This window comes from Pseudomonas sp. NFX71, assembly GCF_048079215.1.
Taxonomy (GTDB): Bacteria; Pseudomonadota; Gammaproteobacteria; order Pseudomonadales; family Pseudomonadaceae; genus Aquipseudomonas; species Aquipseudomonas fluorescens_B.
The window spans coordinates 4,981,264-5,208,891 of the sequence record NZ_CP182230.1; the positions used below are offsets into that span (position 1 = coordinate 4,981,264).

Genomic DNA, 227,628 nt, shown 5'->3' on the forward strand with positions numbered 1-227,628 from the left:
GCACCCAGGCATCGCCATGGCGTAAAACTTCAGGGTCGAGTTCGGCAAAAGGTACCCCGTTGACTTCATCGGGTTGCCAGACCCCAAACCACCAATCCTTGCCATCGCGCGCACGAATTTCATTGCTCAGGCGAGCCATGGCCTGGCGAAAGGCAATGGCCTCGTCGATGGACTCATCAGTAAGGTAGCCCCCCGCGTCATCCATCATTTTCGACGAAACATCGATCGAGGCGATGATGCTGTACTGCGGTGACGTGGAGGTGTGCATCATGAAGGCTTCGTTGAACAGAACCGGCTTGACCTCAACCTTGCCCGAGCGGACATGGATCATCGAGGCTTGTGAAAGCGCAGCCAGTAACTTGTGGGTGGAGTGGGTAACGGTGACGGTGGCGTCGTCGGGATGGCGTTCGCCACGGTGCATGCCATAGCGGCCTTCGTAGAGCGGGTTGAAGCGCGCATAGGCAAACCAGGCTTCGTCATAGTGGATGCGGTCGACGCTCTGGCTCAGCTCGCGGGTGGTGGTCTGCACGTTGTAGCAAAGGCCATCGTAGGTCGAGTTCGTCAGCACCGCGAGTACCGGGCGGGCCTGCTTATTGGTCGCCAACGGGCTGTCAGCGAGTTTGCCGGCAACGGCAGCCGGCGTCAGTTCCGAAAGGGGCACCGGCCCGATCAGGCCCCGCGCGTTGCGCCTTGGGCGTAAGTACAACGGCACCGCACCCGACATATTCAACGCATAGTTCAACGACTTGTGGCAGTTGCGATCGACCAACACGGCATCGCCGTCGGTCACCGCTGAATGCAGGACGATCTGATTGCTCGCCGAACTGCCGCCGACCGAAAAAAAGGTGAAGTCGGCACCGAACACCCGAGCCGCGAATTTTTCCGCGTCATTCACCGGGCCCGAGTGGTCATTCAACGAACCCAATTCGCCGACGGAAACACTGAGGTCGGAGCGCAGCATCTGCTCGCCATAGAAATCGAGGAACGTGCGCCCGACAGCGGTCTTCATAAATGCCGTGCCGCCGGTATGGCCAGGGGTGTGCCAGGAATACTCGTAGGTGTCGGCAAAGTTGACCAGTGCACCGAAGAACGGCGGCAGGATGGTATCCAGATAGCGGCGGGCGGCTGCTTCTATGCGCCCGGCAATGAATTCGGCGCTGTCTTCGGGCTGCCAGATAAACCCGTCAATGCGCTCGACGAATGCCAATGGGACTCGGCTCTGATGAGCATGGCTCATGCCGAGCATGATTGGTAGCTGGGCCGTTCGCCGGCGCATCAGCCGGATAAGTTGCAGGGCCTGATCAGGCGCTTCCTCACACAGGCCCCATCCAATGAGCGCGCAGCAGTAGGTCGAGTTGGCTTTGATGGCGATTTCGGCATCATCAAGGGACCGCACCCATTTAACTTCCACGTCATGCTCATGCAGCGCGCTGGCGATGGACTGGACACTGCGCACCAGGATGTTGTCGTCGCTTTCCGGGGCATTGGCCACGATCAACACGGGATAGCGCTGCGCCAGATCGGGCGGTAACTGTGTTTGTGAGCGACTCATGGGAGTTTCCTTTAGCGCGTGGCGGGAGATACCTCAGTTTTTGAGGCGTCATTGACCTTCAACAAAGCGCCTCGCAGTTGCTGCGCAGGCCAGCAACTCGTCAATGGAAAACACGGCACCAGCAACCTCTGGAAGTGCTAAAGCAATCACGAACCGAGTTGCTCACGGCAATCTTCAAGTCGTTCACAACATCACCTCCCGGGTGACGCACAGGCACCTGATTTTTAGGGCGGTAAACAGGCCGGTCACTTAAAAAAAACGGAATTCAAATAACTGGCAATGTTGGGTATAGACCCTCTGGATCAGTCGGTATTTTTTTTCTCCGGTGCCCTGATAACCCTTGTGTATCAAGCGTGAGAAAGAGTCTTTACCGAGTCAGATACCGCCTGCTGATCGAGCGGCTGACTATTGGAAGCCAATGTTGGCGACAGAGAATTATTCCCAATCGCTCCCAGGGAATGAGGTGCGTTAATTCTCGAACTCAATCGCTCAACAAATGATTCAGCTTCAGCAAGGCTATGGAAATTAGCCGCCCACTGATTCATGCGAACCCACCAGAGATTCTGTACAGGATCTTTTTCGATATAAATGTTCATTTACGGCGCTCGGCGATACAGGGTTTCAATCATCCTGACCTGTGCAGAGTCATCCTTTGTACTCTAAGCAAGATGACCGTAGTCATTCATGCTGTTGATCTTGCTGACTGTTAGCCTGTACTCGAATAGCCGGCAAACTGTTGATAAAGATCAATCCTTGCAACCTGTTTCCCAATCGCCCAATGCCGCGTGTCGGATTCCTGCGCTTATATCGCGTCAATTGCAGAGTGGCGCGCGGCAATCTGATCATGGTTTTTTTTCGCTGACGGTTGCCGTCAACTTGTCCGCTTCGGTCACCCAGCCGCCACCTGTTGCCTTGTAAACATCGACCATGGCGGTGAACACCGAAGCCCGGGTGCGGGTGTAATTCAACTCGGCATCGAACAAGCTGCGTTCAGCATCCAGAACTTCAATGTAGCTGGTGTACCCATTGTCATAGCGCAGTCGCGCAAACCTGGTGTAAGTACGCAACGCCTCGACCTGACCGGCCTGGGAAGCCATTTGCTCCCGGGATTTGCTCGCCGCGACCAACGCGTTTTCAACATCCCGGAAGGCAGATTGGATCGACTGTTGGTAGACCAGCAAGGTTTGTTGTTGAAAGGCCTCGGTCTGTTTGACCTGACCGGCGATGCCGCCAGCGGTGAAAATGGGCATGCTTGCGGCGACGCCATAGGACCAGGTGGCGGCCGGCCCGGTGAACAAATTCGAGAGTTGATTACTGACTGAGCCCAACAGCCCGGTGAGGGATATCGTCGGGAAGTACAACGCCTTGGCGGCACCGATTTGGGCATTGGCGGAGATCAGGTTCAGTTCGGCCTGACGTAGATCGGGGCGCCGCTCCAGCAGGTCCGAAGGCAACCCGGCGGGGACCGATGGCAGCGTCAGTTGCGTCAGATCACGGCCTCTGATGATCGGTCCTGGATTGCGCCCAAGCAGCACCGCCAAATTGTTTTCCTGTTGCGCCACCTGGGACTCGAATTGCGATACAGAAGCTTGGGTGCGCTGGAACTCGGAGAGGTTTTGCGCCAGTTCCATTTCGGAAATGGTGCCGGCGCCAAAGCGCAGCTTGAAAATGTCGTAGGAGTCGCCACGGGCCTTGGCGGTGGTGCGGGCGATTTCCAGTTGCCGGTCAAGATCGCGTAGCGCGATGTAGCTGGATGCCACCGACGATACCAGGCTCAGAATGACCGTGCGCCGGCCTTCCTCTGAGGCCAGCAAGTCAGCACGCGCCGACTCATTGAGCCGCCGTAAACGACCCCAGACGTCCAATTCCCAGCTCACATTGAGGATGGCCTGGTAGTTTTTGTAAATCGGATCGACACTGGATTCCAATGGTACCGGACCGTTGTCGCGCGGCGCTCTGGAGCGACTGCCTTGCGCCCCGGCGCCGATTTGCGGATACATCTGCGAGCGCACCACGCCGTAACGCCCCTGGAACTCCTCGACCCGGGCGGCGGCAATCTTGATGTCCTTATTCTCGGCCAGCGCGCTGCGGATCAAGTCGTTCAGCACCGGATCCTTGAACTGTTCCCACCACAGGCTGTTGGACAGATTGTTGGCCTCCTTGTCCGCATACCGATAGGCCGCCGGGGCGTCGGTGCCAGGGCGCTGGTAATCCGGGCCGAGCATACAGCCCGTCAGGGCCAGACAGATCAACAATGGGAGATGGCGTGTGTGCATCTCAATCCCCCTCATATTTGTGCAGGGGGGCGCCGCCGGGAATCTCACCGGGCGACGATAGCGCAGGCGGCGGGGATGTCTGTTTGACCGCACCTTTCTTCTCAGTCATGCGTTCAACGAGGTAGTAGAAGAGGGGGATAAAGAAGATGGCGATGACGGTCGCCGCCAGCATCCCGCCGATCACACCGGTACCGATGGAGTGTCGGCTGTTCTCGGATGCCCCGACGGCAATGGCCAGCGGAACGCAACCCAAAATGAACGCCAGGGACGTCATCACGATTGGCCGCAAACGCTCCCGGGCGGCCGTCATTGCCGCATCATAGGCAGACATGCCGTTTTCCCGGTTCAGTACCGCAAACTCGAAAATGAGGATGGCGTTCTTGGCGGCCAGGGCTACCAGCATGGTCAAGCCGATCTGGAAGTAGACGTCATTGCTTAACCCGCGGATCAGAACGGCAAGCAGTGCACCGAACAATGCAAAGGGCACCGCCAGCAACACACCGACGGGCAGGGACCATTTCTCGTACTGAGCCGCCAGGATCAGGAACACCATGATCAGGCCGAAGATGAAGACCTGAGAGGAGGCACCGCCGCTTTTTTTCTCCTCGAAGGCTTCGCCACTCAAGGCCAGGGCGTAGTCGTTGGTCATGATCTCAGCGCTGATTTCTTCCAGGGCCTTGAGCGCTTGGCCGGAACTGTAGCCCGGTGCCGCGTTGGCGGTGAGTTTGACCGCCGGGAAGTTATTGAAACGGGTCAGCAGATCGGGACCGGTGACGTAGCGGGTGGTCAGCAGGGCTTTGAGCGGCACCATCCCGAGGGTTTTGCTGCGCACATAAATTTGCTGCAAGTCTTCGGCCTTGAGTCGATAGCTCGGTTCGGCCTGCAGAATCACCTGCCACAGGCGGCTGAATTTGTTGAATTGAGACACATAGAGAGAGCCGAACATGGTTTGCATGGTGCTGTAGACGTCTTCCACCGGCACCCCCAGCGTCTCTGCCTTTTCCCGGTCTACGTCGACCAGCAATTGCCGGGAAAACACGTTGAAGGTGGAGGTGATGGCGCCGAGTTCCGGGCGCTGCCTGGCTTTTGCGACAAGGTTGCCGACCATTTCGGCCAGTTGCTCGACGCCGGCATCTCCCTTGCTTTGCACCCATACCTCCATGCCGCCTGTGGTGCCCAGTCCGGGAATCGACGGCGGATTGACCGGAAGAATGATCCCGCCCTGTACCGTGGAAAAAGCGCGAGCGGCTTTCTGAATCACCGCCGGGGCACTTTGCTCCTTGATCGTTTCCGAGTCCTTGTAGCGCTCCTCGAAATCCTTGAAACCGACGAAGAAGGCGCCGGCATTGTTCTTGTTCTGGCCGTCGAGCAGGCTGTAGCCGTTAACGATGGCGACGCCCTCGACGGCCTCATCGTTCATGAAGAAGTCACTGGCGATTTTGCCCACCTCGCCAGTGCGATCCAGGCTGGCGGCGTCGGGCATGATCACGGCCCCCAGCAGATAACCCTGGTCTTCCGGTGGCAGGAAGGCACTGGGAATGCGCTGCGCCATCAGCAGAATCAGAACGATCATGCCGGCAAAGAGTAACAACGCCAGGACAAAGCGCTTGATCATAAACGCCACCGAGCGCGAGTAGCCTTCGGTCATGCGTTCGAAGCTGCGCTCGAACCAGCGGAAAAAAGCGTTCTTTTCGCCGTGTTGGGGCTTGAGCAGCAGGGCCGCCAGGGCCGGCGAAAGTGTCAAGGCCACAAGGCCGGAGATCACCACGGAAATGGCGATGGTGATCGCGAACTGTTTGTAGAGTTGGCCAGTGATACCTCCCATGAATGCCACCGGGACGAACACCGCGCACAGCACCAGCACGATAGCGACCACGGGGCCGGCCACTTCATCCATGGCGCGTTTCGCCGCGTCCTTGGGGTTCATCTTGTGCACGTGCATATTGCGTTCGACGTTTTCAATCACCACGATGGCGTCGTCTACCACGATGCCGATGGCCAGTACCATGCCAAACAGCGTCAGCATGTTCACCGAAAACCCGAGGGCCGACATGCCGATAAAGGTGCCCACAATGGACACCGGCACGGCGAGCACCGGGATCAGCGTGGCGCGCAAGCTCTGCAGAAAGATGAAAACCACCACGACCACCAACACCAGCGCTTCGAAAAAGGTGTTTATCACTTCGGAAATCGACGCGCGGGTAAACGCAGTGGTGTCCATCACGATTTTGTATTCGATCCCTTCGGGAAAGGTCGTCTTCATTTGCGCCAGGGTTGACGTCACGGCTGCCGAGACGTCGAGTGCGTTTGCCCCCGGTTGTTGATACACCGCAATCAATGTGGCGGGACGCCCCTGATAGGTGCTGCGCAAGGAGTAGTCTTTTTGCCCCAGCTCGGCTCGACCGATGTCCTTCAGACGAACAATGGCCGCTCCGTCGTTGCTGGCGCGCAAGATGATGTTCTCGAACTCCGCAGGTTCAGTCAGGCGGCCCTTGGTGGTCACGGCAAAGGACTGTTCCACGGCCTGGCCCGTCGGGGATTGACCAACGCGGCCTACGGCGAATTGCTGGTTCTGGTTGGTGACCGCTTTCTGTACGTCGGCGGCAGTAATTCCCAACTGAGCCATTCGGTCGGGTTTGAGCCAGATCCGCATGGCGTAGTCCGGCGTGCCAAAGATACTGGCCTGGTTGGCGCCCGGAATACGCTTGATCGCATCCAGAATGTAGAGGTTGGCGTAGTTGGCGACATAGGTGCTGTCATAGCGGTCGCCGGCAGAATACACGGCAAGAACCATCATGAACGCCGAGGATTTCTTCTGCACCTGGATACCCTGGCTCTGAACCGCCGAAGGCAATTGCGGCAGGGCCAGGTTGACCCGGTTTTGCACGTCGACTTGGGCAAGAGAAGGGTCGGTGCCAATCTCGAAGAAGACGTTGAGGGTCATGTTGCCCGTCGCGGAGCTCGACGAGTTCATGTAGATCATGTTGTCGGCGCCATTGACCTGCTGCTCGATGGGCGCTGCCACATTATTGGCCACGACCTGTGCATCGGCGCCCGGGTAGGTCGCTGAAACCGTAATTTGCGGTGGCGTAATATCCGGATACTGGGCGACCGGCAAATTTACCATCGCCACTGCGCCAGCCAAGGTGATGATGATCGAGATCACTGAAGCGAAGATGGGGCGATCAATGCAGTAGTGTGAAATGCTCATGGGCTACGCCCACTGTCTTTCGCCGATTTGGCCGCTGTCGGTTTCGCTGTTGTCTCGCCTGCCTGCGTGGTGGGAGGAGGGGAGATGATATTCAGCGGCCCTCCGGGCGTCACTCGGATCGCACCGTCGACCACTATGCGTTCACCCGCTTGCAAGCCTTGAGTGATGAACCAGTCATCGCCATGCCAGTCACCCACTTCGACAACGCGTTGCTCTGGCTTGCCCTCAGCATTGATCACCCAGACGAAGTGGCTCTTGGCCCCCTCCAGAACTGCCTTCTGCGGCACCACAATGGCGTTCGGCCTGGAAGCTCCGATTGCCCGCGCCCGTACGAATTGGCCGGGACGCAGTTGACCGTTCGGGTTGGCCACCACGGCGCGGACCAGAAAGGTGCCCGTGTCCTGGCTATAAGAGGGCGCGGCAAAATTCAGGCGACCACGGTCAGGTACCACTGAGCCGTCGGCCAGCACCACTTCTACGATAAAATCACTGCGCAGCGGGAATAGGAGGTGGCCGTTAGCAATCTCGTCGCGGAACTTGAGTGTCTCGTTTTCCGAAAGACTGAAGTTGACGTAGATTGGGTCCATCTGTGAGACGGTGGTCAGCAGCCCGGACTCACCTGGTGTGACGTAACTGCCTTCCTGCTTTTTGGCAAAGCTTGAAAGACCGGTGAGGGGAGAGGCGATGGTGGTGTAACTGAGGTTCAATTGCTCGGTTCGAACCGTACCCTCGGCGGCAAGCACGGCGGCCCGGGTCTGACGTTCATCGCCGACGGCATTGTCCAGATCCATCTTGCTGACCGCATTCTGTGCCGCCAGGGGACGGACACGGGCCAATGTGGCCTTGGCCACTTCCCAGCGTGCCTGTTGTTGAGCCAATTGACCCTGCGCCGACAGCAACGAGGCTTCAAAAGGTTTACGGTCCATCTGGAACAGCGTTTGCCCGCTTTTCACCAAATCGCCTTCGGTGTACAGCCGCTTTTCCAGGAAGCCGGCAACCCGGGCGCGGATCTCTACCTCGCGGGAACTCTGTGTTTGGGCAACGAATTCGAACGTCACCGGGGTGTCGCGCGTGGTAACCGTCATGACCGTGACATCGGGTGCCTGGCGGGCCAGGGTAGCGGGCTCTTTGCCGCAACCGGCAACCAGGCTCAAGACCCCTGCCATAATGGCGATGGGCAAGCCAACAAGCCGTCTGACAGCCTTCATGTTCTCGCCCATACCCTGCTCCGTGTGATGGCTACTTGAACAGAAGCGTAGCCAATCATCCCAACGCTAGCACCCGTAGAAGGTGGCATTTCTGACAAAAATCAATGATCGCGATTCGCCAACCGTGAGACCCATGGATTGGCACTCAAGCCATGTAGTAGAACACTGAGTAAAACGGTACAGGCCGCAACGGCCACCAAGGTACGGCTGGCTTGCAGAGGGTAGTCCAGGATCATTATGGCGAAGACGATACTTGCCAAGCCTCGCGGGCCGAACCATCCGATGAACAGGCGGGTTTCGAAATCGAAGCCGGTGCCTGCCAGGCTGATGAGCACAGGCAGTATGCGAATCACGGTGAGACTGAGCACTGCATACAGCCAGATGTTCCAGGTGAAACTGCTCCAGGCCCAAGGGATCACCAGTGCGCCGAATACGACCCAGGTTATGACTGACAGCAGACTGGCGAACTCTTCGCTGGCCTTGAGCAACTGATGCTTCTGCTCTGTAAATAAATAGCTGGCGAGCAACCCTCCGACGAACGAAGCGATAAACCCGCTGCCGCCTGATGCTTGCGCTGTGGCAAAGCAAAGAATGGCTAACCCGGGCAGGGTCAATTGTGACCACATGGGTGTTTGCCAACGGTGTTTTCCAGAGTAACGCTGCAACAGCCAGGCGCCAAACGTAAGGGCGACACCCGTGATTGCACCGATGCCCAGTTCCTCGATAACCAACTCCAACGCCAGCGAGAGGGGAGATTGAGTCTGCTCTTCGACCAACAGGGCCAGGAACATCAGTAGCACCGGAACGCAGATGCCATCATTCAACCCGCTCTCCACGTTTAAACCTTCACGCACAGACGCAGGGACCTTGGGGTTGCTCACAACAGCCTTGCCCAGCGCAGCATCGGTTGGCGCCAGAAGAGTTGCCAGTATTGCCAGTTCAACCAGGGGGATCTGCGGGAACAGCCAGATACCGACCAGCCAACCGCTTAGCATGGTCAGTGGCAGTCCTATCATTAACAAGCGCAGCGGCAATCCTTCATGCGCTCTTAGAACTTTGAGGTCGGCGTTGGCTGCATCGCTGAAGAGAACAATCGCCAATGTCAGTTCCGCCAGGATTTTGAGGCCGTCCTTGTTAATCCGGGGCTCGAGAATACCCAAATACGCCGGACCGAGAATCAGGCCGGCGAGCATGAACATGAGAGGTCCATTGAGCAGGCGTGACTCGAAACGCCCAGCAAATATGCTGTAGATCAGAAGGAAAGCGGCGAGCAGGGCTAAGTTCTGATACATGGTGACTTGCCTGTCCAGGTTGATGCGGCAGCAATGGCAGCATTGCGATGCTGACGCGGTGTCTAAAGCGCAGAAAGACAGATCATTTCAGATGTTCGGGCTTGACCGAGTCTCCCGATTTCATTCCTGGCTGGACCCTGACATCTTCGAAAATCACCGTTCATAGAACCGGCTCCAATGCAACCCGTGCACCTGGCCGTAGTTTTCCGGGAGCTTCAGACATGAGTGACTCGAATGCAGGAGAAGAGGTAAAGCAGGTTGAGTTCACTGGTTGTTGTGTCATCTGATTTAAATCAATCTATGACCAGATTCCATTCCTGAACTATTACCAACATCGTGTCTGCCTGGATCTTTAGGCGATACCCGTCGCCATTACCCAGGAACTCCTGACAAAGAATCAGGCCTGCAGGATGATTGAACGGGTCATGAAACAGGCTTAACTCGAAAGCCCTGAAAGGGGGCGGCTCGTCACACCGCCCAAGAAAGTCTGGCGACAGAGCACATTGATCTATGCGCTTGAGTGCCCGACGCGATGGTTATCGGTTAAATCGCTCGACCAACGAGTACTGACTGTTAGCGGTCTGGGTTAATTCCTTGCTCAGCTCTGCCGAATGCCTGGCTTGTTCCGATGTCTGATCCGCCAAATTGGCAATGGTCGTGATATTGCGGCTGATTTCCTCGGCCACGGCGGTTTGTTCCTCGGTCGCAGCGGCGATCTGGGTGGTCATATCCGTGATGTTCGCGACGGCCTCACTGATACCGACTAATGCCTTATCGGCCTCAAGCACCCACGCCACGCCTTCTTCGGCCTGGCGTTGACCGCTTTCCATGGTTTTCACCGCGTTGTTGGACGAGACCTGCAGCTTGGAAATCAGCCCATGGATTTGCGTCGTGGACTCCGTCGTGCGCTGCGCCAACTGGCGCACTTCATCGGCGACCACCGCAAAGCCTCGGCCCATGTCGCCGGCTCGCGCGGCTTCGATGGCGGCGTTCAGCGCCAGCAGGTTGGTCTGGTCGGCAATGCCCTTGATGACATCGACCACTGTGCCGATGTCATTGCTGTCCTTGGCCAGTTGCGCGACTGTCAGCCCGGTTTCACCCACCACCACCGAGAGGCGCTGAATGGCTTCGCGGGTGTCCCGGGCCACGTCGCGTCCGCGTCCGGTCAACACATTGGCTTCCTGGGTAGCGTCGGCGGTGCGCTGGACGTGGCTGGCGACTTCCTGTGTGGTGGCCGCCATCTGATTGACCGCTGCCGACACCTGCTCGGTCTCGACCCGTTGGCGGTCAAGCCCACGGGAACTGTCGGCGGCGAGGCCGTCGGATCGGCCGGCCAGGCCGGTCAGTTGCTCTGCCGTATCCTGCAGCCGGGTGAGGCACGTCTTGAGCCGGGAGGCCTGACTGACAAACGCCGTTTCAAGGCGTGCCTGGGGGCCACGTTCGTCGCTGTACATTTTGGCCAGCAACGCGTCGCAGGTTGAGGCTTCAGCCATTTCCAGCAGTTGCAGCGCGCCGCGGTTTTGGCGACTCGACACCCACAGCCCGAGCGGCACCGATACGCCGACAGCCAGCATGATCGCCTCTGACATGCCGAGGAACACGCCGCCCAATGCACCCACCAGGCCCATGGTCAACACCGGCAGCCAGGCGAGCAGGGCGGGTTGCCATTGATCACTGGCCGGGACGGCCGACTTACCCAGGCTGATGCGTTTATAGAGGGTTTCGGCGCGACGGATCTGCTCGGCCGTCGGCTTGACCCTGACCGACTCGTAGCCCACAACCTCACGCCCCTCGAAAATCGGCGTGACGTAGGCGTTCACCCAGTAGTGGTCGCCGTTTTTTGAGCGGTTCTTGACGATGCCCATCCACGGCTTGCCAAGCTTGAGCGCGCCCCACATATGGGCAAAGACGGCCGAAGGAACGTCGGGGTGACGAACGATGTTTTGAGGCGCGCCGATCAGGTCGGATTTGTTGAAACCGCTGATTTCGACGAAGGCGTCATTGCAGTACGTGATGACGCCCCGCGCATCTGTTGCCGAGATGAGTTTTTGTTGAGACCCAAGGGTGACCTCGCGCTGTGTAACTGGTTGGTTGTTTCTCATCTGTATTGCTCCTATGCCCTAACGTAGGGGCATCGGCTGCAATATGAGAAAGGTTAATGAGTCATTCCAAAAGGGGCGGTCATACGTCCGAAAAGGAAAGTGTGGATCTTTGAAGTGACAGCACGGCTCGGAGTTAACTTCCCGGCAGGACATCGAAACGGCCCCTCGACGAAGGTGCCATTGCAGCACGTGATGATGCCTCGCTCATCCATTGGTATCTCCGCAGCAAAACGGTCGCGACAGCATCTGAGTGACCGCCAGTGCTGCGGGGCTGCCGATGCGGGGAAAAATACGTCCCGCGGGGTGAAATTCATCGCGTTCCGATGCCGTTGGGCTTGAACTCCGGGCAGTTCAGCCGTGATTTCCTAGAGGTGATAGCGCGATTGCACAAGTCGCGTGATCTGTTCCAGCGCATTCTTGGGGGCCAGGGTCCTGTCTGTTTCAATAAGGTGTGTCTTGTTGGCAAGCACATCGTCCCGGATCACCTTGCGGAACCAATTGGAAAAATCCCCGGCATCCATGTGTTCGCGAAGGGTGAGGTCCGCAAGTTGCGATGACGAGGACAAAAACTCCGTCAGGTTCGAGGCACTTTGGCCAAGCGTAGGAAAGTGGAATGAATGCCATGCGCCGACATCCCCGGCGACGTACTTGCCGCTGTGCCGATGGTGCTTTTGATTGGGCTGCACCTGATCGAGCAGGAACACCTCATCGCCTTCGCGAAGTTTCCAGATACAGGCATGTTCGAGGCCTGGCAAACGTTCTGGAAACTCGGGGCTGCTGCGCTGCATGCGTTTGGCGAACTGTTCGGCCAGTTCCCTGGCCGTACTGCCGAGTGTCACCAGCACGTCTACCCCCTCAAGCAGGGCCGGGCAGACTTGATCGAAGTCGGGGGCGACGATGATTGCACCGATGTTTCCGAGAAAACCGGGCGGCCAATCGGCACAGTGGGGGAGCATGTAATGAGCTTCGTCCACGATCAACCAGTAGGGCCGACCCGAAGCACTGCGAAGATGCTGGATAAAGGGCAGTAGTTCGCCAAACAGTTGCACACGTGCTGCCAGATCCAGAGCAAGGGCGCTCACCACCACATTGAGCTGCGCCTGTAAAAGGTGATGGACCGACTCCTCTGTCGTCGGTGGGGCGGTCAGGCCACCCACCGTTACCGCATCGTCCAGGGTCAGATAATCCCCCTCGGGATCAATGATGCAAAATCCCTGGTGAGCCTCGACCATCCGTTCTGTCAGCCAGGTGATGTAGCTGGATTTGCCAGAACCCGAATTTCCAACGACCAGCATCACCGATTCTGGAGGAAGCCATACCTCCCGAGCATTGGTGGTCCGGCCCAGCTGGATCCCGGTGCGCTCGACGGGAACCAGCCTGGCGTCTTTTTCCAGCAGCAAGCCCACCAATTCACAGACCCCTCGACCATGATCTTGGCTGAGGCACAGGTCAGCGCTGGACTTTATAGACTCGATGGCATTGCTCACAGCGGCGGCGCAGCCACAGATCGATAGAAAGGAGTGGTCGTTTTCTGCATCGCCTACGCCCACCACGTTCAGCTCGCAAATGCCGAGTCTTCGCAAGGCGGCACTCAGGCCCGATGCCTTGTTCACACACGAGGGCAAGACCATGATCGCATCCTTGTTGAAGGTCATCTGCAGTTCAAGGCCAAGCTCGCGAATGCTGTTGCTCACCGTGTTCTCGAACGGGTGCCATGTGGCGATGACCGACCGGCCGATCGACAACGGCGCGACGCCGTGGTCGCGCAGGCGGCTAACCAACTCCGTCGAAGCCGGATCTGCGATGAGCTCCTCGGTGTCTGTGAGCGGGTCGTACAAGAGCGCGCCGTTTTCTGCGACCACCATGTCAAACAGTTCCAGGTGTGGAAAATGATGCTTGAGCGCTTGCAGTTCCCGGCCTGTAATCAGCAATAACTTGCGACCGCTGTTTTTAAGGGTTGTGAGCGAGGCACAGACCTCTGGTGGAACGCTACCGTTTTCGGCAATGGTTCCGTCAAAGTCCACCGCTAGGGCTAAAAAGTGCATGCTCGCTCCTTTGCTGGCCTGGTTGGGTGGGGCCTCGTCCAGCCTGAATTTGATGAGGGCAACGTGGCAGGCAGAGGAGGGTAAAAGCGGTTTTCATCATCGTGCTCGTGGGAAAGCGGGTGTGCTTGACTTGAATCAAACAAAACCACCACTGCCGGACCAGAATCCAGTTGTCTGCTGAACAGCTCAGGGGTATGGCATGCCCGTTAAACCGCCCATCCCGGATTTCACTCCCCCGCCAGTTGTTGAAGGCCAGCATTACAATCGCACTGCACTGTGGGGGGCGTGGCTGCTGGGTGCGGCGATCTGTGCGATGGTCGTTGGCGTCGCGCTGCATTTCACTGATCTCGAATCGTTCACGCAATTGCTGATGGAGGCAGAGCCGCTGTGGCTCGTGGGAGCCCTTGGGCTGCAAGCGCTCACATATCTGGCACAGGGACAGGTTTTTCGCGTGGTGCTCAAAGCAAGAGCGCAACACCTTTCGCTTTGGGACGCGGGCAAACTCAGCGTGATGAAGCTGTTTGTCGATCAAGCACTGCCGTCCTCCGGCATCAGTGGGGCCTTCGCGGTCGTCGCATCCTTCGCAAGACTCGGGTTCGAAAAGCCGGTTGTCCTGGCGTGTCTGGTGCTGGATTTGTCCGGGTACTTCCTGGCCTATGGATTGTCAGTCGGCGTGGCGTTGCCGGTGGTGATGTTTCAGGGACATGCAACTGCCGCCGTCATGACCCTGTGTTCAGTATTTGTGGCGGCAAGCCTGATGTTGGCGGTCATCACGCCAAAACTGGCGGGCTATACGAACCTGGCGTCCCATGTGCCGGGACAGCGTTTTTCGATTGTCGCCAAAGGCGTTTCGTTTCTCACCGGGGCTGATCGGCAGTTAGTACGCAGCCGCACCTTGCTCTGGCGCATCACGCTGCTGAAGTTGGCGATTATCATGCTGGACAGCGCGACATTGTGGGTGCTGGTCCGCGCACTGGGTGTTTCGGCGCCGCCATTGGGGCTGTTTGCCGGTTTCATGCTCGCCAGCGTATTGCGCAGTATCGGCATTGTGCCGGGAGGCCTGGGGGCTTTTGAAGCCGCGGCCGTCGTGACGTTGCACTGGGTCGGGGTGAACATTGCGGTGGCGCTGTCCGCCACGTTGCTGTTTCGCGGCCTGACGTTCTGGTTACCGATGTTGCCAGGCCTTTGGCTGGCGCATCGCGAATGGCATCCGCCGGCAAAAAAAAACGCGGAGTACGCTGATGCCGATTATTGGAGCCTTGCGGTCAGCCAGTTGCTCGGCACGTTGCACAGCGCCGAAACAGGGTTAAGCAGTGCACAAGCCAAATCCCGAATGCGCAGTGCACGAACGCAGGCCAAGGATCGGCCTCAGGGATTGGCCAGGTTGGTGCTTGAGCAAATGCGCACGCCGCTGGTTCTGATTCTGGTTGCGGGCGCATTGGTCGCTTTGGCGGTAGGAGACTGGCTTGATGCAGCGATCGTCTGGTGCATTGTCCTGATCAGCGCGGTACTCAGTGCCTGGTATGAAAATCGCGCCAGCACGGCAGTGGAACAGTTACGCAACAAAATCGCTTTGCGGGCAACGGTACGCCGGGACGGCCGGATCGTTGAGGTGGCCGCCGCAGAAGTGGTGCCCGGTGACGTCATGCTGCTCAGCGCGGGCAGCCTCATCGCCGCTGACGGCCGCCTGCTGCAGGCCCTCGATTGCTTTGTCAGTGAAAGCCTGCTGACCGGCGAAACCTTTCCGGTGGAGAAACTGCCCGGGGAATGCGCAGCCGACGCTGCCCTGGGACAGCGCCATAACTGCGTGTTCATGGGCACCTCGGTGCGCAGCGGCACGGCCGAAGTGCTCGTCACGCGCTATGCCGATGAAAGCGAAATCGGCCACATCGCCCGGACCTTGTCGCTACGGCCTCCCGAAACCGAATTTGAGCGCGGTTTGAGGCATTTCGGTGGCTTGCTGCTGCGGGTGATGCTGGTGATCACGATCGTGGTGTTCGGCATCAATATTCTGCTGCACCGTCCGACCCTCGATACCCTGTTGTTCGCCATTGCATTGTCCATCGGGATGTCACCCGAATTACTGCCCGCGATCCTCAGTATCACGCTGGCAAAAGGTGCTCAGCGCATGGCGGCCAAAGGGGTCATCGTTCGGCACCTCAACGCCATCGAGAACCTGGGCGCGATGGACATTCTGTGCACTGACAAGACGGGCACGCTGACCCGGGGTGTCGTGGTGCTGGACGGTGCAATGGACGTCGATGGCACCGCCGACTCGCAGATACTGCAGTTGGCGGTGCTCAATGCGAGCTTGCAGACCGGTATGCGCAACGCGATGGACGACGCCATTACCCTGGCGGGCAAAAGCCTGAGCCCTTGTCCGCAGGTCATCAAGCGCGATGAAGTCCCGTATGACTTTGTGCGCAAGCGCCTGAGCGTGGTGGTGGGCAATGCGCCTGAGGCCGACACGCTGATGGTCACCAAAGGGGCGCTGGATAATGTGCTGGAGGTCTGCACTCAACTGCGCCGAGGCGACCAGGTATTCGCACTCAATGACACGGAGCGAGCGGCAATTGTCCAGCGTTTCGCAGACTGGAGCGAGCAGGGGTTTCGAGTCCTGGGCCTTGCCAGTCGCGTGCTGCCGGATCAACCGCACTATGGCCGCAGTGAAGAAAGGGACATGATCTTTCGTGGTTTTCTGTTGTTCTTCGATCCACCGGAACCCGGGGTCAAGGACACTATCGCCACTCTCGACAAGCTCGGGGTGCAAGTGAAAATCATCAGCGGCGACAGCCATCTGGTCGCGCGCCATGTAGGCCTGGCGGTGGGCCTGCCTGTGGAGCGAATCATCACCGGCGCCGAACTCTCGGCGATGAAAGACGAAGCGCTGATGCACCTGGCCCCACTGACGACCCTGTTCGCCGAGGTCGACCCCAACCAGAAAGAGCGCATCATCCGGGCGTTGCAGAAGACCGGGCATGTGGTCGGGTACATGGGGGATGGCATCAACGATGCCCCGGCCCTGCAAGTGGCCGATATCGGGATCTCGGTAGACAACGCCGCCGACGTGGCAAAGCAGGCGGCAGACTTCGTGTTGCTGGAGCACAATTTGGACGTCTTGCGCGAAGGCATCGAAGAGGGCCGGCATACCTTTGCCAACACCCTCAAATACATTTCAATCGTGTCCAGTGCCAACTTCGGCAATATGATCAGCATGGCCCTGGCTTCTCTGGCGTTACCCTTCCTGCCACTGTTGGCCAAGCAAATATTGCTCAACAATCTATTGTCTGACATTCCTTCCATGGGCATTGCCAACGACAACGTTGATCGCGAATGGGAAAGCACCCCTCATCGCTGGAATATCACCGAAATCCGCAACTTCATGGTGGTTTTCGGGCTGGTGAGCTCGCTGTTCGACATGCTGACGTTCGTAGCCCTTTACCTGCTCGCAGAGAGGGTTCCCGAAGTGTTCCGCAGCGGTTGGTTCGTTGAGTCACTGTTGACTCAACTGCTGACGATCTTCATCGTGCGGACGTACAGACCGTTTTACCAAAGCCGCCCGGCGAAACTGCTGATGATCAGTGCGTTGTGCATCGGCCTGCTCGCAATCGGGCTACCGTACAGTCCGGTAGCCCCTTGGTTCGGCTTGGTGCCTTTGCCATTCCACATCATCGCTGTGGTGTTGACAATCAGCGTGGTGTACCTGGTTTCAGCTGAATGTGTGAAGCGCATTTTCTACCGTCGTCAGCGCTCAAAACGTCATCACACATCCCATCGTCGTCATGCTTGAGCCAGGTGTTTGCCGACCTTTTCGTCACGATGGGGAAGGCATGGGCTCACGGGCTCGTTCCACTGCGCCCGGCTTTATTCGTCACGTCTCCACTTGACGCTCAGGCCATACTCATCATCGCCATACTGGTAATCAGCGTTCCCTTTGTACGCGGCTTCCAGAGCATGGCCCAGGCGATTCGCGAGATGGATGCCGGTCGTGGTCACGATCAGGTCATCCCCAGAATCGGCCAGGTTGATGATGCGTTCGAGGGCATGATCGACCTTTTCCTTTTTTTCAGTGTTTTCGATCAGGTGGATGATTTCATTTCGATGCTTGAGCAAGAAGCTGCCCGATAGCGTAACCGTACCCGCTGGCATGTTGTCATCGATGCGTCGGCACGCCGGGCAGGTCACTGCTTGCGCCCCAGGAATGATCGTGTTTTCGGGGTGTTTCCAGGTCCAGTTACCGGCTTGATAGACCGCGTCGCATTGCGTGCAGATGGCTGAACCTTCAACCCGCGGCAACTTGTAGGGATCGTGGGTGGATGTTTTGAACAGCTTGCTTTTCTGACTTTGCTGAAACTTGTCCATGGTTTCCTCCTCGCACATGAGATGGAAAAACTCCATCTATAACCGTGACTGAAAAACCGTTCCTTCCTCTTCAGCCCGCTGAACACACCTTGGTTTTCACACCTCCATTTGGTCCCGGTTTCTTGCTGCGCGAATTGATCTTTGTCAATTCAGGGGCGGCAGCTGACAGCCGGTCACCTTTGAAACACAGGGAGGGTTCGATGGCGTTGGGATTTTGTTGATAAAAGTCAACGTCACACGAGCCAGTTCATAGACGCTGCAAAAACGCACTTGTTGTAAAACCGGCCGGGAGAGCATCCTGATGGCTCACACTAAAATCATGTTTCGTGCTGCAGCTCGCGAGAAAATCCTGAGTGGCGCCACACAGTTGGCGGACGCCGTACGGGTGACGCTGGGCCCGAAATCAAAATCGGTACTGATCCAGAATAAATGGGGCAATCCCACGGTCTGCAATGATGGCGTGACGATCGCCAAACGCATTGATCTGCTCGACCCCGAGGAAAACCTGGGCGCGCAAATGCTGCGTCAGGCGGCCGAACGCACAGGCGATGCGGTCGGGGACGGGACCAGTACGTCAACGGTGCTCGCCCATGCAATCCTGGCCGATGGCATCCGCAACGTCGTCGCGGGTGCCAGTGCGATCGACCTCAAGCGTGGCCTGGATCGCGGACTGTTGTTGGTCGTCGAATCCCTCGCCGCTCAATCGCGACCGGTCAGCACGCTCAAGGAAAAGGCCCAGGTCGCCACGCTGTCGGCGCATAACGATGCCGTCATCGGTCAGTTGGTGGCAGACGCCCTGGAAAAGGTCGGCGTTGAAGGCGTCGTCAGTGTCGAGGAGTCCAAGACCACCGAAACAGTGGTCGAGGTCATGGAAGGAATGCGGTTTGACCGAGGCTTTGTTTCACCCTATTTCGTCACTGATGCCGAGAAGATGCAGGTCGAACTCGATGACGCCTGCCTGCTGCTCTGTGACCATAAGATCGGTGCACTCAAAGACTTGCTGCCCTTGCTTGAGCTCGTGGCCAAAAGCGGGCAACCACTGGTTTTGATCGCTGACGATATTGAAGGTGAGGCGTTGACCACGCTGGTCGTCAACCAGATACGGGGCGTTCTGCGAGCGGTGGCGATCAAGGCTCCTGGCTTTGGTGATCGGCGCAAGGAAATGCTGCAGGACATGGCCGTTCTGACGGGGGCAACGGTGGTTTCCAACGAACTGGGTGTCACCCTGGAACAGGTGGAGCTGAACCAGTTGGGACGTGCACATCGAGTCGTGGTGCAAAAAGACAGCACGGCGCTGATAGGGGGCGCCGGCACACGCGAGGCCATCGAGGCACGTTTGCAGCAGATTCGAACGCAAATAGACAGTACCACCAGCGATTACGACCGTGAAAAGCTTCAGGAACGACTGGCGAGGCTGTCTGGCGGTGTTGCGGTGATCCGGGTCGGGGCGCCTTCCGAAGCCGAAATGAAGGCGCGCAAGGATGCGCTGGATGATGCCATCTCAGCGACCCGGGCGGCGATCGCCGAAGGCATTGTGCCGGGAGGTGGTCTTGCGTTGCTCAAGGCCGTCCCGATTCTCGCGGCCGAAGAGGCCCGTTATGAAGGCGATGCCAGGACCGGCTTGCAGATTCTTCGCCGGGCGCTGGAAGCTCCGGCCAGACTCATCGCTGAGAATTCAGCAGTGGATGCCGGCGTCGTGATTGCGCGCATGCTCGCCGAACCTGGGAACATTGGCTTCGATGCGTCCGCCAATTGCTATGTCGACATGTACGAAGCCGGCATCATCGACCCGACCAAGGTGGTGCGTATTGCCCTCGAAAATGCCGTTTCAGTCGCCAGTATCTTGCTGCTGACCGAGGCGACCATGACTGATATTCCGGAAAAGGAATCACCTGCCCAGCCGTCTTTCCCTGAATGAAAATCCCGTAGCGGACAAAGCTCATGTGCAGGAGGCTGCCTTGGTCATCGTCAGGTGATTGAGGATCGGGTTTTCGCCGTGCAAATAACTCAGTGCCTGGTGCATCAATTGGACAGCTTGTTCTTTTTTTTCGTATCGCTTGGCCGGATCGGCATGACGTAGCGCAGCCCCCGCGAGGGAGAAGGAGCGCGTGGCAGCCCGCAAAGAAAGGAAAAACGCCAAGGGTTTGCAGTCTTCCTGCGCATCACTGTGGTTGAGGTAGCTGGACAACAGCCGTGCTCCCAGCCTGTTCAGGCCATGGTGTTGCAGGTCCATCAGCACAAAAGCCAGGTCGTAGAGCACATCGATGCAGGCAAGCCGCTCACTGAACTCGATACCATCGAAGAGTGTGGGCTGGCCGTCGAGCAGGCAGATATTGGCCAAGCGCATATCACCATGGCAGCGTCGAACGCGGCCCTCACGGCGGCGACCTTCGAGGCAGCCGGTCAACGACTCCAGCTGGGTCCGGGAGGTGTGAGCAATCGCGGTGACTGTCGCGAAATCGAGGAGAGGCGAGTAGCGAGACATTTCCCGATGATTTTTCTCGATTTCTTCATACAGGTCCAAAATGCGACCGAAAGAAGGGGTGATTTGTGCGCTGGCATGAAAGCGGGCGATCTCCGCCCCCAACTGTTCCAGCATCGGTTCAGTCAGGCGTCCTTCAACGGCCATGCGGTCAAACAGCCGATCCTGAGCGAAACGACGCATCACCACGAGCCAGTCAACCACGGGTCCGCAACCATTGAGTGCCAGCTGGCCATTCGTCTGGCGATTGATCGGACACAGGCTCAAATACAGCGTCGGCGCTGTCCGTCGATTCAACAGTAGCTCTGCCTCACAGGCGTTTTTGCGGCTTTCCAGGCTTAAGAAATCCAGCTCGGCAAACGCCACGGCGCGTTTGAGTTTGTAGGCGCGGTCGGCGTGCAGAAAAATCACCGAACCATGGGTCTCGATACGCTCCACTGGCTGGTTTGACGTGCCGTAGCTGGACGGCCTGGAGAGAAAGGCAATGACCTCGTCTTGCAGGGTGTTCATTCTCGCCACCACGCCGTCTGCGGACTTTTCGGCAGTGTGAAGAAGCGAAGGCCCGCTCCGATTGATATTGATCAAGTACGGTGGAATGAAAGGCTGCGTGTCTCACGGGCCTCACGCCGGTATTTGATATTTATCAACGTCAGGCACATTGCAGCGGAGCAACCTGAATCAACGTTGGTGCTTGGTCCGGCGTGGACGCAACGGCTGTGCCCTACGAGGATCAGCGGCAAGCGTTGAAGCGCTCTGCCTGGAGTCAGACCATGAGCCAGTATCAACATTTGTTACTCATCATCCACCTGGCCCTGCGCCATTCTCCGGCAATCGACCATGCCGCAGCGCTCGCCAGGGCCAGCGGTGCACGTTTGCATATTGCGGCGTTGATCCCGGCGTTGAACCTTTTGTCGCTGCTCGAAGAAGGCGACCGGGAAAAGGCGCGGGAACGCTACCTGCAGGACCATCGTGATTGGCTGAGCGATCAGGCCAGACATCTGCGTGGCAGCGGGGTCGTGGTGACCACCGAGGTGGCTTGGGCTGATGACATGGAGCAAGACATCCTGGATCACGTCAAGGAATTGCAGCCCGACCTTTTGATCAAGGAAATCCAGCAAGAATCAGCGCTCAAGCGCACGTTTTTCACCCCGCTGGACTGGCACTTGCTGCGCCACTGTCCGGTACCGGTTTATCTGGTAGGCGGGACTCACCATGCGCTGCCGCGCAAGATCGTGGCGGCGGTTGATGCGGCGGCGGGTGGGCCTGAGAACAGCGAACTCAATGACCGCATTATCCAACAGGCCTCCAGCCTCGCCATACAGTGTGATGCCGAGTTGCACCTGCTGTTTGCCTGTGACATTAGGGAAGATTGCCTGGAGGAATTGGGCGGGAGCTTAAAACTGTCGGAGCTGACCCAGGGGCTGCGCAAAGAGCTGGAAAAATCGTTCCTGAAATTCGCCGGTCGGTACGGTGTGCCTGCTAACCGGCGGCATTTCATTCTGGGACATCCTGTCTCGGCGCTGAGCGAGTTTGCCAACAAGCACGACGTGGATGTGATTGTGTTGGGCAGAGTCCAGTACCACGGGATGGAGAAACTACTGGGCAGCACGACAGAACATATTCTGTATCAGGTGCCCTGCAGCGTCCTGGCGGTCTAGGGACGGACCGACGACTCAAGGTGGGCAATCATGCATCCAGCGATCATTAAGAAAACCCTGGCCAACTTGCCGCTAGCGCCAAATTGGCTCGATAGTGTGAAAGCTCGCGAGGCCTTTTCCTGGCAGGTGGAAGCCAGTGCTCTGGCCGGTTTGCCGGGCGGCGGTTTGAACGTTGCGTATGAGGCCGTGGATCGGCATGCGCAGGGTGCGCATCGACGGCATACGGCACTGCGCATTCTTGACCGCAATGGGTGTAGTCGCGACATCAGCTACGCCCAACTGAGCCTCCTGACCAACCGATTTGCCAATGTATTGAAAAAACTGGGCGTGATGCCCGGCGAACGATTATTTGTACTCTGTGGCCGGGGGCTGGAACTTTATCTGGGCGTGCTCGGTGGCCTGAAACTCGGTTGCGTGGTGTCTCCCTTGTTCTGTGCGTTCGGTCCCGAACCCATCGAAACCCGTATGCGTCTTGGCGAAGCCAGTGTGTTGCTGACCAGCGAACCCCTCTACCGGCGCAAGGTCGCGGCCATACGCGAGCGTTTGCCGGCACTCAAACAGGTGCTGCTGTATGACGAAAACGGCGGCGATACGGCGCAGATCGAGGGGACGCTCAATCTGCATCAACTGCTGGCGCAGGCAGATGAAGCCTTCGCCGTTGCCAATACGACCGCCGACAGCCCGGCACTTTTACACTTCACCAGCGGCACGACGGGCACCCCAAAAGGCGTGTTGCATGTCCATGGCGCGGCGCTGACCCACCGCGTCACCGGAAAATACGCCTTGGACTTGCACCCCGATGATGTCTATTGGTGCAGCGCCGATCCGGGTTGGGTGACCGGCACTTCCTATGGGATCTTTGCCCCGTTGTTGTTGGGCGTCACCAGTGTGGTCGAGGGCAATGAATTCGATGCCGAGCGTTGGTACCGGATACTTGAGAAGCAACAGGTGACAGTCTGGTATACCGCCCCGACGGCCATTCGCCTGTTGATGAAAGCAGGCGAAGCCTTGGCACGCGGCCATCATTTTCCGAGTCTGCGGTTTATTGCCAGTGTCGGCGAGCCGCTCAATCCCGAGGCGGTCTGGTGGGGCAAAGAGGTGCTTGGGCTGCCGATCCACGACAATTGGTGGCAGACCGAAACCGGCGGCATCATGATTGCCAACACGCTCGCCATGCCCATCAAACCAGGCTCCATGGGTAAGCCTTTGCCGGGTGTCGAGGCGGCCATCGTCGTTCGAGGAGAAGAGGGCGGTCTGGTGTTTCTGGGTGACAACGAGGTCGGTGACCTTGCCTTGAAACAGCCATGGCCTGCCATGTTCCGTGCCTACCTGGGGCAGGAGGAGCGTTACCGTCAGTGCTTTGTCGGTGAGTGGTACCTGAGCGGCGATCTCGTGCGTCGCGATGCCGACGGTTACTACTGGTTCATTGGTCGCAGTGACGATGTCATCAAGTCGGCGGGTCACCTGATCGGTCCGTTCGAGGTTGAAAGCTCTCTCATGGAACACCCGGCTGTGGCCGAGGCCGCAGTGATTGGCAAGCCCGATCCGCTGTTGGGCGAAACCGTGAAGGCCTTTGTTTCACTCAAGCGTGGTTTCACTGCCAGCCAGGCCTTGCACGACGAGTTGCTCGGTCACGGACGCAAGCGCCTCGGGGCGGTCGTTGCGCCCAAGGAACTGGAATTTGTGGAAGTGCTTCCGCACACCCGTAGCGGAAAACTCATGCGGCGTTTGCTCAAGGCCCGGGAACTGGGTTTGCCTGAAGGCGATACGTCCAGCATGGAGAGCCCGTCATGAGCCTCCCATCGCGGTCCCAGGACATTGCTCTCGACCTGCTGCGGGACATGGTGCGTATCCGTCGTCTTGAGGAGCGGGCTGGCGAGTTGTATGGGGAGGGCAAGATTCGTGGCTTTCTGCACCTGTACATCGGCGAAGAAGCGGTAGCTGTCGGCGTTCTGCATGCACTGGCAGCCAACGATGCCGTGGTTGCGACGTATCGCGAACATGGCCACGCCCTGATCAAGGGTGTCCCCATGGGGGCGATCATGGCCGAGATGTATGGGCGCCAGGAAGGATGCTCGCGAGGGCGCGGCGGCTCAATGCACCTGTTTGATGCCACGGCACGATTCTTCGGCGGCAATGCAATCGTGGCGGGAGGCTTGCCCCTGACGGTCGGCCTGGCGCTCGCTGAACGCATGCAAGGTGGATCGCGTCTCTCAGCCTGTTTTTTTGGTGAAGGCGCGATGGCGGAAGGGGCCTTCCATGAGTCCATCAACCTGGCCGCATTGTGGCAGCTGCCGATGCTGTTTTGCTGCGAAAACAACCTCTATGCGATGGGGACTGCCCTGGACCGTTCGCAGTCGCAAACGGACCTGTGTGCGAAAGCCTCGGCCTACAAAGTCGATAGCCGGTCTGTCGATGGCATGGACGTGATCGCGGTCTACGAAGCCGCTCGTGATGCGGTTGAACACATCCGTGCGGGGCGTGGGCCTTTTTTTCTGGAGTTCCGCACCTATCGGTTTCGTGCCCACTCGATGTTCGACCCACAGCTGTATCGTGACAAGGACGAGGTGGAGCAATGGAAGACCCATGGGCCGATCCATACGTTCAGTGCACAGCTCAAGGCCGAGGGCCTTTTAGACGAACCCGGATTTCTGGCGATCCTGGCCCAGGTGGACGCTGAAGTAGAAGCCGCCGTTACCTATGCCGAAAGCGGTAGCCTGGAGCCGCTTGAGGATCTGTCCCGCGATGTCTACACCCCAAGGGCGGCGCCATGAGCATTCGTATGAGCTATCGCGAAGCGCTGCGCGAGGCAATACGTGAGGCGCTGCAGCGGGACCCGCGGGTATTTCTGATGGGCGAAGACGTCGGTCGCTACGGTGGCAGTTATGCCGTGTCCCTGGGGTTGCTTGAGGCGTTCGGCCCCGAGCGCATTCGAGACGCGCCATTGTCCGAGCTGGGTTTCGTGGGAGCCGGTATAGGGGCGGCTTTGGGGGGCATGCGACCGATTGTCGAAATCATGACCGTGAACTTCAGTCTGCTCGCCCTCGATCCGTTGATGAATACGGCTGCCGCCTTGAGGCACATGTCCGGTGGACAGTTCTCCGTGCCCTTGGTTGTGCGCATGGCGACAGGCGCCGGACGCCAGCTTGCGGCGCAACACTCGCACAGCCTGGAAGGCTGGTACGCCCATATTCCCGGGCTGAAAATCCTGGCGCCGGCGACCATCGAAGATGCGCGCGGCATGCTCTGGCCAGCGCTGCTGGATCCGGACCCGGTGCTGATATTCGAACACGCCCAGCTCTACAACCTGGAGGGTGATGCGGGCGAGTGGGAGACGGTGGACATCAGCTCCGCCAAGGTACGCCGAACCGGCAAGGACCTGACCCTGATCACTTATGGCGGCACACTCGGCAAGGCCCTGGAGGCTGCGCAAGTATTGGCCGGTGAGGGCATTGATTGCGAAGTCATCGACCTGCGGGTCCTGCGCCCTCTGGATGACAAGACTTTGATGGCTTCTGTCTGCAAGACCCGTCGGGCCCTGGTGGTTGATGAGGGGTGGCGCAGCGGCAGTCTATCCGCCGAGATCATCACGCGGATCATAGAACAAGGCTTTTTCGAGCTGGATGCACCGCCGGCACGGGTGTGCAGCGCCGAAGTGCCGATACCTTATCCCCGGCATCTGGAAGAGGCGGCCCTGCCACAAGTGTCGACGATCGTCGCAGCTGCTCATGAGCTGTGCCGGGGGACATCAGGGTGAGTGCAATGACGTGGCCTATTCGAGTATCGAGCCACGAGGGTAAACAATGATCGAATTCAAATTGCCCTCTCTGGGGGCTGATATGGATGAAGGCACGTTGCAGGAATGGAAAGTCCATCCGGGCGATGTGGTCAAGCCGGGCCAGGTGATTGCCGTCGTCGATACCGCCAAGGCCGCCATCGATGTCGAGTGCTGGCATGAGGGCACAGTGTCGCAACTGCTGATCGATATCGGCGCCAAAGTCCCGGTCGGTACCACCATCGCCTGGTTGTTGGAACCGGGCGAAGATCCGCACAGTGCGCGACGAACAACGACCGCGGCGCCGCTGCTGATCGAAGAGCAGGCATCGTCCGGCAGACGCCCGCGGATATCTCCCGCGGCGCGCAAGCGTGCTGCCGAGCTAGGCGTCAGCACCGCTGATATGAAAGGCCATGGTCCACATGGAGTCGTTACCCTGGAGGACATCGAGGCTGCCGCTCATGTGGCGCATCCGCCGGACCCCGACCAGGCCATGCGGCACGCCATTGCGGCGGCCATGACTCGTTCAAAACGCGAGATTCCCCATTACTACCTCAGCGAAACCATCGCCCTGGATAACGCCATGGCCTGGCTGCAGGCACACAATGCGCAAAGCACAATTCAAGAGCGCCTGCTGCCCGGTGTCTTGCTGCTCAAAGCGGTGGCGCTGGCCTTGCACGACTATCCGCAGCTCAATGGTTTCTGGCTGGATAACGCCTTCAAGCCCGCACTCGATACCGACCTTGGGGTGGCAATCACCCTGCGCCAGGGTGGCCTGGTCGCCCCGGTGCTGCATCATGTGGCAGACGCCTCCCTGACTCATTTAATGAGTGAACTGGCCAGCCTGGTCGAGCGCGCCCGAAGCGGTTCCCTGCGCAGCTCCGAGCTGGGAGGCGCCGGGATGACGGTCACGCAACTCGGCGACCAGGGTGTAGACAGCGTTTTCGGGGTGATCTACCCACCCCAGGTGGCCTTGGTCGGTTTCGGTCGTATCAGTGAGCGGCCCTGGGTGAAAGAGGGCCAGTTGTGTGTCATGCCGACCGTCATTTGCAGTTTGTCTGCCGATCATCGAGTCAGCGACGGTCATTACGGCGCACGTTTTCTCGGCGAAGTCCGTCGCTTGCTGCAGACGCCAGAGGCGCTTTGAGGAGAGGACATATGAACCCGCAAATGATCCGCGATGAAGTATTGAAAGCCTTGAAAGGCATTGCTCCGGAACTTGAAATCGATCAGTTGCGATCTGATCGGTCGCTGCGCGAAGAGGTTGATCTGGATTCCATGGATTGGCTTCGTTTCATTGAGGCTCTGAATCGGAGTCTGGGAATTGCAATTCCTGAAAGCGATTACCAAACCGTGGACACCCTGGACAAACTCATCACCTACCTGGGGCAAAAGGGATGAGGGTACCGAGCAGTGGCTGCGGGGCGTTGAATGCTTGCGCTGCCTCCGGTGTAGCGGTTCCGCCTTGATTTGATCTAAATCAACAGCAAGTCCATGCGGGTGGACGACCTTATGAGTGGCCCTTTATCAGGTAGGCACTCATGAACATCGACAAGGCAATCTCCGGCCGGCGCTCTGCGCGTGAATACACGACGCAAGCCGTTGATGAGAACGTCCTGCGGCGCTTGATCAGTGTCGCTGCCCAGGCGCCCAGCGCAATGAACCAACAACCTTGGGCCTTCACGGTGATTCGCGACCAGGCACTGCTGGACCGGATCTCCCGTGAAGCGAAAGCGTACATGCTCAAGACGATGCCGGCAGGCTTCCATTCCGAGCACTTCCATACGTTGCTCAATGATGAAAACTTTCAGATCTTCTATCACGCGCCTGCACTCATCCTGATTTCGGGAAACGCGCCGAGTCCCTGGATCGTCGAAGACTGTGCACTGGCTGCCGAGAACCTGATGCTCGCCGCGTATGCAGAAGGCCTTGCCACCTGCTGGATCGGTTTCGCGCAGAGCTATCTCAATACGCCGGATGGCAAGCATGCCCTGGGCCTGCCGGCCGAGTGGACGCCAGTGGCACCCATTATCGTCGGCCACCCGAAATCTGCGCCTGGACCCATCTTGCACAAGGCGCCGGAGATTCGCTGGATTGGCTGATCGCAAAACACTCTACCGTCCATGTCGGCAGCGTCGTCATCGTGCACGGTGGCTGCCACTATCGACCGTCTAGCCGCAGCCTCGTTTGTCTGGCTGTTTTCTGATGTGGATCAGATTGTCCACCTGTCCGGCTCCTAATCTCGAACCATTCCCACCATGGTGTTGAGAAGAACTGAAATGAACAAATCAAGCTTGATCGGCCAATACATGTTGATAGCAGCGAGCGTTTTCCTGTTGCCATCCACCGGCGTCTTCGCCAACCCACCCATGTCGCCGCAAGGTGGCATGTCCCATCATTCCCAGGACGTCGATTGGGTCAAACATACGCAGCAGACCCTGGATGATCTGAAAGCCAAGCTCAATCTCAAGCCAGAGCAAATGCCTGCCTGGGAGACATGGGCTAACGGGGTCATCACGGATGCCAATCAGCAACTGGAAATGCACAAGACCCGGCACGACGAGATGGCGAACTCGAAGCAAGCGCTAATTGATGCAACGACGCCGGAAAGAATGGCAAAAAGGATAGAGCGGCTGCGCGCACACACCAACTGGATGCAGGCGAAATTGGTGCGTCTGGATGCTGCTCAGGCGCGGACCAAAACGTTTTATGACACTCTGGAAACTGAACAGAAAACCATATTCGACCTGTTCTGGGCAGTGATGCATCGCAGGCATGCTGGCTATGGCGGCGCGCAGATGCCAATGCAAATGCCGATGCACATGCCAATGCACATGCCAAAACCGCAAATGGACGGCGACCAGGACCCAACAGACCCGCAGTAGGCGCTGACTGACTGTTCGATTGGGTGAACATCATGAAAATCGACACGGTAAAACGTTGCGCGTAGACAGGGCTAGTCCTATCCCCGGACAAAAAAACCTTCCCGGTTTCCCGGCCAGGGGCAGGGCAGTCAGGGGATTCACTCGCCTTGGATTGGCCCGACCGTTTGCATGGCTTCAGGCTTTTTCGGCAGCGAGATGCTCGGTTACCGTTGCCGGTTGACTGGCTCGGTCAGGCGGAGGGCGTCGAGCGCCGTGACCCATTCTTCGTTGGTGGGCTCGACCACCACCTTGACTCGGCTGGCCGGGGTCGAGATCACTGGGGCATTGGCCTGGTTAGCCGTTTCGTCCAGTTCGAGGCCCAGATACTGCAGGCCAGCGCACATACGAGAGCGAATCGCCGCGTTGTGTTCGCCAATACCAGCCGTGAACACCAGCATGTCCAGACCACCCAGTGCCGCGACCAAGGCACCGGCTTCGTGGATGAAGCGGCGCAGGTACAGCGCAAGGGCCATGGCCGCGCGAGGCTCGGTGGCTTCGACTTTGAGCAATTCGCGAGGGTCGCTGGAAATCCCGGAAACGCCCAGAAGGCCAGACTCGTGATACAGAATATGGCTGACCCGCTCGAGGCTCAGCTTCCAGGTTTTCATCAGGAAAATCACGGCGCCAGGGTCCAGCGCCCCGCAGCGCGAGCCCATCATCAAACCGTCCAGCGCTGAGAAACCCATGGTGGTGGCGACGCTTTTCAAGTCCCGCATGCCACACAGGCTGGCACCGCTGCCCAGGTGCGCGACCAGTGTCCGGCCACGCGCCTGATCGCCATAGCGCTCGGCCAGCGCAATGGATTGGTAGCGATAGGAAAGCCCGTGAAACCCGTAACGACGCAAGCCGCTTTCCCAGGCCGACCAAGGCAGCGGCAGGATTTTCTCCACGTCTGGCAGGGTCTGGTGGAAGGCGGTATCGAAACACACCACGTGTGGCAGGTCGGGGCGGGTTTGTAGCAGTGTTTCGATGGCCTCCAGCGCAAAGGGCTGATGCAGAGGGGCTAGCGGGATGTAGCTTTTAAGGTCGGCCAGTACCTGCGTGTCGATCAATACCGGTTTGGAGTATTTAATCCCTCCATGCACGACGCGGTGGGCGATGGCCCTGATCGAACGGCCTACCAGTCGAGTGTGCAGCCGCTCACGAATATACCCAAGGGCATCGTGATAAGGATGCTTTTCATCAAGGGGCAGTGGCTGATCGTCGCCGTCGTTTTCGCTGACCACCGAGTTTGGCCCCGTGATGCCGTCGACCTTTGCGCGCCACAGTGGTGTACGAGCCAAAGGGCTGCAGGTCGCGTCGAACAGGGCAAACTTGATGCTCGACGACCCCGCATTGAGGACCAGGATCACTTCACCGGTATCTGTGTCGTTCATGGCAGGTTTACCCGTGTTACAGGCCTTCGCGGGCGGCGAGGCCTTTGTGCTGGCGATACTGCTTGTCGATCCAACGCCTCGCGGCCTGGAGCAAGTCGACGGCGGTCCTGGGGTTGGTAACGGCAAGGAAACTGTAGCGCGTTTCCCTTTGAGGGGGATGGTCGGACGTGGCGATCCGGACGGGTGTTGCTGCTCAAAGGGCGCTCATTGATCTAGATCAACACCCGCAGACAGCATCAAGCCATAAAGCCTGTATCAAGTTCTATTTGGCGTTGTTGAGCGCTGGCGCGGGGGAAGCGCAGCCCTCAAACGAAAGAGGGCCGCCCCCCAATCAAATGGAGAAACATCGTGATGTATTCACATATCCGCTGGTTCAAAGAGCTGGGTATCAACGATGTATCGCTGGTCGGGGGCAAGAACGCCTCGCTGGGCGAGATGTACCAGAACCTCACGACTGAGGGGGTATGCGTCCCCAACGGTTTTGCCATCACTGTTGAGGCGTATCGTTATGTGCTTGATCACAATAGCGCCTGGCAGCCTCTGCATGCGGCACTGGACGGACTCGACCCCGACAACATCAAGGATTTGCAGGCGCGTGGTGAAAAGGCGAGGGCGATCGTATATGGCTGTTCATTGCCGGAAGATCTGAAGACGGCGATTTTGCAAAGTTTCGCCCAACTCAAACAGGAATACGGCGAAAACATTTCATTGGCGGTGCGTTCCTCGGCGACCGCTGAGGATTCGCCGCAGGCTTCATTTGCCGGGCAGAACGACACCTATCTCAATATCGCCCGTGACGATGATCTGCTCGATGCCTACAAACGTTGCCTGGCGTCCAACTTTACCGACCGCTCCATCCACTACAAATACGACAATGGCTTTGATTACTACAAGGTCTATCTCGCCGTCGTGGTCATGAAGATGGTGCGTAGCGATATCGGGGCCAGTGGCGTGATGTTTTCGCTGGACACGGAAACAGGCTTCAGGGATGTCGTTTTCATCAATGCCGCGCTGGGGCTCGGCGAGAATGTCGTGCAGGGCACGATAGACCCGGACAGCTTCTATGTGCACAAACCCAGCTTTCTCCAGGGTTATCGTGCTGTCTTGAAGCGCAGCCTGGGTAGCAAAGCAAAGAAGATGATTTTTGCCGGCGAGCTCAATACCGGCAATATCGCGGTGGAATACACCAAGAATATTGACACGCCCCTCGAAGAACGAACCCGCTTCTGCATCTCCGATGCGGATGTGATGGTGTTGGCCGACTATGCCATCAAGGTTGAAAACCACTATTCGGGCAAAGCCGGTTTTTACAAACCCATGGATATGGAATGGGCCAAAGACGGGATCGATGGCCGCTTATACATGGTGCAGGCGCGACCGGAAACGGTGGAGTCGCAAAAGAACGGTAGCGTGCTTGAGATTTACCATCTCAAGCAAAGATCGACAGTGCTGCTCAAGGGCCGGGCGGTCGGTACCCGAATTGGCGCCGGCAAGGCGCGTGTCATCAACGATGCCAAGCATCTGAGTGAGTTTCAACCGGGCGAGGTGCTGGTCTCAGAGAACACGGCACCCGACTGGGAGCCTGTCATGAAGACCGCCGCGGCTATCGTGACGAGCAGGGGCGGCCGTACTTGTCACGCCGCCATCGTGTCGCGTGAACTGGGCATTCCCGCCATCGTGGGAACCGCAAACGCGGCAGAGAAAATAGAAACCGGCACACCGATCACCATTAGCTGCGCCGAAGGCGAAACCGGACATGTCTATGAAGGCATTCTGGATTTTGACATTCAGCACACCGATCTCAGCCAGCTGGGACATCCAGAAACGAAGATTATGATGAACCTGGGCAATCCTGATCAGGCCTTTAGTCTTGCCTCACTACCGGTGGATGGCATTGGTCTGGCGCGTATGGAATTCATTATCAATGAGTACATCAAGGTGCATCCGATGGCGCTCGTGCACCCGGAAAAGGTGGATGAAGCAACACGTGAAAAGATCGCTGCCCTGAGTGTTGCTTACAGTGATCCTGCGGATTTTTTCGTCAAGACCTTGGCCGAAGGCGTCGCCACTATAGCCGCGGCGGTGTATCCAAAACCCTGCGTAGTGCGCATGAGCGACTTCAAAAGCAATGAATACGCGACCCTGCTGGGCGGAAAGTATTTCGAGCCGGAAGAAGACAACCCGATGATCGGTTTTCGTGGCGCGTCCCGTTATACCCATAGTGCCTATGCCGAAGGTTTTGCGCTGGAATGCGCGGCAATGAAGCGGGTTCGCGACGAGATTGGCCTGACTAACGTCAAATTGATGATTCCTTTTTGCCGCAGAGTGGAGGAGGGCGAAAAGGTGTTGGCAGCGATGGCCAGCCATGGCCTCAAGCGCGGAGAAAACGGACTGGAGGTCTACGTCATGTGCGAGATCCCCAACAACGTCATCCTGATTGACGCCTTCGCCAAACTGTTCGACGGATTCTCCATCGGCTCCAATGACCTGACCCAGTTGACGCTCGGCGTGGATCGCGATTCGGAAATCGTCGCCTTCGATTTCGATGAACGCGATCCGGGTGTGAAACAGATGATTCGCCTGGCGGTGGAGGGAGCAAAACGTAACGGCCGCCACTCCGGTATTTGCGGACAGGCGCCGTCTGACTATCCGGAGATGGCTGAGTTTCTGGTGGAAATCGGCATTGACTCGATAAGCCTCAATCCGGATGCGGTGCTAGCCACGACTCGGCATGTTCTGGCGGTGGAAAAGCGCCTGTCACTCAATCGCAAACCGTAAAACCGTTGCCTCATGGCTCGCATGATCAAGATCCGCAAAACTGCCGATTACAACGAGGTGTCGACGTGTATGCCTTCTTGCCACGTGAGTTGCCGGAGCAACTCTCCCCACTGACCGAGCTCGCACTTAACCTGCGCTGGACCTGGAACCATGCACTTGACGACCTGTGGAAGTCGATTGACCCAGAACTTTGGGAGCGTACCCATAATCCGTGGATGATTCTGCAGAATGCTTCGCAGCAGCGTCTTGACGAACTCTGCCGAGATGCCCATTTCTCGCAGAAACTGGCGCACGCCATCGCAGAGCATCGGCGTTATCTCGACGACTCAGGCTGGTATGCACAGCGGCAAGCGGCAAGCGATTCGGCGCGGATCGCTTATTTCAGCATGGAATATGGTCTGAGTGAGGCCTTTCCGCTCTACGCCGGCGGACTCGGTGTGCTTGCAGGAGATTACCTCAAGACGGCGAGCGACATGGGCGTTCCGATACTTGGGGTGGGTTTGCTCTATCAGGAAGGCTATTTTCGGCAATACATCGACGCGCAAGGCAGGCAGCATGAGGCCTATCCTTACAACGACGCCACCAGCCTGCCGATTCAGCCAACTATCGGGAATGAAGGCGCATGGCTGAAAATCGTGCTGCAACTTCCCGGTCGCACTTTGTATGTGCGTATATGGCAGGCCATTGTCGGACGTACGCGCCTGTATCTGCTGGACAGTAACGATCTGCGCAATGGTGCCGCCGATCGCGGTATCACCTCAAAGTTGTACGGCGGCGGCTCGGAAATGCGTTTGCTCCAGGAAGTGGTGCTCGGCATCGGTGGCTGGGCGGTACTGGACGCACTGGGTATCGACGTTGACGTGTGCCACCTTAACGAAGGTCATGCCGCGCTGCTTGTGCTGGAACGTGCCCGTCGTTTTATGCACAAGACGGGAACATCGTTCTGGGAGGCATGGTGGGCAACGCGTGCAGGTAATGTATTCACAACGCATACGCCAGTGGCTGCGGGTTTCGACTCATTTCCGCCCGCACTTGTTTACAAGTATGCGCGTGAGTATCTCGAGGACTGTCGCATTTCATTGCGCGAGCTTCTGGCGTTGGGCCGGCGTGATCCGGCGGACGACGATGAGCCGTTCAACATGGCTTTCCTGGCATTGCGTGGGTGCGCTCAGTGCAATGCAGTGAGTCGTTTGCATGGTGAGGTCAGCCGTCGATTGTTCAGTGATCTTTATCCACGCTGGCCGCTTCATGAGATACCTGTAGGGCATATTACCAACGGCGTCCATGTGCCATCCTGGGATTCAGTGTGGTCCGATCACCTGTGGACTAGCACCTGTGGCAAGGAGCGTTGGCTCGGCACGGTGGAGTCTCTCTCCGGGACGGTCTCCAACAGTGATGATATGGCCTTGTGGACGATGGCCGCCGAGCAACGCCGCGATCTGGTGCATTACACGCGTAACCGTTTGGCATGGCATCTTGGACAGCGTGGCGAGTCACCGCAGCAGGTCGAAGACGCCGCGCAGGTGCTCGATCCCAATTGCCTTACGCTCGGCTTCGCGCGGCGATTCACCGACTATAAGCGACCGAATCTGTTGCTACATGACCCGGAGCGCCTGAGTTGCCTGCTAACCGATGAGCATCGACCGGTCCAGTTGATCATCGCCGGCAAAGCCCATCCCGGTGACGAGCTGGGCAAGCAACTGATCCAGGCATGGATGGAGTTTGTTCATCGTCCGAATCTGCGAAGGCATGTCGTGTTCCTGGAGGATTACGACATTGAACTGGCCCAGCATTTGGTGCAAGGCGTCGATGTCTGGATCAATACACCGCGACGACCATGGGAAGCCTGCGGCACCAGTGGTATGAAGGTTCTGGTCAATGGCGGACTGAACCTGTCCCAACTGGACGGCTGGTGGGCGGAGGCGTACCAGCCCACCTGCGGTTGGGCGATAGGCGATGATGCCCCAAGCGACGATGTAGCCGACGCCGAGTGCTTGTACCGCCTGCTCGAAGAAGAAGTAGTACCCAGCTTTTACACGCGCGACACGCAGGGAATTCCACGAGGATGGGTGCAGCGTATGCGCGCCAGCATGTCGCAATTGGGGCCGCAATTCAGCAGCAATCGTATGCTGCTCCAATACCTGGATGGTTGTTACCAGCCGGCAATCCAGGCTTTCCGATGCCGTAGCAAGGATAAGGCCGGGCTCGCACGTGCGCTTCATGCCTGGCAGAAGGCGGTTGCCTCGGGATGGGACAAAATACATTTCGGCACGGTCGATGCGAAACACGACGGCGAGCGGCTGTACATCAGCGTGCCGGTCTATCTGGGGGAGATCGCCCCGGAGTGGGTAAGGGTCGAACTCTATGCCGCCTTGTGCGATGAACACCCGGCAGAATGCCTGCCGATGAACGCCGTCGGGCCCATTTTCGGCGCCATCCAGGGCTATATCTTTTCCATCTCGGTCGCTGCTACGCGGCCCGTGGATTGCTACACCCCACGGGTGCGCGCCTGGCACTCAGAAGCCTTTCTGCCGGCGGAAAATGCTCTTATTGCGTGGCAACGATGACGCCGACCCGCACTCCTAGACACCCTCTGGAAGTTTCGATTGCATCATTTCTCTTCTATCCAGTTTGCGTCCGTCCACGACGAAGGAACCATCACCCACCGAATGAAGGGTTCGTGTCTCTTTGCGTGAGTCGTCGAGGTAGGCGGCGAGGCCTTCGAGGATAACGATATTGTGTTTCTCGATGATATCGACAACCTTGCATTCGATATTGGCCAGGCATTCCTTAATCAAGGGTGCCCTGACATGTTTGCCTTTCACGGGCGTGAATCCGAATGTTGCGAACTTGTCAGTGTCGGCACCGGAACAGGTTCCCACGGCGATAACGCGATCCAGCAGATCGACGGTCGGGATTGAAATGACACACGCCTTGGTGTTCAGAAGCGCAGCGTATGAATAGTTCCAAGGGCCGGTGGTCATGGCGAAAATCGGTGTGAAACCCATCACCATGGTCCAGGAGATGGTCATGATGTTGTTCTTCTGGCCATCATTTGTGGTGACGAAGACAACCGGGCCAGGTTCCATCAGTGTGAATGCTTTGTTGATGTTCATCTTTTTCAACGGCCGGCACTCCCCATTGTCTTTGATCGGCGCTTCATCTGCTCAGACGGAACCCAATGCGCCATTTTCGGCCAGCAAGCTGGCTATCAGGGCGCTGGTGTCGAGTACGTGCAAGCGCTGCGTCACGCACTCGGGGGGCAAGCGAAAAGGAGGTACGGAGTCAGAGATCGCAACGTGCTCGAATAGCGGCGGCTCGAACAGGTTGCTGCCCGCAGTGAACAAGCCATGGGTCGCCGCTGCGAACAGCCGGGTGGCTCCCGCCTTTTGACAGGCAAGGCCGGCATGCCTCAGCGTTTCGCCGGTACTGATCAGGTCGTCGAAAACAATGGCGGCCTTACCCGAGACTTCGCCAACCAGGAGAGTGCCTGTCAGAGTCGTGTGAGCACGGTGCTTTTCCATCAGCGCACTGCCCACTGAACGTCCCAGTTGTCGTTCGAGGGCCTGACGAAATTGCTCGGCGCGCTTGGCACCACCGGAATCCGGAGACACCGCCACCACCTCGGCGTCGCCGACGAACCTGGCGAAATGCTCGGCGAATAATTCTGTGCACTGCACGTTCCACGCAGGAATGCGAAAGGCATTGTCGAACGCCGCCGGATTATGCACTTCCAGGGCAACCAGGCGATCCACGTGGCAGGCTTCAATCATGGTCGCCAGGTAGCGAGTGATCGTCGGGTCTTGAGGCTGGCTGCGGCGATCTTTGCGTCCGTAGCAGAGGTAGGGCGTTACCGCCTGCACATGGCGAGCGCCGGCATCCTTGAGGGCTGCGCAAAAGAACAACAGGCGACACAACTTATCGTTAGCGCTCTGTCGATCATCTCCATACAACGAATGGAACACCACTACCTCGCGACCGTTAACCGGCTCCAGCGGTCGGCATTTATGTTCGCCATCTTCATAATTGCGCTCTTCATGAAGGGCCAGTTGGCAGCCAAGCCGCTGCGCGACGAAGGCTGCATAGTGCTCACTGCCTTGCAGGGCAAAAAGAAGCGGGCGATCTGAGAGCATGCATCGGCTCCTTTGAGGCTTATCGAACAGGCCTCAACTGGATGGCTAACGTGGACATCAAGTACCTGGCAATCCTTGTGCCTTCATCGGGCAGCACCATGACGTAACACCTCAATGCAGAACTCCATTTCGTAGGGCGGAACGTTGCATTCGACGATGTCATGGGCGGCAACTTGCAGGTGCACGCCGATAATGTCGGCATGGATCGGCTGCTGGCAGACATGCCGGTCAACCAGTACCGCAGTGTAGACCCGACGAGCGCCCAGTTGCGCCAGATAGGCACACGTGCGCAGGAGTGAATGGCCCTCAAACAGCACATCATCGACAACGAGCAGGGTGGTGTTGGCAAGGTCCAGTTCACCCAGAAGTGGGTTCTCGGTCAATTCCGTGTGTGCATGCAGCACCTTGAGGTCATCGGCATAACGCTTGACCTTCAGGGGGTAAAGCGGCAGCTCTGGCTGGCCGGTCTGACGTGAAAGATGCTGCTGTAAACGCCGTGCCAGCGGCTCGCCACGGCGCTGGATGCCAATCAGTGCCGCTTGAACGGGCGGTAACAATATCGACGCTTGGCGCGCCATGCCCTGCAGTACACCATCGAGTTCATCGCTGTCGTACAAGCGCAACCGCTGACTCGCCAGTAGGGTCGACATAGCCGTCTCCAGTCGAAAACCGATGGACAGCAAAAAATGCTGTCCCATAGCCAACCTAATCCCGCCCGGTTCGGCCCTATTGATATTGATCAAGTCGGGTGAAATGAAATCCCATTCCATGAGCGTTCGTCCGGTGATCGATCTTGCGCAGGGACTTGATATAAATCAACGCCAGGGCGACATCAACGGAGGACTCTGAATCAAACGCTGGTGCTTGATCCGGCGCGTCGAGTCCCACCTGTCTGGAGTCAGATCATGAGCCAATATCAACGCTTGTTACTCATCGTCAACCCGGTCCTGCGCCATTCCCCTGCGATAAACCATGCGGCCGCCCTCGCCAAGGCCAGCGGCGCGAGCTTGCATATCGCTGCGTTTGTAATGCCCTTGGAGATTCTGTCTCTGCTTGAAGAAGGCGTGCAGGAAAAGGCTCGGGAGAGCTATCTTCAGGACCATCGCGACTGGTTGACGAACCAGGCCACCAAACTCCGCGCGCTCGGGCTCGAAATAACGACGGAGGTGACGTGGGCCGATGACTTGGAACAAGACATTCTTGATCACGTCACGGAAATGCAGCCCGACCTGCTGATCAAGGAAGTGCAGCACGAATCAGCGCTCAAACGCGCGTTCTTCACCCCGCTGGACTGGCATTTGTTGCGCGACAGCCCGATACCGGTCTATCTGGTGGGCGGCAGTGGCCATGCCTTGCCGCGCAAGGTCGTGGCGGCGGTTGACGCTTCAGATGCCGAGTCTCGAAACACCGAGCTGAACGAGCGGATCATTCAGCAAGCCACCAACCTTGCGTTGCAGTGCGATGCCGAGTTGCACCTGCTGTATGCCTGTGATCTTTCGGGGATCTATCTGTCGGACATGGGAGGGCTGGCGCTTCCAGACATCACCAAAGAGTTGCGCACAACCGAGGAACAATCGTTCATCAAATTGGCCAATCGGTACGGCGTACCCTCTGATCGCCGGCATTTTATTCTCGGTCACCCGGTCTCGGCGCTGAGCGATTTTGCCAGCGAGCAGCAGGTGGATGTGATCGTGATGGGCAGAGTCCAGTACCACGGCCTGGAGAAGCTGCTGGGCAGCACTACCGAACATATTCTGTACCAGGTGCCCTGCAGCGTTCTGGCGGTCTAGATCGGGCAAGGCCAGTTGTAACGAAACGACAGGCGTCATCGCCTGAGGAGGTTTTTCATGAGTCAAAGCCCCTCATTGCAAACCACGTTGAAGGACCGGGTAGAAGCCGGCCAGCGTCTGGTGGAACCGTTGCTCAAATATGCACATCGACCCGATGTCATCATCCTCGCCTTGCCCCGTGGCGGCGTTCCCGTCGCTTATGAAGTGGCCAAGGCCCTGGACGTGCGCCTGGACCTGATGCTGGTCCGCAAGCTGGGCGTTCCATCCCACCCGGAGTTCGCCATGGGCGCCATTGCCAGTGGCGGTATCCAAATCATCAATAACGACGCATTGCAGGCAAACCCGATTACTCCGGCCGCGTTCGATGCCGTGCTCGCGCGCGAAACACAGGAACTGTTGCGTCGTGAGCAGGTGTACCGCGGAACCCGCCCACCCGTGCGATTGAAGGATCAGGTGGTGATCCTGATCGACGACGGCCTGGCAACCGGGGCCTCGATGATGGCGGCAATCCACGCGGCGCGAAAGCAAGCACCGGCTCGCATCGTCGTCGCCGTGCCGGTGGCGCCGCTGGAAACCGTGGAGGCGCTGCGCAGTGAAGTCAATGAAGTCATCTGCCCACTCATTCCTGAATGGATGATGTCGATCGGATATTGGTACCTGAGCTTCCCCCAGACTTCAGACGAAGAGGTTATTGATTTGTTGACGCGGTCCTGGCGGCGGGAGTCTGCTGCCAGTGCCTCGGCTCAGGAGAGCGTCGATGATTGAGGTGCACTATCGGCAGCTGGACCTGAAGGACGTTGAGTTATCAGCCGATTTGCGCCTGCCGGTCAACGCCAGCGCGTTGGTGGTCTTCGTCCATGGCAGCGGCAGCGGTCGTACAAGTCCGCGTAATCAATATGTTGCAGAGTCGCTGGCCAGACGGGGGCTGGCGTCGCTGCTGTTCGACCTGCTCACGGAGCCGGAGCAACGCCTGGACAACCTCACCGGTGAACTTCGTTTCGATATCGCCTTGCTTGCCAGGCGGCTGGTGGAGGTCATCGACTGGGTCAGTCGGGACGCGGAATTGCACGCGCTACGAATCGGTCTGTTTGGCGCGAGCACCGGTGCTGCGGCGGCGTTGTTGGCCGCGGCCTTGCGGCCGGAGGTGGTGCATGCGGTGGTCAGCCGGGGCGGGCGCACCGACCTGGCGGGTGCGGCATTGACCCAGGTGAGGGCACCCACTTTGCAGATCGTTGGCGCCCGGGACCCGATGGTGCTTGAGCTGAATGAGCAAAGCAGTCGTGCCTTGCGGTGTGAACAACAGCTGGAAATCGTGGCGGGCGCTACCCATCTTTTCGAGGAGCCCGGGGCCCTTGAGGACGTCGCCAGACTTGCTGGCGACTGGTTCGAGCACCATCTGCACGGCCCCGACTGACAACTCTGGATCGGTGTCACACGCCAAACGGATAGGTTTCATCTTCCGGTTCGAGTTCCTGGCTTTTTGGCAGTGCCAGTGCTGTCACGGGTTGGGTCTGTTCAATCCAGATCATGGCGTCGAACTGTTCGGCCAACATCGCTTCGAAGTAATGACTGCCACGCTCGGTTTCGGGGCGGTAAATCACCCCGATGGCCCGTTCCAGCAACGGTTTGGACAACACCCGGCGCAGCTCTTTGCGCGTTGGGTCTCGCCAGTCGGTCAATGACGCCGGCACACCCGCCTTGAGGAACTGATGCTCCCAACTGTCCGGGCGAGAGGGCAGGACGTCCTTGATGAGCATGTCGCCGTCCCAGTCATCGGCCGCGGTCACCTTGCCACGGTCGGTGCTCATACCGATCAGCACGGCATCGCGCCCATAGGCACTGCGGCACAGCTGACCGATGTTGAACTGACCCTTCCAGCCCATCTCCGTCGCGGCCGCGTTGCCGATATGAGAATTGTGCGCCCAGACCACGGCTTTGGCTTGCGGGCCCCGGTGCTCAAGCAGTGCACGAAGTGTGTCGAACATGTGCCGGTCACGCAGGTTCCACGAGGCGGTCGACCCTCGATAAATCGCACGGTAATACTGTTCCGCTGCCTGCACCACCCGAGCGTTCTGCGCCGCATTGAAGAACGCCTCGTCGTTCTGGATGAGCCCGGCCAGTTGTTCGGCCAGCATGGCATTGAGCTGGTCGACCACCGGCTGCTCACAGGGCATCAAGCCGCCACGTTCGACGAAGTGGCCATACAACGCGGGATCATCCTGCCATGGGGTCAGACAGCCATAGCGCCGCCGGGCTTCGTGGGCCAGCTTTGGGTCGACCCGGTCCAGATAACTCAGCACTTCATGAATGGAGTTGCGCAGGCTGTAAACGTCCAGCCCGCGGAACTCGACACGATGTTCAGAGGCGAGGGTGTGGTTGTATTGATGCAGCCAGTGGGCGAATGCTCTCACGTCGGTGTTGCGCCACATCCAGGTCGGGAATCGGCTGAAGATGTGACGTTTCCACGCCGAGGGCGCCAATCCCCGGACATACTGGTCGACATGACCCGCGTCCGGCCAGTCCGCTTCAACGGCCACGATGTTGAACCCATGCTGCTCAATCAGCCTTTGGGTGATCGCTGCCCGGGTTCGATAAAAATCGCTGGTGCCATGACTGGCTTCGCCGATCATCACCACCCGCGCATCCGCATAGCGATCGAACATTTCACCAAAGGCGGAGGAATCCAGTGCCGGCAGAGGCTCGGCGTATTGGCGCAGAAGAGGTGCGATGGCGGCCTGGTCAATGCGCCGAGGTGAGCCATACAGGTTATCCAGCATGTCTTGGGAGGGTGTGTTCATGACTGTCGTCCCCGCTAAGGTGGGTTACTGCCAGCGGTATTGCGCTTGCGCTCAACCGCCCGAAATCAGTCCGCAGGTCCTCGACACATTGTGTTTAAACGCAAGCTTTTGTGTCGCTTCATCACCTGTTTGATTATTCCTACACCTTGATCCAGATGAACAATTGAGTTTCGTCAATAAAGGGTGCAAAGCCTTGAGAGAAGCTGTCTGCATCAAGTATTCGTTGGCTGCCGACTATGATCTGACGCGATGGGCGTTATTCCGAAAGCAGGAATGGAAGGCTCATTTCCCTCTGACCTTGTAAATGGTCGGCGTCTGGCTAGGCTCCAGCCTAGGGCTGTCATCAGGAGAGGGAATTGAACGGTAGGTGAAGGATGGTATTCATCCGCTAAAAGCAGGGGCGTAGATCATGGAAGCATTGGGTACGAAGAGTATTTTCAACCGCTCACGTCTGACGCTTGCCCTCTGCGTAGGTGCGCTCATGGGCTGCACCAGCACGAGTGAAGAGACATCGCAAACCACGTCGGCCATGTCCGGTATCGCCATGGCGGACCAGGTTTGCGCCCAATGCCATGGACTGACGGGAGAGTCCTTCTCGCCAACATTCCCCAAGTTGGCCGGGCAGCAAAAAGAGTACCTGAAGTTGCAGCTGGCTGACTTCAAGGACCATGCACGCAGTGATAAAACCGGGACTCAGTACATGTGGGGATTTAACCATCTGACGCAGACCCAGATAGCCGAACTGGCCGACTATTTTTCGAGTCAGAGCCCCATGAAGGCGGATGCAGACACGCCCGATGCCCGCGGTGAATTGATCTTTCGCCAGGGCTTGCCTGAGGCGGGCGTCGCGCAGTGCAGTTCGTGCCACGGTGCCGGCGGTCAGGGAGGTGGCCAGATTCCCCGCGTGGCGGGTCAACATGCCGCTTATGTGAGTCGCCAGATCAAGGTGCTTCAACAGACCGAACTGCGGCCCCGGGACGCCCTGATGAAGAAAAATCACTCACTGTCTGAGGCGGATGCCGAATCTGTCGCCCATTACATGGCAACGCTGGGGGCAAAAAAATAATGGCTTTTCGCTGACAGCGCTCAAGTCGTTTTACAGGTACAGGCAGTGAATTACTTGGCGGGTATCGAAGGGATCGTCGCGCGTTTCGAAGCCAAGGGATCTGGCCAGGTCGCGCATCGGCGCATTGCTGGAGGCGTCGACCGCATATATCTGGTGAAAACCGTTCTTGCGCGCGGCCGTGATCAAATGTTCCATCAGTAACGTGCCCAGCCCCAGATGCTTCCATTGATCGGCAACTGTCACCATACACTCACACTTATATTCGCCCGTGGTGGCATAACGGCTGACGCCGATCTCGATCAATCGGCCATTTTCGTGGACCAGCGCGATGTATGCCAGGCACTGCTTGTTACCGGGTTCGTTGACCTGCGCGAGAAAGCGCATGTGCCGGGACTCAGGGCATAGGTGTTTGATGAAGCTGTACTCACGCTCGCGGTCTTTTTCCGTCAGTTGCCGGATCAACACGTGACGACCATCCTTGAGCGCTTCGATCCAGTATTTTCCGGTGACTTTGGCATAGGCTTCGGAAGATCGATCATTATGGTCTTTGACAGTGAGCATGATGCGATCCCTCCCGCCGTCTTCAAAGGTCGGCGCGCAGTGACAAACCACGCGATTCACTTCTTTCTACACCGCTGGCTGCGCCTGAATATGATCTGGATCAGACTCTTATGACAGTGCGCTCAATTGCCTGGATTTGATGTAAATCAAACAGGCAGAGGGCGCAACGAGCGCAGTCTCTGAACATGGCCACGCAATGGGCCGGTGTATAGACGAGGTGTGTCATGGCCCACTATCAACGATTGCTGCTGATCGCCAACCCGAACCTGAAAGAGGCCCCAGCCTTGCTGCGTGCCATCGCCCTGGTCAGGGCCAGTGGAGCCAGGCTGGATGTGCGAGCCTTTATCGAGCCGGCGCCCATGGAGCATCCGTGGGAAGAGAACAGAGACGAGGAGGGTGATCAGCGATATCAGCGTCATTATCTCCACTGGAAGGACCAAACACTTCAGCGCCTCAATGCCCAGGGATTGGAGGTGAACGTGCAAGTTGTCTTCACCTGCGATCCACTGCTCGACATCTTGAAATGTGTCGAGGCGCTCAAGCCCGACCTGGTCATCAAGGATGTCACACTGGACCCGGTACTTGGACGGGCGTTCGTCACACCTCTGGATTACCATTTGCTGCGCGGATGTCCCGTTGCGTTACACCTGGTCAACCAGGTCCGTCATGAGTTGCCTCGTCGGATCGTCGCCGCTGTGGACCCGTTCGATACGGTCACACAAATCCATGATGTGAACGATGCCATTATTCAGGCGGCTCATACGCTGGCCGCGCAATGCCATGCATCGCTGCACCTGCTTTACGCCTATGACTTATCGCCTGCATTCAATGGCGATACGCCGCTGATCAGCGGCTGTTGGAACATGGCCTTCATGGATGAGTTGCGAGAGTCCCTTCATCAGGCGTTCAACACCCTGGCTGAGCGCTATGGAATTGCTCCAGAACACCGGCATTTTTTCATGGGGCTGCCGACGCCGGTGATCAGTGCATTTGTCGATGAATACCAGGCAGACGTCGTGGTGATGGGCACCGTGCATCGTGTGGGCACTCATCGATTCATCGGCAGCACTATGGAGCGCGCGCTGTATTCGTTGCAGGGCAGCATTCTGGCGGTCAGACAATCAGACTCGTACGTCGAAGAGAACAAGTGATCGCGGCGTTGACCCGCGCCTTGCTTCAGCCTTTTTAAATGAACAAAAAAACCCCCGCCGGTTTCCCGGCAGGGGCTGGGCAGCCTGGGATTCACTCGCCTTTGATTGGCACGACTTTATCCGCTTTCATGGCTTCGGGCTTTTTCGGCAGCGAGATGCTCAGCACGCCTTTGCTGAAACTCGCGTCGATCTTCTCGGCATCGACACCTTTGGGCAAGTTGAACACCCGCTCGAAGGAGCCATAGTGACGCTCGCTGAGGTGATAGCCCTTCCTTTTTTCTTCCTTGTCCTCTTTCTTTTCGCCTTTGATGATCAGGCTGCCGTTGGACAGTTTGATCTCAATGTTTTTCTGATCCATACCGGGAAGCTCAGCTGTGATTTCGTAGCTTTTGTCTTTCTCGGAGATGTCCACGGCAGGCAGACCGTGACCGATCAGTTCGCGCCGCCAGAGCGGCTCGACATCGAACAACCCGCGACCGAATGGCGACAGCCCCGAGCCGCGATTGAAGTCTTCGAACAGGTGATCAACCTGCTGCCGGAGCTTTTCCAGAGGGCGCCAGAGGTCTGTTGTCACGGGATGCTGACTGGCTTTGTCGTCGCTATGAACCGGCACTTTTTTTTCACTGTTGCTCATTTTGAATTTCTCCTCTTGGGTAATAGAGGTGGATCGCAAACCGTTTGGCGGTCCACCACGACAGAACAAACATGCAACACCGGGCCCTACAAGGTCAGTGTCCCGGACCACAGCATCCAGCCGGCAAAGGCTGCAGCCGTCCAGATAATGATTAACAGCCCCGTCTCGGGACCGCTGAGCGGTTGTCCCTGGCGAGCCTTCATGGTGGCCAGGTAAATCAACGAACCGGGGGCGTAGAGCAAAGCGCTGAGCAACATGTATTTAGGCCCGGCGGCATACAGCAGCCACACGCAATACAGCGTCGCGACCAAGGCAATGGCCATGTCGCGCAGTTGCTGGCCTCGGTGACCGGCGTAGGTCTCGCCCTGCCAGGTCAGTTTCAGCGCGTACAGACCGCTGAACAGGTACGGCAGCAGAATCATCGAGGTGGCCAGGGAAATCAGCGCGAGGTAACTGGCGCTCGAGTACAGCGTCAGCAACAGGAACAGTTGAATGCAGCCGTTGGTGATCCACAGCGCATTGGCTGGCACACCCTGGGTGTTTTCCACGGCGAGTGGCCCCGGCATGACCTTTTCCTTGGCCGGTGTGAACACCGATTCCGCTGCCAGCAATGTCCAGGCGAGCAGGGCGCCACCCACCGAAATAATCAAGCCGATGCTGATCAGCACCGCGCCCCACGGTCCGGCGACCGCCTGAAGCACGCCCGCCATCGAAGGGTTTTTCAAGGCGGCCAGTTCCGGTTGTTTGAGAATGCCCAGCGACAGCAGCGACACCGCAATCAGCAGCAACAGGGTGATGACAAAACCGATGACCGTGGCGCGACCGACATTGGCCCGTTCTGCCGCACGGGCGGAGAACACGTTGGCGCCTTCGATCCCGATGAACACCCAGACGGTCACCAGCATGGTGCTTTTGACTTGATCGAGGGTGCTGCCCAGTGCGGGCGAGCCCCAGAAATCGACGTTGAAGGTTTCACGCTGGAAAGCGGCGATCACCAGGCCGATAAACAGCAGCAACGGAACGATCTTGGCTACCGTGGTCAACGCGTTGGCCCGGGCCGCGGTGCGCATCCCTCTGAGGATCATCCAGTGCAACGACCACAGCACCACGGACGCGCCGGCAATCGCCGCTTTGTTGTTGCCTTCACCGAACAGCGGGAAGAAGTAACTCAGCGCCGCGAACAAAATCACCAGGTAGCTGACGTTGCCGATCCAGGCGCTGATCCAGTAGCCCCAGGCGGAGTTGAAGCCGAGGAACTCGCCGCCTAAAGCGCGGGCGTAGGCGAATACACCGTTGTCCAGGGCAGGTTGGCGGTTGGACAGGGTTTGGTAGACCAAAGCGAGCGACAGCATGCCGACGCCCGTGATCAGCCAGCCAATCAGGATCGCCCCGGCCCCCGCACTGGCCGCCATGTTCTGGGGCAGGCTGAAAATGCCGCTGCCAATCATCGAACCGACCACCAGGGCAATCAGCAGGCTCAAAGACAGGCGCTTGGGTTCCACCTTTCGCAAACTGCCTGCAAGGGGTTGTGTGGCAGTCGGCGGAATGACCGGTTGGGTGCCTTGCAGATGCGTAGCCATGGGAGCCTCCACGAAACGAAAGTTTCTGCACACATCGAATGCGATGGTGCGAATGCTGACTCTAATTTCTACGTGTCCGTCCAAGGCGTGTTTGATTTAGATCAGTAAGAAGGCATACGCCTGGTTTGTGCGGGCACAACCAGCACTTAGGGTGTGTCCGCCGCCGAAATTCAGGCGCCCCGGGGACACGAAAGACATTCGCGTCCTAAGCTCTACCTCGATGACAGATATTTTTACAGCGAGGCCTGCAAATCGCTTTCGAGGAGCTCACTTCGATGCTCAGTAAGTGGCTGGACCCCGTTCTGTTGCTGCTCACCGCACTGACGCTGCTGGCCGGCGGCATTGCGTATGTTGCGCAAGAACCTGATTGGGCATCGAGGTGCTGGGCCGCAGGAAGCCTGGTGATGGCTGCGGTACTGCTCGTTGAAATCGCCCGGCGCCTGGCCCGGCGCGAGGCCGGTGTCGACCTGATCGCACTGCTGTCGATCACTGCCGCCCTGGTCTTTGAGCAGACACTGGTGGCGGCGGTGATTGCCTTGATGCTGGCGACCGGACGGACCCTGGAGTTTTTCACCAGGCAACGCGCTGACCGTGAGCTGCGTGCGCTCATCGACCGGGCGCCACGCTTTGCCTGGCTGCAGGAGGAGGGCGGCTTGCGTGAGGTCCCCGTTGAGCAGGTCCAGCCGCATCAAACATTGCTGGTGCGGCTGGGGGAGGTGATACCGGTCGACGGTCGGCTGCTAAGTCCTGCGGCGATTCTGGACGAATCGGCGCTCAGTGGTGAGTCGCTGCCCGTCACCCGTCGAGAAGGTGAGCAACTGCCCAGCGGCGTTTCCAACGTCGGTGCGCCCATCCTGCTGATCGCCACCCGAACAGCCGCACAGAGTACCTACGCCGGCATCGTGCGGCTGGCCGAGGAGGCACGTCGTTCGCGCGCACCTTTCGTGCGACTGGCCGACCGCTATGCCTTGTTCTTCATCCCGCTGACATTGCTGATTGCCGGATTGGCCTGGCAATTGAGCGGCGATCCTTTGCGAGCGTTGGCGGTTCTGGTGGTGGCCACGCCTTGCCCTTTGATTCTGGCGGTGCCGATTGCCTTCATGTCAGGTATTTCGAGGGCGGCGCGGCGCGGGATCCTGATCAAGGACGGCGCGACCCTGGAAGCGCTGGCCGGGGTCAAGCAGGTGTTTCTCGACAAGACCGGCACGCTGACCAGCGGCCATGCCCGCCTGCAGTCGATAGAGGTCAACGGGTTGGGCGATCCGCAACGCCTGCTCGGCCTGGCCGCTTCGCTGGCGCAAGCCTCGACGCATCCTGTTTGCCAGGCAATTGTTGAAGCGGCGCATCAGCGTCAATTGTCGCTCAGTGTCCCGCAGGCGGTAGAAGAAAGCCCAGGCTCCGGGCTTTGTGGGCGCGTCGATGGCGTGCAGGTGCGTTTCGGCACGTTGCCTTTTGCTCACAAAGACGCCGCTGCAACCGACTGGGTCGCCGCGATGCTGCGCCACATGGATTACCTGGCATGCAGCGGAAGCTTCATCGACGTGGACGGGGAACTCGCGGGCCTGCTGGTTTTCTCGGACAAGGTTCGGCGCGAAACGCCGCAGACGCTGCGTCGACTGCGCAATAGAGGCATCGAAAAGATCGTCATGCTCACCGGGGATCGCCTGGAAACTGCGGAGATGATTGCGCTGTCTGCCGGGATTGACGAGTTACGTGCCGGGTTGACCCCTGAGGAAAAAGTGCGAGCTGTACAGCAAGGTTGCCTGCACACCAGCACACTGATGGTCGGCGATGGCATCAACGATGCTCCCGCGCTGGCGGCGGCCAACGTCGGCGTGGCCATGGGGGCGGGCGGTGCCACGGCTTCTGCGCAAGCCGCTGGCGTTGTGCTGTTGGTGGATCGCCTGGATCGCTTGGTCGAGGCGTTGGACATTGCCCGACGAACCCGCTACATCGCACGCCAAGGCGTGCTGGTCGGCATGGGGATGTCATTGCTGGCCATGGCAGCGGCAGCCCTCGGCTATCTGCCGCCGCTGATTGGCGCCGTGGTGCAGGAGGGCATTGACGTGGTGATCATCATTAACGCCTTGCGGGCATTGGGGCCGTCGTGGGAGCTGAGGAAACGAAAGCTTGCCGCAGAGCATATCGATCGCCTGCAAGATGAACACCAGCAACTCGCCGCCGTACTGAGCGATCTGCACCAACTGGCCAATGACTTTGCCCAGCGCCCACTTGCGCAAGCACAGACCGACCTGATGCAACTGGTCGACAAGTTGCAAACATCACTGGCGGAGCATGAACGCGAAGATGAAAACACACTGTACCCGCTGTTGACGCGAAGCATGCCGGGCGAGGATCCGATGTCGGCGATGAGCCACGCACACCGGGAGATTTTTCGCCTTATCCACTTACTGGCGCGCATGAGCAGCGACTTCAGTTCCGCCCCCGCAACGGCATCAGCTGATGAGATTCAGCATCAGCTGATTCGCCTGGATACCCTCGTGCGACTGCACTTTGATCAGGAGGAGGAACTGTTTCGTTATCTGGACTGGCGCTAGACAGGCGAGTCAGGCACAAAACACCCGACTCGTCCCCTGACGTTTCGAACGTCCAGATCGGGTTTATTCCTCAATCAATTCCTGTGGCGAAACCACCCAGACGCTACACGGCATCTTGTACAGCAGATGTTCCACTGTACTGCCGACCAACCTGTCCATGACACGACGCCCGGCCCGGCCCATGACAATCATGTCGATGTCATAAGCGGTTGCGTAGCTGCCAAGCACCTTGGCCGGGTTGCCCATGATCATGTGCTGGCGCTCCGGCGGGATGCCGTTGCGCTCCGACAGTTCGCGGAAGGCATCAGCCTGTGCATCGAACAGGGTTTTGGCTTTGCTGGAAGAGAAAAACGTCGAGCCATCGCGGAAACCGAATTCATCCGCACTGATGGATGAAAGATCATGGGCATAGATGACGTCGAGTTCTGCATGACAGGTGCTCGCCAGTTTTGCGGCATCTTGCAGAATCCTGTCATTGAAACCCTCGTACTGCCCATCGCGATGGAAAGGGTCGACGGCTGCGACGATCTTGCGCGGCAAGGCGTGGCGCATATTGCTGACAAAATGCAAAGGCACCGGGCATTCGCGCAGCAGATGAATATCCAGCGGAGTAAACATCAGGCGTGACAGGAGCGATTCGTGTTCCAGCCCCTTGATCAGCGCCGCCATGGGCTGTTCTTTGAGATGGATGAGGATTTCCTGCAAGGGTCTTTCCACCCAGACCACTTCAGTGGTGACGTGTACGCCGATTTTGCGCAACGGACGAGCCTGGTCTTCCAGCCATTGGCGATGGCGTTCAACGTAGCCCAGTCGCATCTGTTCCAGCGCTTGTTCATTGACCATTCCGGCGGTCGCCAGCCCTTCGAGATAGTCGAACGCCACGATGTGCAATGACGCGTCCGACGCTTTGGCCAGCGCGGCGGCCCGGTCGAAAGCGGGGCTGTTTTCCATCAAGGGCGAGGCGACCAACATGAAACGCGTTTGATCAGGCATGACCATTCTCCCGTGGATAATCGTGCAAGTGCTTGCCAATGCAGCGATGCAATTGGGAAGTGAAGCTTTGCGATGATCATGCGGCTGGTCGGGGAAGGGGGATTGATCTTTGTCAAACGTGAGGGGCAATGAGCCTGTCGCCCGACGTACGGTTATCCGCTGCGTTCAGAGACCAAATAGTTGACCATTGTCAACCTGTCGCCTGGCATCCCGGCGCAGTCTTGGCGGCGTGCTGAACGCTTGCGCACGCAGAACGAAAGAGGGATCACCATGGCGACCATGAAAGCGGCAGTTTTCGTTGAAAAAAACCGGATCGTGCTGCAGGACAAGCCCGTCCCCGAGGTCGGGCCGCTGGATGCACTGGTCCGTATCACCACCACGACCCTTTGCGGTACCGACGTGCACATCTTGCGCGGCGAATACCCGGTGGCCAAAGGGCTGACCGTGGGTCATGAGCCGGTGGGTGTCATCGAACGGCTGGGCTCCCAGGTGCGCGGCTTCGTCGAGGGGCAGCGAGTCATTGCCGGCGCCATCACGCCCAGCGGGCAGAGTTACGCGTGCCTGTGCGGCTGTGCCTCGCAGGATGGCCCTGACACCCGTCATGGCTTTCGCGCCACGGGTGGCTGGAAATTCGGCAACATCCTTGATGGCTGCCAGGCCGAGTACGTGCTGGTGCCGGACGCAGTTGCCAATTTATGCCCGATTCCCGACGGCCTCAGCGATGAGCAGGTGCTGATGTGCCCGGACATCATGTCCACCGGTTTTTCCGGGGCGGAGCGCGGCGAAGTGAGCATCGGCGATACCGTTGCCGTTTTTGCCCTCGGGCCGATTGGCCTCTGCGCAGTGGCCGGCGCGCGTCTGAAGGGCGCGACGACCATCATTGGCGTCGATGCCGTGGCCGAGCGCATGAGCGTTGCGCGGCAGTTGGGCGCGACCCATGTGGTCAATTTCAAGGACGGCAACGTCGTGGAGCAAATCATGGCCCTGACCGATGGCCGTGGCGTCGATGTGTCCATTGAGGCGCTGGGCACCCAAGGGACGTTCGAGTCTGCACTGCGGGTGTTGCGTCCGGGTGGCCGGCTGTCGAGCCTCGGGGTTTATTCCAGTGACCTGCGCATTCCCCTCGATGCCTTCGCCGCAGGACTGGGGGACTTGAGCATCGTCACCACCCTGTGTCCCGGCGGCAAAGAACGCATGCGTCGCTTGATGGCGGTGGTGAACAGCGGCGGTGTCGACCTGTCTCCCCTGGTGACTCACCGTTTCAAACTCGACGACATTGAAGCGGCTTATGAGTTGTTTGCTCACCAGCGGGACGGTGTGATGAAGGTGGCGATTACCCCGTGAGGAAGGTGATTCCGGCCAGGAAGGCATCGCCTGCGCAGATGACCAACCCATGAATGAAACCCTCGGCATGACGGGAGCAGCGGCGGCGCTGGGAATCGGCATGCTCGTCGGTCTTGAACGCGAGCGGCACAAAGGACAAGGAGAGAGCCGTGCCTGTGCCGGGTTGCGCACCTTCGCGATTACCGCGCTGTTGGGCTATGTGGCGATGCAGGTCGGCGGCGGTCTGCTGGTAGGCATCGTGGCGGTCACGCTGGGCTTGCTGGTCACCGTGGCGTACTGGCGCAGCCTGAGCGATGACCCGGGCGTGACCAGCGAAGTCGCATTGCTCACCGTGTTGGTCCTGGGGGCGCTGTGTAGCACCAGGCTCGAACTGGCCATTGCCATTGCCGTGGTGGTGACGGGGTTGTTGACGTATCGACAGAAGCTGCACCACTTTGCCCGTAGCCAGTTGACTGATGTGGAGATGCGCGACGGTCTGGTCCTGCTGACTGCCGCTCTGGTGGTGCTGCCACTGGTGCCTGATCGCTTCATTGGCCCCTATGCCGCCATCAATCTGCGCACCATTTGCACCCTGACGGTGTTGCTCATGGTGGTGGGCGCGGTAGGGCATGTTGCTGTTCGTACGATGGGCACCCGGTATGGCTATGCGATCAGCGCCATTGCCTCCGGATTTGCCTCGAGCACCATGACCATCGCCGCTATGGGCCACATTGCCGCCAAGGAGCCGGACAACATCAAGGTCTTGAGCGCAGCGGCGATATTCTCCAACCTCGCTACCTTCATCCAGGTCGGCCTGATCCTGAGCACGGTCGACACCGATCTGTTACGTCATATCTGGGCCCCGTTAATGTGCGGTGCCGCCGCCACGGCGCTGTATGGCCTGTGCTTGATGTTTCCCCAGCCTGCGACCGGCGCGAGCCAACCGATCAAGGTCGGCGGTGCGTTTAATCTCAAGCTGGCCTTGCTCGTCACATTGACCATGACCGGCATCGCTTTCCTGTCGTCGGTGATGCTCAGCCTCTACGGCGAAGTGGGCGTGATGCTGACGGCGACCTTGACCGGCTTTGCCGATGCCCACTCCTCGACAGCGTCGATTGCCACATTAGCCAAGTCGGGCCAGATGCCGTTCGACGCCATTGCCGTCCCGACGTTAATCGCCGTCAGCAGTAACTCCCTGAGCAAATGCCTGGTGGCGTGGGTCAGTGGCGGTCGACCGTTCGCCGCTTATCTCATCCCGGGGCAGGTATTGCTGACGCTGGCGATGTGGGCCGGAATCTTGCTGCTCTGAAGGTACATCTCGCGTTGGGCTGATAAAGATCAAGTTGACTGAATCGGGACCGCTCAATCTGTATGCCTACGCAATCCAGAAGGCCGTATGCCGAGGTGTCCAATGTCGCAGACTCAGCGTTTATTGTTAATAGCTCCCTCAGCCATGACCCGTACACCGGCGTTCGACCGGGCCGCGGCGTTGGCGCGGGCGATGCAAATGCCGTTGCACATCGTGGCATTTGACTACTCGCAGGCACTGGCGGTGGCTGGCCTGTTTGCGCCCGAACAAATGAACCGTGCACGTGACGGCTATCTGCAGACCCACCGGCAGTGGCTCACGGAACAGGCCGGGTTGATGAGCAGGCACGGTGTGGAAGTCACCAGCGAAGTGGTGTGGGTGCAGCACCCGTATGAGGAAATCATGCAATTCGTCAACGAGATGCCGTTGGCACTGATCATCAAGGATGCGCAGGAAGAGTCGGCGCTCAAGCGTGTGTTTTTCACGCCGCTGGATTGGCAACTGTTGCGCGATTGCCCGGTACCTGTGCATCTGGTGACCAACGCCCTCAATCCGCGCCCGCACAGCGTATTGGCCATCGTCGATGTGCTGCGCAGCGAAGACCAGGACCTGGTGTTCAACGACCAGATCATTGATGCCGCCACCAAACTGGCCGAGGTGTGTGATGCCCGCCTGGAGCTGTTGCACGCCTACGACTGGACCGCCGTGTATGCCCAGGACATTGGTTTTGGGGCGCTGCCATTGGCCGTCGGCATCTATGAAACCCTGGGCTCGGCGCAGCACGAAGCGTTTGCGGCATTGGCCGAACGCCATGGCGTACCACCGGAATGTCGGCACTTCATCGAGGGAATCCCGGTGAACAGTATTTGTGAGTTCGCCGCCGACCATCACACCGATGTCATCGTGATGGGGACGGTGCAACACAAGGGACTTAACAAACTATTGGGAACCACGGCCGAGCAACTGTTACAGCGGGCGCCGTGCAGTGTGTTGGCGATCAAGCCGGGCCGGATGCTGCAGTCCTGAGAATGGATCGCCCCGCGATGAAACGTTGGCCGTAACATCGCGGGGCGAGGGTTTACAGGGAAAGACGATGAATGACCTGGCGGCTGTCATCGGGGTCATTGTGTGTTTCGAAGCCCAGGGCTTTGGCCAGGTCGCGCATCGGCGTATTGCTGGAGGCGTCCACTGAATACATCTGGCGAAAACCGTTCTGGCGCGCGGCTTTGATCAAATGCTCCATCAGGAGTGTACCCAGGCCCAGGTGCATCCATTCATCTGCGACCGTCACGGCGCATTCACATTCAAGTCCGCCGGTGGCGGCATACCGGCTGACGCCGATCTCGACCAGTTTGCCGTTGTCATGGACCAGGGCGATAAAGGCCAGGCGTTTGTCGTTGTCGGTATCCATCAACTGATCGAGCAAAGCGCCGGTGGGCTCGTTGATCTGCGCCAGAAAACGCATGTGGCGAGACTCGGGAGAGAGCCGTTTGATAAAGTCGTATTCGCGCTCGCGGTCTTTTTCCGCCAGCGGCCGGATCAATACGTGGCGGCCATCCTTGAGTTCTTCGATCCAGTACCTTCCGGTGACTGCAGCATAGGCAGCCGCCGCCCGGTCATTGTGGTCTTTGACGGTGAGCATGGGGTCGTCCTCCAACGGGTTTGAAAAGGGGCGCGCGGTGATGAACCGCACCGTTCGTTCCTTTCTACGCCGCTGTCGGCGCTTGAATCTGATCTGGATCAGAGACTCGTGATCAAGCGCATTCATTTGTACCTGGTTGACGTAAATCAACCTGGGGCAGGGGGCAGCGGGTGCAGTCTGGGATACCTGCCGGCCCTTGCGAGCCGGTGTCGAATCGAGGTGTGTGATGGGTCAATATCAACGATTGTTGCTGATCGCCGACCAAACCTTGCATCAATCCCCGGCGCTGTTACGTGCTGTCGCCCTGGCCAAGGAAAGCGGGGCGGCCTTGGCCGTGCGAGCCTATGTCGAACCGGCGCCGGTGGTGCATTTGTGGGAAGAGAAAGTCGATGACGCGAGGTATCAGGGCTATTTGCGCCGCTATCGTCGCTGGGCGGCCGACGAGATGGACCGGCTCAATGACGCGGGGCTGGAGGTGACCGTCGAAGTGGTGTTCACCACCCATCCGCTGCTGGACATCCTCAAGACCGTCGAAGACCTCAAACCCGACTTGCTGATCAAGGACGTGACCCTTGAACCGCTGCTCAAGCGGGTGTTCATTACCCCGCTCGATTGCCACTTGCTGCGCGAATGCCCGGTTCCGGTTCATCTGGTCAACCAGGCACGCTACAGCTTGCCGCACCGCATCGTGGCGGCGGTGGACCCGTTCGATCCCTCAACCCAGATCAGCGGCCTCAATGACAGCATCATCCAGGCCGCCAACGCGTTAGCCCTGCAATGTGACGCGCCGCTGCACCTGCTTTACGCCTATGACTTGTCGTCAGCCTTCAATGGCGACACGCCGCTGGCGGGCGGTGGCTGGGGCGTGGACTATATCGAAGAGCTGCGTGAGTCGTTGCACCGGGCCTTTGTCACCCTGGCGGATCGCTACGGTGTGCCACCCGAGCGTCGGCATTTCGTCATGGGGTTGCCGGTGCCGGTGATCAGCGAATTCGTCGAGCAATTCCTGGTGGATGTGGTGGTGATGGGGACTGTGCACCGGGTGGGCATCGACCGAATGATCGGCAGTAACACCGAGCGGGCGCTGTACTCGGTGCCAGGGAGCATTCTGGCCGTGGGGCAGGGCGTCAAGGCGTGAGGACGATGGCACCGTTGAACTGACCCGCTCTTAAACAGGCCAGGGCCTCATTGGCGTCGTCGAGGGCGAACCGGGTGACGTCGCATTGCACGGGCGTGTGTTGCAGCTCCGCGAAAAACGCGGTGCCGTCTTCTCGCGTCAGGTTGGCCACCGAGCGGACGCTGCGCTCGCCCCACAGCAGCCGATAGGGAAACGCCGGAATGTCACTCATGTGAATACCGGCGCATACCACACAGCCGCCCTTGGCAGTCACCGCCAGCGCCGCCGGTACCAGCGCGCCGACGGGGGCGAAAATCAGGCTGGCGTCGAGCAGATGCGGCGGCGATTGATCCGAAGGACCGGCCCATGTGGCGCCCAGTGTGCGTGCATAGGTCTGGCTTGCCAGGTCGTCCGGTCGGGTGAAGGCGTACACCTGCTGGCCCCGGCCCTGCGCCACCTGAATGGCCAAATGAGCGGCAGCGCCGAAACCATAGAGCCCGAGGTGGCGTGCATCCTTGACCATTTGCAAGGCCCTGAAGCCGATCAGCCCGGCACACAACAGCGGCGCCGCTTGTAGGTCCGACAGTGCCGGCGGAATGTGAAAACAGAAACGTGGGTCGGCTACGGTGTATTCCGCATAGCCACCGTCCAGGTGACAACCGGTGAACTGCGCCTGATCGCAAAGATTCTCCCGGCCCGAGCGGCAAAACCCGCATTCACCGCACGTCCAGCCCAGCCAGGGAACGCCCACTCGCTGGCCAATCCAGGCGGGGTCGACGTCAGCGCCTACCGCCGTGACTTCGCCGACGATTTCATGCCCCGGCACTCGCGGCAGCACCGCTTGTGGCAACTCGCCGTCCACCAGGTGCAGGTCGGTGCGGCATACGCCACAAGCCAGGACTTCGATTAATAGTTGGTGTGCGCCAGGTGTCGGGACAGGGCGCTCTTCCCGTTGCAGCGGCTGGCCGGGAACATGCAGAACCATGGCACGCATGACGATTCTCCAGACGTGCAGGTGTTAGCGAGGGGAACGATGACAGCCTGCGACCAGCTGCTTGAGCCCTTCCATGTTCTGGATTTTGACGTCGCGGCCTGATATTTCTACCAGCCCCTGATCCCGCAGGTGCGCAATGCCCCGGCAGATGGTTTCCAGCCGCAGCCCCAGGTAGGAGCCGATTTCTTCGCGTCGCATTTTCAGCACGAAGTCCCTGGAGGAATAGCCACGGATACTGAAACGTTGCGACAGGTTCAGCAGAAAAGCCGCCAGCCGCTCATCCGAGTTCATATTGCCCATCAGCATCAACATGCTGTGATCACGCACGATTTCACGGCTCAGGAGCCGGTTGAGGTTGTGCTGCAGCGACGGCAGGTTGTGGGCGAGCTTCTCCAGTTGCGCGAAGTGGATGGGGCAGACTTCGCTGTCCTCGAGGGCAAACGCATTGCAGGCGTGCTCATCGGCGCTGATGGCGTCCAGACCGAGCATCTCGCCGGGTATGTGAAACCCCGTGACCTGTTCACGACCATCGACGGATAACACGCTGGTCTTGAACGAGCCGATACGAACTGCGTAAAGCGAACGCAGTGGATCACCCGTGCGGTACAACGCGGCACCCTTTTTAACCTTGAAGCGCTGCACGATCAGCGTATCCAGTCGCTCGACTTCCGCGCCGCTCAAGCCAATCGGCAGGCACAACTCCAATACGCTGCAGTTGGAACAGGCGGCTTTTAGGTAATGAACTTGAAGTGGGCGAGTTTCAGGCATGAGGGGAGACGCCATCTAGGAGTTTTCTAAGCATAGATGGTGAGTCTTCGAGCGCGAACCTCATTGGGGTGTTCGACGAGGTAATCGACGAACGGGGAGGAATCGTCCTGCGTGCCAATGTTCAGAGCGTTCCCACGCCATTGAGCTTGATCGTCGGCGATGAGAATTGATGTAAATCAAGTCTTGAGCGTTTCAGGCACCCAGAATTCATGAATGGCGATGGGTAGGCCGGGCCGTTGGCGGAGAACTTCATGAGCGATTTTCTGAGTGACGAGCAACTGGAAGGGCTGGATGCCTATTGGCGGGCCTCCAATTATCTGGCTGTCGGGCAGATCTACCTCAAAGACAACCCTTTGCTGAAGGTGCCCCTGACCCTGGCACATGTCAAACCCCGGCTGCTGGGCCATTGGGGCACGACGCCGGGGCTGAACCTGATCTACACCCACCTCAATCGGTTGATCAAACAGTACGACCTGAACATGCTCTTCGTTGCCGGCCCCGGTCATGGTGGGCCGGCGGTTGTGGCACAGACTTATCTGGAAGGGACGTATACCGAGTTTTATCCTTCGGTGGAGTGCAATGCCAACGGTCTGGTTCGCTTGTTTCGGCAGTTTTCATGGCCTTACGGCATATCCAGCCATGTCTCGGCGCAGATTCCGGGGTCGATCCATGAAGGCGGCGAACTGGGCTATAGCCTGGCCCATGCCTATGGTGCCGCGTTTGATAACCCTGACTTGATCGTCGCTTGTGTGATTGGTGATGGTGAGGCAGAAACCGGTACGCTGGCGGCCAGTTGGCACTCCAACAAGTTCCTCAACCCCGCGCGTGACGGAGCGGTGTTGCCGATCCTGCACCTCAACGGCTACAAAATTGCCAATCCCACGGTGCTGGCCAGAATCAGTGAGGATGAGCTGTCGGCCTTGATGTATGGCTATGGCTACGATCCGTATTTCGTTGAAGGCGATGATCCGGCGCACGTGCATCAGGCCCTGGCCCGGACGCTGGATACGATCGTGCTGAAAATCCGCGAGATTCAGCGCGAAGCGCGTCAGCCTCGGCAGTCCGCAGCGCCGGAACGGCCGCTGTGGCCCATGCTGGTGTTGCGCACGCCCAAAGGCTGGACCGGCCCGAAATTCGTCGATGGCCACCGCGTTGAAGGCACCTGGCGCGCGCATCAGGTGCCCCTGGCCGATTTTCAGCAGGCGATTCATCTGCGCCAACTGGAGGAGTGGCTCAACAGTTACCGTCCCGATGAGCTGTTTGATGCCAATGGTGCCTTACTGCCCGAAATTGCTGCACTGGCACCGACCGGGCACCGGCGCATGAGTGCCAATCCCCATGCCAACGGTGGCGAGCTGTTGCGGGCGCTGGACCTGCCCCCGTTCATCGACTATGCGGTGAAACTCGAGGTTCCTGGCAGCCTGCGAGCAGAGGCCACGCGGGTGCTGGGCACGTTTTTGCGCGATGTAATGAAAAACAGTCTGCTATCGAAAAACTTCCGTCTGTTCGGACCCGATGAAACGGCGTCGAATCGACTGGATGCGGTCTACGAGGTCAGCGCCAAAGCATGGATGGAGCCGCTGGAGCCAGACGATGTGAACCTGGCGGCCGACGGTCGGGTCATGGAAATCCTCAGTGAACAGGTGTGCGAAGGCTGGCTGGAAGGCTATTTGCTGACCGGACGCCATGGTTTGCTGTCCTGTTATGAGGCGTTCATCCATATCGTCGACTCCATGGTCAATCAACACGCCAAATGGCTGAAAACCGCTGCCGAGGTACCGTGGCGTAAACCCGTTGCTTCGCTCAATTACTTGCTGACATCCCACGTCTGGCGCCAGGACCACAACGGTTTCTCCCACCAGGACCCGGGGTTCATCGACTTGGTGGCCAACAAAAAGTCGGACGTGGTGCGGATCTATCTACCCCCCGATGCCAATTGCCTGCTGTCGGTGGCCGACCACTGCCTGAGAAGCCGCGATTACATCAACGTCATCGTCGCCGGCAAGCAACCGGAATGGCAGTGGCTGGATATCGATGCAGCCATCCGGCATTGCCAGGCGGGTATCGGTCGATGGGACTGGGCGTGTTGCGAGGAGGGTGATCCGGATGTGGTGATGGCCTGCGCCGGTGACGTGCCAACCCTGGAAACCCTGGCGGCGGTGACCTTGTTACGCGAGTACGTACCGAATGTGCGGGTGAGGGTGATCAACGTCGTGGATTTGATGGTATTGCAGCCGTCGTATCAGCACCCCCACGGTTTATCGGACAGCGCGTTCGATGAGTTGTTTACAGTGGACAAACCGGTGATTTTTGCCTTTCACGGCTACCCGGCGCTCATCCACCGGCTGCTGTACAAGCGCACCAGTCATGAGAATTTCCACGTGCGCGGTTTCAAGGAGGAGGGCGCGACCACGACACCGTTCGACATGGCGGTGATCAACAATCTGGATCGTTATCGGTTGGCGCTGGACGTCATCGAGCGGGTGCCCCGGCTGCACGATCACGTGCAAACCGCGCAATCGCGCTACTGGTCCACCATGGAAAAACACAAGCTCTATCTCATCGAGCACGGGCTGGACATGCCCGAGGTGCTGAACTGGCAATGGACGCCCATGGCAGGTCACTGAATCCGGCGCCCCAGGCAGCCGCTGCAACCGAACACTCACCTGAGTAGAGGTAGATCATGAGCCAGTATCAAAAGTTATTACTCATCATCAACCCGGCCTTGCGCCAGTCCCCCGCGATCAATCATGCGGCTGCGCTGGCCAAGGCCAGCGGCGCAAGTTTGCATATCGCGGCGCTCCTGAAATCGCTGGATCGCCTGTCGTTTCTTGAACAGGGAAATCGGGAACAGGCGCGGGAGAGCTACCTGCAGGAACACCGCGACTGGCTCAAGGCTCAGGCAAGCAATCTGCGTGGCCGTGGGCTCGAAGTCACCACCGAAGTGGCCTGGGCCGATGACATGGAGCAGGACATCCTCGCTCATGTCATGGAAATGCAGCCCGACCTGCTGATCAAGGAAGTCCAGCATGAATCAGTGCTTAAACGTGCCTTTTTCACCCCGCTTGACTGGTACCTGCTGCGGCACTGCCCGATACCGGTATATCTCGTGGGCGGCAGTGGCTTCGGCTTGCCGCGCAAGATTGTGGCGGCGGTCGAAGTGTCGGAGACCGAGTCTCCCGACAACGAACTCAACGAGCGGATTATTCAGCAAGCGACGGGTCTGGCCATGCAGTGTGGGGCTGAATTGCATTTGCTGTACGCCTGCGATATCTCGGCCGGTTTTCTGGCGGACATGGACGGCCTGACCTTGGCTGACCTCACCAAGGCCTTACGCAAAGACCTGGAAAAAAACTTCCTCAAGCTGGCGAGCCGGTATGGCGTATCCGCCGATCATCGACATTTCATTATGGGACACCCCGTTTCGGCCCTGAGCGAGTTCGCCAATGAGCAGAATGTCGATGTCATCGTGATGGGAAAAGTCCAGTCACGCGGAGTGAACAAGCTGTTGGGCAGTACGACCGAACACATTCTGTATCAGGTGCCTTGCTGCATTCTGGCGGTATAGCGGGCTGCGAGCAGTGGTAAAGGGGGGGCTCATTTACGCTTCCAGTATTTCTGCATTTCCAGAAACAGAAAGGACGCGGTCCAGGTAATGAGTACCAGGCCGGTCAGTGCCTGCAGGCCGGTCAGGTACTTGAGATTGCCCACCGGTGAAATGTCGCCGAAGCCGATGGTCGTGTAGGTGGTAAAGGAAAAGTACACACAGTCCATCAGCGAACCATCGAAATTACCGGTCAGGCTGCCCCAATCGCCGGAGCGCACCATCAGGTAATAGACCAGTGCGAAGCACCAGACTTCAAGCGCATGGGCTACCAGCGCTCCGAATACTCCGACGACAATCCTGAAACGGCTCCACAGTTTCAGCCGCGGCAGCCAATCGTTCAGGCGCAGCAGGCATTCGTAGTGGATCACCACGACGACGATGACCACCAGTGTATTGATCAACGTGACGGCCAGCATGGTGAACCTCCGGCGATAGCGGATGCATGGCGGTCCGCAATAAGCGGTGTCGACAAGACCGGGGCCTCAGGGTGATGTCACGTTCAGACGGGCGAGTTGCGGGGCGGGTTTGACCGGCATCAGCGCTGGAAACTCTTCGGGCGTCAGTGTCTCCTTTTCCAGCAGCAGATGCGCGCCGGCGTCCAGATCGGCTCGACGACTGTTGAGCAAGGCTTTGGCCCGCCCATAGGCTTCATCCAGCAGGGCACGAATGCCCAGATCGATTTCCCTGGCCGTTTGTTCCGAATAGTCTTTCTCGCCAACACCTCGCAACTGTTCACCCAGGTACGTCGCGTTTTGTCGCTCCAGTACCGATTGGCCGAGCTCGCTACTCATGCCAAAGCGTGTGATCAATTGTCGGGCGATATCCGTGGCGCGGGCCAGGTCATCGGCGGCCCCGGTGGAAATTTGGCCATAGGCGAGGTGTTCGGCAGCGCGCCCGGCCATCAGCACGACAATCCGGTCCTTGAGCATCTGGCAACTGATGAGGAAGTGATCTTCGGTCGGTCGCTGCAGCGTATAGCCCAGCGAGCCAATGGCGCGGGGCACAATCGAGACTTTGTGGACGGGGTCCATGGCAGGCAGGCTGCTGGCGGCCAGGGCATGCCCCATCTCGTGATAGGCCACCACCTGACGCTCGTCAGGGCGCAGCAGGCTGCTCTTGCGTTCAACCCCCGCAACGATGCGCTCCACGGCGGCCGTGAAATCGTTGAGGCTGACGGCTTCGGCGCCACGACGAGTGGCCACGATGGCGGCTTCGTTGACCAGGTTGGCCAGGTCTGCACCGGTGAAGCCGGTGGTGATGTCGGCGATACGCTCGCCATCGAGGTCGGGCTCGATTTTGATTTTCTGGAGATGGACCTTGAGGATCGCCTGCCGGCCTTTGCGGTCGGGACGATCGACCAGAATCTGCCGGTCGATTCGCCCGGCTCTCAGTAGCGCCGGGTCGAGCACCTCCGGACGGTTGGTTGCGGCCAGCAATACCACGCCTTCACGGGGATCGAATCCGTCCAGTTCTGCCAATAACTGGTTGAGGGTCTGTTCTTTTTCATCATTGCCGCCAAACGCGCCGACGCCGCGCATTTTGCCCAGTGCATCCAGTTCATCGATGAAGATGATGCAGGGCGCCGCCTGCCGCGCTTGCTCGAACAAATCGTGCACGCGGGCGGCACCGACCCCGACGAACATTTCGACAAATTCCGACCCCGAGATCGAGAAAAACGGCACACCGGCTTCACCAGCGATGGCCTTGGCTACCAGGGTCTTGCCTGTGCCCGGCGGGCCGACCAGCAATGTTCCCTTGGGAATGTGCGCGCCCAGACGCCCGTATTTGGCTTTGTCCTTGAGGAACGAAACGATTTCCACCAGTTCGGCTTTGGCTTCATCGATGCCCGCCACATCGGCAAAGGTCACCCCGGTATCGCGCTGGACGAATACCTTGGCCCGGGATTTACCGATACTCATCAGCCCACCGATGCCTTGTTTTTCCGCCATGCTGCGAAACAGGAAATGCCAGATCACCATGATCAGGACAAAGGGCAGCAACCAGCCCAGCAGACCGCTCAGGAAGGTGTTTTCATTGACCCCGGTAAACCCGACTCCTGAGTGAGCAAGGTCGGTTGCCAATGCCGGATCCACGCGCACCGTCGTAAACAGGTTGTGCCCGTCGATGGGATCCTGCAGTTTGCCGCTGATCTGATCCTTCTCGATCCGCAAATCGCTGACTTTTTGCTCGTTCAGCAGTTGCAGGAATTGACTGTATGGAATGCTCTGCACAATACGACGTTCGACAAACAGAAATTGCACGAGGGTGAGCACGACAAACGCAATCGCGAAGTAAGACAAGTTCCATTGGTGGTTCTTTTTCATGGCCTTCGCTCAGAAAGGAGGCAAACGGGCAGATCGCAGGTTCCCGGGGTGATCGGCTCAGGCAAGACGCAAATGATCGTTCACCTCCCTCACGCCTGGCACGGACCAGGCCGCCCGTTCGGCTATTCGACGCTGGCGCCACAAATGAACGTTGCCTTCCAGACTCACAACATCCCCATCGACCTTGACGTGAATCTCCTTGGCGTCGACTTCGGCGTTGCGCTTGAGCGCTTCTTCAATGCGGTGCTGGATATCGACCACATCCACCCGGGGGACGAGGGTGAGACGATTGTCCACGCCAACCACGCCGGATAACTTGCGCACGGCTCGCTCGACGATTTCTTTCTGGTACTGCCAGTCCACTTCACCCTCAAGGGTGATCCAGCCATTCTGCACGATGACTTTAATGTCACCGTCGGGTAGGTCGGCACTCCAGCTGATGATGTTCAAGGCACGGTTCGCGATGGTGTCGTCCGCTGTACCGGCGCCTTTGTCCAGCCTGACCTGGATTTCTTCGGCAACAGCGCGTACCCCTTTGATGCCTTTTACCGCACGTTCTGCACTGACTTTCTGAGCATAGCTGTTGACGTGACCGGAGAGCGTGACGATGCCATTGTCCACGGCAACGCCAATGCTCGCGGCGTCTATTTCCGGCTTGAATTCAAGTTCTTCCAAAATGGTTTTACGCAGGCTCAGGTCGTTCATGACGGTGTCCTCTGTTGATGAGGTTTGACGGGGCGCACGTGCCCGGTTGGTTTTTTTTACGCCTGAGCGGTGCAAAGACATTGAGCTAAATCAACAAGGCTTCAGTGAGTGCCTCACTCATCGCCAGCGAGCCATTAGTTGACAAAAATCAGAGTGCGCAGGCGATGGCGCCTGATACTTGGGGCAGTTCTCTGAAGGTTTCCAGTCGCGATAAACCGAGGCAAAGTCATGAACAAGCGCGTGTCTTTTGTATTGCTGAGCATTCTGTTGGCAACGGCGGCCGGTTGTAGTAGTCAGCACACCCAGGAAATCGACGCACGATTGGAGTCCGCGGAAAATAACGCCGCGACTGCACGGCTGCGGGCCGATGAGGCGTACCTGAAGGCACAGTTGGCTATCGAGATAGCCAGTCAGGCGCAACGCACGGCCGATGAGGCGAATGTGCGTGCCAGCCGGATGGCCGGCAAGGTGCCACGCCAGTGAGTAGCGATGACAGGAAGCGCCGAAGAGGTATGTGATGTTGAAGCTCAAACGTATCCTGTTGATTGCCCCCGCCGAAATGACCCGCACCCCGGCGTTTGAGCGGGCGCAGGCACTGGCCTGTGCAACCGGTGCGTTGTTGCACATCGTTGCGTTCGACTATGTCCAGGCGCTGGCGGTAGCCGGGCTGTTTGACCATGATGCGATGGCCCAGGCACGGGAGGGCTATTTGCAGGTGCATCGACACTGGCTGGAGCAGCAAGCCAGGTTTCAACGGTGCGGGGGGTTGCAGGTGACCACGGAGGTGGTCTGGGCGAAATCGAGCCCGGCGCACCTGCTTGAGTACGTAAATGACTTCCATGCGGACCTGGTGATCAAGGACACCCATTATGTGCCAGCACTCGACCGGGCTTTTCACCAACCCCTCGACTGGCGGTTGCTGCGTGATTGTCCGGCTCACTTGCATCTGGTGACTGAGGCCAGGAATCCCAAACCGCTCAAAATACTTTGCACAGTCGATCTGTCTCATCTGGAGGATATGACTCAAGGGCTGAACGACCGGGTGCTCGATCTGGGCTCGACGCTGGCAGCATCCTGCGGTGCCGCCTTGTCCCTGCTGAGCGTTAACAGTTGGTCCGTGGTGGGCGATTCAGCGATAAGCGTGCCGACCGTGACGCTGGCTCACAGTTTGAGAGACGCGGTCAACGATGCGCAGCAGGAGGCTTTTGAAGCGCTTGCCGATCGTTACGGTATTCAAGCAACACACCGACATCTCCTGACGGGTATCCCGCACACAGTCATTACACAGTTCGCCCGGCAGAATGCCTTTGACATGGTGGTGCTTGGCGCGGTCTATCAACACGGCATCGACAGGTTCGTCGGCAGTACCGCCGAGAGCGTGCTGAACCGGGCGCCCTGCAGTTTGACCATCGTCAAACCCTTGCCCAGGCTCGACGGATTCAGCGACCGGTAACGCTCGCCGTTGATAAAAATCAACTGCACCTGACCCCTGAAGAGCGATCAATGGTGCTCCCCTGAATGTTCATGGAGACGGCCATGCGAATGACATTTCTCGGTGCGGCAGGCACGGTCACCGGCAGCAAATACCTGCTGGAACATCGCGACCAACATGTACTGATCGATTGCGGCCTGTTCCAGGGCTATAAACAGCTTCGGTTGCATAACTGGGACCCATTCCAGCTCCCGGTTGGCGACCTCGGCGCCATCGTGCTGACCCATGCCCACCTGGATCACAGCGGCTACCTGCCTGTATTGGTGCGCAATGGTTATCGCGGGCCGGTGTATGCCACACCCGCCACCTGTGAACTGGTGAGAATCCTGCTATTGGACAGTGGCCGCCTGCAGGAAGAGGCCGCCGAGTTCGCCAACCGGCATGGTTTCTCCCGGCACAACCCGGCATTGCCGCTGTATACCGAGCAAGATGCCGAGCGGGCACTGAAACTGTTACACCCCGTGGAGTTACATCACCGGGTCAACATTGTCCCGGGCATGAGCATTCAGTTTCGTTGTGCCGGGCATATATTGGGCGCGGCAACGGTGGAGGTGATCGCCGACGGCATCACGCTGGTGTGCTCAGGCGATCTGGGGCGGCCAGATGATCCATTGATGTTCGCGCCTGAAACGGTCGAGCAGGCTGATTACTTGCTGGTGGAGTCGACCTACGGCGATCGCAAGCATCCCGTCGAGCCGCCGGAGGCGCAATTGGCCGAAGTCATCACCCGCACCGCGCTGCGCCATGGCATCACCTTGGTACCATCGTTCGCCGTGGGCCGCGCCCAGTTGCTGATGTACCACCTGTATCGGCTGAAACAGCGACACGCGATTCCCGATGTGCCGATCTATCTCAACAGCCCGATGGCCACGGACGTCACCAGTTTGTATCAGCGTTTTCGCAGCGAGCACCGGTTATCCCTCGAGGAATGCGAAGGCATGTGTCATATCGCCAAGTTCGTACGCAGCACCAAGGATTCGATCGAGCTGGATCGCCAGCGCACGCCGGCGGTGATTATCGCTGCCAGTGGCATGGCCACGGGGGGACGGGTGATCCACCACCTCAAGGCGCTGGCCCCCAACCCGATCAACACGCTGCTGATGCCGGGTTTCCAGGCCGGCGGTACCCGTGGCGCGCAAATTGTCGCGGGCGCTCCTTCGGTGCGCATCCATGGCAAGGATGTGCCGATCAGGGCCGAGGTGGTGCCGATACAAACCCTGTCCGCGCATGCTGACGCCGATGAAATCATGCAGTGGCTGCGCGGGTTCAAGCGGCCGCCCAGACACACCTATGTCGTGCACGGAGAACCCAATGCCTCGGATGTACTGCGCCGACGTATCAGCCTTGAACTGGGGTGGTCGGTTTCGGTGCCGGAATATCGCGACAGTGTTGAACTGGCTCCCTGAGCCGGCTCGGGTAAAGGGTGTGGCGAGAATAGAAAAACCCCGGCCGCTTTCACGGCCGGGGTGTTGTAAAACGATGCCTTGCGAAGGTCAATTGACCAGGCATTGGCGCTAGGGCAGGAAGCGTTTGGGCAGCATGCGTGTAAGGGTGTTGTCACGCACCCAGTAGTGATGGAAAACGCCTGCGCAAGCATGCAAGCCAATCAGCCAGTACCCGGCGGTACCTACCCACTCATGCCAGTGTTTCAACTGCTTCGCCATATCGGGGTCGACTGCGATGGGCGAGGGCAGTGTGAAATCAAAATACGGTATCGGTTTTCCGGCAGCACTGAGCATTTGCCAGCCGAGCAGGGGTGTCGCGATCATCAGTGCATAAAGCGCAAGATGGGTCAGGTGCGCCATCGCGGTCTGCCAGGCCGGAGGGCGGGGCGAGATGGGCGGGCGTTTTTGCAAACGAGCGAGTAACCGGACCCATACCAAGGAGAAGATTGCCAGTCCAAACAATGCATGGGTGCCCAGCAATGGGCTCCTCAATGGATGCTGGCGGGGGAGCAAGCCTTTGAGCTCGATACAGGCATAGACGCCGACAAACAGCCCGAGCATCAGCCAGTGCAAGGTGATTGAAAGTGCTGCATACCGCTGTGGTTCTGAGTGTCTTGTCATATAGGGCCTCTTGCGGGTTTGTCCTGGCTGCCGAGTCATTCACGCAGCCAGCAACGGGTTTGGCTGCTGAATCGAGTGGCGAGAACTCTGCCTGCCCAGTCTTAAGGCAATCTGAAGACAGCTTTTGCACTGACATGAGTCCACCTTCAGATTCCGTTAAGAAATGCCTTGGATACTTCTCCCACACTTAACCCGGGAGGCGTCTTCCAATGCCCGATTTTGAATGGAATATTCCTCTACCCCTGCGCTTCGGCCACGCCGAAACGCCGACGATGAGTCTGGCCAGAGCGTTGCCTGACACCCTCGAGCGCCCAGTCTTCGAAGCCTTCATTCAGCAACGCTTTCGTAAGGCACACGGCGCCGATATACGTCACTTCATGCCCGAGCTGTTCGGCATGAGCGATGCAACAGGCACGCTCTGCGCGGTTGCCGGTGTGCGCCGGGCCAACGACGAATCGTTGTTTCTGGAACGTTATCTGGACGAGTCGATCGAGCCGCTGATCAGCGCCACTGCCGACCGCCCTGTGGATCGCAGCGGCATCGTCGAGGTCGGCAACCTGGCTGCCAACGACACCGGCAGTGCGCGAATGAGCATCATCGCCATCACGTACCTGCTGGCTTTGGGCGGCCTGGAATGGGTGGCGTTCACCGGCAATATCGGCCTGGTGAACAGCTTTCATCGCCTGGGCCTGAAGCCCGTAACCCTCTGCGCTGCCGATCCCTCGCGGCTGGGCGATGACCGCCACAGCTGGGGCAGTTACTACGAGAGCAAACCCTGGGTGCACGTCGGCAACATACGCGCCGGCTTCATCCATTTGCGCAACATTGGCATGTTCAATCGCCTGGGGTTGCCATTGTCCATCGAGGAATCCAGCCATGTCGCCTGAACTGCAGCGGTTCAAGCAAACCCTGCGCAGCCATGCCGAGCGCAAGTCCAACGCCATCGCCTTGTGGGGCGATCACCTGAAAGTGGATTACGCCACGTTGTATGCCGAAGTGGTGTACCGCCAGCAGCGCTTGCGCGATGAAAACATCAAGGTGGTTGCCCTGGCGCTGGACAATGGCGTCGACGCCATGCTCTGGGACCTGGCCGCGCTGTTCGAAGGCCTGACCTGCCTGACGTTGCCCCCTTTTTTCAGCCCGGCTCAACGCATCCATTGCCTGGAACAGAGCCAGGCCGGGCTGGTGATTGCCGAGCCGGAACTGGCGGACGAACTGCAAAGCGCCGGGTACGAAAAAAACGGCGAGTTCTGGCGCCGCACCTTCAACGGCCCGAACCGGATGCCGGAAGGGACCGCCAAACTGACGTTCACCTCCGGTACCACCGGTACACCCAAAGGCGTGTGCCTCAGCGCCGAGAGCCTGTTAACGGTCGCACGCGAACTGGATCAAGCGAGCAAACCCGCTGACCCGCAACATCACCTGGCCCTGTTGCCCTTGGCGATCCTGCTGGAAAACCTCGGCTGCTATGCCGCGCTGTATGCCGGCGCCACCTTGAGCGTACCGAGCCAGAAAACCCTGGGCATTCAGGGCGCCAGCGGTGTGGATGTGCCACGCCTGCTCGGTTGCCTGGCCACACGTGCCCCCGAAAGCCTGATCCTGGTGCCGCAACTGCTGTTGATGCTGGTCAGCGCCGCCGAACAAAAAGCCTTCAATCCTTATCCATTGCGTTTTGCCGCGGTGGGTGGGGCACGGGTCAGCGAAGAATTACTGCACCGTGCGCAACGGATCGGTCTGCCGGTGTACGAAGGCTACGGGCTGTCGGAGTGTGCCTCGGTGGTCTGCCTCAATCGGCCCGAGGCCCGACGTCCCGGCAGTGTCGGCCAGCCACTTCCCCACGTAGAGATTCGCCTGGCACAGGATGGCGAGGTGCTGGTCAAGGGCGCGACGCTGCTCGGTTACCTGGGTGAGGCGCCGCACACCGATGAGTGGTGGCCGACCGGGGATCTTGGTGAATTCGACCCTGACGGTTTTCTCTACCTGAAAGGGCGCAAGAAACATCAATTCGTCACCAGTTTCGGACGTAACGTCAATCCGGAATGGGTTGAGGCCGAATTGACCCAGCGCCGCCATATCGCCCAGGCCTTCGTGTACGGCGAAGCCATGCCGCGAAACCATGCGTTGCTCTGGCCCCATCGACCGGATTGCACGGACGAAGAACTGGCCGCTGCCGTCGCACAGGCCAACGAAGCCTTGCCCGATTACGCCCAGGTCCATCACTGGACCCGTCTTGATCAACCCTTCACTCCCGCCAATGGCCTGCTCACCGCCAATGGCCGCCCACGCCGTGACGCCATCGTCGAGCGTTACCGGGCGCAACTGACTGAATCAGCACTTTCCGAGGTATCCGCATCATGAGTTTTTTCGACACGCTGCAAGAAGCCACGCAACAAGAACGCCATACATTGTTCAATCTGCCGATCATCCGCGACGCGCTTGAGGGCAAGGTCAGCCTGGAAAGCTATCGCGCGTTCCTGGCGCAAGCCTATTACCACGTGCGGCACACCGTGCCGTTGATGATGGCCTGCGGCGCCCGTCTGCCGACACGCCTGGAATGGCTGCGTAAAGCGGTGTGCGAGTACATCGAGGACGAATACGGTCACGAACAATGGATATTGGACGATATCGAAGCCTGCGGCGGCGACAGGAACGCGGTGCGCGACGGTCGTCCATCCATGCCGATTGAGTTGATGGTCAGCTTTCTCTACGACCTGATTGCTCGCGACAACCCGGTCGGCCTGTTCGGCATGGTCAACGTACTGGAAGGCACCAGCATCGCCCTGGCCACCCACGCTGCCGGCAGCATTCGCGAGCGACTGGGCTTGCCGGAGAGCGCCTTCAGCTACCTCAGCTCCCATGGCTCCCTGGACATCGAGCACATGCAGACCTATCGCCGGCTGATGAACACCCTCGACGATCCGGCGGATCAGGCGGCCGTGATCCACGCCTCCAAAGTGGTGTACACGCTCTACACCGATATGTTCCGTGGTTTGCCGCGCGACGGGGAGAACCTGCATGCGCCTGTCTGAAGCTCGCGTGGTGCTGACCGGCGCCAGCGGTGGCATTGGCCTGGCGATCGCGTCTGCCCTGTGTGCCAGCGGTGCACACGTATTGGCGGTGACCCGGCATCGCGAATCCCTGGAACCGTTGCTGGCTCGCTATCCGCAGCACTTGTGCTGGATCGGCGCGGACCTGACCGTTCTGTCCGACCGGCGCAAGGTGTTGACCGCGGCGGAGTCTATTGGCGGAATCAATCTGCTGATCAACGCCGCCGGGGTCAACCACTTCGCCATGCTTGAGCAACTGGAGGACAGCGACATCCACGCCATGCTGGCGGTGAACATCAGCGCGCCGATCTGCCTTACCAAGTTGCTGTTGCCGCTGCTCAAGAAAGCCGAGAGCGCGATGGTGGTGAACGTCGGTTCGACCTATGGATCGATCGGTTACCCCGGCTACGCCAGCTATTGCGCCACCAAATTCGCCTTGCGCGGCTTTTCCGAAGCCCTGCGCCGTGAACTGGCGGACACCCGGGTCGGCGTTCTCTACGTCGCGCCACGCGCCACCCGCACGAGCATGAACAGCCCGGCGGCGCAGGCCTTGAATGACGCTCTGAAATCCAATGTCGATGCTCCCCAGACGGTCGCCTCGGCGGTGATCCACGCGATTGCCGGCGACCGTCGCGATTTGTACCTGGGCTGGCCGGAGCGCTTTTTCGTGCGCCTGAACAGCCTGCTGCCCAATTTGGTGGACCGAGGCTTGCGCAAGCAATTGCCGCTGATCCGTCGCCTGAGTCAGAAGCCCGATAACGAGAACCTCAAACCATGAAAAAATTCACCGTTTGCCTGCTGCTCACCGCCCTGAGCCAAAGCGTCTGGGCGCTGGACACCGCTGACCAGCAACGCCTGACCGGCATCCAGCAAAGTTGGGCGCACATTCAATACGAAATGCCGGCCGACCAACGCACCGCAGCGTTTGAAAAGCTCGCGGGCCAGGCGGCTGCGTTTACCCGGGAGCGCCAATCGGTGGCCGAAGCCTGGATCTGGTCCGGTATAGTCAGCAGCAGTTGGGCCGGAGCCCAAGGCGGATTGGGTGCGTTGAGCAAGGTCAAGGACGCGAAGGTCGATCTGGAGAAAGCGCTGGCGCTGGACCCCAAAGCGCTGCAAGGCTCGGCCTATACCAGCCTTGGCGCCCTGTATGACCGCGTTCCCGGCTGGCCCATCGGTTTTGGTGATTCGGACAAGGCCGAGCAGCTACTCAAACAGGCCTTGCAACTTAACCCGAACGGCATCGATAGTCTGTACTTCTGGGGTGATCACCTCTACCGTCAAAAACGCTACGGCGAAGCCAGAAGCGCGCTGCAAAAAGCCCTGCAAGCGGAGCAAAGGCCGGGCCGGGAAACCGCCGATGCCGGACGCCGCAAGGAAATCGAAGCGTTGCTGGTGGACGTGAACAAGAAACTCGACTGACAGGAGTTCGTGTGCGCTTATTACTGATCGAGGATGACGTAGCGTTGGGCGAAGGCATCCATCAGGCTCTGGGGCGAGAAGGTTACACCGTTGACTGGGTGCAGGACGGCAGCAGTGCCTTGCACTCGCTGCTCAGTGAAACCTTCGATCTTGCGGTGCTCGACCTTGGCTTGCCGCGTATGGACGGCCTCGAGGTACTGCGGCGTTTGCGTGACAGCGGCTCGAATTTGCCGGTGCTGATCCTTACCGCGCGCGATGCCACCGAAGACCGTATCGCCGGACTGGATGCCGGCGCTGACGATTACCTGATCAAACCCTTCGACCTGGCCGAGCTGAAGGCGCGCCTGCGAGCGTTGCTGCGGCGCAGCGCCGGTCGCGCCCAGGTGTTGATCGAACACGCCGGCATCAGCCTTAATCCTGGCACCCAGCAAGTCAGCTACCAGGGAGAACCGGTGGCACTGACGCCAAAGGAATATCAACTGCTCCACGAATTGCTATCGCCACCGGGCCGAGTCATGACCCGCGATCATCTGATGCAGCTGCTGTATGGCTGGAACGAAGAAGCCGAGAGCAACACCCTGGAAGTGCATATCCATCACTTGCGAAAGAAATTCTCAACCGACCTGATTCGCACCATCCGCGGTGTCGGATATCTGGTGGAGGAGCGCCGATGACCTCGATCAGGCGTCGCACCCTGACGCTGATCATCGGTCTGTTGCTCGCTGGTATTACGATGATGAGCGTGCTCAACCTGCACGACAGCAATCACGAAATCGCCGAAGTCTATGATGCTCAGCTGGCTCAGAATGCGCGACTGCTGCAAGGGGTCATGCGTATGCCCATGGCCAGCAGGGAACACTCCGATCTGTATCAGGCCTTCAACAAGGCCTTGAGTGAAGCGGAACCGAGAGTCGACGGTCATCCCTATGAAACCAAGATTGCCTTCCAGGTCTGGAATCCCAAGGGCGAAGTGCTGGTGCATACCGCCAGCGCGCCGTCTTTCGGCACCCCCCCGGGGACGCCAGGATTCAGTGATGTGGTGGATCTGAACCACCGTCACTGGCGTGCGTTCATGCTCGAAGACAAACAGAACGGCCTGCGCATCTGGGTTGGCGAGCGAGACGATGTGCGTTCGGACCTGGTGGACCGGATCGTACGCCATACGCTGGGGCCCAATATCCTGGGCAGTTTGCTGTTGGCGTCGATGATCTGGCTGGCGATCGGCTGGGGTTTGAAACCGTTGGTCGATATGGCCGCGACATTGCGTGCGCGGCATCCAGGCTCACTGGAACCCTTGCAACTGATGCCGTTACCTACCGAGCTTGAGCCCATGCAGGCGGCCCTCAACCGCATGCTCGCGCAGATTCAGGAAGTCATGGGGCGGGAGCGGCGCTTTATCGCTGACGCCGCCCATGAAATGCGCACGCCATTAGCGGTGCTCAGGGTCCATGCACAGAACCTGATGGAGGCGGGCAGTGAGGCGGAACGTTGCGAGTCCCTCGAACATTTGATCGCCGGCGTCGACCGTGCCAGCCGACTGGTCAACCAATTACTGACCATGGCTCGACTTGAACCGCAATCAGCGATTCGTATACCCCCCACCATTGATCTGGTCGCCACCGTGCGCGCTAGCCTGGTTCAGATGACCCCCTGGTTGTTGAACAAGGGGCTCGAGCTGGCTTTTGATGTCAGCGACGAAATCGGCCCGGTCAGAGTTGATTCCGCAGCCATCGACATTGCCTTGAACAATTTAGTGACCAACGCTGCAAACTTTTCCCCGGAGCACGGCTTGATCACGGTAAGGCTGAATAAAAAAGCAGATCACTATGAACTGTCTGTCGAGGACGAGGGACCGGGGATTAACGAGGAAGATCGTGATCGGCTTTTCGAGCGTTTCTACAGCCGTGGCAATGATCAGGGGGCGGGCTTGGGTTTGAATATCGTTCAGGCGATCGCCGATCGCCTGGGAGGACAGATTCGGTTAGAAAATCGCGCCTCGAAAGGGTTGTGCGCCACGTTGGAATTCCACTGTTTTTGACGCCGCTGCTTTAGCGCGCGTCTGCGAGTCAGCCCTTGGGACTGGAGCGTCAGAGCCTGTCACTCAGGACCTTCGATGTCCTGTTTCCCGCGCCGCTCGATGCCGGTAGGGCTTCCGGAGTCAACGAGCCTTCTCTCCAGCAGAATATTCTGCAGTGCCTGGCGATCTGCCGGCTCCAGCTGATGCGCTCTCTCCTTAAGCTCCAGCAAGATCGGGCTGGAATAGGTGCGGTAGGTTTTCTCCGCCGTACGAATCGGTGTCATTTAATCCCTCCTTGATCACCTGCACACTCAGGTTGGCGCGTTGCGATGCGTTAGAAATCCTAGTTGAGGAAACGGTTTATCGCCAAAAAAGGATCGCACCAAAAAGGGGGGGATTCTGGCAAACCTTGAGCCCTGGCTGAGCGGTGGTCGTTAAAATCGCGGATTACTCGGAAGCAAAGGGGATTTGGAAGGTGGCTGGAGACGTGATCTGCGTGACGTATAAAAAGTTTGGGAAAGAATGAAACACCGTACGCAGCGACGGTGTTTCAGTTTGGTTGATCGATGAACAAAAGGACCACTGATAATAAATTCAGTGTGCATTAACCGATGCACACCGATTCACCTCATGGTCGCGCGGAGCGCTTCAATATCACTCTTCGCTTGCCCAGACACCTGTGGCGGCAGTGCGTCGAACATAGTCGCTGAAGTCCCGTGCCGGGCGACCCAGCGCACGCTGCACGCCATCGGCCACAGGTGTATTGCGGCCGTCGAGTATGGTTGTGAAGAGATAAAGCACCAGATCGATCAGTTCGGCGGGTACCTGCGCCTGTTCCAACGCCTGCCGATAGGCGTCCGGCGGTACCGCAACGTACGCAATGCCCCGTTCCGTCTCACGGGCAATTTCAGCGACAGCCTCCGCGAAGGTCAATGCTCGCGGACCCGTCAGTTCATACAGTTGGCCTGCGTGTCCCGGCTTGGTCAGTGCTACGACCGCGATCTCGGCGATGTCTTCCACGTCGACAAAGGGCTCGGCGATGTTGCCGACGGGGAGGGCCAGTTCTCCTTGCAAAATCGGCTCGAGAAAATGGGCTTCGCTGAAGTTCTGAAAAAACCAGCTGGCCCGCAGGATGGTCCAGTCGGCCCCGCTGTTTTGAACGACGCGTTCGGCTTGTTCCGCTTCAATTTCGCCACGCCCCGACAGCAGCACCAGTTTACGCACGCCGCTCTTGACCGCTTGATCGGTGAATGCCTGCACCGTCTCAACGGCACCGGGGACTGCCAGGTCCGGTTGGAACGAGAGGTAGACGGCACGAACGCCATCCATCGCGGCGGCCCACGTGCTTCGATCCTCCCAGTCGAAAGCGGGACTGGCCCTTCGGGAGCCCAAGCGGACAGACACTCCCTGCGCTTGCAATCGCTGAACAATTCGACGCCCTGTCTTGCCCGTAGCACCGGTAATCAGGATGGTTTCCTGGGAGGTTTTCATCGCGCTCATCTCCATTGATTTAATGTGAGTGTTACTCATGTTTTAAAGATGATAAACCCTCACGTTTTATCGTCAACCGGCAGAATCGCTGAAACCGACGTACGGGCAGTGCTAAGGTGAGGCTATGTCATGTTATTGATCGGGAGCGCACCAGTGCCCAAGAAAGCCACCGAAATCGTCGAACAACCTGCCTCCGAGCCGGCCCGGCGTAATCCCACGCAACAACGCAGTCGCGAGCGCCAGGAGCGAATCCTCGCGGCGGCGACACAATTGACTGCGAGCAAGGGCAGCGATCAACTCAAAATGAGTGAGATAGCTGAATGCTGCGGGATTTCCATCGGCTCGCTTTATCAGTACTTTCCGGACAAAAGTTCGGTCATACAGACCCTGGCAGAGCGCTACAACGCCGAAAGCCGTCGCTGTATCGAAGCGGCGCTGGCGGCGGTTGAAGATGCGCAAGGGCTGAGCGCAGCCTTTTCAGCGTTGCTCGACGAGTATTACGAGATTGTCCTGGCAACACCGGCGATGCGCGACATCTGGTCGGGCATGCAGGCAGACAAACACCTCATGGCGCTGGAGTTGCAGGAAAGCCGGATTGCCGGTGGGCTGTTGGCTGAGGTGATGATGCGGGTGTATCCAGGCAGTGACGCGGGGCAGGTCCAGGCCTCGGCATTTTTGATCTGGCACCTGGGCGAAGCGACCATGCGTCTGGCCATCTCATGTGCGCCCGAAGAGGGGCGCGGACTGGTCGAAGCGTTCAAGCGAATGGCTTTGCGTGAAATCACCGGGTTGACGGCTGGGACGAAGGGCGTCGCAACCGCCAGACCTGCCTGTTAAACGAAAGGTTGACCAGTAAAGCCCCGAGGCAATCGTTGCCGCCCGTCCATCGCGGTAAGCCGCTCGACCCATTCCACGCGCCAGTCATTGGCGGTGTGAGTGACTTTGGCTTTGCGTGCGGCGCGGCGAGCAGCGTTACGCTGGTCTTTGCGCGCATCCTTGAACGCATCGGTGCTTCGGCAGCTTCTGCATTTCACCCGGGTCAGTTCAGTCGTTGAGGTGAGTTTGCTTCCTTTGTGACCGCAGGCCAGATGCCCGCCAACTTTGAAGTGAGTAACCATCAGACGCCTCCTTGGTGACGTGTAACTGTTGGACCTCCAGCAAGTAATGTCGTTCGGCACGCAAAAAAATGGCCCGCATGCGGGCGGGCCAAGGGGTTCATCAGAAGGAGTAGGTTCACTGTACGGCTTGTTTTGTGAACACTTTGTGAAATGGCCGGGCAAAAAAAATCCCGGCGCCAGGCCGGGTGGGTTCAGCAGTAATGATCAGCCAAGCGCGAGCACGGTGACGAAAATGTCGCCGTTCATGGGCTCTGAATCAGGTCGTGTACGCGTTGTCCGGTGTCCAGATCGAATCATCTGAACCTTGGCAGCGGCGGTTCCACAGGCTTGAGCGAGGACAACGTGCTGCGGATCAGTGGCGCATCCTTCTCGATGTCGTTCAGGCGATCACGAATTCTGAGGGCGGTCGGGTGCCCGCCTTGATGATCGACCCAGTCGGCGATTTCCTTGCACGCCGCGGCCAGGCGAGCCTGGCGGGAATCAAGCAGGGTGAGCAGGGTGGTGATGGACTCTTTTTCGGACATGGCAAACACCTCCGTTCAAGAAACCTGGCAATTGGCAACAAAAAGCCCGCTGGGAGCGAGCTTTCTGCCGATGGGGTCGCTGGTCCCTCAGCCATTTCAGTATAGACCCGGACTTCAGCCTTGTCGGGCCGTCACCTGCGATCGGGCGTTGTATAGACGGCAGGCGCGACGGGCATCTTCTTCAGTATCAAAGCCGTCGCCAATGAAGCCACGGGTGCGGGTATCAATGATGCGATACCAGACTTTAGCGTCGGGTGGTGGATGACCAACTTCCCCGGCGCGGCGACCATGAATGATGATCTTGTTGCAGCGCTGCACAACGAAAATGTCTTCCATGGCGTCACCGGAGCTAATTTCTGTCACATCTACTATAGAAGCCATTCGCGATCGTGCAAAAAATGGACAGGTCAGTTCGTCGGTTGAGACGCCTCGATCATCCGTTCCAGGTACATCGCCAGCCCGACTTCTTCGGCCCTGAGGCCTTTACGGGTTCTGGGTCGCGGTAACTCGGCCAATGCCCCCAGCAGAAAGCCGTCGAGCACCGCCGGGTGGATATAGCACTTGCGACAGACCGCCGGGGTGTTGCCGAGTTGCCTGGCGACGTTCTTGACCATTTCCACTACATGGCGCTTGGCATCAGACTCCGGCTCCCACTGCAACTCGCGCAGCACGGCCAATGCCAGGGCGCTGCCGGCCCAGGTGCGGTAATCCTTGGCGGTGAAGTCAGCGCCGGTCAGCGTTTGCAGATAGGCATTTACGTCGGAGGAACTGACGGTGTGCCGTTCACCGTTTTCATCCAGATACTGAAACAGGTTTTGCCCGGGAATTTCCTGGCAGCGTTTGATGATTCGCGCCAGACGCCGGTCTTTCACGGTGATCTGGTGTTCGACACCGCTCTTGCCACGGAACTGGAACCGGATCGCACTGCCGTTGACCTCGACGTGACGGTTGCGCAGGGTGGTCAAGCCATAGGAGCGATTGTCCCGCGCGTACTGCGTATTGCCGACCCGGATCAGGGTCGCATCCAGCAAGGTAATGACCGTGGCCATGACTTTGTCGCGGCTGAAACCCGGCGCCTCCAACAGTGTTTCAAGCTGTTTGCGCAGCTTCGGCAGGGCCAGCCCGAAGTCCCGCAACCGCGAGTATTTATCGGCATCGCGTACTTCCCGCCAGCGCGGGTGGTAACGGTATTGTTTGCGCCCCCGGGCATCGCGGCCGGTGGCTTGCAGGTGCCCGCGCGGGTCGGCGCAAATCCATACGTCGGTGTAGGCCGGAGGGACGGCGAGGGCGTTGATGCGCTTGATCTCGTCCGGATCAGTGATGCGCTGACCCGTGGGTTCGAAGTAGCAAAACTTGCCGCGCAGTTTCTTGCGAGTGATGCCGGGCTGGGTGTCGTCGACGTAGTGCAGGTCGGGCGGCAGCACGTCGGGCAATGCGGAATCGGGCATGGCGGTAATCCTTGGCAACGAATCAGGGGCCGTTACAGCCATTGACCGCACGCCTTTGCAGACGTGCCAGCGGATTTACGCCAGCACCGCCACCGCCTTGATCTGCGCCCAGAGTTGCTGGCCGGGGTGCACGTTCAATTGATCCCGGGAGTAGCGGGTGATCCGTGCCAGCAGCGGCGTGCCGGCCGCGTCCAGCCGAATCAGCACGTGGGCGGCGTTGTCCGCGCCCATTTCACTGACCACCGTCACCGGCAGACGATTGAGAATGCTGCTGTGCTCGATGCTTTGCAGGCTGAGACTGACATCGCGCGCCTGAACCTTGCAGCGAAGTGCCTGGCCGGCGTCCATCGGTGTGTGTGTCACGCGAATGTTCAGCGCGGCGCCCGGTAATTGCAGGGTCAGCAATTGATAGTCCGCGTCATACGTACTGACATGGCCCTCGATCACGACGCCAGCGTCATCGCCCAACGCCAATGGCAGGTCGAGACGGGCCAGGGTTTCACCGATAGGGCCGCTGGCCAGTGCCTTGCCGTGGCTGAGCAGGACGATGTGGTCAGCCAGCCGAGCCACCTCATCCTGGGAATGACTGACGTACAGCACCGGGATGTCCAGTTCATCGTGCAACCGTTGCAGGTACGGCAGGATTTCGCTTTTGCGTTGCGAATCCAGTGCCGCCAGCGGTTCGTCCATCAGCAACAGCTTCGGGCTGGTCAGCAGGGCGCGGGCGATGCCAATGCGCTGCCGTTCACCGCCGGAGAGGTTTTGTGGGTGACGATCCAGCAGATGGCCGATGCCCAGCAGTTCAGTCGCGTGAGCCATGTCGACCCGGCGCAGTTGTTGCGGGATTCGCCTGAGACCGAATTGCAGGTTCGCCAGCACCGACAGATGCGGAAACAGGCTGGCTTCCTGAAAGACATAACCGAGCGCGCGCTTGTGCGGCGCGACGAAAATCTTCCTGTCGCTGTCCTGCCAGACTTCATCGTTGACCTGGATAAAACCCTGTTCTGCCCGTTCAAGGCCTGCAATGCAGCGCAGGCAGGTGGTTTTGCCTGAGCCGGAGTGACCGTACAGCGCGGTGACGCCACGGCCCGGCAGGTGCAAATCCACATCCAGGGCGAACCCCGAGTAGTTCAGTTTCAGACGCGTTTTGATCATCAATCAGCTCCAGCCTGCTCTGGTTTTGCGACTGGAGTAGAGCGCCAGCAACACTGCGAAAGAGAACACTAACATCGCCCCGGCCAGCCAGTGGGCCTGGGCATATTCCATGGCCTCGACGTGATCGTAGATCTGCACCGAGACCACGCGGGTCTTGTCGGGAATGTTGCCGCCGATCATCAGCACCACACCAAATTCGCCAACGGTATGGGCGAAACCGAGAATCGCCGCCGTGATGAAACCCGGTCGGGCCAGCGGCAGGATCACACTGAAAAAGGTGTCCCAGGGATTGGCGCGCAAGGTCGCGGCCACTTCCAGCGGACGGCTGCCGATGGCAGAGAAAGCATTCTGCAGCGGCTGCACCACGAACGGCATCGAGTAGAGCACCGAACCGATCACCAATCCGGCAAAACTGAAGGTCAGGGTGCCGAGCCCCAGTGACTGGGTGAAGTGGCCGACAAAGCCGTTAGGACCCAACGCCAGCAACAGATAAAAGCCAATCACCGTGGGTGGCAACACCAGGGGCAGGGCGACGATCGCCCCGATCGGGCCGCGCAACCAGGACTGGGTGCGCGACAGCCACAACGCAATCGGAGTGCCGATGATCAGCAGGATAACCGTCGTCAGGGAGGCGAGCTTCAGGGTCAGCCAGATCGCGGAAAAGTCGGCGCTCGATAGAGTCATTTAGAGTTGGTAACCGTAGGACTTGATGACAGCGGCGGCTTTCGGCCCCTTGAGGTAGTCAACCAGTGCCTTGGCAGCCGGGTTGTCCTTGCCTTTGTTGAGGATCACCGCATCTTGTTTGATCGGTTCGTGCAGGCTGGCTGGAACGATCCACGCCGAACCGCTGGTCACTTTGCCGTCTTTGTAGATCTGCGACAAGGCGACGAAGCCCAGTTCTGCGTTGCCGGTGGAAACGAACTGGTAAGCCTGGGTGATGTTCTGGCCTTCAACGATTTTGTCTCTGACCTTGTCGGTCAGGCCCAGCCTGGCCAGTACCTGGGTGGCGGCGAGGCCGTAAGGCGCGGTTTTCGGGTTGGCGATCGACAGATGCTGGTATCGATTGTCGCTCAACGTTTTGCCCTTGGCATCGACGTAACCTTCCCTGGCCGACCAAAGCGCGAGGGTGCCGACGGCGTAGGTGAAGCGCGACCCCTTGACCGTCTCACCTTCGGCTTCGAGTTTTAGCGCGGTGGTGTCGTCCGCTGAGAGGAACACTTCGAACGGCGCGCCATTCTTGATCTGGGTGTAGAACTGGCCGGTTGCACCAAAGGAGGTGACCAGTTTATGCCCGGTGTCTTTCTCGAAGTCGGCAGCGATGGCCTGTATCGGCGCGGTGAAGTTGGCCGCGACAGCGACCTGGACTTCATCGGCCTGGGCAGCGCCGATGGCGAACACTGCGAGCAGGCTCGCCAGGCAGGTTGGGGCAAAACGTAAGGCACGAATGGTCATGAAACGGCTCCGTGGCAGGCAAGTACGGCGAGGAGGTACAACGCTATATAGTCAAATATATAGCGTATTGCCTGCAAACGGAATGTGCTGGAACTGGATTACATGGGTGACGAATAAATCTCTGTGGCGAGGGAGCTTGTCTGTGGTGAGGGGATTCATCCCCGTTGGGTCGCGCAGCGGCCCCGCTTTTGCGGCCGACATCCAAATATTTTGCGTCTGCTGCGCAGCCGAACGGGGATGAATCCCCTCGCCACAGGTTTTGTGTCTACACGCGCAGCAGTTTCGCCAACCCTTCCTCCGCCAAGCGCCGCGTCAATTCCGCCGTCGTCATCTCTACCCCCAACGTAAATGCCTGCCCGGCCCAAAGGTTGCTGAAATCCGCTTCCCCCTTCGCCCGCAATGGCATCAACGCTCCACCCGCCAATGGAAAGGCCCGTGCCTTGTCGCTCATCGGCCCGAGTTCACGCATGACCCGGTTCAGAATTCCCCGCGCCGGGCGGCCGGTGAAAATATTAGTGACAGCAGTCTCGCTTTCCTTTGCCGTGCGCAATGCCTTGTGATGGGAGGCGCTGACTTTGGCTTCCGGTGTGAACAGATACGCCGTACCCACCTGCACCGCTGAAGCGCCCAACATAAATGCCGCCGCAACGCCTCGTGCATCGGCAATACCGCCTGCAGCAATCACCGGCACTTTCACCGCGTCGACGATTTGCGGCACCAGCGCGAAGACACCCACCTGGCTGCTCAGATCCTCGCTGAGGAACATGCCCCGATGGCCTCCGGCTTCATAACCCATGGCGATGATTGCGTCACAACCGTTTTGCTCAAGCCAGATCGCTTCTTCGACGGTCGTTGCCGACGACAGCACCTTTGCGCCGGTGGCCTTGACGCGATCCAGCAGGGATTTTTCGGGCAGGCCGAAGTGAAAGCTCACCACGTCGGGGCGACATTCTTCGATCACTTCGCAGGTTGCGTGATCGAACGGTGCGCGATTGGACACCGGCGTCGGCGCGTCGAAGTCCACGCCCAGTTCCCGGTAGTAAGGTTCCAGCAGATTCTTCCAGTCTCGAGCGCGTTGCTCATCGGCTGCCGGTGGTTGGTGACAGAAGAAATTAACATTGAAAGGGCGCTGAGTGTGTTGGCGGATCGTTTTCAGTTCTTCGCGCAACTGCTCGGTGCTGAGCATCGCCGCAGGCATCGAGCCCAGGCCACCAGCGTTGCTCGCCGCGATCACCATGGCCGACCCGGTGGCGCCAGCCATCGGCGCCTGGATGATGGGCAGTTCGATCCCCAGCAGATCAAGAACTCGGGTGTCTGGCCATTGGCTCATTTGCAAGGTTCTCCGGTGTCACAACAGGAACGGGTTTTGTACCAGCAATGCCGGGCTCACGACCAATCGATTTTTGCATGGGGGGCAATCGTACGGTGATGGGAACACTCGGATTGGCATAAAGTCGGGTACGACAAAATGGTGCAGTGTGATATTTCAACTGCACCACAATGGTGTGATTCGATTAGGAGACGACGATGTTCCAAGGCATTTTGATCGACAAAGACGACAGCGGTTACCGGGCCACACTGCAAGAGATCAATGACGATCAACTGCCCGAGGGCGATGTGACCGTGCGAGTGGCGTACAGCACGCTGAATTTCAAGGACGGTCTGGCGATCACCGGCAGCAGCCCGGTGGTGCGAAAATTCCCGATGGTGCCGGGCATCGATCTGGCGGGGACCGTCGAAGTCAGTGGGCATCCGGACTACAAGGTCGGTGATCAGGTCGTACTCAATGGCTGGGGTGTAGGCGAAGGGCATTGGGGCGGATTGGCGCAGAAGGCGCGCCTGAATGGCGACTGGCTGATTCCATTGCCCCCGGAATTCACCCCTGCCCAGGCAATGGCCATCGGCACGGCCGGCTACACGGCGATGCTGAGCATTCTGGCGCTGGAGCATAACGGCGTGACGCCAGAGCAGGGCGATGTCCTGGTCACGGGCGCCAACGGCGGTGTAGGCAGTTTCGCCATCGCGTTGCTGAGCAAGCTCGGTTACCGGGTGGTTGCGTCCACTGGCCGTACCTCCGAGCACGACTACCTCAAGCAGTTAGGGGCCAGCGAAATCATCGACCGCGCTACGCTGTCGGAACCGGGCAAGCCGCTGGCCAAGGAGCGTTGGGCGGCTGTGATCGACTCGGTCGGCAGTCACACCCTGGCCAACGCCTGTGCCAGCACTAAGGCCAACGGCACTGTCGCTGCATGTGGCCTGGCGCAAGGCATGGATTTTCCAGCCTCCGTTGCCCCGTTTATTTTGCGTGGCGTGACACTGGCCGGGATCAACAGCGTGACCCAGCCCAAAGCCAAACGAGTGCTCGCCTGGAATCGCCTGGCCAAGGATCTGGACTTCGCTTTGCTGCCGCTGATCAGTCACGAAATCGGTTTGAGTGAAGCAATAGAAGCCGCGCCACGATTACTTGCGGGTCAGCTGCGCGGTCGAGTGGTGGTGGATGTGAATCGCTAAAAGATTTGATCTTTCAGCCTTCACGTTCCAGCAACTGCCGCTTGCGCTCCACCCCCCAGCGATAGCCCGACAGGTTGCCGTCGCTGCGCACCACGCGGTGGCACGGGATCGCCACCGCCAGACTGTTCGCGCCGCAGGCCTGGGCCACGGCGCGCACCGCTTTCGGTGCACCGATGCGCTGGGCAATATCCGCGTAACTGGCAGTGCTGCCTGCAGGAATCTCCCGCAACGCCTGCCAGACGCGCTCCTGAAATGCCGTGCCTTGAACGTCCAGCGGTAAATCCAGGCCAATGGCCGGGGCTTCGATAAAACCGACGACCTTGGCGATCAGTTGCTCGAACTCATGATCGGCGCCAATCAGGTTGGCTCGCCGAAACTTGTCTTGCAGGTCGCACACCAGTTGGTGCGGGTCATCACCCAGTAGAATCGCGCAAACACCGCGTACGCTCTGCGCCACCAGAATCGCCCCCAGTGAACACTGGCCAACGGCGAATCGAATGTCATTGTTCTGGCCTTCCGCGCGGTAGTCACCGGGTTTCATGCCCAGCAGCTGATCCGCCGCCTCATAAAAACGGCTGTTGGAGTTGAAACCGGCGTCATACAAAGCCTCGGTCACCGAACCTCCACCGCTTAGCCGTTGACGAACCTTGCGTGAACGGTGGGCTGTGGCGTAGCCCTTGGGTGTCAGTCCGGTAACGGCTTTAAACACACGGTGAAAGTGAAAACTGCTCAGGCCCGCGACGTCGGCCAGTTCACTCAGCGCCGGCAGATGCTCGGCTGTTTCGATCTGACGACAAGCAGCGGCGACGGTCGCGGCATGTTGCGCGGCGAGATCACTTTGATCCTTCGCCGCTCGTTTGCTTGGGCGGTAACCCGCTGCCTGGGCCTGTTCGGCCGTGTCAAAGAACTCGACATTCTGCGGCTTCGGCAAACGCGCCAGGCTGCTGGGGCGGCAGTAGATGCCGGTGGTTTTCACCGCGTACACAAACTGCCCGTCAGCGCGGGGATCCCGGGCGACGACGGCGGCCCAGCGGGGATCGTTCTCGGTGGTTGTCATGGCTTCATGTCCGTTGACCCGTTTGATTCAGAGTAATCAGCCGGCAGGGTCGTTGCACTCCGGGTCTTGCGGTCAAATTCGCGGGCTTATTGTGCGGTACGAAACGTAAAGTTGATCCGTTGCTCGCCCATGCGCCGATGCTGGCCCTCCTTGATCGGCAAGACCCCGTGATAACGCAGGCGATCGACGCCACCCCAGACCACGATATCGCCATGGAACACCGGCACCCGCTGACTTTTGTCGCTGCGTTCAAAACCACCGAACAGGAACATCGCCGGCAGGCCCAGCGACACCGAAACGATCGGCGCTGCGTAGGACGCTTCGTCCTTGTCCTGGTGCAATGACATCTTCGCGCCAGGGATATAGCGGTTGATCAGGCAAGAATCCGGCATGAAATCGGCAAAACCGGCTTCGAGCGCCGCGGCCTGTGCGAGCTCAAGAAAGACCGGCGGCATTTCCGGCCAGGGGGCGTCGGTCCGTGGATCATGACGGGAATAGCGATAACCGCTGCGGTCGGTGGTCCACCCCCATGTGCCGCAACTGCTCATGGCCGCTGACATGGTAAAGCCGCCGGGCGTGACCATGTGCCGGAACGGCGATGCTGCCAGAACCGTCTCGAGCGCAGACAGTAATTGCTCCAGCCAAGGCAGGGCAAAGCCTCTCAAGACGTAGGACTGTTCTCCAATTTGCTCGCGCCGAGGTTGCTGTTCGGGCTCTGGGTCGGCAAACAGATCGAGAGTGATCGGGTTCATAAGGTCATAACGCGTCGTGAAAGATGATGCCAAGGGTATGCCGTTTTCCACTGTGCAGGCGACTCACTCCGTGGCGCAAGGTGACCCGGTAATAGCCGCGAACGCCTTTGACCGGTCGCTGGTTGACGGCAAAGATCACCGCGTCACCTTTTTTCAATCCAATGACCTGGGGGCGCGATTGCATCCGTGGGCGTTGTTCGGTCAGGACAAACTCCCCGCCGGTGAAATCTTCGCCAGGCTCTGACAGTAGAATCGCCACTTGCAGCGGAAAAACGTGTTCGCCGTACAGATCCTGATGCAGGCAGTTGTAGTCCTGTGGCCCATATTGCAGCAACAGCGGCGTTGGACGCACCTGATCGGCGGCGTGGCAGCGTTCAAGGAACGCCGCATGCGTATCAGGGAAACGGACCGGCAAGTCCATTTGCTCGTACCAGCGGTTGGCGATCGGCACCAGCCGAGGGTAGAGCGATTTGCGCAATGTGGCGATGATCTCTGGCAACGGATAGCGGAAGTATTTGTACTCGCCACGGCCGAAGCCGTGACGAGCCATCATGACGTGCGAGCGGAACGGTTCGGATCGGGCGTACAGCGCACTGATGTCATCGCACGTCTCGCTGCTGATCAGCGAGCGGATGATCGCGCAACCATCCTGATCCAGTTGTTGCTCCAGTGTTGCCCAATCGAGTGCATCCAGAAAGTGCTCGATCATTGCTGCGCCTCGCGTTCCAACAGTTGCCGCTTGCGCTCCAGGCCCCAGCGGTAACCGCCGAGGCTGCCATCCTGGCGCAGTACCCGATGGCAGGGCACGATGATTGCCAGCGGGTTCGCGCCGCAGGCATTGGCCACGGCCCGGAACGCTTTGGGTTGTCCCAGTTGCCGGGCGATCTGCTGGTAACTGACGGTTTGGCCGAGCGGGATTTGGCGCAAAGCTTCCCAGACGCGCTGCTGGAAAACGCTACCCGACAGGTCCAGTGGCAAATCGAGCACTGTCAGAGGGTTGTCGAGATAGCGGAGGGTGTGTTCCAACGCAGGCATCAAGCCTTCATCACGTTGGGGCTGGCCGGGAAATCGCCGTGCAAGGTCGCGTTCCAGCGTCTCCAGGTCATCGCCGAGCAGCAACGCGCACAATCCCTGCGCGCTGGCGGCCAGCAGCAGGATGCCAAGGCTTGAAGTGCCGCTGATGAAACGAATCGGGGAAGTAGACATGTTCTGACTCCTTAACCAAAGGTCGAGGTGGCCAGTCTAGGGGGCGCTGCCGGGGTGAACACTCCGGGGCTTGCGGTCGAATTCAACGGATGGAGCAGACATCCACATTGTCGCTCCGAATCCCGTTACAGCGCTTTGCTGACGCTGATCTCGCTGATGACGTCTTCGCTCTGGCCATGAATCGCGTCCAGCGCGGCCCTGGCTTCGGCTTCGGTGCCGTTTTCCAGTTGGGCGAATTCGAAACGGCGTTCGCCGTTGAGTTTGTATTTGATGACGTACTTGGTCGTTTGGGCCACGGTCATACCTGCTTGATAGTCGTGTCGGGCGTCGCTCAGCTCAGTTTCGAGGTGGAGCGGCGGATGATCTTGATCGAGTGAGTCAGGGTCGGTTTGCGGGTTACGCTGATCGGCCGACGGTTGACGGTGTCGATGGTGATGTTCCAGAAACCGGTACTCGGTGCAGTTATGCGGGCCGGGAAGGTGTCGAAAGCACCGCCATGGTAAGTGTGACGGCCGCCATTCTTGAAGCTGCGGAAATTGGCGTCGTTCATCAAGCGGATGTTGCACATTTGGGAGCACTGGATGACGACGATGTCGTCTTCATTGAGGTGCTCGCGCTGGTGGATAAATTTCATGAGGCGCCTCCAGAAGGGCTTTTTCTACAAAATCAAAACGATAGCATGGTCGATTGGCGCAGTTTATCAGCCCGAACAGGTTATTATCCGGTCGTCGGGGTGTGCTTTGACAATTAAAAACAGTTATTCGGAATTCCATGAGCGATAAAAGCAGTGAGCCTCGGAGAAAACCAGCATTTGTGCTGTCGGAGGGTCTTTATCGGAGGTTTTGTATGAAGTGGGGTGCATGGGTCTTGCCGTTTGCATTGGCGATGAGTGGTTGTGCAAGTGTCTCGGAAATCAACGAGTCGCTGCCCACCATGAATGTGATTTCCGGCAAGAAGCCCAATGAATACGCGCAGTGCCTGACCGAAAAACTGGCCAGCAGTCGCGGGGCCCTGCAAGTCGAGCCGCAGGAGAAAGAAGGCGTGCGGGTCATCGTGCCGCAGAAGTTCTCCTCGGGCCCGGCGGCCGTATTCGATATTGAAGAGCGTTCCAGCGGCAGCAGCATCAAGCTGCATGAACGCATTTCCAATGTGCCATTACGCCCGATGGATGTGCGCAATGCTGCCACAGCGTGTATCTCCGGCTGATAAACTAGCGACAGTCAGCACCGATGCCGCCAAAGCAGCGCTTTGGCGGCATTGTCATTTCTGGAGTCGAGCATGAAGCGAGAGCAGGTACGGGAGCGGCATGCAGAGGGTCAAATCTCTGCTACCCATGTGATTCAGAATCCGGCGGACCCGGGGGAATGGATCGTGTTTTTCAAGAAAAGCGCCGGGCGCAGTTATTTTCTGGTGGATGACAACGATGAAGTCGAATCCTTCGGTCGCCTTGACGACCTGATCGAGACCGTACGCGGTCTCGGGATCAAATTCGCTGAAATTCACATGTAGGGCACAAGCGCCTTACTTGCAGACCACCACCACGCTGCGGTTTTTGTAATTGCCGACATCGACGCCCAGGGTCTTGTCACTTTCCTTGGTTGAAGGTGTGCCGTCAGTGCCAACGATTCGATAGCCGGTGCCGGCGCATGAAGCATCGGCTTTTTCATAGCAGGTGGCCCAGGAGTTGGCTTCTCCCGAGCAATCGATGGTCAGGCCTTGCTGGCCGTTGTTCAAGTAGGTGGTTTCGGAAGTTGCGCAGCCGCTCAGGGCCAATACGGCAAACAGGGGCAAGAATTTAGTCATGTTGTGGTCGTCGTCAGGATAATGGGGCTAAGCCTGTGACAGCGCCGGAATCAAAAGGTTATAGCGAAAGGCCACTTCTTTGCAGGCAAACGCAAAAAAAGCCCTGCGTGAGGCAGGGCTTGGGTTAGGCCAGGTGCTTCTCAGGACTTATCTTTACCGCGACGCTTAGGGGCCGGGTGTTCGAGCTCCAATACGGACGCTACTTCAATCGCCAACGCTTCGGTCGGGAATGGCCCGGCGATATTCTCGCCGCTGGCGCTGTCTACCCACCACTGGCCGTCTTTCGCCTGATTGATCAGGAACCCGTTGATACTTTTTGCTACCGACATCTATCTGCCTCGTTGGCTGGTTCAATTGCGCAATGATAGCGCCAATTGGACGCAACGGGTGCTGATGGGCGTATGGTGGCGAGAATCTGCGCGCGGCAAATTCGTCGGCGCCGGTCGGAATCTCTGCTATCTATAAAGGGCACTGGAGCGATCTGCGGAACTATCCGCGAGAATATTTCTCTATGATGGCATCGGTTAGCCAGCGCGAGGCATTGTAAGGTGCTCGCGGCCTGATTAGACTGCGCCGAAACTCGAACACACAGCCCTTTCAAGGACTTATATGATCAAGAAATGCTTGTTCCCAGCAGCCGGTTACGGTACTCGCTTCCTGCCAGCGACTAAAGCCATGCCCAAGGAAATGCTGCCGGTGGTAAACAAGCCACTGATCCAGTACGGCGTCGAAGAAGCTCTGGACGCCGGTTTGACCGAAATCTCCATCGTCACCGGTCGCGGCAAACGCGCCCTGGAAGACCACTTCGACATCAGCTACGAGCTGGAAAACCAGATCAAGGGCACCGACAAGGAAAAATACCTGGTTGGCATCCGCAAGCTGCTGGACGAGTGCTCGTTCTCCTACACCCGTCAAACCGAAATGAAAGGCCTTGGCCACGCGATCCTGACCGGCCGCCCGCTGATCGGTGACGAGCCGTTCGCCGTGGTGCTGGCGGACGACCTGTGCGTCAACCTGGAAGGCGACGGCGTGCTGACCCAGATGGTCAAGCTGTACGAGCAGTATCGCTGCACCATCGTCGCGATCCAGGAAGTGGATCCGCTGGAAACCAACAAGTACGGTGTGATCGCTGGCGAGTTGATCGCTGACGACCTGTACCGCGTTCGTAACATGGTCGAAAAACCGGCCCCGGAAGACGCTCCGTCGAACCTGGCGATCATCGGTCGTTACATCCTGACTCCGGACATTTTCGAACTGATCAAGCAAACCGAGCCAGGCAAAGGTGGCGAGATCCAGATCACCGATGCCCTGATGAAGCAGGCGAAGAACGGTTGCGTGATTGCCTACAAGTTCAAGGGCAAGCGTTTCGACTGCGGTGGCGCTGAAGGCTACATCGAAGCGACCAACTTCTGCTTCGAGAACTTCTACAAGACGGGCAAGGCTTACTGATAGCGTTTGACCTGCCTGTATTGAAAAGCCACCTTCGGGTGGCTTTTTCATTTTCCGACCCCATATCGTTTGCAGCGCTTGCCCAACGGACGTCTGCGGGTATGCTGTTTGCCTGCCGAGGAGATTGAAAATGGCCTACGATTTTGACCTTTATGTGATTGGCGCCGGTTCCGGCGGTGTGCGGGCTGCGCGTTTTGCGGCCGGGTTTGGCGCGAAAGTGGCCGTGGCCGAGAGCCGCTACCTGGGTGGCACCTGTGTGAACGTCGGTTGCGTGCCGAAGAAATTGCTGGTCTACGGCGCGCACTTCGCCGAAGACTTCGAGCAATCTTCGGGTTTTGGCTGGACGCCGGGGGAGGCGAAGTTCGATTGGGCAACGCTGATCGCCAACAAGGATCGCGAGATCAATCGCCTGAACGGCATCTATCGCAACCTGCTGGTGAACAGTGGTGTGACCCTGCATGAAGGCCACGCCAAAATCGTCGACCCCCATACCGTCGAGATCAATGGCGAACGTTTCACCGCCAAGAACATCCTGATCGCTACTGGCGGCTGGCCGCAAATCCCGGAGATTCCGGGGCACGAGCATGCGATCAGCTCCAACCAGGCGTTTTTCCTCAAAGAGTTGCCAAAACGCGTGCTGGTCGTGGGGGGTGGTTACATCGCCGTCGAGTTTGCCGGGATCTTCCACGGCCTGGGCGCCCAGACCACGTTGTTGTATCGCGGTGACCTGTTCCTGCGCGGCTTTGACGGCGCGGTGCGCAAGCACTTGCAGGAAGAGCTGACCAAGCGTGGCATGGACCTGCAATTCAATGCCGACATCGAGCGCATTGAAAAACTGACCGGAGGCAGTCTGAAAGTGACGCTCAAGGACGGTCGCCAGCTGGAAGCCGATTGCGTGTTCTACGCCACCGGCCGCCGCCCGATGCTGGACAACCTTGGGCTGGAAAACACTGGCGTCAAACTCGACAAGAAAGGTTTCGTCGAGGTCGATGAGCGATACCAGACCGCCGAGCCGTCGATCCTTGCCCTTGGCGATGTGATTGGTCGGGTCCAGCTCACGCCGGTTGCACTGGCCGAAGGCATGGCCGTGGCGCGACGCTTGTTCAAGCCTGAGCAATATCGTCCGGTGGATTACAAGATGATCCCGACCGCGGTGTTCAGCTTGCCCAACATCGGCACCGTTGGCCTGACCGAAGAAGAGGCTCGCGAAGCCGGCCACGACGTGGTGATCTTCGAAAGCCGTTTCCGCCCGATGAAGCTGACCCTGACTGAATGCCAGGAGCGCACGCTGATGAAGCTCGTGGTGGACGGCAAGACCGACAAGGTGCTTGGCTGTCACATGGTCGGGCCGGATGCCGGCGAAATCGTCCAAGGGCTGGCAATCGCCCTGAAGGCGGGCGCCACCAAGCGCGATTTCGACGAAACCATCGGCGTACACCCGACGGCCGCCGAAGAGTTCGTTACGATGCGTACGCCGGTCGCAGGTTAATCGGCCTTGGCTGCGTCTGGCGCTGTCGCAACGACAGCCGCCAGGCGCACGCTTTCATCGAGGCTCGCCTGAGTCTTGAGCAGTTCAACTTCCAGCGCTTTGTTTACCTGCGACTGCTCCTCGACGCTCTGTTTCAGCGACTGGCTTTCCAGGAGGGCTGCGCGCAGGCGTTCCTGGAGGAGGGTGCGTTCGCTGTCGATGCGGTTGACCTGTTCCAGCAATTGATCCTGGCGGGTGTGGGTTTGCTTGAGCTGTTCCTGCAGCAGGCTCAGTTCCCGTAGCGTGCCACGGTTTTCAGTCAGCAAGCGCTCGTTGTCACGGTGCAGTTGGGTGATTTCATCCTGGCGTACGAGGGCGCTTTGCTGGGCCTGGCGCAATTCCATCTGGATCTGCTGCACCTGGCCTTCGTGGCGTCGTTGCTCCTGTTCGCGCTGCTCTTTGACGGCATTGCGATAGTGCTCAAGCGCATCGCGGGCGTGCAGGTGCTTTTCCTCAAGAGAGCGGATCTGCTCGTCCTTGTCCTGCAAGCGCAACTCGAAGTCCGCCAGCGCCTGGTTCAGCCCGGCGTTGCGGGTTTGCTCGGTCTGCAGCATGGACAGGGTGTTTTGCAGGGTGTCGGATTCCTGCGTCAGCGCCAGGGTTTGAAGCTCGTACTGCTGCTGTAATTCGCCGTTGGCTTCTTGCGCGTCAGTCAGCTGGGTTTCCAGCGCTTTTCGTTGTTGCTCGAACTTCTCGCGAGCCTGATCGATGGGCGCCTGCGCCTGTTCCTTGAGGCGTTGCGCGAGGCGCGAGACCAGCCCTGTCAGTTCGTCATCGATGGGTTCAGAGGAGGGTGCGGCGGGCTCGACGCCATCGTCCAGTTCCTTCAAATACCGGTGAATGGTGGTTTTTGAGCCCGTGTTACCCATCTCGATACGTACAGCGTCGATGCTCGGGTGTTCTCCGCGGGCGAGGATAGCCAGGCGCGCCGTTTGAACCACTGCTTTGTTTATACCGCCACGAGCCATGTGTTCTCCTACGATTTCGTACTGTGGTACATACCACTTAAACGACAGTGTACCATGCATGGTAAAAACTCAAAGAATGTAAATTATTGATACGGGATATACTGGTATTACCCAATGTGATGCGCTTTGGAACGGCTTTAGCGCCGCAAAAGCCGTACGACTTCGAGACGTGAGCCCATGACCGATCTGGATCGCTACCTGCAAGCCGCCACGCGTGACAACACCCGCCGTAGCTATCGAGCGGCCATCGAGCATTTCGAAGTGAGTTGGGGCGGTTTCCTGCCGGCCACTGCTGACAGCGTCGCGCGCTATCTGGTGGCGTACGCCGGGGAGCTGTCGATCAACACGTTGAAGCTGCGCCTGTCGGCGCTCGCTCAGTGGCACAACAGTCAGGGCTTTGCCGATCCCACCAAGGCGCCGGTTGTGCGCCAGGTCTTCAAAGGCATTCGCGCACTGCACCCGGCCCAGGAGAAACAGGCCGAGCCATTGCAGCTTCAGCATCTGGAGCAAGTGGTTGCCTGGCTGGAGCAGGAAGCACAAACCGCGAAATCACAACATGATCAACCGGCCCTGTTGAGAGCCCGGCGCGATAGCGCGCTGATCCTGTTGGGCTTCTGGCGCGGTTTTCGCAGCGATGAGTTGTGCCGCGTGCAAATCGAACACGTGCAGGCCAGCGCGGGCTCCGGCATCACCCTCTATTTGCCGCGGAGCAAGAGCGACCGCGAAAACCTCGGCAAGACCTACCAGACGCCGGCATTGCAGCGTCTGTGTCCGGTGCAGGCATATATCGGCTGGATCAGCGAAGCGGCGCTGGTGCGCGGGCCGGTATTCCGTGGCATCAATCGTTGGGGGCATTTGAGCGAGGAGGGGTTGCACGCCAACAGCGTCATTCCGTTATTGCGCCAAGCGCTGGAACGCGCCGGTATCCCGGCCGAGCAGTACACCAGTCACTCCCTGCGACGCGGCTTCGCCACCTGGGCGCACCAAAGTGGCTGGGACTTGAAATCGCTGATGAGCTACGTGGGCTGGAAGGACATGAAGTCGGCGATGCGTTACGTGGAAGCGAATCCGTTTCTGGGGATGGCGCGGATTTCTGAAAAGCCCTCGGCGGCCTAGATATCGTTTTCTTCTATTAATACTGCGGGCTAATAGCGAAAACCCATCAGCAGCATCAAGTTTGCCAATGAGCCATCCGTGCGTCGAGTGGGTAGAGTTCACTCCATCAACTTCTTAACCCATGACGGAGAGTCACCGATGCCTATCATCAACAGCCAAGTTAAACCGTTCAAAGCTGACGCCTTCAAAAATGGCGACTTCGTAAAAGTCTCGGACGCTGACCTGAAAGGCAAGTGGTCTGTGGTTTTCTTCTACCCAGCCGACTTCACCTTCGTTTGCCCGACCGAACTGGAAGACCTGGCTGACAACTACGACGAGTTCCAGAAACTGGGCGTCGAAATCTACAGCGTTTCCACTGATACCCACTTTGCTCACGCTGCCTGGCACAACACTTCGCCAGCCATCGGCAAAATCCAGTACACCATGATCGGCGACCCGACCCACGCTATCTCCCGCAACTTCGACGTGCTGATCGAAGAAGCCGGTCTGGCTGACCGTGGCACCTTCGTGATCAACCCGGAAGGCCAGATCAAAATCGTTGAACTGAACGATGGCGGCGTTGGCCGTGACGCTTCTGAGCTGCTGCGCAAAATCAAGGCTGCCCAGTACGTCGCTGCTCACCCAGGCCAGGTTTGCCCAGCCAAGTGGAAAGAAGGCGAGGCCACTCTGGCTCCGTCCCTGGACCTGGTCGGCAAGATCTAAGTCTGTGAAAGCATCATCAGGGCGGGTTTCCGCACCTAAGTAAGCTGCAACCGCCCAATAAAAACGCCCGGGCGAGATTCGCTCGGGCGTTTTTTTCGACACGAATAAAGGAAATCGCCCGTATGTTGGACGCCAATCTTAAAGCCCAGTTGAAATCGTACCTGGAACGGGTCACCCAGCCGATCGAGATCGTTGCATCCCTCGACGACGGTGCGAAATCCCAGGAAATGCTCGAACTGCTGAAAGACGTTGCCAGTCTTTCCACCCAGATTACCCTGCTCGACAACGGTGACGACGCACGCAAGCCATCGTTCTCGATCAACCGTCCCGGTGCCGATATCAGCCTGCGTTTCGCCGGCATTCCGATGGGCCACGAATTCACCTCATTGGTGCTGGCCTTGCTGCAAGTCGGCGGCCACCCGTCAAAAGCCAGCGCGGAAGTGATCGAACAGATCCGCTCGCTCAAAGGCGAGTTCAGCTTCGAGACTTACTTCTCGCTGTCCTGCCAGAACTGCCCGGACGTGGTCCAGGCGCTGAACCTGATGGCGGTACTGAACCCGAACATTCGCCACGTCGCTATCGATGGCGCGCTGTTCCAGGCCGAAGTCGATGATCGCAAGATCATGGCCGTGCCAAGCATTTACCTGAACGGGGAGATTTTCGGCCAGGGTCGTATGGGCCTGGAAGAAATCCTCGCCAAGATCGACACCAGTGGTGCCGAACGCCAAGCCGAGAAGATCAACGCCAAGGAAGCCTTTGACGTACTGGTGGTCGGCGGTGGCCCGGCCGGTGCATCGGCGGCGATCTACGCCGCCCGTAAAGGCATTCGCACTGGCGTGGCGGCTGAGCGTTTTGGTGGGCAGGTGCTCGACACCATGGCCATCGAGAACTTCATTTCCGTACAGGAAACCGAAGGGCCGAAGCTGGCCAGCGCGCTCGAAGAACACGTCAAGCAGTACGACGTCGACATCATGAACCTGCAACGGGCGACCGCGCTGATCCCGGCGAAAAACCCTGGCGAGTTGCATGAAGTCCGCTTCGAAAGCGGTGCCAGCCTGAAAACCAAAGCGCTGATCCTTGCCACAGGCGCGCGCTGGCGTGAAATGGGCGTGCCGGGGGAGCAGGAATACAAAGCCAAAGGCGTGTGTTTCTGCCCGCACTGTGACGGCCCGCTGTTCAAAGGCAAGCGCGTCGCGGTGATCGGCGGCGGGAACTCCGGTGTTGAAGCCGCGATCGATCTGGCTGGTATTGTCAGCCACGTCACGCTGCTGGAGTTTGACAGCAAGCTGCGCGCCGATGCCGTGCTGCAACGCAAGTTGTTCAGCCTCCCGAACGTCAATGTGATCACCAGCGCACTGACCAGTGAAGTGAAGGGCGACGGCCAGAAAGTGACCGGCCTGGTCTACAAGGATCGCGATTCGGGTGAGTTCAACACGGTCAACCTCGAAGGCATCTTCGTGCAGATCGGTTTGCTGCCGAACACCGACTGGCTCAAAGGCACCGTCGAGCTGTCGCCGCGTGGCGAGATCATCGTCGATGCGCGTGGCGAGACATCGCTGCCAGGTGTGTTTGCTGCCGGTGACGTGACGACCGTGCCGTACAAGCAGATCGTGATTGCCGTGGGCGAGGGCGCCAAGGCTTCTCTGAGCGCCTTCGATCACCTGATCAGGACTTCCGCGCCGGCATAAACCGGATGCCGAAAACACAAAACCCCATGAGTGATCATGGGGTTTTTTGTGTCTGTCGAAAAGATCGCAGCCTGCGGCAGCTCCTGCAAGAGCCAAGTCGTGCGTGATTCTGTAGGAGCTGGCGAAGCCTGCGATCTTTTGACTTTGCTTTACATCGGCGCGGGCTGGATGATCTCGACCCAGTAGGCATCCGGGTCCTTGATGAACGCCAGGCTCTTCATGCGGCCATCGTTCAGGCGCTTCTGGAAATCGCAGCCCAACGCTTCGAAACGCTCGCACGCAGCGACGATGTCCGGCACCGAGATGCAGATGTGGCCGAAGCCGCGTGGGTCGGTGTTGCCGTTGTGGTAGGCAAAATCCGCGTCGTTTTCGGTGCCGTGGTTGTGGGTCAGCTCGAGAATGCCGGGAATCGACTTCATCCACTCGGTACGGGCGGCGGCATCGGCCGGGATCTGGTCTTTATCGACCAGCGCCAGGAAATAGAGGCTGAACTCGGCTTCCGGAAAGTCGCGTTTTTCCACCAGCGAGAAACCGAGGATGCGCGTGTAGAAATCCAGGGACTTGGTGATGTCCTTGACCCGCAGCATGGTGTGGTTGAAGACGAACTTCTGGGTGGCGGTATCAGGTTGGGCGGTCACACCCGGGAAAGTGTTCAATTCGTGCAGGCTCATGGGCCCTCCGGACAATAAGTGGGGCTAACGATGGCGATAATGATACGCAAGGGCGCAGGCATCACCAAACCCAAACCGTCGGCTATTGCCTGACAGCCGGGCGAGGCTCAGACTTTGCGGCTCAATCCGTGAGTATTCCTTGCAATGATCCGATTCTGTAAATCGCTGTTCGTTCTGATTGGCCTGCTGTCAGGCATGGCTTGCGCTCATGCGGAGGCGCCGATCGTGACGTGGCCAGATGGCTGGGAAGTTGAAGCGATCCCGCAGGATGATGCCAAGCCTCAGGTCTCCCGCCAGCGCGCAGTGAAGAATGATCAGGGTGGCACGCCGGTGATGGTGATGGAGTTGACCATGACGACAGTGGAAAGCGGTCATCAGGTGAATCTGGAAGGCGTGTTGCTGGAGATGCGCAAGTCGGTGCAGAAGGATTTTCTCCAGGGCGGCTATCAAAGCGTCTGCAACAAAATCCATGCGGCAACCTTGAGTCGGCTATCGGCACTGGAAACTACCTGTACGATCACCCAAAACGGTCGACATGTGCTGTCGCAAACATTGGTCGCCGCAGTGGATGCCGATAAGGCCTATGTTCTTTCGTACGCGGGGCAGGCCGAGGCTTATAAGGCAAGCCTGGATGAAATAGAGGTTGCTCGTAACAGCTTGAAACTTTAGTTAAAGGTTTGCGCGGTCGTGCATTTCGCAATCTTTAGATACCCGAAGGGATTAAGCCCAAAGTTAATCGGCAAGTAGCGAGTTTATCGATTCCAATCGTTGCATCTGGAAGGCGTCCATGAAAAAAGCCCTGCGCAAGGCAGGGCTTTTTTTCACCGCGAGTGCTTAGCCGCGCAGCCAGGAATCAACGGTGGCAGCACCGTATTGTTCCTTCCAGGCTTTCAGGCCGCGGTGGTTGCCGCCCTTGGTTTCAATCAGTTCACCGGTGTGCGGGTTCTGATAAACCTTGACCACGCGGGCGCGGCGGGTTTTAGGCGCAACGGCCTGTTGCAGGCCGGATTTTGCCGGGTTCGGATCGAGAATGGCGATGATGTCGCGCAGGCTCTTGCCGTAGGTTTTCATCAGCCCCTGGAGCTTTTCTTCGAATTCGATTTCTTTCTTGAGCCCGGCATCGTTCTTCAGGGATTCCAGCTGCTTGAGCTGTTCTTGAAGGGCCTTTTCAGCTGCACGAAATTCAGCGAGTCTGGACAATATCTTTACTCCAATAGTGTGTTTGGCTGATACCAACCGCAAACAAAGCTATAAGCCAAGAGCCTTGAAGCGACTCGGTGATAAATGGCTCGCCTGCCAATCTAGCGCAGGTACGAAAAATTGTAGTAGTTAATGGGCAAAGAGTAAATCCTGACTTTTTCTTCATGTAACAACAGTAGTTTTTTGATTCAAATCGGTGCGCGACCTCGTTTTCTTGACGCATAACGACGCTAGTTAATGGTGACTTAATGCATCAATGAAGTCGGCGCCGGGCATCGGCCGTCCGAACAGATAACCTTGCAAGAAGTTCACACCATGAGCCGTGAGGTAAGCACTTTGCTCTTCGGTTTCCACGCCTTCGGCAACGATGCCCAGATCGAGCTTGGCCGAGAGTTCGATGATGCTGTCCAGAATGTGCCGGGAAAGGGCGTCAGCGCCGATCATGGCGACAAAGCTCTGGTCGATTTTCAGGAAGTCGACGTTGAACTGGCGCAAGTAACCCAGGCTTGAGTGACCGGTGCCAAAGTCGTCGATGGCGATCATTACACCCAGCGCGTGAAGCTGCTCGAACAACTGCAACGTGATAGCGGTGGGCTCGATCAGTTCGCGCTCGGTCAGTTCCAGCACCAGGTGGACGGAGCCCGGCGTAAAGGCACCGAGAAACTCCGTGCAATCCTTGACCAGTTCCAGGTCCTTGCAGTGGCTGGCCGTAATGTTGATGCCGATGTGAAACGGCTCCTCGAACGTGGAAGAGACAGGCCCCAGCCATTGCGCCGTTTGCTGCATCAGTGAGCGAGTCATCGGTACGATCAGGCCGGAGTGCTCGGCAAACGGGATGAACAGGTCAGGGCGCACCAGGCCTTCCTTCGGATGATTCCAGCGCATCAACACTTCGGTGCCGGACCACTTCTTGTTCGTGCCATGCACCACCGGCTGAAAATACGGAACGAACTCCGCCGCCTCCAGTGCACGCTGCAGTTCATGACTGGGTGAAGTCGAACGCTTTTGCACAACATGCCCAATCAGGCCGGACACGACGCCAAAAAAGATCAGCAAGCTGAACAGCGGCGGATACTCGCTGCTCATGTAGCGCCAGGTCTCGCCCTCAGGGAAACCCGCCGCGACAGTGAAGGCGTAACGCGAGGACATCATTTTGCTTTCAGCGACGGGCAGGGCGGGCGGGGCGTCTTCGTGAACCTTGCCGTCAGCCGACAACCAGCTTGGACCGACTTGCAGCATCAGCAATGTCTTACGACCAATCAGGCGCAAGACGTTACTCAAGTGATAACCGTCCAGCGTGCTCAGCGCTCCCTGTTTTCCTTCGCTGAGCCGGTACACCAGCAACGCGGTATTGGGCGTGACGGGGTTGCCGTTCATGAGCCATAACCTGCCTTGGGCGTAGTCCCCGGCGTTGACCTTTTCCTGATAGTCACCAAACAACGAACTGCAATAGAGGTTGTCGTCCCAGACCAGATTCGTCGAGCGCACGAACGGACGGCGGGTGACCTGTTCGCGCAAGGCCAGTTTGACGTCGTTGCAGGATTGGCCGGCCAGCGGCAATAACTCGCGAGCGGCCTGGGCGGTGTTGTCGAGCATCAGCTCGAATTGGCGGATGGCTTCTTCGGCGGTCAGTTGGGCGTTTTGCGAAAGTGCACGTTCAGCCTGCCAGTAAAGAATGGCGACCCCCAGCAGTATCGGGAGCAAACCGCTCAATACCGTCACGACAATCCGGGTGCCACGTTTGCGGCGAGTTTTGACAGTCAGAGGCATTCGCGAAACCTGTAACGATGAAATAGGGCTCTCAAATGCTGGCAGGACAACGGCATGCCTCCCATGAAGAGTTCGGTCAGAGGCCATGATAGTTGGCCTTCAAGGCTTGTGCCGTTCAACGCAAGTCCAGACTTGTAGCCAGTTTGATAAAGGCCAGCGCTGCCGGTGAAGACTGGCGCCGGTCGAGCACCGCCAGACCCACCTGGCGAGCGACCGCTGGCAACAGCGGTTTCTTGACGTAGCGATCATCGTGGTGATCGGGCAGTGAACCTTCAGCGACCACCGTCAAGGCATCCCCTCGAGCCACAGTGTCCAGCGTGCTCAACAGTTGCGAGCAGCGAAAGCGAATGTTAGGTGTCAGTCGCGCGGCACTGAATAACCGCGATACCAGTTCCGAAGAACCGGCTTCGGTCAGCACGAAGGGGGCGTGGCACAAATCGTCCAGGCTCACGCTTTCGCGATCCGCCAGCGGATGATCGGCGGGCAGTAACGCGACCATTTGGTCTTCGATCAGTGCGAAGGTGTCGAAGCGCTCCTGGGGCAACACCACAAAGCCGATGTCGATGCGTCGTTCTTCCAGCCACTGGATCACCTGGCGGTCGGGACCTTCATCAATGTGGACCTCGATGCCAGGGTGAGCGGCGCGGTAGTGCTGCAGGATCTTTGGCAACAACTTGATCGACGAGGTCGGACCGAACGAGCCGATGCGCAGCGTGCCGCGTTTCATGCCGCGGGCATCGGCCGCTTCCTGCCGCAAGGTGTTGGCCAGCCCGAGCATCGCCCGAGCGCGCAGCAACAGCTGTTGGCCGATGTCGCTGAGTTCGACCCGGGATTGATGCCGCCGCAGCAGTTCGACGCCCAACTCCTGCTCCAGAGACTTGAGGGCGTGTGACACCGCAGATTGCGAAATTCCCAGACGATGGGCGGCCGCCGTGAAGCCGTGAAGTTCGGCCACCAGCGAGAAGATCTCCAGTTGGGTGAGGGTCATGAGTGTTTACTCATTTTACGATGATCAAGTATTAGATAAATGATACGTCATCTGTTCGACTTCTCAATCCGGGGACTTATGACTGCGTATGAACACAGGGTGCCGGAGCACTCCGAGGTGGCGGTGTATTTCAAACTCGCTGCCGTCACCATGATCTGGGGCGGCACCTTCGTCGCCGGGCGTTTTCTGGCGGACAGCCTTAGCCCGTTGTTCGCCGCCAGCCTGCGATTCCTGCTGGCGAGCGGGGCGCTGCTGCTGTTTTTGCTGGTGGCCCGCGTGCCGCTGGCGCGCCCCAGCCCCGGGCAGTGGCTGCAACTGTCGCTGCTGGGGTTATTTGGCATCTTCTTCTACAACCTGTGCTTCTTTTATGGGCTGCATTACATCAATGCCTCCCGGGCGTCGTTGATCGTGGCGCTGAACCCGGCGGTCATCGGATTGGCCTCGTGGCTGCTGTTCAAGGAGCGCTTGAGTCGGGTAAAGGTCGCCGGAATCGCGATCTGCATCGTCGGTGCGAGCCTGGTGATCATCAGTCGCAACCCGCAATTGCTGGCCGGCCATGCCGATGCGTGGATCGGTGATCTGCTGATTTTTGGCTGCGTACTGAGCTGGGGAGTTTATTCGCTGTGCGCCAAAGGCCTGAATCAGACCTTGGGGCCGATGCAAACCGTGACGTATTCGATCCTGCTCGGCACGGTGATGCTCTGGGTCGTCAGTGCCGTCAGGGGCGAGGTGAGCATCGCGGCGTTGCTCAGCCTGGGGGCGCAGCAATGGTTGAGCCTGATGTACCTGGGTGTTTTGGGCTCGGCACTGGCGTACATCGGCTATTACGATGGCATCCGAAAAATCGGCGCGACCCGTGCAGGCGTGTTCATTGCGCTGAACCCGCTGACCGCAGTCATCCTCGGTGCATTGCTGTTGGGTGAGCAACTGACCCTGGTGATGTGTCTGGGCGGCGGCTTGATCCTGACGGGGATTTTCCTGTGCAACAAACCCCTTGCGCGAGCAGGGAAAAAGGGGATTTGATACAGAAGACGGACAAATCTGTTTACGCTGTGTAGAATCCGGTTACGCATATAAGAATAATCGTCTTCTGGCAGCAGAAGCCTCGCCCGTATCAGCCTTGGGTCGACAATGAAAAGTTTCGGGTTTCAATTGATCTACGGTGATTTCCTCGCCCGCAGCGTGCGGGGCATCTCCTGTGCGCCACCCGCCGGCTTCAGCATTTCTTGAAACTAACGTTACGTTAATTCTAAAAAATGATGAGGCGCCAAAATGGCAGATTTATACGAAAACCCAATGGGCCTGATGGGCTTTGAATTCATCGAATTCGCATCGCCAACCCCGAACACGCTGGAGCCGATCTTCGAGATCATGGGCTTCACCAAAGTGGCGACCCACCGCTCCAAGGACGTGCACCTGTATCGCCAGGGCGCGATCAACCTGATCCTCAATAACGAACCCCACAGCGTCGCTTCTTACTTCGCAGCCGAGCACGGCCCGTCGGTGTGCGGCATGGCGTTCCGCGTCAAGGATTCGCAACTGGCCTACAAACGCGCGCTGGAAATCGGCGCCCAGCCGATCCACATCGAAACCGGCCCGATGGAACTGAACCTCCCAGCGATCAAAGGCATCGGCGGCGCGCCGCTGTACCTGATCGACCGTTTTGGTGAAGGCAGCTCGATCTACGACATCGACTTCGTGTTTATCGAAGGCGTTGATCGCAACCCGGTTGGCGCTGGCCTGAAGATCATCGACCACCTGACCCACAACGTATATCGCGGTCGCATGGCGTACTGGGCGAACTTCTACGAGAAGCTGTTCAACTTCCGTGAAATCCGCTACTTCGACATCAAGGGTGAATACACCGGCCTGACCTCCAAGGCGATGACCGCGCCGGACGGCATGATCCGCATTCCGTTGAACGAAGAGTCGTCCAAGGGGGCCGGGCAGATCGAAGAGTTCCTGATGCAGTTCAATGGCGAGGGCATCCAGCACGTTGCCTTCCTCAGCGATGACCTGATCAAGACCTGGGATCATCTGAAAAGCATCGGCATGCGCTTCATGACCGCGCCACCGGCAACCTATTACGAAATGCTCGAAGGGCGTTTGCCGAACCACGGCGAGCCGGTTGATCAACTGCAAGCGCGGGGCATTCTGCTGGACGGTTCGTCCGAGTCGGGCGACAAGCGTCTGCTGTTGCAGATCTTCTCTGAAACCCTGATGGGCCCGGTGTTCTTCGAGTTCATCCAGCGTAAAGGCGACGATGGCTTCGGCGAAGGCAACTTCAAGGCGTTGTTCGAATCGATCGAGCGTGATCAGGTTCGTCGTGGTGTATTGTCCACCGACTAAGTTGATTCACTGATAAAACTGTGGGAGCGAGCTTGCTCGCGATAGCGCCAGATCAGTCAACAGAGATGTTGAATGTCAGGCCCTCATCGCGAGCAGGCTCGCTCCCACATTTGTTTTGTATGTACTTAAGGCCTGCGCTGTCGCATCAGGTGCTTGAACCCTTCAAACACCAACACCAGCACCGCCATCCAGATCGGAATATAGGTCAGCCATTCCCCGGCCTTGATGCTTTCCCCGAGCAGCAACGCAACGCCCAGCAACAGCACCGGCTCGACATAGCTCAACAGCCCGAACAGGCTGAACGGCAGCAGTCGGCTGGCGATAATGTAGATCACCAGTGCCGAGGCACTGATCACACCGAGAATCGGGATCAGCAGTGACAGCCACGGGTGCTGGTCAAACACACTGAAACCTTGCTCGCCGGTCTGTACGAACCAGAAGGCCACGGGCAGCGTGAGTGCCATGTCCAGCCATAAGCCGCCCAGGTTGTCCGTCGCCAGACGCTTGCGCAGGATGAAGTAGGTCGGATAGCCGACGCACACCAGCAAGGTCGCCCAGGAAAAACCTCCGACCTGGTACACCTCGTTGATCACCCCGAGGCAGGCGAAAAATACCGCAATCTTTTGCAGATAGGACAGGCGCTCCCCGTAGACCAGTCGGCCGGTCAGGACCATGGTCAATGGCAACAGGAAATAGCCCAGCGACACATCGAGACTGTAGCCGTTGAGCGGCGCCCACATGAACAGCCAGAGCTGCACGCCGAGCAGGGCAGAAGAGGCGATCAGGCCTGCGATCAGTTTCGGCTGGGCGGCGGCTCGCCGGACAATCTCGACCACGCGCTTCCATTCCCCGGACACCACCATGAACACGGTCATGCACGGCACCGTCAGCAACATACGCCAACCGAAAATTTCCACACCGCTCAATGGGGTGAGCAGAGAGGTGTAGTAGTACATGACGGCAAACAGCACCGAGGCCGAAACCGATAGAGCGATACCTTTAGACAAACTGTCCTCGCGAAGTCGAAGGTGAAACGGGGGGCGGAGGATACGTGGTTTAGCGGTCGAATATTGTCCGATCGATCAACACCGATCCATTGTGTGCGAGCCTGCTCGCGATGAGTGCCTGACATTCAACATCCCGGTTGACTGATCTGGCGCTATCGCGAGGAGGCTCGCTACCACATTAGGTCTGTGTTGCTTCAGGTATTGCAGGGCTTACGGCCGGATACGAAATGACTCACATCATTGAACCCCGGCGTCGACGCATGCCCCGGCGTCACCAGCGAGTCGATAAACGCTTCGTCCTCCGCCGTGATCTTCACCGCCTGCGCCTTAGTGTAGGCGTCCCATTGTTCTTCGGTGCGCGGCCCGACAATGGCGGAGGTGACGGCGCTGTTGTTCAGCACCCAGGCAATCGCGAACTCGACGATGCCCACGCCACGACCTTGCGTGTATTGCTGGATCTGCTGGGCGATGCGAAGGGATTCCACGCGCCATTCCGTTTCCAGAATACGTTTGTCGGCGCGTCCGGCGCGGCTGTTGGCATCCGGTGTCACATCCGGCGCGTATTTGCCGCTGAGCACGCCGCGCGCCAGCGGGCTGTAGGGCACAACGCCCAGGCCATAGGTTTGCGCGGCGGTGATCTGTTCGGTTTCGGCCTGGCGGTTGACGATGTTGTACAACGGCTGGCTGATGACGGGGCGGTCAACACCCAGCTTGTCGGCAATGCGGATCACCTCGGCGATGCGCCAGCCTCGGTAGTTCGACAAGCCCCAATAGCGGATTTTGCCCTGGCGAATCAGATCGCCGATGGCCGACACCGTGACGTCCAGCGGCGTGTTGTGGTCTTCGCGGTGCAGGTAATAGATGTCGAGGTAGTCGGTGCCGAGGCGCGTCAGGCTGGCATCGATGCCGTTGAAGATGTGCTTGCGGCTCAGGCCGCTGCGGTTTGGCACGCCGTCCACCGGGCCGAAACCGACCTTGGTGGCGAGCACCCATTCATGGCGGTTGCCGGCAATCGCTTCGCCGACGATTTCCTCGGAACGGCCGCCGGTGTAGACGTCGGCAGTGTCGATGAAATTGATGCCCTGGTCCCAGGCCTTGTCGATGATCCGCAGGGAATCTTCGGTGCTGGTCTGTTCGCCGAACATCATGGTGCCCAGGGTCAGGGTGGACACCTGCAAACCCGAATGACCCAGCGTGCGATAGCTCATGACGAAATCCTTTTACCGGTGGGAAAGGCTCAATCAAATACCAGAACAACCGCGAGGATCAAAGTGAATTATCGAACATTCCCGAATCAAAAATGTGGGAGCGGGTTTGCTCGCGAAAGCGGTGTGTCAGTCAATATTGAGTTGCCTGATACGACGCCTTCGCGAGCAAGCCCGCTCCCACACTGGATCTGCGTCTATCAGACGCGCAAGGTGCGTGTCATGCGCAATGCCAGCAAACTACCGCAGACAATCACGCCTGCCAGCAGGTACAGCGCGGCGTCGGTCGAGCCGGTGCTGTCCTTGACCCAGCCCACGAGGTACGGGCTAAGGAAACCCGCCATCTGGCCCATGGAATTGATCAATGCCAACCCACCCGCCGCAGCGCCGGCGCTCAGCAGTGCGGTCGGCACCGGCCAGAACATCGGCAGGCCGGTGAGGGCGCCCATGGTGGCGATGGTCAGGCCGAGAATCGCAATGGCTGGCGTGGTGGCGAAGTTCACCGCGACCAGCAGGCCGACAGCGCCCATCAGCATCGGCACCACCAAATGCCAGCGACGTTCTTTGCGCAAGTCCGCCGAGCGGCCGACCATCAGCATGAACAGCGCCGCCAGCAGATACGGAATGGCACTCAACCAGCCAATCACCAGGTTATCGCTGAAACCCAGGTTCTTGATGATCGACGGCAGCCAGAAGTTGATCGCGTACACGCCGCTCTGGATGCAGAAGTAGATCAAGCCAAAGGCCCAGATCGCCGGGTTCTTGAACACCGCCAGCAGCGAGTCGGTGGTGGTTTTCGGTTTGTTGGCCAGGTCTTCGGCGTGGTCGGCTTCCAGCACCGAGCGCTCGAACGGCGTGAGCCACTTGGCGTTGGCGTAACTGTCGCTGAGCAGGAAGTAGGCGAGGGCGCCGAGGATCACGGTCGGAATGCCTTGCAGCAGGAACATCCACTGCCAGCCGGCCAAACCACCCTGGCCTGCGGCGAAGTGGTTGAGGATCCAGCCGGAAAACGGGCTGCCGAGCAGGCCGGACACCGGGATTGCCGACATGAACAGCGCCATGATGCGACCACGACGGAAGGTCGGGAACCACTGCGAGAGGTACAACACCACGCCCGGGAAGAACCCGGCTTCGGCCGCGCCGGTGAACAGGCGCAAGGTGTAGAACTCGGTCGGGGTGGTGACGAACAGCAGGCAGGTCGACAGCGTGCCCCAGACGATCATCATCAGCGCGATTCAGCGCCGCGGGCCGAATCTGGTCAACGCCAGATTGCTTGGCACGCCGCACAGCACGTAGCCGATAAAGAAGATGCCGGCCCCGAGGCCATACACGGTTTCGCTGAATTTCAGTGCGTCGAGCATCTGCAGCTTGGCAAATCCAACGTTCACCCGGTCGAGGTAGTTGAACAGGTAGCAGATGAAAATGAAGGGGATCAAACGCAGGGTAATGCGTTTGTAGACGGCATTTTTTTCGTCAACGATGGCCTGGGTAGCGGCGGCGCTCTGTGACATGGCGGGCTCTCTCTTTATTATGATTTTTTGCGATGCAAAGGGTAACGTTGATCGCCCTGAGAGTCTCGGCCACCCTTATGGTTGCTGTCTTTGTGCCTGAGCACAGGGTTTGTCATCCAGCCCTGTGCGGGTGAACAACCCTGATCCATTACGCCTCCAAGGATTACGCCTATGTTCGAACTCGATCACGACCTGGCCCAGGACATCGTCGACCGGGCGATGGCCATCCTGCCGTACAACGTCAACGTCATGGACAGCCAGGGGTTGATACTCGGCAGCGGTGAGCCCGAGCGGGTCAACACCCGGCACGAAGGCGCGCAACTGGTGCTGGCCAACGGGCGCGTGGTGGAAATCGATGCGCAAACGGCGGTCCATCTCAAAGGTGTGCAACCGGGGATCAACCTGCCGCTATTGCTCGACCAACGCTTGATCGGCGTGTTGGGCATCACCGGTGAGCCTGAGCAATTGCGCACCTATGCCGAATTGGTGCGTATGACCGCCGAGATGCTGGTAGGCCAGCGCAACCAGCAAGCCGAGCAACAATGGCGGCGCCAGCGTTGCGACGACCTGCTGGCGCTGCTGCTGAGCGAGGCGGGGGAGTCGCCGCGGCTGATCGATGAAGCGCAGCAGCTTGGGCTCAAACCGCAGATGACACGGGTTCCGTATCTGTTCGAGCTGGGGACGGAACACGGACCGGGGCAAACCGTCGAGGCACTCAGCGCCTGGCTGACCTCGCGTTACCCGGACAGTTGGTGCGTGAGTTCGGCCAAGTCTTCGTTGCTGTGGTGCCGACCGGCGAGCCAGGCAATCGAAAACGACCGGCTGCTGGAAAAGCTCGACGGCCTTGGCTGGAATATCTTGCGCATCGCCGTGGGCGGGCAGGCGGATGGTTTGTCGGGCTTGCGCCGTTGCTATCGGCGGGTTGGCGACTTGCTGGCCTACGGGCGTGATGTCCTGCCACATTCGCGCTTGCTGACACTGACCCGTTATCGCCTGCCGGTGATGCTCTGGCGGCACCGCAACGACGATGCGCTGGACGAACTGCTCAAACCTCTGCGCAAAGTCATCGCCAAGGACGGTAATGGTCAACTGCTGGCGACCCTGCGCAGCTGGTGCGATCACGACGGCCAGAGCCAGGCCTGTGCCGATGCGTTGGGGATTCATCGCAACAGTTTGCGTTATCGCATGGAGCGGATTGCCGAGCTTAGTGGCGTGGATCCGTTGAGACTCGATGGCATGCTCGCCCTTTACCTCGGCGTACAACTGCTCCCACAAACGGACGCGCCGCACGTGACGTAGGCGCAAGCGTCGATGGCGATCTCAAGAATACCTTCGCCTCCAGCATCAATGCTGACTGGATCACTGGTTTTGTAGAAATGAACAATAATCCTCCCTGGCGCTTGTGCAGCGGACCGGCGTTATTGTTCTGGCCTGCTGGCAGCATGAGGGCCTTGGAACTGGAGAACTCGCATGAAGATCGTCATCGCCCCCGATTCGTTCAAGGACAGCCTGAGTGCCCAGGGTGTGGCCGATGCCATTGCCCTCGGGTTGGGGCAAGTATGGCCCGATGCGCAGTTGGTCAAATGCCCGATGGCCGACGGCGGGGAAGGGACGGTCGAGTCGGTTCTGGCGGCCTGTGATGGCCAACTGCGTCGTACCAACGTCCGAGGCCCGCTGGGCACAACGGTCGACGCCGCGTGGGGCTGGCTGCCACAGAGCCTGACCGCAATCATCGAAATGGCCGAGGCCAGTGGTTTACAACTCGTTCCACCCGCGCAGCGTGATGCGTGCATCAGCAGCACGTTCGGCACCGGCGAGCTGATTCGCGCCGCGCTCGATGCCGGCGCGCAACGAGTGATCCTCGCGATTGGCGGTAGCGCCACCAACGACGGCGGTTCCGGGGCGATGCAAGCCCTGGGCGTGAAGTGGCTGGATGCCCTGGGCGAACCCCTGGCGCCGGGCGGTCTGGCGCTGGCGCAACTGGCCCGCATCGATCTGAGTGACATTGATCCGCGTCTGGCCCGAGTGCGCTTCGATATCGCCGCCGACGTCAACAATCCGCTGTGCGGCCCTCACGGCGCCTCTGCGATTTTCGGCCCACAAAAAGGCGCAACGCCGGAGCAGGTCGAACAACTGGATCGTGCACTCGGACACTTTGCCGAGCTGTGCGCCCAAGTCCTCAACAAAGACGTACGCGACGAACCCGGTAGCGGCGCAGCGGGCGGTCTGGGGTTTGGCGCCAAGGCGTTTCTCGGCGCGCAGTTCAAGGCCGGCGTTGAAGTGGTCGCCGAACTGGTTGGCCTGGCTGAGGCGGTGAAGCACGCCGAGCTGGTGATCACCGGCGAAGGCCGTTTCGATGCGCAAACCTTGCGCGGCAAGACACCGTTTGGTGTGGCGCGAATCGCTCGGCAACACGGTGTGCCGGTGATCGTCATCGCCGGCACGTTGGGTGAGGGCTATCAGGCCTTGTACGAGCATGGCATCGATGCCGCGTTTGCCTTGGCGAGCGGGCCGATGACACTGGAACAAGCGTGCACCGAGGCTCCCCGGTTGTTGTGTGAACGGGCGAGCGATATTGCGCGCGTCTGGCAAATTGCTGCACGCAAAACCTGACCCTGTCATCCAGCCTCGCACCTCTTTGTGGCGAGGAAGCTTGCTCCCGCTCGGGTGCGCAGCAGCCGCCGTTTTTGGGGCCGCTTCGCAGCCCAGCGGGAGCAAGCTCCCTCGCCACAATGTTCTGATCGCCATGTGTTTCATCGGTGAAACACTTGTGCCCCCTTGAAAAATATTTCGCAAATCCGCGCAAAAATCCTCAACCCCAGCCGATACAGCTATCAGGCGCACACAAACCTATTACAACAGTGGCGCCAGCCTGAACGGTGCGCTTCTATGCCCGCCCGTCAGTGATCACGGCAAGGATGCTCGAAGCCTCTATCCCCCGAGTATCGTCCTATGTCCTTGCGTAATCTGAATATCGCGCCTCGAGCTTTCCTGGGTTTCGCCTTCATTGCCTTGCTGGTGATTGTGCTGGGTGTGTTTGCGGTCAACCGCATGTCGATCATCCGCCAGTCCTCGATCGACATGGGTAGCACCCAACTGCCCAGCGTCGGCTTCCTGGGCAATGTCACCGAAAATATCCTGCGCATGCGCATTCTGTCGTTCCGCATTCTGGTCAACCGCGAGCCGGCCAGTTTGCAGGAAGCTGAAACCCGTATCGGCGTGTTGACCGACAAGGCACTCAAGGCTCAGGCCAGCTACGCCGCATTGCCGATGGTCCCGGACGAAGCGGCGCTGTATAAGGAGTTCAGCGCAACCCTGGATAAATACATGCAAGCCCAGCGCGAAATGTTGGACCTGTCGCGCCAGAACAGACTTGACGAGATGCGCACCCTGATCAATACACGGATCAAGGACGGCACGGACAAAATGGGCGAACAGCTCAATCGATTGGTGACTTACAACACCGAGGGCGCCAAAGCAGCAGGGCTCGTCGCCGAAGACAACTACGACACCGCCGTGAACGGAATCATCGGGGTGTCCGTGGTGGCGGCGCTCATGACCGTGCTGCTGGCCTGGCTGCTGACCCGCAGCATCGTCACGCCGTTGAACCGTGCGGTGCAGGCAGCGGAAACCATCGCCGGCGGTAACCTGACCAAAGCCATTGAAATCGATGGCAAGGACGAGCCGGCCCGGTTGCTCGGCGCCTTGTCCACCATGCAAGGCAACCTGCGCAAAACCATCGAGCAGATCGCCGGCTCCGCCACGCAACTGGGCGCTGCCGCCGAAGAACTCAGCGCCGTGACCGAAGAAGCGTCCCGCGGCCTGCAACAGCAAAACAACGAAATCGAGCAGGCCGCCACCGCCGTCAACGAAATGACCGCGGCCGTGGAAGAAGTGGCGCGCAACGCCGTATCGACCTCGGAAGCCTCGAACCAGTCGACCCAGGCCGCCCGCGAAGGTCGCGACCGCGTGGTGGAAACCGTCGACGCCATCCAGACCATGACCCACGACGTGCAAAACACTTCGCTGATGATCGAAGGCCTGGCCACTCAGGGCCGGGACATCGGCAAGGTGCTGGACGTGATCCGTGCCATCGCCGAACAGACCAACCTGCTGGCCCTGAACGCGGCGATCGAAGCGGCCCGCGCCGGTGAAGCCGGGCGTGGTTTTGCGGTGGTGGCGGACGAGGTCCGGGCGTTGGCGCATCGCACTGCGCAATCAACTCAGGAAATCGAGAAGATGGTCGCCGGCATTCAGAACGGCACCGGCGAGGCGGTGTCGTCGATGCAGCAAAGCAATCAGCGCACCCAAAGCACCCTGGAAATGGCCCGTGCCGCCGGTATTGCGCTGGAGCAGATCACCCAGTCGATCCACTTGATCAACGAACGCAACCTGGTCATTGCCAGCGCGTCCGAAGAGCAGGCGCAGGTGTCCCGTGAAGTCGATCGCAACCTGGTGAACATCCGCGACCTCGCCACCCAGTCCGCTGCCGGGGCCAATCAGACCAGTGCCGCAACCCACGAACTGTCGCGCCTGGCCGTTGATTTGAATGCAATGGTGGCGCGTTTCGTGATTTGAGATAGGGTTGAGGCTAGGAACACGCGCGACTGGAGAAATACATGCGCTACTCAGCCTTGACCCAACGAATCGCCGGCGACGGCGCTGCGGCCTGGCAAATTCATTACCGAGCATTGGAGTTACGAGAGCAAGGCGTCGATGTGTTGCTGCTGTCGGTGGGTGATCCGGACTTCGATACGCCGCGACCCATCGTTCAGGCGTGCATCGACAGCCTGTTGGCCGGCGATACCCATTACGCAGAAGTACGCGGCAGTCGTGGGCTGCGCGACAGCATCGTCAGCCGTCATCGGCGGCGCAGTGGACAGACGGTGGATGTCGATGAAGTGATCGTGATGCCCGGCGCGCAATGCGGGGTGTATTCGGTCGTGCAATGCCTGCTCGATCCTGGCGACGAAGTGATCGTCGCCGAACCCATGTACGTGACCTATGAAGGCGTGTTCGGCGCATGCGGCGCCCGGGTGGTGCCGGCGCCGGTGCGTCCGGAGAACGGCTTTCGGGTTGATCCGGCGGATGTCGCGGCGCTGATTACGCCGAAAACCCGTGCCATGTTGCTCAACAGTCCCAACAACCCTTCCGGCGCCAGCTTGCCGCTGATGCTCTGGCAGGAACTGGCGTCGCTCTGTGTTCGGCACAACCTGTGGCTGATCAGTGACGAGGTCTACAGCGATCTGTTGTACGAAGGCGAGCACATCAGCCCGGCCAGTCTGCCGGGTATGGCCGAGCGGACCGCGACGATCGACAGCCTGTCCAAATCCCACGCCATGAGCGGCTGGCGAGTGGGCTGGGTGATCGGGCCGAAAACCTTGATCGACCATCTGGAACACCTGTCGTTGTGCATGCTGTTTGGCATCCCGGATTTTGTGCAGAACGCGGCGCAAGTCGCGCTGGACGGGAATCTGCCGGAAGTGGCAATGATGCGGGAGGAATACCGTCAGCGTCGCGACCTGGTGTGCGCGAGCCTGAACGCGTGCCCGGGTTTGCGGGCGGTACGGCCGGATGGCGGGATGTTCGTGATGGTCGATGTGCGCCAGACCGGGCTGACTGCCCAGCATTTTGCCGAGCGGCTGCTGGAGGGCTATGGTGTGTCAGTGCTGGCCGGCGAAGCGTTCGGGCCGAGCGCGGCGGGGCATATCCGGATCGGGCTGGTGGTCGATCGGCAGAAACTGGCGGATGCGTGTCGGCGGATTGCGTTGTGTGCGGCGGATCTTCTTGAGGCGCCGCGGGCCTGAGACATTTGCGTTGTCTATGCGGGCTTCATCGCGGGCAAGCCCGCTCCCACAAGGTTTTGTGAACGCCACAGATCCAATGTGGGAGCAGCTAGCGATAGCTATCTGACAAACTCCAAGCCCCTCAGCCCTGCCACGCCCGCTCATTCACCAGATTCTTCGGCCGCCCACCCGCCAGCGCCGTCAACAGGTTGTCTACCGCACACGTGGCCATCGCTTCCCGCGTTTCATGGGTCGCCGAGCCAATGTGCGGCGTCGCCACCACGTTGTTCAACTGCAACAGCGGCGAGTCTGGATTCAACGGTTCACGCTCGAACACATCCAGCCCCGCCGCGCGAATCTGCCCCGAACGCAATGCCTCGATCAGCGCTGCTTCGTCCACGACTTTGCCCCGTGAAATATTGATGAAGATGGTTTCCGGACGCATCAGCGCAAATTGCTCGGCGCCGATCAATCCTTCGGTTTCAGCGGTCAGTGGCAAGGTCAGGCAAACGAAATCGGCCTGTTGCAACAGCTCCGGAAGGCTGCGGTACTGCGCCTTGAAGCGCTGCTCAATCGCCGGTTTCGGCGAGTGGCTGTGATAGATCACCGGCATGCCGAAACCGAAATGCCCGCGCTGGGCCAGCGCTTCGCCAATCCGGCCCATGCCGATGATGCCCAGGGTTTTACCGTGCACATCAGTGCCAAACTGTGCAGGGCCGATGTTGCGTTTCCACTGGCCGGCGCGAACCATGTTCGCCAGTTCCACCACGCGCCGGGCCGTCGCCAGGATCAGCGCGAAACCGGTGTCGGCGGTGGTTTCGGTGAGCACATCCGGGGTGTTGCTGAGCAGGATGCGCCGCTCGGTCAGGTAGTCGATGTCGTAGTTGTCGACACCCACCGAGACGCTGGCGATGGCTTGCAGATCTGGCGCAAGGTCGAGCAACCCAGCGTCCAGTTTCAGGCTGGCACCGAGCAAGCCTTCGGCGCGGGGCAGGGCCTCACGCAGTTGCGCGAGCCCGTCGGCGTCGAGATTGTCGATCAGCGTCACCTCCGTCTGCTCATGCAGGCGAGCCATCAGCAGCGGCGAAAGTTTCTTGTACAACACAACCTGCTTTTTCATCGTATTCATCTCTGCATCAATTCAAGGATGGGCGGCGGTAGGGCGCGTTACCGCAACCGAGGGACGCTCCCGGTCACTTGCACCGGGCTTGAGGAAAATCGTCAGCACCACCGAAAGCATCAGTGCACCGCTCATCAGCAGGTATGACGCGCCGGGTGAACCGGTGGAGCTGTTCAGGTAACCGACCAGATAGGAACCGCCAAACGAACCCAACGCGCCCATGCTGTTGATCAACGCCATCGCACCGCCTGCCACGTTGGCCGGGAGGATTTCCGGAATGATCGCGAAGAACGGTCCGTACGGTGCGTACATGCAGGCGCCGGCAATCACCAGCAGGGTGTACGACCACCAGAAGTGTTCGGCGCCCAGCGCGTACGATCCGTAGAACGCAATCGAGGCGATCAGCAGCGGCGGCCAGACGAAGCGTTTACGCTTTTGCAGTTTGTCCGAACCCCAGGACACCAGCAGCATGCCGATGACCGCCGCCAGGTACGGCAGCGCGGAGAGCCACCCGGCTTCGACCATGTCCATTTGCGCGCCGGCCTTGAGGATCGACGGCAGCCACAGCACGAAACCGTAGACGCCGATGCTCCAGCAGAAAAACTGCAAGGCCAGGATGATCACTTTCGGTGAGCGGAAGGCTTCGGCGTAGTTCTTCACGGCTTTGATGCCGACCTGTTCGGCGGCGAGGGCGCTTTCCAGATCCTGCTTTTCCTGGTCGCTGAGCCACTTGGCCTCGGCCGGACGATCATCGGCCAGACGCCACCAGATAAATGCCCAGAGCACGGCCGGCAAGCCTTCAATGATGAACATCCAGCGCCAGCTGAAATGCTGCACCAGATAACCCGACACCACCGACATCCAGAGCATGGTTACCGGGTTGCCGAGAATCAGGAAGGTGTTGGCCCGGGAGCGTTCGGCGCGGGTGAACCAGTGGCACAGGTAAATCAGCATCGCCGGCATCACGGCGGCTTCGACCACCCCGAGCATGAAGCGAATGACGATCAGCCAGTAGGCGTTGGAGACGATCCCGGTCAAGGTGGCCAGGCTGCCCCAGAGGATCAGGCTGACGAATATCAGTTTCTTCACGCTGTGCTTTTGCGCGTAGATCGCCCCCGGCACCTGGAAGAAAAAGTAACCGAGGAAGAACAGTGCGCCGAGCATCGACGACAGGCCGGGCGTGATCATCAGATCGGCGGCCATCCCGGAGGCGGCCGCGAAGCCGTAGTTGGCGCGGTCCAGGTACGCCAGGCTGTAGGTGATGAAGACGATGGGCATGATGTACCACCAGCGGCGGGCGGCAAGCGTTGCGGTTTTCATGATGGTGCTCCTGAGCTTGTTGTTTTTGTCGCAGCAGGTAACGGGTTCAAATCTTCGGTGATTGAGCGGGCCTCATCGCTAGCAGGCTAGCTCCCACACTGGATCTATAGGCGACACAAATCCCCTGTGGGAGCCAGCCTGCTGGCGAGAGCGGTTTCGAATTCGGCGGACATTTCGGAACGGGTCGGCAACCCTTCCATATCCCCCCGACTTTGCACTGCCCGGCTGCCGATCCAGTTGGCGCGCTTCACGGCGTCGGCAAAGCTGTGGTTTTCCAGCAGCGCGCTGATCATGCCGACGGCAAAACCATCACCGGCACCGACGGTGTCGACCACGGTTTCCACGGGCACGCCCGCCACGAAACCTTCATCCAGATGCGTGCGGTAATAAGCGCCGTGGGGGCCGAGCTTGATCGCTACGGCTTCGGCGCCCCGGTCGAGGTAAAACGCCGCGATGTCGGCAGGGTCTTCGAAGCCGGTCAGCAATCGGCCTTCGCTCAAACCCGGCAGCACCCAGTCGGCGAGGGCGGCGAGGCGGTTGATCTCGGTAATCATCTGTTGCGTGCTGGCCCACAGGCTCGGACGCAGGTTTGGATCGAAGGACACACTGCGCCCGGCCTCGCGCATGCGCGTCATCAGTTCGAACGACATCTGCCGCGCCGTTTCCGATAGCGCCGCAGGAATGCCGGTGGCGTGCAAGTGCCGCGCCTTGAGCAACTCGGGGAGGATCGACTGCGGCGACAAGTGACTCGCCGCCGATCCGCGCCGGAAATACTCGACCATCGGGTCGTCGCCATCGTCGGTGCGCGACTTGAGCTGAAACCCGGTCGGGTGTTCAGCATCGATCGCAACGTTACTGCAATCGATGCCTTCCTTTCTCAGCGTGTCGATCACGAACCGGCCCAGCGAATCGTCGCCGGCCCGGCTCAGCCATGCCACGTTGAATCCCAGTCGCGACAAGCCGATGGCGACGTTGCTGTCGGCCCCGGCAATGCGCTTGTGGAAGTGGTCGACGTTCGCCAGGTCGCCGTTGTGATCCGCGACGAACATGGCCATGGTTTCGCCGAACGACAGGATATCGATCTCAGGCATGAGCGCTCTCCACGCAAGGTTGGCCGAGGCGGGCGAGGGCGGCGACATGCTCGGTGGTGAGCTGCACCAGGTCGTCGCCTTGCAGTGGATATTCCGCGGCCCGCATTACGCCTTGGGCCATGTGCCGCAACAGTTGTTCCCACAGATGCAGGTCGCTGGCGGCAGGCGGTATGGCAATCAGTTTGCCGTCGGCCCGACGCGAGACGGCTTTGCAGTGCACGTAGCCGACATGCCGACCGAGCAGGCGCGCGGCGCTGCTGGCGGACTGGTCCTGCCAATGCCAGTTGCCGATGTCGAAGGTCATGTTGATCGGCAGATGGTGTTGCTCGACCGCCGCGAAAAAGCGCTGGAAGGGTTCGATGCGTCCACCGTGCAAGGTCTGATCGTTTTCCACCAGCAACTGCACGGCGCTTTTGCCGAGGATCTGTGCGAGGGTCCTGAGGTCGCAGGTATCCGTGAAGTAACCGAGGGACACCTTCAGCCATTTGGCACCGAAAGCCTGGGCGCGTTGCAGGGCGGTGATCAATTGGGGATTGGGTTTCGACTGCCCGGCCAGCCACAGTTCCATCGGCGAGGAATACACGCTTTCGAGGCCCTTGGCCTGTGCGGCATCGGCCAGTTGTGCGGGGTCTTCGATCGTCAGCAACTCTTCGCGCCATTCGATGCAGTGGGCACCGGCGGCGTACAGGATATCGACGAAACTGCCTTGGCCGCGTTGGCGAACCAGATCTGCGCCGTAGCTGGAGAGGCTGATGGAAACAGGTGGTTTATGCATTGTTCTAGACCTCTGAAACCGGTTTCATTTTTGTTCAAAAAAAAGGATTAGATGGTGTGGTGATGGCCCATCGCTGGCAACTAGCTCCCACATTGGGCTGCGAATACGGACCACTGTGGGAGCTAGCCTGCTAGCGATGGGGCCGGTCCATTCACCGACAGTTTCCAAGGGTCGACCCCCGTTCAATCAACCGCGCCGAAAAATCCAGGGTCCGCACCGGCCCGTCATCCCCACGCAAACGCTTGAGCAAGCACTCAAACGCGCTCGCGCCAATCTCGGCCGTCGGTTGGGCGAGGGCGGTGATGCCGCTGCCCACCAGCGGATACCAATCCAGGTCGTCGAGGGCAATCAGACCGATCTCTTCAAACAGGTTGCACTTCAACTCGCGCAACGCATGGGTGGCGGCCAGCGCCGCAATCCCGTTCGCGCAGAACAGCGCCTTCGGGCCGGGGCCGGGTGTATCGAGAAAGGTTTTGAGGTGTGCCGTGAGCTCACTGCCGGTTTCGATCAGCGTCCCGCGCAGCGCCGAACGTTGGGCGATCTGCGCCTTGAAGCTGACGCTGCGTTCGATCCGCGAACTGGTGCCGTCATACGGTTCGCTCACCATCAGCACATCGCGATAACCGCGATCTTCAAGGTGGGCCATGGCGATCTCGACCGCCTGCGGGTTGTCCAGCCCGACCATGTCGCTTTCAAGGTGCTCGACCTTGCGGTCCACCAGCACCAGGGGCATTTCCCGATGCAGTTCCTGCAAGGCGTCGCGGTGGTGGCCGAGGGTGTTCACGATCAGCCCTTCGATGTTGTAGGAGCGCAGCAGGGCCAGGTGCTGGCATTCCTGCTCGTCATCGCGGTCGGTGTTGCACACCACCAGGCTGTAGCCGTGCTGACGGCAGGCGGTTTCCACCCCGTGCATCACGGCAATCGAATAAGGGTTGCGAATGTCGGCGACCAGCATGCCGATCAGGCGGGTTCGCCCGCGTTTCAGGCCGCGAGCCATCTGGTTCGGCTGATAGCCCAATTCGGCAATCGCCTGTTCGATGCGCAAGGCCGTCGCATCGGACAGCAAGGCGCGATCATCGCCGATGAACCGCGACACGCTGGCCTTGGAGACTTTGGCGTGCTCGGCAACATCAAGCATGGTGACGCGGCTGCGTTGGGCGGCGGAGAAATCGTTCACGGGCTGAAACCTTCTTATTGGAGTTATAAGGTTCGTGCGATCGGGATGGCACTGAAACCGGTTTCAGAAGACAGCAAAACCCAATTCACTGTCAAGTCCTGCATCGTCGATTGTCCGACAATGGCCGACGAATGGGATTCAGGCCCAAAGACTCAACCAGGCCGAACCCAACAGCAACAGAGCCATGCAGCGATTGAAACGTTGCATCGCCCGGGGCGAGCGCAACCACTGCGCAGACCCCGCGCCGAGCAATGCCCAGACCCCAAGGCACGGCAGGGATATCAGGAAAAACGCGAGGGACAAATACATCACGTGAACCAGGCGCTGTTCACCGCCCCCGGCAAAGACACTGACCACGGCCAGCGCCATCATCCAGGTTTTCGGGTTGATCAATTGCAGGCCGGCGGCGCCCACCCACCCGAGTCGGGCATCGGTGTCCCGCGCGGTCACGGCTTCGGCCGGGGCGCTGAAGATCTGCCAGGACAGGTAACTCAGCCAGGCCACGCCGATCCACTGCATCGCGGTTTGCACCGAGGGCAACGCGGTCAGCGAGGAGCCGGCGCCGCTACCGACCAACAACACAATGGTCGCAGCACTGGCGCAGGCGCCGAAAATGATCGGCACGGCAGCGGCCAGCCCGTAGCGGGCGCTGTTGCTCAACACCAGAATGTTGGTCGGGCCGGGCGTGATCGACGCCACGAACGCAAACAACAGGAAGGGCAGTAACGTCGGGAAAGTGGACAACATCGCAGGCAAACTCCGCTGAAGATCGTTGAAGCCGATCTTCACAACCCCGCGATCAACTGTCTGGAAGATTTGAGCAGCGCTTGCGATACAACGCTGGCGTCAGGCCATAAGCCCGTACAAACCAGCGCCCCAGATGGCTCTGATCGGCAAACCCCAGTGCCATCGCCACCGCCGCCGGTTGTTCGCCACGGGCCAGCATTCGCCTCGCCGTGGCCAGGCGCAATTGCACCAGGTACGCGTGGGGTGGCATGCCGTAGGCAGCCTTGAAAGCGCGGGTCAGGCGGAAACGGTCGACGCCTGTTGCGGCAGCGAGTTGATCGAGACCGATGTCCTCGTGAGCATGGGCGTGCAGATACTCCCGAGCCTTGTGCGCCACCAATGGCAAACGCGGGTCCTCGCCGTAACGGGCGCGCCAGTGCAAATGAGTGGTGAGGCGTTCGAGCAAACCGTCGAGGGCGGTCTGGCGGACGATTTTCAGTTCACCCTGATGCAGCGCCTGAAATGCTTGGCTGGTGGCATTGGCCAGACGTATGTCGGTGGCCAGTGTCTTGGCGAAGCTCAACTGACTGTTGTCGGGCGCGTTGTCGAAAACAGCGCTGAGTTCGCGCTGCAACCACTGCGGGTCGAGGTACAGCATGCGGTAGGTGAAACCGTCGACCGTCGGCGCTTCGCCGTCATGAATATCACCCGGCTCAAGCAAGAACACCTTGCCCGGCGTGCTCTGGTGCCTGGCCCGCCGACAGTTGAACTGCTGAACCCCTTGTTCGGTGACCCCCACCAGATAGCTGTCATGCCAGTGCGGATCGTAGGCGTGGCCCTCGAAATGCGCGCGCAGCGTCTCGATGCCGGTGTCGGCGTCCTGGGCCAGGTCGATCCAGTTGTGAGTGGTCATGCTGCACCTGTGAGACGGATTGCCGACTTATTTAACGCCCGTGGCGAGGGCGATGCCTAGAACGTTTGTGCACGAATCAGTTGAACAGGCCTGCGGCGATGTTGATCGAAAAGCCGAGGATCGCCGTGTTGAACAGAAAACCGATCAGCGATTGCGCCAGCACAATCTTGCGCAGATCCCGGGTTGCCACGCCGACATCGGAAGTCTGCACCGCCGCGCTGATGGTGAACGAGAAATACAGGAAGTCCCAGTAATTGGGGGTGGTCAGGCCTTCGGCAAAACGCAGTGCCGGGTCTTTTCCATCCCAGGTGTAGAACAGACGGGCGTAATGCACGCTGAAAATAACCCCGATCAGCAGCCATGAACCGATCACGGTCAGCGCGGTGAAACCGTAGTGCAGCAGCTTGCGGGTGGTTTCCAGTTCCCGGCTGCCGGCGAGTTCGAAACCAATGGTCGCCAGGCTCGCAATCGCAGCGATGCACACCACGAACAGCACCATTCCAGCGTTTTCATCTTCGACCTCGGCGATGCGCTTCACGTCCGGCGCTTTGGAGCGTGCAGTGAGCCAGAGCATCAGCAGGAGGTAGGTCCAGACACCGGCGTTCCAGCCGAAGAGAATTTTGCTGATGATCGAGTCGGCCGGAGCCAGAATGCCCACCGCGACGCCGAGCGTGACGGCAGCGGACAGGCGAGGGTGGGTGCGGGGGAGGAGGGGCATTGGAGTTCACAGAGGCAGAAGTCTGCCCACCATAGCCCAGGTAAACACGCTTTTGTAGGCGCTGCCGAAGGCTGCGATCTTTTGAGGTTGCAGAAGACTGCCGAAAGGCAAGATCAAAGGATCGCAGCCTTCGGCAGCTCCTGCAGGGGATGAGCCATGTTGGTTAGCGATCTTTATGCCGCTTGCGCACCAGTTTCATCACCACCACAAAAAACACCGGCACAAACACCACCGCCAGTGTCGCGGTGATCATCCCGCCAATCACCCCGGTGCCGATGGCCTGCTGGCTCGCCGAGCTGGCACCGGTGGCGATCGCCAGCGGCACTACGCCGAGGATGAACGCCAGGGACGTCATGACGATCGGCCGCAGGCGCAGGCGCGCGGCTTGCAGCGTGGCGTCGATCAGGTCGTGACCTTCGTCGTACAGGCTCTTGGCGAATTCGATGATCAGGATCGCGTTCTTCGCCGACAGGCCGATGATGGTGATGAGCCCGACCTTGAAGAACACGTCGTTGGGCATTCCGCGCAAGGTCACTGCCAGCACCGCACCGAGTACGCCGAGCGGCACCACCAGCAGCACCGAGGTCGGAATCGACCAGCTTTCATACAACGCCGCCAGGCACAGGAACACGATCAGCAACGACAAGCCGAGCAGAATCGGTGCCTGACTGCCGGACAGCCGTTCCTGCAACGACAACCCGGTCCATTCCTGACCCAACCCTGCAGGCCCTTGCGCGACCAGCCGTTCGATTTCCGCCATGGCTTCACCGGTGCTGTGACCCGGTTTCGGTTCGCCGGAAATACTGATCGCCGGGTAGCCGTTGTAACGGGTCAATTGCGCCGGTCCCTGGGTCCATTTGGCCTGGACGAAGGCCGAGAGCGGTACCATTTTCCCGCTGCTGTTGCGCACATGGATCTTCAGCAGATCGGCGACCTGACTGCGCTGATCGCCTTCAGCCTGGACCACCACCCGTTGCATCCGCCCCTGATTGGGGAAGTCGTTGATGTAGGCCGAACCGACAGCAGTGGACAGCACGCTGCCGACGTCGGCGAACGAAACCCCCAACGCATTCGCCTGTTTGCGGTCCACGATCAGTTGCACCTGCGGCGCTTCGGCCAGCGCGCTTTCGCGCACGTTCATCAGGATCGGGCTTTTCTCGGCAGCCGCCAGCAACTGGGTGCGCGCCTGCATCAGCGTGGCATGGCCGAGGCCGCCACGGTCCTGCAAGCGGAACTCGAAACCGCTGGAGGTGCCGAGGCCGTCCACCGGTGGCGGCAGGACCGAGAACGCCATAGCGTCCTTGATCTGGCTGAACGCGATGTTGGCGCGGTCGGCAATCGAACTCGCCGAGTCGTCGTTGCCGCGATCCGACCAGTCTTTCAACGTGGTAAAAGCCAGCGCCGCGTTCTGCCCGCTGCCGGAGAAGCTGAAGCCGAGGATCACCGTGCTGTCGCCAACGCCGGGTTCCTTGGCGTTGTGGGCTTCGATCTGCTCGACCACCTGCACCGTGCGATTCTTGCTCGCGCCGGGCGGCAATTGAATGTCGGTGATGGTGTACCCCTGATCCTCCACCGGCAGGAACGAAGAGGGCAGGCGACTGAAACACAGGCCCAGGCCGATCAGCAATACACCATAGATCAGCAGGTAGCGGCCGCTGCGTTTCAGCGCATAGGCGACCCAGCCCTGATAACGCTCGGTCAGTTGCTCGAAGCGCTTGTTGAACCAGCCGAAGAAACCGCCCTTGGCGTGATGGTCGCCCTTGGCAATCGGCTTGAGCAGCGTTGCGCAGAGCGCCGGGGTCAAGGTCAGGGCGAGGAACGCCGAGAACAGAATCGAGGTGGCCATCGACAACGAGAACTGCCGGTAAATCACCCCGACCGAACCCTGCATGAACGCCATCGGAATGAACACCGCCACCAGCACCAGGGTAATGCCGATGATCGCGCCGGTTATCTGCTTCATCGCCTTGCGGGTCGCCTCTTTCGGCGACAGGCCTTCGGTGACCATGATCCGCTCGACGTTCTCCACCACGACGATGGCGTCGTCCACCAGAATGCCAATGGCCAGCACCATGCCGAACATGGTCAGCACGTTGATCGAGAACCCCAGCGCGAGCATGGTCGCAAAAGTGCCCATCAATGCCACCGGCACCACCAGGGTCGGGATCAGCGTGTAGCGGATGTTTTGCAGAAACAGGAACATCACCGCGAACACCAGCACCATCGCCTCGACCAGGGTGTAAACCACTTTGGTGATCGAGACTTTGACGAAGGGCGACGTGTCGTAGGGGATCTTGTATTCGACGTTGGCCGGGAAGTAGCGCGCCAGTTCATCCATCTTCGCCCGCACCAGCGTCGCGGTGCTCAGGGCATTGGCGCCGGGCGACAACTGCACGCCGACGGCGGTGGACGGCTTGCCGTTCAGGCGCGTGCCGAACTGATATTCCTGGCTGCCGATCTCGACCCGCGCCACATCGCCGATGCGCACCGTCGAACCGTCAGCATTGGCCTTGAGCACGATGTCGGAAAATTCTTCCGGGGTCGACAGCTGCCCTTTCACCAGAATGGTCGCGGTGATTTCCTGTGTGGTGCGGGTCGGCAGATCGCCGATGCTGCCGGCCGAGACCTGCGCGTTCTGCGCGACGATGGCCGCGTTGACGTCGGCCGGTGTCAGGTTGAAACCAATCAGCTTCTGCGGGTCGATCCAGATCCGCATCGCCCGTTCGGCACCGTACAGCTGAGCCTTGCCGACACCGTCCAGACGCTTGATCTCGTTCATCACGTTGCGCGCCAGGTAATCGCTGAGCGCCACGTCGTCGAGCTTGCCGTCAGTGGAGGTCAGGGTAATCAGCAGGAGGAAGCCTGCGGAGACTTTCTCCACTTGCAAGCCTTGCTGATTGACCGCTTGCGGCAGGCGTGACTCCACGACTTTCAGGCGGTTTTGCACATCCACCTGGGCCATTTCCGGGTTGGTGCCCGGCTGGAAAGTCGCCTTGATCGTGGCGCTGCCGAGACTGCTTTGGGACTCGAAATACAACAGATGATCGGCGCCGTTGAGCTCTTCCTCGATCAGGCTGACCACGCTTTCGTCCACGGTTTGCGCCGAGGCGCCGGGGTACACGGCATTGATTTCGATCTGCGGCGGCGCGACATCGGGGTACTGCGCCACCGGCAACTGTGGAATGGCCAAGGCGCCAGCCAGCAGGATGAACAGGGCAACCACCCAGGCGAACACCGGGCGATCGATAAAGAACTGCGGCATAAAAAAGCGTCCTGCTTACTGACCAGTGGCCTGGGCAAGTGGAAGAGGGGAATCGTCGATCTGCACTTTCTCGCCGGGCTTGGCGTGTTGCAGGCCTTCGATGACGATGCGGTCGCCGGGCTTGAGGCCTGCGGTGACGATCCAGCGATCGTTTTGCACGGCGCCCAGCTCGACCGGTTGCTGGCCGACCCGTTGATCCGCGTCGAGCAACAGCACCTGAGCAATACCGGCGCTGTCACGCTGGATGGCCCGTTGCGGCACGCTGATGCCTTGCTGATTCACCGCTTGCTCCAGGCGCACCCGCACAAAGCTGCCGGGCAGCAAGTCGAGGTCCGGGTTGGGGAACTCGCTGCGCAGGATGATCTGGCCGGTGCCCGGGTCGACAGTGATGTCGGTGAACAGCAGCTTGCCCGGCAACGGATAAAGGCTGCCGTCGTCCTGGATCAGCGTGGCTTTGGCCTGGCCCTGACCCACTTCCTGCAACTGACCGGAACGGAAGGCACGACGCAGGTCGTTGAGTTCACGGGTCGATTGAGTCAGGTCGGCATGAATCGGGTTCAGCTGCTGAATCAATGCCAGTGGCGTGGTTTCGTTCTGCCCGACCAACGCACCTTCGGTGACCAGTGCACGGCCGATGCGCCCGGAAATCGGCGCGGTGACGGTGGCGTAGCCGAGGTTGAGTTTCGCCCGCTCCACGGCGGCCTTGTTGGCGGCGACCTCGGCGGCGGTTTGCCGCACGGCGGAACGCGCGTTGTCGTAGTCCTGGCCGCTGATGGCATTGCCTTCGATCAACTGGGCATAACGCTGCTCTTGCAGGCGCGCCTGAAAGGCATTGGCCTCGGCTTTTCGCAGTTCCGCTTCGGCACTGTCCAGGTCAGCCTTGAAGGGGGCAGGGTCGATGCGAAACAGCACGTCGCCTTTCTTCACATCGCTGCCTTCGTGGAAGACCCGTTGCAAAACGACGCCGGCGACACGGGCGCGAACTTCGGCGATCCGGGGCGCGGCAATCCGCCCGCTCAGTTCACTGGTGATCGACAGAGGCCGGGCGTCGAGGGTTTCGACGCGCACGGTGGCCAATGGCGCCTGTTCTTCGGCGTTGGAGGACTTGTCACAAGCGCTCAGCGTCATCGCCAGTGCCAGCAGGCTGAGCTTGGCAAGCAGGTTCTTTGACATGTAAATACCCCAATAATGAACTCCCGCATCCTACGGGGAGGCGACGAGGGTAGCGGTGAAGCTTTGTTGGTGCTGTGTGAAATTGTGTAAGGGTTTTACTCAGGCAGGGGTGAGGGCGTATATCCTTCGTGGCTTGATTCTTTCAGCGCTTGTCTTGCTGCCATCGCTAGCAGGCTATCTCCCACAGGGGTTGATGTGAGCACAGGTTTTGTGAACATCCCCTATCAACTGTGGGAGCTAGCCTGCTAGCGATGCCGGCACAACAGGCGCCACTGCACTTTCTGGAAACACCCATGCCCAACATCCTCCTGGTCGAAGACGACACCGCGCTCTCCGAACTGATTGCCAGCTACCTGGAACGCAACGGTTATTCCGTCAGTGTGATCAGCCGAGGCGATCACGTGCGCGAGCGCGCGCGGATCAATCCGCCGGACCTGGTGATCCTCGACCTGATGTTGCCGGGCCTCGACGGCCTGCAAGTCTGTCGCTTGCTGCGAGCGGACTCGGCCACGCTGCCGATCCTGATGCTGACCGCCCGGGACGACAGCCACGATCAGGTGCTGGGCCTGGAAATGGGCGCCGATGACTACGTCACCAAACCTTGCGAACCCCGTGTGTTGCTGGCTCGCGTCCGTACGCTGTTGCGCCGCAGCAGCCTTAGCGAGCCGCAGACCGCCAACGACCGCATTCTCATGGGCAATCTGTGCATCGACCTGTCCGAGCGCACCGTGACCTGGCGCGAACAACTGGTCGAACTGTCCAGCGGCGAATACAACCTGCTGGTGGTGCTGGCCCGACATGCCGGTGAAGTGCTGAGTCGTGACCAGATCCTGCAACGCCTGCGCGGTATCGAATTCAACGGCACCGACCGATCGGTGGACGTGGCGATCTCCAAGTTGCGGCGCAAATTCGACGATAACGCTGGCGAAGCGCGCAAGATCAAGACCGTGTGGGGCAAGGGTTATCTGTTCAGCCGCTCCGAATGGGAATGCTGAGGCGATGTTCAGAATCCTGTTTCGCCTGTATCTGGTGACGATCGTCTCCTACAGCGCGGCGATTTATCTGGTGCCGGACGTGGTGATCAAGGTCTTCCAGGAGCGCTTCGTTACCTACAACCTCGATTATTCCCGCGGGCTGCAAACCCTCATCGTCAAGCAGTTCCACGCCGTGCCCGAGGCACAATGGCCGGCGTTGGCGAGCGAAATGGACAAGGAATTCAACCCGCTGCGCATCGTGCTGACCGGCAGTGACGATCCTGGCTTGACCCCGGCAGAGCAGCAGCGTCTGCAGCGTGGCGAAAGCGTGGTGCGCATTGGCGACTGGGGCTGGCGCACCTTGGCGGTGACACCGTTGAACCCACAAACGGTGGTGCAAATGGTCGTGCCGCCGGACCCGCTGGACGTCAATCTGTTGTACTGGAGCATCAACGTGCTGATCGGTGCGACGATGCTGGCGTGTCTGCTGGCCTGGCTGCGCCCGCACTGGCGCGATCTGGAACGCCTCAAAGGCACTGCCGAGCGCTTCGGTAAGGGGCACTTGAGTGAGCGCACGAAGATTTCCGCCAGCTCCAACATCGGTAGCCTGGCCCACGTGTTCGACACCATGGCGGGCGACATTGAAAACCTGCTCAACCAGCAGCGGGATTTACTCGACGCGGTCTCCCACGAGCTGCGCACGCCGCTGACACGGCTGGACTTTGGCCTGGCCCTGGCGCTGTCCGACGACTTGCCGGCCGCCAGCCGCGAGCGTTTGCAAGGCCTGGTTGCGCACATCCGCGAACTCGACGAACTGGTGCTGGAGCTGCTCTCCTACAGCCGCCTGCAAAACCCGGCGCGTTTGCCGGAACAGGTCGAAGTGTCGCTGGACGAATTCATCGACAGCATTCTGGGCAGTGTCGACGAAGAACTGGATTCTCCGGAAATCGTGATTGACGTGCTGCTTCACGGCCAGCTCGAACGCTTCAGTCTCGACCCGCGCCTCACCGCTCGCGCCATTCAGAACCTGCTGCGCAACGCGATGCGCTATTGCGAGAAGCGCATTCAGATTGGTGTGAAGGTCTGCGCAAAGGGGTGTGAAATCTGGGTCGATGACGACGGGATCGGCATTCCCGATGACGAACGTGAGCGGATTTTTGAGCCGTTCTACCGCCTGGACCGCAGTCGGGACAGAGCGACGGGCGGGTTTGGATTGGGGCTGGCGATCAGCCGAAGGGCGCTGGAGGCGCAGGGCGGTACACTCACGGTCGAGCCTTCACCGCTGGGGGGCGCGCGGTTTCGGTCGTGGCTTCCCACCCCTGCATGAATCAGCGCAATTCCTGAGGCGAGGCGCGACCTGTTTGATCAAGCGCTCAACCGGCCGCGCAGCACCTTCGCCATCTCTTCCAGTTCCGACGCCGGGTTATGTCCGATCAGCATCCACGCATGCTCCATATCGGCCCAATACACCACGTTCATCCCGTGCCGACGCTCGTGTGCGAAGTGTCGGCTGCCGCTGTTGGCGCGGGTGACGCACAGCGCCATGGGGCCATGCGCCGGGTCCAGATAAGTAATCTGGGCGATGGGCATGCCGTCGTACTCGAGGATCTGCGAGCGCTTGAGTTCGACGCGTGGCAGGGCCAGTTCCCCTGGTAAAAGGCTCAGTCCCAGGCGTGCGTCGATGGTGCGCAGTTGCGCACGTTGCGTGGCTTCGTCGTTGGGCAGGTGTTCCAGGGTTTGTGGCACATAAAGCACCATGTAGTCCGCCACCAGACCACGCCAGTTGTTCTTCTGCTGACTCGCCTGCCAGCCCAGGAACAACCGGTCCGCCAGCACACCGCTCACCACCAGGCCGGCCGCGGCGGCAAGAAACCAGCGTCGACTCATCGCCGGCGGGGCTGGCGAGGGCAAGGTGTCGAGCATGGCGTGCAAGCGGTCCAACGGTGCCTGTTGTGTCACTTCCTCGTAGGCCTCCCGGAATGGCAGGCTGCTGCGGGCCAGCCATTGCAGGCGCAGGTTGAGCGTCGAATCTTCGGCGATGGCCGCGTCGATACGGCTGCGCTGGTCGCTATCGAGCTGGTCGTCAAGGTAAGCCACCAGTTGCTCATCCGACGGTTTCGCGTGATCGTTCATCGACGTTCTCCGGTGGTGGGGTTCGGCACGGCGTGCAACGGCGGATACTCGGCCAGTTTCGCCCGTGCAGCGGCCAGTCGGCTCATGACCGTGCCGATGGGCACGTCCAGCACTTCGGCGACTTCGCGATAGGACAAGCCTTCGACGTAGGCCAGAAAAACGGTTTCGCGCTGGGCTTCGGGCAGTGCATCGACGCGCCGGATCACCTGCGTCGCGAGCACGTGGGTTTGCGCGACATGCTCACCGTCGAACGACAAGGCGTTGTCGGCATCCACCAGCCCCTGGCCCTGACGCACCCGCCGCGAGCGCACTTCGTTGAGCCAGATCGAATGCAGGATGCTCAGCAGCCAGCGGTCCATGCGGGTGCCGGGGACAAATTGCCCGGCTCGTTCAAGCGCCCGCACGCAGGTGGCCTGCACCAGGTCTTCGGCGACATGCCGTTGCCGGGACAGCAGCAGGCCGTAGCGCCATAAACGCGCCAGGTGCTGGCCCAGCTCTGCCCGTATTGCCTGATCGCTGGCGATGGCGACCTCCGTCCCGTCAGGTTTTCGATGAATCGTGGATGGCTTCGGCCAGGTCCTGGTATTCCTCACAGGTGTTGCCGCAAATCGATTTGATCTGCTGCAACTGCTCTTGTGCAAGATCCAGGCGGCCTTTGATCACATAAGCTTCGCCGAGGTACTCGCGGACTTGCGCGTACTGTGGATCGAGTTCGACCGATTTCAGGTAATAACCAATGCCCTCGTCGGTGCGCCCCAGTTTACGCGTGGCATAGCCGCGGTAGTTAAGCGCCTTGGCGGTGTTCGGGTTTTTCAGCGTATCGAGCAAGGCCAGGGCTTCTTCATAACGCCCGTCCTTGGCCAGGCGGTAGGCGTAGTCGGTGCGATCGGCATCCGGTACGAGGCTACTGGTCTGCATCACGCATTTCTGCGATTTGCTGTCCCAGACCTGGCCTTTGGGACAATTGGGTTTGGCGGGTTCTTCGTCATCGCCATTGGCCAATGCCAGGGAGCTGGACAATGCAACGGCGAGCAGCAGTGGGGCACTAAAAACAGCAAAACGGCTATTCATGGCGAAGCTCCAGAGATTATTCGTATCAGTCCAAACCACGGCCCGGCAACATGCGGCGCAACGTGTTATCACGCAAGCCGTAATGGTGAACCAGAGCCATGAGCGCATGCAGCCCGGCCAGTATCACAATGGCCCACGCCACCTGTTCATGCAGACCGCCGAACACCGATTTCATGCTTTTATCGAAGGTGATCAAGGTTGGGACATCGAACAGGCCAAAAAAGTTGAACGGTTCTGCCTGGGCCCAGCGAAACAGGAAACCCAGCACGATTTGACTCAGCAACAACGCATAGAGCGCCAGGTGCGCGGTCTTCGCCAGACTATTCATGACGCCCCGATTGGCGGGCGGCAAGCGCCGGCCCCGGGACAGGCGCCAGAGCAGTCGGCTGAGTACGATCACCGCGAGCAGGAGGCCGCAGGAAATGTGCAATGCCTGCAGTTCCTTGCGCAGTGGCGTGCCCTTGGCCAGTTGTTCCCAGACCTGGGCACTGGCGAACAGGCCAATCACCAGCACGGCGGTCAGCCAGTGCAGCATCATGGTCAGGCGGTCGTAACGTATCGGCGAATCCGGGTTCAGGTTGTTCACGGGCGATCCTCATGGGTGATGCCAAGTGAACACCGCAGGGTGAACAATTATTCATTTCTTTCTGGCGGTCTTTTCAAGGAAAGCGCAAATCGAGGCGCTATGCTCGACAGCGTTCGAAGTCGTAGTGGAGCGTTGTCATGAAACAGGTCCATCACTCAGCGGCCGCCGGTTACAAATCGGCTGCCGACACCTACGTTCGCGGTCGCCCGGATTATCCGCCACAAGTAGCCGATTGGCTGACAGACACGCTGGGTTTGAATGCGGATAAATCCGTGGTCGATCTGGGCGCCGGGACTGGCAAGTTCACCGGTCGGCTGGTAGCGACCGGGGCGCTGGTGATTGCCGTGGAGCCGGTGCCGCAGATGCTCGAAAAACTGTCTGAAGCCTGGCCTGATGTTTTGGCGGTAAGCGGCACGGCCACGGACCTGCCGCTGCCGGACGCATCGGTGGATGTGGTGATCTGCGCCCAGGCCTTTCACTGGTTTGCCAGCGGCGAAGCCCTGACTGAAATTGCCCGGGTCCTCAAACCCGGCGGCAAGCTGGGGCTGGTGTGGAACCTGCGCGACACGCGCGTGCGCTGGGTGCCCAAACTGGATGCGATCGTCAATGCGCTGGAGGGCGATACCCCGCGTTTCTACACCGGAGCCTGGCGTCGGGCTTTTCCGCATGCCGCGTTCGGACCGCTGCAAGAGCAGCAATTCAGCCATGGGCATACGGGCGCGCCGGAAGATGTGATTTTCAACCGAGTGCGCTCCACCAGTTTCGTCTCGGCATTGCCGGCAGCGGAGCGGGCGACAGTGGATGAGCAGATGCGGGTGTTGGTGGATGCCGAGCCTGAACTGCGGGGCAAGGACGTGGTGACGGTGCCGTATGTGACGGCGGCGTTTGTGGCGGTGAAAGTCAGTTAGATCGGTGGTGCGGCCATCGCTAGCAGGCTAGCTCCCACACTGGATCTGCGTGCACAGGACCTCTGTGGGAGCCAGCCTGCTAGCGATGAACGATGACGCGGTATCAGCTTAGAAGGCGGATCGGCGTTCCAGCAGACCAGGCCTGAATATCCTCGATCATCTGCGAAAAGAACTGATGGTAATTCTGCTGGCTGACATACCCGACATGCGGCGTCGCCAGCACATTCTCCAATGTCCTGAACGGGTGATGAGCCGGTAAGGGCTCCAGCTCGAACACATCCAGCGCTGCCCCGGCCAGGCACTGTTTCTGCAACGCCTTGATCAGCGCTGCTTCATCGACAATCGGCCCGCGTGCGGTGTTGACCAGCAGCGCCGTAGGTTTCATCCAGTCCAGCGCCTGTGCGTCGACCAATCCACGGCTGCGGTCGCTGAGCACCAGATGCACGGAGAGCACGTCGGCCTGTTCGAACAGTTCCTGTTTGCTCACATAGGTCACGCCCACTTCGGCGGCGCGTTCGGCGGTCAGGTTTTCGCTCCAGGCGATCACTCGCATACCGAACACCTGGCCGAACTGCGCGACCCGCTGGCCGATGCTGCCCAGGCCGAGAATCGCCAGGGTCTTGCCGTACAGGTCGCCCCCCAGGCCTTGTTGCCATTTTCCGGCGCGCAGGGCATTGGCTTCCACGACAAGGTTGCGGGTCGCGGCCATGATCAGCGCCCAGGTCAGTTCCGGCGCGGCGTGTTTGTAGCTGTCGGTGCCACTGACCTGAATGCCGAGGGCGGCTGCAGCTTTGAGGTCGAGCGCAGCGTTGCGCATGCCGCCGGTAACCAGCAGTTTGAGTTTCGGCAGACGCCGCAGCAGATCCTCGTCGAACCGGGTGCGCTCGCGCATCACGCAGATGACTTCAAACTCACCCAGGCGTGCTGCCAGCGTCTCGTTGTCGGCCGGGTAATCATGGATAAAATCAACCTGGCCGATGGCGTCCAGCGCCGACCAGTCCACGACAGTGCGCGCCACATCCTGCCAGTCATCGATCACCGCAATCTGCACAGCCATCAGCCTTACCTCATCAACGAACGGGGTTGGTTTTGTTCAGCCAGGCGAGCAAGGCCTGGTGGAATTTCTGCGGTTCTTCCATCTGCGGCGCGTGGCCCATGCCGGGGAATTCCACCAGCGTCGACTGGGGAACCAGCTTCGCGACTTGTTTGCCGAGCACGTCGTAGTGACCGAGTTTTGCCTTGACCTCGGGCGGCGCGATGTCGCTGCCGATGGCCGTGGTGTCGGACGTACCGATCAGCAACAGCGTCGGCATCTTCAGGTCCTTGAACTCGTAGTACACCGGCTGGGTGAAGATCATGTCGTAGATCAGCGCCGAATTCCACGCCACCTGTTTATGCCCCGGCCCTTTATTCAGGCCGGCGAGCATGTCCACCCAGCGATCGAATTCGGGTTTCCAGCGGCCGCCGTAATAGGTGTTGCGTTCATAGGTGCGGATGCCATCGGCGGTCAGTTTCAGCTCACGTTCGTACCATTGATCCACCGTGCGATAGGGCACGCCGAGGGCTTTCCAGTCTTCCAGGCCGATAGGGTTGACGAGGGCGAGTTGTTCAACCTGCTCGGGATATTGCAGTGCGTAACGGGTAGCGAGCATGCCGCCGGTGGAATGCCCGAGCAGCGTCGCTTTCTGGATGCCGAGGGCTTTGAGCAGTTGCTGGGTGTTGGTTGCCAGTTGCTGGAAGCTGTACTGGTAGTTGTCCGGTTTGCTGGAGGTGCAGAAGCCGATCTGGTCCGGTGCGATGACGCGGTAGCCGGCGTCACTCAAGGCCTTGATCGAAGTGTCCCAGGTGGCGCCGCAGAAATTCTTGCCGTGCATGAGCACGATGCTGCGTCCGTTGGCCTTGCCATGGGCGGCAACGTCCATGTAGCCCATTTGCAGGGATTTGCCCTGGGACTCAAAGGCGAAATGCTTGATCGTGTAGGGATACTCGAAGCCTTGCAGCTCCGGCCCGTACTCCGGACCTTCGGCAGCGATGATGGGCAGTGCGGCGGTCAGCAGCAGGCTGGGTAGCCAACGGAAGCGGGCGAGGGGCATGGGTAAACTCCACAGGAAATCGGCCGATGCTGGATCGGCATGATTAGGGCGACATTAAACACAGGCAATCGCGGCGAATGATCGTTCAACTCATCCAGCCCAGGGTCGCCAGGGCCAGTACGCCATAGCGGGCGCCTTTGGCAATCGTCACGATCACAAGGAAGCGCCCGAGCGGCTCGCGCATCACCCCGGCGACCAGGGTCAGCGGATCACCAATAACGGGTACCCAACTCAGCAACAGTGACCAATGGCCGTAGCGCTGGTAATGAACCCGGGCCTTTTCCAGATGCAGCGGGCTGACCGGAAACCAGCGCCGGTCGCGAAACCGCTCGATACCGCGCCCCAGCCACCAGTTGAACAGCGAGCCGAGGACATTGCCCAGGGTCGCGACCGCCAGCAGCGACCAGAGCCAATACTGCTTGCTGAGCAACAACCCCACCAGCAGTGCTTCGGACTGCAACGGCAACAGGGTCGCAGCACCGAATGCGGCGAGGAACAGGCCGATGTACGCACCGAACATCAATGGGCAGCGTAGTCCGCCACCACCACATCAGTGCCGTCCTTTTTCAGGCCGATGACCTGATAAGCATCGCTCATGCCGTCCATTTCCATGCCCGGCGAACCCATCGGCATGCCCGGGGCCGCCACACCCAACAGGTCATCGCGCTTGCCCAGGGCCAGCACCTGATCGGCCGGGACATGGCCTTCGACGAATTTGCCATTGATCAAAGCGGTGTGGCAGGACGCCAGGCGCGGCGGCACACCGTGCTGTTGCTTGAATTCGCTCATGTTGGCTTCAACGTGATCCTCGACCTTGAAGCCGTTGGCCTCCAGATGGCTGATCCATTTTTTGCAGCAGCCGCAGTTGGCGTCGCGATGGACTTCGATCGGGATCAGGTCGGCGGCCTGGGCCAGGGAGGAAATGAACAGGGCGCTCAGGGCGACCAGACGCAGGTGGGTTCGCATGGGCAATATCTCGACTCGGAGGATGGTCAAAAAAAAAAGGCATTTTGACTGCTTTAGCCTGCAACGAGGCAAGAGATTGTTTCGAAGTGATACCGCCAGGCGGGCTTTTGTGGCGAGGGAGCTTGCTCCCGCTCGCCTGCGCAGCAGGCGCAAACCAGGTTGTGCGATTTAACTGCTAGCACCGCGTTGAATGCCAAGGCGGCCGCTTCGCAGCCCAGCGGGAGCAAGCTCCCTCGCCACAGGGAGCTGCGTTCACCCATCAGCGGACTTTGAACCGTCCCATAATCGCACTCACGCGACTATTGGCCTCCAGCAACTGCCGGGTATTGAGCTCACTCGCCTGACCGCTTTTCACCAATTCATCCACCATGTGGCGGATTTGCACCATGCTGCGGTTGATCTCTTCGGTCACGGCACTCTGCTGTTCGGCGGCGGTGGCGATCTGGGTGCTGAGGCTGTTGATGTGGCTGACAGAACCGGCCATTTCATCCAGCCCGGTGTTGACGCGAGCCGTCGCATCGGCCGCCGACTGGCAGCTGGCCTGAGTGTTTTCCATGGCGCTGACCGACGAGCTCACGCCTTGGGTCAGGCGGGTGAGCATCTCGTTGATTTCCGACGTGCTGGCCTGGGTGCGAGCGGCGAGGGCGCGAACTTCATCGGCCACCACCGCAAAACCGCGTCCCTGCTCACCGGCGCGAGCGGCTTCGATGGCGGCGTTGAGGGCCAGCAGGTTGGTTTGCCCGGCGATGGCGCCGATCACCCCGAGAATCTCGGTGATGCGCTGGGCGTCCTGTTGCATGCTTTCGACTTTGTGCGTGGCGCTGGCCACTTCGTCGATCAGCGCGATCACACTGCTGGAGGCTTCGCCCACGACCACCCGTGAACGGTCGGCGTTTTCGTTGGCGCGTTGGGTGAACGCAGCGGTTTCAGCCGCATTCTGCGCCACGCTTTCGGCAGTGGAACTCATCTCGGTGATGGCGGTGACAGTCTGGTCGGTTTCCGACGCGTGGCGCACCAGGATCTGGCTGGTGTGCGCGGACGTGCGTTGCAGGTTATCGAGGCTGGACGCCATGGCGCCGGTGGCCTGGGTGACTTCGCCGATCATGTTTTGCAGGTACGCGATGAAGGCATTGACCGAGTGACCGATGGCGCCCAGTTCATCTTCGGCGCGGATGGTGATGCGTTTGGTCAGGTCGGCGTCACCGGCCGACAGCGCGTCGATATTGGCCTTCAGCGCTTTCATGCGCTGGATCAACTGGCGGATCGCGTAGATTTGCAGCAACACCAGCAGGATCACCATCGGGATTTGCAGCAGGCTTAGCGTGCTGAGCACGTCGTCGCGCTGGGCGGTGATCAGTTTGGTCGGCAGGGCGGTGGCAAGGAACCACGGCGTGCCTTCGATCGGGCGCATGAAGAAGGTGCTGGCTTCGCCGTTGTTGTCGAACTCGACGCGCTGCGATCGATCACGGTTTTGCAGGCCGGCCTTCACTTGGCTGGCGAAGGGCGAGTTACCGGCCAGTTCGCTGATGTTCTTCAGCACGATCGGCCCGCTGATGCGCGAGCTGTTGCTGATGATCTTGCCGTCGGACTCGACGATCAGCATTTCCGCGCCCAGGTCTTTTTCCTTGCGTGCCACCAGGTCATTGAAGAAACCGAGGGTCACGTCAATGGTTGATACGCCATACGCCGCGCCGTTTTTCTGAATGGCCATGGCGCAGTTGGTGCGCGGCTCGGCGCTGGCATCATCCTTATAGGCCGCGGCCCAGGCGCATTGTCCGCGCGGGGTCTGCATGCCGCCCTTGTACCAGGTCTGGTCGTAATAGTTGGGCGCCGCGTCACTGTTCCAGAAGGTGTTCACCGCCAGCTTGCCCGAGGCATCGCGGTGCCAGAAGGTGCTGAATTTGTTGCGCCCGGCTTCACGCTGGCCGGGCAGGGGCCAGATGCCGCCGCCGAAGACTTTCAGCTCCCCGTATTGATCGACCAGGCCCGGCAGAACGGTGTCGATGGCGGCGCTGTCGAGCAGAGGAATGGTCTGGGTAATGCTGCGCTGCTGCGCCTGAACCTTGTTCAGTTCGCCCTGGATTTGCTCGGCGACTTCAGCGATGCGATTGAGGGCCACTTGTTCTTCGGTGTGGCGAAGTTTCGGCGCTACCAATTGGCTGATGCCGACTACGGTGAGAATAGACAGCAGCAGAATGAACAGGACCAGAAACAGTGTGTAGCGAGCCTGAATGGTGCGGAATGCGGGCATGGAGCCGGGTCCTTTTTAGCAGCGTTCTTATTGGGAAATTTCGGCGCTTCAAAGGGCTATCGGCCTGCATATGCGGAGCTTTAGGTACGATCGTGCAAGCTAGGGGCGAGGTGACGGGCGGTGGAGTGACCGGCCCGTTCAGGCAACCGAACGGGCCAGGTGCAGATCAACGGTCCAGCAACTTCATGACTTCTTCGGGGTAACGCAAACCGGCCGTGGCATTCGCCGGGAAGATGGCTTCCAGCGCGTGCAACTCTTCGCGGCTCAGTTTGACCTCCAGCGCCGCCACGTTCTCCTCCAGGTACTTACGTTGTTTGGTCCCCGGAATCGGGATCAGGTAATCCCCCTGAGCCAGCACCCACGCCAACGCGAGTTGACCCGCCGTCACGCCTTTTTCCGCCGCCAGGTCCTGAACCTGCTGCACCAGCAATAGATTTTTCGCAAAGTTGTCGCCCTGGAACCGTGGACTGAAACGACGGTAGTCGTCTGCCGCGAAATCATCCGGGCTTTTCAGTGCGCCAGTCAGAAAACCGCGGCCCAACGGGCTGTACGGGACAAAGGCGATGCCCAGCCGCTGACACGTGGCCAGACAGCCGTTTTCTTCCTGGTCGCGGCTCCACAACGAGTACTCGCTTTGCAGCGCACTGATCGGATGGACCTTGTTCGCCCGTTCCAGTGTCGCCGCCGAGGCCTCGCTCAATCCCAGGTAACGCACCTTGCCGGCCTTTACCAGTTCGGCCATGGCGCCGACCGTTTCCTCGATAGCCACTTGCGGGTCGATACGGTGCTGGTAATACAAGTCCAGGGTCTCGACACCGAGGCGCTTGAGGGTGCCGTCGATTGAGGCGCGAATGTAGTCCGGACGGCCGTTGACCCCGCGGGCGCTCGGATTCGCCGGGTCGCGCACGATGCCGAACTTGCTCGCCAGGAACACGTGATCGCGCTTGCCGACGATGGCTTTGCCGATCAGTTCCTCATTGGTATGCGGGCCGTACATGTCGGCGGTGTCGAGCAGATTGATGCCCAGTTCCAGCGCCCGGTGCAGGGTTGCCGTGGCCTCGCGGGTGTCGACGCCGGTCGTGTAGAAATCGGTCATGCCCATGCAGCCCAGGCCGATGGCACTGACCTGTGGACCGTTCTTGCCCAGTTGACGTGTTTGCATGAAATCAGCTCCCTGTGAATGTGACGTCCATTGTCGACCTCGACAGAAACGAGATAAACCGGCTAAAACTGCTATCACTATTCATGATTTCTAAATAATAAGTCGGTGCAAACAACAATGGATCGTTTCAACGCCATGCGCGTGTTCACCCGAATCGTCGAACTGGGGGGCTTTGCCAAAGCAGCGGACAGCCTGCAAATTCCCCGTGCCTCGGTGACCGTTCTGATCAAGCAACTGGAAAGCCATCTGGGGGTGCAACTGCTGCAACGCACTACGCGGCAGATCAGCCTGACGCTCGACGGTGCCGCCTATTACCCGCGTTGCGTGCGGTTGCTGGCAGATCTTGAGGAAACCGAAGCGGTGTTCTCCGCCGCACGGCACAACCCCAAAGGTCTGTTGCGCGTGGACATGCCCGGGGGCATCGGGCGGTTGGTGGTGATCCCGGCATTGCCGCAGTTCACCGCCCGCTATCCCTTGATCGAACTGGAGATCGGTTTGAATGACCGGCCTGTCGACCTGATTCGCGAAGGTGTCGATTGCGTATTGCGCGGCGGCGCGTCGCTCGATGATTCACTGGTGGCGCGGCCGCTGGTCATGCTGGATCAGGTCACTTGCGCCAGCCCCGATTACTTGCAGCGTCATGGCACGCCACAGGGTTTGGCCGATCTGGCGGGGCATCAGATGGTGGAGTACGTCGCCAGCAACGGCAAACGCTATGGGCTGGAATTTGTCGTCGATGGGCAGGTACAACCGGTCAGTCTGCCCAGGCAAGTCTCGGTCAACAGTGCCGATGGTTACCTGGCGGCGTGCGAGGCCGGATATGGGCTGGTGCAGGCGCCGTACTATCACGTGGCCCGGCGTATCAAGGAGGGTGGTTTGATCGAGGTGCTGAGAGAAGTGCCGCCACCGGGGATGCCGCTGACGGCGCTTTATCCTCCCCACCGTCAGTTGTCGCGGCGGGTAAGGGTGTTCGTTGACTGGATGATCGAGCTTTGCGCGCAGCCGGGAAATGACTTTTTCAGCCATCCGTCAGCTCGCTGAAAATCCTCAGCGATGCTGGTAGTACCCCGGTCCGCCACGGCCGTCGTAATGGTGGCCGCCGTGCCAGCCGCCGTGGGGGAAAATAATGCAGCCGCTCAGGGAAAGCAGGGCAAGCAGGGGAATCAGCAGTGTGATTCGACGGAACATTTCGAAATCCTCATGGTTATCGCCGCTATGAAGCCAAAAGGCTTCATCGGCTGTAACATGAGACCCCGTTTGCAGCGCCGCATCCCCGAAAAACGGTAGGGGCTTGGCATGCATCCGGATACAAACCGGATACATTTTCAGGTTCACGTTCAGGCTTATGTTTAAGCTTTTTGTTAAAGGAAAAGGGCAATGACCCAGTCGCAACGTTTGAAATACTCGATTCTGATCTCCCTGGTGGTGCTGGGGATCATGTTTGGCCTTTCGTATTTGCAGAATGCCGGCGTCATCAGCGAAAAGCTGTTTCAGTACATCGCCATTGGCGTGGCGGTGATCGTGGTGGTGATCAATGGCGTGATGCGCCGCAAGGTCAAACCCTGAGCGACGCCCGCCGACACGATTATTCGCCGTGCAGAGCGGCGGCAGCCTGTGGATGCAGGCTGTAGCTCTTGTCCGCGTTCAGCGTAATCACGCCTTCGCTGCACAAGCGCTTCAACACTTCGCGGACACTGAGAAAGGACAGGGGAATATCCAGCTCCAGCAGGTGGCTGTGTACACCGCGCACCCCCAGGCTGCGGTCGCTGTCGGCGGCGGACAGCAAGGCATCGATGACTTTCAGGCGGATCAGGCTGGTGCGCAGGCCAAAGCTCTTGAGCAGAACCCGGATCCGTTCGTTGCCGTGACGTTCGGTACGCTGAGTGAACAGGCTCGAGCCCATGGAAGTGCCCATTGGTGCAGTGCTACCGTCCGTTGGCAGTTGCGAGTTGTACATGCAAAAACTCCTTTTCAGAGCCTGAACCGGAAAGATGTGTTGGGTGCTCTTACTCAATAAGACGTACGAGCTACGCAAATCATGAAGGCTCGAATGTAGAAATTTTGTCGCCATCACGTCAGAAGCCTGTAAAGCCCTGCAGAAACACCCTCCAGCGCTCTAAATTTTTGTCCTGAATTTCGTTCCTGTAAACAGACCTATCGCGTGTGACACGCTGGGTGTGACCTTCGTTTATTCGATCAGGAGCGAGCGTGATTATTACCAGGCAATTAACCCGATTGAGCCTTGCCGGTGTGTTGGTGGGCTTGAGTCTTGCGGCAAACGCACGCAGCCAGCCGGACCAGGCGACGGCCGAAATCCGCCGGACCAGCTTCGGCGTGCCGCACATTCGCGCTGAAAACGAACGTGGCCTGGGCTACGGCATCGGCTATGCCTACGCTCAGGATAATCTGTGCCTGTTGGCCAATGAGATCACCACGGTGAACGGCGAGCGTTCACGGTATTTCGGCCCGGAGCAGTTCACGGTCGAAGAGCGCGAAAACCAGGTCAGCGATGTCTTTTTCAACTGGCTGAATACGCCGCAGGCCGTCTCTGCGTTCTGGCAGGCACAAACGCCGGAAGTCCGCGACCTCATGGAAGGGTACGTGGCGGGCTACAACCGCTCGCTGGCGGAGCGTCGCGCGCAAGGTTTGCCGCAGCAATGCCAGGGTGAGTGGGTGCGGGACATTACCGCGCAAGACCTGGTCAAGTTGACCCGTCGCCTGCTGGTCGAAGGGGGCGTCGGGCAATTTGCCGAAGCACTGGCCGGCGCCATGCCTCCCAAAGCCGTCGCTCGCAACGCAAACGCGCCCGCGTCGTTCCAGGTCGCCGATGTACGCCGGCAGCGCTTCGCCCTCGATCGCGGCAGCAACGCCGTCGCGGTGGGCAGCGATCGCTCGTTCAATGGCCGCGGCATGTTGCTGGCCAACCCGCATTTTCCTTGGGTCGGCGGGATGCGTTTCTATCAAATGCATCTCACCATTCCCGGCAAACTGGACGTGATGGGCGCCGCGTTGCCCGGCCTGCCGATGATCAACATTGGCTTCAACCAACACCTGGCCTGGACTCACACCGTGGATTCGTCCAAGCATTTCACCCTGTATCGCCTGCAACTCGATCCGAACGATCCGACCCGCTACCTGCTCGACGGCAAGTCGTTGCCGATGAAGCAGCAGACCGTGACTGTGAACGTGAAACAACCTGACGGGCAGACCCGTGCGGTTTCGCACGTGGTCTACAGCTCCCGGTTCGGCCCGATTGTGCAATGGCCTGGAAAACTGGATTGGGACAATCAGTTTGCCTACAGCCTGCGCGACGCCAACCTCGATAACGACCGCGTGCTGCAGCAGTGGTACGCGATGAACCGCGCGGTCAGCCTCGAGGAATTGCAGGCGTCGGTCCACAAGATCCAGGGCATCCCGTGGGTCAACACCCTGGCGGCGGACCATCAGGGCCAGACGCTGTACATGAACCTGTCGGTGGTGCCGAACGTCAATGCCGACAAACTGGCCAAGTGCAGTGATCCGCGAGCCGGACTGGAACTGATCGTGCTCGACGGTTCCAACAGCGCCTGTGCCTGGGACATCGACCCGACGGCGGCGCAAAAAGGCATCTATGCGTCGGACAAGTTGCCGCAACTGTTGCGCAAGGACTTCGTGCAGCACTCCAACGATTCGGCATGGATGGCCAACCCGGCGCAGCCTCTCACCGGTTTCTCGCCGTTGATCAGCCAGGACGGTCAGCCGTTGGGCCTGCGTTCACGCTTTGCCCTGGATCGCCTCGGCACGTTGAACAAGGCCGGCCCGATTGCGGCAGCGGATCTGCAACGGATGGTGATGGACGATCAGGTGTATCAGGCGGCGCAAGTCATGCCGGACCTGTTGCAATTCTGCGCGCAGGACCTTGGCGCCGATGCGCCGCTGCTGACTCCGCTGTGTGCGAGCCTGAAGGCCTGGGATCGCAGTGCGAATCTGGACAGCGGTCTTGGTTTTGTCCATTTCCAGAACGTCATGGAATCGGTGCAGGACACGCCGGATGTCTGGCGAGTCGCGTTCGATCCGAAAGATCCGCAACACACCCCGCGCGGCCTGGCGGTTGATCGCCCGACGGTTGCGAAGGCCTTGCGCGAAGCGATGCTGGCTTCGGCGGAAGTGGTCAGCAGGTCGGGGCTCAGGACCGACAGCCATTGGGGCGATATCCAGGTGGTGAGCAGCGGCGGCCAGCAGACGCCGATTCATGGCGGTCCAGGCACACTGGGCGTTTACAACGCCATTCAGAGCGTGCCGAGAACCGATGGCAAACGTGAAGTGGTCAGCGGCACTAGCTATTTGCAGGTCGTGACTTTCGATGACAAGGGGCCTCAGGCCAAAGGGCTGCTGGCGTTTTCGCTGTCCAGCGACCCGGCGTCGAAACATGCCAATGACCAGACCGTGGCGTTCTCGAAGAAACAGTTGAGTGTGTTGCCGTTCACCGAACAGCAGATCACTTCGGACCCGCAGTATCAGGCGCAGACGATCCGTGAACAGGATGAAAAAGCCGGGAAGGTGGCCAAAAAGTAAAACGCTGCTTGAGCGATGAAGAAAGGCCGCACCCCGCAAGGGTGGCGGCCTTTCAGCTTTTCGGGGGTTGTTGCGGAATGGAGTTGAGGACCGGATTGCCTTCCTTGTTTCGAGTCAGGTAGACCGGCAACACCCTGGGCAGCGTCGCCACCAGGTTGTGGAGTTCCTTGATGTTGTAGATGCCGCCGAGGCGGATCGCGCCGGTGCTGTTGTCAGCCACCATCACGGGGTTTTCCAGATAGCGATTGATCAGGGGCAGGGCTTCGGATAACGCCAGGTCATCGAGCACCAGTTTGCCGTGGCGCCAGGCCAGTGACGTGTCATTGGCGTAGGTCTGGCTGATTTGCGGCGTGAAGTCGCCGTGTTTATAGCGCGCCTGCATGGATGGCTCCAGACGCAAACCATCGCCCGGCAGGTCATCGTTGCTACTGACCAGTACCGAACCTTCGATCAGATTCACGCGCACCTGATCCTCATACATCCAGACGTTGAATTTGGTCCCGGTGACCCGAATCCTGCCGTCCGCCGCCTTGACGACAAAGGGGTGGCTGGCGTCATGGCTGACACTGAAAAACGCTTCGCCCTTATCCAGCGAGACCCGGCGCTGGTCCTTGTAATTGCTGAAGGTCAGTTCTGTGCCCAGGTTCAACTCGACTTGGCTGCCATCGCTCAGGGTGACCTGGCGGATCGCATTGCTGGCTTCGAAATGCTGGTACGAATTGGGCAGCAAGCCCAGGTTCCAGCCACTGTACGCTGCCAGTGGCAACGCCAGGGCACAAACGGCCGCGGCAATGCTAACGGTGCGCCAGGGCGTTGCACGCTTGGCCCGAGTGATGGGCACGACAGTCTCGAGGCGCGGCAAATCTTCCGCGACTTCCCAAATCTCCAGCATCGCCTCGTATTCGAACGCATGCAGCGGATGAGCATCGCGCCACTGCTCGAAGGCTTGACGCTCCTCGGCCGTGCAGTCGCTGGCGTGCAGACGCATGCACCAATGCGCAGCGGCATCGGTGACAGCGTCATAGTCGGCTTGTGAGAAAGGGCTGTCGGTCATTGACTCATCCTGATTTCCTGCATTCTAACCTTGAGGGCAGTCTGCGAGAACAGGCGTCATGGCATTTACCCATCAAACGTCTGTTTATTTTCCGCCATCAAGGTGTATTGACGTGTAACTGGCGGCCGAGATGACTGATTAACCAAGCCACGCTGTCGGCATTGCCGAGTTGCACCGCCAGGCGAGTCAGGGAATCTTTTTTAAAGGTTTCGCGAGCACCGCTCAGGTTTTCTGCGCCGGTCAACGTCAAAATATGCGCTTTCACCCGATCCGTATTTTCATAAGTGGAATTTCCCGGATCTTCCCACGCCCCGGTGTCTGGATCCCGGGTCATGAACAGTTGTGTGTAAGGGGTCTTGATCGACAGTGCGGTGTCCTGGATGTGGGTCAATGCATTTTTGAGATCGGTGGCTGTCACGCTGGTTGTGCCAATCAGGTCGGCAAAGGGCCTGCCAGGGTCCAGGTAGGAAATGTCCTCGGTTTTACAGACAAGGTGCGAAAGCTCATGCAAAAGGGTCACCGCCCGGGCATGCGTGTTGATCGGAAATGCTGTATCGGAAAGATGTTGGCGGTATAGGTCGAAACCCGGATTGAAGAACCTTTCCGCCAGATAAATCTTCCGCTTGGCGTCATTCGGGACGATAAAGGCGAATGTGCTGTAGGCGTCCTCGATTACCCGGCCGACGACAAAACGATTGGACTTGGTCTTCCTGAGTGTAGGGTCCAATAACGCGGTAAACAGGTCGCCCACGACTTTTTCCAGTTTCTCGACATGCGCGGGCAGCACTTGCGGCACATCGATGAAACGTTTGATGAGTCGATGCACGGGGGTTTCCGCGTCATCGGATGCCTTCAGCAACTGCAGGTTTCGAAAGCTGTTCCAGGCATAGGTCGTTGCCTGGTCCAGCGCTTCGTCGATCTGACGAGCCTTCTGTGGGAAACACCGGCGTATCTGCGGCATTCCATGGGCGTCGATGTTCATGCCACCCCAGGCCGCTGCCGCCGCATCCAGCCGATCCATGAGGCCGAATTGCGGAGGCGGTGCATTCCGGTCGATTACCCATCGATTCGATGCGTTTTGTCGCAGATAAGGGCCGAGGGTCTGTGTATCTGCGATGCGCCAGCGGCTGCCGCGTTTTGTCACCGGAAAAACTTTGCCTTCAACCGGCCCGTAAAGCTGTTTCGTCGTGGGGTGCGCGTAGAGCCCGGGCGTCGAGTCGGGCTTCAGCGCGTTCAGGTGGACATGGCGGCTTTCATGACGCTTCAAGGCTGTGCGCTCGGGGGCGGTGACCTTGATGTCCTGCCATTTGCAGGCGGCATCGGAGTTTGCTGGTGCCGGTGCGACTGGCGTAGCCGTCGGTGGCGCGTGAGTGTCCAACGACTGGCGCAGCGAAGCGAGCTGTGCGATCCCGCTGATGAATGCCCTGATGGCCGCGCCCCATTTGTGCGTCTGCAGGTCTTCGGCGGATTGCTTGATGTCACGGTAACTGTTCCACACCGTGACGGGGTAAGCGAGTTTACCCATGAAAAACGAGTACGCCTCGTGCAGGTCTTCACCCAGTACGTGCTTGATGGTTGCCCACTCACTCTGCTTCTTGTCATCGGACTGACAACCGAGCAATCGGCCGAGCAACGCGGCATTGTCGTTGAACAAGTGCCCGAACAGGTGGCCCTTGATGGGATTCGACGCCAGGGTAACTTCCTCCTCGGGGGCGCCAGGAGTCTCCGGCGTGGCTCTCGCGACCCGGCTCGGGGGCGTCGCCATTCGGGTCTCCAGCAGGATCCGTTCAGGGTTCTCCAGGTTCATGAGGACCCAGTCGAGCAGTCCGCCCTGGGTCTTCAGTTCTGCCAGCAACTGTGTTTCGCTTTCGTATTCTTTTATCCCGTGCCTGGGGCTGTGCGGTGCGAGCAGCACCTGCGGTGCCGTGCTATCGGCCGATGAGCCGATCAGATAGACGCCAGGCACTTTGACGGTTTGCCCGCTCCTGATACCGAGGAACTCCAGGGGGCGGATGATGCCATGGGCACCGTCGACTGCCGCACGGGCGATGGCGTCGGGCATGTCCATGATCTGGCGGATCAGATCAAACCCGGTTTCGCTGAGGCGTTCCTGCAGTTTTTCTGCGTGGGCGTGGTGCATCAGTTGCCAGGGCAACTGTGTGTAAAAAAGCTTCCTGCGTTCCGCGTTCGCCGAGGTGTCTGCCAGGGCGTCGCTCACTATTTGCTGTTGATGCACACCCGGTTTCAGGTCGCGTATCAGGTCTTTGATATAGCGTTCGTCCATGCCTTCTGGAATGGCTGTGTTATCCAGGGACGTCAGTTTGAGGAAGACGGCGTCCAGGTCCTTGAGGTGAGTCAAGGCAAAGTCGGTCAGGGTTTGGGTGCTGGACGCAGACCTCGGGCTCGCGCTGATCTCGACCCGGACCTTGTCCGGATCAATGTTGAAGTCGTCTGCCTTGAGTTGTTTTTCCAGCTCATGGTACGCGGTGCGCTGCAACGAGCGGATGCCGGTGAGGTAATCCTGGTCGTCTTTGACGTTATGAAGGTATTGCTGAAGCAGTTCGCCATGCAGGATCAGGTCTTTGATTGGCGCCTTGGCCAGCCAGGCCGGCAGTTTTTGCTGGGTGGTCAGGGATTCGGCAATATCGGTTGCACGGCGCAGCCCGGTCATCGGTTCGCGCAGGGCCACCAGATTCAGCAGGCTGGCCAGCGGTGCGGGAGAGAGCGGGGTGGTCAACGCTTGGGTGACGCAGGTCTGGTCGAGATCGACAAAGGGCTTTTGCAGATAATCGAGGAAGTGCCCATGGACCCGTTGCAGTGGCGCCAGGGTGTAAGCCTTGCCTGGCAACCGCTCGCTGCGGCCGAGGTTTTCCAAGAGCATTGATCGATGATTCTCGTCCTTGAGGCGTCGCTCGAGTTGCTCCAGTAGCGGCGTCAGTGCGTTGAAGGCTTCAAATCCCAGTGCCGGCGTCCACAAAATGGCTTTGCCCGAGTGCACCGGATCCAGGCCTCCCCGTTCAGTGAGGACAAAGCAACTGGCCAGTTTCAACGGGGTCGCGGTGGCGCCGGTCTTCAATGCCAGGGAAAAGACCTCCGGAAAAAAACCGTTCAATGCCGCCCGTTGCAGGTGTATCGGGGTATCGAGCACGGTTTTGATGATTGCCTGTTCCGTTGCACCCAGGGTGCGCGAGACGGCGCGAAGCTTCAATTCACTGCGCAGTGCCGTTGACAGGGTATGGGTAAAACTCGATTGCAAATTCGCCAGGGATATACTGACGAGGCTGTGCGCATCAGTGAATGTGCGGGTTTTGATGGGAATGACCGGGTGTTTTTCAAGGAGTTGATCGAGCGCCTGTTCGACCGAGTTCAGCAGCGACAGCTCCTGTCTGGCCGACTCGGCACGCACGGTGGCCGGTCTCGCGCTGACGCGGCGGTCCGGGCGCGTGCTCCAGCGTCCTGCGGCCTCAGCCAGGAGCAGGCGGTTATCGATCAATCCCCGGACGTCCAGGGCATTGTCGAGCAAGGCGTGAGGGTCCAGCGTACCTTCGCTTTCACGGTAGCGGCTCAAGGCATGGCTGAGGTTTTGCCGTTGTTTCTCCACGATGTCGACCATCATCCGTTCAAACGCCGGGCCGATGACCGGCTCTCCCACAACGACTCGATCGTCCGGTTCCAGCCCAAGAAAAGTGCCGCGTTCGTCCAGCGACATGAAATTGAGCAGTGTGTCTTCATGCCCCTCGCTTTTGAGCATGTGCAGCACGATTTTTTTCACCGCGGGCAGGTTGCTTGTGGCCTCGATGCCTCGGGTCGGGTTGTACAGAAAACTCAGGGTGCTGGTGCCCCCGATCATCAAGGTCGAGGCAAGCTCCGCAAAATGTTTGAGCGGGGCGGTGACCCGCACTTTTTCGATGCGAAGGGGATTGTTTGGGGCAGGCGCGAGGCTGACATTCATCAGTTGCAGATATTCCTGCGTCGTTAAAGTGCCCTGCTGGCGTTGATGTAAAAGCCGCGTGTGAAACGTGTCGCGCATGCAGTCGCTGAAAAAACTCAGGCGCGACAGGCCATTGCTCATGGGCGTGTTCCAGAACGTCTCAAGCAGGCTTTGCAGGTGAGGCGTAAAACTCTGCGCGATCTCCTTTATGGCGCTTTCCCATGCCTGGTTGTCGATATCGCTGCTGACGCTGTGCTCGGGATGGGTAAACGCCCTGGAATCGCCTGTCGGCCACTGGTTCGTCAGGTAAAAATGCAGGAAGGCCTCGCTCAGTGACATCGAGGAAATCGTGTGCGCCTTATCACGGTCATCGAACGCGGAGCCTGTACTGACAAAACTCTTCAGCCGAGTCAGGCGCTGGTCGAGTGTGGGAAATGGCTTGAGCAGCGCATGCTTGAGGGTATCGTCGAGCATCGATTGCAAGGTGGGTATCTTGACCAGCTCACCCGCCATCGCCTGGATGTTTTCTTCTTGCTGTTGCTGAAGGACGAGTTCCTGGTCTTCGAACACCGCACCTTCGATGTCGCTGGTGGCAATGTCGAGTGCAGGGGCGGCGGCCAGGGGCAAGCGTTGTTCGATGGAGACGAAACGCAACAGTTCACGTTTTCCGCTGGCGTGCGCCAACCACTCTTTGAGCTTGCTTTTGAGGTCGTCCATGTCCGCGAATTTGATCAAGCCCTTCCACGGCGTGTAGAGCGTGACCTCGCCATCGTTGGGCCGACTCATGGCAAAAGCGCCGGCCAACGGGATGCCGGTCTCGCCCGGCAAGGACAACAGGAGCCGGTAGGCGTGCATCGGTTTTACATGCGTTTTACGGGCTGACTGAGTGGGTCGATAAACCGTCTTCAGCCAGTTCAGATCGTCCAGGCTAAAGCTCAGCGCGTTTTCCCGTTCGCCGGGTTGCCTGGCGGCGGATGCGCGTTCTGCTTCGTCAAAAAAATACGGCAGTGCAGGCGTCGTCATGATGTTTCCTCGATGGGCTGCGACGGTGTTCAGTGCAGGTCGTTGGGTCGAGGGGCAACAATAGAGGCCGGAAAAAGGCGGGGTGCGGTACATATTGCTTGCGCGAGAGACTTGACAGGACGCCGGTAAGAAAGCGCTTAATCGACCTGTCGCCCGTCTCTAAAAATAACACTGGAGCTTCAGATGACCGCTTCGCCTGAAATGGCAGTCAGTTCGGCCAACTCAACCCTGGATTTTGATTCTCTCGTCCTGTTGCTCGAACACATTTTCGTTCGCCATGGCACCTCCGCCGAGGTCGCCAGGACACTGGCTCTCAACTGCGCGGGCGCCGAACGCGATGGCGCCCACAGTCACGGCGTATTTCGCATTCCCGGTTACGTCTCGACGTTGAAGAGCGGCTGGGTCAATGGCCAGGCCGTGCCGGTGGTAGAAGACGTGGCGTCGGGTTTTGTCCGGGTCGACGCCGGCAACGGTTTCGCTCAACCGGCGCTCGCCGCTGCCCGCGCCTTGCTGGTGGAAAAGGCCCGCAGTGCCGGTATCGCGGTGCTGGCGATTCGCAATTCCCATCACTTCGCGGCGTTGTGGCCCGACGTCGAACCGTTCGCCTATGAAGGATTGGTGGCGTTGAGCGTGGTCAACAGCATGACCTGCGTGGTGCCGCATGGCGCCGATCGCCCGCTGTTCGGTACCAACCCGATTGCTTTCGCCGCCCCGCGCGCGGACGGTGATCCGATAGTCTTTGACCTGGCCACCAGTGCCATCGCCCATGGCGATGTGCAGATCGCTGCACGCAAGGGTGAGCGTTTGCCGGCGGGCATGGGCGTGGATAGCCTCGGTCAGCCGACCCAGGACCCGAAAGCGATTCTTGAAGGCGGGGCGTTGCTGCCGTTTGGCGGGCATAAAGGTTCGGCGCTGTCGATGATGGTGGAGCTGTTGGCGGCGGCGTTGACCGGCGGCAACTTCTCGTTCGAGTTCGACTGGAAGAACCACCCCGGTGCCAAAACACCATGGACCGGACAGTTGTTGATCGTGATCGATCCGAGCAAGGCCGCCGGACAGAATTTTGCCGAGCGCAGCCAGGAACTGGTGCGGCAGATGCACGGTGTGGGGCTTAAGCGATTGCCGGGTGATCGACGTCACCATCAGCGGGCCAAATCCAGCGTGGGTGGCATTCAGCTGGATGCGGACACGCTGGCGAATTTGCGGGAGTTGGCCGGCGCCTAGAAATTGGAACGCAGACCTGTGGGAGCGAGCAAGCTCGCCCCACAGGGATTTCATTTCACTAATGAATTATTGATAGGCGGGCTTAACGGCGGCCCAGCAACAACCCGACAACCAAACCAAAACCGGCGGAAATGGCCACGGTTTGCCATGGATGCCCGCCAATGTAGGTTTCAGTGGCTTCGACCGCCGGGAGGGTGCGGTCGCGAACGCTGGTGACCGAGTCCCGTGCCTGCTGGAGTTTCTGGGCGATCTGTCCGCGAAGCGTGTCTGCTTCTTCACCGACCAGCGACGCGCTGCTTTTCAGCAGTTTTTCCGACTCTTCGATCAGCGCCTGTAGATCGCTGAAAGCCTGGTCCTTGATTTGGTCTTCAGCGACTTGTGCGGCAGTTTTCCGGGCCATTGAGGTACTCCTTGCAAGTGAATAGGCAGTGAACAATGGAGTCTGCCACGACGGAAAAAGTTGCAGTGATTTTGCGCGGCACCGTCATCCTGTGGAAAAATCCAGCGCAGGACATTTCTTCCTACAGTGTAAGATGTCGCCTATTTACGCAGCAGGTAACTCCCCATGAGCTTCAATCTGGCCGACAAACCCCTTGCCGAGCGCGCGGCGCTTGAAGACGAGAAATCCCGTCTGTTCGAACTCTGGCAAAACAACCTGGGCAAAGCCAAGGGCGAAGCCGCACGGTTGTTCGGCGAGCGCGCCAAGCGCAAAGGCAAATGGGCCGAATGGGTCCGTTCCGAACTCGACGGCATGTCGCCTCCAGAGTTCGCGAACATGGTGCGCAGTGAAGTCAATCGCTTGATGGCGGCCAAGTAAACCCCTGCCTGACACTACCCGAGTAGGCGCAGCCTGCGGCAGCTCCTACGGGCTTGCAAAAATCGCGACAATTGCCTCACGCACCTTCAACACCACCGGATCGAGCTGAGTGCTGGTGCGCCAGCCCAGTTCGATCGGGTAACGCGGCAACGCCAAAGGGCAGGGCAGCAGCGCCAGCCCGGTGAGCGCTGCAAGGCTTCGAGCGGCATGCGCCGGAATGGTCGCCACCGCCTGACTGCCCTTGAGCAAATGCGGCAGCGCCGCGAAATGTGTGGTCGAAGCGCATACTCGCCGGCTCAGGCCCAACGCGGCCAATCCTTCGTCGGTGATCCCGATAAAGCCACCCGATGACACCAGAATATGTTCACGGGTGACGAATTCCTCAAGGTCGATGGCTTGCTGTCCCGCGACCAGGCTGATCGGGTCCACCAAACACAAATAATCACCTTCGCCCAGCACCTGACGACTCAGCAATCGCTCGGCGAACCCGCCGGCCGTGATCGCCAGATCGATGCTGCGCTCCATCAACGCCTGCGCGACGATCTGACTGTGAGTCTGGCGGAAGATCAGCCGCAGCTTCGGCGCGCAGCGGGCGATTTCCTCGATCAAGCGACGGCCGTAGGCGATTTCGAAATCATCTGACAAACCGACCGTGACCGAGCGGCCATCGTAGTGATTGGCGGTCGGATCGACCATCGCCAGGCTTTGGCGGCATTTGTTCAATGCGTCGCTGACCACCGGTTTCAACTGATTGGCCTTGAGCGTGGGTGCGAGGCCTCGTCCCGTGCGTACGAACAATTGATCGCCGTAGACCTCGCGCAGCCGGCGCAATGCCGCGCTGACCGCCGACTGCGTGACGCCCAGGCGCAACGCCGCACGGCTGGCGCTGGACTCTTCATGCAAGGCTTCGAACACTTTGAGCAGGTTGAGATCGACGGTGGCGATATTCATTTGGTTCATATCATTCAGCAGTGGATGGGGCTTTATTGATGATCCCGTGACGCCTGAGAATGAGCAACACCTGATGTGAACGGAGTGACCGCGATGCCCAAGTCAATCGTAGCTGCACTGCAAATCGGCGCCTTGCCCGGCGGCAAGGCCGAGACCCTGGAACAGATTCTCTCGTTCGAAAGCGCCATCCTTGAAGCCCGCGCGGCGCTGGTGGTCATGCCCGAAGCGCTGCTGGGCGGATACCCCAAGGGTGAAGGTTTTGGCACCCAACTGGGTTATCGGCTGCCGGAAGGTCGTGAAGCCTTTGCCCGTTATTTCGCCAATGCCATCGATGTGCCTGGGGCGGAAACCGAAGCGCTGGCCGGGCTGTCGGCGCGTACGGGGGCGAACCTGGTGATCGGTGTGATTGAGCGCGCTGGCAGCACGTTGTATTGCACCGCGCTGTATTTCGATCCGCAGGCCGGGCTGGTGGCGAAGCACCGCAAGCTGATGCCGACCGGCACCGAACGGCTGATCTGGGGCAAGGGCGATGGCTCGACGCTGCCGGTGATCGACAGCCAGGTCGGGCGGATCGGCGCGGTGGTGTGCTGGGAAAACATGATGCCGCTGCTGCGCACCGCGATGTACGCCAAAGGCGTGGAGGTGTGGTGCGCGCCAACGGTGGATGAACGGGAGATGTGGCAGGTCAGCATGCGCCATATCGCCCATGAAGGCCGCTGCTTTGTGGTCAGTGCCTGTCAGGTTCAGGATTCGCCGCAAGCCTTGGGCGTTGAAATCGCCAACTGGCCGGCGGACCGGCCGTTGATTGCGGGGGGCAGTGTGATCGTAGGGCCGATGGGCGACGTACTGGCGGGGCCGCTGCGGGGAGGGCGCGGTTTGCTCAGCGCTGAAATCGACACTGACGACCTGATCCGCGCGCGTTACGACTACGACGTCGTCGGCCACTATGCGCGCCCGGATGTGTTCGAGTTGAGCGTGGATGAACGCGCCAAACCGGGCGTGCGGTTCAACACATAAGCAAAACTGTGTGTGAGTTTTAGTGGCGAGGGAGCTTGCTCCCGCTCGGCTGCGAAGCAGTCGTAAAGCTTTTGGGGCCGCTTCGCGCCCCAGCGGGAGCAAGCTCCCTCGCCACAAAAGCTCGCTCTCACATTGGATTGTCAGCGTTGGTGCATTTACCAGGTGCCGACTGTCGACCCCGGCAAACTGAGCTTGCCGCTGTCTGTAAATCGCATCGTGCCGAACAAACCGCCCGCCAGTTTGCCGCGCAAGACATAAGGCAGGTTGTTCAACGTTTGGGTCTGGCTCAGGCCCAAAGTCTGGCGCAGCACCGAGAACGCCGAAACGCTCACCGGCACGCTCAGCACTGTCTCGGAAAAGCGCCCGATCGAGCCCGACTGATCACTGACGCCGGAGGCGAGGGGCTGGCCGTTGACTGACAGGTCCAGCGCCACGCCGTTGTAGTCGATCGCGGTTTCATTGGGATTCTGTACGCGGATTTTCACTGCGAAACGCACTTCCATGTCCTGGCTTTGCAACGGCTCGAAACCGACCACATTGATGTTCAGCGGGTCGCGATTGGGAAACAGGGCGCAGGCGCTCAGGGACAATAAAAGGAGGGAAAGGACAACGGCGTGGACACTGCGCATGGACATGCTCTCTTGAAGAAAAGGCCGAACCGCCCTTGGCTCGGCCTTGAGCGTGCCTAGCGGTTCAACTGTGCGACAACCGCAGGCGAGGCGGGTTCACCTTTGGCCGGCACATCCGGGTTTTCCATGACCTGGAGTATCGAGGCTTCCGGATCGAAATCGTCTTCTTCCAGCTCGATGAATTCTTCGGGCAGGAAGATATTCAGCACGATAGCGCACAACGCGCCGACGGTGATCGGCGATTCAAAGATGTTGTGCAGCGCTTTCGGCAACTCGCGCAGCACCTCCGGCACAGCCGCCACTCCAAGACCCATGCCGAGGGAAATAGCCACGATCAGCATGTTGCGCCGGTGCAGGCCGGCTTCGGCGAGGATCTTGATGCCGGCGACCGCCACGGTGCCGAACATCACCAGTTCAGCGCCACCGAGTACCGGTTTCGGCATCAGTTGCAGCACGGCGCCGATCATCGGGAACAACCCCAGCACCACCAGCAGACCGGCAATGAAAAAAGCAACGTAGCGGCTGGCCACGCCGGTCAGTTGAATCACGCCGTTGTTCTGCGCGAAGGTCACCATCGGCATGCTGTTGAACACGGCTGCCATGGCCGAGTTGAGACCGTCGGCGAGCAGGCCGGACTTGATCCGGCGGAGGTAGATCGGGCCTTTGACCGGCTGCCGCGAAATCATCGAGTTGGCGGTGAGATCGCCGGCGGCCTCCAGCGGCGACACCAGGAAAATCACCGCCACCGGCACGAACGCCACCCAGTCGAAGTTGAACCCATACTTGAACGGCACCGGCACGCTCATCAGCGGCACGTCGGGCATGCTGCTGAAATCCACGTGGCCCATGAACCAGGCGACGACATAACCGAAGGTCAGGCCGATCACGATCGCCCCGAGACGCAGGAACGGCACATCCACCCGGTTCAACACCACGATGGTGCCGAGCACAAGCGCTGCCAATCCCAGATGGCTGGCGGCACCGAGGTCGGTCGCGCCGAAGCCGCCGGCGATGTCGGTCATGGCGACTTTGATCAGCGACAGGCCCATCAGCGTGATGATCGTCCCGGTCACTACCGGCGTGATCAGCATCCGCAGTTTGCCGATGAACTGGCTCAACACCACCTCAATGAACGCGGCGAAAAAACACACGCCAAAGATCGTCGAAAGAATTTCATCGGTGCCGCCGCCGCGCGCCTTGACCATGAAACCGGCGCTGAGGATCACGCTGATGAACGAAAAACTGGTGCCTTGCAGGCACAGCAAACCGGAACCGATCGGGCCGAATCGGCGTGCCTGGACAAAGGTGCCCAGGCCTGAGACAAACAGCGCCATGCTGATCAGATAGGGAATTTCGCTTTGCAGGCCGAGGGCGCTGCCCATGATCAGGGTCGGGGTAATGATGCCGACGAAACTGGCGAGTACGTGTTGCAGGGCGGCGAAGACCGTGGCGGTCAAATGCGGGCGGTCGTCGAGGCCGTAGATCAGGTCGCTGTGGCGCGGGGCAGGGGCTTTTTCAGAGGCGGTCATGGTGGTTTGCGTGCCGAAAGGCGGGCCGGGGCAGAAAATGGAGGCGCAGGATGCCAGAAAGACAGGTATGTCGAAACATTAACTCGGGTTTACACCGGGGGATTCAGGCAAACGCTGCCAGTAGATCCTCTTCAAACGCTTTCTGTGCATCCCCCGGCACCTGCGCCCGATGGCGGGCAAGATGGAAGGCCACGTCGAAACTCATATCGCTTTGGCGCACGGCCTTGAGCAACCCTTTGTCTTCCCAGCTGCGGGCGAAATGACTGGGCAGATAGCCGACATGCTTGCCGGACAGAATGAAAGCGAGGGTGCCCTCGACCTGTTCCGAGCGCGCCGAGCACCGCTTGCCCTGGAAGGGCTCGTCGCTGCGTAGAAAGCGGTAAGGGTGATCCACCCGGTCGCAGGCCTGCAACGCCTGATCGTCTGGCGCATCGTCAGTGAACAGCGGATGGCCGGGGGCGCAATACAAATGCTGGGTTTCGCTGAACAGTTCGCGGTAGTCAAACGCACTCTGCACCTGTGAGAAATAACCGATCGCCAGGTCCAGCCGTTGTTGCAGCAGCAAGCGCTCCATCTCGCCGGGCATGGCGCTGATCAACTCGATGCGCACCGACTCATCGCGCTCGCGAAAGCGGCGGATCGCCTCGGCCACCCGCTGCAGCACCGATTGATCCACGGCTTCGGACAGCCCCAGACGCACCTCGCCGATCAGGCGGCCGGCCACGCCATTGGATTGATGACGGAACGCTTCGATCGACTCGAACAGCCCCCGCGTCGCGATCAGCAGTTGTTCGCCTTTGGGGGTGACCCTGAATCCACCCTTGCCGCGACTGCACAGCCGATAACCGAGCCGGGTTTCGAGCCTGGCCATTTGCTGGCTGATGCTCGATTGACTCAGGCCCAGTTCTCCCTGGGCCGCACTGAAACCGCCACATTCCACCACGCTGACAAACAGACGCAGCAATTGCAGATCCACATCGTGAAGCTGGCCGAGCATCAAACATTACTCCGCAATAAAGTCAGGATAATTGACTTGGTATTTTTTCAATGTATCCGACGACGCATGCTGCAGCCACTTCCTCTGGTCAGGTGTTCGTCATGGGTCCTTCATTCAAGCTGTGTTTACCCGCGCTGTTCCTTTCCATGGCGGTTTCGGCTCAGGCCGAGGAAAACGTCGTCAATCTCTACAGCTGGGCCGATTACGTCGCGCCGGACACCTTGCAGCGCTTCGAGCAGGAAACCGGCATTCATGTGCGCTACGACACCTTCGACTCCTCGGAAGTGCTGGAAACCAAGCTGCTCACCGGCGGCAGTGGTTATGACGTGGTGGTGCCGTCGTCCAGCGTGCTGGCGCGCGGGTTGGCGGCCGGCGCGTTGAAGGCGATTCCCCACGAAGGCCTCAAGGGCTACGCCAACCTCGATCCGGACTTGCTGGAAAAACTCGCCGCGGTCGATCCCGGCAACCGCTACGGCGTGCCCTATACCTGGGGCACTTTGGGGCTTGGGATGAATATCGAAGCGGTGAAAAAGCGTTTGCCTAATGTGCCGCTCAACAGCCTCGATCTGTTGTTCAAACCCGAATACGCCAGCCAGTTGAAAGACTGTGGCATTGCCATTCTCGATTCGCCACAAGAGGTGATCGGCCTGGCGCTGCACTATCTGGGTAAAGATCCCTACAGCACCGACAAGTCTGATCTGTCAGCGGCCGAGGCCTTGTTGCATCAGCTTCAGCCGAATGTGCTGTACGTCGCCACCGGGCGGCAGATCAGCGATCTGGCCAATGGCAGCGTTTGTCTGGCGTTGACCTACAACGGTGACGCCAGCATGGCTGCCGATCAGGCGCGCAAAGCCGGCAAGCCCTACGAAGTGGCGTACCGGATTCCCAGGGAGGGCACGCTGGTCTGGCAGGACAACCTGGCGATTCCCAAGGATGCACCGCACCCCGAAGCTGCCCGCGCCTTCATCGAGTTCATGTTGCGCCCCGAGTCCGTCGCGGCGCTGACCAACACGCTGTTCTTCGCCACGGCCAACCAGGCCGCCACGCCGCTGGTGGATGAAGCGGTGCGCACCGATCCGGACATTTACCCCCTCGCCGATGTGCGCGAACGGCTGTACGCCGACCGCAGCATGAGCCTCAAGGACATGCGTCAGCGCACCCGTTTGTGGACCACTTTCCGTAGCCGCCAATAACTAAAACAAGGAGAAACCGATGGACGTCCCAGTGCAAAACGATCAGGCCATGACCCGCGACAGCCTCTACGGGACTGCCGCCGAAAGTACCTACGCCGGCATCACCAGTTTCATGCGTCGTCGCTACAGCCGTGACTTGCGCGGTGTTGATGTTGCCGTCAGCGGCGTGCCGTTCGATACCGCCACCAGCAACCGTCCCGGCGCGCGTTTCGGACCCCGTGGCATTCGCGCTGCATCCACCGGGATTGCCTGGGAACGCCACTGGCCGTGGGCGTTCGATCCGTTCGATCACCTCGCCGTGATTGACTACGGTGATTGCGACTTCGATTACGGCTCGCCTCATTCGGTACCGGAAAGCATTGAAGCCCACGCCGAACGCATTCTGAATGCCGGCTGCGCGATGCTGACCTTCGGCGGCGATCACTTCATCAGTTACCCGCTGCTCAAGGCCCACGCCCGTAAACATGGGGCGCTTTCGCTGATCCATTTTGACGCGCACAGCGACACCTGGCCGGACGAAGAGGGCAAGCGCGTCGATCACGGAACGATGTTCTGGCATGCGGCCAAGGAAGGTTTGGTGGACCCGTCGCGCTCGGTACAGATCGGCTTGCGCACCACCAATGACGATCATCAGGGCTTTCAGGTACTGGACGCGCGGCAAGTGCATCGCCGTGGAGTGGAGGCGATTGCCGAAGCCATTCGGGCACGGGTCGGCGACAACCCGGTGTACCTGACATTCGACATCGATTGCCTCGACCCCGCCTTCGCCCCCGGCACCGGAACGCCGGTGTGCGGCGGTTTGAGCACGGTGCAGGCGCTGGAAATCCTCGGCGGGTTGCGCGGGATCAATCTGGTGGGAATGGATGTGGTAGAGGTGGCGCCGGCCTACGACAATGCGGACATTACCTCACTGGCGGCGGCGACGTTGGCGATGGAGATGCTGTGTTTGTATGCGGCTAAACATAAGGTGGATCGATAGTCCGTGATCAAAATGCGGGAGCAAACCTCCGTGGCGAGGGAGCTTGCTCCCGCTGGGGCGCGAAGCGGCCCCAAAGCCTTGCGACTGCTTCGCAGCCGAGCGGGAACAAGCTCCCTCGCCACGGAGGTTCTTTCCCGCAATCTGGTGGGTGTCAGGCGACCGGAATTATCGGCAGATCCAGGGTTTCACTCCCGCCAAACCGTGCAACAGAACCGGCAATGGACTCATGTGGCACACCCATCGCCACGGCGCTGACCCCATCCAGCCGCGCCAACTGTTCCGCGCTCACCTGCACATTCAACGCGCCCAACGTCGCATCCAGCTGCTCACGCGTACGCGAACCCAGAATCGGAATCAGCGCGGTCGTCGAGCGCTTGGCTTTTTCCCGCAGCCAGGCAATGGCCACGTGCGTCGGGCTGGCGCCCAGTTCTGCCGCGACGGCGAGCAAGGTGTCGAGCAGGGCGGTTTCGCGGGCGCTTTTCTCGGCGTGCACCAGCATGCCCAGTTTAGCGGCGCGGTTGTTCTCGTCGCTGGAACGGTATTTGCCAGTCAGGAACCCGCCACCCAAGGGCGACCATAAGGTCGCGGCCAGCCCCAACGCTTCGGCCATCGGCAGTTGTTCACGTTCGGCCGTGCGTTCGGCGAGGCTGTACTCGACCTGAATGGCGGCAATCGGCGCAAAACCGCGGACTTCGGCCAGCAGGTCGGCCCGGGCGATGCGCCACGCCGGGAAGTTCGACAGGCCGGCGTAGTGAATCTTGCCGGCGCGCACCAGATCATCGAAACCCCGCAGGATCTCTTCCATGGGCGTGACACCGTCACTCATGTGCGCCCAGAAGAGGTCGATGTGGTCGGTCTTGAGCCGTGCCAGGCTTTCTTCCACGGCGCGAACCATGTTCTTGCGGTTGTTGCCGGTGTGGGAAATGCCCGCGGCCGGCGTAGTTCCCAAGGTGTATTTGGTGGCGATGACCAGGCGATCACGCTCCGGGGCGATGAACTCGCTGAGCATGGCTTCCGACTGGCCACCCTGATAACCGTTGGCGGTGTCGATGAAATTGCCGCCGGCCTCCAGGTAGCCATCAAATATGCGTTGGGCTTCATCGCGTTCGGCGCCATGGCCCCAACCCGTACCAAAGTTACCCGCGCCCAACGCCAGTTCCGAAACACGCAAGCCGGTTTTTCGGCCGAACACTTTGTAATGCATGGGATGACTCCTGGAGGGAATAGTCGGTGACTGATTATAAATGTCGCATGACATGTATAAAAGATTATAGCTGTCATGTATTTCGTCAAGGAGCTTTTTCGATCGCGGCAATAAGGCCGGCCACCGAGCGTTTCGCTACTGCCACTTTCTGACAGGATCCTCTGCTAAGCTCCGACCACTGTTCCGGAAAGAGCTCGCCAATCGTGTCTCGCACCACGCGTTTACTGACCCTGTTGCAAGTGCTGCGCGGCAAGAGTCGCCCGGTCACGGCAGCGACCCTTGCCGGTGAACTGGAGATTTCCGAGCGCACGCTATACCGCGATATCGCTGAACTGACCGCGCTGGGTGCGCCGATCTACGGCGAGGCGGGCATCGGTTACGTGCTGCGCAGCGGTTTGTTTCTGCCGCCTTTGATGCTCAACGCCGACGAAACCGAAGCCATCGTGCTGGGACTGCGCTACGTGGATCAGCGCGGTGATGAGGTGTTGAGCAAGGCGGCAGCCGATGCGCTGGCCAAGATTGCTGCGGTGCTGGCGCCCGAGGCGCTGGACGCCTTACGCAACCCGACGGTACTGCCGGGCCCGCCTGGTTATGGCTTCGCACCCAATGCCGTGGCGTTGAATGTGTTTCGCCAGGCGATCCGCAATCAGGCCAAGTTGCACATCGACTATGCGGACGCCCAACAGGTGCCGAGCCAGCGGTTGATCTGGCCTTTGGCGCTGGGGTTTCTCAACGAAGTGCGAATCATCGTCGCCTGGTGTGAACTCCGCGGCGCCTATCGGACGTTTCGCACCGACCGGATTTCGGCGGCAGACGAGCAGGGCGAGCGTTATCCGGGGCGGCGCGGTGACCTGTTGCGCACCTGGCGCAAGCAGATGCAACTGGATGAGGCGGGGCGTTTCACTCCTGACAAGAACTGACACAGGCATGTTTTAGCATGGCTCCAGAATCAACCAACAAGGAGTTATAAACATGTCCAGTTCCGCCTCTTCGCTTGCGCCCGCCATCGCCGCTTACCTGGCTGCCGCCAATGCCCGCGACACCTCGAGGGTCGCCAGTTTCTTCGCTGAGGATGCCAATGTGTTCGACGAAGGCCGGCATCAGATCGGCGCCCAGGCCATCGCCCAGTGGATGCAGGACACTGCCCGGCGTTATCAGCCAAAAGTCGAAGTGCTCGACGTGCAACTGCGCACGGGCAAGGTACTGGTGCATAACCGGGTGTCCGGCACGTTTCCCGGCAGCCCGCTGGAATTGCGCTACATGTTCCGTCTGAACGAGCAGGGCAAGATCGCTCGACTGGACATTTCACTGTAGAGACCGCGCCGCGATGGCATACTGCCGCGCATGAATGTCGACTCCCCGTTAAGCGCCTGGCAACACGCCATCGAACAGAAGGGCTTCGTCCAGGACGAAGCCCAGGAGCATGCTGTCTGGGCGTTGCAAAAATGCTACGAAGCGCTGCATGAAGGTCGCTCGCAGGTGATGGGCGTTTACCTCTGGGGCCCGGTCGGGCGGGGCAAGACCTGGTTGATGGACCAGTTCTACCAAAGCTTGCAGGTCCCGGCCCGACGCCAGCACTTCCATCACTTCATGGGCTGGGTGCATCAGCGCTCGTTTCAGCTGACCGGCACTGCCGACCCGCTGAAAGCGCTGGCCCGGGAATTGAGCGAAGAAGTGCGCGTGCTGTGTTTCGATGAGCTGTTCGTCAATGACATCGGCGACGCGATCATTCTCGGGCGCTTGTTTCAAGTGATGTTCGACCAGGGCGTGGTGGTGGTCTGCACCTCCAATCAGCCGCCGGACCTGCTGTACGCCGATGGCTTCAACCGTGACCGCTTCGTGCCGGCGATCGAGGCGATCAAGCGCCATATGCAGGTGATTGCAGTGGATGGCGGCGAAGACCATCGCCTGCATCCCGGCGCAGGTTTGCAACGCTATTGGGTCGCCGCGCCCGGTCAGTCTGGCGCGCTGGGCGATGTGTTCAAGGCGTTGACCGCCGGCCAGTCGGTTTTCGTCGAGCCGGTCAAGGTCGGCTACCGTTCGCTGAAGGTGGTGCAGGCCAGTGAAACCGTGCTCTGGTGCCGTTACGCCGACCTCTGCGAACAACCCTTTGCCGCCATGGATTTCATGGCCCTGTGCGACACCTACAAGGCTATTCTGTTGAGTGAAGTGCCCAACCTCAGCGCGCAAAAGCGCGAAGGGCGCATCGCCCGTGGTACCGAAGACGGTGTCGAGCGGGTGGTGGCGGGCGATCGCGAATTGCCGCAATTGTCGGTACACGACGATGGTGTGCGGCGTTTCATCGCGTTGGTGGACGAATGCTACGACCGCAAAGTGCCGCTGTACCTTGAGGCGCAGGTGCCGATGGAATCGCTCTACACCGAAGGCTATCTGGAATTCCCGTTCCGTCGCACCCTCAGCCGCTTACAGGAAATGCAGCTGCAACGTTTCGCCGACGCTTGAACCCAAGGAGCCGCGAACATGAATCAGCCCTTGTCCCATCATTTGCTGACCATGGCCTATCAGAACGCCTGGGCCAATCATCGACTGGCCAAGGCCTGGGGGCAGTTGAGTCCGCAGGACCTGGTGGCGCCGCGAGTCAGTTTCTTCCCCAGCCTGCGGGCGACCCTCAATCACATCCTGACCTGCGACTGGTTTTATGTGGATGCGCTGGAACGTGAGTTGCGCGGGGATGCGCCACACCCGGATTGCTACGTGTTTTTCACTGACGACGAGCCGTTCACCGCCGCTGCGGACCTCAAGCGCGAACAGGCCCAGGTGGATCGTCGGTTGATCGCTTACTGCGAACAGATGCGCGACGCGGACCTGGGCAAGATTGTGACCATCGCCCGGGACACGCCGCAACACGAGAGTCGGCTGCGCATGCTGTCGCACCTGTTCGAGCACCAGATTCATCACCGTGGGCAGATTCACGCGATGCTCAGTGGAACGTCGATCGCACCACCGCAGCTGGACGAGTTTTTCTGTGTCGGTGAGTCGGGCCTTCGGGCTGCGGACTTCGCCGAACTGGGCTGGACCGAAGCGCTGATCTGGGGCACTTCCGGTTAAAGATTGCAGGATGAGCAGCACTCGCGATAGGGTCGCTGGACCTTGCGGTGCGGTCTGCGCGCCGGGGCTTTTTATGTGTGATCGAGGATGGAAATGGAATCCGCAGAAATTCTTGTGCTTCAGGCCAGCTACACCAACCCGGTGCATGCCGAGGCTGTACGCCTTGTGTTGAATCATTACGCCGAAGATCCGATGGGTGGCGGTCATTCCTTGCCCGCCGAGGTGCTGGAGCACCTGCCGGAAGAACTGGCCAAGCGTCCCCATGCGTTCAGCGTGCTGGCTTTTGTCGGTGGAGAACCGGCCGGGCTGGTCAATTGCTTTGAAGGCTTTTCGACGTTCGCCTGTCGTCCGTTGGTCAACGTGCACGACGTCGTCGTGATGAAGGCGTTTCGTGGATTGGGCCTGAGCCAGAAGATGCTGCAGAAGGTCGAGGAAATCGCCCGTCAGCGTGGCTGCTGCAAAATCACCCTGGAAGTGCTGGAAGGTAATGCCGTGGCCCAGTCGTCCTACGCCAAATTCGGCTTCAGCGCCGGCATGTTCGATCCGGCGCACGGCCGGATGCTGTTCTGGACCAAGGCTCTGTAGCATCGCGCTCTGCTTTTTGCGGGAGCCGGCTTGCTGGCGGTGGCGATCTCCAAAACGCCGTCGCCAGCAAGCCGGCACCTACGCCTCCGAGTCTTGCCTCGCTCGGTTCATTGTTTGTAATGCTCCGTCACCTGCGCCGTCTGATCGTCCGGAACCCGGACTTGAGCGGTTTGCTGGCTCTGATTCTCCTGCTGGCTCAGCCGCAGGCTCTCGTAGTAATAGCGCATGCGTTCCGCGCCGCCTTCTGCAAATGCGCTGGCCGAAACGAACGTCATCAGGCCGGCAACGATCAAGGGTGTACGTTTCATGGTTCGCCTCCCACATTGGATATCGGGTGCCTTTCTTCCATGAAGCAATGTCGCGCGACCATTATCTGCCGATTTCGTTAATTGGGAATTAACTGCACATGGGCTTCCCCGTCCCGGTTTGGGACGGGCAAGAAAAAGGGGCCGGATACGGCCCCTGAAAGGTTTACTGCAAAACGACGTTCGCGGGGTTTGGTTTCGCCTTCGGTTTGATCAGGCTGAAGTCGATCAACGCCTTCTGCTCGCGTTCATAGGGATTGCCGATCATCAGTGGGCGTGGTTTGAAACTGTCGCTGACCAGGCTCTTGCTGCGATCGAGCTCATCGAAATTCAACCCCGCCAGATCGGCCCAAGTATGGATCAGGTGCGAGCTGCTGTACGGCCGCCCGAGGTCTTCGGCGAAGCGCCAGTCATGGCTTTCGCGCCACTTCGGCGAAGCCCAGGCCATGAACGGAATGGTGTACATCGGCGCCGTCGGCTTGGCCTCGTTGCGACCCAGTGTGCTGTGGCCGGGCGAGTCGAAAACGTCTTCACCGTGGTCGGAGAGGTACAGCAGGAAACCGTTCGGATCGGACTTGGCATAGTCCTTGATCAGGCTCGAGACCACGAAGTCGTTGTACAGCACCGCGTTGTCATAGCTGTTGTAGGTCGGCAGTTGATCGTCACGCACGCCGGCGGGCACGCCATTGCGGTCCTTGAACTTGTCGAATGTCGACGGATAGCGGTACTGGTAGCTCATGTGGGTGCCGAGCAGATGCACGACGATCAACTTGCGTGGCGCCGCATCAGCCAGGGCCTTGTTGAACGGTTCGATCACATCGCCGTCGTACTGGGCGGCGTTCTGGTTACGGTTGTTGTTCAGGTACACCTGCTCGTCGGCCTGCTCGGAGAAGGTCGTGAGCATGGTGTTGCGTTTGGTCATGGTCTGCTGGTTGGTGATCCAGAACGTTTTGTAGCCGGCCTGTTTCATCATGCTGACCAATGACGGGGTCGACAGGTACAGGTCCGGGTTTTCTTCGTCGGCGAAGGTCAGCACCTGCTGCAGCGCCTCGATGGTGTAGGGGCGTGGGGTGATGACGTTATCGAAGACCGCCAGCTGATCCTTGAGCTTGTCCAGTTCCGGCGTGGTTTCACGCGGATAGCCATAGAGGCTCATGCGCTGACGGTTGGTGGATTCACCGATCACCAGCACCAGCGTGGCCGGCTGGTTGGCCGTGGCATCCTTGAGGTTGTGCAGCGGAGGAATCTTGCTCGCACTGGCGAGCATGTCCTGCATGCCGGCGAGGGTGTCGAGGTAACGGTGATAAGCCACTGCCATCTGCCATGGCACTGCCGGTTCGATACGGGTTTCGAATTTTTCGAAACCGCCGGCGAGGCTGCCGGTGCGGGCGGTCTGTTTGATCATCGGATAGCCGACCACAGCCACCAGAATGGCCGTCGCCGCCACCAGCGCGCGACCGCGGGGCATGTATACCGGGCGCAACCGTGTCCACAGGAAATACGCAAAAAGGGTGTGGGCGAGGAACGCTACAATCATCCACCAGGCGAAATACTGGGTCATGTACTCGCCAGCTTCAGAGATGTTCGACTCGAACATGATGAAGATGACGCTCTGGGAAAATTCCTGCTGATAGATGAAGAAATAACCCAGGCTGGCCATGGAACAGGCCCATAGCACCACGCCTATCAGTGCGGCCAACACACGGGTTTGCCGGGGAAACATCAGCATCGGCGCCAGCCAGATGGCGCTCATCACAAAGGCCTGGCGGAATCCGCTGAATCCGGAAGTGCCCGTCAACTGGATCAGCAGCTGGGTGATGCCGGAAAAATACCAGAAGAACACAAACAGCCACAGAATCCCTGCCCAATCGAATCCTTTCGCAGACAAACTGCTGCTGCGTTGAAACAAAGCCATTGCGCGCTCCAGCCAGAATCACTTTTCACCGCCGGGACTAAAAAGTCGCCGACGAACGGGGGCCGCGCGGACACCGAGCGGCCATATTGGGGCCGGAGTATCAACAAGGGGGTGTGAAAGTTTTGTGAGCTGGGAACGCTGGCGAATCGAAAAGACATATCGGAAACAGCGCAGGGCTGCTTCCGAATCAGGCGAGGGTCAGGCGTGGGGAGCTCGCAACGTGACAGGCTTCGGCTGAGCCTGGATGCCTTGAGTCAGCAGGCGCAATTGCTCGACTTCCTGCTTCAGTTGGTCGCGCTCGTCTTTCAACTGGCGCAATTCATCGCGACGGATCGTGACGTAAAGGGTTTGTGCTGGCCGTGCTGCTTGTACTGTGCCCATTGCTCACCTCGCAAATGGCTGTCTCAACTGTAAATCCGCCCCGACATCGGTGCTTATTTACTATCGGCACCGATTTTGATTTCTTTTGCCCCGCAAGGGAACTTTTTTATTTTTCATGGTCGTTGTGTCTTTGGCACGATTCCAGACGTTATCAGTCTGGATCGGGCACAATGCCCGGAAACTTCACGCCAACGCTCTGGACTAACCCTCATTAGTCGCGTTGGGCTATAACCTTTGACACACATTTATTTGTAGTAGGGAGCATCAGCACATGCAACTCGGGATTATTGGACTGGGCCGCATGGGCGGCAATATTGCGCGGCGCCTGATGCTCAACGGGCACACCACCGTTGTTTACGACCGCAATACCGCCTTCGTCGACACCCTGGCTGCCGAAGGCGCCAAAGGCGTCATCGACCTGCCGGCCCTGGTCGCTGGCCTGGCCAAGCCACGAGCGGTCTGGGTCATGCTGCCGGCCGGCGCACCGACCGAAGACACCATCGACACCCTGAGCACCTTGCTCGAACCCGGCGACACCATCATCGACGGCGGCAACACCTTCTATAAGGACGACATCCGCCGGGCGAAAACCCTGTCGGAAAAAGGCCTGCACTACGTCGACGTCGGCACCTCCGGCGGCGTCTGGGGCCTGGACCGCGGTTACTGCATGATGATCGGCGGCGAAGCCGAAGTGGTGAAACGCCTTGATCCGCTGTTCGACAGCCTGGCGCCGGGCATGGGTGATATCCCGCGCACCAAGGATCGCAAGTCGGACGACGATCGTGCCGAACGCGGTTACATCCACGCCGGTCCCGCAGGCTCTGGCCATTTCGTGAAGATGATCCACAACGGCATCGAATACGGAATGATGCAGGCCTTCGCCGAGGGCTTCGACATTCTCAAGACCAAGGCCAGCACCAACCTGCCGGAAGATCAGCGTTTCGATCTCAATGTCGCCGACATCGCCGAAGTCTGGCGCCGTGGCAGCGTCGTGTCGTCCTGGCTGCTCGACCTGACGGCTGACGCCCTCGCCAGCGATCCGAAACTCGACGGTTACTCAGGCTCGGTGGCTGACAGCGGTGAAGGTCGCTGGACCATCGAAGCCGCCATGGAGCAATCGGTGCCCGTGCCGGTGCTGTCGAACTCGCTGTTCTCCCGCTACCGTTCCCGCGGGCAAGGCACCTTTGGCGACAAGATTCTCTCTGCCCAGCGCTTCGGCTTCGGCGGCCACGTGGAGACTGCGAAAAAATGACCCGCTTGATCCGCAATAAATCCAAGGCAGAACCCGCACCACCGACCACGCTGTTCCTGTTCGGTGCCCACGGAGACCTGGTCAAGCGCTTGCTGATGCCGGCGCTGTACAACCTGAGTCGCGACGGTCTGCTTGGCGATGGACTGCGGATCATTGGCGTTGACCACAACGCCATCACCGATGAGGCCTTTGCGCAGAAGCTCGAAGATTTCATTCGCGCTGAAGTGGCGAGCAAGGTCGGCAAGGGCGATCAAGCCCTTGATCCGCAGCTGTGGGCCAAACTCGCCAAAGGCATCAGCTACGTCCAGGGCGATTTCCTGGACGACAGCACCTATCAGGCGCTTGCGGCGAAAATTGCCGCCAGCGGCACCGGCAACGCGGTGTTCTATCTGGCTACCGCGCCACGTTTCTTCAGCGAAGTGGTGCGTCGCCTCGGCGCCGCCGGTTTGCTGCAAGAGACACCGGAAGCCTTCAGGAGGGTGGTGATCGAAAAACCGTTCGGTTCCGATCTGCACACTGCCGAAGCCTTGAACGCGTGCTTGCTAAGGGTCATGACGGAAAACCAGATCTATCGGATCGATCACTATCTGGGCAAGGAAACCGTGCAGAACATTCTGATCAGCCGGTTCTCCAACAGCCTGTTTGAAGCCTTCTGGAACAACCATTACATCGACCACGTACAAATCACCGCCGCGGAAACCGTCGGTGTGGAAACCCGTGGCAGTTTTTACGAGCACACCGGCGCTCTGCGGGACATGGTGCCCAATCACCTGTTCCAGCTATTGGCGATGGTGGCCATGGAACCGCCGGCCGCCTTTGGCGCCGATGCGGTTCGCGGCGAGAAAGCCAAAGTAGTGGGAGCGATCCGTCCCTGGTCCACCGAAGAGGCGCGAGCCAATTCGGTACGCGGCCAATACACCGCCAGCGAAATCGACGGCAAGCCGCTGCCAGGTTATCGCCAGGAAAACAACGTAGCGCCCGACAGCACCACCGAAACCTATGTCGCGCTCAAAGTCATGATCGACAACTGGCGTTGGGTCGGCGTGCCGTTCTACCTGCGCACCGGCAAGCGCATGAGCGTGCGCGACACCGAGATCGTCATCTGTTTCAAACCGGCGCCTTATGCTCAGTTCCGTGATACCGAGGTCGATGAGCTGCAACCGACCTACCTGCGGATCCAGATTCAGCCCAATGAAGGCATGTGGTTCGATCTTCTGGCCAAGCGGCCTGGCCCGGCGCTGAAAATGGCCAATATCGAACTGGGTTTTGCCTACAAGGATTTCTTTGAAATGCAGCCGTCCACCGGCTACGAAACCTTGATCTACGATTGCCTGACCGGCGATCAGACGCTGTTCCAGCGCGCTGACAATATCGAAAACGGCTGGCGCGCCGTGCAACCTTTTCTCGACGCCTGGCAGCAGGACCCGAGCCTACAGACCTACGCGGCTGGTGAAGACGGCCCGGCGACGGCAGAAGACCTGCTGGCTCGCGACGGCCGCGTCTGGCATAGCCTCGGATGAGTGGTGAAACGCAACAACTCATTCGCTTTTTGCTCAGTGACATGGACGGCACGTTGTTGCTGCCGGACCACAGCCTAAGCCAGCGCACCATAGAAGCCGTTCGTTCGTTGCGCGACGCGGGTGTTCTGTTCAGCCTGGCCACTGGCCGGCCGCCGAAAGCCATGTTGCAGCAGATCGAAGCGCTGGGCGTGGACTTGCCGACGGCGGCCTTCAATGGCGGCACGATCGTCCATCCCGATGGCAGTTTGTTGGTCGCGCATTATTTGCCGGCCACGGCCGCACTGACCACGCTGACGCTGTTTGCCGATCTGCCGGACATTGAGGTGTGGGTATTCAGTGGCGGCGACTGGCTGGTGAAAGACCCGACCGGGCCGATGGTGCCCCGGGAACAGCATGGCCTGGGGTATCCGCCAGTGGTGGTGGAAAGTTTTGAACCGTATCTGGAACACATCGACAAGATCGTCGCGGCGAGCAATAACGCGCAGCTGTTGATTGAGCTGGAGGCGCAATTGCTGCCCATGGTCGAGAGTCAGGCGCAGGTCTCGCGATCGCAACCGGTTTATCTGGATGTGACCGCGATGCAGGCGAACAAGGGCTCAGCGCTGGCGACACTGGCCGAGTTCCTGGGTGTGCCGATCGAGCAGACGGCGGCCATGGGCGATGGCGGCAATGACCCCGCCATGTTTCACCGCGCAGGCCTGTCGATCGCCATGGGGCAGTCGGAAGAAGCGGTGAAGCGTCAGGCTGACGTGGTGACCGGGGCCAATACCGAAGACGGTGCGGCGCAGGCGATCGAGCGGTATATCCTCCCTCGCTAGCGACACAAAACCAATGTGGGAGCGAGACCGGCTTGCTCCCACATTGTTTATCGGGTGTTTATAGCCAGTAACTCACCGCGTACCACCCGAGACCACCCATCACCACCGTATAAGGCACCGCCATCCACACCATCCGCCCATACGACAGGCGAATCAGTGGTGCAATCGCCGACGTCAGCAGAAACAGAAACGCCGCCTGACCATTGGGCGTCGCCACACTCGGCAGGTTGGTGCCGGTGTTGATCGCAATCGCCAGTGTCTCGAAATGTTCACGGCTCATTTGCCCGGAGATGAAGGCCTGTTTCACTTCGGTGATGTAGATGGTCGCGACAAACACGTTGTCGCTGATGGCCGACAGCAAGCCGTTGGCAATAAACAGCATGCCCGGTTGTTGATCCGCCGGCAGCGCCAGCACCCAATGGATCAACGGGGTGAATAACTGCTGATCGTGAATCACCGCCACCACCGCAAAAAACACCACCAGCAGCGCTGTGAACGGCATGGCGTCCTTGAACGCACTGCCGAGGCGATGCTCGTCAGTAATGCCAGTGAACGCGGTGATCAGTACGATCACCATCAAGCCGATCAGGCCCACTTCAGCCACATGAAAGGCCAGGCAGCCAATCAGAATCAGCGCCGCCAGCCCCTGAACGATCAGCGCCGCGCGTTGGCGCGAGGTGCGTTCGGCGTTGTCTTCGGCGGCATAGTTGGCCAGCACGGCGCGCACGTTGTCCGGCAGGAGTGTGCCGTAACCGAACCAGCGCAATTTCTCCAGCAGCACGCACGTCACCAGGCCTGCTACCAGCACCGGCAGCGAAACCGGCGCGACTTTCAGAAAGAATTCAGCAAAGTGCCATTCCATTTCGTGGCCGATCAGCAGGTTCTGTGGCTCGCCAACCAGAGTACAGACGCCCCCCAATGCGGTGCCCACGGCGCCGTGCATCAGCAGGCTGCGCAGGAAGGCGCGGAACTGTTCGAGATCTGCGTGATGCAGCTTTGGAAGGTGCTGGTCATCGCCATACTCACTGTCCTGACGCGGATCATTGCCCGAGGCCACGCGGTGATACACCGAGTAGAACCCCACGGCTGCGCTGATGATCACGGCGGTCACGGTCAAGGCATCGAGAAAGGCCGAGAGAAACGCCGACAGGAAGCAGAACATCAACGCCAGCAAGGCCTTGGAGCGAACACCGAGCAGCAGGCGCGAGAACATAAACAGCAGCAGTTCTTTCATGAAGTAAATACCCGCCACCATGAACATCAGCAGCAGGATGACCGGGAAGTTGTGCACCAGTTCGTCATACAGCGCCTGGGGCGTGGTCATCTTCAACAGCAGCGCTTCGATCAGCAGCAAGCCACCGGGCATCAGCGGATAGCACTTGAGCGCCATGGCCAGGGTAAAGATGAACTCCAGCACCAGCAGCCAACCGGCGGCCACCGGACCCACGGTCCACAACACCAGGGCGTTGAGAATCAGGAACCCGAGAATGCTGGCCTTGTACCAGCGAGGTGAGTGCCCGAGAAAATTATGCGCGAACGCTTGAGCCATTGAGCCAGACATCGGCTGCTCCTTGTATTAAGAAGCGCGCAAGTTGCCGTAAGCCGAAGGGAAGATCAAGCGTCGGATAGGTCGGAGCGCCTAACCCAGATACCGTGCGACGACTGCCCGGTAGTTACCATCCAGCGAATGGCCGCCTACAACGATGTTGCCATTGGACTGCACGGCCAGCGAGGTCGCGGTATCCGGGCCGCGGCTCAAACGGGTGCGGACCCAACCGCTGCCATTGCCAAAGCGGCCATCGAGCTGTCCGCCGGGCAGGTGCCGGGCCAGAATGAAATCAGCTTCGATGCCCCCGGCTGTAGCGCCGACGGTCAGCACGCTGCCGTCCGCCAGAACCTGGGCGGCGGTCCACTGGCAGCCGTTGTGGCCAATTTCCAGTAATTGCGGTTGGCCGCCGTTGCAGTGAATGTCCGGGCGACCATTGCTATGGACTTTCAGGACCATGCACTGCATAGGGTCGCGGCTGCTGCCAACACATTGCAGGTCGCCACTGTGTTGCTGGACGATCTGGCTGACCTGAGCATGACGTCCCTGTGCCATGAAACCCATGAAACCATCCACGGCGAAACTTTCGTCGAGGCTGCCGTTGCTGTGATAACGCGCCAGCAGGCCTTCTTCAGGAAAGTTGATCGAGCCGCCGACCAGAATCCGTCCGTCAGGTTGCACCAGCAGGCTACTCAGCCAAGTGTTCATCAGCAGATGCCTGACCAGCACGAAGCCGCGTCCGTTGAAGGTATCGTCCAGTGAGCCGTCGGGGTGAAGCCGTACCAGTACGCCGACATGATCGGCCAGTTCGAAATGGTGATTGGCCAGCAAAAGGATTCGCCCGTTGTCCTGCACGCAGACATCACACGCTTCGGCGCCCGGCACGCCAGGCGGCAACCAGGCATCGCGCACGCCTTGGGAAAGATTGCCCGGCAGGCGCACGATACAGCGTCCGTTGTCGCCGAATGACTGGACCGGTTTACCCTGCTGATTGAAAAGCGCGAAGGCGGGCAGGGTTCGGTGCGCATTCTCATAGTGCAGGCCGGCCAACAGGATGCGCCCATCGGCCAGTAGCAGGACTTTGCCGCCCATGGCTTCAAAGCCGGGTTTGAACTGGCTGATGACACTGCCTTGTTGGCCGAAGGCCAGGTCCGCCGAGCCGTCCTCGAGCAGACGTGCCAGGCCAAAGCGGCTGCCACCCGGGGTGCCGACTTTTGCGGCTATCAGCAGCCTGCCCGCGGAATCAATCGCGACGCCATTGGCCATGCTGGAGGTGCTGCCAGCGAAATACACTTGGGTTTTGCCGGAGCCGGCAAAGGACTCATCAAGTTTCCCTGCATCGTTCAGCGCTGCGGGTAAGGCTAAAGCGCTCTGGATTGACATGCACGCGTCTCCTTGCGAGTCGTCGTGATCCAGGAATAGGCGGTGGCGACTGGGGAATCATTCAACGCCTGAATGACCGGTTCCACAACTGAGAGAACTAACAAGCGGAGGGTCGCTTTGTGCCAGAACAGTGTCTTTTCGAACCACTGAAAAGCCAGCCAATGAATTGGCCTTGGGAACTTCGAATAAACGGACGTCGAAAGTGTGTTTGGCGCAGAAGGCCAGCAAACTAACGATTGAGGGGGAGGGGCGGATTACCGGAAGTAATCCGCAAAACGCTTTAGTGCGGCATCGACCACGATTGCAGCGCGTAACCTTCCTGGCTCAGCTCTTTACGGGCTTCTTCCAGAAACTGTTCAAGTTGTGCCGGATCGGTATAGGCACTGCTTGGAATCTGTTTGCGGCCAATACGGGTATTGGTGCGGTCGATGACGGTCAGGCTGAGTTCGCCGTTGCCGTCTTGTGGGGCCCAGGCCACGCATTGAAATGGCTGGAATGCGCGGTCGGCAATCAAAAGAGCTTCGTTGATACGGAGCGGGGCGTTCATGGGATCTTCTCTCTGTATGCCCAATCAAGTGATGTGCCGTCGGTTGGGCTTACCGTTCGGCTGGTTACTTGTACTGATGCCCGCAACCGGGGGGTGGGTCACATACAATTAAAAGAAATTTCAACTTTCTTTCTTCGGTTCAAGGTGCTTGCAGGCTTTGAAAGGTAAATGAAAGGTTCGACTCGTTAGGTAACTAACAAAGTTAGTTCTTATAACTGCTTCCGCGACAGTCCTATAGTCAATCGGTACAAGCAAATGTCAAATTATTGCTAATGTTACAGTCAGGTCTGCCAAATGACTGTTTTTAATAATATTTCCTACAATTTGGCGCCAAGGAACAGTCATGATCGAAGCGCCCGCTTTACGACGCCTGTTAGTGGTGGACCCGTGTGACGACTGCCATCGTCTGCTGCCGGGGTTGCGCGCTGTAGGTTGGGACGTTGATAGCTGCACACTGGAAAATGCCGCCGACCGAACCTGCGACGTTGGCCTGTTGCGTCTGCAGCCGTTCCATCTGGAACGCCCAGAGGCCGTCAAGGAGCTGATCAGCCGCAGCGGCACCGAGTGGATCGCCGTGCTCAACCAGGAAGTCCTGCGGCTGCAAAATGTCGGGGACTTTGTCTGCGAATGGTTTTTCGATTTTCACACCTTGCCGTTCGATGTGTCCCGGGTTCAGGTGACACTCGGCCGGGCGTTCGGCATGGCGCGCTTGCGTGGCCAGGGCACGGTTCACATCGATCAGCCCGAACACGAGCTGCTCGGCGACAGCAAGCCGATTCGCGAGCTGCGCAAACTGCTGAGCAAGCTGGCGCCCACTGAGTCTCCGGTGTTGATTCGCGGTGAGAGCGGAACCGGCAAGGAACTGGTCGCCCGGACCCTCCATCGACAATCCCAGCGGCACAGCAAACCCTTTGTCGCAATCAATTGCGGCGCGATTCCGGAACACCTGATCCAGTCCGAACTGTTTGGTCACGAGAAGGGGGCCTTCACCGGCGCCCATCAACGCAAGATCGGACGGATCGAAGCTGCAAACGGCGGAACCTTGTTTCTCGACGAAATTGGTGACCTGCCTCTGGAGCTTCAAGCCAACCTGCTGCGCTTCCTCCAGGAAAAACACATCGAGCGCGTGGGCGGCAGCCAGCCGATTCCTGTGGATGTACGGGTATTGGCGGCGACACACATTGACCTGGAAGCCGCCATCGAGAAGAAGCGCTTCCGCGAAGATTTGTACTACCGCCTCAATGTGCTGCAAGTGGTCACTGCGCCGCTGCGTGAACGCCATGGCGATCTGTCGATGCTGGCCAACCACTTCTCCCATTTCTACAGCCATGAAACCGGCCGTCGTCCGCGCAGTTTCAGTGAAGACGCGCTGATTGCCATGGGCAAGCATGACTGGCCGGGCAACGTGCGTGAACTGGCCAACCGGGTGCGTCGCGGGTTGGTCCTGGCCGAGGGGCGGCAGATCGAGGCCCGCGACCTGGGGCTGATCAGCCAGCAGACCATCGCTGCACCGATGGGCACCCTCGAGGACTACAAGACACGCGCAGAACGCCAGGCATTGTGCGATGTATTGAACCGCCACAGTGACAACCTGAGTGTCGCCGCCCGGGTGCTGGGCGTGTCGCGGCCAACCTTTTACCGACTGCTGCACAAGCACCAGATCCGCTAGGGCGGGGCGAAACGAAAAGGCCCGCTGCGATGAACTCGCAGCGGGCCTTTTCCATTCAGGTGAAGCGGTTAGAAGTAGTACGGGAATTTCAGGCTGAAGGAAAAGTCTGGCGCGTCGTCGGTTATGCCGATGGCCAGGTTGGGAACGATCGTCAGGTTATCGGAGGCTGCCAGCGTCATGCCGATGTTGAAGTTGGCCGCGTTGTAATCGCTGTTGGAAATCGATTGCCAATCGCCGCCGTCCGGTTTGATCTTGCTCTTGCGGGCGAACTGATCGGTGAACGAGAACGACATACTCATCTTCTCGTTCAAGGCGAATGCAATGCCTGCGCCGACTTGCCAGGAATCGCCCAGTTTCACGTCCCCTTTCACCTTGGAACCGACCTGAGGGCTGATGTCGCTGAAAGAATCCTCCATGTTGTAGGTGTAGGCCAGGGAGCCGAACAGCACGGCCGGGTCGAAAGTCTTGACCAGCGAGATACCCGGGGTGATCGACCAGACACCGTTGCCGGTTGGCAAGTCCTCGGGGACCGCGAGGTTATCGTTGTTCGGGTCCTCGATCAGCTTGATGCCGTAAGGATCCTTGCCGGTCGGTGCCTTGATGCGCAAGGTAGCCACCGCGTCGGGCAGGCTGGCCGACTCATCCAGAAACTTGTAAGCCACGCCCACGTTCACATCGCCGATGGTCGGGTCGCGGGTCACGGTTGCGTCCGACGTCACCGGGCCTGCACCACCCGCGCCGCCTGAGGAATACGTTGATTCGCGATAAACCACGGGAACGTTAACGTCGAACTGCCAGCGTTGCGCCACGTTGTAGCGGGCGGTCAGGTCCAGTGTCCAGTTGTCAGCCTTGATTCGGTCGAGGTTGATGTTGCCAAGGAAAATCGAGTCCAGTGCCAGAAAGCCATTGAGCGTCAGCGCACGCGTATCGAAGTGGGTGTAGGTCAGGCCGGTTTCGACACTGAATTTGCCGCCACCGAAGAAACCGCTGGCTTCGTCATACAGGTTGGAAACGCTTTGCGCAGGTTCGGAATCATCCTTGAGCGATTGGCCGTATGAACTGCCGGTGGTTCCCGGCGCGCCGGCCGCCACCGCCTGGCCACCCCTGGACGTTTCGGCAGGGGATTTGGTCAGGCGCTTGGGCGCCGGTGTCGCAGGTGTTTCTTCGACCTGGCGAACGCGCTGCTCGAGTACCATCAGCGCGTTCTGTTGTGCTTCGTAACGCTGTTTCAACTCCATGAGTTCTTGTTTTAGTGCTTCAACCTGGGGATCCGGAGCTGCGTACAGCATTGTTCCCGGTGCCAGGCTACTCAAACAAACGATAGCCCTGAGCGTCAACGATCGGTGCATGGTTAGCCGTCCCTTCTGAGTGCATCTGATGAGACTGAGCGTAGATCAGAATCCGAGAGCGCGAAGACCTTTAAGTTGATCCAGGTTGCCATTCAGCGAACTGGTAGACGGCAGGTTATCGCGCAGTACAACGTTGATCGTCATCGCGTTGTTGACCTGGTTGCCACCGCCAAGCAATGTCGCGTTTTGCATAAGCCCACCTTGGGCGAGGCGCTGCGCGATGCTCCCCTGGTTGTTACTGGCCACGATGTTGAGCTGCACGCCCGAGCCGGAAGATGAAATGCTCAGCGCCCCGGCACCATTGGCATGGGTCAGGGTTGAACCCGCGGCCAACACTTGCCCTTGGTTGTCCATCTGTGGCGCCTGGCCACCTTTTTGGACGTTGAGATTAACGTTGTTGTAAGCGCTGTTGTTGTCGCCGGCAGCGCGCACCACTTGAGTGACGCCCTGGGTCGTGCTCAAACCGTTACCGCCGCTGACGGTACCGGTGCCCTGGGAAACCGCCGAGCCATTGCCTGTCTGGTCGATCATCGACACATAGAACTGTGGCTTGATGGTTGTTTGCTGAATTTGCATCGAGGACGTTGCCCCGATCACTTGGCCGTTGGCATTTTGCCAAGTGCTGGTCATGACAATCCCGAAACTGACGATCCGTCCAGGCATGACATAGCGGCCTCGCAGGCTCGCCAACTCCTGATCATTCAGTTCGATGGGTTTCAATATCTGTGCCTGGGTTGGCAGGCTGGCGGCCAGGCAGACTACGGCCAGCCAGATTGGAGTCTTCATTGGATGCTCCCGGAGCGTCGTGCTCCATTGTTATTAGAAGAAGTCGCTTCGGATAAATCCGAAGTCCAACAACTCTGCGTCTTGCACCGGGCTGAAGGTGTTGATGCGGTTCTTGGCGGTCAGTGGCAGGGGTGGGTCGAGCAGCGCATTGGCTTTGTCATAGCCCTGGCCAATGACGGCAAAGATGATGCCGTTCCAGCCTTTGACAAAGTCGTCGACTTTGAAACGTTTGTGACCCAGCACCGGATCTCCGATATAGACCCAGCCGTTATGGACTTTTTGCAGCACTACAAAATGTTTGTAGCCACGGATATCCAGGAGTACCACGACCGGAATTTTGATTTCGCTCAACGTTTCCGCCGCTACCCGGTAGCCACGGGCTCGCATGCCGATACTTTCCACGTAACGCTTCATGTCGAGCATGGAGAAGCCCTGGACGCGGACAATGTCTTGATCGGCGTGGGCCAGCATGCCTTCGATGATCTGATCTTCATTCACGTCCAGCCAATAGGCCTGGCGCAAGATGGTCGCCAGCGCAGCTGCGCCGCAACTGAAGTCGGTTTTCTGTTGTACCAGGTCGGCAAATTTACGCTCGCGTACGCTCTGGATCGGCTTGTAAATCACCGCGCCGCCCGGCAGGACGGAAAGCGGCAGTTGTGCAGCCTCGATCACACTGGCCACGCAAAGCAAAACTGCCAAGGCGATAATGCGCATGGTGGGACGCCCTCTGGTTGTGTTGAAAAAAGGCCCCCGTGAGGGGGCCTCCAGAGTCAGCCATCAGAACGATTGGTTGGAAATGGCCAGCGAGTTGCTTTGTTGGTTGCCCACACCGGCAGCCACGTTCACGCCGAGGTTGCCACTGCCGCCATTCACCGAACCACTCAGGGTTGCAGTGTTGGTCACAGGGTTTGCCCAGCCATTTGGGGTCAGGATTTGATAGGAGACGGTGTTGCTCAAATCCCATGTATTGCTTTCGCTGTAGCCCTTAACTTCGTGCTTGGTAGAAGCGGACGATTGCTCGCCTGATTTCTCGTACGAAGAGTCAAACGATTTTGTAAACGAAGAATCGAACGCTTTTTCGAACGAAGAGTCGGTCGAATTGGAGTGCTCTGTATCGACAGATGCATCGAGCGAAGCGTTAAGCGATGCGTCGAAAGAAGCGCTGTGAGTGCGATCTCCATGGCCATAATTAACGGTAACGGATTTGGAACCATCCGCCGCTGCTTCCAGGGAAGCGACTATAGAAGCATGGCTGGTAGCGCTGCTATCGGTGCCTTTTGAACCGCTTGCATCGAAGTGACTGGCACCGCTGGCGTCATAACTGCTGGCACCGCTCTTGGCCCAGTTGCTGGAAGCGCTCTTATCAATGTTCAGCTCGGAGTTATGGCTGAAAGAGGCACTGCCGCTTTTGGTTGTGGTCAGCGTCACCGTAGTCAGCGCGACGTTCTGATCCGCCCTGTTGTTCACGACCAGACCAGGACCATTTTGTTCAGCAGAGGCGGTGGCTGTTGCATTGCCAAGCGGAGCATTGGAGTTGGCAATTGCCATGGTGTTTTTCTGTTGGTTGAGGTCGCCACCAGCAATGTTGATCCCCATGTTGCCGTTGCCGCCATTGCCCGACTGGCTCATCACCGCAGAGGCTGTGGTGTTGTAGTTGTCGACCTTGTTGTTGTTGCTGTACTGCTTGACGGTGGCAGTGGCAGTGGCAACGCCGAACACGAAGGAGTTATCGAGAGCGGAGGTGGCGCCGGCGTTCGCGATAGCAGCAGCGTTGTCCTGTTGGTTGCCGGCGCCTGCCGCGACGTTGACGCCGACGTTGCCGCTGGCGCCTGTGGCAGAGCCGCTCATCTCGGCGTTGTTCACAGTCCCTTGGTTAAGGATGCGGTTGCCGGTACTGCTCTGTTTGTCGTTGGCATTGGCAGTCGCGTAGACAGGGATTTTGGTAGGAGGAGGGGTGTGGTGACCGTTGTTATTATGACCATTGTGGTGGTCATCGTTACGACGATCGTTGCCAGCTTGTACAGCAACAGCCATGAGCGCAGCAATTGCGAAAACCAGAGGCTTGAGTGCCATCGAAGGTTTCATGGTGATTCTCCGTACTTATTTTAGGTTAAGTGTTGTAACTACCTTTTTTGGGTCAGTCCGCGACCCGTACGCTCAGGGTATTGGCCATTCGGTTTCCTACCCCGGCGCTCTGATTCAACTGGATCACCCCACGGCTACCGGTGAAAGCCTGGTCACTGGTAGTGACCTGGCGGAGGCCTGGTGCAGAGGCAGTTGGATCGGAGTTGTTGAGCAGCGCCACGTTCTGTTGCATGAGGACGCTGTCGTCGATACTTTGCGGTTGTTTACTGATGCTGATCCGCAGGGCATTGGCTTGCTGGTTGCTGGCACCCGCGCTCTGGTTTACGCCCAGAACACCGTTGCCATGGCTGAAGGAGTCGCCTTGAATGCTGGCTCGAGCATCCATCCTGGGGTCGACCTGCGTATTCAGCCGTTGGCGAATCTGAGTGGTCGCGCTGGCCGCATCGCCAATGGCGATGGCCCGGGCGTTGGCCTGTTGCTGCTGATCGCCCGCGGCCTGGTTGACCGCGAAGTTGCCTTGGTACTGACTACCGGACCCATTGATGTCGGCGTTATTGATGATGGGTGGTTGAGCAAAGCTCGACGCACTGCAAAGCATGGCGACAATCAGCAGTTTGCGATTCATCTCATTGGCCTCCCGTGATGATTTTCAGACCGCCCAGGCCTCGCTGAACGCTTGAATTGACCAGGTTGGAGATGCCGTTGCCCGAACTTCCCCGTCCGGCGGGGAGGTTGGAAAGCTGATTCTGGGTGGTGATATTGCCGCCCAGATTGGTGTTGTTTAAATTGACCAGGCGTGTGATACCCGCACCACTGGCGACGTTGGCAAAATCGCCGTCGTTCAGTTCGCTCGTCTGATTGAGAATTAGCTTGGAGGGGTTGGCATTGGCGGTCGTGGGGTTAGGGTCGGGAGCTACCGGCGCTTGCACTGCGTTTCGCGTCTGGACATCACGTTTGATAATAATGATGCCGTTGTCCGCCTGAACGGGGCAGACGCTTGAGCCGAGTGCGATCAGCAGGAAGCTATAGATGTTGTTATGAAATTTCCCCACGGCGGCAATTCCTTCTGTAAGAACGCTGGCCCTTGTCAGGGTTGCGAGGAAGAGAGCAGAAGGTGTGCCGGTTTTTGTTTTTCTTTAAAAAACAATTACTTGTATTTAATTGTCGAGGCGGTCAAAAAAATTTTGTAACGCTGCTGAGACACACCCACGCAAAATCACCGTCCATTGCTGGCGCAATTGCTCGTTACGGGGTGTTGTAGGCAATTTGTATCAGTGGCGTAACATTTTCTTGGAGGCGGGCACGGGCAGCTTTAGCCCGCGGGTTTTCGCAGGGGAGAGTGTTTCAGGAATGGACATATATGACGCCTGTCAGGGACTGAGCAAGCGTGTCACAGCCTCGAATACCGCATCCTTGCGTTGATTCCAGTCACCTTGCACAACCTGGTAAGGCTGACGATGCAGCTCAAGCCACTGGTGGCTGGCCTGGAAAAACGCCTTGCGTTCTTCCAGCTGCGGTTGGCAACGCTGGCCATCGTCATGCCAGGGCACCGATTCGGGGCTGAGCAACAAATGCAGGTCGTAGTGCCTGGCCAGCAATGCTCGCTCGACCCACGTCGGGCAAGCGTTAAACAAGGTGCGGCTCCAAAGGATATTGCTCAACAGATGCGTATCGAGAATCAGCAGTCGCGGTTGTTTGGCTCGTGCTTCATCTTCCCAAGTCAGCTGGCCAAGTGCTATTGGCGTTATATCGTCGTAGCAAGTTACACGGGCTTCAGTATCGATGAAATGCCGAACATACTCGCCGACCAAAATGCCGCCAAAGTTGGCGCGAATCTCACTCGAAAGCCAGCTCTTGCCGCTGGATTCGGGCCCGGTCAGTACCAGGACTTTCATGTGCGTAGCGCCGGGTCGGCGCGCCATTCACGCCAGCCTTGCACGGCAATCACGGCGAACAACCCATAGAGCCCGGCGGTCAGGTACATGCCCTTATAGATGAAGAGCCCGACGAAAATCACATCGAGGGTGATCCACAGTGGCCAGCATTGAACGCGCTTTTGCGCCATCCACACCTGCGCCACCAGGCTGAAGCCAGTCAACGCCGCATCGAGCCAGGGTTGGGCGGCATCGGTCCAGTGCGCCATGGCCGCGCCGAGCATCAGACTGCCGACGGCACCAATGGCCAGGCCTGACACGACCGATTCTCCCTTGAGCTGGCTAACCCGCCGCCCCTGTCGCGCAGCCCCCGCGCGCGTCCATTGCCACCAGCCATAGAGTTGCAACGCGGCGTAGATCACCTGCAACAGCATGTCCGAATAAAGCTTCACTTCAAAAAACACCCAGCTGTAAAGCGACACCATGACCAGGCCAATCGGCCAGCACCAGGGGTTCTGTTTGACCGTCAACCAGACGGCAATCACACCGAGGGAGGCGGCAAACAGTTCAAGCCCGGACATGGAGGTTCCTTGGGGAAATCGTAGAGGGGGGCGGATTGTACCGGGATTGTGGCGAGGAGGCTTCTGTGGCGAGCGAGCTTTTGTGGCGAGGGGACTTGTCCCCGTTGGACCGCGGAGCGGTCCCAAAAGATCGACGACTGCTTCGCAGCCGAACGGGGATAAATCCCCTCGCCACAGAGATTGGTGTCTGGATTACACGCGGAACTGCTTGAGCAAACCGTTCAACTGCTCGCTCAGATCCTTGAGCCGCACGCTCGCCATACTCGACTGTTCCGCCGCCAGCGCCGTGCTGTGGGACAAACCGGCGGCCTGGGTGACGTTCTGGTTGATGTCCTCGACCACGTGGGCCTGTTGCAGGGTGGCGCTGGCGATGGAGGCGTTCAGGCCGTTGAGGTTGCGCAGTGCCTGGCCAATGGCATTCAGGCTCGCACCGGCCAGGCCGGCTTGTTCGATGGTCAGCTGCGATGCGCGACTGCTGTCGCCAATGACCTTGACCGCCGCTTCGGAGTGGCCTTGCAGGCGTTCGATCATCGACTGGATCTCGGCGGTGGACTTCTGCGTGCGCTGGGCCAGCAGACGCACCTCATCCGCCACGACGGCAAACCCGCGACCTTGCTCGCCGGCCCGGGCGGCCTCGATGGCGGCGTTGAGGGCGAGCAGGTTGGTTTGCTCGGCGATAGAGCGGATCACTTCCAGCACGCTGCCGATCTGAGTGCTTTCGGTGGCGAGCGTACGGATGACTTCCACAGCCTGATCAATGGTGCCGGACAACGTGTCGATCTGTTGCAGGCTGCTGTCGATGTTGACCTGGCCCTGCTGCGCCTGGGATTCGGCATCGCGCATTTCGCTGGCCGCTTGCTCGGCATTCTTGGCGACATCCTGCACGCCGTACGTCACTTCATTGATGGCCGTGGCCACCAGCTCCATCTGCTGGGATTGCTGCTGACTGCGTTGCTGGGCCTGCGCGGCGTCGTTGCCCAGCTCGCTGGACGACTGGCCCAAAGCGCTGGCGGACACCTGCAATTGACCGATCACCAACCGCAGTTTGGCGGTAAAGGCATTGAAGTGGCGGGCCAATTGCGTCACTTCATCCTGGCCATGGGTATCGAGGCTGCGGGTCAGGTCGCTTTCACCGCTGGCAATATTGGCCATGGCGTTCACGGTTTCCTGGAGCGGGCGCACGATGCTGCGAGCAATCAGGATCACCAGCAGGGCCATGATGGCGGCAATCACCAGCCCGACGACGGTCGCTTTCCAGACCTGGGCCATGAACTCGGCTTGCATGTCATCGATGTACACGCCCGAGCCGATCACCCAGCCCCATGGCTCGAACAGTTTGACGTAGGACGTTTTTGCCACCGGCTCGCTGGCGCCCGGTTTCGGCCAGCGATAGTCGATTGCGCCGGCGCCCTTGGCTTTGGCGAGGGCGACCATTTCGTTGAACAGCGCAAACCCGTCCGGGTCGCGAATCGCCGAGAGGTTCTGGCCATCGAGTTTCGGGTTGGCCGGGTGCATGATCATCACCGGCGTCAGGTCGTTGATCCAGAAGTAGTCGTTCTGGTCATACCGCAGGCCGCGAACGGCGGTCATCGCCTGTTTCTGCGCGGCCTCGCGTGTGAGCGTGCCGGCAGTTTCCAGGTCATGGTAATAGGTCAGAATGCCGCTGGCGGTCTGCACCACGTGCTGGGTTTTCTGCGCCTTGGCGTGATAAAGGTCTTCGTGGATCTGCTTGAGCATCAACACGCCCAACGTCAAAAGCATCATGACGGCCACGATCAAAATGAGCCACAAGCGGCGGCTGATCGACATATTTCGCAAGCTGTTCATAACGCTGTCACCCCGGTTTCTTTTTCTTGTAATAAATGATCGCCGGCATCCAACCACACTTTGCCGATCGGGCATATCCGACCCAAGTCCAATAACGTGGCAGCGTTATTCAGCCTTGTCTGATAGGATTTCGGCCCCGCACGGAAAAACCTGAATCCAAGTCGATGTTTCACGGAATTTTTACGGTTCCGTCCGGATTCTGTGCGCGCGGGTCTTTTGGCTACGCTGACTGTTCTTGAAAAAATATTAACGGGGCATGCCGTTGCGCATCGCCTTTTGGGGGATTGATGGATCTTTGGACCGCCTTGCAGGCATTGATACTTGGCGTTGTAGAAGGGCTGACGGAGTTTTTGCCGATTTCCAGTACCGGACACCAGATTATTGTGGCCGACGTGCTCAATTTCGGTGGTGAGCGGGCCATGGCGTTCAACATCATTATTCAGCTCGGCGCGATTCTCGCCGTGGTCTGGGAATTCCGGCGCAAGATTTTTGATGTCGTCATTGGTTTGCCGACGCAGCCAAACGCCCGGCGCTTTACTGCCAACCTGCTGATTGCCTTCCTGCCGGCGGTGGTATTGGGGGTGATCTTTGCCGACCTGATCCACCATTACCTGTTCAACCCGATCACCGTGGCCACGGCATTGGTCGTGGGCGGCATCGTGATGTTGTGGGCCGAGCAGCGTCAGCACGAAGTACACGCCGAAACCGTCGATGAGATCACCTGGAAAGATGCCTTGAAAGTTGGCTTCGCCCAGTGCCTGGCGATGATTCCGGGCACCTCGCGTTCAGGCTCGACGATCATTGGTGGTTTGCTGTTCGGGCTGTCGCGCAAGACCGCCACCGAGTTTTCGTTTTTCCTCGCGATGCCGACCATGGTCGGCGCGGCGGTCTACTCGGGCTACAAGTATCGCGACCTGTTCGTACCGGCTGATTTTCCGGTGTTCGCCATCGGTTTCATCACCGCGTTCATCTTCGCGATGATTGCCGTCAGAGGCTTGCTCAAGTTCATCGCCAGCCACAGCTACGCGGCGTTCGCCTGGTATCGCATTGCGTTTGGTCTGGTGATCCTGGCCACCTGGCAGTTCGGCTGGGTGGACTGGACTGCGGTCAAGCCATGAATGATGCCGGCAGGAGCAGCAGCCCCGGACGCAATTCCGGAGGGCAGATCCAGAACCCCAGGCTGAAACTGCTGGTGTTCGCGGCCGTGTGCGCGCTGCCGTTGGTGGGCTCGTTGTCGTTCTGGCTGCGCGGGATTTCGCTGATACCCCTGGCGGCCTACGGCATCGTCAGCGTGTTGGCGTTCTTCCTTTATTGGAGCGACAAGCGCAAGGCCCGCACCGACACCTGGCGTACGCCGGAGAACGTGCTGCATGCAGTTGAACTCGCCGGCGGCTGGCCGGGCGCCTTGGTCGCCCAGCAGGTGTTCCGGCACAAGACGCGCAAAGTGTCATTTCAACTGCTGTTCTGGATGATCGTGTTGCTGCATCAAGTGTTCTGGATTGATCAGCTGTTCCTGGGGGCAAACCTGTTGGCGCTGTTCTAAAGCAGCAGTCCGACCTGCGTGCGCTTGGGCAGCTTGCTTACCACCAGTTGATGGGAACGTTGCAACAGGCTTTGCAGTTCTTCGGCGCCCAGCGGGTAGGGCGTTTGCATGATGATCCACTGGGCCCGCGCCAGGTACGGCGCCGGGTGAACGCCCGGGCGGTCGCAATGCCCCAGAAACAGGTCCTTGTCGACCTTGAAGGCGAGGGATTCGCCCCGCAGGTTCTGCAGGGCGAACATCTTGTTCCCGGCAATCGAAAACACCCGCACGCCACCCCACTTGTAGTCTTCCCGCGCTCCCGGCAGCGCCAGGCAGTACTGCGCGACATCCTCTTCGCTCATGCGTCCAGCCTTCATATCAATCGGTCCCCACAGGCATTGAATGATTCGATCAAATGGTCGAGCCAGGCGCGCACCGCCGGCATGACCCCGCGCCGGTGAGGGTAGACCGCTTGCAGCCAGCCGCCAGGCAACGACCAGTCAGGGAGCAATTGCACCAGCGCGCCGCTTTCCAGTTCCTGCTCGCAATACATCATCGGCAGCATGGTAAAGCCCTGGCCGGCGAGTGTGCAGGCCTTGCGCACGATGAAGTCGTCGATGCCCAGTCGGGCTTCGAGCGCAAGTTCATGGCTTTTACCCTGTTGATCGAGCATGCGGATATGCACCATGCGGTCGGCTTCAAGGGCGCCAAGCACCGGCAAGCCCTTGAGCTCCTCGGGATGATTGATCGCTCGCCCATGGAGAAAGTCCGGACTGGCCACCATCAGCATCTGCGCCTGACGCAGGCGTCGGGTGACCAGCAACGGGTCTTCATCTCCCAATTCACGCACCCGTAGCGCGACGTCGACGCCCTCGGTCACCAGGTCGACCCGGCGGTTGAGCAGCATCACTTCCAGTTGAACCTGCGGGAATTTTTCGAGAAACCGACTGATCACCGTCGGCAGCATTTCGTGAGCCAGCCCGACGGGGCAGGACACCCGCAAGCGTCCGCGGGGTTCGCTGGACATGCTGGCCACGGCTTCATCGGCCATCTCGGCTTCCAGCAGCATGGCCTGGCAGTGCCGCAAATAACGTTCGCCCACGGCGGTCAACTTCAGTTGCCGGGTGGTGCGTTGCAACAGGCGCGCGCCAAGGCGTTCTTCCAGCTCGGCGATCCGCCGCGACAAGCGCGACTTGGGAATCCCCAGCACACGCCCGGCTGCAGCGAAACCGCCGGCTTCGACCACCTTGGCGAAGTAGTAGAGGTCATTGAGGTCTTGCATGGTGTTAACCCGATTGTTCTATCAGTGAGACGAACTATCGCATTGTTGCAGTCTAATCAGCTATTGGTTTCGTCTGTAGGATTGTCTCCATCAGATCGCCCCGTGGCGATCCTCACCTGGAGATCCCACATGAAACTGCTGCATATCGATTCGAGCATTCTTGGTGACAACTCGGCTTCCCGTCAGCTGAGCAGTGAAGTCGTCAAAGCCTGGCAAGCCGCCGAGCCGAGCGTCGTGGTGACTTACCGCGACCTGGCCAGCGATGCCATCAGCCATTTCTCCGCCACGACCCTGGTCGCCGCCGGCACCGCCGCCGAACTGCGCAATGCCGCCCAGCAGCACGAAGCCGAACTGAGCGCCTCGACGCTGGCCGAATTCCTCGCCGCCGATGCCGTAGTCATTGCCGCGCCGATGTACAACTTCACCATCCCGACCCAACTCAAGGCCTGGATCGACCGCATCGCCGTTGCCGGTCAGACCTTCCGCTACACCGAAGCCGGCCCTGAAGGCCTGTGCGGTGGCAAGAAAGTCGTGATCGTGTCGACTTCCGGCGGCTTGCATGCCGGTCAGGCGACTGGCGTGGCTCACGAAGAGTATTTGAAAGTGCTGTTCGGCTTCATCGGCATCACCGACATCGAATTCGTCCGTGCTCACGGCCTGGCTTACGGTGACGAAGTGCGCACCAAAGCCATGAGCGACGCTCACACGCAAATCAGCGAGCAACTGTTCGCTGCCGCGTAAGGCTTGCGTAAAGGTGTAAATCAGCTCGAGCAACACCCCAAAAAACTCTGTATTCTGAACACGCAAGTGTCAGATGCGGAGTTTTTTGTTTCTGACTATTTCTACTGGCTTTTTCTAGTTGTGTCTTCAATCGTTCAAGTTGTGGCCCAGGTTATGCAGTCGAGGGTTGATGTCCCCGTTCTGTCACGACCAGGGTGGCCGCCATTGCTGGTACAAGGCCGCTTCCTCGGTAGTCGATGGAGAACGGGCTTTCCGGTCAAGTAACAAAGGTGGGGCATCCCATGGTGCGTCTTTGTGCAACGTTACTGATTTGCCTGCTCAGCAGCCTGAATTCAGTGCACGCCGCGCCTGCGCCACATCCTCACTGGAGCGTCGGCTTCCATGAGATGAGTTTTCTCGACCCGCTGGACCTGCAACCGATGCGCGCCATCGCGTTCTACCCCTCCAGCGACCGGGAACACACCAGCCAACTCGAGGGCTACACGGTCGAAGCGGGCGAAGACACCCGCGTCGCCATCGGCCGTTTCCCGATGCTGATGCTGTCCCACGGCAACACCGGCACGCCGCTGGCCCTGCATGACCTCGCCACGTCGCTGGCGCGCAAGGGTTTCGTGGTGGTGGCGGTGATTCATCCCGGCGACAACTCCAAAGACCACAGCCGCCTCGGCACCTTGAGCAACCTGTACGGTCGGCCGATCCAGATTTCCGAAGCCATTACCGCCACCCTGGGCGACCGCATGCTCGCGCCGTTCGTCAATGCCGACCAGGTCGGGGTGATCGGTTACTCGGCGGGCGGGGAGACGGCGCTGATTCTGTCCGGAGCGACGCCTGATCTGGACCGGTTGCGTCGCTACTGCCAGGAACGCCCGGACGACCGCGATGCCTGCAACACCCAAGGCGAGTTGATCGTCGACCGCGATGACCTGCAACCGGTGGCGGACCCTCGGGTTCACGCGCTGCTGCTGATGGCGCCGCTGAGCCTGAAGTTCGGCCGTCACACCCTGGCCGACGTGCATGTGCCGGTGCTGCTTTACAGCGGCGACGGCGACAAACTGGTGGCCTTCGACAAAAACGCCGCGGCGCTGGCGCGCAAACTGCCGATCGCGCCTGACTTCAAGTTATTGGCCGGGGCAGGGCACTTCGTGTTCATGGCGCCGTGCAACGAAGAACAGATCGCCGCTATGCCGGCGCTGTGCACCGATGCCGACGGCGTTGACCGCGAAGACATTCACCGAAACATGATCTCCGAAGCGGGACGGTTCTTTTCCCATGCGCTGGGCGTGCCGACCCGTGCGGGGATGCAAACTGCTGATCAATGATCTACCCAGTGGGAACCAGCCCCTGTGGCGAGGGAGCTCGCTCCCGCTCGGCTGCGAAGCAGTCGCAAAGCTTTTGGGGCCGCTTCGCGACCCAGCGGGAGCAAGCTCCCTCGCCACAGGGGCTGTTCCACACTGATTACGGGTGTCAGGCCATTGCCCGACGTTTCAGCAACAGGGTCAAACCCAGGCCAGTGATCGACAGCAACGCCGCACTCAAGAAAATCCACGAATACCCCAGATTCAACGCCACCGCGCCCATCACCGGTCCGGCAATCGCCAACGCCAGGTCGAAAAACACCGCGTAAGCACTCAACCCCGCACCGCGACTGGAATTGGGCACCTGTTTGATCGCCTCTACCCCCAGCGCCGGATACACCAGCGACAAACCGAACCCGGCCAGGCCGGCACCGACCAGGGCAAAACCGGTCGAAGGCGCGAGCCACAGCAGTACCAGGCCCGCCGTTTCAATGCTCATGCAGGCAATCGCCGAGGTGAATCCACCAAAACGACTGATGGCTGAAATAAACAGCAACCGCGCCAGGATGAAGCAGATCCCGAACACCGTCAGGCAGTACGCGGCGCCAGTCCAGCCACGGCTGAGGTAGTACAGGGTAATGAAGGTGGTCAAGGTGCCGTAGCCGATAGACGCCAGGCTCAGGCTCGCGCCGAAGGGTGCAATGCGCCCGAACACCGCCCAGAACGGCAGGCGTTCACCGCGTACCACCGGCACCGACGGTTTGTTGCGGATGAGCACCAGCGCCAACGCTGCCAGCAAGGACAACGCGATCCCCAGGCTGGCAAAACCATATTCCGCAACCATCACCACGCCCAGCGGCGCGCCAATGGCGATGGCGCCGTAGGACGCGATGCCGTTCCAGGAAATCGAGCGTGCGGTGTGTTCAGCGCCCACTTGGCCCATGCACCAACTGATGGTGCCGACGCCGATCAAGCCCTGTGCGATTCCCAACAACAAGCGGCCGGCGATCAGGATCAACAGACTCGTCAGCGGAAAGCTTTGCAACAGCGTCGACACCAACGTCAACACGCCGCTCAACACAATCCCCGACAACCCGTAAACAATCGCTCGCTTGGTGCCGATGTTGTCCGACATGCGCCCGGCCATCGGGCGGCTGAGCAGGGTGGCGAGGTATTGGGAGCCGATGGTCAGCCCGGCCACGACCGCACTGAAACCGAGCTGCTCATGGACATACCCCGGCAACACCGCTATCGGCAGGCCGATGCAGAGGAAGGCAATAAAGGTATAGAAAACGATGGAGACGATCTGCAGGGTGATCGCCATGGAGCTTTGCGGTGGCAGTGGCTGCGCAGACATGAGGGCTCGTTCGCGGGCGGCGGTGGGAGTACAGCATCATGGCGCGGGCTGCGAATAAAAGGAAGCAGGCTAACGATAACATCAAAAGATCGCAGCCTTCGGCAGCTCCTGCATTGGAATACGTCCCCTGCAGGAGCTGCCGAAGGCTGCGATCTTTGATCTTCAGGCAATAAAAAGCCCCGTCACCAGGACAGGGCTTTCCATTGTCAGCCGGTGTTTAGAACACTACACCTTGGCTGCGCAGGTAATCATCATAAGTACCGCTGAAGTCGATCACGCCGCTGGCGCTCAACTCGATGATGCGGGTCGCCAGCGACGACACGAACTCACGGTCGTGGCTGACGAAGATCAATGTGCCCGGATAGTTTTCCAGCGCCAGGTTCAGCGCCTCGATGGATTCCATGTCCAGGTGGTTGGTCGGTTCGTCCATGATCAGCACGTTCGGCTTTTGCAGGATCAGCTTGCCGAACAGCATGCGACCTTGCTCACCACCGGAGATGACCTTGACCGACTTGAGGATCTCGTCGTTGGAGAACAGCATCCGGCCGAGGGTGCCGCGAACGATTTGCTCGCCACCCTGAGTCCATTGGCCCATCCAGTCGAACAGGTTGCAGTCGTCTTCGAAGTCGTGCGCATGGTCCTGGGCGTAGTAGCCCAGTTCCGCGGCGTCGGTCCACTTCACGGTGCCGGCGTCCGGGGTCAGTTCGTTGACCAGGGTGCGCAGCAGGGTGGTTTTACCGATACCGTTCGGGCCGATGATCGCCACGCGTTCGCCCGCTTCAACCTGGAAGCTGAAGTCCTTGAACAGTGTCTTGCCGTCGAAGCCTTTGGCCATGCGCTCGACGATGACCGCCTGGCGGTGCAGCTTCTTGGTCTGTTCGAAACGGATGAACGGGCTCACGCGGCTGGAAGGCTTGACCTCGGCCAGCTGGATCTTGTCGATCGCCTTGGCGCGGGAAGTGGCCTGCTTGGCTTTCGAGGCGTTGGCCGAGAAGCGGCTGACGAACGATTGCAGTTCCGAAATCTGTGCCTTCTTCTTGGCGTTGTCCGACAGCAGTTGCTCGCGGGACTGGGTCGCCACGGTCATGTACTCGTCGTAGTTGCCCGGGAACAGGCGCAGCTCGCCGTAATCCAGGTCAGCCATGTGGGTGCACACGCTGTTCAGGAAGTGACGGTCGTGGGAGATGATGATCATCAGGCTGGAGCGCTGGGTCAGAATGTTTTCCAGCCAGCGGATGGTGTTGATGTCCAGGTGGTTGGTCGGTTCGTCGAGCAACAGCACTTCAGGATCGGAGAACAGTGCCTGAGCCAGCAAGACCCGCAGCTTCCAGCCTGGGGAAACCTCGCTCATCGGACCGAAGTGTTGCTCGATGCCGATACCCAGGCCCAGCAACAGCTCGCCAGCGCGGGATTCGGCGGTGTAGCCGTCCATTTCGGCGAACTCGGTTTCCAGCTCGGCCACGGCCATGCCGTCTTCTTCGGTCATTTCCGGCAGCGAGTAGATACGGTCGCGCTCGGCCTTGACCTTCCACAGCTCTTCGTGACCCATGATCACGGTATCGATCACGGTGAATTCTTCGTAGGCGAACTGGTCCTGGCGCAATTTACCCAGGCGCACGTTCGGCTCGAGCATGACCTGGCCGCCGGACGGCTCGAGGTCGCCACCGAGGATTTTCATGAAGGTCGATTTGCCGCAGCCGTTGGCGCCGATCAGGCCATAGCGGTTGCCCGCACCGAATTTGACCGAAACGTTTTCGAATAGCGGCTTGGCGCCGAACTGCATCGTGATGTTAGCTGTAGAGATCAAAGGTTTTTCCTGCGAAGCATTCAGAGTAGCTAGGGTTGCGGCAGTACCGATTCAGTACCCGTTTCCGGTTTTCGAACCACAGGAAATGCATCCCGGTCAGAAGCGGAAGGTCCATCTGGCAATAAGTGGACAGCAGCATGTGGAGCGCTTGGCCCGAGTCGAAGTGCGCTGAGACGGGGTTCATTCCCGTCATCAACCAAGGGGGGCGCGTAATGTTTGGCGGCGATTGTACTGGTCTGGCTCTTTAAACGATAGGGCATTGAGGCCGCACGGGTGCTTTGGCGGTACCAGCGGACAGATTTTCACATCTGAACGTTAACTATTGGTTACAAATCGTGGCTAAAATGCCATCTTTCGAACTGATGCCGACAGGCACGGACGCAGTTTGTTCACTTCTGACGTGTGACGATTTCCGTGAAACTCATCATTGCCGCTGTTTATGCTGTATCGATTGCCTATGTGCACCTGCGCGGTCGGGTGCGCCACAAGTTGGGCCGCCAACTGAGCGATCACTCGACGTTTCTGGCGCCGATCAATTGCTTCCTTTATCTGTTCTCGAAAATTCCCAACAAGCCTTACCTCGATCCAGCCGACTTCCCTGACCTGAGCCCATTGCAGACGCATTGGGAAGAAATCCGCGCCGAAGGCCAGAACCTGCTCCGGGCGGGTGAAATCAAGCGTTCGAACCAGTACGACGACGTCGGCTTCAACTCGTTCTTCAAGACCGGCTGGAAACGCTTTTACCTCAAATGGTATGGCGACAGTCATCCTTCGGCGATGAAACTCTGCCCGCGCACCACAGAGCTGGTGCAGAGCATCGGCTCGATCAAGGCCGCGATGTTCGCCGAGTTGCCACCGGGTTCGAAACTGGTGCGTCACCGCGATCCGTATGCCGGTTCCTACCGTTATCACCTGGGCCTGGAAACGCCGAACGACGCGGGCTGCTACATCAACGTCGATGGCGAGAATTATCACTGGCGCGATGGTGAAGCGGTGATATTCGATGAAACCTTCATCCATTACGCTGAAAACACCACGCAGCAGAACCGCATCATTCTGTTCTGCGACATCGAGCGACCGATGAAGTACCGCTGGGCGGCGGCGTTCAACGGCTGGTTCAGCCGTCACGTGATGTCGGCGGCGGGCGCACCGAACGATGTGGGTGACAAGACCGGCGGGATCAATCGCCTGTTCGCCAGAATCTACAAGATTCGCCTGCGCGGCAAAGCGTTGAAGAAGCGTAACCGCAAGCTGTATTACCTGGAGAAGTGGGCGATTTTTGCCGGGTTGCTGGCGGTTTTTGTCTGGATTTGAATTCAGCGTTGCCGCTCATTACGCCATCGCCAGCAGGCTGGCTCCCACAATGAAATGCGTTCCAACTGTGGGAGCCAGCCTGCTGGCGATGAGGCCGGTAGATTCTCCGAAAAACGCTCAGGCACTCTGTAATCGATCAACCACTTGACCGTTTCGTAGCTTTTTTCGCCGCCGCCGGTTTTTCCGCTGACTTCGATTTGGCAGCCGCTTTTCCACCAGCCTTGCCCCCCAAACTGCGCTTGAGCAACTCGGTCAAATCGATAACATCCGCCGTCTTGCGCTCTTCCTCGCCGGTCGCCGTCTCGACATCCTCGATCTTTCCTTCATTCGCCTTCTTCTCGACCAGCGCCATGATCTTGTCTTCGAAACTGTCGCGATAATCGTCCGGGCTCCAGTCGCCGCTCATGTCCTGCACCAACCGTTTGGCCATGTCCAGCTCACCCTTGGCCAATTCCGGTTTGGTCACCTCACTGCCCAGTTCAAGCGTATCGAGGCTGCGTACTTCCGCTGGCCAGCGCAGCATCACCAACACCATCGCCGAGTCCAGCGGCATCAGCGCGGCCAGGTGCTGACGGGTATGCAGAACGACATGGGCGAGGGCGACCTTGTTGGTTTTGCTCAGGGTTTCGCGCAGCAACGCATAGACTTTGCCACCGCGTTTGTCCGGCGCAAGGTAGTAGGGCGTGTCGATGTTTTGCAGGGGAATCTGGTCGGCGTCGACAAAGGAAAAGATATCAATGGTTTGCGTGGATAGCGGATGCGCCGACTTGATCTCTTCCTCACTGAGCACTACATAGCGACCCTTTTCGTACTGCACACCCTTTACGATGTTTTCCTTGGTCACTTCCTTGCCGGTGACCTTGTTCACGCGTTTGTAGCCCACCGGCTCCATGCTGCGGCTGTCGAGCCAGTCGAAATCCACCCCTTGCGAAGACGTCGCCGAGACCAGCGCTACAGGGATATGCACCAGCCCGAAACTGATTGCGCCTTTCCAGATTGCACGTGCCATGGTCGTCTACTCGCGAGTGATGATCAGGTGACCCGTGGCTCGGCGCAAAAGTTTCAGCGGCGAGTGGCCCAGCCCCGCCGGGGAATCAACTTCGTGTTACATCTTGTCGGGGAGGTTTTGGTTAACAAATCCGAACCCTGGGCGTAGCGTGCTATCGAAAGCGCTATCCACGTAGAGAGGCTGCCCATGAACCGATTAGTGCCTGGCATCATCGCGATGGCTTTGAGTGCCGTACTGAGCAACGTGGCCCTGGCTGAGGGTCCGTCGCCTGCATTCCCTTTGCTGTTGGCCCAGAGCCCGACGGGCGCCGCCAGCAATCCTTACAACAGCCCGATCCGCCGGGCCAACCCCAACAGCATGCAAGGCACGCAACCCAGCGCTCCGGTCATTCGCGGGCCCAACACCGTGCCGGTTCCGCGGCCGCCGACTTTGGACAACGGTGGCATCGGCAACCGCTATCCCCAGGATCGCTCGGCGCCTGTCAGCCCACCGAAATTCATCCCCAATCCGCCGCACCGAGACGCAGACACCAGCAACCGTTGAGCGGCAGGACGTTAATCCTGCCAGCCATCCAGACGACAAAAGGAATCGTGCATGTTGCGAACATCCCTCCTGGCCACAGTCTGTGCCAGCGCATTGATCACCGTCGCGGCGCCTGTTTTTGCCGCGTCCGTACAGGAGCTGAAAAGCGAGCAGGGCACCCTTGAGGTGACGACGATCGTCAAGGGGCTGGACCATCCGTGGGCCTTGGCTTTTCTGCCGGACAGACAAGGGATGCTGGTCACCGAACGGCCCGGCAACCTGCGCGTGGTCAGTGCCGATGGCAAACTCTCCGGGCCGCTCAGCGGCGTACCGACCGTCTGGGCCAAGGGCCAGGGCGGTCTGCTGGATGTGGTGCTGTCGCCGGACTTCAAGCAGGACCGCACCGTTTACCTGTCCTATGCCGAAGGCGGGGGTGAGGGCGGCAAGGCCGGTACGGCGGTCGGTCGCGGGCAATTGTCGGAAGACCTGACCGCCCTGAGGAATTTCAAAGTGATCTTCCGTCAGGAGCCGAAACTTTCGGTCGGCAATCACTTCGGCTCGCGCCTGGTGTTCGACCGCGATGGCTATCTGTTCATCACCCTCGGCGAGAACAACGACCGGCCTACGGCCCAAGATCTGGACAAGCTGCAGGGCAAGGTGGTGCGGATCTACCCGGACGGCAAGGTACCCGACGACAACCCCTTTGTCGGGCAATCCGGCGTACGCCCGGAAATCTGGTCCTACGGCCAGCGCAATCCGCAAGGTGCGGCGCTCAATCCCTGGACCGGCGTGCTCTGGGAAAACGAGCACGGGCCGCGAGGGGGCGACGAGGTGAATGTCATCGAGCGCGGCAAGAACTATGGCTGGCCGCTGGCGACCCATGGCATCAACTACTCCGGCCAACCGATTCCGGAAGCCGAGGGCAAGACTGCCGAAGGCACTGTCGCGCCACGGCACGTCTGGGAAAAATCCCCTGGCCTGAGCGGTATGGCGTTTTATGACGCTGACCGCTTCAAACCCTGGCAGCACAACGTGTTTATCGGTGCACTGGTGACACAGGAGCTGATTCGCCTGCAGTTCGACGGCGACAGAGTGGTTCACGAAGAGCGCTTGATGGGCGAGCTCAACAAACGCATTCGTGATGTGCGGCAGGGGCCGGACGGGTATTTGTACGTGCTCACCGATGAGGACGACGGCGTGTTGTACAAAGTCGGATTGAAATAACACACACAACCCCTGTGGCGAGGGAGCTTGCTCCCGCTCGGCTGCGCAGCAGACGCCTGCAAAAGAAAGGGGCGCTTCGCACCCCGGCGGGAGCAAGCTCCCTCACCACAAGGTTACTCTCGGCGATACAGAATCACCGCCGCCCGAAGTTTTCCCCGCCCGAAACTGCTCATCTTCTCGAACTCCCCATGGCTGACCGGCAGATGCTGGCAGTCCATGGGCTGACGATGCTGGCTATGGTCGACATCCGGGTCATGCAGGTAGACAAACTCTTCATCACAATCGGTGACGACCACCCAGTGTGGCGATTTGGAGCGGGTCAGCCGATAACTGCTGATCAGCACCAGCGGCTGCCCGCCATCGGCCAATAATCGCGGCAGGTCCAGCGTCCCGCCGAGCACCTGTTCGACGTCAGTGGCGTCCAACTGTGCCGCGAACTCATCGTGCACCAGGCGCATGACGTCTTTTTTATGCTCATCGCGCACGCCATCGAGAAACAGCGGCCCCGCCATACTCACTTGCAAACGCACGCGAAACCCGCGCCGCGCTGCCGCCAGTGCCAGACCTTGAGGGCTGCAACCGCCGTGGCCCGAGGTCATGAACACGGTGGTCGCCTCGCGCCAGATCTGCAGTTCTTCACGGCGCTCCAGCCCGCGATCGGCGTGCAAGGCGCCCATGGCCATCAGCAGGCACGCCGGGCCGCAGGTGAAGTCGGTGGTCTGCGCATACCACGGCACCTTGATGCTGCGGGCATCGCGATGCTGAAGAATGCGTTTCTCCAGGCGCAACGCATCGGCGTGGTCCTGATAATAGTCGTGGATCAGTGCGAAACGTCGATAACCGTTGCGCTCATACAGGGCAATCGCCGAGGGGTTGTCGATGCGCACTTCCAGTCGCAAGTAAGCGCAATCATGTTCAAGGGCGCACGCCTCGATGCGCTCAAGCAATTGCTTGCCCAGCCCGTTACCGCGAGCCTGTTCAGCAATGGCAATCGAGTAGAGCCGCGCCAGTGACGTGCCTCGGTGAAACAGCACCACCGCGTAACCCAACAGTTGCCCGTCGCGTTCAGCCACCAGCAGCTGTCCGTGAGCCCGCGTGATCATCCACTGAAAACTGCGGCTGGTGAGCCGGTCCGTGGTGAAGCATTGCTGTTCGAGTGCCAGCAATGCAGGTAAGTCTTCAACTACCGCCAAGCGAAAGACAGGGTTCATATGACCGCCGTAAAAGTTGCGTAACGAAACGGGACTTTCGAAAAAGTTCGTGCTTAATAGGAAAGGTCTTGTTCTCCAACGGATCAATCACTATGTCAGCGGTACAGGGTCATTGGCGCGAAGTATCCGAGCAAACTTTGCCGGCGGCAACTTATTTAAATGACACGGTTAGAACTTCCAGCCAGTTGATTATCATTGTCGAACGCAAGGAAGACTGGGCGTCCTACTTTCCCAGCGAAGACATCGTCACGGCTCAGGAATACCTCGAACAGACCCGCGACAGCGAGCAGGGAAAACGGGTCCAGGTGATCAACCTGTGCCGCAGCTACAAGTACCTGGGGCACGGCTATTACTGCTCGCTGCTGGCCGAGGCGCGGGGGCACAAGGTCATTCCGTCGGTGCGGACCATCAGCGAACTGACCAAGAAATCCCTCTACGGCCTGGCCCTCGATGATCTGGACAAACCGCTGGAAAAAGCCCTGAGCAATCATCTTTACAGCGATACCGAAGGCTTCACGCTGACACTTTACTTTGGCCGGACCAATATCGAGCCGTTACAGGATCTGGCGCGACAGTTATTTGAAGTATTTCCGTGCCCGATATTATTGGTGGAGTTCCGTCGAACTAATGGCTGGCACATTGAAGGCGTCAAATCAGGTGCGCTGCACAAGTTGCGCGAAGATCAGGAAGATCAGTTTGCCAACTCGCTGGACAGTTTCAGTCGCAAGATCTGGCGCATGCCCCGTTCGCGACGCTTGGCCCGCTATGACCTGGCAATTTTGCACGATCCGCAGGAAGCTCTGCCGCCGTCCAACCCCAAGGCGCTGGACAATTTCGTACGCGTCGGCAAGACGTTGGGCATCGACGTGGAGCTGATCGAGCGCAAGGACTACGCGCGCATTGCCGAATACGACGGCCTGCTGATCCGCGAGACGACCAGCGTCGACAACCACACCTACCGCTTCGCCAAGAAAGCCGAGAGCGAAGGGCTGGTGGTCATGGATGATCCCGCGTCGATCCTGCGCTGCACCAACAAGGTCTACCTGACTGACCTGCTCAAAAGCCATCAGCTGGGCATGCCCGCCACCGAAATCCTCTACAAGGAGCGACCGGAAGACTTCGAACGGGTCGGTGAGCGGCTGGGGTTTCCGCTGGTGTTGAAGATTCCCGACGGTTGTTTCTCTCGCGGCGTGATCAAGGTTGAAAGCCAGCAAGCCTTGCTCGAGGCGACAGCCGAGCTGTTCGAACATTCGGTGTTGTTGCTGGCTCAGGAATTTTTCTACACCGAGTACGACTGGCGCATCGGCGTACTCAACCGCAAACCGATCTTTGCCTGCCAGTACTTCATGTCCAAGGGGCATTGGCAGATTTACAACCACAAGGCCAAGGGGCAGGACATCAACGGCGAATGCCGCACGCTGGCAGTCCATGAAGCGCCGCGCGCCGTCGTGGAGCTGGCGGTGAAAACCGCCAACCTCATCGGCGACGGCCTCTACGGCGTCGACCTCAAGCAGTCCGGCGACAAGGTGGTGGTGATCGAGGTCAACGACAACCCGAACATGGACGCCGGCATCGAAGACGCCTACTTGCAGGACGATTTGTACTCACTGGTACTGGAAGAGTTCGTCCGACGCCTGGAACTGAAACGTCGCGGTCAGGCCTGGTGACCGGCCGATGATCAAGAGCTTTCAACTGACCCACGGTGCGCTGCAGGCGGTCGAACGGCTGGACGCCGAAGTGATGCTGTTCAGCAACCCCGACGCGGCCGAGCGCGACTTGCTGCACAGCCATTTCAAGCTCGATGAACACGCGCTGGCCTCGGCGCTGGACCCGGACGAGGTGTCGCGGATCGAGTTTCACCCCGACAATTTGTTCCTGATCTGGAAGCGTCCGGAAAACTATTCCGGCGCAGGCAGCCTGGCGTTCGAAGTGTCGTCCTGCGGTTTGCTGTTTTGTGACCAGCGTTTGCTGGTGATCGCCACCGACGATTCGCCGCTGCACGGGCTCGGCACCCGGCAGAAGTTGAACACGCCACTGGATGTATTGCTCGACCTGCTGTTCAACAACATCCACCACTACCTGGGCCACCTCAAGGTGATCAAACTGGTCGCGCGGGAGTTGCAGCAAAAATTCAACGCGTCGATGCAAAACCAGCACCTGATTCAGATGTTCAACCTCAGCGAAAGCCTGATCTATTACATCAACGCGATTCACAGCAACGGCGCGGTCCTGACCCGGCTGCGCAACCACGCGGAAAAACAGCGTTTCAGCGCCGAAGCCATCGGCCTGATCGACGACCTGATCATCGAAAACAACCAGTGCTACAAGCAGGCGGAAATCTACTCCACGGTGTTCTCCGGGCTGATCGATGCTCGGGGCAACCTGATGAACAACAGCATGAACAACCTGCTGCGCAAACTGACGCTGATCAACGTGGTGTTCCTGCCGCTGAACCTGATTGCGAGCATCGGCGGCATGTCCGAGTTCAGCATGATGACGGCGGGCACGCCGTGGTGGGTGTCGTACCCGTTGTTTCTGACGGCGATGATGCTGGGGGCGGGGGTGATGGTGTTGGGGCTCCGGCGGTTGGCGAAATGAACTTGGCGTCAGGGATGCCGCCTTCGCCGGCAAGCCGGTCTCCCACAGTCGTCGGGGTGATAAACACAGATCCCCTGTGGGAGCGAGCCTGCTCGCGATAGCTATGTCATTAACCCCACGAATCCCGAATCAGGCCACTTGTTCGGCGTCGACAGACTTTTTTCTGTCCTGCAACCCACGAACCACGAGATATAACAACGGCCCAACCGACACAAAAACCGCAGTAAGCAAAAGATAGGGAATGACGGACAATGCCGACCGCCCGCGTTTACGCGCATCCGTGTACATCCACACCCCGGCCAGCGTCGCCAGCAGGTACAGATCAATCACCACCTGCGCCGTATCAGGCCGCGACATCAGGCTGATGCCAAACTCGATCAACGACTGTTCGGCCTGGAGCATCACCGAAACGGTGTAGCCGGCGAAAGCGAGCAGGGCAATCAGGGGCAGGGCGACAGCCTTCATGGTTTCCTTCCTTGGACAATGAGCAGAATCACGAGCCTACAGAAGCCGCAGGAAATTGACCATTGACTTGCCCTCGGCGCCCGGCTAATTTCCAGACATGACTTCCACCGTATTGCGCTGCCAGCCAAGCATTATTACCGCCATTCCTCATTTGGCGGGCTAGCTCACGACTGCAGCACCCAACCCGCCCTAGAGGCGGGTTTTTACTTTCTGTCTCCAGGGTTTTAAACCAACACACGGCGTAGGAGCTGCCGTGTACAACAGGAGACGACCATGGATAGCACACCCGCCCAGCAAACCCTGCTGGAGCACTACGTCAAAAAGATCCTTGCTGCGCCCGTGTACGAACTGGCGGTGCGCACGCCATTGCAAGCGGCGCCGGCATTGTCGGAAGCCTTGGGCAACCAGATCCTGTTGAAACGCGAGGATCTGCAGCCAACCTTTTCCTTCAAGATCCGTGGCGCCTACAACAAACTGGTGCAACTGAGCGACGCGCAAAAGGCCCATGGCGTGATCACCGCGTCTGCCGGCAATCATGCACAAGGCGTGGCGCTGGCAGCGCGTGAGTTAGGGATTGCCGCGACCATCGTCATGCCCGCCACAACGCCGGAATTGAAGGTGGTCGGGGTCCGCAGCCGGGGCGCCGATGCCGTGCTGCACGGGGAGAGTTTTCCGTTTGCCTTGGCTTACGCCTTGAACCTGGCAGAGCAGACGGGCCGCACCTTCGTCTCGCCCTTCGACGACCCGGACGTGATCGCCGGGCAGGGCACCGTCGCCATGGAAATCCTGCGCCAGCACCAAGGGCCGCTTGACGCGATCTTCGTGCCGGTGGGCGGTGGCGGTCTGATCGCGGGCATCGCCGCGTACGTCAAATACCTGCGCCCTGAAGTCCGCATCATCGGCGTCGAGTCGGAACATTCCGCGTGTCTGTTGGCCGCCCTACAGGCCGGCGAGCGTATCGTCCTGCCGAACGTAGGCACATTCGCCGATGGCGTCGCCGTGGCGCAGATCGGCGCTCATGGTTTCGAAGTCTGCCGGTTTTGCGTCGACGAGGTGCTGACCGTCAGCAACGACGAACTCTGTACCGCGATCAAGAACATCTACGACGATACCCGCTCGATCACCGAACCTTCCGGCGCGTTGGCCGTGGCGGGCATTAAAAAGTACGTGGCGCAGACGGGCGTGCGTGGTCAAACGTTCGTGGCCATTGATTCCGGCGCCAACATCAACTTCGACAGCTTGCGCCATGTCGCCGAACGCGCCGCATTGAGCGGCGCCCCGGCGTGAGCGGGCGCAGGAGGCCAAGCAATTACCCAATCTCCCACAGGTTTCACATTTGATGGTTATTCCTGAACAGCCTTTTCGACCTTGCTGGACGCCGACCAGACCCGATAACGAACCTCAACGTCCTTGGGCACATAAAGCACGATCGGCAGCTTACTGTTGTAGCGCAACATGAAGCCGTCGCCGACCACCGGGACGAAGTCCTGTTTGCTTTTGCCATCGGGACAGGCCATCAGCGTACTCATCGGGCCGATCACTTTTTCCAGGCGGTAGAACGGGTAGCCCCATCCCTCGAGGTTTTTCTCATCGAGCATGCCGCCCAGGCGCTGACGATTGCAGTCCACGGTCAAGGTCTTGCCGGCAAGAATCTCGACCTGGTAGTTGCCTTCCTGCTCCTGTGGCGCCAGGTGAATGACTTGCCGTGTAAAGCCGCTTTCGGGCTTGGGGAAGGGGGCAACGTCTTCAAGTTTCGCCGCGTGAGCGACGGTCGATAGTCCGGCAACTATCAGCCCAACGGTAGTGATGCAGGTCAATGAACCCATGATGCCTCCTTGCGTGTGAGTAGGGTCAGCGGATACTGAATAAAACGGCCGCATTTTTACTGTCGTGCGTCGTCAATGCAAACCGGTCCTCGCCAAAATTGCAATTTGCATCGCCCGAAACCGGCTTTCTTGCATATTGCATGAGGCTGTTTGCAGGCGAGTTGGCTAAACCATTGATTTGCCGATGAGCTGCAGGGCGAAATATCAGGCATGTTTTATGCTGTAGCTGTTCCTTAAAGCTGACCGGTTTTTTTACAGAGTCAGTGTTCGCTGTTTGATGGGCTGTCTCACACTCAGGAGAGGGTCGCCATGTTTCTTTCTGCCTTGGAACTCCGCAACATCGTAGAAAGCAGTTTTCTGCCGAAACGTTGTCAATGCACGCTCTCGCCGGACCTGAAAATGACCGTCAAGGTGTATTCGGACGGTGAAACCGATCAATTGGAACTACTGAAAACAGGCATCGATGCCAATTCGCTCAATGGATGTCGGGAAATAAAAGACCTGATCAATGAATTGCGCTCCGACATGGAGCATCAGGCCAACACCCAGACGCTGCACCCCGACAGGCAAGCGCTTTAACTCGCCGTCGTCACATTCCGGGTCTGGCAATAACGCCAGACCCGCGCTCGTTGTTTCCGATCAATTCTGATAACTGCACGCATCGGACAGTTTGCGATACGTGATCTCTGCGGGTTTGCCTGCCGCATCGATGTACTTCATGTCCGCCGTGATGACTTTGCATTCCAAGGTAGAAGGTTCGGTCAGCGCAACCACCTTGGTGACGTGCAGCGGCATGCCGTATTCATAGGGCACCGCTTGCGAAGAAGCGGTGGTGTTGGCCTGGGCCAGCCCGGCAAACCCGGTGCAGGCGAGGGCGGCGGTAACCAGCAAAGTGCGCATGTTCATGAGCGATCTCCAGTGCAGACGGAAAGTCAGCTCGACGTAACGGGCGTCGAGCCTGCCGCACTGGGCGTCAGAAGAACCTGAGGGCGTGCGGTCCAGTAAAGTTTTGGACCGCAGCGTTAAGCGATGGTTAACCGGGCTGAAGGCCGTCTGTCGTGTGTAATGCTTTCACTTAAGAAAATTTTCAGGCAGACAAGAAACAGAAAATCTTCAGGCAGGCAAGAAACCTGTGGCGAGGGGATTCAGCGAAACGTCGCACCGCCCCGTTGGGTCGCGAAGCGGCCCCAGCATTCCGGCCAAAAGGTTTGGCGACTGCTTCGCAGCCGAACGGGGATGAATCCCCTCGCCACAAATGTGGGTACCCGCGCTTAAGTGAACAAAATTACCTGTCTTGTGGGGATATCCTGTCAGGCGATTCGTTGGGGTAAGAATCCTTGTTAGCTTCGGCTTCGTCCTACAAGGATGGATGCTTTGTCGACTTTCGGCTGATGGGGCGTTGCGATTACTGTTTGGGCTCGCTGCAAAATCAGCGAACAGGTTTGGTCACCTGATTAAACAGTGCACATAACTGTGACATCATTCGCTTTGCGAGCATCTCTGTTCGCATAGCGCAATGTTGTGGCGGCTGTGTGCAGGACGCCTTCGGGCGAGCTGAGTTACTGTTCTCAGTTGACCAAACCTGTACACGGTCCGCCTCCCATCGTTTGGTCACGATGCTGGCGGTTACTTCAAAACAGATGAGTAACTAGCTATGACAACGATAAATCCTTTCCCCGAACGTTACCGCTCCATCAAAAGCAGTGTCACTGACTCATCCCCCCTGGTCATCGACACAGAAGCCAACCCCCAAGACATCCTCGAAGCCGCCCTCCAGCGCATCCGCGCCTCCAGTGATTTACTGGAAACGCTCCATATCCAGTGTTTCAAAGACGGTGACGTGCAAGACATTCCGCACATCACCCACGCGCTTTATCTGCTGACGCAGGACGGTTGCGATTTACTGAAGGTTGCGCAGCAACGAATGCTGAGCTGGAAGGCGCCTGCCTGACGTCGCACCTGCAAAATGAGCCTGCCTCCTGTGGGCAGGCTTTGAATCTAGATGTCCGACAGCGGCGTAGTCGAAGCAGTGAAGCTCCTGGCGTACTCAACCAGATCCTTGGGATAAACCATGTGATCAATTTTGCTGTCGTCTATGCCGTATAAAAAGGCAATGGCACCGGCCTCGATAGCCCAATATCCAACGTAGTTGCCGTCCTCTCCTTGGAGATGGGTGTCGTGCCAAGGTGCTTGCTCGAAGGCTGAGTACCACTGTTCGCAATACTGCTGAAGCAGATTTGATGCCTTTTCTTTATCTTCGATGTAGATCGCCTGAACGAGAGGCGAATATACATCGTGATACCACTGGTCTACATCGTGTCTGTTAGGCAGTATTTTGCAAAGTAAATCTTCATATAACGTGTCGTCGCCCACATAGCCTGCATTGTCGATTAACCTTACGAATCGCTTAAGCAGATCAGCGCGATGTAATAGGGCGCAAAAGCCAATGACTTGTACGCACTCTTCATATTCGTGTGGCCAATCGTCTATGGAGAGTGGCGATATGTCAGGAGATTGTTCAGACTTTGCTAGTTTTGCCTGTCTGATTTCATACTTATCAACTAGGTCCTCAAGCAGAAAGGCTAGAGATGGTATTTCTTCTCCTGCGGTGTATGCCGCCAAAAGCTTGCGAAGAGCTAATCGTTGAAAAAATCTTGAGCGAAGTGTGGCCTCTCCCTCGGGGGAGTCGGATTTAAAAGTTTTAGTCGTGAAAAACTCAGTCGCCTCGTCATGTTCTTTTAAAAAGATTTCGTAACGGTTTTCACTAAAATATCGTTGTCTGGTTTTCATCGTTTCAAGCGTTGATCCATATAAATTGTGTTTCTCTCCTGCCGCAGCGGAGACCATCTGCGCGATGGGCGGCTTTCCGCCCATCTGTCTTAGCTCTACACAAGCGATCGCGAAAATTATTCTTCAGCCGACCAATACCAAATAGTGTCGCCCCAATGGGAGTCACTGAACCCCGGCATTACCTCGCCTTGATTGAAGTAACGGCGAGAATCAGATTTTGCTGGAGTAAACCAATAGCCTGTTTTACTGCACGGTTTTCCCGCTTCGATACGACCAATTTGCGTTGTAGCGGACTGTGAGTTAACCCGGGCATACTCCACCAGATCCTTCGGGTATACCAAATGATCCAACTTGCTGTCATCAATGCCGTACAAAAAAGCAGCTGCTGCGGCCTCAAAGGCCCAATAGCCGACGTAACTTCCATCGTCGTCTTCAATATCTAAATGACTGTCGTGCCAGCTGGTTTGCAGTTTTGCAAAGGCGGGATACCACTGCTTGCAATATTGCTTTAGTAAGTCGCTGGCCTCTTCTGGGTCGGTTGCGTAGATCGCTCTGATAAGCAGTGTGTAGTGATCGTGATACCACTCGTCTAAATCTGCGCGTCCAGGCAGATGCTTGCGCAGCAGGTCTTCGTAAAGGGTATCTTCCTTGGCATACCCTGCACGGTCTAACAATGCGACAAAGCGAGTCAACAGGTCCGTACGATGCAACAGAATGCAAAGGCTTATTACTTGAACGCACTCTTCATACTGTCCAGGCCAGTCGTCGATGGCCAATGGTGAAATATCCGGTTCACCTTCCTCGTCAGCAAGTGCTTGCTGATAAATTTCGTAGTGTTTTATAAGTTTTTCTAGTCGAGGTATAAGGCTCTCAATGGGTTCTCCAGCGGTATAACTGATCTGTAAAGCGTTAAAGGCTGCATCTTTGAAGTATCCAGTACGTAAGGATTTCTCTTGGGCTGGAGAGTCTGCCTGCATTGTTTTACCAATCCAACGCAACTCAGTCGTATCGTAAAGATTTATAGATTTTTGATAGTAAGAATCAAAAATAAATTTTTGTCGTCTGTTCATGCTGTTCGTTTGGCCTCTTCCTTAAGAATATCCAATTCACCAAGTTTCTTTCTGAGCGAAGCCAGCCGCTTGTTGACGGCCACACGTACTTCCTCTTCGTCGTAGTGAAAGCCGATATGTTCACGGTGTGTTGCTTCTGCTGCACTTGCTAATTGTGCTTGCGCATGTGCTTTCGGACTGAAACTAGAATGATAAAGTGGTGTGAAAAAAAGATGTCGATTGTACGACATCATAATTTCTTCTTTTAAAACAATATCCTTAATTGCAAGCGGCAATTTGTCATTGATCCACACACGACTCATCTGCACAAAATACTTTTTCTTTTTGCCGCTTTTTTTAGCGCCATTCGCGGCTGGTTCTGGTTTAGGGTGGGGCTGGGTAGATTTGCCACCCGCTTTTCCTCCCATTTTGCCCCCTGCCTTCTTTTTTGCTGGTTCTGTCTTGGTGCCTTCTGCATCAATGATAGGTTCGAGTAACTCGGAAGGGTCAACTACACCTGAAAGGCCCAGTTTTGATGCGATTTTTTGTTTGGTACCTTCAATCTGCAAAAATTTTGGAGCATCTTCTCGCTTGCTAGCCTTGGCTTCGACGATGGCAAACTTCTTGTTACCGTTAGTCGCTGGGTCTGCTCGCCAAATTGAATCAATACCGGTGCCGTTAGCACCATCGGTCAGTTTGTAAAGGACATGTCTTGCTTTCGGAAGACCACCTTTTGACAGTTTGCCAAAAGTGTTGCTGTTTGGATTTCCACTCAACCATTTGCCGTCCGCACCTTTATCGTGCCCATCCCATTGTTTTCCCCAACCAAAGGTCTCTGCACAAATATAGTCTGCTATATGCTCACCACATACTCCCAGCCCTTCGTTAAGAATGTCAGCGGTCTGTATGCCTAGTTTGGAATTTGCGGGCTTGTTCGAGTGTCCTGCGCTTGGATCATCTTTACCATGTGTTGCAACTGTCGCATCTTTACTTGCGGGCTTATCTGCTTTCTTAGGGTGGGTGGAACCGGAAGATGCCGCAGAACTATTACGCTGCATCCCTTTCCATTTAACCAACCGCTTCTCAACAATCCCCACCATGGCCGGCATGTTGTCGCGGGAGGCGGCGAGGACAGTGACGACGGATGTTTTCGCCCAGTTAGGAAGGCTCTGGAATGTAGAGGAGCCTTTCACGCCGGTAATGATCTCGTCGAGTTCAGCACGCAGTTTTCCTGCATCGAATATCTGTTTCTCCAGCCAATCGGGACTGGGTAAGTGCGGGGGTTATGGTGAAATGAAGTTCCATGAGTTGAGTTCGACGTCCGTTTCTGAAAAAGGCACTGGCTTAAATATTTGTGATTTTATGGATGACCGTTTCCGACGGGCCATAGTCGCAATCTGCCGCAACGCTTCTTCGCTCAGGGTCACGAATGAACACTGAGCGGAGTTATACAGGGTCTATTCTTCGCTCGACCAATACCAAAGTGTATCTCCCCACTTCGAGTCACTGATGCTCGGCATAGTTTCACCTTGCTGGAAGTGGCGTCTTGAGTTTGCTTGAGCCGGTGTGAACCAATAGCCCGTTTTACTGCAGGGGTCACCGGCAACAACTCGATTAGTCTGTGAGCCCAATGCACCCTTATAGTTTCTAGCATATTCGACCAAAGCTTTCGGATAAACCATATGGTCTATTTTGCTGTCGTCTATGCCGTACAGAAATGCAATAGCTCCCGCCTCTATTGCCCAGTATCCGACGTAATTTCCATTTTCTCCTTGTAGATGCAAGTCGTGCCATGGTGCTTGTTTAAATGCGGGATACCATTGGCTGCAATATTTTTTAAGAAACTTGGCTGCCTCCTCTTTGCTGTCTGCATAGATTGCCTGAACTAAAGGCGAGTAGAGATCGTGAAACCACTGATCAACATCGTGCCTGTTGGGCAGCAACTTGGTAAGTAGATCTTCATATAGGGTGTCATCACCAGCATATCCCGCGTTGTCTATTAACGTTACAAAGCGTTTAAGTAGGTCGGTGCGGTGTAGTAATATACAAAAACCTATGACCTGCACGCATTCTTCATATTGGTAAGGCCAGTCGTCAATTGCTAGTGGGGATATATCAGGAAGGTTTTCGTGCTCCTGTAACTTGGTCTGTCTTATTTCGTATTTTTCAATAAGATCGTCAAGCAGAGGTATTAAATAAACTATTTCTTCCCCTGCCGTGTAAGCAGCAAAAAGTCTGTCCAGTGCAAGCCTTTGCAAATGCCTTGAACGAAGTGCTGCTTCTTCCTCGGGAGAGTCGGATTCAAAAGTGTTTGTCTTCAAAAATTCGAGTACTTCGTCATGCTCTTTTTGGAAGTTTTTGTAGTGGGTTTCACTAAAAAATTTTTGTCGTTTTTTCATTTTCGGTCACGCGTCAATTTTCAGAGAACCTAATACGCCGTATTTTTTGGCTAAGGATTTTTTCCGCTTTTTTCGGGTGGCTTGATCCGGAGGAGGCTGCAGAACTATTACGCTGCATCCCTTTCCATTTAACCAACCGCTTCTCAACAATTCGGACGAGGTTCCCCCTTCGCATACAGGGTACTTAAAGGGCCAGCTCTGACCTACTTCCAAGAGTCGTACGGCACACCAAACTTCTCGACATAGGCTTTGGAAGCCGCTGAAAGGGGCCGGTGGTGACCACCAGACTTACCTTCATATGGGCCACGCGGATCAATCACGGCTTTTACCGTAGTTACCTCAATCGGTGTCATGCAAGGGCCGCCTACCCAGACTCTGGCGATACCTCCGGGGACCAGCCTTATGCCGATTGAATCACGATAACCTGTGATCCATTTCCCATCGGCCGCGCAGAACACTTTCTCCCCCTTGCGCATGATCTCTCGAGTGGCTTCGGGGATTTTTATCACCATCAGGTAGGTTTGCGGTTCGACCAGCGATTGCCAGCGGACATAGATCTGTTGGGGCAAGTCCGCCCCTGTCACACGTTTTCCGCCTCCGGCAGGCCCTCTTTTCGGCCAACCACGTGGATTGCCGGCGTTGTTGGGAGGTGCTTGCATTGACGCGATGCCACTCGCCGCACGTTGAAACACATGGTCCTGAATGTCGACGACATCGGCTGTTTCGATCCAGACCTCCATGTAATCAGGAGCCGAGAACCCCAGAGTCCATGCTTTGTAAGGCATTGAGCTACTGCTAGCAAATGTGCAGCCACTGAGCAGAAAAACGACAAGAGCGATACGGATAGAATTACTCATTAGGATGCACCGTGCGCACAGAGTTTTCGTCTGGTCGATTAATGAAGACGATATTCAGATCGCTATTATTTCGACTTTTAGCGGCGTTCCAGTTATCGGAGATATGAACGTAGCGTTGGAACAGCAGTTCCTCCTCCTGCGGAGTCAGCCCTGTTGTTTTGCTTTTCCCCTGAGCGTAGTCCATCATTTTTTTGGAGATGGGAACAAGTTCCGCAGGCAGCGCTAGTCGCGGTTCGCCTTCGTCAATCTCGCCAAACGGTACTCCGTTTTCCACAGCCAGTTCGCGCATGATCCGAAAGTAAATCAAGGACAAATCACTGCGGACTTCGCGTTGGCTGCTGACTGCGGCATAAACGTGTTTCATGTTTTTGCGATTGTCTTTGTCGGTGCTACGAAACGGCACCTCCCAAGTCCGGATCTCCAACGAAAGATTATATTGGGCCAGTTGATCTTGAAGCCGACTCAAGTCTTGCTGGGCACGTTTGTAACTGTTGGCTTCAGCGAAAGACGTCCTTTCTTCGACCGCGCTTTGACGCGGTTTACTGAGCAGGATGCGCTCCATCGCTTTGGGTAAATAGCCGCCACCCAGGTCCGAATGCACACCAGGCAGGACAATATCGGCCGACCCAAGACTGTTGAGGGCAAAGTTATAACGCCGTTCATTTCGAGCGACCAATTGAACGACTTTCTTAGCCGCATCTGGCGCCAGATGGATATTGATCCCTGGGTTATAAGCGTTATTACCAGTCCAGTCCCCCACCAGCGGATTGGCAATAGCCGCAACCGTGTCGTAAACGCCAATGAAATTTATGGACACATCAGAATGCGGCGTCCAGGAAAAGCTGTCCGACAATATCGGAGTACCCATCGGCAACACTTTTGCGAGGATACTTTGGTTCCCCTTTAATACCTCATTGGCAAAATCCCTTGCCGCTGCGGAGCCACGGCTGAAGCCGAAAATATCGAATTCGATTTTCGCCACGCGCTTATCGGGATTGTTGTCCTGAAATGTTTGGATAGCCTTGAGAATAAGCGGCGGTGTTTCTTCCACTCGCGCCCGGACGCCCTGCACACCTATACCTGTGCCTTGCGAAAAAGTGGAATCTTCTGCGGTACTGCTGGTACCGATGCCATCCACATAAACTCGCAGGCTGGCCGTCTTGGCATCGATTGGCCTCGCTATGTTCGAGTGGTCTTCATAAAGTTCATAGAGCCGGGCCACGTTGCTGACATCATTGCCATAGCTGTTGTCCGGTGAACTCCCCTTGCCGTCATAACCGTGAGCCGCACAGAACTGACGAATATCTTCAGCTGCTTCCTCCAGGTTCACGTCCGGCGCAAAGCAGCCAAACACACGCTCGCTGTTGTTGCGGTTGTTGCCCGTCCCATCGAAGAACATCCCAACCCGTAAGGTGATGTCTTCCAGCTCGACCTCTTCTTCCTCTTCCTCAAGCTCCTCTTCCACCGCAGGTGGCGCCGAATCAGGGGCGGCGTTAAATTTTCCAACCGGTGGGCTGCTCAATAGTTGCCCCGCAATGGCGGCTGCAGCTGCACCTGGGATAATCGGAGTGAGGATTGCGATCCCGGTCCCCGCACCCGGCGCACCCCCCGAGTTGGCTTTCACCTCAGCCCCGCTGATGGTCACGCCACCCGCATCGACCTTGACGAAACTCCCGCCAGCCTTGGCCGTCAGTTCCATCCCGCCTTCAACCACGACCTTGTTGCCGGCGTTATAGTGAATCTCCTGCCCAGCTTCTACGAACTGCGCCGTCCCCACCTTCACATGCTGGGTTACACCAACAGTGAGGTGATCATCCGCCCGCGCTTCGGTCTTGCGATCCAGATGCGTGATCCGGTGCTCTTCAACCTTGAACTCGCTGAAAACCTTGGCCTCAACCGTGTCATGTCGCTCGTTGCCGATGCGGATTTTCTGGTCGTGCTCGATGTTTTCATCCCAGTCGCGCTGGGCGTGCAGGTAGATCTGTTCCGCGCCTTTTTTGTCTTCGATGCGAAATTCGTTGTAGCCCTTGCCGCCCGGGGAGCTGAGGGTCTTGAAGGTGCTGCGGGTTTTGTTCGCCGGCAGGTCGTAGGGGACGACGTTTTCCTTGTGGTACAGGCAGCCGGTGATCAGCGGTTGGTCGGGGTCGCCCTCGAGGAAGGTGACGAGCACTTCCATGCCTACGCGGGGGATGGCAATGCCGCCGTAGGCGCTGCCGGCCCAGCCGGTGGCGACGCGCAGCCAGCAGCTGGTCTTGTCGTTGGCCTGGCCGTCGCGGTCCCAGTGGAATTGCACTTTGACGCGGCCGTACTCGTCGCAGTGAATCTCTTCGCCGGGCGGGCCGGTAACGATGGCGGTCTGGCTGCCGAGGACTTGCGGTTTCGGGTGTTCGAGGGCAGGGCGGTAGTGCGCGTCCCACGGCGTGGCGAGGAAGCGGTTGCGGTAGCCCTGATGGAAATCGTCTTTGTTCTGGGTGACGTCGCTGGTGACGTTTTCGCCCAGCACTTGCGGTTGTTTGCCTTCGTGGACCACTTCCAGCAGCAGCCAGAGGTCGTTCCATTCGGCGCGCGGGTGTTCGCTCAGGGCCATGAAGTGGCCGCTGACCAGTGTCGGTTGATCGCCTTTGCCTTCCGCGAGTTTGTAGTCGCTACGGTGGCGCTCAAGGGCGCGGGTTGCCAATTGCTTGCCGCGGGCACGGTCGGTGAAACGGCCGGGGTAGTCGTAGTCTTCCAGGTCCGGGGAGAATGCCCTGGAAGCTGCGCCTTCCGGGAGGATGCGGGGTTTTTCGAAATCGTAATCGCGACGACTGACGCGGGTGGTGCGGGTTTCCAGGCGCAGGTTGAAGCGCTTGATCACCGGTTTCTCGGCGGCCATGCCCGAGTCTTGCTGATAGGCCACGGGCGCCAGTTTGCGGAACACCGTCTGGTCGTCGCCGAATACCAGTTTGTGGCCGCTGCTGCTGTGCTGGAAATGGAAGTGGATGCCTTCTTCTTCGCACAGGCGCTGGATGAAATGCAGGTCGGATTCGTCGTACTGCACGCAGTAGACGCGCTCCGGGTAGATCGCGCCGAGCTGGAAGCTGTAGGCGTCGGCGAGGATGCCACGGGCTTCGAGCACCTGGGCGATGATCTTCGGCACCGTCAAGTGCTGGAAGATCTGCTGGTCATGGTTATGCCGCAGGTACGCCAGTTGCGGCACCAGGCTGATGCTGTAGCGGGTCAGGCTTTTGCCGGAGTCGCCTTGCTCGATGCGATAGACCAGCCCGTGAATGATGCCTTTGCCGGTGGCGCCGAACGTCAGGCAGCCGCGCTTGTGCAGCAACTCTTCGAGCTTCAGGTCGGGGCGTGCGCTGACCAGTTCGATGTCAAAACAGAAGGGCTGATTGAGGGCTTCGCGACCGACGAAACTGAGTACCTGAAGGTCAACGGAAACGCCTTCCAGCGTGAGGGAAATATGGGTTGCGTTTGCGTCCAGCATGCCTTGAATTCCGTCCTTTGGATAAGCAGATGCGGATGGTGCAGGATTAAACCTGCTGGTTCAAGGCGCAAATGCCGTAGGCGGTGAGGCAGGGCTGCATCGGGGAAACCCTTAATGGCGCAGTTCAGGCCAATGGAAACGGGCGTTTTCGTTGGCCGGGCGGGCGAACGCTTCTTTGCCGGTGCACGCATTCGTTTTCAGCGCCTGACAGAAAGCCATCGCTAGCAGCTAGCTCCCACAGTAGATCTTCGGTGAACACAGATTTTGTGTTCGGCATCGATTCAATGTGGGAGCAGCTAACCTGCTAGCGATGAGGCCCTCACATTCAGCGCAAATCCAACTGCTGCCGATACGGCAAATCCGGCCCGGTCTTGCTGCACGTCAGCGCCGCTGCCTGCACCGCGAACTTCAACATCTCGTCGATCTGCTCGCGCGCAAGCGATTGCACACCTTCCACCGAATCCAGATGATGCTCGGTCAACCACGTAATCAACGCCGCCTGGAACGTATCGCCAGCCCCCACGGTGTCGGCAATCTTCACCGAACAGGCCGGCACCGACCACGAGCCATGGTGGCGGCTGAACACCGTCGCACCCTCGCCACCACGGGTCAGGAATACCAACTGACAGCGATGCTGCAACCAGCCTTCAATCACTCGCTGCGGATCCTGCTCGGGATATAACAGGCTCAAGTCCTCATCGCTGACTTTGATCAGGTCGGCCAGCACGACCAGCGTGGCCACGCGCGTACGCCAGAGATCGATGTTCGGTTCAGGATTGAGTCGCACGTTGGGATCGAGACTGATCAGACGCTTGCCACTCTCGCGCTGGACCAAGGCCAGCAACGTGTCGGCAATCGGCTGCACCACCAGCGAGAACGAGCCGATGTGCAAGCCGCGCACTTCCGCGCCCAGTTGCGGCAGATGTTCCGGTTTCAACTGTCGGTCCGCGCAGCCTTCGCCACGAAAACTGTAATGCGGCGAGCCATTGGCGCCGACCGCGACCATCGCGAGGGTGGTCGGTGCCGCGAAATCCACCAGGTAATCCGCACGCACACCTTCATCTCGCAGCACTTGCTGCAAACGCCGGCCAAGGTAGTCGGTCGATAACCCGGCAAACAGCGCCGCATCCACGCCAAGGCGGCGCAAACCGACCGCAACGTTGAACGGCGAGCCACCGGCAATCGCCTTGAAATTCACTGTTGAAGCCAGGCCGCTGGCGTCGTCTTCACTGAAGAAATCGAACAGCGCTTCGCCACACACCAGGTACATAGTTGTTCACTCTCTAAAGGGTTGCGACATGCTGTTGATAGCGTTCATAGGCCTGCTGAAAGGCTGCCACGTTTGCTGCGATCGGCAAGGTTTCGCTGGCGAGGTCGAGCTTCACGCAACGCTCGCACAGGTCCGCCAGGCTGTCTTCGTGGCCGTTTACCCAGGACTTGCACCACGCGGCCTGAATCGCCGCGCCGAGGGCGGCGGCTTCGCTTTGTTCGGTGCAGATCACAGGGGTGTTCATGATGTCGGCGACGATCTGCCGCCATACCGGACTTTTCGAGCCGCCGCCGATCAGGCAGATGCGCAGGCTTTGTAAGCCATTCTGGCGCAGCAGGTCCAGCCCGTAACGCAAACCGAACGTCGTGCCTTCGACCACGGCGCGACACAGGTTGGCTTGCGTCAGGTTCGTCATGGTCAAACCGAGCAAACTGCCGGTGGCATGGGGCAGGGCGGGGACGCGTTCGCCGTTGAGAAACGGCAGCATGCACACGCCTTCGGCGCCGATCGGCGCTTGCGCAACGAGGTGGTTGAATTGCTCGATATCCAGCGCGAACAAATCTCGAATCATCCCGGTGGCGTTGGTCAGGTTCATGGTGCAGATCAGCGGCAACCAGCCACCGCTGGAGGCACAGAACGTCGCGACCGAGGCGTCCGGGCTGACTTTGGGTTGATCAGCATAGGCATACACCGTGCCTGAGGAACCGAGGCTCATGGTGATCGCGCCGGGTCGGATGTTACCGGTGCCGATGGCGCCCATCATGTTGTCGCCACCGCCGCTGGACACCAGCGCCTCGGGGTTGATGCCCAAGTGTTCGGCGATGTCCGGCAGGAGCGTGCCGACCGCTTGATGGGCGTCGATCAGCTCCGGCAGCGCGGCTTGCAAGCGCCCGCTGGGGTCGATGTCGCGCAACAGTTGCAAGTCCCACTGGCGAGTGCGCACGTTGAAATAACCGGTGCCCGAGGCGTCGCCGTACTCGCTGCAACTGCGGCCCGTGAGCCAGTGGTTGAGGTAGTCGTGGGGTAACAGGATGCGGGCGATCCGGGAAAAAACCTCCGGGTACTGTTCTTTGGTCCAAAGCAGTTTTGACACCGTGTAACCTGGTGCGATGACCACGCCGAGGCGTTCCAGCGAGCCTTTTTCGCCGCCGAGATGAGCGAGCAGGCGGTCGTTTTCCGCGGTAGTTTCTGTGTCGCACCAGAGTTTGGCGGGGCGTAGCACCTGGCCTTGATCGTCGAGCAGGACCAGACCGTGTTGCTGGCCGGAGACGCCAATGCCGAGGATCTGCTGGCCGTCGACGTTGGCAGCAAGCAAGGCTCGGCGAGTCGCTGAAGTGAACGCTTCAAGCCATTGCGATGTGTCCTGCTCGCGGCGGCCATTGGTGCCGCTGATCAACGTATGCGCGGCGGCGCCCTGGCCGAGGACCCGACCGCTGACCGCATCGAGGACGATGGCCTTGGTGCCTTGGGTGCCGCAGTCGATGCCGAGGAATAATTGTTGGTTTGCCATGGGCGGTCCTTGCTGTGTCAGTTCGATATCAGCGTATTCAACCTGTCGGGAGGCGGTCAGGCAGCCATCGAGGGCAGTGGTTTCACCATCAAGCCAGCACCCGCTCCAGCGTCCGCGTCACACCCACCTCTCGCAAGCTATTGCAGCACCATTCAAACGCCGCCACAAACTCGGCTGAATGCGGAATCGCCGAGCCAAAAATTTCCTCCACCGCCAGTAACCGCTGGGTAATCAACGCATCATCCGCCACCAGCGCCTGGCAAAACGCGGCGCGCGGATCGGGAATCGAGTAGGTATCACCATTCTCATCCACCCCCTTCAAATACAACGCCCAGGCCGCCACGACCAACGCCGCACGTTTGGTCTCCCGGCCATCGGCAATCAGTCGGTTGATCGTCGGAATGGTGAACTTCGGAAACTTCGACGAACCGTCCGAACACACTCGCTCCAGCTGATCGGCAATCGCCTGATTGGAGAAACGCTCGACCAGTGTGTTCTTGTACTCGGTCAGGTCGATCCCGGGAACGGACGACAGCTGCGGTGTCACGTCCAGGTCCATGTAGGCGCGCATGTAGCGCACAAACAGGGGGTCGTTCATGGTCTCGTGAACAAAGCGATATCCCTTCAGGAACCCGAGATACGTCAGTGCCAGGTGACTGCCGTTGAGCAGTTTGATTTTCATCTCTTCGTACGGCGTCACATCATCGGTGAATTGCACGCCGACCTTCTCCCAGGCCGGACGCCCGTTGACGAACCTGTCTTCCAGCACCCACTGCACAAACGGCTCGCAGACCACCGGCCAGGCATCGTCGACGGCATGCTTGTCGTGCAATTGCAGCTTGTGTTCGGTGCTGGTCATTGGCGTGATGCGGTCCACCATGGCATTCGGAAAGCTCACGTGCTCGGCGATCCAGTCGCGCAAGTCCGTATCGCGTAAAGCGGCGAAGGCCAGCAGGGCTTTGCGAGTGACCGCGCCGTTGTGCGGCAGGTTATCGCAGGACATCAAGGTGAACGCCGGGATGCTGGCTGCGCGGCGTTTGGCCAACGCGGCACAGAGGAAACCGAACACCGTTTTCGGCGAGTCCGGGTGCGCCAGATCGTGCTGGATCTGCGGCAGGTGGGCCATGAATTCGCCGTTGCTGTCGTCGATGCAGTAACCGCCTTCGGTGATGGTCAGCGAGACGATACGGATCTCGGGGCTGGCGAGTTTGTCGATCAGCGCTTGCGCGCCGTCCTCGGCCAGCAGCATGTCGCGGATCGCGCCGATGACCCGGACTTCGGTGTCGTCGGTGTCACCGAGTTCAAACAGGGTGAACAGGTAATCCTGCTCCTTCAGATCATCCCGGGCGCGGCGATCTTCAGCGCGCAGGCCGACGCCGCAAATCGCCCAGTCCAGGCCTTCGCCCGTGTTCATCAAGGCGTCGGTGTAATACGCCTGATGGGCGCGGTGAAAACCGCCGACGCCGATGTGCGCGATGCCTTGGCGGGTGTCGCTCAGGGCGTAGGCGGGCAGGACCACTTCGGGTGCGAGGTGCTGCAGGTTCTGTTTATTGAGTTTCATCACAGGCTCTCTGAAGTCAGGCCGCAGCGCGCAACGGACGGGTCAACGCCACGCCGTCGGCATCGAATAAATGGCAGTGCTCGGCGTCCAGGTGCAGGCTCAGGGTTTCGCCGTAGCGGCTGGCGAGGTCGCCGCGAACGCGCATGGTCAGCGCTTCACCGGACGCGGTCAGCACGTGGCAGAAGGTGTCGCTGCCCAGGCGCTCGCTGACGTCGGCGGTGACTTGCAAGGTACAGTCGCCGGTTTGCGCCAGTTCCAGATGTTCCGGGCGAATGCCCAGGGTCACCGCGCCGCCGACGCTCAGGTTGGCGCCGCTCAATGGCAAGGTGATGCGGGTGCCGGCATCGAGCGCCACTTCGCAGCTTTGGCTGTCGACACGGGTGACTTTGCCCTTGAGGAAGCCCATTTTCGGCGTGCCGAGAAAGCCTGCGACGAACAGGTTGGCCGGCTGGTGATACAGGTCCAGTGGCGAACCGACCTGTTCGATCTTGCCGCCATTCAACACCACCACTTTGTCGGCCATGGTCATGGCTTCCACCTGGTCGTGGGTCACGTAGATCATCGTGGCTTGCAGCTCCTTGTGCAGGCGCAGCAGTTCCAGACGCATCTGCACGCGCAGGGCAGCATCCAGGTTGGACAGCGGTTCGTCGAACAGGAAGATTTTCGGGTTGCGCACGATGGCGCGGCCGATGGCCACGCGTTGACGCTGGCCGCCCGACAGCTGTTTCGGTTTGCGCTCCAGCATCGGCCCGAGCTCGAGGATACGCGCCGCTTCGCCGACTTTTTTCTCGACTTCGGCTTTGGGTACGCCCGCCAGATCGAGGGCGAACGACATGTTTTTGCGCACGCTCATGTGCGGGTACAGGGCGTAGGTCTGGAACACCATCGCCAGGTCTCGCTTGGCCGGGCTGACTTCGGTGATGTCGCGGCCATCGAGTTCGATGGTGCCGCCGCTGACTTCTTCCAGGCCGGCGATCAACCGAAGCAGCGTGGATTTACCGCAGCCTGACGGGCCGACGAAGACCACGAATTCCTTGTCGTTCACTTCCAGGTCGATGCCTTTGATGATGGAAAAGCCTTCGAAGCCTTTTTGCAGATTCTTGATTTTCAGGTTGGCCATGGTGGTGGGCCTCCGCTTGTTATTTTTAAGATCAAAAGATCGCAGCCTGAGGCAGCTCCTACAGGAGATTTATGCCGATACGACGTCCCGCGCAGGAGCTGCCGAAGGCTGCGATCTTTTGCTTTTCAATGTTCATTTCACTGCACCAAACGACAGGCCGCGGACCAGTTGTTTCTGGCTGATCCAGCCGAAGATCAGGATCGGCGCGCAGGCCAGCGTGGACACCGCCGACAACTTGGCCCAGAACAGGCCTTCGGGACTTGAGTACGAAGCGATCAGCGCGGTCAGTGGCGCGGCTTTCGACGAGGTCAGGTTCAACGACCAGAACGCCTCGTTCCAGCACAGGATCAACGACAGCAGCACTGTGGAAGCCAGACCGCCCTTGGCGATCGGCAACAGCACCCGGACCATTTCCTGCCACAGCGTGGCGCCGTCGAGGCGTGCGGCTTCGAGGATGTCTTTGGGGATGTCCTTGAAGTAGGTGTAAATCATCCAGACCACGATCGGCAGGTTGATCAGCGTGTAGATCACGATCAGCGCGATCCGCGTGTCGAGCAGGCCAAAGCTCTTGGCCAGCAAGTAGATCGGCATCAGCACGCCCACCGGCGGCAGCATCTTGGTGGAGAGCATCCACAGCAGTGTGCCTTTGGTGCGCTGGGTTTCGTAGAACGCCATCGAGTAGGCTGCAGGCACCGCGATCAGCAGGCACAGGGCCGTGGCGCTGAAGGAGATCACCACCGAGTTCCAGGCAAAACTGAAGTAATCGCTGCGCTCGTTGATGTGCAGGTAGTTCTCCAGCGTCGGCGTGAAGATGAACTGCGGCGGCGTGGCGAACGCGTCGATCTCGGTTTTGAAGCTGGTCAGCACCATCCAGAAAATCGGGAAGAAGATCAGGATCGCGATGGCCCAGGCCAGGGTGCCAAGCAGCAGGCTTTGCAGGCGACGGGATTGTTGAAGGGTCATGGCGCAGGCCTCAGGCTTTGTCTGTCAGGTTTTTGCCGATCATCCGCACCAGCACGATGGCCGCGATGTTGGCGATCACCACCGCAATCAAACCGCCGGCGGACGCCATGCCGACGTCGAACTGCACCAGCGCCTGGTTGTAGATCAGGTAGGCGAGGTTGGTCGAGGCATAGCCGGGGCCTCCGTTGGTGGTGGTGAAGATTTCGGCGAACACCGAGAGCAGGAAGATGGTTTCGATCATCACCACCACGGCGATGGGACGCGCCAGGTGTGGCAGGGTCAGGTGCCAGAAGATCGCGATGGGCCCGGCGCCATCGAGGCGCGCGGCTTCTTTCTGTTCCTGGTCGAGAGACTGCATGGCGGTCATCAGAATCAGGATCGCGAAGGGCAGCCATTGCCACGAGACAATGATGATGATCGACAGCAGCGGGTAATGCGCCAGCCAGTCCACCGGTTGTGCACCGAAGAGTTTCCAGACATAGGCGAGAATCCCCGACACCGGGTGGAAAATCAGGTTTTTCCAGATCAGCGCACCGACGGTGGGCATGATGAAGAACGGCGAGATCAACATCACCCGCACGATGCCGCGACCGAGAAACTCACTGGCCTCCAGCAACGCGCTGATCAATACCCCGAACACCACGCTGATCAACAGCACGCTACCTACCAGCAACAAGGTGTTGGTGGCACCGGGCATGAAACCGGAGTCCGTCAGGAAGTAGGTGAAGTTCTCAAGTCCCACGAACTCGTTTTCACCAGGATTGAGCAGGTTGTAGCGGATCATCGAAAAATACAGCGTCATGCCGAGCGGCACGATCATCCACAGCAGCAACAACGCCACCGAGGGGCTGACCAGAAACCAGCCGGGATTGGCCAACCGGCTTTTACGCACCGGCTGGGGAATGTCCATGTGAGCTTTGGCAGTTGAAGTATTCATGGCGTTAAAACCGATTGGGAACAGACGATGAAGATCAACTGTGGGAGCGAGCCTGCTCGCGATAGCGATTTATCAGCCAACACTGATGTTGAATGTCATGGCCTCATCGCGAGCAGGCTCGCTCCCACATTGAAATGGTGGGGTTACTTGGGATAACCCGCGCGCTTCATCTCACGTTCGGTGGTTTGCTGGGCGGCGGTCAGGGCCTGATCGACCGTGGTCTGGCCGATCAGCGCCGCCGAGAACGACTTGCCAACCTGGGTGCCAATGCCCTGGAACTCAGGAATGGTCACCAGTTGAATGCCGATGTACGGCACGGGCTTGAGCGTCGGTTTGCTCGGGTCCGCCGCTTTCAGCGATTCCAGGGTTACCTTGGCGAACGGTGCGGCGCTCATGTAGGCGTCGCTGTAGGTCGAGGCCCGAGTGCCTGGTGGCACGTTGGCGATGCCGTCCTTTGCTGCAACCAGTGCGCCGTATTCCTTGGAAGTCGCCCAGGCGCTGAAGGTTTTTGCCGCGTCCTTGGCCTTGGAGCTGGTCGGAATTGCCAGCGCCCAGGAATAGAGCCAGGCCGAGCCTTTATCGGTGGTCTGGTGCGGCGCGTAGGTGAATCCCACGTGCTCGCTGACTTTGCTCTGGGTCTTGTCGGTGACGAACGAGCCGGCCACGCTGGCATCGACCCAGATCGCGCACTTGCCACTGTTGAACAGCGCCAGGTTTTCGTTGAAGCCGTTGCTCGACGCGCCCGGCGGACCGGAACTCTTCATGGTGTCGACGTAGAAGTTCAGCGCGTTTTTCCACTCGGGGCCGGTGAATTCAGGCTGCCATTTCTCATCGAACCAGCGTGCGCCATAGGCGTTGGCGATAGTGGTGATCAGCGCCATGTTCTCGCCCCAGCCGGCCTTGCCGCGCAGGCAGATGCCGTACTGCTCTCTGTCTTTATGGGTGAGTTTGCCGGCGAATTCGCCGATCTGTTCCCAGGTCGGGCGCTCGGGCATGGTCAGCCCGGCCTCCTTGAACAGGTCGGTGCGGTAATAAGTGATGGAGCTTTCGGCGTAGAACGGCAGGGCATACAGCGAACCCTTGACCGACAAACCTTCACGTACCGACGGGAAAACGTCGTCGAGATCGTAAGTGGCGGGCAAATCCTTCATCGGTTCCAGCCAACCCTTGGCGCCCCAGAGTGCCGCTTCGTACATGCCGATGGTCAGCACATCGAACTGCCCGCCCTGAGTGGCGATGTCGGTAGTCAGGCGTTGGCGCAGGACGTTTTCTTCGAGCACCACCCAATTGAGCTTGATGTCCGGGTGCTCGGCTTCGAAGGTCTTCGAGAGCTTTTGCATGCGGATCATGTCGCTGTTGTTGACGGTGGCGATGGTCAGGGTTTGCGCGCCGAGGCTGACGCTGCTGAGGGTCATGCAGGTGAGGGCTAGCAGAGCTTTTACCGAAGGTTGCATCGTGCACTCCTTTTCTGCACCCGGTGGGGACAGAAGGACAGTTATTGTTTTTGTGTCTTCCGAGGCAGGAAGAATGTGCGCTGATTACAGCCTTCAATTGAGGATGAGACAAATCATTCATCGCACTTGAATCGATACTTTTTTGCACTGGCGTTTGCAGAAGCAAACGAAGGGAAGGGCTTTTCAGCGCTCTGGCGCTATCGAATACGTACAGGTTCTGGCTTCAACGCCGCACCCACAGGGTTGCATGTGCTAGCCCAGATTCTGCTCGGTCAACCGCTGCACCGCCAACCGCCGATAGTGCGAGGGCGTCATGCCTTTCAATTGCTGAAAGCGTCGGTTGAAATTGGAAATGTTGTTGAAGCCCGACTCGAAACACACATCGGTCACCGGTTTATCGCCATCGGCCAGCAGCTCGCAGGACTTGCTGATGCGCAGGCGGTTGACGAACTCGATGAAGCAGCGCCCGGTGGCCTGTTTGAACACACGGCTGAAGTACGTCGGCTTCATGCCCAGGTGCTCGGCGACTTCCTCCAGCGGCAGTTCACGGGCGTAGTGGGCAAAGATGTAATCCACCGCCCGGTTAGTGCGATCGATGTTGTGTTCGTCCGCCAGTTGCGGGGTTGTCGCACCGGACAGCAGTTGGTAATCGTCGGAAGCGGCGAGCAACTCCAGCAAAATGAAAAAGTGCCCGAGCCGAGTGACGCCCTGGGTGTCGGCAATGCGCTGCATCAAGGTCATGGCCTGGCGGATGGTGCGTTTGCAGCGAAACTCGATGCCGTATTGGGCACGCTCCAGCAAGGGCGCAAGCGACTTGAGCTCGGTAAACACCTGATGGCCACTCTCGAACAACTCGTCGGTGAAATTGACCAGCATGTCGCGCTTGGGCACCACTTCGTCCTCGGCCACCTGGCTGATCCAGTTGTGGGGCAGGTTGGGGCCAGTGAGAAAGAGTGTTTCCGGGTAGAAATTGCCAATGTAGTCGCCAATGAACACCTTGCCGGAACTGGCGACGATCAGGTGCAGTTCGTATTCCTTGTGAAAATGCCAGCGCACCAAGGGGCAGGGGAAGCCGTGCTGGCGATAGATGATCGACAACCCGTTGTGGTCGTCCATCAGTTCGTAGGAAGGATCGGTGACTCTGGCAGTCCGGGTCATATCAGGGCGCTTTTTTTGTTATTGCGCCCTGATCATGCCTCTTTAGGGGCCGACATTACCAGCTTGCGGCATGTTGACCCGTGTCATGCCCCCACGGGCTCATGCAAGGCGCTGCCATAAACCGCCTTCATGCTGGTGGCGCTCCAGCAATAACGCACGATATCTGACTCGTCGAAAAAGTCGGTGCTGATGAGGCTGCAACGCGTCACCCAGTCCCGGGTCGGGTTGAACCAGTTATTGATGTGGTTCTTGATGTCCTGAGGCCCGCCCAGAAAACCGTAACTGGTGGCCGACAACGACCAAAGAAAGGTCTCGAAAGGCGCGTCTTGCAGGGTGCTGGAAATGTGGCGTTGCAGTTCCGTTGTGTCAGTGAAGCGATCGCCGCTCCATTTGTGCGGAATGCGCGGCCAGAAGTAATCATCGTCCAGCCCCGTCACTACGTGCGCTGCCAGTACCAGTCTGCGGCGGGTACTGATGCGTTTGAGTTCTCCCACCGTTTTCCTGGCGTCGGAGGGCGGTATGACTCGCTGATGGAGCCGATTCACCAACAGATCATTCAGTTTCCTATGGTCAAAGCGCTTTGTGCCGTCGCCCATTTGGTGAAAGTCGAAGACGATGAACTCATCCGGATTTTGATCAAGGAACGTCAATGTCGCGTCGATCAGCTCATCGAGAACGCGATGGGACTGATAGCCATTGTGATGAAAGTAGAAGATCGATTGATCGTGCCCTTCGGTGTAACCGAGACGGATATCAAATGCCCGTGCCCCGTTGGCCAGCTGCCATGCAAATGAATCGTTTTGACAGGTGGTCCAGTTGCCAATCAGAACATCATAGTTGGGGGCTTTTTTGTCCATGCCGCTGTTATGAGTACAGGGCCAGATTAAGTCGGTCAACTTCAGACGGTCAATGTCGAGAACGTTGCTCATCCATTTCTTTTTGTCGAGAATGCCTTGTAAAACTTGGGTCATTGTCTTTCCTGATAGTAACTTCAGCCCGTCCGTGGGATGAAGTGGATATATGTAATTTCAAGCATAGAAGTGCGCTCCGACATTGCCAGTGACGGAAACATTTGCACAAGTTAATGGCTGTAGGCGTTTGCCTTGATCAGGTTGGCCGTCCGGCAATGGCCTACCAGATTCGACGTTTCAAAAAAATCCGCATTGATAATACTGCTCTTCAGAACCCAATCCCTCGCCGCAGGGTCGAACCATTGATCAAGCTGCTCGCGGATGTTCACCGGACCGCCCGCTGCATGGTAACTGGTCGCGGAGAGTGACCACGGCAGATTGCCGGATGGCGGGTATTTCATCACCCGAGTGATATGCGCGTTGAGCTCACTGATGCTGGTCGTCCCGATCCCGCTCCATTCGTGCTGGATGGACCGACTGAACAAGGTTGCATCGAATGCCGGGTGATATTCGGCCGCAACCAGCACACGCTGGGTGTGACTGGCCCGTTTCAATTGACCGAGGGTCAGGCTCGCATTTCTGTAAGGAATTATCCGATCACCCAGATGTGTCATCAGCAGGCGGTTGAACTCCTGATAGCCAAGGCGCTGGTCGCCTGTATTCAGCTGATGAAAATCGAGAACGATGAATTCTTCGGGATTTTCCTGCAGAAACCGGATCACGCTCGTGATCAGGTTTTCCAGAGAGCGGGAAGAGCGAAAACCGTTGTGCTGAAACCAGAATGTTCCGACACCATTGCTGCCGATTTCATACTCAAGCCGCAAGTCGAGCGCACGTGCGCCGTGGGTCAATTGATAATAAAACGAATGGGTCTGACAAGCGGCCCAGTGACTGATGCCCGGCGCCGCATAGGAAGCCTTTTTATCCACGCCGGCATTATGGGCGCCGGGCAAAACCAGTTCCGCAAGCGAAAGTGCATCAATAACGGGAAGTTGGGTCATCCAGTTGTGGGCTGTGAAATATTGAGTGTCATAGGGAAAGGCGGGCAGAAGTCGATTCATATCGTTATTCATAGTGCGTCCTTGCACAGTGGGTTAATCGTCAGATGAGACGATTCTAACGATCAAGTGTCTTCTTTAGTTCGATTTTTCGCTTCAATCCATTGCGCCATGTATTGAGTGCTTTTGTGTTGATGGTGACGCAACATGCTGCCGGTAAAGTTGTCCCGTCTAAGTTGCGCCAAATGCTGTTGGCAATACTCGAGTCGTGCAATCAACGCCGGACCGTGAGTGTGTACCTGGTAACGGTCGGCGAGCAGTTCCAGGCCAACAGTCTGGGCGTTCGACCATTGCGCCTGGTCTTTATAGAGTTGCACCGCACAATCCGCGAACTCGCGCGCCGTACGGGTCACCGCGCCCGGCCAAGGGCCGTTGCCATGCATGGCTTCGGCGCCGATCGGTGTGGTGACATTTGGCGTACCGCAGATCATTGCATCGACGATCTTGCCTTTGATACCCGCACCGAAACGCAAAGGTGCCAGGCATACCCGCGCCGCCGACATCACTTGCAACGCATCTTCCGCCCAGTTCATGACATGGAAACCCTGGGCCGCATTATGCAGGGCCGTCGCTTTGGGCGGCGTATAGGCCCCGTAGATGTGCAATTGCGCAGTGGGCAACTGCTCGCGAATCAGCGGCCAGATCGTGGTTTTCAGCCAGAGCACCGCATCCCAGTTGGGCGCATGGCGAAAGTTGCCGATATGGATAAAGTGCCCGCGATCTTCGAACGGTGCGGGCGGGCTGTCGGGTACATCGACCATCAGCGGGCACCAGTGCAACAGGTTGCGTGGCACGTTGAACTGCTCGACCAACAGCTCGATTTCCACTTCGGAAATCATCAGGTTCAGGTCGCAGCGATACAGCGCCGCAATCTCCCGTTTGGCCAGGTCGGTATCGGCCATCAGCTCGAATTCTTCACGCAAGGCCGGCGCGAACAGTTCACTGAAGTCAGTGTCATTGTCACTGGCTTTCAACCGGTCCTTGAGTCGTTGATGCCGCGCATGGCGCAGGCTCTGCAAATCCTGCGTGCCGAGCACACGCAAGGCATCAGGGCAGTGCTTCTCGACACGCCAGCCGAACTGTTCTTCCATCATGAATTGTTCGAACAGCACGATATTCGGTGCCAGTTCGCGGACAAATGTGTCGAAACTGCTGTTGTTCAGTTCGATAGGCACTTCACGAATGCCCAGCGCCGTCAGATCCTCCTGATGCTCGCCAGCACCGGCCGGGCTGCTGAATGTCACGTCCCAGCCTTGTTGCAGGAAAACTCCGAGCAGTTGCATCACATACCCGCCGGCGGCTGAAGAGCGAGGCTCGGGCCAGACGTAGCCGATAACCAGGACTTTGGTGGCGCGGGGGGGAGTCATGAGGGGTGTTCCTTGAGGCAGGTAGAGAGCAAGGTGTACGAGGGGCAGTAATTAAACCATAGGCCATGTGGTTTCGGTGTTTGAAGCGTACTGAATGGGTGGACGCTCCCGAGCAGGAGCGTCGTGCTGGACAATATTGGCAGGATGTTAATTAGCCGTCTTTACGATTACGCGGTTTTCAGCCCGTTGATGGCAGCAGTCCATAGTGGACCCGTTGGGTCCGCCCATCCTGTGTTGGGGGGCGTCACACTGTTGTCGGTAGTGATGATCATCTTACCTTCGTTTGCCCAGGTCGCCATTTGGGCTTTGAGTTGCGTTGTGTAATCACGTGCACGACAACTGATTCCTGCCCATGAATCGGTGATATACGCGTTGTCGAACTCAGGCTCGGTAAAGTGGCGCGTTACAGGAGTAGGCCCCGACGGTCCGCCTACCATTGTGAAGGCATGGCCGTTCATGTGCCAAACTCTGGCGGCCCCGCCATTCCTCTGAATGATCTCCATGGACACTTTGGCCATATGGTCACAGTTTCCGGCACCGGTTTTGAGTAACACCTCAACAGTATCGGGTTTACCCCACCTGGAGTACTCCCATAAAACGACCGGCTGGGTGAGCTCCACCCGCTGTACATCAATGGGATCGCCGGAGTTGCGCTGATTAAACGGTCCAAGCCCGGTCGCCTCAACTTGTTTGAGCACCTGCTCTTTTGCGAAATCCGCGTATAAACGGTTTTTACTGGCTTGCGCTAACATGTTAAAGGCAGGAGGCTTGAGCATCGTTTCGATTTTTATCGCTGGAATGACAATCTCGACATTGAAGTTTCCGATATTATTTTTCAAGGCCGTCACGACAAGGTCACGCTTTTGTTCATCTGTTAATCGTAACATTTTTCTTTTGAAATCTGCCAGATCTGCAGGGCTTAGTCTGTTGGTTGCCTCCAGGTCGCGATACAATGAATCTATAGTTGGCAATAGGATGAAATCGTTTTTAGGCAGGAGTTGGCCATTAGGCAGGAGCTTGGCTGCGGCCTCAATAAAAGGGTCCTTGAGTTGGTGATAGTCCGTAATAAGGGCCTTTCCAAGGCCCGTATCTGAGTGGCTGATACGTGTAAATACGACGTTGTTGGTTGTCCTTCCGTCATATTTGCAAAAGTAAAATAGCCCAGTGTCTACTTCTGCCACTAAGTAGGTGTTCTGGCCACGTACAAAAAACGCTCTTACTTCACGAGCATCAGAAAGTCCATGAATAATATCGTTAATTTTGACGACGCGGGTCGCAGCGTTAACGTCGTTATCGATATATGTGCCTGCAAATCCGAAGTGGTCATTTTTAATGATGCTGCCTGTAGTGGTCGCTTTGAATTGTAGAGGCACTGTCAATTCTTCTGGTCTGCAGTCCGTGTAATCGTAATTACACTTGTATATACGTCGCTCATGAACTACCCGGGGATCGACGCCTTGTTCTGCCGGTCGCGGATACAGACGCTTATGTTCAAGCGCTTGTGCTCTTTTTCCCGCGACGGAGCGGACGCTGGAAATCATTTTTGAGAAACAGTTACTTGTTGCTCGCTTGGATCTACCCCCACTGCAAATCGCCTCGAATCCCTCAAGGTCCTTGAAATAAGCCGGTGATGCTATGTCGTTCAGGGCTTCGGGATGTTTCGGGTCAAACCGATAAACCTTATCGCCCACCACAACATCAACCCCCGTTGTACGCTGTATGACGTGCGATTCGGTGTCGAAAAGTCTTGAAGGTGTGAGAGGGTTTGTCCCGTCGCTGAATGTTGTACGTTGCAACGGGATGGAGCTGTCGGGCATGAAGTTTTCCAGCGGTGGACCGTAGGGCCGGCTGCGGGTCGTATCAAACGCGTACCATTTGCCGTCTTTAAATAGCGCCGTGATGGGGGCGGCCTGACTTCCGGATGCTGCGGCTTTGAAGGTTCCGCTGGTAATGTCCGCGCGTTTTGACAGGTCAGCCGAGTTTATGGCCTTTGAAATGCCGAAGAGTTTTCTGCTCTGACCTATTCCTATTCTGGCTGCGCGATAAGCGTCCACACCCAATTGACACACCGAGTTTATTGCGGTTCTTGCGAGTTTCCCTAGACCATCGAACGGATTCGCCGAGGAGACCAGGGTGCTGCTGGCAATCCAGGTGGTCTTCAGGGCTTTAGGAATGAAATTTGCGCCGGACTTTACAACTTTAGCGATTTTTCCAGTGGCGCCAACGCCTGGAATAACGAAGCCTAATACGTCTAGCTCGCAGTCCAGCACTGCGCCTCTAACGTTACCTTGCATTGCATTCTCGATGCATGATTTGAACGGTACCAAGCCTAAAAGGAACTCGTTGATCACGCGGTCCGTTTCAGCAATTTGCTCTGTGTCGGTGATGCCTCTGGCAAGTGAATACAGCTCTTCGCGCCCGGGCATGAAGTGTTCTTCAACCAATGTAGAAGCCATAAAGCGCACGTTAGTGTCAGAAGCATGCATGTTCGCTACGGTAGTCACGTCAAAGCTGCCCGGTTTGAACCACACGCGCTTTTCCTTGGGAATGAGTTCCTCTATTATGACGGCTGAGCTGACCCCACTCTGTGGGGGGGTGCCGTCTTTATAAGCGCTCCAGTCGAAATTTTGCGATGTTGCAACTTGCGCTTTTACAATTCTGGGGTTATTGGTGGCGTGTACGTTCTGTATCTTTCCATCCAGAGGCAAGTTATTAGGAAGGTCTGTTCGTTTACGGATCTGCCCCGCGGAGGGGAAAATTTCGTAGTAACAGATTTTTTGTCCGAGTTTGGCCTGAACCAATATTCCCTTGTGGGCTACCAGGGGTTTTATTATCTCTTCTGTTTGTTGGTTTAAAGGTACCGTCGCTGCGCTCCTCAACGTAAAGTAACGCTGTTTACCATATTGTAGGATCTTCCGATCTTCCGACGGCAAATTGGAAAATAACTCCATAATTGCCGTTTTTGAGCCAGTGCGAGCATTGGTAAAGTAGTCAGTAAATTGTTTTTCAAATATTGGCCCAACCGGCTTCAGCAGGCTCAGCCTGGATCGGAATTGAGCGAACGGTAAATCGTCACTGGTGGAGTAATACTCAAAGGACGTCAGTTTTTCATTGATGTAAAGGTCCAGCATTGAATAATAAATTTCTGTTTCGGATCCCGGCCGATCGGCTTTTAAAAGCACTTTTTCTTCGAATGGATAGTCCTTGCCGAAAACCCGAATCAGTTCTGCCCGTGCGATCTCTGTTCTTGAGGGCATGGACGCTGTCAGGTATTCCTGAGCCTTGGCGAGTTGGTCTGTATTTGTCTGAAATTTTTCACGAGCAATTTCAAGTTGCTCTTTTGAATAGATATCAGTCGGGCTTTGCTGGATAACTCCTTGGGATATTGCCCAATCAATAAGCGGATCCACAGACAACATTTGCGCTGCGATTTCCTCACCTACGTTAATCGGCTCGGTTGCGCCATACGCCATGACTTGTGCAAAGGTCATTTCGGGCACAGTGCCGGGGCTGATCTGTTCAATTCTGGCTGCCGCCATCCGCAGCGTTGCCCAGGTGTGGGACCCGCAGACCAGGTTGTCAGGCATGCTCCTGACAAGAAATTCTGGTGCGTTGGCCAATAACAAGTGGTGCGCGGCGACGGGGGCCATTCTCGAGGTGACTTTGCCGCTGGCTGCAAGATGATTTGCAAGGCGGGTGACAACTGTCGACGGCTTTGTGCCCCAGTTGGCTTCCTGAGTCAGGTTGTATCCACCCACATGGTTACGCGGCTCGCCTGGCGTGGCATCCAGTTCAAGTAACAACGCTGTCAACACCCATTCTTTTTCGCTGGAGGGTGTCGTAATTGCCCCAAGTTTCGCCCCCAGCGCACGGCCCCACCTATCGGCGCTCTCGCTGTTCAGTAGCTGGTTCAATACGTGTGCAGGGTCGTTGACTGGCAGGCCTAGCCATAGATGGTCATACAAGCTGCCGA

General features: G+C 58.8%; 204 protein-coding genes and 3 pseudogenes (2 of these 207 cut by a window edge). 82 read left to right on the forward strand and 125 right to left on the reverse strand.

The window, feature by feature from the left end:
- The 9 genes and pseudogenes from ACM1ZW_RS23320 to ACM1ZW_RS23360 all read right to left on the reverse strand — a co-directional run.
- Nucleotides 1-1,552 carry the 5' portion of an Orn/Lys/Arg decarboxylase N-terminal domain-containing protein gene (locus ACM1ZW_RS23320; protein WP_416739443.1) on the reverse strand. Its footprint begins 764 nt before the window's first position, so 1,552 of the gene's 2,316 nt are visible here — the first part of the coding sequence; its start codon is at nt 1,550-1,552; the stop codon falls past the left edge of the window.
- A 347-nt stretch (nt 1,553-1,899) separates the two neighbouring features.
- Nucleotides 1,900-2,148 (reverse strand): hypothetical protein, encoded by a 249-nt coding sequence (locus ACM1ZW_RS23325; protein ID WP_416739444.1) that lies wholly within the window; start codon nt 2,146-2,148, stop codon nt 1,900-1,902.
- A 246-nt stretch (nt 2,149-2,394) separates the two neighbouring features.
- A complete protein-coding gene (locus ACM1ZW_RS23330; RefSeq protein WP_416739445.1) occupies nt 2,395-3,828 on the reverse strand; it encodes an efflux transporter outer membrane subunit in 1,434 nt (477 codons plus the stop codon).
- Nucleotide 3,829: 1 nt separating this feature from the next.
- A complete protein-coding gene (locus tag ACM1ZW_RS23335; protein ID WP_416739446.1) occupies nt 3,830-7,039 on the reverse strand; it encodes an efflux RND transporter permease subunit in 3,210 nt (1,069 codons plus the stop codon).
- Nucleotides 7,036-8,124: an efflux RND transporter periplasmic adaptor subunit gene (locus ACM1ZW_RS23340; protein WP_414879864.1), complete on the reverse strand. Its 1,089-nt coding sequence runs from the start codon at nt 8,122-8,124 to the stop codon at nt 7,036-7,038. Before ACM1ZW_RS23340 ends, ACM1ZW_RS23335 begins: the two co-directional genes overlap by 4 nt.
- Nucleotides 8,125-8,348: 224 nt before the next feature.
- Entirely contained in the window at nt 8,349-9,539 is a 1,191-nt protein-coding gene (locus ACM1ZW_RS23345; RefSeq protein ID WP_017338504.1) for a cation:proton antiporter, read from the reverse strand.
- 536 nt (nt 9,540-10,075) lie between these two features.
- A complete protein-coding gene (locus ACM1ZW_RS23350) occupies nt 10,076-11,167 on the reverse strand; it encodes a methyl-accepting chemotaxis protein (RefSeq protein WP_416740834.1) in 1,092 nt (363 codons plus the stop codon).
- A gap of 207 nt (nt 11,168-11,374) precedes the next feature.
- Nucleotides 11,375-11,641, reverse strand: a pseudogene (locus ACM1ZW_RS23355) (PAS domain-containing protein); the annotation flags it as partial.
- A 365-nt stretch (nt 11,642-12,006) separates the two neighbouring features.
- The gene (locus ACM1ZW_RS23360; protein WP_416739447.1) at nt 12,007-13,686 is read right to left on the reverse strand and encodes an HAD-IIB family hydrolase; all 1,680 of its coding nucleotides are present in this window, start codon (nt 13,684-13,686) and stop codon (nt 12,007-12,009) included.
- Nucleotides 13,687-13,885: 199 nt separating this feature from the next.
- On the opposite strand from ACM1ZW_RS23360, the gene mgtA reads away from it, so the two are divergent.
- On the forward strand, nt 13,886-17,476 hold the full coding sequence (mgtA, locus tag ACM1ZW_RS23365) for a magnesium-translocating P-type ATPase (RefSeq protein ID WP_416739448.1): 3,591 nt from the start codon (nt 13,886-13,888) through the stop codon (nt 17,474-17,476).
- Nucleotides 17,477-17,550: 74 nt separating this feature from the next.
- On the opposite strand, the gene ACM1ZW_RS23370 is transcribed toward mgtA, so the two are convergent.
- Nucleotides 17,551-18,048: a BCAM0308 family protein gene (locus ACM1ZW_RS23370; RefSeq protein WP_031318860.1), complete on the reverse strand. Its 498-nt coding sequence runs from the start codon at nt 18,046-18,048 to the stop codon at nt 17,551-17,553.
- Between the two features lie 301 nt (nt 18,049-18,349).
- Here ACM1ZW_RS23370 and groL point away from each other — a divergent pair, with 301 nt between their 5' ends.
- Entirely contained in the window at nt 18,350-19,966 is a 1,617-nt protein-coding gene (gene groL, locus ACM1ZW_RS23375; RefSeq protein WP_017338536.1) for a chaperonin GroEL, read from the forward strand.
- Nucleotides 19,967-19,987: 21 nt separating this feature from the next.
- Here groL and ACM1ZW_RS23380 read toward each other — a convergent pair whose 3' ends face one another.
- A complete protein-coding gene (locus ACM1ZW_RS23380) occupies nt 19,988-21,040 on the reverse strand; it encodes a phosphotransferase (RefSeq protein WP_416739449.1) in 1,053 nt (350 codons plus the stop codon).
- A gap of 260 nt (nt 21,041-21,300) precedes the next feature.
- Here ACM1ZW_RS23380 and ACM1ZW_RS23385 point away from each other — a divergent pair, with 260 nt between their 5' ends.
- The 8 genes from ACM1ZW_RS23385 to ACM1ZW_RS23420 all read left to right on the forward strand — a co-directional run bounded on the left by ACM1ZW_RS23385 (nt 21,301) and on the right by ACM1ZW_RS23420 (nt 28,848).
- Nucleotides 21,301-22,188, forward strand: a complete 888-nt coding sequence (locus tag ACM1ZW_RS23385) for a universal stress protein (RefSeq protein ID WP_414879726.1) — start codon at nt 21,301-21,303, stop codon at nt 22,186-22,188.
- A gap of 30 nt (nt 22,189-22,218) precedes the next feature.
- Entirely contained in the window at nt 22,219-23,982 is a 1,764-nt protein-coding gene (gene acsA, locus ACM1ZW_RS23390; RefSeq protein WP_416739450.1) for an acetate--CoA ligase, read from the forward strand.
- Nucleotides 23,979-24,962 carry a pyruvate dehydrogenase (acetyl-transferring) E1 component subunit alpha gene (gene pdhA / locus ACM1ZW_RS23395; protein WP_416739451.1) on the forward strand — a complete coding sequence of 328 codons (984 nt, stop codon included), beginning with the start codon at nt 23,979-23,981 and terminating at the stop codon, nt 24,960-24,962. The genes acsA and pdhA overlap by 4 nt, the downstream gene beginning before the upstream one ends.
- Entirely contained in the window at nt 24,959-25,945 is a 987-nt protein-coding gene (locus tag ACM1ZW_RS23400) for an alpha-ketoacid dehydrogenase subunit beta (RefSeq protein WP_416739452.1), read from the forward strand. The genes pdhA and ACM1ZW_RS23400 overlap by 4 nt, the downstream gene beginning before the upstream one ends.
- 46 nt (nt 25,946-25,991) lie before the next feature.
- A complete protein-coding gene (locus ACM1ZW_RS23405; RefSeq protein WP_416739453.1) occupies nt 25,992-27,110 on the forward strand; it encodes a dihydrolipoamide acetyltransferase family protein in 1,119 nt (372 codons plus the stop codon).
- 11 nt (nt 27,111-27,121) lie between these two features.
- A complete protein-coding gene (locus tag ACM1ZW_RS23410) occupies nt 27,122-27,364 on the forward strand; it encodes an acyl carrier protein (RefSeq protein WP_414883713.1) in 243 nt (80 codons plus the stop codon).
- Nucleotides 27,365-27,504: 140 nt separating this feature from the next.
- Nucleotides 27,505-28,065, forward strand: coding sequence for a nitroreductase family protein (locus ACM1ZW_RS23415; protein WP_416739454.1), 561 nt, complete (start codon nt 27,505-27,507; stop codon nt 28,063-28,065).
- Nucleotides 28,066-28,242: 177 nt separating this feature from the next.
- Nucleotides 28,243-28,848, forward strand: a complete 606-nt coding sequence (locus ACM1ZW_RS23420; RefSeq protein ID WP_416739455.1) for a Spy/CpxP family protein refolding chaperone — start codon at nt 28,243-28,245, stop codon at nt 28,846-28,848.
- 203 nt (nt 28,849-29,051) lie between these two features.
- Here the strand turns inward: ACM1ZW_RS23420 and ACM1ZW_RS23425 are convergent, their stop codons facing one another.
- On the reverse strand, nt 29,052-30,263 hold the full coding sequence (locus ACM1ZW_RS23425) for an acetate/propionate family kinase (RefSeq protein ID WP_416739456.1): 1,212 nt from the start codon (nt 30,261-30,263) through the stop codon (nt 29,052-29,054).
- Nucleotides 30,264-30,614: 351 nt separating this feature from the next.
- Here ACM1ZW_RS23425 and ppsA point away from each other — a divergent pair, with 351 nt between their 5' ends.
- Nucleotides 30,615-33,041 (forward strand): phosphoenolpyruvate synthase, encoded by a 2,427-nt coding sequence (gene ppsA / locus ACM1ZW_RS23430; protein WP_416739457.1) that lies wholly within the window; start codon nt 30,615-30,617, stop codon nt 33,039-33,041.
- A gap of 65 nt (nt 33,042-33,106) precedes the next feature.
- Entirely contained in the window at nt 33,107-35,608 is a 2,502-nt protein-coding gene (gene glgP / locus ACM1ZW_RS23435; RefSeq protein WP_416739458.1) for an alpha-glucan family phosphorylase, read from the forward strand.
- Nucleotides 35,609-35,623: 15 nt separating this feature from the next.
- Here glgP and ACM1ZW_RS23440 read toward each other — a convergent pair whose 3' ends face one another.
- The 3 genes from ACM1ZW_RS23440 to ACM1ZW_RS23450 form a co-directional block, all read right to left on the reverse strand.
- Nucleotides 35,624-36,157 carry a flavin reductase family protein gene (locus ACM1ZW_RS23440; RefSeq protein ID WP_414879861.1) on the reverse strand — a complete coding sequence of 178 codons (534 nt, stop codon included), beginning with the start codon at nt 36,155-36,157 and terminating at the stop codon, nt 35,624-35,626.
- A gap of 51 nt (nt 36,158-36,208) precedes the next feature.
- A complete protein-coding gene (locus ACM1ZW_RS23445; protein WP_414879717.1) occupies nt 36,209-37,174 on the reverse strand; it encodes a ribose-phosphate diphosphokinase in 966 nt (321 codons plus the stop codon).
- A gap of 83 nt (nt 37,175-37,257) precedes the next feature.
- Entirely contained in the window at nt 37,258-37,824 is a 567-nt protein-coding gene (locus ACM1ZW_RS23450; RefSeq protein ID WP_416739459.1) for a phosphoribosyltransferase family protein, read from the reverse strand.
- A gap of 255 nt (nt 37,825-38,079) precedes the next feature.
- On the opposite strand from ACM1ZW_RS23450, the gene ACM1ZW_RS23455 reads away from it, so the two are divergent.
- The 3 genes from ACM1ZW_RS23455 to ACM1ZW_RS23465 are packed head-to-tail and all read left to right on the forward strand — an operon-like array spanning nt 38,080 to nt 40,378.
- On the forward strand, nt 38,080-38,964 hold the full coding sequence (locus tag ACM1ZW_RS23455; protein ID WP_414883719.1) for a universal stress protein: 885 nt from the start codon (nt 38,080-38,082) through the stop codon (nt 38,962-38,964).
- Between the two features lie 57 nt (nt 38,965-39,021).
- The gene (locus ACM1ZW_RS23460; RefSeq protein WP_017338554.1) at nt 39,022-39,729 is read left to right on the forward strand and encodes a phosphoribosyltransferase; all 708 of its coding nucleotides are present in this window, start codon (nt 39,022-39,024) and stop codon (nt 39,727-39,729) included.
- Nucleotides 39,722-40,378: a dienelactone hydrolase family protein gene (locus ACM1ZW_RS23465; protein WP_017338555.1), complete on the forward strand. Its 657-nt coding sequence runs from the start codon at nt 39,722-39,724 to the stop codon at nt 40,376-40,378. Before ACM1ZW_RS23460 ends, ACM1ZW_RS23465 begins: the two co-directional genes overlap by 8 nt.
- Before the next feature lie 16 nt (nt 40,379-40,394).
- On the opposite strand, the gene ACM1ZW_RS23470 is transcribed toward ACM1ZW_RS23465, so the two are convergent.
- The gene (locus ACM1ZW_RS23470; protein ID WP_416739460.1) at nt 40,395-41,762 is read right to left on the reverse strand and encodes an erythromycin esterase family protein; all 1,368 of its coding nucleotides are present in this window, start codon (nt 41,760-41,762) and stop codon (nt 40,395-40,397) included.
- Between the two features lie 409 nt (nt 41,763-42,171).
- Here ACM1ZW_RS23470 and ACM1ZW_RS23475 point away from each other — a divergent pair, with 409 nt between their 5' ends.
- Nucleotides 42,172-42,828: a c-type cytochrome gene (locus tag ACM1ZW_RS23475; protein ID WP_416739461.1), complete on the forward strand. Its 657-nt coding sequence runs from the start codon at nt 42,172-42,174 to the stop codon at nt 42,826-42,828.
- Nucleotides 42,829-42,858: 30 nt separating this feature from the next.
- On the opposite strand, the gene ACM1ZW_RS23480 is transcribed toward ACM1ZW_RS23475, so the two are convergent.
- Entirely contained in the window at nt 42,859-43,389 is a 531-nt protein-coding gene (locus ACM1ZW_RS23480; RefSeq protein ID WP_416739462.1) for a GNAT family N-acetyltransferase, read from the reverse strand.
- 224 nt (nt 43,390-43,613) lie between these two features.
- Between ACM1ZW_RS23480 and ACM1ZW_RS23485 the strand changes: the two genes are divergently transcribed.
- Entirely contained in the window at nt 43,614-44,540 is a 927-nt protein-coding gene (locus tag ACM1ZW_RS23485) for a universal stress protein (RefSeq protein WP_416739463.1), read from the forward strand.
- A 91-nt stretch (nt 44,541-44,631) separates the two neighbouring features.
- Here ACM1ZW_RS23485 and ACM1ZW_RS23490 read toward each other — a convergent pair whose 3' ends face one another.
- Nucleotides 44,632-45,174 carry an Hsp20/alpha crystallin family protein gene (locus ACM1ZW_RS23490; RefSeq protein WP_017338560.1) on the reverse strand — a complete coding sequence of 181 codons (543 nt, stop codon included), beginning with the start codon at nt 45,172-45,174 and terminating at the stop codon, nt 44,632-44,634.
- An 86-nt stretch (nt 45,175-45,260) separates the two neighbouring features.
- Entirely contained in the window at nt 45,261-46,754 is a 1,494-nt protein-coding gene (gene arcD / locus ACM1ZW_RS23495; protein WP_414879710.1) for an arginine-ornithine antiporter, read from the reverse strand.
- A gap of 275 nt (nt 46,755-47,029) precedes the next feature.
- Here arcD and ACM1ZW_RS23500 point away from each other — a divergent pair, with 275 nt between their 5' ends.
- A complete protein-coding gene (locus tag ACM1ZW_RS23500) occupies nt 47,030-49,312 on the forward strand; it encodes a heavy metal translocating P-type ATPase (RefSeq protein ID WP_414879709.1) in 2,283 nt (760 codons plus the stop codon).
- Between the two features lie 63 nt (nt 49,313-49,375).
- Here ACM1ZW_RS23500 and ACM1ZW_RS23505 read toward each other — a convergent pair whose 3' ends face one another.
- Nucleotides 49,376-50,305, reverse strand: a complete 930-nt coding sequence (locus tag ACM1ZW_RS23505; protein ID WP_416739464.1) for a universal stress protein — start codon at nt 50,303-50,305, stop codon at nt 49,376-49,378.
- Between the two features lie 270 nt (nt 50,306-50,575).
- Between ACM1ZW_RS23505 and ACM1ZW_RS23510 the strand changes: the two genes are divergently transcribed.
- The 3 genes from ACM1ZW_RS23510 (at nt 50,576) to ACM1ZW_RS23520 (ending at nt 53,963) form a co-directional block, all read left to right on the forward strand.
- Complete coding sequence (locus ACM1ZW_RS23510) at nt 50,576-51,649, forward strand: NAD(P)-dependent alcohol dehydrogenase (protein ID WP_416739465.1); 1,074 nt, start codon at nt 50,576-50,578, stop codon at nt 51,647-51,649.
- 49 nt (nt 51,650-51,698) lie between these two features.
- The gene (locus ACM1ZW_RS23515; protein WP_416739466.1) at nt 51,699-52,937 is read left to right on the forward strand and encodes an MgtC/SapB family protein; all 1,239 of its coding nucleotides are present in this window, start codon (nt 51,699-51,701) and stop codon (nt 52,935-52,937) included.
- Between the two features lie 102 nt (nt 52,938-53,039).
- Complete coding sequence (locus ACM1ZW_RS23520) at nt 53,040-53,963, forward strand: universal stress protein (RefSeq protein ID WP_017338566.1); 924 nt, start codon at nt 53,040-53,042, stop codon at nt 53,961-53,963.
- Between the two features lie 52 nt (nt 53,964-54,015).
- On the opposite strand, the gene ACM1ZW_RS23525 is transcribed toward ACM1ZW_RS23520, so the two are convergent.
- Complete coding sequence (locus ACM1ZW_RS23525) at nt 54,016-54,579, reverse strand: GNAT family N-acetyltransferase (RefSeq protein ID WP_031318866.1); 564 nt, start codon at nt 54,577-54,579, stop codon at nt 54,016-54,018.
- 226 nt (nt 54,580-54,805) lie between these two features.
- On the opposite strand from ACM1ZW_RS23525, the gene ACM1ZW_RS23530 reads away from it, so the two are divergent.
- The gene (locus ACM1ZW_RS23530) at nt 54,806-55,717 is read left to right on the forward strand and encodes a universal stress protein (RefSeq protein WP_017338568.1); all 912 of its coding nucleotides are present in this window, start codon (nt 54,806-54,808) and stop codon (nt 55,715-55,717) included.
- On the opposite strand, the gene ACM1ZW_RS23535 is transcribed toward ACM1ZW_RS23530, so the two are convergent.
- The gene (locus tag ACM1ZW_RS23535; protein WP_416739467.1) at nt 55,707-56,690 is read right to left on the reverse strand and encodes a zinc-dependent alcohol dehydrogenase family protein; all 984 of its coding nucleotides are present in this window, start codon (nt 56,688-56,690) and stop codon (nt 55,707-55,709) included. The genes ACM1ZW_RS23530 and ACM1ZW_RS23535 overlap by 11 nt on opposite strands.
- A 24-nt stretch (nt 56,691-56,714) precedes the next feature.
- Nucleotides 56,715-57,458: a fumarate/nitrate reduction transcriptional regulator Fnr gene (gene fnr / locus ACM1ZW_RS23540; RefSeq protein WP_017338570.1), complete on the reverse strand. Its 744-nt coding sequence runs from the start codon at nt 57,456-57,458 to the stop codon at nt 56,715-56,717.
- Between the two features lie 251 nt (nt 57,459-57,709).
- On the opposite strand from fnr, the gene ACM1ZW_RS23545 reads away from it, so the two are divergent.
- Both ACM1ZW_RS23545 and ACM1ZW_RS23550 read left to right on the forward strand, forming a co-directional pair.
- Nucleotides 57,710-60,085: a phosphoketolase gene (locus tag ACM1ZW_RS23545; RefSeq protein WP_416739468.1), complete on the forward strand. Its 2,376-nt coding sequence runs from the start codon at nt 57,710-57,712 to the stop codon at nt 60,083-60,085.
- 56 nt (nt 60,086-60,141) lie between these two features.
- Nucleotides 60,142-61,026: a universal stress protein gene (locus ACM1ZW_RS23550; RefSeq protein WP_017338572.1), complete on the forward strand. Its 885-nt coding sequence runs from the start codon at nt 60,142-60,144 to the stop codon at nt 61,024-61,026.
- A gap of 29 nt (nt 61,027-61,055) precedes the next feature.
- Here the strand turns inward: ACM1ZW_RS23550 and ACM1ZW_RS23555 are convergent, their stop codons facing one another.
- From ACM1ZW_RS23555 to ACM1ZW_RS23565, 3 genes are all read right to left on the reverse strand, one after another.
- Nucleotides 61,056-61,481: a potassium channel family protein gene (locus tag ACM1ZW_RS23555; protein WP_017338573.1), complete on the reverse strand. Its 426-nt coding sequence runs from the start codon at nt 61,479-61,481 to the stop codon at nt 61,056-61,058.
- Between the two features lie 66 nt (nt 61,482-61,547).
- Nucleotides 61,548-63,389, reverse strand: coding sequence for an ATP-dependent zinc metalloprotease FtsH (gene ftsH / locus ACM1ZW_RS23560; RefSeq protein WP_416739469.1), 1,842 nt, complete (start codon nt 63,387-63,389; stop codon nt 61,548-61,550).
- A 57-nt stretch (nt 63,390-63,446) separates the two neighbouring features.
- On the reverse strand, nt 63,447-64,094 hold the full coding sequence (locus ACM1ZW_RS23565; RefSeq protein WP_017338575.1) for a BON domain-containing protein: 648 nt from the start codon (nt 64,092-64,094) through the stop codon (nt 63,447-63,449).
- A gap of 228 nt (nt 64,095-64,322) precedes the next feature.
- On the opposite strand from ACM1ZW_RS23565, the gene ACM1ZW_RS23570 reads away from it, so the two are divergent.
- From ACM1ZW_RS23570 to ACM1ZW_RS23580, 3 genes are all read left to right on the forward strand, one after another.
- The gene (locus ACM1ZW_RS23570) at nt 64,323-64,577 is read left to right on the forward strand and encodes an Lpp/OprI family alanine-zipper lipoprotein (RefSeq protein WP_017338576.1); all 255 of its coding nucleotides are present in this window, start codon (nt 64,323-64,325) and stop codon (nt 64,575-64,577) included.
- A 34-nt stretch (nt 64,578-64,611) separates the two neighbouring features.
- Nucleotides 64,612-65,547 carry a universal stress protein gene (locus ACM1ZW_RS23575; protein WP_416739470.1) on the forward strand — a complete coding sequence of 312 codons (936 nt, stop codon included), beginning with the start codon at nt 64,612-64,614 and terminating at the stop codon, nt 65,545-65,547.
- A gap of 83 nt (nt 65,548-65,630) precedes the next feature.
- Nucleotides 65,631-66,992: an MBL fold metallo-hydrolase RNA specificity domain-containing protein gene (locus ACM1ZW_RS23580; RefSeq protein ID WP_414879701.1), complete on the forward strand. Its 1,362-nt coding sequence runs from the start codon at nt 65,631-65,633 to the stop codon at nt 66,990-66,992.
- A gap of 108 nt (nt 66,993-67,100) precedes the next feature.
- On the opposite strand, the gene ACM1ZW_RS23585 is transcribed toward ACM1ZW_RS23580, so the two are convergent.
- On the reverse strand, nt 67,101-67,652 hold the full coding sequence (locus tag ACM1ZW_RS23585) for a cytochrome b (RefSeq protein WP_416739471.1): 552 nt from the start codon (nt 67,650-67,652) through the stop codon (nt 67,101-67,103).
- A 209-nt stretch (nt 67,653-67,861) separates the two neighbouring features.
- On the opposite strand from ACM1ZW_RS23585, the gene ACM1ZW_RS23590 reads away from it, so the two are divergent.
- The 7 genes from ACM1ZW_RS23590 to ACM1ZW_RS23620 are packed head-to-tail and all read left to right on the forward strand — an operon-like array spanning nt 67,862 to nt 74,156.
- Complete coding sequence (locus tag ACM1ZW_RS23590; RefSeq protein ID WP_416739472.1) at nt 67,862-68,539, forward strand: thermostable hemolysin; 678 nt, start codon at nt 67,862-67,864, stop codon at nt 68,537-68,539.
- A complete protein-coding gene (locus ACM1ZW_RS23595; protein WP_414879700.1) occupies nt 68,529-70,010 on the forward strand; it encodes an AMP-binding protein in 1,482 nt (493 codons plus the stop codon). Before ACM1ZW_RS23590 ends, ACM1ZW_RS23595 begins: the two co-directional genes overlap by 11 nt.
- On the forward strand, nt 70,007-70,681 hold the full coding sequence (locus ACM1ZW_RS23600) for a TenA family transcriptional regulator (protein WP_017338582.1): 675 nt from the start codon (nt 70,007-70,009) through the stop codon (nt 70,679-70,681). Before ACM1ZW_RS23595 ends, ACM1ZW_RS23600 begins: the two co-directional genes overlap by 4 nt.
- Nucleotides 70,668-71,477, forward strand: a complete 810-nt coding sequence (locus tag ACM1ZW_RS23605) for an SDR family oxidoreductase (protein WP_017338583.1) — start codon at nt 70,668-70,670, stop codon at nt 71,475-71,477. Before ACM1ZW_RS23600 ends, ACM1ZW_RS23605 begins: the two co-directional genes overlap by 14 nt.
- Complete coding sequence (locus ACM1ZW_RS23610; RefSeq protein ID WP_416739473.1) at nt 71,474-72,118, forward strand: tetratricopeptide repeat protein; 645 nt, start codon at nt 71,474-71,476, stop codon at nt 72,116-72,118. Before ACM1ZW_RS23605 ends, ACM1ZW_RS23610 begins: the two co-directional genes overlap by 4 nt.
- 11 nt (nt 72,119-72,129) lie before the next feature.
- Nucleotides 72,130-72,792 carry a response regulator gene (locus ACM1ZW_RS23615; protein ID WP_017338585.1) on the forward strand — a complete coding sequence of 221 codons (663 nt, stop codon included), beginning with the start codon at nt 72,130-72,132 and terminating at the stop codon, nt 72,790-72,792.
- The gene (locus tag ACM1ZW_RS23620; RefSeq protein ID WP_416739474.1) at nt 72,789-74,156 is read left to right on the forward strand and encodes an ATP-binding protein; all 1,368 of its coding nucleotides are present in this window, start codon (nt 72,789-72,791) and stop codon (nt 74,154-74,156) included. Before ACM1ZW_RS23615 ends, ACM1ZW_RS23620 begins: the two co-directional genes overlap by 4 nt.
- A 59-nt stretch (nt 74,157-74,215) precedes the next feature.
- Here the strand turns inward: ACM1ZW_RS23620 and ACM1ZW_RS23625 are convergent, their stop codons facing one another.
- Together ACM1ZW_RS23625 and ACM1ZW_RS23630 are read right to left on the reverse strand one after the other, a co-directional pair.
- Nucleotides 74,216-74,419, reverse strand: coding sequence for a hypothetical protein (locus ACM1ZW_RS23625; protein WP_017338587.1), 204 nt, complete (start codon nt 74,417-74,419; stop codon nt 74,216-74,218).
- 370 nt (nt 74,420-74,789) lie between these two features.
- The gene (locus ACM1ZW_RS23630; RefSeq protein ID WP_416739475.1) at nt 74,790-75,626 is read right to left on the reverse strand and encodes an NAD(P)H-binding protein; all 837 of its coding nucleotides are present in this window, start codon (nt 75,624-75,626) and stop codon (nt 74,790-74,792) included.
- 153 nt (nt 75,627-75,779) lie between these two features.
- On the opposite strand from ACM1ZW_RS23630, the gene ACM1ZW_RS23635 reads away from it, so the two are divergent.
- Complete coding sequence (locus ACM1ZW_RS23635; protein WP_414879697.1) at nt 75,780-76,463, forward strand: TetR/AcrR family transcriptional regulator; 684 nt, start codon at nt 75,780-75,782, stop codon at nt 76,461-76,463.
- On the opposite strand, the gene ACM1ZW_RS23640 is transcribed toward ACM1ZW_RS23635, so the two are convergent.
- The 8 genes from ACM1ZW_RS23640 to ACM1ZW_RS23675 all read right to left on the reverse strand — a co-directional run bounded on the left by ACM1ZW_RS23640 (nt 76,460) and on the right by ACM1ZW_RS23675 (nt 82,653).
- Nucleotides 76,460-76,744, reverse strand: coding sequence for a hypothetical protein (locus ACM1ZW_RS23640; protein ID WP_017338590.1), 285 nt, complete (start codon nt 76,742-76,744; stop codon nt 76,460-76,462). The two genes, ACM1ZW_RS23635 and ACM1ZW_RS23640, sit on opposite strands and share 4 nt — an antisense overlap.
- Before the next feature lie 293 nt (nt 76,745-77,037).
- Nucleotides 77,038-77,268: a hypothetical protein gene (locus ACM1ZW_RS23645; RefSeq protein WP_414879696.1), complete on the reverse strand. Its 231-nt coding sequence runs from the start codon at nt 77,266-77,268 to the stop codon at nt 77,038-77,040.
- A 114-nt stretch (nt 77,269-77,382) separates the two neighbouring features.
- Nucleotides 77,383-77,604, reverse strand: a complete 222-nt coding sequence (locus ACM1ZW_RS23650; RefSeq protein WP_017338592.1) for a hypothetical protein — start codon at nt 77,602-77,604, stop codon at nt 77,383-77,385.
- A 71-nt stretch (nt 77,605-77,675) separates the two neighbouring features.
- Entirely contained in the window at nt 77,676-78,716 is a 1,041-nt protein-coding gene (locus tag ACM1ZW_RS23655; RefSeq protein WP_017338593.1) for a DNA topoisomerase IB, read from the reverse strand.
- 75 nt (nt 78,717-78,791) lie between these two features.
- The gene (gene modC, locus ACM1ZW_RS23660; protein ID WP_416739476.1) at nt 78,792-79,871 is read right to left on the reverse strand and encodes a molybdenum ABC transporter ATP-binding protein; all 1,080 of its coding nucleotides are present in this window, start codon (nt 79,869-79,871) and stop codon (nt 78,792-78,794) included.
- 3 nt (nt 79,872-79,874) lie between these two features.
- Complete coding sequence (gene modB, locus ACM1ZW_RS23665; protein WP_017338595.1) at nt 79,875-80,555, reverse strand: molybdate ABC transporter permease subunit; 681 nt, start codon at nt 80,553-80,555, stop codon at nt 79,875-79,877.
- Nucleotides 80,556-81,323, reverse strand: a complete 768-nt coding sequence (gene modA, locus ACM1ZW_RS23670) for a molybdate ABC transporter substrate-binding protein (protein WP_416739477.1) — start codon at nt 81,321-81,323, stop codon at nt 80,556-80,558.
- Nucleotides 81,324-81,588: 265 nt separating this feature from the next.
- Entirely contained in the window at nt 81,589-82,653 is a 1,065-nt protein-coding gene (locus ACM1ZW_RS23675; protein ID WP_416739478.1) for an NAD(P)H-dependent flavin oxidoreductase, read from the reverse strand.
- Between the two features lie 197 nt (nt 82,654-82,850).
- Here ACM1ZW_RS23675 and ACM1ZW_RS23680 point away from each other — a divergent pair, with 197 nt between their 5' ends.
- Complete coding sequence (locus ACM1ZW_RS23680) at nt 82,851-83,834, forward strand: MDR family oxidoreductase (protein WP_017338598.1); 984 nt, start codon at nt 82,851-82,853, stop codon at nt 83,832-83,834.
- Between the two features lie 13 nt (nt 83,835-83,847).
- Here ACM1ZW_RS23680 and ada read toward each other — a convergent pair whose 3' ends face one another.
- The 6 genes from ada to ACM1ZW_RS23710 form a co-directional block, all read right to left on the reverse strand.
- Nucleotides 83,848-84,891: a bifunctional DNA-binding transcriptional regulator/O6-methylguanine-DNA methyltransferase Ada gene (ada, locus tag ACM1ZW_RS23685; protein WP_416739479.1), complete on the reverse strand. Its 1,044-nt coding sequence runs from the start codon at nt 84,889-84,891 to the stop codon at nt 83,848-83,850.
- 86 nt (nt 84,892-84,977) lie between these two features.
- The gene (gene alkB / locus ACM1ZW_RS23690) at nt 84,978-85,643 is read right to left on the reverse strand and encodes a DNA oxidative demethylase AlkB (protein WP_416739480.1); all 666 of its coding nucleotides are present in this window, start codon (nt 85,641-85,643) and stop codon (nt 84,978-84,980) included.
- 4 nt (nt 85,644-85,647) lie between these two features.
- A complete protein-coding gene (locus ACM1ZW_RS23695; RefSeq protein WP_416739481.1) occupies nt 85,648-86,352 on the reverse strand; it encodes a 2OG-Fe(II) oxygenase in 705 nt (234 codons plus the stop codon).
- Nucleotides 86,349-86,849: a methylated-DNA--[protein]-cysteine S-methyltransferase gene (locus ACM1ZW_RS23700; RefSeq protein ID WP_414879690.1), complete on the reverse strand. Its 501-nt coding sequence runs from the start codon at nt 86,847-86,849 to the stop codon at nt 86,349-86,351. The genes ACM1ZW_RS23695 and ACM1ZW_RS23700 overlap by 4 nt, the downstream gene beginning before the upstream one ends.
- Nucleotides 86,850-86,974: 125 nt before the next feature.
- Nucleotides 86,975-87,145, reverse strand: a complete 171-nt coding sequence (locus ACM1ZW_RS23705; RefSeq protein ID WP_162491062.1) for a hypothetical protein — start codon at nt 87,143-87,145, stop codon at nt 86,975-86,977.
- 35 nt (nt 87,146-87,180) lie between these two features.
- Nucleotides 87,181-87,483: a DUF1883 domain-containing protein gene (locus ACM1ZW_RS23710; protein ID WP_017338604.1), complete on the reverse strand. Its 303-nt coding sequence runs from the start codon at nt 87,481-87,483 to the stop codon at nt 87,181-87,183.
- Nucleotides 87,484-87,695: 212 nt separating this feature from the next.
- Between ACM1ZW_RS23710 and ACM1ZW_RS23715 the strand changes: the two genes are divergently transcribed.
- Nucleotides 87,696-88,055 carry a hypothetical protein gene (locus tag ACM1ZW_RS23715; RefSeq protein WP_017338606.1) on the forward strand — a complete coding sequence of 120 codons (360 nt, stop codon included), beginning with the start codon at nt 87,696-87,698 and terminating at the stop codon, nt 88,053-88,055.
- Nucleotides 88,056-88,127: 72 nt separating this feature from the next.
- The gene (locus tag ACM1ZW_RS23720; RefSeq protein ID WP_017338607.1) at nt 88,128-88,358 is read left to right on the forward strand and encodes a hypothetical protein; all 231 of its coding nucleotides are present in this window, start codon (nt 88,128-88,130) and stop codon (nt 88,356-88,358) included.
- 12 nt (nt 88,359-88,370) lie between these two features.
- Here ACM1ZW_RS23720 and ACM1ZW_RS23725 read toward each other — a convergent pair whose 3' ends face one another.
- Nucleotides 88,371-88,652 (reverse strand): hypothetical protein, encoded by a 282-nt coding sequence (locus tag ACM1ZW_RS23725; protein WP_017338608.1) that lies wholly within the window; start codon nt 88,650-88,652, stop codon nt 88,371-88,373.
- Between the two features lie 140 nt (nt 88,653-88,792).
- Nucleotides 88,793-88,981, reverse strand: coding sequence for a hypothetical protein (locus ACM1ZW_RS23730; RefSeq protein ID WP_414879689.1), 189 nt, complete (start codon nt 88,979-88,981; stop codon nt 88,793-88,795).
- A 280-nt stretch (nt 88,982-89,261) separates the two neighbouring features.
- Between ACM1ZW_RS23730 and galU the strand changes: the two genes are divergently transcribed.
- Together galU and gorA are read left to right on the forward strand one after the other, a co-directional pair.
- Nucleotides 89,262-90,101 (forward strand): UTP--glucose-1-phosphate uridylyltransferase GalU, encoded by an 840-nt coding sequence (galU, locus tag ACM1ZW_RS23735; protein WP_017338610.1) that lies wholly within the window; start codon nt 89,262-89,264, stop codon nt 90,099-90,101.
- A gap of 130 nt (nt 90,102-90,231) precedes the next feature.
- The gene (gene gorA / locus ACM1ZW_RS23740; RefSeq protein ID WP_416739482.1) at nt 90,232-91,590 is read left to right on the forward strand and encodes a glutathione-disulfide reductase; all 1,359 of its coding nucleotides are present in this window, start codon (nt 90,232-90,234) and stop codon (nt 91,588-91,590) included.
- Here gorA and ACM1ZW_RS23745 read toward each other — a convergent pair.
- On the reverse strand, nt 91,587-92,597 hold the full coding sequence (locus tag ACM1ZW_RS23745) for a DNA-binding protein (protein ID WP_416739483.1): 1,011 nt from the start codon (nt 92,595-92,597) through the stop codon (nt 91,587-91,589). The two genes, gorA and ACM1ZW_RS23745, sit on opposite strands and share 4 nt — an antisense overlap.
- 177 nt (nt 92,598-92,774) lie before the next feature.
- Here ACM1ZW_RS23745 and ACM1ZW_RS23750 point away from each other — a divergent pair, with 177 nt between their 5' ends.
- The 3 genes from ACM1ZW_RS23750 to ahpF all read left to right on the forward strand — a co-directional run bounded on the left by ACM1ZW_RS23750 (nt 92,775) and on the right by ahpF (nt 96,103).
- On the forward strand, nt 92,775-93,713 hold the full coding sequence (locus ACM1ZW_RS23750; protein WP_416739484.1) for a site-specific integrase: 939 nt from the start codon (nt 92,775-92,777) through the stop codon (nt 93,711-93,713).
- Nucleotides 93,714-93,851: 138 nt separating this feature from the next.
- Entirely contained in the window at nt 93,852-94,415 is a 564-nt protein-coding gene (ahpC, locus tag ACM1ZW_RS23755; RefSeq protein WP_017338614.1) for an alkyl hydroperoxide reductase subunit C, read from the forward strand.
- Nucleotides 94,416-94,537: 122 nt separating this feature from the next.
- Nucleotides 94,538-96,103: an alkyl hydroperoxide reductase subunit F gene (gene ahpF, locus ACM1ZW_RS23760; RefSeq protein WP_416739485.1), complete on the forward strand. Its 1,566-nt coding sequence runs from the start codon at nt 94,538-94,540 to the stop codon at nt 96,101-96,103.
- A gap of 149 nt (nt 96,104-96,252) precedes the next feature.
- Here ahpF and gloA read toward each other — a convergent pair whose 3' ends face one another.
- The gene (gloA, locus tag ACM1ZW_RS23765) at nt 96,253-96,774 is read right to left on the reverse strand and encodes a lactoylglutathione lyase (protein ID WP_017338616.1); all 522 of its coding nucleotides are present in this window, start codon (nt 96,772-96,774) and stop codon (nt 96,253-96,255) included.
- A gap of 144 nt (nt 96,775-96,918) precedes the next feature.
- Here gloA and ACM1ZW_RS23770 point away from each other — a divergent pair, with 144 nt between their 5' ends.
- Nucleotides 96,919-97,443, forward strand: coding sequence for a DUF4946 domain-containing protein (locus ACM1ZW_RS23770; protein ID WP_017338617.1), 525 nt, complete (start codon nt 96,919-96,921; stop codon nt 97,441-97,443).
- Between the two features lie 165 nt (nt 97,444-97,608).
- Here the strand turns inward: ACM1ZW_RS23770 and ACM1ZW_RS23775 are convergent, their stop codons facing one another.
- From ACM1ZW_RS23775 to ACM1ZW_RS23785, 3 genes are all read right to left on the reverse strand, one after another.
- Entirely contained in the window at nt 97,609-97,974 is a 366-nt protein-coding gene (locus tag ACM1ZW_RS23775; protein WP_416739486.1) for a histone-like nucleoid-structuring protein, MvaT/MvaU family, read from the reverse strand.
- Between the two features lie 234 nt (nt 97,975-98,208).
- The gene (locus ACM1ZW_RS23780; RefSeq protein WP_414883745.1) at nt 98,209-99,744 is read right to left on the reverse strand and encodes an EAL domain-containing protein; all 1,536 of its coding nucleotides are present in this window, start codon (nt 99,742-99,744) and stop codon (nt 98,209-98,211) included.
- Nucleotides 99,745-99,859: 115 nt separating this feature from the next.
- Complete coding sequence (locus ACM1ZW_RS23785) at nt 99,860-100,732, reverse strand: LysR family transcriptional regulator (RefSeq protein ID WP_416739487.1); 873 nt, start codon at nt 100,730-100,732, stop codon at nt 99,860-99,862.
- A gap of 78 nt (nt 100,733-100,810) precedes the next feature.
- On the opposite strand from ACM1ZW_RS23785, the gene ACM1ZW_RS23790 reads away from it, so the two are divergent.
- A complete protein-coding gene (locus tag ACM1ZW_RS23790; RefSeq protein WP_416739488.1) occupies nt 100,811-101,755 on the forward strand; it encodes a DMT family transporter in 945 nt (314 codons plus the stop codon).
- A gap of 249 nt (nt 101,756-102,004) precedes the next feature.
- Nucleotides 102,005-103,081 carry a 4-hydroxyphenylpyruvate dioxygenase gene (gene hppD / locus ACM1ZW_RS23795; protein ID WP_017338621.1) on the forward strand — a complete coding sequence of 359 codons (1,077 nt, stop codon included), beginning with the start codon at nt 102,005-102,007 and terminating at the stop codon, nt 103,079-103,081.
- Nucleotides 103,082-103,206: 125 nt separating this feature from the next.
- Here the strand turns inward: hppD and rarD are convergent, their stop codons facing one another.
- The 3 genes and pseudogenes from rarD to ACM1ZW_RS23810 form a co-directional block, all read right to left on the reverse strand.
- Entirely contained in the window at nt 103,207-104,088 is an 882-nt protein-coding gene (gene rarD, locus ACM1ZW_RS23800) for an EamA family transporter RarD (RefSeq protein WP_416739489.1), read from the reverse strand.
- A 194-nt stretch (nt 104,089-104,282) separates the two neighbouring features.
- Nucleotides 104,283-105,296, reverse strand: coding sequence for an aldo/keto reductase (locus ACM1ZW_RS23805; RefSeq protein ID WP_017338623.1), 1,014 nt, complete (start codon nt 105,294-105,296; stop codon nt 104,283-104,285).
- A 197-nt stretch (nt 105,297-105,493) separates the two neighbouring features.
- A pseudogene (locus ACM1ZW_RS23810) lies at nt 105,494-106,804 on the reverse strand (MFS transporter).
- 171 nt (nt 106,805-106,975) lie between these two features.
- Between ACM1ZW_RS23810 and ACM1ZW_RS23815 the strand changes: the two are divergent.
- From ACM1ZW_RS23815 to ACM1ZW_RS23830, 4 genes are all read left to right on the forward strand, one after another.
- Nucleotides 106,976-108,103 (forward strand): sugar diacid recognition domain-containing protein, encoded by a 1,128-nt coding sequence (locus ACM1ZW_RS23815; RefSeq protein ID WP_416739490.1) that lies wholly within the window; start codon nt 106,976-106,978, stop codon nt 108,101-108,103.
- A 171-nt stretch (nt 108,104-108,274) separates the two neighbouring features.
- Nucleotides 108,275-109,417 (forward strand): glycerate kinase, encoded by a 1,143-nt coding sequence (locus ACM1ZW_RS23820; RefSeq protein ID WP_416739491.1) that lies wholly within the window; start codon nt 108,275-108,277, stop codon nt 109,415-109,417.
- A 339-nt stretch (nt 109,418-109,756) separates the two neighbouring features.
- Complete coding sequence (locus tag ACM1ZW_RS23825; protein ID WP_416739492.1) at nt 109,757-111,382, forward strand: methyl-accepting chemotaxis protein; 1,626 nt, start codon at nt 109,757-109,759, stop codon at nt 111,380-111,382.
- A 41-nt stretch (nt 111,383-111,423) separates the two neighbouring features.
- The gene (locus tag ACM1ZW_RS23830) at nt 111,424-112,611 is read left to right on the forward strand and encodes a pyridoxal phosphate-dependent aminotransferase (RefSeq protein ID WP_416739493.1); all 1,188 of its coding nucleotides are present in this window, start codon (nt 111,424-111,426) and stop codon (nt 112,609-112,611) included.
- Between the two features lie 121 nt (nt 112,612-112,732).
- On the opposite strand, the gene ACM1ZW_RS23835 is transcribed toward ACM1ZW_RS23830, so the two are convergent.
- The 10 genes from ACM1ZW_RS23835 to ACM1ZW_RS23880 all read right to left on the reverse strand — a co-directional run bounded on the left by ACM1ZW_RS23835 (nt 112,733) and on the right by ACM1ZW_RS23880 (nt 124,865).
- Nucleotides 112,733-113,710 (reverse strand): NAD(P)-dependent oxidoreductase, encoded by a 978-nt coding sequence (locus ACM1ZW_RS23835; protein ID WP_416740835.1) that lies wholly within the window; start codon nt 113,708-113,710, stop codon nt 112,733-112,735.
- Nucleotides 113,711-113,731: 21 nt separating this feature from the next.
- Entirely contained in the window at nt 113,732-115,030 is a 1,299-nt protein-coding gene (locus ACM1ZW_RS23840; RefSeq protein ID WP_017338630.1) for an MFS transporter, read from the reverse strand.
- 104 nt (nt 115,031-115,134) lie between these two features.
- Nucleotides 115,135-116,121: a sugar kinase gene (locus ACM1ZW_RS23845; RefSeq protein WP_416739494.1), complete on the reverse strand. Its 987-nt coding sequence runs from the start codon at nt 116,119-116,121 to the stop codon at nt 115,135-115,137.
- Entirely contained in the window at nt 116,114-116,896 is a 783-nt protein-coding gene (locus ACM1ZW_RS23850; protein WP_416739495.1) for a sugar phosphate isomerase/epimerase family protein, read from the reverse strand. The genes ACM1ZW_RS23845 and ACM1ZW_RS23850 overlap by 8 nt, the downstream gene beginning before the upstream one ends.
- Before the next feature lie 151 nt (nt 116,897-117,047).
- Nucleotides 117,048-118,073, reverse strand: coding sequence for a LacI family DNA-binding transcriptional regulator (locus ACM1ZW_RS23855; protein ID WP_017338633.1), 1,026 nt, complete (start codon nt 118,071-118,073; stop codon nt 117,048-117,050).
- Between the two features lie 138 nt (nt 118,074-118,211).
- Complete coding sequence (locus ACM1ZW_RS23860; protein ID WP_416739496.1) at nt 118,212-118,820, reverse strand: LysE family translocator; 609 nt, start codon at nt 118,818-118,820, stop codon at nt 118,212-118,214.
- 52 nt (nt 118,821-118,872) lie between these two features.
- Nucleotides 118,873-119,712, reverse strand: coding sequence for an AraC family ligand binding domain-containing protein (locus ACM1ZW_RS23865; RefSeq protein WP_416739497.1), 840 nt, complete (start codon nt 119,710-119,712; stop codon nt 118,873-118,875).
- A gap of 76 nt (nt 119,713-119,788) precedes the next feature.
- Entirely contained in the window at nt 119,789-120,430 is a 642-nt protein-coding gene (locus tag ACM1ZW_RS23870; RefSeq protein WP_017338636.1) for a DUF1345 domain-containing protein, read from the reverse strand.
- A gap of 163 nt (nt 120,431-120,593) precedes the next feature.
- Entirely contained in the window at nt 120,594-123,692 is a 3,099-nt protein-coding gene (locus ACM1ZW_RS23875) for a multidrug efflux RND transporter permease subunit (RefSeq protein WP_414883757.1), read from the reverse strand.
- Between the two features lie 15 nt (nt 123,693-123,707).
- On the reverse strand, nt 123,708-124,865 hold the full coding sequence (locus ACM1ZW_RS23880) for an efflux RND transporter periplasmic adaptor subunit (protein WP_017338638.1): 1,158 nt from the start codon (nt 124,863-124,865) through the stop codon (nt 123,708-123,710).
- 293 nt (nt 124,866-125,158) lie between these two features.
- Between ACM1ZW_RS23880 and ACM1ZW_RS23885 the strand changes: the two genes are divergently transcribed.
- Entirely contained in the window at nt 125,159-125,860 is a 702-nt protein-coding gene (locus tag ACM1ZW_RS23885; RefSeq protein ID WP_017338639.1) for a response regulator transcription factor, read from the forward strand.
- A gap of 4 nt (nt 125,861-125,864) precedes the next feature.
- On the forward strand, nt 125,865-127,166 hold the full coding sequence (locus tag ACM1ZW_RS23890; protein WP_017338640.1) for an ATP-binding protein: 1,302 nt from the start codon (nt 125,865-125,867) through the stop codon (nt 127,164-127,166).
- A 38-nt stretch (nt 127,167-127,204) separates the two neighbouring features.
- On the opposite strand, the gene ACM1ZW_RS23895 is transcribed toward ACM1ZW_RS23890, so the two are convergent.
- The 4 genes from ACM1ZW_RS23895 to ACM1ZW_RS23910 are packed head-to-tail and all read right to left on the reverse strand — an operon-like array spanning nt 127,205 to nt 129,581.
- A complete protein-coding gene (locus ACM1ZW_RS23895; protein ID WP_414879673.1) occupies nt 127,205-127,972 on the reverse strand; it encodes an anti-sigma factor family protein in 768 nt (255 codons plus the stop codon).
- Complete coding sequence (locus ACM1ZW_RS23900) at nt 127,969-128,466, reverse strand: RNA polymerase sigma factor (protein WP_202967131.1); 498 nt, start codon at nt 128,464-128,466, stop codon at nt 127,969-127,971. The genes ACM1ZW_RS23895 and ACM1ZW_RS23900 overlap by 4 nt, the downstream gene beginning before the upstream one ends.
- Before the next feature lie 46 nt (nt 128,467-128,512).
- Nucleotides 128,513-129,043 carry a tetratricopeptide repeat protein gene (locus ACM1ZW_RS23905; RefSeq protein ID WP_414879672.1) on the reverse strand — a complete coding sequence of 177 codons (531 nt, stop codon included), beginning with the start codon at nt 129,041-129,043 and terminating at the stop codon, nt 128,513-128,515.
- Between the two features lie 25 nt (nt 129,044-129,068).
- A complete protein-coding gene (locus ACM1ZW_RS23910) occupies nt 129,069-129,581 on the reverse strand; it encodes a cytochrome b (RefSeq protein WP_050558276.1) in 513 nt (170 codons plus the stop codon).
- Between the two features lie 185 nt (nt 129,582-129,766).
- Here ACM1ZW_RS23910 and ACM1ZW_RS23915 point away from each other — a divergent pair, with 185 nt between their 5' ends.
- Nucleotides 129,767-130,537, forward strand: a complete 771-nt coding sequence (locus tag ACM1ZW_RS23915; RefSeq protein ID WP_414879671.1) for a class I SAM-dependent methyltransferase — start codon at nt 129,767-129,769, stop codon at nt 130,535-130,537.
- 103 nt (nt 130,538-130,640) lie between these two features.
- Here the strand turns inward: ACM1ZW_RS23915 and ACM1ZW_RS23920 are convergent, their stop codons facing one another.
- The 6 genes from ACM1ZW_RS23920 to ACM1ZW_RS23945 all read right to left on the reverse strand — a co-directional run bounded on the left by ACM1ZW_RS23920 (nt 130,641) and on the right by ACM1ZW_RS23945 (nt 137,009).
- A complete protein-coding gene (locus ACM1ZW_RS23920; protein ID WP_416739498.1) occupies nt 130,641-131,594 on the reverse strand; it encodes a D-2-hydroxyacid dehydrogenase family protein in 954 nt (317 codons plus the stop codon).
- A 13-nt stretch (nt 131,595-131,607) separates the two neighbouring features.
- On the reverse strand, nt 131,608-132,630 hold the full coding sequence (locus ACM1ZW_RS23925) for an alpha/beta fold hydrolase (RefSeq protein WP_416739499.1): 1,023 nt from the start codon (nt 132,628-132,630) through the stop codon (nt 131,608-131,610).
- Nucleotides 132,631-132,715: 85 nt separating this feature from the next.
- The gene (locus ACM1ZW_RS23930; protein ID WP_414879152.1) at nt 132,716-133,150 is read right to left on the reverse strand and encodes a YqaA family protein; all 435 of its coding nucleotides are present in this window, start codon (nt 133,148-133,150) and stop codon (nt 132,716-132,718) included.
- A complete protein-coding gene (locus ACM1ZW_RS23935) occupies nt 133,150-133,596 on the reverse strand; it encodes a DUF411 domain-containing protein (RefSeq protein WP_017338649.1) in 447 nt (148 codons plus the stop codon). Before ACM1ZW_RS23935 ends, ACM1ZW_RS23930 begins: the two co-directional genes overlap by 1 nt.
- A gap of 259 nt (nt 133,597-133,855) precedes the next feature.
- Nucleotides 133,856-135,847: a methyl-accepting chemotaxis protein gene (locus tag ACM1ZW_RS23940; RefSeq protein WP_414879151.1), complete on the reverse strand. Its 1,992-nt coding sequence runs from the start codon at nt 135,845-135,847 to the stop codon at nt 133,856-133,858.
- 166 nt (nt 135,848-136,013) lie between these two features.
- Nucleotides 136,014-137,009, reverse strand: a complete 996-nt coding sequence (locus tag ACM1ZW_RS23945; protein WP_017338651.1) for an aldo/keto reductase — start codon at nt 137,007-137,009, stop codon at nt 136,014-136,016.
- A 117-nt stretch (nt 137,010-137,126) separates the two neighbouring features.
- Between ACM1ZW_RS23945 and ACM1ZW_RS23950 the strand changes: the two genes are divergently transcribed.
- Entirely contained in the window at nt 137,127-138,050 is a 924-nt protein-coding gene (locus ACM1ZW_RS23950) for a LysR family transcriptional regulator (RefSeq protein ID WP_414879150.1), read from the forward strand.
- Between the two features lie 6 nt (nt 138,051-138,056).
- Here ACM1ZW_RS23950 and ACM1ZW_RS23955 read toward each other — a convergent pair whose 3' ends face one another.
- Nucleotides 138,057-138,344, reverse strand: coding sequence for a hypothetical protein (locus ACM1ZW_RS23955; RefSeq protein ID WP_144425255.1), 288 nt, complete (start codon nt 138,342-138,344; stop codon nt 138,057-138,059).
- A 42-nt stretch (nt 138,345-138,386) separates the two neighbouring features.
- On the opposite strand from ACM1ZW_RS23955, the gene ACM1ZW_RS23960 reads away from it, so the two are divergent.
- The gene (locus ACM1ZW_RS23960) at nt 138,387-138,575 is read left to right on the forward strand and encodes a hypothetical protein (RefSeq protein ID WP_008024801.1); all 189 of its coding nucleotides are present in this window, start codon (nt 138,387-138,389) and stop codon (nt 138,573-138,575) included.
- A 19-nt stretch (nt 138,576-138,594) separates the two neighbouring features.
- On the opposite strand, the gene ACM1ZW_RS23965 is transcribed toward ACM1ZW_RS23960, so the two are convergent.
- The gene (locus ACM1ZW_RS23965) at nt 138,595-138,966 is read right to left on the reverse strand and encodes a fe2+ zn2+ uptake regulation protein (protein WP_414879149.1); all 372 of its coding nucleotides are present in this window, start codon (nt 138,964-138,966) and stop codon (nt 138,595-138,597) included.
- Between the two features lie 251 nt (nt 138,967-139,217).
- Here ACM1ZW_RS23965 and ACM1ZW_RS23970 point away from each other — a divergent pair, with 251 nt between their 5' ends.
- Nucleotides 139,218-141,563 (forward strand): acylase, encoded by a 2,346-nt coding sequence (locus ACM1ZW_RS23970; protein ID WP_416739500.1) that lies wholly within the window; start codon nt 139,218-139,220, stop codon nt 141,561-141,563.
- 52 nt (nt 141,564-141,615) lie between these two features.
- Here ACM1ZW_RS23970 and ACM1ZW_RS23975 read toward each other — a convergent pair whose 3' ends face one another.
- Entirely contained in the window at nt 141,616-142,617 is a 1,002-nt protein-coding gene (locus tag ACM1ZW_RS23975) for a FecR family protein (protein WP_416739501.1), read from the reverse strand.
- 97 nt (nt 142,618-142,714) lie between these two features.
- On the reverse strand, nt 142,715-147,571 hold the full coding sequence (locus tag ACM1ZW_RS23980; RefSeq protein ID WP_416739502.1) for a dermonecrotic toxin domain-containing protein: 4,857 nt from the start codon (nt 147,569-147,571) through the stop codon (nt 142,715-142,717).
- Between the two features lie 183 nt (nt 147,572-147,754).
- Here ACM1ZW_RS23980 and ACM1ZW_RS23985 point away from each other — a divergent pair, with 183 nt between their 5' ends.
- Nucleotides 147,755-148,795 (forward strand): Ldh family oxidoreductase, encoded by a 1,041-nt coding sequence (locus ACM1ZW_RS23985; protein WP_416739503.1) that lies wholly within the window; start codon nt 147,755-147,757, stop codon nt 148,793-148,795.
- An 82-nt stretch (nt 148,796-148,877) separates the two neighbouring features.
- Here ACM1ZW_RS23985 and ACM1ZW_RS23990 read toward each other — a convergent pair whose 3' ends face one another.
- Nucleotides 148,878-149,195: a DUF883 family protein gene (locus ACM1ZW_RS23990; RefSeq protein WP_017338659.1), complete on the reverse strand. Its 318-nt coding sequence runs from the start codon at nt 149,193-149,195 to the stop codon at nt 148,878-148,880.
- Nucleotides 149,196-149,360: 165 nt separating this feature from the next.
- Between ACM1ZW_RS23990 and ACM1ZW_RS23995 the strand changes: the two genes are divergently transcribed.
- Nucleotides 149,361-149,612 carry a hypothetical protein gene (locus tag ACM1ZW_RS23995; RefSeq protein WP_007937833.1) on the forward strand — a complete coding sequence of 84 codons (252 nt, stop codon included), beginning with the start codon at nt 149,361-149,363 and terminating at the stop codon, nt 149,610-149,612.
- A 45-nt stretch (nt 149,613-149,657) separates the two neighbouring features.
- Here the strand turns inward: ACM1ZW_RS23995 and ACM1ZW_RS24000 are convergent, their stop codons facing one another.
- Nucleotides 149,658-150,572 carry a LysR substrate-binding domain-containing protein gene (locus tag ACM1ZW_RS24000; RefSeq protein ID WP_414883767.1) on the reverse strand — a complete coding sequence of 305 codons (915 nt, stop codon included), beginning with the start codon at nt 150,570-150,572 and terminating at the stop codon, nt 149,658-149,660.
- Nucleotides 150,573-150,656: 84 nt separating this feature from the next.
- Here ACM1ZW_RS24000 and ACM1ZW_RS24005 point away from each other — a divergent pair, with 84 nt between their 5' ends.
- Nucleotides 150,657-151,580, forward strand: a complete 924-nt coding sequence (locus tag ACM1ZW_RS24005) for a carbon-nitrogen hydrolase family protein (RefSeq protein WP_017338662.1) — start codon at nt 150,657-150,659, stop codon at nt 151,578-151,580.
- Between the two features lie 155 nt (nt 151,581-151,735).
- On the opposite strand, the gene ACM1ZW_RS24010 is transcribed toward ACM1ZW_RS24005, so the two are convergent.
- The 3 genes from ACM1ZW_RS24010 to ACM1ZW_RS24020 all read right to left on the reverse strand — a co-directional run bounded on the left by ACM1ZW_RS24010 (nt 151,736) and on the right by ACM1ZW_RS24020 (nt 154,735).
- Nucleotides 151,736-152,209, reverse strand: coding sequence for an LEA type 2 family protein (locus ACM1ZW_RS24010; protein ID WP_017338663.1), 474 nt, complete (start codon nt 152,207-152,209; stop codon nt 151,736-151,738).
- 56 nt (nt 152,210-152,265) lie between these two features.
- Nucleotides 152,266-153,738, reverse strand: coding sequence for a nucleobase:cation symporter-2 family protein (locus ACM1ZW_RS24015; protein ID WP_414879143.1), 1,473 nt, complete (start codon nt 153,736-153,738; stop codon nt 152,266-152,268).
- A 103-nt stretch (nt 153,739-153,841) separates the two neighbouring features.
- Nucleotides 153,842-154,735 (reverse strand): LysR family transcriptional regulator, encoded by an 894-nt coding sequence (locus ACM1ZW_RS24020; RefSeq protein ID WP_017338665.1) that lies wholly within the window; start codon nt 154,733-154,735, stop codon nt 153,842-153,844.
- 101 nt (nt 154,736-154,836) lie between these two features.
- Here ACM1ZW_RS24020 and ACM1ZW_RS24025 point away from each other — a divergent pair, with 101 nt between their 5' ends.
- Both ACM1ZW_RS24025 and speB read left to right on the forward strand, forming a co-directional pair.
- Complete coding sequence (locus ACM1ZW_RS24025; protein ID WP_416739504.1) at nt 154,837-155,928, forward strand: polyamine ABC transporter substrate-binding protein; 1,092 nt, start codon at nt 154,837-154,839, stop codon at nt 155,926-155,928.
- A gap of 19 nt (nt 155,929-155,947) precedes the next feature.
- Entirely contained in the window at nt 155,948-156,907 is a 960-nt protein-coding gene (speB, locus tag ACM1ZW_RS24030; RefSeq protein ID WP_416739505.1) for an agmatinase, read from the forward strand.
- 151 nt (nt 156,908-157,058) lie between these two features.
- Here the strand turns inward: speB and ACM1ZW_RS24035 are convergent, their stop codons facing one another.
- Nucleotides 157,059-158,111, reverse strand: coding sequence for an aldo/keto reductase (locus ACM1ZW_RS24035; RefSeq protein ID WP_017338668.1), 1,053 nt, complete (start codon nt 158,109-158,111; stop codon nt 157,059-157,061).
- 203 nt (nt 158,112-158,314) lie between these two features.
- Here ACM1ZW_RS24035 and ACM1ZW_RS24040 point away from each other — a divergent pair, with 203 nt between their 5' ends.
- The 5 genes from ACM1ZW_RS24040 to ACM1ZW_RS24060 all read left to right on the forward strand — a co-directional run bounded on the left by ACM1ZW_RS24040 (nt 158,315) and on the right by ACM1ZW_RS24060 (nt 161,765).
- The gene (locus tag ACM1ZW_RS24040) at nt 158,315-159,031 is read left to right on the forward strand and encodes a helix-turn-helix transcriptional regulator (RefSeq protein ID WP_017338669.1); all 717 of its coding nucleotides are present in this window, start codon (nt 158,315-158,317) and stop codon (nt 159,029-159,031) included.
- A 52-nt stretch (nt 159,032-159,083) separates the two neighbouring features.
- Nucleotides 159,084-159,425 (forward strand): nuclear transport factor 2 family protein, encoded by a 342-nt coding sequence (locus ACM1ZW_RS24045; RefSeq protein WP_414879138.1) that lies wholly within the window; start codon nt 159,084-159,086, stop codon nt 159,423-159,425.
- Nucleotides 159,426-159,455: 30 nt separating this feature from the next.
- Complete coding sequence (gene zapE / locus ACM1ZW_RS24050; protein ID WP_414879137.1) at nt 159,456-160,574, forward strand: cell division protein ZapE; 1,119 nt, start codon at nt 159,456-159,458, stop codon at nt 160,572-160,574.
- A gap of 18 nt (nt 160,575-160,592) precedes the next feature.
- The gene (locus ACM1ZW_RS24055; protein WP_017338672.1) at nt 160,593-161,180 is read left to right on the forward strand and encodes a DinB family protein; all 588 of its coding nucleotides are present in this window, start codon (nt 160,593-160,595) and stop codon (nt 161,178-161,180) included.
- Between the two features lie 93 nt (nt 161,181-161,273).
- Nucleotides 161,274-161,765 carry a GNAT family N-acetyltransferase gene (locus tag ACM1ZW_RS24060; protein ID WP_017338673.1) on the forward strand — a complete coding sequence of 164 codons (492 nt, stop codon included), beginning with the start codon at nt 161,274-161,276 and terminating at the stop codon, nt 161,763-161,765.
- A 107-nt stretch (nt 161,766-161,872) separates the two neighbouring features.
- On the opposite strand, the gene ACM1ZW_RS24065 is transcribed toward ACM1ZW_RS24060, so the two are convergent.
- The 3 genes from ACM1ZW_RS24065 to ACM1ZW_RS24075 all read right to left on the reverse strand — a co-directional run bounded on the left by ACM1ZW_RS24065 (nt 161,873) and on the right by ACM1ZW_RS24075 (nt 164,366).
- Nucleotides 161,873-162,073 (reverse strand): hypothetical protein, encoded by a 201-nt coding sequence (locus tag ACM1ZW_RS24065; protein WP_017338674.1) that lies wholly within the window; start codon nt 162,071-162,073, stop codon nt 161,873-161,875.
- Between the two features lie 163 nt (nt 162,074-162,236).
- A complete protein-coding gene (locus tag ACM1ZW_RS24070) occupies nt 162,237-163,985 on the reverse strand; it encodes a phosphoethanolamine transferase CptA (RefSeq protein ID WP_017338675.1) in 1,749 nt (582 codons plus the stop codon).
- A gap of 198 nt (nt 163,986-164,183) precedes the next feature.
- Nucleotides 164,184-164,366 carry a DUF6026 family protein gene (locus ACM1ZW_RS24075; RefSeq protein ID WP_017338676.1) on the reverse strand — a complete coding sequence of 61 codons (183 nt, stop codon included), beginning with the start codon at nt 164,364-164,366 and terminating at the stop codon, nt 164,184-164,186.
- A 271-nt stretch (nt 164,367-164,637) separates the two neighbouring features.
- Between ACM1ZW_RS24075 and gnd the strand changes: the two genes are divergently transcribed.
- Genes gnd through ACM1ZW_RS24090 form a run of 3 tightly spaced genes read left to right on the forward strand, consistent with a single transcriptional unit; the run spans nt 164,638 to nt 167,956 of the window.
- On the forward strand, nt 164,638-165,618 hold the full coding sequence (gene gnd, locus ACM1ZW_RS24080) for a phosphogluconate dehydrogenase (NAD(+)-dependent, decarboxylating) (RefSeq protein WP_017338677.1): 981 nt from the start codon (nt 164,638-164,640) through the stop codon (nt 165,616-165,618).
- Nucleotides 165,615-167,138 (forward strand): glucose-6-phosphate dehydrogenase, encoded by a 1,524-nt coding sequence (zwf, locus tag ACM1ZW_RS24085; RefSeq protein ID WP_414879135.1) that lies wholly within the window; start codon nt 165,615-165,617, stop codon nt 167,136-167,138. The genes gnd and zwf overlap by 4 nt, the downstream gene beginning before the upstream one ends.
- The gene (locus ACM1ZW_RS24090; RefSeq protein ID WP_416739506.1) at nt 167,135-167,956 is read left to right on the forward strand and encodes an HAD family hydrolase; all 822 of its coding nucleotides are present in this window, start codon (nt 167,135-167,137) and stop codon (nt 167,954-167,956) included. Before zwf ends, ACM1ZW_RS24090 begins: the two co-directional genes overlap by 4 nt.
- Before the next feature lie 58 nt (nt 167,957-168,014).
- On the opposite strand, the gene nhaB is transcribed toward ACM1ZW_RS24090, so the two are convergent.
- The 3 genes from nhaB to ACM1ZW_RS24105 form a co-directional block, all read right to left on the reverse strand.
- Nucleotides 168,015-169,517 carry a sodium/proton antiporter NhaB gene (nhaB, locus tag ACM1ZW_RS24095; protein WP_416739507.1) on the reverse strand — a complete coding sequence of 501 codons (1,503 nt, stop codon included), beginning with the start codon at nt 169,515-169,517 and terminating at the stop codon, nt 168,015-168,017.
- 78 nt (nt 169,518-169,595) lie between these two features.
- Nucleotides 169,596-170,885, reverse strand: coding sequence for a delta-60 repeat domain-containing protein (locus ACM1ZW_RS24100; protein WP_017338681.1), 1,290 nt, complete (start codon nt 170,883-170,885; stop codon nt 169,596-169,598).
- 280 nt (nt 170,886-171,165) lie between these two features.
- Nucleotides 171,166-171,432, reverse strand: a complete 267-nt coding sequence (locus ACM1ZW_RS24105) for a hypothetical protein (RefSeq protein WP_017338682.1) — start codon at nt 171,430-171,432, stop codon at nt 171,166-171,168.
- 343 nt (nt 171,433-171,775) lie between these two features.
- Between ACM1ZW_RS24105 and ACM1ZW_RS24110 the strand changes: the two genes are divergently transcribed.
- Nucleotides 171,776-173,101 carry a sigma-54 dependent transcriptional regulator gene (locus ACM1ZW_RS24110; RefSeq protein WP_017338683.1) on the forward strand — a complete coding sequence of 442 codons (1,326 nt, stop codon included), beginning with the start codon at nt 171,776-171,778 and terminating at the stop codon, nt 173,099-173,101.
- A 68-nt stretch (nt 173,102-173,169) separates the two neighbouring features.
- Here ACM1ZW_RS24110 and ACM1ZW_RS24115 read toward each other — a convergent pair whose 3' ends face one another.
- The 9 genes from ACM1ZW_RS24115 to ACM1ZW_RS24155 all read right to left on the reverse strand — a co-directional run bounded on the left by ACM1ZW_RS24115 (nt 173,170) and on the right by ACM1ZW_RS24155 (nt 181,603).
- On the reverse strand, nt 173,170-174,450 hold the full coding sequence (locus tag ACM1ZW_RS24115) for a hypothetical protein (protein ID WP_416739508.1): 1,281 nt from the start codon (nt 174,448-174,450) through the stop codon (nt 173,170-173,172).
- 45 nt (nt 174,451-174,495) lie between these two features.
- Entirely contained in the window at nt 174,496-175,236 is a 741-nt protein-coding gene (locus ACM1ZW_RS24120) for a hypothetical protein (protein WP_414879131.1), read from the reverse strand.
- A gap of 33 nt (nt 175,237-175,269) precedes the next feature.
- Nucleotides 175,270-175,950, reverse strand: a complete 681-nt coding sequence (locus ACM1ZW_RS24125) for a C39 family peptidase (RefSeq protein WP_414879130.1) — start codon at nt 175,948-175,950, stop codon at nt 175,270-175,272.
- A 63-nt stretch (nt 175,951-176,013) separates the two neighbouring features.
- Nucleotides 176,014-177,321 (reverse strand): heme utilization protein, encoded by a 1,308-nt coding sequence (locus ACM1ZW_RS24130; RefSeq protein ID WP_416739509.1) that lies wholly within the window; start codon nt 177,319-177,321, stop codon nt 176,014-176,016.
- Nucleotides 177,322-177,373: 52 nt separating this feature from the next.
- On the reverse strand, nt 177,374-177,946 hold the full coding sequence (locus ACM1ZW_RS24135; RefSeq protein WP_017338688.1) for a hypothetical protein: 573 nt from the start codon (nt 177,944-177,946) through the stop codon (nt 177,374-177,376).
- 1 nt (nt 177,947) lies between these two features.
- Nucleotides 177,948-178,373 (reverse strand): hypothetical protein, encoded by a 426-nt coding sequence (locus ACM1ZW_RS24140; protein ID WP_414879127.1) that lies wholly within the window; start codon nt 178,371-178,373, stop codon nt 177,948-177,950.
- A 318-nt stretch (nt 178,374-178,691) separates the two neighbouring features.
- Entirely contained in the window at nt 178,692-179,216 is a 525-nt protein-coding gene (locus ACM1ZW_RS24145; RefSeq protein ID WP_414879126.1) for an AAA family ATPase, read from the reverse strand.
- A complete protein-coding gene (gene pnuC / locus ACM1ZW_RS24150; RefSeq protein WP_017338691.1) occupies nt 179,213-179,776 on the reverse strand; it encodes a nicotinamide riboside transporter PnuC in 564 nt (187 codons plus the stop codon). The genes ACM1ZW_RS24145 and pnuC overlap by 4 nt, the downstream gene beginning before the upstream one ends.
- A gap of 192 nt (nt 179,777-179,968) precedes the next feature.
- Nucleotides 179,969-181,603 (reverse strand): methyl-accepting chemotaxis protein, encoded by a 1,635-nt coding sequence (locus ACM1ZW_RS24155; RefSeq protein ID WP_017338692.1) that lies wholly within the window; start codon nt 181,601-181,603, stop codon nt 179,969-179,971.
- 287 nt (nt 181,604-181,890) lie between these two features.
- Between ACM1ZW_RS24155 and ACM1ZW_RS24160 the strand changes: the two genes are divergently transcribed.
- A complete protein-coding gene (locus tag ACM1ZW_RS24160; protein WP_416739510.1) occupies nt 181,891-182,721 on the forward strand; it encodes an undecaprenyl-diphosphate phosphatase in 831 nt (276 codons plus the stop codon).
- A complete protein-coding gene (locus tag ACM1ZW_RS24165; protein ID WP_017338694.1) occupies nt 182,718-183,146 on the forward strand; it encodes a DUF1294 domain-containing protein in 429 nt (142 codons plus the stop codon). The genes ACM1ZW_RS24160 and ACM1ZW_RS24165 overlap by 4 nt, the downstream gene beginning before the upstream one ends.
- Here ACM1ZW_RS24165 and ACM1ZW_RS24170 read toward each other — a convergent pair.
- On the reverse strand, nt 183,143-183,502 hold the full coding sequence (locus ACM1ZW_RS24170) for an MmcQ/YjbR family DNA-binding protein (protein ID WP_416739511.1): 360 nt from the start codon (nt 183,500-183,502) through the stop codon (nt 183,143-183,145). The genes ACM1ZW_RS24165 and ACM1ZW_RS24170 overlap by 4 nt on opposite strands.
- Nucleotides 183,499-184,407, reverse strand: a complete 909-nt coding sequence (locus ACM1ZW_RS24175; RefSeq protein WP_416739512.1) for a LysR substrate-binding domain-containing protein — start codon at nt 184,405-184,407, stop codon at nt 183,499-183,501. The genes ACM1ZW_RS24170 and ACM1ZW_RS24175 overlap by 4 nt, the downstream gene beginning before the upstream one ends.
- A gap of 129 nt (nt 184,408-184,536) precedes the next feature.
- On the opposite strand from ACM1ZW_RS24175, the gene ACM1ZW_RS24180 reads away from it, so the two are divergent.
- Nucleotides 184,537-185,148 carry an FMN-dependent NADH-azoreductase gene (locus ACM1ZW_RS24180; RefSeq protein WP_416739513.1) on the forward strand — a complete coding sequence of 204 codons (612 nt, stop codon included), beginning with the start codon at nt 184,537-184,539 and terminating at the stop codon, nt 185,146-185,148.
- Between the two features lie 281 nt (nt 185,149-185,429).
- On the forward strand, nt 185,430-186,467 hold the full coding sequence (locus ACM1ZW_RS24185; RefSeq protein ID WP_017338698.1) for an alpha/beta hydrolase family protein: 1,038 nt from the start codon (nt 185,430-185,432) through the stop codon (nt 186,465-186,467).
- Nucleotides 186,468-186,612: 145 nt separating this feature from the next.
- Here the strand turns inward: ACM1ZW_RS24185 and ACM1ZW_RS24190 are convergent, their stop codons facing one another.
- Complete coding sequence (locus ACM1ZW_RS24190; RefSeq protein WP_416739514.1) at nt 186,613-187,800, reverse strand: MFS transporter; 1,188 nt, start codon at nt 187,798-187,800, stop codon at nt 186,613-186,615.
- Between the two features lie 217 nt (nt 187,801-188,017).
- Nucleotides 188,018-189,607: an ABC-F family ATPase gene (locus ACM1ZW_RS24195; RefSeq protein ID WP_007949368.1), complete on the reverse strand. Its 1,590-nt coding sequence runs from the start codon at nt 189,605-189,607 to the stop codon at nt 188,018-188,020.
- Between the two features lie 414 nt (nt 189,608-190,021).
- Here ACM1ZW_RS24195 and lpxO point away from each other — a divergent pair, with 414 nt between their 5' ends.
- Nucleotides 190,022-190,921, forward strand: a complete 900-nt coding sequence (gene lpxO / locus ACM1ZW_RS24200; protein ID WP_031318886.1) for a lipid A hydroxylase LpxO — start codon at nt 190,022-190,024, stop codon at nt 190,919-190,921.
- 136 nt (nt 190,922-191,057) lie between these two features.
- Here the strand turns inward: lpxO and ACM1ZW_RS24205 are convergent, their stop codons facing one another.
- On the reverse strand, nt 191,058-191,930 hold the full coding sequence (locus tag ACM1ZW_RS24205) for a Ku protein (protein WP_017338703.1): 873 nt from the start codon (nt 191,928-191,930) through the stop codon (nt 191,058-191,060).
- Nucleotides 191,931-192,116: 186 nt separating this feature from the next.
- On the opposite strand from ACM1ZW_RS24205, the gene ACM1ZW_RS24210 reads away from it, so the two are divergent.
- On the forward strand, nt 192,117-192,473 hold the full coding sequence (locus ACM1ZW_RS24210) for a hypothetical protein (protein ID WP_017338704.1): 357 nt from the start codon (nt 192,117-192,119) through the stop codon (nt 192,471-192,473).
- 51 nt (nt 192,474-192,524) lie between these two features.
- A complete protein-coding gene (locus tag ACM1ZW_RS24215) occupies nt 192,525-193,676 on the forward strand; it encodes a PQQ-dependent sugar dehydrogenase (RefSeq protein WP_416739515.1) in 1,152 nt (383 codons plus the stop codon).
- Nucleotides 193,677-193,789: 113 nt separating this feature from the next.
- Here the strand turns inward: ACM1ZW_RS24215 and rimI are convergent, their stop codons facing one another.
- On the reverse strand, nt 193,790-194,887 hold the full coding sequence (gene rimI / locus ACM1ZW_RS24220; protein WP_416739516.1) for a ribosomal protein S18-alanine N-acetyltransferase: 1,098 nt from the start codon (nt 194,885-194,887) through the stop codon (nt 193,790-193,792).
- A 92-nt stretch (nt 194,888-194,979) separates the two neighbouring features.
- On the opposite strand from rimI, the gene ACM1ZW_RS24225 reads away from it, so the two are divergent.
- Both ACM1ZW_RS24225 and ACM1ZW_RS24230 read left to right on the forward strand, forming a co-directional pair.
- Entirely contained in the window at nt 194,980-196,554 is a 1,575-nt protein-coding gene (locus ACM1ZW_RS24225; protein WP_017338707.1) for a RimK family protein, read from the forward strand.
- Nucleotides 196,555-196,561: 7 nt separating this feature from the next.
- Nucleotides 196,562-197,485: a magnesium transporter CorA family protein gene (locus ACM1ZW_RS24230; protein WP_017338708.1), complete on the forward strand. Its 924-nt coding sequence runs from the start codon at nt 196,562-196,564 to the stop codon at nt 197,483-197,485.
- A gap of 129 nt (nt 197,486-197,614) precedes the next feature.
- Here ACM1ZW_RS24230 and ACM1ZW_RS24235 read toward each other — a convergent pair whose 3' ends face one another.
- Nucleotides 197,615-197,950, reverse strand: a complete 336-nt coding sequence (locus tag ACM1ZW_RS24235; RefSeq protein WP_416739517.1) for a DUF2834 domain-containing protein — start codon at nt 197,948-197,950, stop codon at nt 197,615-197,617.
- Nucleotides 197,951-198,223: 273 nt separating this feature from the next.
- Here ACM1ZW_RS24235 and ilvA point away from each other — a divergent pair.
- Nucleotides 198,224-199,219, forward strand: a pseudogene (gene ilvA, locus ACM1ZW_RS24240) (threonine ammonia-lyase, biosynthetic); the annotation flags it as partial.
- A 74-nt stretch (nt 199,220-199,293) separates the two neighbouring features.
- On the opposite strand, the gene eco reads toward ilvA, so the two are convergent.
- The gene (gene eco / locus ACM1ZW_RS24245; RefSeq protein ID WP_017338711.1) at nt 199,294-199,776 is read right to left on the reverse strand and encodes a serine protease inhibitor ecotin; all 483 of its coding nucleotides are present in this window, start codon (nt 199,774-199,776) and stop codon (nt 199,294-199,296) included.
- A 309-nt stretch (nt 199,777-200,085) separates the two neighbouring features.
- On the opposite strand from eco, the gene ACM1ZW_RS24250 reads away from it, so the two are divergent.
- Nucleotides 200,086-200,355, forward strand: a complete 270-nt coding sequence (locus tag ACM1ZW_RS24250) for a DUF1652 domain-containing protein (protein WP_017338712.1) — start codon at nt 200,086-200,088, stop codon at nt 200,353-200,355.
- 60 nt (nt 200,356-200,415) lie between these two features.
- Here the strand turns inward: ACM1ZW_RS24250 and ACM1ZW_RS24255 are convergent, their stop codons facing one another.
- Entirely contained in the window at nt 200,416-200,682 is a 267-nt protein-coding gene (locus tag ACM1ZW_RS24255) for a DUF2790 domain-containing protein (RefSeq protein ID WP_414879117.1), read from the reverse strand.
- 748 nt (nt 200,683-201,430) lie between these two features.
- On the opposite strand from ACM1ZW_RS24255, the gene ACM1ZW_RS24260 reads away from it, so the two are divergent.
- Nucleotides 201,431-201,727: a hypothetical protein gene (locus ACM1ZW_RS24260; RefSeq protein WP_416739518.1), complete on the forward strand. Its 297-nt coding sequence runs from the start codon at nt 201,431-201,433 to the stop codon at nt 201,725-201,727.
- Nucleotides 201,728-201,774: 47 nt separating this feature from the next.
- On the opposite strand, the gene ACM1ZW_RS24265 is transcribed toward ACM1ZW_RS24260, so the two are convergent.
- The 18 genes from ACM1ZW_RS24265 to ACM1ZW_RS24350 form a co-directional block, all read right to left on the reverse strand.
- The gene (locus ACM1ZW_RS24265; RefSeq protein ID WP_414883959.1) at nt 201,775-202,566 is read right to left on the reverse strand and encodes a PoNe immunity protein domain-containing protein; all 792 of its coding nucleotides are present in this window, start codon (nt 202,564-202,566) and stop codon (nt 201,775-201,777) included.
- A 116-nt stretch (nt 202,567-202,682) separates the two neighbouring features.
- The gene (locus tag ACM1ZW_RS24270) at nt 202,683-203,636 is read right to left on the reverse strand and encodes a PoNe immunity protein domain-containing protein (protein ID WP_416739519.1); all 954 of its coding nucleotides are present in this window, start codon (nt 203,634-203,636) and stop codon (nt 202,683-202,685) included.
- Nucleotides 203,633-204,808, reverse strand: a complete 1,176-nt coding sequence (locus tag ACM1ZW_RS24275; protein ID WP_416739520.1) for a hypothetical protein — start codon at nt 204,806-204,808, stop codon at nt 203,633-203,635. The genes ACM1ZW_RS24270 and ACM1ZW_RS24275 overlap by 4 nt, the downstream gene beginning before the upstream one ends.
- A 264-nt stretch (nt 204,809-205,072) precedes the next feature.
- The gene (locus tag ACM1ZW_RS24280; protein WP_416739521.1) at nt 205,073-206,014 is read right to left on the reverse strand and encodes a PoNe immunity protein domain-containing protein; all 942 of its coding nucleotides are present in this window, start codon (nt 206,012-206,014) and stop codon (nt 205,073-205,075) included.
- Between the two features lie 203 nt (nt 206,015-206,217).
- Nucleotides 206,218-206,871 (reverse strand): DUF2931 family protein, encoded by a 654-nt coding sequence (locus ACM1ZW_RS24285; protein WP_017338719.1) that lies wholly within the window; start codon nt 206,869-206,871, stop codon nt 206,218-206,220.
- Nucleotides 206,864-210,346: a type VI secretion system tip protein TssI/VgrG gene (gene tssI, locus ACM1ZW_RS24290; RefSeq protein WP_416739522.1), complete on the reverse strand. Its 3,483-nt coding sequence runs from the start codon at nt 210,344-210,346 to the stop codon at nt 206,864-206,866. The genes ACM1ZW_RS24285 and tssI overlap by 8 nt, the downstream gene beginning before the upstream one ends.
- Nucleotides 210,347-210,671: 325 nt before the next feature.
- Nucleotides 210,672-211,616, reverse strand: a complete 945-nt coding sequence (locus ACM1ZW_RS24295; RefSeq protein ID WP_416739523.1) for a carbohydrate kinase family protein — start codon at nt 211,614-211,616, stop codon at nt 210,672-210,674.
- Between the two features lie 13 nt (nt 211,617-211,629).
- Nucleotides 211,630-213,126: a xylulokinase gene (gene xylB / locus ACM1ZW_RS24300; RefSeq protein WP_416739524.1), complete on the reverse strand. Its 1,497-nt coding sequence runs from the start codon at nt 213,124-213,126 to the stop codon at nt 211,630-211,632.
- A gap of 88 nt (nt 213,127-213,214) precedes the next feature.
- Nucleotides 213,215-214,687 carry a mannitol dehydrogenase family protein gene (locus ACM1ZW_RS24305; protein WP_416739525.1) on the reverse strand — a complete coding sequence of 491 codons (1,473 nt, stop codon included), beginning with the start codon at nt 214,685-214,687 and terminating at the stop codon, nt 213,215-213,217.
- Between the two features lie 16 nt (nt 214,688-214,703).
- Nucleotides 214,704-215,807 (reverse strand): ABC transporter ATP-binding protein, encoded by a 1,104-nt coding sequence (locus tag ACM1ZW_RS24310; RefSeq protein ID WP_017338726.1) that lies wholly within the window; start codon nt 215,805-215,807, stop codon nt 214,704-214,706.
- 132 nt (nt 215,808-215,939) lie between these two features.
- Nucleotides 215,940-216,770, reverse strand: a complete 831-nt coding sequence (locus ACM1ZW_RS24315) for a carbohydrate ABC transporter permease (protein WP_007936731.1) — start codon at nt 216,768-216,770, stop codon at nt 215,940-215,942.
- Nucleotides 216,771-216,780: 10 nt separating this feature from the next.
- Nucleotides 216,781-217,707: a carbohydrate ABC transporter permease gene (locus tag ACM1ZW_RS24320; protein WP_017338727.1), complete on the reverse strand. Its 927-nt coding sequence runs from the start codon at nt 217,705-217,707 to the stop codon at nt 216,781-216,783.
- A 143-nt stretch (nt 217,708-217,850) separates the two neighbouring features.
- The gene (locus ACM1ZW_RS24325) at nt 217,851-219,161 is read right to left on the reverse strand and encodes an ABC transporter substrate-binding protein (protein WP_416739526.1); all 1,311 of its coding nucleotides are present in this window, start codon (nt 219,159-219,161) and stop codon (nt 217,851-217,853) included.
- A 252-nt stretch (nt 219,162-219,413) separates the two neighbouring features.
- Nucleotides 219,414-220,319: an AraC family transcriptional regulator gene (locus tag ACM1ZW_RS24330; RefSeq protein ID WP_017338729.1), complete on the reverse strand. Its 906-nt coding sequence runs from the start codon at nt 220,317-220,319 to the stop codon at nt 219,414-219,416.
- 83 nt (nt 220,320-220,402) lie between these two features.
- Nucleotides 220,403-221,290 carry a phospholipase gene (locus ACM1ZW_RS24335; protein ID WP_416739527.1) on the reverse strand — a complete coding sequence of 296 codons (888 nt, stop codon included), beginning with the start codon at nt 221,288-221,290 and terminating at the stop codon, nt 220,403-220,405.
- Nucleotides 221,291-221,400: 110 nt separating this feature from the next.
- On the reverse strand, nt 221,401-222,303 hold the full coding sequence (locus ACM1ZW_RS24340; RefSeq protein ID WP_416739528.1) for a phospholipase: 903 nt from the start codon (nt 222,301-222,303) through the stop codon (nt 221,401-221,403).
- Nucleotides 222,304-222,353: 50 nt separating this feature from the next.
- Nucleotides 222,354-223,655 carry a glycosyltransferase gene (locus ACM1ZW_RS24345; RefSeq protein ID WP_416739529.1) on the reverse strand — a complete coding sequence of 434 codons (1,302 nt, stop codon included), beginning with the start codon at nt 223,653-223,655 and terminating at the stop codon, nt 222,354-222,356.
- Nucleotides 223,656-223,822: 167 nt separating this feature from the next.
- A protein-coding gene (locus ACM1ZW_RS24350; RefSeq protein ID WP_416739530.1) for a hypothetical protein crosses the window boundary here: on the reverse strand, nt 223,823-227,628 show its 3' portion. 3,373 nt of this gene lie beyond the right edge of the window; the window shows 3,806 of its 7,179 coding nt (coding positions 3,374-7,179); its start codon lies off the right edge, out of view; the stop codon is at nt 223,823-223,825.

Excerpts from the sequence above, each read along its gene's own strand:
- ftsH (WP_416739469.1), bottom strand. The coding sequence starts at position 63,389 with ATGAAAAAGAACCACCAATGGAACTTGTCTTACTTCGCGATTGCGTTT.
- ACM1ZW_RS23405 (WP_416739453.1), top strand. The coding sequence starts at position 25,992 with ATGATCGAATTCAAATTGCCCTCTCTGGGGGCTGATATGGATGAAGGC.
- zwf (WP_414879135.1), top strand. The coding sequence starts at position 165,615 with ATGACCCGCTTGATCCGCAATAAATCCAAGGCAGAACCCGCACCACCG.
- galU (WP_017338610.1), top strand. The coding sequence starts at position 89,262 with ATGATCAAGAAATGCTTGTTCCCAGCAGCCGGTTACGGTACTCGCTTC.
- ACM1ZW_RS23530 (WP_017338568.1), top strand. The coding sequence starts at position 54,806 with ATGGGTCAATATCAACGATTGTTGCTGATCGCCGACCAAACCTTGCAT.
- ACM1ZW_RS24010 (WP_017338663.1), bottom strand. The coding sequence starts at position 152,209 with ATGCGCAGTGTCCACGCCGTTGTCCTTTCCCTCCTTTTATTGTCCCTG.
- ACM1ZW_RS23885 (WP_017338639.1), top strand. The coding sequence starts at position 125,159 with ATGCCCAACATCCTCCTGGTCGAAGACGACACCGCGCTCTCCGAACTG.
- ACM1ZW_RS23640 (WP_017338590.1), bottom strand. The coding sequence starts at position 76,744 with ATGGTTACTCACTTCAAAGTTGGCGGGCATCTGGCCTGCGGTCACAAA.
- ACM1ZW_RS24330 (WP_017338729.1), bottom strand. The coding sequence starts at position 220,319 with ATGACCCGGACTGCCAGAGTCACCGATCCTTCCTACGAACTGATGGAC.
- ACM1ZW_RS24260 (WP_416739518.1), top strand. The coding sequence starts at position 201,431 with ATGACAACGATAAATCCTTTCCCCGAACGTTACCGCTCCATCAAAAGC.
- ACM1ZW_RS23410 (WP_414883713.1), top strand. The coding sequence starts at position 27,122 with ATGAACCCGCAAATGATCCGCGATGAAGTATTGAAAGCCTTGAAAGGC.
- ACM1ZW_RS23710 (WP_017338604.1), bottom strand. The coding sequence starts at position 87,483 with ATGAAATTTATCCACCAGCGCGAGCACCTCAATGAAGACGACATCGTC.
- ACM1ZW_RS23380 (WP_416739449.1), bottom strand. The coding sequence starts at position 21,040 with ATGAACACCCTGCAAGACGAGGTCATTGCCTTTCTCTCCAGGCCGTCC.
- ACM1ZW_RS23370 (WP_031318860.1), bottom strand. The coding sequence starts at position 18,048 with ATGGACAAGTTTCAGCAAAGTCAGAAAAGCAAGCTGTTCAAAACATCC.
- ACM1ZW_RS23940 (WP_414879151.1), bottom strand. The coding sequence starts at position 135,847 with ATGCCCGCATTCCGCACCATTCAGGCTCGCTACACACTGTTTCTGGTC.
- ACM1ZW_RS23825 (WP_416739492.1), top strand. The coding sequence starts at position 109,757 with ATGTCCTTGCGTAATCTGAATATCGCGCCTCGAGCTTTCCTGGGTTTC.
- ACM1ZW_RS23520 (WP_017338566.1), top strand. The coding sequence starts at position 53,040 with ATGTCGCAGACTCAGCGTTTATTGTTAATAGCTCCCTCAGCCATGACC.
- ACM1ZW_RS24090 (WP_416739506.1), top strand. The coding sequence starts at position 167,135 with ATGAGTGGTGAAACGCAACAACTCATTCGCTTTTTGCTCAGTGACATG.
- ACM1ZW_RS23850 (WP_416739495.1), bottom strand. The coding sequence starts at position 116,896 with ATGCATAAACCACCTGTTTCCATCAGCCTCTCCAGCTACGGCGCAGAT.
- alkB (WP_416739480.1), bottom strand. The coding sequence starts at position 85,643 with ATGAACCCGATCACTCTCGATCTGTTTGCCGACCCAGAGCCCGAACAG.
- ACM1ZW_RS23505 (WP_416739464.1), bottom strand. The coding sequence starts at position 50,305 with ATGCCTGATCAAACGCGTTTCATGTTGGTCGCCTCGCCCTTGATGGAA.
- ACM1ZW_RS23840 (WP_017338630.1), bottom strand. The coding sequence starts at position 115,030 with ATGAAAACCGCAACGCTTGCCGCCCGCCGCTGGTGGTACATCATGCCC.
- ACM1ZW_RS23975 (WP_416739501.1), bottom strand. The coding sequence starts at position 142,617 with ATGACCGACAGCCCTTTCTCACAAGCCGACTATGACGCTGTCACCGAT.
- ACM1ZW_RS23490 (WP_017338560.1), bottom strand. The coding sequence starts at position 45,174 with ATGAGCAACAGTGAAAAAAAAGTGCCGGTTCATAGCGACGACAAAGCC.
- ACM1ZW_RS23830 (WP_416739493.1), top strand. The coding sequence starts at position 111,424 with ATGCGCTACTCAGCCTTGACCCAACGAATCGCCGGCGACGGCGCTGCG.
- pnuC (WP_017338691.1), bottom strand. The coding sequence starts at position 179,776 with ATGTCCGGGCTTGAACTGTTTGCCGCCTCCCTCGGTGTGATTGCCGTC.
- ACM1ZW_RS24175 (WP_416739512.1), bottom strand. The coding sequence starts at position 184,407 with ATGCAAGACCTCAATGACCTCTACTACTTCGCCAAGGTGGTCGAAGCC.
- ACM1ZW_RS23950 (WP_414879150.1), top strand. The coding sequence starts at position 137,127 with ATGGATCGTTTCAACGCCATGCGCGTGTTCACCCGAATCGTCGAACTG.
- ACM1ZW_RS23895 (WP_414879673.1), bottom strand. The coding sequence starts at position 127,972 with ATGAACGATCACGCGAAACCGTCGGATGAGCAACTGGTGGCTTACCTT.
- ACM1ZW_RS23945 (WP_017338651.1), bottom strand. The coding sequence starts at position 137,009 with ATGCAAACACGTCAACTGGGCAAGAACGGTCCACAGGTCAGTGCCATC.
- ACM1ZW_RS23920 (WP_416739498.1), bottom strand. The coding sequence starts at position 131,594 with ATGGCTGTGCAGATTGCGGTGATCGATGACTGGCAGGATGTGGCGCGC.
- ACM1ZW_RS23450 (WP_416739459.1), bottom strand. The coding sequence starts at position 37,824 with ATGTCGACCCTACTGGCGAGTCAGCGGTTGCGCTTGTACGACAGCGAT.
- speB (WP_416739505.1), top strand. The coding sequence starts at position 155,948 with ATGGACGTCCCAGTGCAAAACGATCAGGCCATGACCCGCGACAGCCTC.
- ACM1ZW_RS23420 (WP_416739455.1), top strand. The coding sequence starts at position 28,243 with ATGAACAAATCAAGCTTGATCGGCCAATACATGTTGATAGCAGCGAGC.
- ACM1ZW_RS23470 (WP_416739460.1), bottom strand. The coding sequence starts at position 41,762 with ATGAACACACCCTCCCAAGACATGCTGGATAACCTGTATGGCTCACCT.
- zapE (WP_414879137.1), top strand. The coding sequence starts at position 159,456 with ATGAATGTCGACTCCCCGTTAAGCGCCTGGCAACACGCCATCGAACAG.
- ACM1ZW_RS23535 (WP_416739467.1), bottom strand. The coding sequence starts at position 56,690 with ATGCGTGCCATGGTTCTGCATGTTCCCGGCCAGCCGCTGCAACGGGAA.
- ACM1ZW_RS24170 (WP_416739511.1), bottom strand. The coding sequence starts at position 183,502 with ATGAAGGCTGGACGCATGAGCGAAGAGGATGTCGCGCAGTACTGCCTG.
- ACM1ZW_RS24060 (WP_017338673.1), top strand. The coding sequence starts at position 161,274 with ATGGAATCCGCAGAAATTCTTGTGCTTCAGGCCAGCTACACCAACCCG.
- ACM1ZW_RS24215 (WP_416739515.1), top strand. The coding sequence starts at position 192,525 with ATGTTGCGAACATCCCTCCTGGCCACAGTCTGTGCCAGCGCATTGATC.
- ACM1ZW_RS23905 (WP_414879672.1), bottom strand. The coding sequence starts at position 129,043 with ATGAATAGCCGTTTTGCTGTTTTTAGTGCCCCACTGCTGCTCGCCGTT.
- ACM1ZW_RS23835 (WP_416740835.1), bottom strand. The coding sequence starts at position 113,710 with ATGAAAAAGCAGGTTGTGTTGTACAAGAAACTTTCGCCGCTGCTGATG.
- ACM1ZW_RS24015 (WP_414879143.1), bottom strand. The coding sequence starts at position 153,738 with ATGACCGCCTCTGAAAAAGCCCCTGCCCCGCGCCACAGCGACCTGATC.
- gloA (WP_017338616.1), bottom strand. The coding sequence starts at position 96,774 with ATGAGCCTGCACGAATTGAACACTTTCCCGGGTGTGACCGCCCAACCT.
- ACM1ZW_RS23605 (WP_017338583.1), top strand. The coding sequence starts at position 70,668 with ATGCGCCTGTCTGAAGCTCGCGTGGTGCTGACCGGCGCCAGCGGTGGC.
- ACM1ZW_RS23610 (WP_416739473.1), top strand. The coding sequence starts at position 71,474 with ATGAAAAAATTCACCGTTTGCCTGCTGCTCACCGCCCTGAGCCAAAGC.
- ACM1ZW_RS23845 (WP_416739494.1), bottom strand. The coding sequence starts at position 116,121 with ATGCCTGAGATCGATATCCTGTCGTTCGGCGAAACCATGGCCATGTTC.
- ACM1ZW_RS23770 (WP_017338617.1), top strand. The coding sequence starts at position 96,919 with ATGATCCGATTCTGTAAATCGCTGTTCGTTCTGATTGGCCTGCTGTCA.
- ACM1ZW_RS23890 (WP_017338640.1), top strand. The coding sequence starts at position 125,865 with ATGTTCAGAATCCTGTTTCGCCTGTATCTGGTGACGATCGTCTCCTAC.
- ACM1ZW_RS23325 (WP_416739444.1), bottom strand. The coding sequence starts at position 2,148 with ATGAACATTTATATCGAAAAAGATCCTGTACAGAATCTCTGGTGGGTT.
- ACM1ZW_RS23555 (WP_017338573.1), bottom strand. The coding sequence starts at position 61,481 with ATGCTGGCCGTCACGTTGATCAATACACTGGTGGTCATCGTCGTCGTG.
- ACM1ZW_RS23925 (WP_416739499.1), bottom strand. The coding sequence starts at position 132,630 with ATGCCCCTCGCCCGCTTCCGTTGGCTACCCAGCCTGCTGCTGACCGCC.
- ACM1ZW_RS24020 (WP_017338665.1), bottom strand. The coding sequence starts at position 154,735 with ATGCTCGGCCAGCTTCACGATGTGGATCTGCAATTGCTGCGTCTGTTT.
- ACM1ZW_RS24255 (WP_414879117.1), bottom strand. The coding sequence starts at position 200,682 with ATGAACATGCGCACTTTGCTGGTTACCGCCGCCCTCGCCTGCACCGGG.
- rimI (WP_416739516.1), bottom strand. The coding sequence starts at position 194,887 with ATGAACCCTGTCTTTCGCTTGGCGGTAGTTGAAGACTTACCTGCATTG.
- ACM1ZW_RS23650 (WP_017338592.1), bottom strand. The coding sequence starts at position 77,604 with ATGGAAGACATTTTCGTTGTGCAGCGCTGCAACAAGATCATCATTCAT.
- tssI (WP_416739522.1), bottom strand. The coding sequence starts at position 210,346 with ATGCTGGACGCAAACGCAACCCATATTTCCCTCACGCTGGAAGGCGTT.
- ACM1ZW_RS23870 (WP_017338636.1), bottom strand. The coding sequence starts at position 120,430 with ATGCCCCTCCTCCCCCGCACCCACCCTCGCCTGTCCGCTGCCGTCACG.
- ACM1ZW_RS24325 (WP_416739526.1), bottom strand. The coding sequence starts at position 219,161 with ATGCAACCTTCGGTAAAAGCTCTGCTAGCCCTCACCTGCATGACCCTC.
- arcD (WP_414879710.1), bottom strand. The coding sequence starts at position 46,754 with ATGGCTACGCATCTGCAAGGCACCCAACCGGTCATTCCGCCGACTGCC.
- ACM1ZW_RS24120 (WP_414879131.1), bottom strand. The coding sequence starts at position 175,236 with ATGAAGACTCCAATCTGGCTGGCCGTAGTCTGCCTGGCCGCCAGCCTG.
- ACM1ZW_RS23790 (WP_416739488.1), top strand. The coding sequence starts at position 100,811 with ATGACTGCGTATGAACACAGGGTGCCGGAGCACTCCGAGGTGGCGGTG.
- nhaB (WP_416739507.1), bottom strand. The coding sequence starts at position 169,517 with ATGTCTGGCTCAATGGCTCAAGCGTTCGCGCATAATTTTCTCGGGCAC.
- ACM1ZW_RS23875 (WP_414883757.1), bottom strand. The coding sequence starts at position 123,692 with ATGCCGCAGTTCTTTATCGATCGCCCGGTGTTCGCCTGGGTGGTTGCC.
- ACM1ZW_RS23720 (WP_017338607.1), top strand. The coding sequence starts at position 88,128 with ATGAAGCGAGAGCAGGTACGGGAGCGGCATGCAGAGGGTCAAATCTCT.
- ACM1ZW_RS23475 (WP_416739461.1), top strand. The coding sequence starts at position 42,172 with ATGGAAGCATTGGGTACGAAGAGTATTTTCAACCGCTCACGTCTGACG.
- ACM1ZW_RS23510 (WP_416739465.1), top strand. The coding sequence starts at position 50,576 with ATGGCGACCATGAAAGCGGCAGTTTTCGTTGAAAAAAACCGGATCGTG.
- ACM1ZW_RS24110 (WP_017338683.1), top strand. The coding sequence starts at position 171,776 with ATGATCGAAGCGCCCGCTTTACGACGCCTGTTAGTGGTGGACCCGTGT.
- pdhA (WP_416739451.1), top strand. The coding sequence starts at position 23,979 with ATGAGCCTCCCATCGCGGTCCCAGGACATTGCTCTCGACCTGCTGCGG.
- ACM1ZW_RS23935 (WP_017338649.1), bottom strand. The coding sequence starts at position 133,596 with ATGCGAACCCACCTGCGTCTGGTCGCCCTGAGCGCCCTGTTCATTTCC.
- ACM1ZW_RS23525 (WP_031318866.1), bottom strand. The coding sequence starts at position 54,579 with ATGCTCACCGTCAAAGACCACAATGACCGGGCGGCGGCTGCCTATGCT.
- ACM1ZW_RS24130 (WP_416739509.1), bottom strand. The coding sequence starts at position 177,321 with ATGAAACCTTCGATGGCACTCAAGCCTCTGGTTTTCGCAATTGCTGCG.
- ACM1ZW_RS23485 (WP_416739463.1), top strand. The coding sequence starts at position 43,614 with ATGGCCCACTATCAACGATTGCTGCTGATCGCCAACCCGAACCTGAAA.
- ACM1ZW_RS23445 (WP_414879717.1), bottom strand. The coding sequence starts at position 37,174 with ATGCTCTCAGATCGCCCGCTTCTTTTTGCCCTGCAAGGCAGTGAGCAC.
- ACM1ZW_RS24000 (WP_414883767.1), bottom strand. The coding sequence starts at position 150,572 with ATGAACCAAATGAATATCGCCACCGTCGATCTCAACCTGCTCAAAGTG.
- ACM1ZW_RS23985 (WP_416739503.1), top strand. The coding sequence starts at position 147,755 with ATGACCGCTTCGCCTGAAATGGCAGTCAGTTCGGCCAACTCAACCCTG.
- ahpF (WP_416739485.1), top strand. The coding sequence starts at position 94,538 with ATGTTGGACGCCAATCTTAAAGCCCAGTTGAAATCGTACCTGGAACGG.
- ACM1ZW_RS23440 (WP_414879861.1), bottom strand. The coding sequence starts at position 36,157 with ATGAACATCAACAAAGCATTCACACTGATGGAACCTGGCCCGGTTGTC.
- xylB (WP_416739524.1), bottom strand. The coding sequence starts at position 213,126 with ATGGCAAACCAACAATTATTCCTCGGCATCGACTGCGGCACCCAAGGC.
- ACM1ZW_RS24070 (WP_017338675.1), bottom strand. The coding sequence starts at position 163,985 with ATGGCTTTGTTTCAACGCAGCAGCAGTTTGTCTGCGAAAGGATTCGAT.
- ACM1ZW_RS24180 (WP_416739513.1), top strand. The coding sequence starts at position 184,537 with ATGAAACTGCTGCATATCGATTCGAGCATTCTTGGTGACAACTCGGCT.
- modA (WP_416739477.1), bottom strand. The coding sequence starts at position 81,323 with ATGACCATTCGTGCCTTACGTTTTGCCCCAACCTGCCTGGCGAGCCTG.
- ACM1ZW_RS24225 (WP_017338707.1), top strand. The coding sequence starts at position 194,980 with ATGTCAGCGGTACAGGGTCATTGGCGCGAAGTATCCGAGCAAACTTTG.
- ACM1ZW_RS23415 (WP_416739454.1), top strand. The coding sequence starts at position 27,505 with ATGAACATCGACAAGGCAATCTCCGGCCGGCGCTCTGCGCGTGAATAC.
- ACM1ZW_RS23620 (WP_416739474.1), top strand. The coding sequence starts at position 72,789 with ATGACCTCGATCAGGCGTCGCACCCTGACGCTGATCATCGGTCTGTTG.
- ACM1ZW_RS23625 (WP_017338587.1), bottom strand. The coding sequence starts at position 74,419 with ATGACACCGATTCGTACGGCGGAGAAAACCTACCGCACCTATTCCAGC.
- modC (WP_416739476.1), bottom strand. The coding sequence starts at position 79,871 with ATGATCAAAACGCGTCTGAAACTGAACTACTCGGGGTTCGCCCTGGAT.
- ACM1ZW_RS23865 (WP_416739497.1), bottom strand. The coding sequence starts at position 119,712 with ATGACCACTCACAACTGGATCGACCTGGCCCAGGACGCCGACACCGGC.
- ACM1ZW_RS24005 (WP_017338662.1), top strand. The coding sequence starts at position 150,657 with ATGCCCAAGTCAATCGTAGCTGCACTGCAAATCGGCGCCTTGCCCGGC.
- ACM1ZW_RS24135 (WP_017338688.1), bottom strand. The coding sequence starts at position 177,946 with ATGAATCGCAAACTGCTGATTGTCGCCATGCTTTGCAGTGCGTCGAGC.
- ACM1ZW_RS23350 (WP_416740834.1), bottom strand. The coding sequence starts at position 11,167 with ATGGGCCTGGTGGGTGCATTGGGCGGCGTGTTCCTCGGCATGTCAGAG.
- modB (WP_017338595.1), bottom strand. The coding sequence starts at position 80,555 with ATGACTCTATCGAGCGCCGACTTTTCCGCGATCTGGCTGACCCTGAAG.
- ACM1ZW_RS24205 (WP_017338703.1), bottom strand. The coding sequence starts at position 191,930 with ATGGCACGTGCAATCTGGAAAGGCGCAATCAGTTTCGGGCTGGTGCAT.
- ACM1ZW_RS23425 (WP_416739456.1), bottom strand. The coding sequence starts at position 30,263 with ATGAACGACACAGATACCGGTGAAGTGATCCTGGTCCTCAATGCGGGG.
- ACM1ZW_RS24265 (WP_414883959.1), bottom strand. The coding sequence starts at position 202,566 with ATGAAAACCAGACAACGATATTTTAGTGAAAACCGTTACGAAATCTTT.
- ACM1ZW_RS24250 (WP_017338712.1), top strand. The coding sequence starts at position 200,086 with ATGTTTCTTTCTGCCTTGGAACTCCGCAACATCGTAGAAAGCAGTTTT.
- ACM1ZW_RS24055 (WP_017338672.1), top strand. The coding sequence starts at position 160,593 with ATGAATCAGCCCTTGTCCCATCATTTGCTGACCATGGCCTATCAGAAC.
- ACM1ZW_RS24165 (WP_017338694.1), top strand. The coding sequence starts at position 182,718 with ATGAATGATGCCGGCAGGAGCAGCAGCCCCGGACGCAATTCCGGAGGG.
- ahpC (WP_017338614.1), top strand. The coding sequence starts at position 93,852 with ATGCCTATCATCAACAGCCAAGTTAAACCGTTCAAAGCTGACGCCTTC.
- ACM1ZW_RS23630 (WP_416739475.1), bottom strand. The coding sequence starts at position 75,626 with ATGAAAACCTCCCAGGAAACCATCCTGATTACCGGTGCTACGGGCAAG.
- eco (WP_017338711.1), bottom strand. The coding sequence starts at position 199,776 with ATGGGTTCATTGACCTGCATCACTACCGTTGGGCTGATAGTTGCCGGA.
- ACM1ZW_RS23785 (WP_416739487.1), bottom strand. The coding sequence starts at position 100,732 with ATGACCCTCACCCAACTGGAGATCTTCTCGCTGGTGGCCGAACTTCAC.
- ACM1ZW_RS23780 (WP_414883745.1), bottom strand. The coding sequence starts at position 99,744 with ATGCCTCTGACTGTCAAAACTCGCCGCAAACGTGGCACCCGGATTGTC.
- ACM1ZW_RS23715 (WP_017338606.1), top strand. The coding sequence starts at position 87,696 with ATGAAGTGGGGTGCATGGGTCTTGCCGTTTGCATTGGCGATGAGTGGT.
- ACM1ZW_RS24075 (WP_017338676.1), bottom strand. The coding sequence starts at position 164,366 with ATGGGCACAGTACAAGCAGCACGGCCAGCACAAACCCTTTACGTCACG.
- ACM1ZW_RS23750 (WP_416739484.1), top strand. The coding sequence starts at position 92,775 with ATGACCGATCTGGATCGCTACCTGCAAGCCGCCACGCGTGACAACACC.
- ACM1ZW_RS24115 (WP_416739508.1), bottom strand. The coding sequence starts at position 174,450 with ATGCACCGATCGTTGACGCTCAGGGCTATCGTTTGTTTGAGTAGCCTG.
- ACM1ZW_RS23990 (WP_017338659.1), bottom strand. The coding sequence starts at position 149,195 with ATGGCCCGGAAAACTGCCGCACAAGTCGCTGAAGACCAAATCAAGGAC.
- ACM1ZW_RS23360 (WP_416739447.1), bottom strand. The coding sequence starts at position 13,686 with ATGCACTTTTTAGCCCTAGCGGTGGACTTTGACGGAACCATTGCCGAA.
- ACM1ZW_RS23480 (WP_416739462.1), bottom strand. The coding sequence starts at position 43,389 with ATGCTCACTGTCAAAGACCATAATGATCGATCTTCCGAAGCCTATGCC.
- ACM1ZW_RS23400 (WP_416739452.1), top strand. The coding sequence starts at position 24,959 with ATGAGCATTCGTATGAGCTATCGCGAAGCGCTGCGCGAGGCAATACGT.
- gorA (WP_416739482.1), top strand. The coding sequence starts at position 90,232 with ATGGCCTACGATTTTGACCTTTATGTGATTGGCGCCGGTTCCGGCGGT.
- ACM1ZW_RS24045 (WP_414879138.1), top strand. The coding sequence starts at position 159,084 with ATGTCCAGTTCCGCCTCTTCGCTTGCGCCCGCCATCGCCGCTTACCTG.
- ACM1ZW_RS24125 (WP_414879130.1), bottom strand. The coding sequence starts at position 175,950 with ATGCGCATTATCGCCTTGGCAGTTTTGCTTTGCGTGGCCAGTGTGATC.
- ACM1ZW_RS24100 (WP_017338681.1), bottom strand. The coding sequence starts at position 170,885 with ATGTCAATCCAGAGCGCTTTAGCCTTACCCGCAGCGCTGAACGATGCA.
- groL (WP_017338536.1), top strand. The coding sequence starts at position 18,350 with ATGGCTCACACTAAAATCATGTTTCGTGCTGCAGCTCGCGAGAAAATC.
- ACM1ZW_RS23700 (WP_414879690.1), bottom strand. The coding sequence starts at position 86,849 with ATGTCTACTTCCCCGATTCGTTTCATCAGCGGCACTTCAAGCCTTGGC.
- ACM1ZW_RS23965 (WP_414879149.1), bottom strand. The coding sequence starts at position 138,966 with ATGTACAACTCGCAACTGCCAACGGACGGTAGCACTGCACCAATGGGC.
- ACM1ZW_RS24160 (WP_416739510.1), top strand. The coding sequence starts at position 181,891 with ATGGATCTTTGGACCGCCTTGCAGGCATTGATACTTGGCGTTGTAGAA.
- ACM1ZW_RS24035 (WP_017338668.1), bottom strand. The coding sequence starts at position 158,111 with ATGCATTACAAAGTGTTCGGCCGAAAAACCGGCTTGCGTGTTTCGGAA.
- ACM1ZW_RS24185 (WP_017338698.1), top strand. The coding sequence starts at position 185,430 with ATGGTGCGTCTTTGTGCAACGTTACTGATTTGCCTGCTCAGCAGCCTG.
- ACM1ZW_RS23500 (WP_414879709.1), top strand. The coding sequence starts at position 47,030 with ATGCTCAGTAAGTGGCTGGACCCCGTTCTGTTGCTGCTCACCGCACTG.
- ACM1ZW_RS23550 (WP_017338572.1), top strand. The coding sequence starts at position 60,142 with ATGAGCCAGTATCAAAAGTTATTACTCATCATCAACCCGGCCTTGCGC.
- ACM1ZW_RS23330 (WP_416739445.1), bottom strand. The coding sequence starts at position 3,828 with ATGCACACACGCCATCTCCCATTGTTGATCTGTCTGGCCCTGACGGGC.
- ada (WP_416739479.1), bottom strand. The coding sequence starts at position 84,891 with ATGACAACCACCGAGAACGATCCCCGCTGGGCCGCCGTCGTCGCCCGG.
- ACM1ZW_RS24025 (WP_416739504.1), top strand. The coding sequence starts at position 154,837 with ATGGGTCCTTCATTCAAGCTGTGTTTACCCGCGCTGTTCCTTTCCATG.
- ACM1ZW_RS23385 (WP_414879726.1), top strand. The coding sequence starts at position 21,301 with ATGAGCCAGTATCAACATTTGTTACTCATCATCCACCTGGCCCTGCGC.
- ACM1ZW_RS23575 (WP_416739470.1), top strand. The coding sequence starts at position 64,612 with ATGTTGAAGCTCAAACGTATCCTGTTGATTGCCCCCGCCGAAATGACC.
- ACM1ZW_RS23695 (WP_416739481.1), bottom strand. The coding sequence starts at position 86,352 with ATGATCGAGCACTTTCTGGATGCACTCGATTGGGCAACACTGGAGCAA.
- ACM1ZW_RS23910 (WP_050558276.1), bottom strand. The coding sequence starts at position 129,581 with ATGATGCTGCACTGGCTGACCGCCGTGCTGGTGATTGGCCTGTTCGCC.
- acsA (WP_416739450.1), top strand. The coding sequence starts at position 22,219 with ATGCATCCAGCGATCATTAAGAAAACCCTGGCCAACTTGCCGCTAGCG.
- ACM1ZW_RS24340 (WP_416739528.1), bottom strand. The coding sequence starts at position 222,303 with ATGAATAACGATATGAATCGACTTCTGCCCGCCTTTCCCTATGACACT.
- ACM1ZW_RS23725 (WP_017338608.1), bottom strand. The coding sequence starts at position 88,652 with ATGACTAAATTCTTGCCCCTGTTTGCCGTATTGGCCCTGAGCGGCTGC.
- ACM1ZW_RS23340 (WP_414879864.1), bottom strand. The coding sequence starts at position 8,124 with ATGACGGTTACCACGCGCGACACCCCGGTGACGTTCGAATTCGTTGCC.
- ACM1ZW_RS24210 (WP_017338704.1), top strand. The coding sequence starts at position 192,117 with ATGAACCGATTAGTGCCTGGCATCATCGCGATGGCTTTGAGTGCCGTA.
- ACM1ZW_RS23570 (WP_017338576.1), top strand. The coding sequence starts at position 64,323 with ATGAACAAGCGCGTGTCTTTTGTATTGCTGAGCATTCTGTTGGCAACG.
- ACM1ZW_RS23455 (WP_414883719.1), top strand. The coding sequence starts at position 38,080 with ATGAGCCAATATCAACGCTTGTTACTCATCGTCAACCCGGTCCTGCGC.
- gnd (WP_017338677.1), top strand. The coding sequence starts at position 164,638 with ATGCAACTCGGGATTATTGGACTGGGCCGCATGGGCGGCAATATTGCG.
- ACM1ZW_RS24190 (WP_416739514.1), bottom strand. The coding sequence starts at position 187,800 with ATGTCTGCGCAGCCACTGCCACCGCAAAGCTCCATGGCGATCACCCTG.
- ACM1ZW_RS23675 (WP_416739478.1), bottom strand. The coding sequence starts at position 82,653 with ATGAGCCAATGGCCAGACACCCGAGTTCTTGATCTGCTGGGGATCGAA.
- ACM1ZW_RS24280 (WP_416739521.1), bottom strand. The coding sequence starts at position 206,014 with ATGAAAAAACGACAAAAATTTTTTAGTGAAACCCACTACAAAAACTTC.
- ACM1ZW_RS23995 (WP_007937833.1), top strand. The coding sequence starts at position 149,361 with ATGAGCTTCAATCTGGCCGACAAACCCCTTGCCGAGCGCGCGGCGCTT.
- ppsA (WP_416739457.1), top strand. The coding sequence starts at position 30,615 with ATGTATTCACATATCCGCTGGTTCAAAGAGCTGGGTATCAACGATGTA.
- ACM1ZW_RS23730 (WP_414879689.1), bottom strand. The coding sequence starts at position 88,981 with ATGTCGGTAGCAAAAAGTATCAACGGGTTCCTGATCAATCAGGCGAAA.
- ACM1ZW_RS23565 (WP_017338575.1), bottom strand. The coding sequence starts at position 64,094 with ATGAACGACCTGAGCCTGCGTAAAACCATTTTGGAAGAACTTGAATTC.
- ACM1ZW_RS24345 (WP_416739529.1), bottom strand. The coding sequence starts at position 223,655 with ATGACTCCCCCCCGCGCCACCAAAGTCCTGGTTATCGGCTACGTCTGG.
- ACM1ZW_RS24335 (WP_416739527.1), bottom strand. The coding sequence starts at position 221,290 with ATGACCCAAGTTTTACAAGGCATTCTCGACAAAAAGAAATGGATGAGC.
- ACM1ZW_RS23820 (WP_416739491.1), top strand. The coding sequence starts at position 108,275 with ATGAAGATCGTCATCGCCCCCGATTCGTTCAAGGACAGCCTGAGTGCC.
- ACM1ZW_RS24305 (WP_416739525.1), bottom strand. The coding sequence starts at position 214,687 with ATGAAACTCAATAAACAGAACCTGCAGCACCTCGCACCCGAAGTGGTC.
- ACM1ZW_RS24155 (WP_017338692.1), bottom strand. The coding sequence starts at position 181,603 with ATGAACAGCTTGCGAAATATGTCGATCAGCCGCCGCTTGTGGCTCATT.
- ACM1ZW_RS23345 (WP_017338504.1), bottom strand. The coding sequence starts at position 9,539 with ATGTATCAGAACTTAGCCCTGCTCGCCGCTTTCCTTCTGATCTACAGC.
- hppD (WP_017338621.1), top strand. The coding sequence starts at position 102,005 with ATGGCAGATTTATACGAAAACCCAATGGGCCTGATGGGCTTTGAATTC.
- ACM1ZW_RS24235 (WP_416739517.1), bottom strand. The coding sequence starts at position 197,950 with ATGAAGGCTGTCGCCCTGCCCCTGATTGCCCTGCTCGCTTTCGCCGGC.
- ACM1ZW_RS23915 (WP_414879671.1), top strand. The coding sequence starts at position 129,767 with ATGAAACAGGTCCATCACTCAGCGGCCGCCGGTTACAAATCGGCTGCC.
- ACM1ZW_RS23655 (WP_017338593.1), bottom strand. The coding sequence starts at position 78,716 with ATGCCCGATTCCGCATTGCCCGACGTGCTGCCGCCCGACCTGCACTAC.
- ACM1ZW_RS23460 (WP_017338554.1), top strand. The coding sequence starts at position 39,022 with ATGAGTCAAAGCCCCTCATTGCAAACCACGTTGAAGGACCGGGTAGAA.
- ACM1ZW_RS24230 (WP_017338708.1), top strand. The coding sequence starts at position 196,562 with ATGATCAAGAGCTTTCAACTGACCCACGGTGCGCTGCAGGCGGTCGAA.
- ACM1ZW_RS23960 (WP_008024801.1), top strand. The coding sequence starts at position 138,387 with ATGACCCAGTCGCAACGTTTGAAATACTCGATTCTGATCTCCCTGGTG.
- ACM1ZW_RS23980 (WP_416739502.1), bottom strand. The coding sequence starts at position 147,571 with ATGACGACGCCTGCACTGCCGTATTTTTTTGACGAAGCAGAACGCGCA.
- ACM1ZW_RS23585 (WP_416739471.1), bottom strand. The coding sequence starts at position 67,652 with ATGACAAGACACTCAGAACCACAGCGGTATGCAGCACTTTCAATCACC.
- ACM1ZW_RS23680 (WP_017338598.1), top strand. The coding sequence starts at position 82,851 with ATGTTCCAAGGCATTTTGATCGACAAAGACGACAGCGGTTACCGGGCC.
- ACM1ZW_RS23515 (WP_416739466.1), top strand. The coding sequence starts at position 51,699 with ATGAATGAAACCCTCGGCATGACGGGAGCAGCGGCGGCGCTGGGAATC.
- ACM1ZW_RS23645 (WP_414879696.1), bottom strand. The coding sequence starts at position 77,268 with ATGTCCGAAAAAGAGTCCATCACCACCCTGCTCACCCTGCTTGATTCC.
- ACM1ZW_RS23545 (WP_416739468.1), top strand. The coding sequence starts at position 57,710 with ATGAGCGATTTTCTGAGTGACGAGCAACTGGAAGGGCTGGATGCCTAT.
- ACM1ZW_RS24315 (WP_007936731.1), bottom strand. The coding sequence starts at position 216,770 with ATGACCCTTCAACAATCCCGTCGCCTGCAAAGCCTGCTGCTTGGCACC.
- ACM1ZW_RS24270 (WP_416739519.1), bottom strand. The coding sequence starts at position 203,636 with ATGAACAGACGACAAAAATTTATTTTTGATTCTTACTATCAAAAATCT.
- ACM1ZW_RS23805 (WP_017338623.1), bottom strand. The coding sequence starts at position 105,296 with ATGAGCTATCGCACGCTGGGTCATTCGGGTTTGCAGGTGTCCACCCTG.
- ACM1ZW_RS23465 (WP_017338555.1), top strand. The coding sequence starts at position 39,722 with ATGATTGAGGTGCACTATCGGCAGCTGGACCTGAAGGACGTTGAGTTA.
- ACM1ZW_RS23815 (WP_416739490.1), top strand. The coding sequence starts at position 106,976 with ATGTTCGAACTCGATCACGACCTGGCCCAGGACATCGTCGACCGGGCG.
- ACM1ZW_RS23580 (WP_414879701.1), top strand. The coding sequence starts at position 65,631 with ATGCGAATGACATTTCTCGGTGCGGCAGGCACGGTCACCGGCAGCAAA.
- ACM1ZW_RS24105 (WP_017338682.1), bottom strand. The coding sequence starts at position 171,432 with ATGAACGCCCCGCTCCGTATCAACGAAGCTCTTTTGATTGCCGACCGC.
- ACM1ZW_RS24285 (WP_017338719.1), bottom strand. The coding sequence starts at position 206,871 with ATGAGTAATTCTATCCGTATCGCTCTTGTCGTTTTTCTGCTCAGTGGC.
- ACM1ZW_RS23335 (WP_416739446.1), bottom strand. The coding sequence starts at position 7,039 with ATGAGCATTTCACACTACTGCATTGATCGCCCCATCTTCGCTTCAGTG.
- ACM1ZW_RS23930 (WP_414879152.1), bottom strand. The coding sequence starts at position 133,150 with ATGTTCGGTGCGTACATCGGCCTGTTCCTCGCCGCATTCGGTGCTGCG.
- ACM1ZW_RS23880 (WP_017338638.1), bottom strand. The coding sequence starts at position 124,865 with ATGTCAAAGAACCTGCTTGCCAAGCTCAGCCTGCTGGCACTGGCGATG.
- ACM1ZW_RS24295 (WP_416739523.1), bottom strand. The coding sequence starts at position 211,616 with ATGTACCTGGTGTGTGGCGAAGCGCTGTTCGATTTCTTCAGTGAAGAC.
- ACM1ZW_RS23745 (WP_416739483.1), bottom strand. The coding sequence starts at position 92,597 with ATGGCTCGTGGCGGTATAAACAAAGCAGTGGTTCAAACGGCGCGCCTG.
- fnr (WP_017338570.1), bottom strand. The coding sequence starts at position 57,458 with ATGCCTGAAACTCGCCCACTTCAAGTTCATTACCTAAAAGCCGCCTGT.
- ACM1ZW_RS23600 (WP_017338582.1), top strand. The coding sequence starts at position 70,007 with ATGAGTTTTTTCGACACGCTGCAAGAAGCCACGCAACAAGAACGCCAT.
- ACM1ZW_RS23860 (WP_416739496.1), bottom strand. The coding sequence starts at position 118,820 with ATGTTGTCCACTTTCCCGACGTTACTGCCCTTCCTGTTGTTTGCGTTC.
- ACM1ZW_RS24310 (WP_017338726.1), bottom strand. The coding sequence starts at position 215,807 with ATGGCCAACCTGAAAATCAAGAATCTGCAAAAAGGCTTCGAAGGCTTT.
- ACM1ZW_RS24065 (WP_017338674.1), bottom strand. The coding sequence starts at position 162,073 with ATGAAACGTACACCCTTGATCGTTGCCGGCCTGATGACGTTCGTTTCG.
- ACM1ZW_RS24320 (WP_017338727.1), bottom strand. The coding sequence starts at position 217,707 with ATGAATACTTCAACTGCCAAAGCTCACATGGACATTCCCCAGCCGGTG.
- mgtA (WP_416739448.1), top strand. The coding sequence starts at position 13,886 with ATGCCCGTTAAACCGCCCATCCCGGATTTCACTCCCCCGCCAGTTGTT.
- ACM1ZW_RS24145 (WP_414879126.1), bottom strand. The coding sequence starts at position 179,216 with ATGAAAGTCCTGGTACTGACCGGGCCCGAATCCAGCGGCAAGAGCTGG.
- ACM1ZW_RS23590 (WP_416739472.1), top strand. The coding sequence starts at position 67,862 with ATGCCCGATTTTGAATGGAATATTCCTCTACCCCTGCGCTTCGGCCAC.
- ACM1ZW_RS23595 (WP_414879700.1), top strand. The coding sequence starts at position 68,529 with ATGTCGCCTGAACTGCAGCGGTTCAAGCAAACCCTGCGCAGCCATGCC.